The organism is Comamonas sp. DB36 (assembly GCF_057914905.1).
The window spans coordinates 113,526-336,833 of sequence record NZ_CP196632.1; the positions used below are offsets into that span (position 1 = coordinate 113,526).

At 66.3% G+C, this 223,308-nt stretch carries 205 protein-coding genes and 1 pseudogene (2 of these 206 running past the window's edge); 120 read left to right on the forward strand and 86 right to left on the reverse strand.

Going from position 1 to position 223,308, the window contains the following annotated elements; translation table 11 throughout:
- From soxA to ACSVDO_RS21535, 8 genes are all read right to left on the reverse strand, one after another.
- On the reverse strand, positions 1-101 hold the beginning of the coding sequence (gene soxA / locus ACSVDO_RS21500; RefSeq protein ID WP_489597054.1) for a sulfur oxidation c-type cytochrome SoxA. Its footprint begins 709 nt before the window's first position; 101 of the gene's 810 nt are visible here — the first part of the coding sequence; its start codon is at positions 99-101; its stop codon lies beyond the left edge, outside the window.
- Positions 102-180: 79 nt separating this feature from the next.
- Positions 181-492 (reverse strand): thiosulfate oxidation carrier complex protein SoxZ, encoded by a 312-nt coding sequence (gene soxZ, locus ACSVDO_RS21505; RefSeq protein ID WP_489597056.1) that lies wholly within the window; start codon positions 490-492, stop codon positions 181-183.
- 22 nt (positions 493-514) lie between these two features.
- A complete protein-coding gene (soxY, locus tag ACSVDO_RS21510) occupies positions 515-970 on the reverse strand; it encodes a thiosulfate oxidation carrier protein SoxY (protein WP_489597057.1) in 456 nt (151 codons plus the stop codon).
- 48 nt (positions 971-1,018) lie between these two features.
- The gene (locus ACSVDO_RS21515) at positions 1,019-2,068 is read right to left on the reverse strand and encodes a c-type cytochrome (RefSeq protein ID WP_489597059.1); all 1,050 of its coding nucleotides are present in this window, start codon (positions 2,066-2,068) and stop codon (positions 1,019-1,021) included.
- Positions 2,052-3,392, reverse strand: a complete 1,341-nt coding sequence (gene soxC, locus ACSVDO_RS21520) for a sulfite dehydrogenase (protein ID WP_489597061.1) — start codon at positions 3,390-3,392, stop codon at positions 2,052-2,054. The genes ACSVDO_RS21515 and soxC overlap by 17 nt, the downstream gene beginning before the upstream one ends.
- A 2-nt stretch (positions 3,393-3,394) precedes the next feature.
- Positions 3,395-3,664, reverse strand: a complete 270-nt coding sequence (locus ACSVDO_RS21525) for a c-type cytochrome (protein WP_489597380.1) — start codon at positions 3,662-3,664, stop codon at positions 3,395-3,397.
- A gap of 775 nt (positions 3,665-4,439) precedes the next feature.
- Complete coding sequence (locus ACSVDO_RS21530; RefSeq protein WP_489597062.1) at positions 4,440-4,940, reverse strand: thioredoxin fold domain-containing protein; 501 nt, start codon at positions 4,938-4,940, stop codon at positions 4,440-4,442.
- Positions 4,937-5,917 (reverse strand): MBL fold metallo-hydrolase, encoded by a 981-nt coding sequence (locus ACSVDO_RS21535; RefSeq protein ID WP_489597064.1) that lies wholly within the window; start codon positions 5,915-5,917, stop codon positions 4,937-4,939. The genes ACSVDO_RS21530 and ACSVDO_RS21535 overlap by 4 nt, the downstream gene beginning before the upstream one ends.
- A 171-nt stretch (positions 5,918-6,088) precedes the next feature.
- Here ACSVDO_RS21535 and ACSVDO_RS21540 point away from each other — a divergent pair, with 171 nt between their 5' ends.
- Positions 6,089-6,505 carry a DsrE family protein gene (locus ACSVDO_RS21540; RefSeq protein WP_489597065.1) on the forward strand — a complete coding sequence of 139 codons (417 nt, stop codon included), beginning with the start codon at positions 6,089-6,091 and terminating at the stop codon, positions 6,503-6,505.
- 56 nt (positions 6,506-6,561) lie between these two features.
- Here ACSVDO_RS21540 and ACSVDO_RS21545 read toward each other — a convergent pair whose 3' ends face one another.
- The 5 genes from ACSVDO_RS21545 to ACSVDO_RS21565 all read right to left on the reverse strand — a co-directional run bounded on the left by ACSVDO_RS21545 (position 6,562) and on the right by ACSVDO_RS21565 (position 10,794).
- Positions 6,562-6,870, reverse strand: a complete 309-nt coding sequence (locus ACSVDO_RS21545; protein WP_332537712.1) for an ArsR/SmtB family transcription factor — start codon at positions 6,868-6,870, stop codon at positions 6,562-6,564.
- A gap of 61 nt (positions 6,871-6,931) precedes the next feature.
- Positions 6,932-7,330, reverse strand: a complete 399-nt coding sequence (locus ACSVDO_RS21550; protein ID WP_489597067.1) for a BLUF domain-containing protein — start codon at positions 7,328-7,330, stop codon at positions 6,932-6,934.
- A gap of 173 nt (positions 7,331-7,503) precedes the next feature.
- Positions 7,504-8,715 (reverse strand): aspartate aminotransferase family protein, encoded by a 1,212-nt coding sequence (locus tag ACSVDO_RS21555; RefSeq protein ID WP_489597069.1) that lies wholly within the window; start codon positions 8,713-8,715, stop codon positions 7,504-7,506.
- 49 nt (positions 8,716-8,764) lie between these two features.
- Entirely contained in the window at positions 8,765-9,565 is an 801-nt protein-coding gene (locus ACSVDO_RS21560) for a YggS family pyridoxal phosphate-dependent enzyme (RefSeq protein WP_489597071.1), read from the reverse strand.
- A complete protein-coding gene (locus ACSVDO_RS21565) occupies positions 9,565-10,794 on the reverse strand; it encodes a benzoate/H(+) symporter BenE family transporter (RefSeq protein ID WP_489597073.1) in 1,230 nt (409 codons plus the stop codon). The genes ACSVDO_RS21560 and ACSVDO_RS21565 overlap by 1 nt, the downstream gene beginning before the upstream one ends.
- 103 nt (positions 10,795-10,897) lie before the next feature.
- Here ACSVDO_RS21565 and pdxR (ACSVDO_RS21570) point away from each other — a divergent pair, with 103 nt between their 5' ends.
- On the forward strand, positions 10,898-12,391 hold the full coding sequence (gene pdxR / locus ACSVDO_RS21570) for a MocR-like pyridoxine biosynthesis transcription factor PdxR (RefSeq protein WP_489597075.1): 1,494 nt from the start codon (positions 10,898-10,900) through the stop codon (positions 12,389-12,391).
- Positions 12,392-12,446: 55 nt separating this feature from the next.
- Here pdxR (ACSVDO_RS21570) and tsaA read toward each other — a convergent pair whose 3' ends face one another.
- Positions 12,447-12,935 (reverse strand): tRNA (N6-threonylcarbamoyladenosine(37)-N6)-methyltransferase TrmO, encoded by a 489-nt coding sequence (gene tsaA / locus ACSVDO_RS21575; protein ID WP_489597077.1) that lies wholly within the window; start codon positions 12,933-12,935, stop codon positions 12,447-12,449.
- 120 nt (positions 12,936-13,055) lie between these two features.
- Here tsaA and modA point away from each other — a divergent pair, with 120 nt between their 5' ends.
- Genes modA through ACSVDO_RS21590 form a run of 3 tightly spaced genes read left to right on the forward strand, consistent with a single transcriptional unit; the run spans position 13,056 to position 15,171 of the window.
- Positions 13,056-13,820 carry a molybdate ABC transporter substrate-binding protein gene (gene modA, locus ACSVDO_RS21580; protein WP_332537718.1) on the forward strand — a complete coding sequence of 255 codons (765 nt, stop codon included), beginning with the start codon at positions 13,056-13,058 and terminating at the stop codon, positions 13,818-13,820.
- A 15-nt stretch (positions 13,821-13,835) separates the two neighbouring features.
- Entirely contained in the window at positions 13,836-14,489 is a 654-nt protein-coding gene (gene modB, locus ACSVDO_RS21585) for a molybdate ABC transporter permease subunit (RefSeq protein ID WP_489597079.1), read from the forward strand.
- Position 14,490: 1 nt separating this feature from the next.
- Positions 14,491-15,171, forward strand: a complete 681-nt coding sequence (locus ACSVDO_RS21590) for an ABC transporter ATP-binding protein (RefSeq protein WP_489597081.1) — start codon at positions 14,491-14,493, stop codon at positions 15,169-15,171.
- Between the two features lie 83 nt (positions 15,172-15,254).
- Here ACSVDO_RS21590 and ACSVDO_RS21595 read toward each other — a convergent pair whose 3' ends face one another.
- Positions 15,255-16,295, reverse strand: a complete 1,041-nt coding sequence (locus tag ACSVDO_RS21595; RefSeq protein WP_489597082.1) for an NAD(P)H-quinone oxidoreductase — start codon at positions 16,293-16,295, stop codon at positions 15,255-15,257.
- Between the two features lie 111 nt (positions 16,296-16,406).
- Between ACSVDO_RS21595 and ACSVDO_RS21600 the strand changes: the two genes are divergently transcribed.
- Positions 16,407-17,276, forward strand: a complete 870-nt coding sequence (locus ACSVDO_RS21600; protein ID WP_489597084.1) for a LysR family transcriptional regulator — start codon at positions 16,407-16,409, stop codon at positions 17,274-17,276.
- A gap of 77 nt (positions 17,277-17,353) precedes the next feature.
- Entirely contained in the window at positions 17,354-17,821 is a 468-nt protein-coding gene (locus ACSVDO_RS21605) for an OsmC family protein (protein WP_489597086.1), read from the forward strand.
- 22 nt (positions 17,822-17,843) lie between these two features.
- Here ACSVDO_RS21605 and ACSVDO_RS21610 read toward each other — a convergent pair whose 3' ends face one another.
- Positions 17,844-19,502 carry a hypothetical protein gene (locus ACSVDO_RS21610; RefSeq protein ID WP_489597393.1) on the reverse strand — a complete coding sequence of 553 codons (1,659 nt, stop codon included), beginning with the start codon at positions 19,500-19,502 and terminating at the stop codon, positions 17,844-17,846.
- A gap of 167 nt (positions 19,503-19,669) precedes the next feature.
- Here ACSVDO_RS21610 and ACSVDO_RS21615 point away from each other — a divergent pair, with 167 nt between their 5' ends.
- From ACSVDO_RS21615 to ACSVDO_RS21650, 8 genes are all read left to right on the forward strand, one after another.
- Positions 19,670-20,638 carry a helix-turn-helix transcriptional regulator gene (locus tag ACSVDO_RS21615; protein ID WP_489597088.1) on the forward strand — a complete coding sequence of 323 codons (969 nt, stop codon included), beginning with the start codon at positions 19,670-19,672 and terminating at the stop codon, positions 20,636-20,638.
- Between the two features lie 249 nt (positions 20,639-20,887).
- Positions 20,888-21,361: a sigma-70 family RNA polymerase sigma factor gene (locus tag ACSVDO_RS21620; protein ID WP_489597090.1), complete on the forward strand. Its 474-nt coding sequence runs from the start codon at positions 20,888-20,890 to the stop codon at positions 21,359-21,361.
- Positions 21,358-22,326 carry a FecR family protein gene (locus ACSVDO_RS21625; RefSeq protein ID WP_489597091.1) on the forward strand — a complete coding sequence of 323 codons (969 nt, stop codon included), beginning with the start codon at positions 21,358-21,360 and terminating at the stop codon, positions 22,324-22,326. Before ACSVDO_RS21620 ends, ACSVDO_RS21625 begins: the two co-directional genes overlap by 4 nt.
- Positions 22,327-22,401: 75 nt before the next feature.
- Positions 22,402-24,900, forward strand: coding sequence for a TonB-dependent receptor (locus tag ACSVDO_RS21630; protein ID WP_489597093.1), 2,499 nt, complete (start codon positions 22,402-22,404; stop codon positions 24,898-24,900).
- Between the two features lie 7 nt (positions 24,901-24,907).
- Positions 24,908-26,104: a PepSY-associated TM helix domain-containing protein gene (locus ACSVDO_RS21635; protein ID WP_489597094.1), complete on the forward strand. Its 1,197-nt coding sequence runs from the start codon at positions 24,908-24,910 to the stop codon at positions 26,102-26,104.
- A gap of 108 nt (positions 26,105-26,212) precedes the next feature.
- Positions 26,213-27,106: an alpha/beta fold hydrolase gene (locus ACSVDO_RS21640; RefSeq protein ID WP_489597096.1), complete on the forward strand. Its 894-nt coding sequence runs from the start codon at positions 26,213-26,215 to the stop codon at positions 27,104-27,106.
- A 129-nt stretch (positions 27,107-27,235) separates the two neighbouring features.
- Positions 27,236-27,610 (forward strand): hypothetical protein, encoded by a 375-nt coding sequence (locus ACSVDO_RS21645; RefSeq protein ID WP_489597098.1) that lies wholly within the window; start codon positions 27,236-27,238, stop codon positions 27,608-27,610.
- 291 nt (positions 27,611-27,901) lie between these two features.
- Positions 27,902-29,065: a hypothetical protein gene (locus ACSVDO_RS21650; protein WP_489597100.1), complete on the forward strand. Its 1,164-nt coding sequence runs from the start codon at positions 27,902-27,904 to the stop codon at positions 29,063-29,065.
- Positions 29,066-29,087: 22 nt separating this feature from the next.
- Here ACSVDO_RS21650 and ACSVDO_RS21655 read toward each other — a convergent pair whose 3' ends face one another.
- Positions 29,088-30,383: an MFS transporter gene (locus ACSVDO_RS21655; protein WP_489597101.1), complete on the reverse strand. Its 1,296-nt coding sequence runs from the start codon at positions 30,381-30,383 to the stop codon at positions 29,088-29,090.
- A gap of 95 nt (positions 30,384-30,478) precedes the next feature.
- Between ACSVDO_RS21655 and ACSVDO_RS21660 the strand changes: the two genes are divergently transcribed.
- Complete coding sequence (locus ACSVDO_RS21660; protein WP_489597103.1) at positions 30,479-31,435, forward strand: LysR substrate-binding domain-containing protein; 957 nt, start codon at positions 30,479-30,481, stop codon at positions 31,433-31,435.
- Between the two features lie 68 nt (positions 31,436-31,503).
- Here ACSVDO_RS21660 and ACSVDO_RS21665 read toward each other — a convergent pair whose 3' ends face one another.
- The gene (locus ACSVDO_RS21665) at positions 31,504-32,745 is read right to left on the reverse strand and encodes an MFS transporter (RefSeq protein WP_489597105.1); all 1,242 of its coding nucleotides are present in this window, start codon (positions 32,743-32,745) and stop codon (positions 31,504-31,506) included.
- A gap of 109 nt (positions 32,746-32,854) precedes the next feature.
- Here ACSVDO_RS21665 and ACSVDO_RS21670 point away from each other — a divergent pair, with 109 nt between their 5' ends.
- The 6 genes from ACSVDO_RS21670 to ACSVDO_RS21695 all read left to right on the forward strand — a co-directional run bounded on the left by ACSVDO_RS21670 (position 32,855) and on the right by ACSVDO_RS21695 (position 37,619).
- Positions 32,855-33,472 carry a TetR/AcrR family transcriptional regulator gene (locus tag ACSVDO_RS21670; protein ID WP_489597106.1) on the forward strand — a complete coding sequence of 206 codons (618 nt, stop codon included), beginning with the start codon at positions 32,855-32,857 and terminating at the stop codon, positions 33,470-33,472.
- 210 nt (positions 33,473-33,682) lie between these two features.
- Positions 33,683-33,871 carry a hypothetical protein gene (locus ACSVDO_RS21675; RefSeq protein WP_332537734.1) on the forward strand — a complete coding sequence of 63 codons (189 nt, stop codon included), beginning with the start codon at positions 33,683-33,685 and terminating at the stop codon, positions 33,869-33,871.
- A 12-nt stretch (positions 33,872-33,883) separates the two neighbouring features.
- Positions 33,884-34,903, forward strand: a complete 1,020-nt coding sequence (locus ACSVDO_RS21680) for a helix-turn-helix transcriptional regulator (protein WP_489597108.1) — start codon at positions 33,884-33,886, stop codon at positions 34,901-34,903.
- A gap of 147 nt (positions 34,904-35,050) precedes the next feature.
- Positions 35,051-35,752, forward strand: coding sequence for a hypothetical protein (locus ACSVDO_RS21685; protein ID WP_489597110.1), 702 nt, complete (start codon positions 35,051-35,053; stop codon positions 35,750-35,752).
- Positions 35,749-36,699: a hypothetical protein gene (locus ACSVDO_RS21690; protein ID WP_489597112.1), complete on the forward strand. Its 951-nt coding sequence runs from the start codon at positions 35,749-35,751 to the stop codon at positions 36,697-36,699. The genes ACSVDO_RS21685 and ACSVDO_RS21690 overlap by 4 nt, the downstream gene beginning before the upstream one ends.
- Before the next feature lie 116 nt (positions 36,700-36,815).
- Positions 36,816-37,619: a PhzF family phenazine biosynthesis protein gene (locus ACSVDO_RS21695; RefSeq protein ID WP_489597114.1), complete on the forward strand. Its 804-nt coding sequence runs from the start codon at positions 36,816-36,818 to the stop codon at positions 37,617-37,619.
- Positions 37,620-37,637: 18 nt separating this feature from the next.
- Here ACSVDO_RS21695 and ACSVDO_RS21700 read toward each other — a convergent pair whose 3' ends face one another.
- Positions 37,638-38,525, reverse strand: coding sequence for a LysR family transcriptional regulator (locus ACSVDO_RS21700; protein ID WP_489597116.1), 888 nt, complete (start codon positions 38,523-38,525; stop codon positions 37,638-37,640).
- Positions 38,526-38,797: 272 nt separating this feature from the next.
- On the opposite strand from ACSVDO_RS21700, the gene ACSVDO_RS21705 reads away from it, so the two are divergent.
- On the forward strand, positions 38,798-39,454 hold the full coding sequence (locus ACSVDO_RS21705) for a pyridoxine/pyridoxamine 5'-phosphate oxidase (RefSeq protein WP_489597118.1): 657 nt from the start codon (positions 38,798-38,800) through the stop codon (positions 39,452-39,454).
- Here the strand turns inward: ACSVDO_RS21705 and ACSVDO_RS21710 are convergent.
- Complete coding sequence (locus ACSVDO_RS21710; protein WP_489597120.1) at positions 39,432-40,619, reverse strand: MFS transporter; 1,188 nt, start codon at positions 40,617-40,619, stop codon at positions 39,432-39,434. The genes ACSVDO_RS21705 and ACSVDO_RS21710 overlap by 23 nt on opposite strands.
- Positions 40,620-40,779: 160 nt before the next feature.
- Here ACSVDO_RS21710 and ACSVDO_RS21715 point away from each other — a divergent pair, with 160 nt between their 5' ends.
- The 4 genes from ACSVDO_RS21715 (at position 40,780) to ACSVDO_RS21730 (ending at position 46,763) form a co-directional block, all read left to right on the forward strand.
- Complete coding sequence (locus ACSVDO_RS21715; protein WP_489597121.1) at positions 40,780-41,688, forward strand: LysR family transcriptional regulator; 909 nt, start codon at positions 40,780-40,782, stop codon at positions 41,686-41,688.
- A 513-nt stretch (positions 41,689-42,201) separates the two neighbouring features.
- Positions 42,202-43,419, forward strand: coding sequence for a Fic family protein (locus tag ACSVDO_RS21720; RefSeq protein WP_489597123.1), 1,218 nt, complete (start codon positions 42,202-42,204; stop codon positions 43,417-43,419).
- Between the two features lie 357 nt (positions 43,420-43,776).
- On the forward strand, positions 43,777-45,273 hold the full coding sequence (locus ACSVDO_RS21725) for an AlbA family DNA-binding domain-containing protein (protein ID WP_489597124.1): 1,497 nt from the start codon (positions 43,777-43,779) through the stop codon (positions 45,271-45,273).
- Between the two features lie 506 nt (positions 45,274-45,779).
- A complete protein-coding gene (locus ACSVDO_RS21730) occupies positions 45,780-46,763 on the forward strand; it encodes a bifunctional helix-turn-helix transcriptional regulator/GNAT family N-acetyltransferase (protein ID WP_489597126.1) in 984 nt (327 codons plus the stop codon).
- Positions 46,764-46,788: 25 nt separating this feature from the next.
- On the opposite strand, the gene ACSVDO_RS21735 is transcribed toward ACSVDO_RS21730, so the two are convergent.
- Both ACSVDO_RS21735 and ACSVDO_RS21740 read right to left on the reverse strand, forming a co-directional pair.
- Positions 46,789-47,352, reverse strand: coding sequence for a GNAT family N-acetyltransferase (locus tag ACSVDO_RS21735; RefSeq protein WP_489597127.1), 564 nt, complete (start codon positions 47,350-47,352; stop codon positions 46,789-46,791).
- A gap of 64 nt (positions 47,353-47,416) precedes the next feature.
- Complete coding sequence (locus ACSVDO_RS21740; protein ID WP_489597129.1) at positions 47,417-48,313, reverse strand: arginase family protein; 897 nt, start codon at positions 48,311-48,313, stop codon at positions 47,417-47,419.
- 74 nt (positions 48,314-48,387) lie between these two features.
- Between ACSVDO_RS21740 and ACSVDO_RS21745 the strand changes: the two genes are divergently transcribed.
- Positions 48,388-49,281, forward strand: coding sequence for a LysR family transcriptional regulator (locus ACSVDO_RS21745; RefSeq protein WP_489597130.1), 894 nt, complete (start codon positions 48,388-48,390; stop codon positions 49,279-49,281).
- On the opposite strand, the gene ACSVDO_RS21750 is transcribed toward ACSVDO_RS21745, so the two are convergent.
- Genes ACSVDO_RS21750 through ACSVDO_RS21765 form a run of 4 tightly spaced genes read right to left on the reverse strand, consistent with a single transcriptional unit; the run spans position 49,271 to position 54,535 of the window.
- Complete coding sequence (locus tag ACSVDO_RS21750) at positions 49,271-50,614, reverse strand: MmgE/PrpD family protein (RefSeq protein WP_489597382.1); 1,344 nt, start codon at positions 50,612-50,614, stop codon at positions 49,271-49,273. The two genes, ACSVDO_RS21745 and ACSVDO_RS21750, sit on opposite strands and share 11 nt — an antisense overlap.
- 8 nt (positions 50,615-50,622) lie before the next feature.
- Positions 50,623-52,719: an acetate--CoA ligase family protein gene (locus ACSVDO_RS21755; RefSeq protein WP_489597132.1), complete on the reverse strand. Its 2,097-nt coding sequence runs from the start codon at positions 52,717-52,719 to the stop codon at positions 50,623-50,625.
- 4 nt (positions 52,720-52,723) lie between these two features.
- Entirely contained in the window at positions 52,724-53,515 is a 792-nt protein-coding gene (locus ACSVDO_RS21760; RefSeq protein WP_489597133.1) for an enoyl-CoA hydratase/isomerase family protein, read from the reverse strand.
- 33 nt (positions 53,516-53,548) lie between these two features.
- Positions 53,549-54,535 (reverse strand): tripartite tricarboxylate transporter substrate binding protein, encoded by a 987-nt coding sequence (locus tag ACSVDO_RS21765; RefSeq protein ID WP_489597135.1) that lies wholly within the window; start codon positions 54,533-54,535, stop codon positions 53,549-53,551.
- Between the two features lie 189 nt (positions 54,536-54,724).
- On the opposite strand from ACSVDO_RS21765, the gene ACSVDO_RS21770 reads away from it, so the two are divergent.
- Complete coding sequence (locus tag ACSVDO_RS21770; protein ID WP_489597137.1) at positions 54,725-55,522, forward strand: IclR family transcriptional regulator; 798 nt, start codon at positions 54,725-54,727, stop codon at positions 55,520-55,522.
- Positions 55,523-55,535: 13 nt separating this feature from the next.
- On the opposite strand, the gene ACSVDO_RS21775 is transcribed toward ACSVDO_RS21770, so the two are convergent.
- The 3 genes from ACSVDO_RS21775 to ACSVDO_RS21785 are packed head-to-tail and all read right to left on the reverse strand — an operon-like array spanning position 55,536 to position 57,931.
- The gene (locus tag ACSVDO_RS21775) at positions 55,536-56,210 is read right to left on the reverse strand and encodes an RraA family protein (RefSeq protein ID WP_489597139.1); all 675 of its coding nucleotides are present in this window, start codon (positions 56,208-56,210) and stop codon (positions 55,536-55,538) included.
- A 26-nt stretch (positions 56,211-56,236) separates the two neighbouring features.
- On the reverse strand, positions 56,237-57,205 hold the full coding sequence (locus ACSVDO_RS21780) for a Bug family tripartite tricarboxylate transporter substrate binding protein (RefSeq protein WP_489597141.1): 969 nt from the start codon (positions 57,203-57,205) through the stop codon (positions 56,237-56,239).
- Positions 57,206-57,244: 39 nt separating this feature from the next.
- Positions 57,245-57,931: an RraA family protein gene (locus ACSVDO_RS21785; protein WP_489597143.1), complete on the reverse strand. Its 687-nt coding sequence runs from the start codon at positions 57,929-57,931 to the stop codon at positions 57,245-57,247.
- Positions 57,932-57,998: 67 nt separating this feature from the next.
- Here ACSVDO_RS21785 and ACSVDO_RS21790 point away from each other — a divergent pair, with 67 nt between their 5' ends.
- Positions 57,999-58,901 (forward strand): LysR family transcriptional regulator, encoded by a 903-nt coding sequence (locus ACSVDO_RS21790; protein ID WP_489597145.1) that lies wholly within the window; start codon positions 57,999-58,001, stop codon positions 58,899-58,901.
- Here ACSVDO_RS21790 and ACSVDO_RS21795 read toward each other — a convergent pair whose 3' ends face one another.
- Positions 58,902-59,828: a LysR substrate-binding domain-containing protein gene (locus ACSVDO_RS21795; protein ID WP_489597146.1), complete on the reverse strand. Its 927-nt coding sequence runs from the start codon at positions 59,826-59,828 to the stop codon at positions 58,902-58,904.
- Between the two features lie 135 nt (positions 59,829-59,963).
- Here ACSVDO_RS21795 and ACSVDO_RS21800 point away from each other — a divergent pair, with 135 nt between their 5' ends.
- Positions 59,964-60,641 carry an RraA family protein gene (locus tag ACSVDO_RS21800; protein ID WP_489597148.1) on the forward strand — a complete coding sequence of 226 codons (678 nt, stop codon included), beginning with the start codon at positions 59,964-59,966 and terminating at the stop codon, positions 60,639-60,641.
- Positions 60,634-61,863 (forward strand): pyridoxal phosphate-dependent aminotransferase, encoded by a 1,230-nt coding sequence (locus ACSVDO_RS21805; RefSeq protein ID WP_489597150.1) that lies wholly within the window; start codon positions 60,634-60,636, stop codon positions 61,861-61,863. Before ACSVDO_RS21800 ends, ACSVDO_RS21805 begins: the two co-directional genes overlap by 8 nt.
- A 15-nt stretch (positions 61,864-61,878) precedes the next feature.
- On the opposite strand, the gene ACSVDO_RS21810 is transcribed toward ACSVDO_RS21805, so the two are convergent.
- The gene (locus ACSVDO_RS21810) at positions 61,879-62,814 is read right to left on the reverse strand and encodes a LysR family transcriptional regulator (protein WP_332549474.1); all 936 of its coding nucleotides are present in this window, start codon (positions 62,812-62,814) and stop codon (positions 61,879-61,881) included.
- A gap of 109 nt (positions 62,815-62,923) precedes the next feature.
- Here ACSVDO_RS21810 and ACSVDO_RS21815 point away from each other — a divergent pair, with 109 nt between their 5' ends.
- The 6 genes from ACSVDO_RS21815 (at position 62,924) to ACSVDO_RS21840 (ending at position 68,328) form a co-directional block, all read left to right on the forward strand.
- Positions 62,924-63,460, forward strand: a complete 537-nt coding sequence (locus tag ACSVDO_RS21815; protein ID WP_489597151.1) for a phosphonopyruvate decarboxylase — start codon at positions 62,924-62,926, stop codon at positions 63,458-63,460.
- On the forward strand, positions 63,460-64,056 hold the full coding sequence (locus ACSVDO_RS21820) for a thiamine pyrophosphate-dependent enzyme (RefSeq protein WP_489597153.1): 597 nt from the start codon (positions 63,460-63,462) through the stop codon (positions 64,054-64,056). Before ACSVDO_RS21815 ends, ACSVDO_RS21820 begins: the two co-directional genes overlap by 1 nt.
- Before the next feature lie 61 nt (positions 64,057-64,117).
- Positions 64,118-65,596, forward strand: a complete 1,479-nt coding sequence (locus tag ACSVDO_RS21825) for an aldehyde dehydrogenase (RefSeq protein ID WP_332538734.1) — start codon at positions 64,118-64,120, stop codon at positions 65,594-65,596.
- A 70-nt stretch (positions 65,597-65,666) separates the two neighbouring features.
- Complete coding sequence (locus ACSVDO_RS21830; protein ID WP_489597155.1) at positions 65,667-66,566, forward strand: amino acid ABC transporter substrate-binding protein; 900 nt, start codon at positions 65,667-65,669, stop codon at positions 66,564-66,566.
- A gap of 75 nt (positions 66,567-66,641) precedes the next feature.
- On the forward strand, positions 66,642-67,640 hold the full coding sequence (locus ACSVDO_RS21835) for a Bug family tripartite tricarboxylate transporter substrate binding protein (RefSeq protein ID WP_489597156.1): 999 nt from the start codon (positions 66,642-66,644) through the stop codon (positions 67,638-67,640).
- A gap of 310 nt (positions 67,641-67,950) precedes the next feature.
- The gene (locus ACSVDO_RS21840; protein WP_489597157.1) at positions 67,951-68,328 is read left to right on the forward strand and encodes a response regulator; all 378 of its coding nucleotides are present in this window, start codon (positions 67,951-67,953) and stop codon (positions 68,326-68,328) included.
- Between the two features lie 80 nt (positions 68,329-68,408).
- Here the strand turns inward: ACSVDO_RS21840 and ACSVDO_RS21845 are convergent, their stop codons facing one another.
- Entirely contained in the window at positions 68,409-69,506 is a 1,098-nt protein-coding gene (locus ACSVDO_RS21845; RefSeq protein WP_489597158.1) for a sensor histidine kinase, read from the reverse strand.
- An 87-nt stretch (positions 69,507-69,593) separates the two neighbouring features.
- Entirely contained in the window at positions 69,594-70,565 is a 972-nt protein-coding gene (locus ACSVDO_RS21850) for a LysR substrate-binding domain-containing protein (protein WP_489597160.1), read from the reverse strand.
- A 105-nt stretch (positions 70,566-70,670) separates the two neighbouring features.
- Here ACSVDO_RS21850 and ACSVDO_RS21855 point away from each other — a divergent pair, with 105 nt between their 5' ends.
- From ACSVDO_RS21855 to ACSVDO_RS21910, 12 genes and pseudogenes are all read left to right on the forward strand, one after another.
- Entirely contained in the window at positions 70,671-71,519 is an 849-nt protein-coding gene (locus ACSVDO_RS21855; protein WP_489597162.1) for an HTD2 family dehydratase, read from the forward strand.
- Between the two features lie 29 nt (positions 71,520-71,548).
- Positions 71,549-72,709: an acyl-CoA dehydrogenase family protein gene (locus ACSVDO_RS21860; RefSeq protein ID WP_489597164.1), complete on the forward strand. Its 1,161-nt coding sequence runs from the start codon at positions 71,549-71,551 to the stop codon at positions 72,707-72,709.
- Positions 72,710-72,724: 15 nt separating this feature from the next.
- Positions 72,725-73,906 carry a CaiB/BaiF CoA transferase family protein gene (locus ACSVDO_RS21865; RefSeq protein WP_332681999.1) on the forward strand — a complete coding sequence of 394 codons (1,182 nt, stop codon included), beginning with the start codon at positions 72,725-72,727 and terminating at the stop codon, positions 73,904-73,906.
- A 24-nt stretch (positions 73,907-73,930) separates the two neighbouring features.
- Positions 73,931-74,917, forward strand: a complete 987-nt coding sequence (locus ACSVDO_RS21870; RefSeq protein WP_489597166.1) for a tripartite tricarboxylate transporter substrate-binding protein — start codon at positions 73,931-73,933, stop codon at positions 74,915-74,917.
- Between the two features lie 303 nt (positions 74,918-75,220).
- Positions 75,221-75,406: pseudogene (locus ACSVDO_RS21875) on the forward strand (electron transfer flavoprotein subunit alpha/FixB family protein); the annotation flags it as partial.
- A 2-nt stretch (positions 75,407-75,408) separates the two neighbouring features.
- Entirely contained in the window at positions 75,409-76,062 is a 654-nt protein-coding gene (locus ACSVDO_RS21880) for an alpha/beta hydrolase (protein ID WP_489597167.1), read from the forward strand.
- A gap of 12 nt (positions 76,063-76,074) precedes the next feature.
- Positions 76,075-76,926 (forward strand): HpcH/HpaI aldolase/citrate lyase family protein, encoded by an 852-nt coding sequence (locus ACSVDO_RS21885; RefSeq protein WP_489597169.1) that lies wholly within the window; start codon positions 76,075-76,077, stop codon positions 76,924-76,926.
- A gap of 161 nt (positions 76,927-77,087) precedes the next feature.
- The gene (locus ACSVDO_RS21890) at positions 77,088-77,408 is read left to right on the forward strand and encodes an ArsR/SmtB family transcription factor (protein ID WP_332537260.1); all 321 of its coding nucleotides are present in this window, start codon (positions 77,088-77,090) and stop codon (positions 77,406-77,408) included.
- Positions 77,409-77,415: 7 nt separating this feature from the next.
- Positions 77,416-78,705 carry an arsenic transporter gene (locus tag ACSVDO_RS21895; RefSeq protein ID WP_489597171.1) on the forward strand — a complete coding sequence of 430 codons (1,290 nt, stop codon included), beginning with the start codon at positions 77,416-77,418 and terminating at the stop codon, positions 78,703-78,705.
- Between the two features lie 11 nt (positions 78,706-78,716).
- On the forward strand, positions 78,717-79,148 hold the full coding sequence (gene arsC, locus ACSVDO_RS21900; protein WP_489597173.1) for an arsenate reductase (glutaredoxin): 432 nt from the start codon (positions 78,717-78,719) through the stop codon (positions 79,146-79,148).
- On the forward strand, positions 79,135-79,851 hold the full coding sequence (arsH, locus tag ACSVDO_RS21905; protein WP_489597175.1) for an arsenical resistance protein ArsH: 717 nt from the start codon (positions 79,135-79,137) through the stop codon (positions 79,849-79,851). Before arsC ends, arsH begins: the two co-directional genes overlap by 14 nt.
- Positions 79,852-79,855: 4 nt before the next feature.
- Positions 79,856-81,043, forward strand: coding sequence for an MFS transporter (locus ACSVDO_RS21910; protein ID WP_489597176.1), 1,188 nt, complete (start codon positions 79,856-79,858; stop codon positions 81,041-81,043).
- Here the strand turns inward: ACSVDO_RS21910 and ACSVDO_RS21915 are convergent.
- Positions 81,040-81,678: an FMN-binding negative transcriptional regulator gene (locus tag ACSVDO_RS21915; RefSeq protein WP_489597178.1), complete on the reverse strand. Its 639-nt coding sequence runs from the start codon at positions 81,676-81,678 to the stop codon at positions 81,040-81,042. The two genes, ACSVDO_RS21910 and ACSVDO_RS21915, sit on opposite strands and share 4 nt — an antisense overlap.
- A 70-nt stretch (positions 81,679-81,748) precedes the next feature.
- Here ACSVDO_RS21915 and pdxR (ACSVDO_RS21920) point away from each other — a divergent pair, with 70 nt between their 5' ends.
- Positions 81,749-83,236 (forward strand): MocR-like pyridoxine biosynthesis transcription factor PdxR, encoded by a 1,488-nt coding sequence (gene pdxR / locus ACSVDO_RS21920; protein ID WP_489597180.1) that lies wholly within the window; start codon positions 81,749-81,751, stop codon positions 83,234-83,236.
- 20 nt (positions 83,237-83,256) lie between these two features.
- Here the strand turns inward: pdxR (ACSVDO_RS21920) and ACSVDO_RS21925 are convergent, their stop codons facing one another.
- The 4 genes from ACSVDO_RS21925 to ACSVDO_RS21940 form a co-directional block, all read right to left on the reverse strand.
- Entirely contained in the window at positions 83,257-85,716 is a 2,460-nt protein-coding gene (locus ACSVDO_RS21925; protein ID WP_489597181.1) for a TonB-dependent siderophore receptor, read from the reverse strand.
- Between the two features lie 152 nt (positions 85,717-85,868).
- Positions 85,869-86,870 carry a FecR domain-containing protein gene (locus ACSVDO_RS21930; RefSeq protein ID WP_489597183.1) on the reverse strand — a complete coding sequence of 334 codons (1,002 nt, stop codon included), beginning with the start codon at positions 86,868-86,870 and terminating at the stop codon, positions 85,869-85,871.
- 1 nt (position 86,871) lies between these two features.
- Entirely contained in the window at positions 86,872-87,399 is a 528-nt protein-coding gene (locus tag ACSVDO_RS21935) for a sigma-70 family RNA polymerase sigma factor (RefSeq protein ID WP_489597185.1), read from the reverse strand.
- A gap of 17 nt (positions 87,400-87,416) precedes the next feature.
- Positions 87,417-88,331 carry a LysR family transcriptional regulator gene (locus tag ACSVDO_RS21940; protein WP_489597187.1) on the reverse strand — a complete coding sequence of 305 codons (915 nt, stop codon included), beginning with the start codon at positions 88,329-88,331 and terminating at the stop codon, positions 87,417-87,419.
- A gap of 51 nt (positions 88,332-88,382) precedes the next feature.
- On the opposite strand from ACSVDO_RS21940, the gene ACSVDO_RS21945 reads away from it, so the two are divergent.
- Entirely contained in the window at positions 88,383-89,309 is a 927-nt protein-coding gene (locus ACSVDO_RS21945; protein ID WP_489597189.1) for a DMT family transporter, read from the forward strand.
- 20 nt (positions 89,310-89,329) lie between these two features.
- Here ACSVDO_RS21945 and ACSVDO_RS21950 read toward each other — a convergent pair whose 3' ends face one another.
- Positions 89,330-90,211 carry a LysR substrate-binding domain-containing protein gene (locus ACSVDO_RS21950; protein WP_332537241.1) on the reverse strand — a complete coding sequence of 294 codons (882 nt, stop codon included), beginning with the start codon at positions 90,209-90,211 and terminating at the stop codon, positions 89,330-89,332.
- Between the two features lie 226 nt (positions 90,212-90,437).
- On the opposite strand from ACSVDO_RS21950, the gene phnD reads away from it, so the two are divergent.
- The 7 genes from phnD (at position 90,438) to ACSVDO_RS21985 (ending at position 98,989) form a co-directional block, all read left to right on the forward strand.
- Positions 90,438-91,304 carry a phosphonate ABC transporter substrate-binding protein gene (phnD, locus tag ACSVDO_RS21955; RefSeq protein WP_489597192.1) on the forward strand — a complete coding sequence of 289 codons (867 nt, stop codon included), beginning with the start codon at positions 90,438-90,440 and terminating at the stop codon, positions 91,302-91,304.
- On the forward strand, positions 91,301-92,131 hold the full coding sequence (gene phnC, locus ACSVDO_RS21960; protein ID WP_489597193.1) for a phosphonate ABC transporter ATP-binding protein: 831 nt from the start codon (positions 91,301-91,303) through the stop codon (positions 92,129-92,131). The genes phnD and phnC overlap by 4 nt, the downstream gene beginning before the upstream one ends.
- On the forward strand, positions 92,128-92,946 hold the full coding sequence (phnE, locus tag ACSVDO_RS21965) for a phosphonate ABC transporter, permease protein PhnE (RefSeq protein ID WP_332537237.1): 819 nt from the start codon (positions 92,128-92,130) through the stop codon (positions 92,944-92,946). The genes phnC and phnE overlap by 4 nt, the downstream gene beginning before the upstream one ends.
- The gene (gene phnA, locus ACSVDO_RS21970) at positions 92,946-94,193 is read left to right on the forward strand and encodes a phosphonoacetate hydrolase (protein WP_489597194.1); all 1,248 of its coding nucleotides are present in this window, start codon (positions 92,946-92,948) and stop codon (positions 94,191-94,193) included. Before phnE ends, phnA begins: the two co-directional genes overlap by 1 nt.
- Before the next feature lie 9 nt (positions 94,194-94,202).
- A complete protein-coding gene (gene psrA, locus ACSVDO_RS21975; RefSeq protein ID WP_489597196.1) occupies positions 94,203-95,303 on the forward strand; it encodes an iron-containing alcohol dehydrogenase PsrA in 1,101 nt (366 codons plus the stop codon).
- Positions 95,300-96,754: a phosphonoacetaldehyde dehydrogenase gene (gene phnY / locus ACSVDO_RS21980; RefSeq protein ID WP_489597197.1), complete on the forward strand. Its 1,455-nt coding sequence runs from the start codon at positions 95,300-95,302 to the stop codon at positions 96,752-96,754. Before psrA ends, phnY begins: the two co-directional genes overlap by 4 nt.
- Positions 96,755-96,844: 90 nt before the next feature.
- Positions 96,845-98,989, forward strand: a complete 2,145-nt coding sequence (locus ACSVDO_RS21985) for a TonB-dependent siderophore receptor (protein WP_489597199.1) — start codon at positions 96,845-96,847, stop codon at positions 98,987-98,989.
- Here ACSVDO_RS21985 and ACSVDO_RS21990 read toward each other — a convergent pair.
- The 5 genes from ACSVDO_RS21990 to ACSVDO_RS22010 are packed head-to-tail and all read right to left on the reverse strand — an operon-like array spanning position 98,986 to position 103,071.
- The gene (locus ACSVDO_RS21990; RefSeq protein ID WP_332537225.1) at positions 98,986-99,576 is read right to left on the reverse strand and encodes a VOC family protein; all 591 of its coding nucleotides are present in this window, start codon (positions 99,574-99,576) and stop codon (positions 98,986-98,988) included. The genes ACSVDO_RS21985 and ACSVDO_RS21990 overlap by 4 nt on opposite strands.
- A gap of 23 nt (positions 99,577-99,599) precedes the next feature.
- Entirely contained in the window at positions 99,600-100,607 is a 1,008-nt protein-coding gene (locus ACSVDO_RS21995) for a zinc-dependent alcohol dehydrogenase family protein (RefSeq protein ID WP_489597201.1), read from the reverse strand.
- Entirely contained in the window at positions 100,594-101,172 is a 579-nt protein-coding gene (locus tag ACSVDO_RS22000; RefSeq protein ID WP_332537223.1) for an amino acid synthesis family protein, read from the reverse strand. Before ACSVDO_RS22000 ends, ACSVDO_RS21995 begins: the two co-directional genes overlap by 14 nt.
- A gap of 21 nt (positions 101,173-101,193) precedes the next feature.
- Entirely contained in the window at positions 101,194-102,165 is a 972-nt protein-coding gene (locus ACSVDO_RS22005; protein ID WP_489597203.1) for a tripartite tricarboxylate transporter substrate binding protein, read from the reverse strand.
- Between the two features lie 42 nt (positions 102,166-102,207).
- Positions 102,208-103,071 carry a fumarylacetoacetate hydrolase family protein gene (locus tag ACSVDO_RS22010; RefSeq protein ID WP_489597205.1) on the reverse strand — a complete coding sequence of 288 codons (864 nt, stop codon included), beginning with the start codon at positions 103,069-103,071 and terminating at the stop codon, positions 102,208-102,210.
- A 140-nt stretch (positions 103,072-103,211) separates the two neighbouring features.
- Between ACSVDO_RS22010 and ACSVDO_RS22015 the strand changes: the two genes are divergently transcribed.
- Both ACSVDO_RS22015 and ACSVDO_RS22020 read left to right on the forward strand, forming a co-directional pair.
- Complete coding sequence (locus ACSVDO_RS22015; protein ID WP_332537217.1) at positions 103,212-103,928, forward strand: GntR family transcriptional regulator; 717 nt, start codon at positions 103,212-103,214, stop codon at positions 103,926-103,928.
- 17 nt (positions 103,929-103,945) lie between these two features.
- Positions 103,946-104,338, forward strand: a complete 393-nt coding sequence (locus ACSVDO_RS22020) for a DoxX family protein (RefSeq protein ID WP_332537215.1) — start codon at positions 103,946-103,948, stop codon at positions 104,336-104,338.
- 36 nt (positions 104,339-104,374) lie between these two features.
- On the opposite strand, the gene ACSVDO_RS22025 is transcribed toward ACSVDO_RS22020, so the two are convergent.
- Positions 104,375-105,316, reverse strand: coding sequence for a LysR family transcriptional regulator (locus tag ACSVDO_RS22025; RefSeq protein WP_332537213.1), 942 nt, complete (start codon positions 105,314-105,316; stop codon positions 104,375-104,377).
- Between the two features lie 157 nt (positions 105,317-105,473).
- Between ACSVDO_RS22025 and ACSVDO_RS22030 the strand changes: the two genes are divergently transcribed.
- Positions 105,474-106,472, forward strand: coding sequence for a Bug family tripartite tricarboxylate transporter substrate binding protein (locus ACSVDO_RS22030; RefSeq protein WP_332537211.1), 999 nt, complete (start codon positions 105,474-105,476; stop codon positions 106,470-106,472).
- Positions 106,473-106,563: 91 nt separating this feature from the next.
- A complete protein-coding gene (locus ACSVDO_RS22035; protein WP_332537209.1) occupies positions 106,564-107,715 on the forward strand; it encodes a mandelate racemase/muconate lactonizing enzyme family protein in 1,152 nt (383 codons plus the stop codon).
- Positions 107,716-107,827: 112 nt separating this feature from the next.
- Here the strand turns inward: ACSVDO_RS22035 and ACSVDO_RS22040 are convergent, their stop codons facing one another.
- On the reverse strand, positions 107,828-108,940 hold the full coding sequence (locus ACSVDO_RS22040) for an S-(hydroxymethyl)glutathione dehydrogenase/class III alcohol dehydrogenase (RefSeq protein ID WP_332547813.1): 1,113 nt from the start codon (positions 108,938-108,940) through the stop codon (positions 107,828-107,830).
- Positions 108,941-109,156: 216 nt separating this feature from the next.
- Here ACSVDO_RS22040 and ACSVDO_RS22045 point away from each other — a divergent pair, with 216 nt between their 5' ends.
- The 4 genes from ACSVDO_RS22045 (at position 109,157) to cadR (ending at position 114,091) form a co-directional block, all read left to right on the forward strand.
- Positions 109,157-109,648, forward strand: coding sequence for a MarR family winged helix-turn-helix transcriptional regulator (locus ACSVDO_RS22045; protein WP_489597209.1), 492 nt, complete (start codon positions 109,157-109,159; stop codon positions 109,646-109,648).
- Between the two features lie 375 nt (positions 109,649-110,023).
- A complete protein-coding gene (locus tag ACSVDO_RS22050; RefSeq protein ID WP_332547811.1) occupies positions 110,024-111,172 on the forward strand; it encodes an FAD-dependent monooxygenase in 1,149 nt (382 codons plus the stop codon).
- A gap of 114 nt (positions 111,173-111,286) precedes the next feature.
- Positions 111,287-113,578: an FdhF/YdeP family oxidoreductase gene (locus tag ACSVDO_RS22055; RefSeq protein ID WP_489597211.1), complete on the forward strand. Its 2,292-nt coding sequence runs from the start codon at positions 111,287-111,289 to the stop codon at positions 113,576-113,578.
- 93 nt (positions 113,579-113,671) lie between these two features.
- A complete protein-coding gene (gene cadR / locus ACSVDO_RS22060) occupies positions 113,672-114,091 on the forward strand; it encodes a Cd(II)/Pb(II)-responsive transcriptional regulator (protein WP_332538699.1) in 420 nt (139 codons plus the stop codon).
- Positions 114,092-114,099: 8 nt separating this feature from the next.
- Here the strand turns inward: cadR and ACSVDO_RS22065 are convergent, their stop codons facing one another.
- On the reverse strand, positions 114,100-115,038 hold the full coding sequence (locus tag ACSVDO_RS22065; RefSeq protein WP_332538701.1) for a LysR family transcriptional regulator: 939 nt from the start codon (positions 115,036-115,038) through the stop codon (positions 114,100-114,102).
- A gap of 152 nt (positions 115,039-115,190) precedes the next feature.
- On the opposite strand from ACSVDO_RS22065, the gene ACSVDO_RS22070 reads away from it, so the two are divergent.
- The gene (locus ACSVDO_RS22070) at positions 115,191-115,625 is read left to right on the forward strand and encodes a DUF4148 domain-containing protein (RefSeq protein WP_332538702.1); all 435 of its coding nucleotides are present in this window, start codon (positions 115,191-115,193) and stop codon (positions 115,623-115,625) included.
- Positions 115,626-115,634: 9 nt separating this feature from the next.
- On the opposite strand, the gene ACSVDO_RS22075 is transcribed toward ACSVDO_RS22070, so the two are convergent.
- From ACSVDO_RS22075 to ACSVDO_RS22085, 3 genes are all read right to left on the reverse strand, one after another.
- Positions 115,635-116,564 (reverse strand): arginase, encoded by a 930-nt coding sequence (locus tag ACSVDO_RS22075; protein WP_489597213.1) that lies wholly within the window; start codon positions 116,562-116,564, stop codon positions 115,635-115,637.
- 11 nt (positions 116,565-116,575) lie between these two features.
- Positions 116,576-117,628 (reverse strand): ornithine cyclodeaminase, encoded by a 1,053-nt coding sequence (ocd, locus tag ACSVDO_RS22080; protein ID WP_489597215.1) that lies wholly within the window; start codon positions 117,626-117,628, stop codon positions 116,576-116,578.
- Between the two features lie 120 nt (positions 117,629-117,748).
- Positions 117,749-118,234 carry an Lrp/AsnC family transcriptional regulator gene (locus tag ACSVDO_RS22085; RefSeq protein WP_489597216.1) on the reverse strand — a complete coding sequence of 162 codons (486 nt, stop codon included), beginning with the start codon at positions 118,232-118,234 and terminating at the stop codon, positions 117,749-117,751.
- 219 nt (positions 118,235-118,453) lie between these two features.
- Here ACSVDO_RS22085 and ACSVDO_RS22090 point away from each other — a divergent pair, with 219 nt between their 5' ends.
- The 4 genes from ACSVDO_RS22090 to ACSVDO_RS22105 all read left to right on the forward strand — a co-directional run bounded on the left by ACSVDO_RS22090 (position 118,454) and on the right by ACSVDO_RS22105 (position 124,328).
- A complete protein-coding gene (locus ACSVDO_RS22090) occupies positions 118,454-120,169 on the forward strand; it encodes a ShlB/FhaC/HecB family hemolysin secretion/activation protein (RefSeq protein ID WP_489597217.1) in 1,716 nt (571 codons plus the stop codon).
- Positions 120,170-121,212: 1,043 nt separating this feature from the next.
- Positions 121,213-122,916, forward strand: a complete 1,704-nt coding sequence (locus ACSVDO_RS22095) for a methyl-accepting chemotaxis protein (protein ID WP_489597218.1) — start codon at positions 121,213-121,215, stop codon at positions 122,914-122,916.
- A gap of 184 nt (positions 122,917-123,100) precedes the next feature.
- Positions 123,101-123,400 (forward strand): hypothetical protein, encoded by a 300-nt coding sequence (locus tag ACSVDO_RS22100; RefSeq protein ID WP_489597220.1) that lies wholly within the window; start codon positions 123,101-123,103, stop codon positions 123,398-123,400.
- A 103-nt stretch (positions 123,401-123,503) separates the two neighbouring features.
- Positions 123,504-124,328, forward strand: coding sequence for an alpha/beta fold hydrolase (locus ACSVDO_RS22105; protein WP_489597221.1), 825 nt, complete (start codon positions 123,504-123,506; stop codon positions 124,326-124,328).
- On the opposite strand, the gene ACSVDO_RS22110 is transcribed toward ACSVDO_RS22105, so the two are convergent.
- Positions 124,295-125,365, reverse strand: coding sequence for an alkene reductase (locus ACSVDO_RS22110; protein ID WP_332539284.1), 1,071 nt, complete (start codon positions 125,363-125,365; stop codon positions 124,295-124,297). The two genes, ACSVDO_RS22105 and ACSVDO_RS22110, sit on opposite strands and share 34 nt — an antisense overlap.
- 112 nt (positions 125,366-125,477) lie before the next feature.
- Here ACSVDO_RS22110 and ACSVDO_RS22115 point away from each other — a divergent pair, with 112 nt between their 5' ends.
- On the forward strand, positions 125,478-126,353 hold the full coding sequence (locus ACSVDO_RS22115) for a LysR family transcriptional regulator (protein WP_332539286.1): 876 nt from the start codon (positions 125,478-125,480) through the stop codon (positions 126,351-126,353).
- A gap of 171 nt (positions 126,354-126,524) precedes the next feature.
- Positions 126,525-126,977, forward strand: a complete 453-nt coding sequence (locus ACSVDO_RS22120; protein ID WP_489597383.1) for a MarR family winged helix-turn-helix transcriptional regulator — start codon at positions 126,525-126,527, stop codon at positions 126,975-126,977.
- 60 nt (positions 126,978-127,037) lie between these two features.
- Here the strand turns inward: ACSVDO_RS22120 and ACSVDO_RS22125 are convergent, their stop codons facing one another.
- The 4 genes from ACSVDO_RS22125 to ACSVDO_RS22140 form a co-directional block, all read right to left on the reverse strand.
- Positions 127,038-128,354 (reverse strand): MFS transporter, encoded by a 1,317-nt coding sequence (locus tag ACSVDO_RS22125; RefSeq protein WP_489597223.1) that lies wholly within the window; start codon positions 128,352-128,354, stop codon positions 127,038-127,040.
- Between the two features lie 244 nt (positions 128,355-128,598).
- Positions 128,599-131,478, reverse strand: coding sequence for a c-type cytochrome (locus ACSVDO_RS22130; RefSeq protein ID WP_489597224.1), 2,880 nt, complete (start codon positions 131,476-131,478; stop codon positions 128,599-128,601).
- Positions 131,475-131,987 (reverse strand): (2Fe-2S)-binding protein, encoded by a 513-nt coding sequence (locus ACSVDO_RS22135; RefSeq protein ID WP_332539292.1) that lies wholly within the window; start codon positions 131,985-131,987, stop codon positions 131,475-131,477. The genes ACSVDO_RS22130 and ACSVDO_RS22135 overlap by 4 nt, the downstream gene beginning before the upstream one ends.
- A 35-nt stretch (positions 131,988-132,022) precedes the next feature.
- Entirely contained in the window at positions 132,023-133,180 is a 1,158-nt protein-coding gene (locus ACSVDO_RS22140; protein ID WP_489597227.1) for an FAD-dependent monooxygenase, read from the reverse strand.
- 311 nt (positions 133,181-133,491) lie between these two features.
- Here ACSVDO_RS22140 and ACSVDO_RS22145 point away from each other — a divergent pair, with 311 nt between their 5' ends.
- The 5 genes from ACSVDO_RS22145 to ACSVDO_RS22165 are packed head-to-tail and all read left to right on the forward strand — an operon-like array spanning position 133,492 to position 139,253.
- Positions 133,492-134,262, forward strand: coding sequence for a maleate cis-trans isomerase family protein (locus ACSVDO_RS22145; RefSeq protein ID WP_332539296.1), 771 nt, complete (start codon positions 133,492-133,494; stop codon positions 134,260-134,262).
- Between the two features lie 57 nt (positions 134,263-134,319).
- Complete coding sequence (locus tag ACSVDO_RS22150) at positions 134,320-135,156, forward strand: alpha/beta fold hydrolase (protein ID WP_489597228.1); 837 nt, start codon at positions 134,320-134,322, stop codon at positions 135,154-135,156.
- A 46-nt stretch (positions 135,157-135,202) separates the two neighbouring features.
- Positions 135,203-136,276 (forward strand): 2,5-dihydroxypyridine 5,6-dioxygenase NicX family protein, encoded by a 1,074-nt coding sequence (locus tag ACSVDO_RS22155; RefSeq protein WP_489597230.1) that lies wholly within the window; start codon positions 135,203-135,205, stop codon positions 136,274-136,276.
- The gene (locus tag ACSVDO_RS22160) at positions 136,273-136,932 is read left to right on the forward strand and encodes an N-carbamoylsarcosine amidohydrolase (RefSeq protein ID WP_489597232.1); all 660 of its coding nucleotides are present in this window, start codon (positions 136,273-136,275) and stop codon (positions 136,930-136,932) included. Before ACSVDO_RS22155 ends, ACSVDO_RS22160 begins: the two co-directional genes overlap by 4 nt.
- A 53-nt stretch (positions 136,933-136,985) precedes the next feature.
- Positions 136,986-139,253, forward strand: coding sequence for a xanthine dehydrogenase family protein molybdopterin-binding subunit (locus ACSVDO_RS22165; RefSeq protein WP_489597234.1), 2,268 nt, complete (start codon positions 136,986-136,988; stop codon positions 139,251-139,253).
- 36 nt (positions 139,254-139,289) lie between these two features.
- On the opposite strand, the gene ACSVDO_RS22170 is transcribed toward ACSVDO_RS22165, so the two are convergent.
- Positions 139,290-140,192, reverse strand: a complete 903-nt coding sequence (locus ACSVDO_RS22170) for a LysR family transcriptional regulator (RefSeq protein ID WP_332549666.1) — start codon at positions 140,190-140,192, stop codon at positions 139,290-139,292.
- Positions 140,193-140,270: 78 nt separating this feature from the next.
- Here ACSVDO_RS22170 and ACSVDO_RS22175 point away from each other — a divergent pair, with 78 nt between their 5' ends.
- From ACSVDO_RS22175 to ACSVDO_RS22210, 8 genes are all read left to right on the forward strand, one after another.
- Positions 140,271-140,483, forward strand: a complete 213-nt coding sequence (locus tag ACSVDO_RS22175) for a hypothetical protein (RefSeq protein ID WP_489597236.1) — start codon at positions 140,271-140,273, stop codon at positions 140,481-140,483.
- Between the two features lie 225 nt (positions 140,484-140,708).
- On the forward strand, positions 140,709-141,461 hold the full coding sequence (locus tag ACSVDO_RS22180) for a class II aldolase/adducin family protein (RefSeq protein WP_489597237.1): 753 nt from the start codon (positions 140,709-140,711) through the stop codon (positions 141,459-141,461).
- Between the two features lie 8 nt (positions 141,462-141,469).
- Positions 141,470-142,426 carry a ketopantoate reductase family protein gene (locus tag ACSVDO_RS22185; protein ID WP_489597238.1) on the forward strand — a complete coding sequence of 319 codons (957 nt, stop codon included), beginning with the start codon at positions 141,470-141,472 and terminating at the stop codon, positions 142,424-142,426.
- A 24-nt stretch (positions 142,427-142,450) separates the two neighbouring features.
- Complete coding sequence (locus ACSVDO_RS22190; RefSeq protein WP_489597240.1) at positions 142,451-143,422, forward strand: Bug family tripartite tricarboxylate transporter substrate binding protein; 972 nt, start codon at positions 142,451-142,453, stop codon at positions 143,420-143,422.
- A 282-nt stretch (positions 143,423-143,704) separates the two neighbouring features.
- Positions 143,705-144,358, forward strand: a complete 654-nt coding sequence (locus ACSVDO_RS22195) for a DUF5710 domain-containing protein (RefSeq protein ID WP_489597242.1) — start codon at positions 143,705-143,707, stop codon at positions 144,356-144,358.
- A gap of 110 nt (positions 144,359-144,468) precedes the next feature.
- The gene (locus ACSVDO_RS22200; RefSeq protein WP_332540295.1) at positions 144,469-145,701 is read left to right on the forward strand and encodes an acyl-CoA dehydrogenase family protein; all 1,233 of its coding nucleotides are present in this window, start codon (positions 144,469-144,471) and stop codon (positions 145,699-145,701) included.
- 366 nt (positions 145,702-146,067) lie between these two features.
- The gene (locus ACSVDO_RS22205) at positions 146,068-147,282 is read left to right on the forward strand and encodes a porin (RefSeq protein WP_332540296.1); all 1,215 of its coding nucleotides are present in this window, start codon (positions 146,068-146,070) and stop codon (positions 147,280-147,282) included.
- 431 nt (positions 147,283-147,713) lie between these two features.
- The gene (locus ACSVDO_RS22210; protein ID WP_489597244.1) at positions 147,714-148,715 is read left to right on the forward strand and encodes an amidohydrolase family protein; all 1,002 of its coding nucleotides are present in this window, start codon (positions 147,714-147,716) and stop codon (positions 148,713-148,715) included.
- Between the two features lie 24 nt (positions 148,716-148,739).
- Here the strand turns inward: ACSVDO_RS22210 and ACSVDO_RS22215 are convergent, their stop codons facing one another.
- Entirely contained in the window at positions 148,740-149,513 is a 774-nt protein-coding gene (locus ACSVDO_RS22215; RefSeq protein WP_489597246.1) for an enoyl-CoA hydratase/isomerase family protein, read from the reverse strand.
- A 370-nt stretch (positions 149,514-149,883) separates the two neighbouring features.
- Between ACSVDO_RS22215 and ACSVDO_RS22220 the strand changes: the two genes are divergently transcribed.
- The 10 genes from ACSVDO_RS22220 (at position 149,884) to ACSVDO_RS22265 (ending at position 160,613) form a co-directional block, all read left to right on the forward strand.
- Positions 149,884-151,530 (forward strand): long-chain-fatty-acid--CoA ligase, encoded by a 1,647-nt coding sequence (locus ACSVDO_RS22220; protein ID WP_489597384.1) that lies wholly within the window; start codon positions 149,884-149,886, stop codon positions 151,528-151,530.
- 172 nt (positions 151,531-151,702) lie between these two features.
- Positions 151,703-152,935, forward strand: a complete 1,233-nt coding sequence (locus ACSVDO_RS22225; RefSeq protein WP_489597247.1) for an ABC transporter substrate-binding protein — start codon at positions 151,703-151,705, stop codon at positions 152,933-152,935.
- Positions 152,936-153,018: 83 nt separating this feature from the next.
- Positions 153,019-153,897 (forward strand): SMP-30/gluconolactonase/LRE family protein, encoded by an 879-nt coding sequence (locus ACSVDO_RS22230; RefSeq protein ID WP_489597248.1) that lies wholly within the window; start codon positions 153,019-153,021, stop codon positions 153,895-153,897.
- Between the two features lie 28 nt (positions 153,898-153,925).
- Positions 153,926-154,678 (forward strand): SDR family NAD(P)-dependent oxidoreductase, encoded by a 753-nt coding sequence (locus ACSVDO_RS22235; RefSeq protein ID WP_332536353.1) that lies wholly within the window; start codon positions 153,926-153,928, stop codon positions 154,676-154,678.
- Between the two features lie 10 nt (positions 154,679-154,688).
- Positions 154,689-155,453 carry an ABC transporter ATP-binding protein gene (locus ACSVDO_RS22240; protein ID WP_332536355.1) on the forward strand — a complete coding sequence of 255 codons (765 nt, stop codon included), beginning with the start codon at positions 154,689-154,691 and terminating at the stop codon, positions 155,451-155,453.
- A complete protein-coding gene (locus tag ACSVDO_RS22245; protein WP_489597250.1) occupies positions 155,446-156,165 on the forward strand; it encodes an ABC transporter ATP-binding protein in 720 nt (239 codons plus the stop codon). Before ACSVDO_RS22240 ends, ACSVDO_RS22245 begins: the two co-directional genes overlap by 8 nt.
- 57 nt (positions 156,166-156,222) lie before the next feature.
- Positions 156,223-157,107, forward strand: coding sequence for a branched-chain amino acid ABC transporter permease (locus tag ACSVDO_RS22250; protein WP_489597252.1), 885 nt, complete (start codon positions 156,223-156,225; stop codon positions 157,105-157,107).
- Entirely contained in the window at positions 157,104-158,066 is a 963-nt protein-coding gene (locus ACSVDO_RS22255) for a branched-chain amino acid ABC transporter permease (protein ID WP_489597254.1), read from the forward strand. The genes ACSVDO_RS22250 and ACSVDO_RS22255 overlap by 4 nt, the downstream gene beginning before the upstream one ends.
- Positions 158,063-158,860, forward strand: coding sequence for an SDR family NAD(P)-dependent oxidoreductase (locus ACSVDO_RS22260; protein WP_489597255.1), 798 nt, complete (start codon positions 158,063-158,065; stop codon positions 158,858-158,860). Before ACSVDO_RS22255 ends, ACSVDO_RS22260 begins: the two co-directional genes overlap by 4 nt.
- Positions 158,861-158,975: 115 nt before the next feature.
- Entirely contained in the window at positions 158,976-160,613 is a 1,638-nt protein-coding gene (locus tag ACSVDO_RS22265; protein WP_489597256.1) for a flavin-containing monooxygenase, read from the forward strand.
- Positions 160,614-160,871: 258 nt separating this feature from the next.
- Here ACSVDO_RS22265 and ACSVDO_RS22270 read toward each other — a convergent pair whose 3' ends face one another.
- From ACSVDO_RS22270 to ACSVDO_RS22295, 6 genes are all read right to left on the reverse strand, one after another.
- Positions 160,872-161,417, reverse strand: a complete 546-nt coding sequence (locus ACSVDO_RS22270; protein ID WP_489597257.1) for a nuclear transport factor 2 family protein — start codon at positions 161,415-161,417, stop codon at positions 160,872-160,874.
- Positions 161,418-161,433: 16 nt separating this feature from the next.
- On the reverse strand, positions 161,434-163,512 hold the full coding sequence (locus ACSVDO_RS22275) for an acetate--CoA ligase family protein (RefSeq protein WP_489597259.1): 2,079 nt from the start codon (positions 163,510-163,512) through the stop codon (positions 161,434-161,436).
- A gap of 148 nt (positions 163,513-163,660) precedes the next feature.
- Positions 163,661-164,710 carry an acyl-CoA dehydrogenase family protein gene (locus tag ACSVDO_RS22280; RefSeq protein WP_489597260.1) on the reverse strand — a complete coding sequence of 350 codons (1,050 nt, stop codon included), beginning with the start codon at positions 164,708-164,710 and terminating at the stop codon, positions 163,661-163,663.
- Between the two features lies 1 nt (position 164,711).
- Positions 164,712-165,914 (reverse strand): acyl-CoA dehydrogenase family protein, encoded by a 1,203-nt coding sequence (locus ACSVDO_RS22285; protein WP_332536371.1) that lies wholly within the window; start codon positions 165,912-165,914, stop codon positions 164,712-164,714.
- A 25-nt stretch (positions 165,915-165,939) separates the two neighbouring features.
- Positions 165,940-166,710, reverse strand: coding sequence for an SDR family NAD(P)-dependent oxidoreductase (locus ACSVDO_RS22290; protein ID WP_332548183.1), 771 nt, complete (start codon positions 166,708-166,710; stop codon positions 165,940-165,942).
- A gap of 10 nt (positions 166,711-166,720) precedes the next feature.
- Positions 166,721-167,701 (reverse strand): Bug family tripartite tricarboxylate transporter substrate binding protein, encoded by a 981-nt coding sequence (locus tag ACSVDO_RS22295; RefSeq protein WP_489597261.1) that lies wholly within the window; start codon positions 167,699-167,701, stop codon positions 166,721-166,723.
- 343 nt (positions 167,702-168,044) lie between these two features.
- Between ACSVDO_RS22295 and ACSVDO_RS22300 the strand changes: the two genes are divergently transcribed.
- Together ACSVDO_RS22300 and ACSVDO_RS22305 are read left to right on the forward strand one after the other, a co-directional pair.
- Positions 168,045-171,917, forward strand: a complete 3,873-nt coding sequence (locus ACSVDO_RS22300) for a delta-60 repeat domain-containing protein (protein WP_489597262.1) — start codon at positions 168,045-168,047, stop codon at positions 171,915-171,917.
- Between the two features lie 124 nt (positions 171,918-172,041).
- Positions 172,042-173,385 carry a sensor domain-containing diguanylate cyclase gene (locus ACSVDO_RS22305; RefSeq protein ID WP_332536377.1) on the forward strand — a complete coding sequence of 448 codons (1,344 nt, stop codon included), beginning with the start codon at positions 172,042-172,044 and terminating at the stop codon, positions 173,383-173,385.
- 144 nt (positions 173,386-173,529) lie between these two features.
- On the opposite strand, the gene ACSVDO_RS22310 is transcribed toward ACSVDO_RS22305, so the two are convergent.
- Complete coding sequence (locus ACSVDO_RS22310; protein WP_489597264.1) at positions 173,530-174,159, reverse strand: TetR/AcrR family transcriptional regulator; 630 nt, start codon at positions 174,157-174,159, stop codon at positions 173,530-173,532.
- A gap of 165 nt (positions 174,160-174,324) precedes the next feature.
- Positions 174,325-175,317, reverse strand: a complete 993-nt coding sequence (locus ACSVDO_RS22315; RefSeq protein WP_489597265.1) for an SDR family oxidoreductase — start codon at positions 175,315-175,317, stop codon at positions 174,325-174,327.
- A gap of 119 nt (positions 175,318-175,436) precedes the next feature.
- Here ACSVDO_RS22315 and ACSVDO_RS22320 point away from each other — a divergent pair, with 119 nt between their 5' ends.
- Positions 175,437-175,874 carry a ribonuclease HI family protein gene (locus tag ACSVDO_RS22320; protein WP_332536382.1) on the forward strand — a complete coding sequence of 146 codons (438 nt, stop codon included), beginning with the start codon at positions 175,437-175,439 and terminating at the stop codon, positions 175,872-175,874.
- A 3-nt stretch (positions 175,875-175,877) separates the two neighbouring features.
- Positions 175,878-176,765, forward strand: a complete 888-nt coding sequence (locus ACSVDO_RS22325) for a LysR family transcriptional regulator (protein WP_332548186.1) — start codon at positions 175,878-175,880, stop codon at positions 176,763-176,765.
- Positions 176,766-176,771: 6 nt separating this feature from the next.
- On the opposite strand, the gene ACSVDO_RS22330 is transcribed toward ACSVDO_RS22325, so the two are convergent.
- Entirely contained in the window at positions 176,772-177,227 is a 456-nt protein-coding gene (locus tag ACSVDO_RS22330; protein WP_332536385.1) for a VOC family protein, read from the reverse strand.
- A 482-nt stretch (positions 177,228-177,709) separates the two neighbouring features.
- Here ACSVDO_RS22330 and ACSVDO_RS22335 point away from each other — a divergent pair, with 482 nt between their 5' ends.
- A complete protein-coding gene (locus ACSVDO_RS22335; RefSeq protein ID WP_489597268.1) occupies positions 177,710-178,129 on the forward strand; it encodes a hypothetical protein in 420 nt (139 codons plus the stop codon).
- Between the two features lie 211 nt (positions 178,130-178,340).
- Positions 178,341-179,348, forward strand: a complete 1,008-nt coding sequence (locus ACSVDO_RS22340; protein WP_489597269.1) for a FecR family protein — start codon at positions 178,341-178,343, stop codon at positions 179,346-179,348.
- An 80-nt stretch (positions 179,349-179,428) separates the two neighbouring features.
- Here ACSVDO_RS22340 and ACSVDO_RS22345 read toward each other — a convergent pair whose 3' ends face one another.
- Complete coding sequence (locus ACSVDO_RS22345; protein WP_489597271.1) at positions 179,429-180,691, reverse strand: putative Na+/H+ antiporter; 1,263 nt, start codon at positions 180,689-180,691, stop codon at positions 179,429-179,431.
- 102 nt (positions 180,692-180,793) lie between these two features.
- Positions 180,794-181,702, reverse strand: a complete 909-nt coding sequence (locus ACSVDO_RS22350) for an AraC family transcriptional regulator (protein ID WP_489597273.1) — start codon at positions 181,700-181,702, stop codon at positions 180,794-180,796.
- A 205-nt stretch (positions 181,703-181,907) separates the two neighbouring features.
- Between ACSVDO_RS22350 and ACSVDO_RS22355 the strand changes: the two genes are divergently transcribed.
- A complete protein-coding gene (locus tag ACSVDO_RS22355; protein ID WP_332536392.1) occupies positions 181,908-182,381 on the forward strand; it encodes a (2Fe-2S)-binding protein in 474 nt (157 codons plus the stop codon).
- 11 nt (positions 182,382-182,392) lie between these two features.
- On the forward strand, positions 182,393-184,627 hold the full coding sequence (locus ACSVDO_RS22360; protein ID WP_489597275.1) for a xanthine dehydrogenase family protein molybdopterin-binding subunit: 2,235 nt from the start codon (positions 182,393-182,395) through the stop codon (positions 184,625-184,627).
- A gap of 9 nt (positions 184,628-184,636) precedes the next feature.
- Here the strand turns inward: ACSVDO_RS22360 and ydiJ are convergent, their stop codons facing one another.
- Positions 184,637-187,681 carry a D-2-hydroxyglutarate dehydrogenase YdiJ gene (gene ydiJ / locus ACSVDO_RS22365; RefSeq protein ID WP_489597277.1) on the reverse strand — a complete coding sequence of 1,015 codons (3,045 nt, stop codon included), beginning with the start codon at positions 187,679-187,681 and terminating at the stop codon, positions 184,637-184,639.
- Positions 187,682-187,812: 131 nt separating this feature from the next.
- On the opposite strand from ydiJ, the gene ACSVDO_RS22370 reads away from it, so the two are divergent.
- The gene (locus ACSVDO_RS22370) at positions 187,813-188,697 is read left to right on the forward strand and encodes a LysR substrate-binding domain-containing protein (protein ID WP_332536397.1); all 885 of its coding nucleotides are present in this window, start codon (positions 187,813-187,815) and stop codon (positions 188,695-188,697) included.
- An 84-nt stretch (positions 188,698-188,781) separates the two neighbouring features.
- Here ACSVDO_RS22370 and ACSVDO_RS22375 read toward each other — a convergent pair whose 3' ends face one another.
- A complete protein-coding gene (locus ACSVDO_RS22375) occupies positions 188,782-189,471 on the reverse strand; it encodes a TerC family protein (protein WP_332536398.1) in 690 nt (229 codons plus the stop codon).
- 144 nt (positions 189,472-189,615) lie between these two features.
- Positions 189,616-190,599: a 2-dehydropantoate 2-reductase gene (locus ACSVDO_RS22380; RefSeq protein WP_489597385.1), complete on the reverse strand. Its 984-nt coding sequence runs from the start codon at positions 190,597-190,599 to the stop codon at positions 189,616-189,618.
- 101 nt (positions 190,600-190,700) lie between these two features.
- On the opposite strand from ACSVDO_RS22380, the gene ACSVDO_RS22385 reads away from it, so the two are divergent.
- Positions 190,701-191,510 carry a helix-turn-helix transcriptional regulator gene (locus tag ACSVDO_RS22385; protein ID WP_489597279.1) on the forward strand — a complete coding sequence of 270 codons (810 nt, stop codon included), beginning with the start codon at positions 190,701-190,703 and terminating at the stop codon, positions 191,508-191,510.
- A 768-nt stretch (positions 191,511-192,278) separates the two neighbouring features.
- Positions 192,279-196,061: a putative Ig domain-containing protein gene (locus ACSVDO_RS22390; RefSeq protein ID WP_489597281.1), complete on the forward strand. Its 3,783-nt coding sequence runs from the start codon at positions 192,279-192,281 to the stop codon at positions 196,059-196,061.
- Between the two features lie 274 nt (positions 196,062-196,335).
- Here the strand turns inward: ACSVDO_RS22390 and ACSVDO_RS22395 are convergent, their stop codons facing one another.
- Entirely contained in the window at positions 196,336-197,025 is a 690-nt protein-coding gene (locus ACSVDO_RS22395) for a response regulator transcription factor (RefSeq protein WP_489597283.1), read from the reverse strand.
- 132 nt (positions 197,026-197,157) lie between these two features.
- Between ACSVDO_RS22395 and ACSVDO_RS22400 the strand changes: the two genes are divergently transcribed.
- The 4 genes from ACSVDO_RS22400 (at position 197,158) to ACSVDO_RS22415 (ending at position 202,824) form a co-directional block, all read left to right on the forward strand.
- The gene (locus ACSVDO_RS22400) at positions 197,158-199,203 is read left to right on the forward strand and encodes a sensor histidine kinase (RefSeq protein WP_489597285.1); all 2,046 of its coding nucleotides are present in this window, start codon (positions 197,158-197,160) and stop codon (positions 199,201-199,203) included.
- Between the two features lie 234 nt (positions 199,204-199,437).
- Positions 199,438-200,079 (forward strand): LysE family translocator, encoded by a 642-nt coding sequence (locus tag ACSVDO_RS22405; protein ID WP_489597287.1) that lies wholly within the window; start codon positions 199,438-199,440, stop codon positions 200,077-200,079.
- A gap of 84 nt (positions 200,080-200,163) precedes the next feature.
- On the forward strand, positions 200,164-201,444 hold the full coding sequence (locus ACSVDO_RS22410) for a type IV pili methyl-accepting chemotaxis transducer N-terminal domain-containing protein (protein WP_489597289.1): 1,281 nt from the start codon (positions 200,164-200,166) through the stop codon (positions 201,442-201,444).
- Positions 201,445-201,606: 162 nt separating this feature from the next.
- A complete protein-coding gene (locus ACSVDO_RS22415) occupies positions 201,607-202,824 on the forward strand; it encodes an MFS transporter (protein ID WP_332536406.1) in 1,218 nt (405 codons plus the stop codon).
- A 12-nt stretch (positions 202,825-202,836) separates the two neighbouring features.
- On the opposite strand, the gene ACSVDO_RS22420 is transcribed toward ACSVDO_RS22415, so the two are convergent.
- Positions 202,837-204,543, reverse strand: a complete 1,707-nt coding sequence (locus tag ACSVDO_RS22420) for a bifunctional protein-serine/threonine kinase/phosphatase (RefSeq protein WP_489597291.1) — start codon at positions 204,541-204,543, stop codon at positions 202,837-202,839.
- Between the two features lie 464 nt (positions 204,544-205,007).
- Here ACSVDO_RS22420 and nirB point away from each other — a divergent pair, with 464 nt between their 5' ends.
- From nirB to ACSVDO_RS22435, 3 genes are all read left to right on the forward strand, one after another.
- A complete protein-coding gene (gene nirB / locus ACSVDO_RS22425) occupies positions 205,008-207,566 on the forward strand; it encodes a nitrite reductase large subunit NirB (protein ID WP_489597293.1) in 2,559 nt (852 codons plus the stop codon).
- A gap of 20 nt (positions 207,567-207,586) precedes the next feature.
- Positions 207,587-207,952 (forward strand): nitrite reductase small subunit NirD, encoded by a 366-nt coding sequence (gene nirD / locus ACSVDO_RS22430; protein ID WP_489597294.1) that lies wholly within the window; start codon positions 207,587-207,589, stop codon positions 207,950-207,952.
- Positions 207,953-208,341: 389 nt separating this feature from the next.
- Complete coding sequence (locus ACSVDO_RS22435) at positions 208,342-208,650, forward strand: ion channel (RefSeq protein ID WP_489597296.1); 309 nt, start codon at positions 208,342-208,344, stop codon at positions 208,648-208,650.
- 5 nt (positions 208,651-208,655) lie between these two features.
- Here the strand turns inward: ACSVDO_RS22435 and ACSVDO_RS22440 are convergent, their stop codons facing one another.
- The 10 genes from ACSVDO_RS22440 to ACSVDO_RS22485 all read right to left on the reverse strand — a co-directional run bounded on the left by ACSVDO_RS22440 (position 208,656) and on the right by ACSVDO_RS22485 (position 217,803).
- Positions 208,656-208,850 carry a hypothetical protein gene (locus ACSVDO_RS22440; protein WP_489597298.1) on the reverse strand — a complete coding sequence of 65 codons (195 nt, stop codon included), beginning with the start codon at positions 208,848-208,850 and terminating at the stop codon, positions 208,656-208,658.
- Positions 208,851-209,321: 471 nt separating this feature from the next.
- Entirely contained in the window at positions 209,322-209,822 is a 501-nt protein-coding gene (locus ACSVDO_RS22445; protein ID WP_489597299.1) for an NUDIX hydrolase, read from the reverse strand.
- Entirely contained in the window at positions 209,819-210,487 is a 669-nt protein-coding gene (locus tag ACSVDO_RS22450) for an alpha/beta fold hydrolase (protein ID WP_489597301.1), read from the reverse strand. The genes ACSVDO_RS22445 and ACSVDO_RS22450 overlap by 4 nt, the downstream gene beginning before the upstream one ends.
- Positions 210,488-210,610: 123 nt before the next feature.
- Positions 210,611-211,270: a L,D-transpeptidase gene (locus ACSVDO_RS22455; RefSeq protein ID WP_489597303.1), complete on the reverse strand. Its 660-nt coding sequence runs from the start codon at positions 211,268-211,270 to the stop codon at positions 210,611-210,613.
- A 157-nt stretch (positions 211,271-211,427) separates the two neighbouring features.
- Positions 211,428-211,994 (reverse strand): hypothetical protein, encoded by a 567-nt coding sequence (locus ACSVDO_RS22460; RefSeq protein WP_332538071.1) that lies wholly within the window; start codon positions 211,992-211,994, stop codon positions 211,428-211,430.
- Between the two features lie 56 nt (positions 211,995-212,050).
- Entirely contained in the window at positions 212,051-212,377 is a 327-nt protein-coding gene (locus tag ACSVDO_RS22465; RefSeq protein ID WP_332538070.1) for a hypothetical protein, read from the reverse strand.
- Between the two features lie 252 nt (positions 212,378-212,629).
- A complete protein-coding gene (locus tag ACSVDO_RS22470) occupies positions 212,630-213,205 on the reverse strand; it encodes an alpha-ketoglutarate-dependent dioxygenase AlkB (RefSeq protein ID WP_489597305.1) in 576 nt (191 codons plus the stop codon).
- 10 nt (positions 213,206-213,215) lie between these two features.
- Entirely contained in the window at positions 213,216-216,329 is a 3,114-nt protein-coding gene (locus tag ACSVDO_RS22475; protein ID WP_489597307.1) for an error-prone DNA polymerase, read from the reverse strand.
- Between the two features lie 9 nt (positions 216,330-216,338).
- A complete protein-coding gene (locus ACSVDO_RS22480) occupies positions 216,339-217,640 on the reverse strand; it encodes a Y-family DNA polymerase (protein WP_489597309.1) in 1,302 nt (433 codons plus the stop codon).
- On the reverse strand, positions 217,594-217,803 hold the full coding sequence (locus ACSVDO_RS22485) for a hypothetical protein (RefSeq protein ID WP_489597311.1): 210 nt from the start codon (positions 217,801-217,803) through the stop codon (positions 217,594-217,596). Before ACSVDO_RS22485 ends, ACSVDO_RS22480 begins: the two co-directional genes overlap by 47 nt.
- Before the next feature lie 146 nt (positions 217,804-217,949).
- Between ACSVDO_RS22485 and ACSVDO_RS22490 the strand changes: the two genes are divergently transcribed.
- Positions 217,950-218,309, forward strand: a complete 360-nt coding sequence (locus tag ACSVDO_RS22490) for a hypothetical protein (protein WP_489597313.1) — start codon at positions 217,950-217,952, stop codon at positions 218,307-218,309.
- A gap of 67 nt (positions 218,310-218,376) precedes the next feature.
- On the opposite strand, the gene imuA is transcribed toward ACSVDO_RS22490, so the two are convergent.
- The 3 genes from imuA to ACSVDO_RS22505 all read right to left on the reverse strand — a co-directional run bounded on the left by imuA (position 218,377) and on the right by ACSVDO_RS22505 (position 220,624).
- Positions 218,377-219,165, reverse strand: a complete 789-nt coding sequence (gene imuA / locus ACSVDO_RS22495) for a translesion DNA synthesis-associated protein ImuA (RefSeq protein ID WP_489597315.1) — start codon at positions 219,163-219,165, stop codon at positions 218,377-218,379.
- A 213-nt stretch (positions 219,166-219,378) separates the two neighbouring features.
- On the reverse strand, positions 219,379-219,918 hold the full coding sequence (locus tag ACSVDO_RS22500) for a CPBP family glutamic-type intramembrane protease (protein WP_489597317.1): 540 nt from the start codon (positions 219,916-219,918) through the stop codon (positions 219,379-219,381).
- A 250-nt stretch (positions 219,919-220,168) separates the two neighbouring features.
- Positions 220,169-220,624, reverse strand: a complete 456-nt coding sequence (locus tag ACSVDO_RS22505) for an Rrf2 family transcriptional regulator (RefSeq protein ID WP_332682374.1) — start codon at positions 220,622-220,624, stop codon at positions 220,169-220,171.
- 98 nt (positions 220,625-220,722) lie between these two features.
- On the opposite strand from ACSVDO_RS22505, the gene ACSVDO_RS22510 reads away from it, so the two are divergent.
- The 4 genes from ACSVDO_RS22510 to ACSVDO_RS22525 all read left to right on the forward strand — a co-directional run.
- Positions 220,723-221,613 carry an NAD(P)/FAD-dependent oxidoreductase gene (locus ACSVDO_RS22510; protein ID WP_489597318.1) on the forward strand — a complete coding sequence of 297 codons (891 nt, stop codon included), beginning with the start codon at positions 220,723-220,725 and terminating at the stop codon, positions 221,611-221,613.
- Positions 221,614-221,667: 54 nt separating this feature from the next.
- A complete protein-coding gene (locus ACSVDO_RS22515; protein ID WP_489597320.1) occupies positions 221,668-222,243 on the forward strand; it encodes a DNA-3-methyladenine glycosylase in 576 nt (191 codons plus the stop codon).
- Positions 222,244-222,361: 118 nt separating this feature from the next.
- Entirely contained in the window at positions 222,362-223,144 is a 783-nt protein-coding gene (locus tag ACSVDO_RS22520; protein WP_489597322.1) for a hypothetical protein, read from the forward strand.
- Positions 223,137-223,308 carry the 5' portion of a D-arabinono-1,4-lactone oxidase gene (locus ACSVDO_RS22525; RefSeq protein ID WP_489597324.1) on the forward strand. The gene runs 47 nt beyond the window's last position, so 172 of the gene's 219 nt are visible here — the first part of the coding sequence; the start codon lies at positions 223,137-223,139; its stop codon lies off the right edge, out of view. Before ACSVDO_RS22520 ends, ACSVDO_RS22525 begins: the two co-directional genes overlap by 8 nt.

Sequence of the window (223,308 nt, forward strand, 5' to 3'; positions counted from 1 at the left end):
TCGGCAATGCCGTCGGCCGTGCTTTTCTGCGCCAGCGCCGGGGCGCACAGGGCCATCAGCGCGGCAGCCGCCAAGCCGGCGGCGGGGGATGTTTGTCTCATGGGGCGTCCTCTCTTTTTTGTTCTCGGGCAAGGAGGCGGCGCGCAGGCAGGGCCGGCGCACCGGCGGCGCAGGCCGTTGTCAGCTGACGGTGGCTTCGTCGGTGCGGGTCTCGCCGCGGTTGTCCTTCCAGCTCACGGACAGCTTGTCGCCGGCCTTGGCGCCCTTGACGACGAACTGCAGGAACGGGTTCTTGGACACCGCCGGGCCCCAGTCGGCGGCGAAGATCGGCTTGCCGTTGAGGCTGGCCGTGACTTCCTGGATGAACCAGGCGGGGATGACCTTGCCTTCCGCGTCCTTGCGCAGGCCTGTCTCCATTTCATGTGCCATCAGCACGCGTACCGTGGTCTTGTCTCCGGCGGCCTGGGCCCGGATGCGCATTGGATCTGCCATGTCTTTCTCCTTGTTCTGTGAATCAGCCGCCGCAACCGCCCAGCGTCACCTTGACTTCCTTCTTCGCGAAGAAGGCCTTGCCGTCGTTGGTGATCGCCACCGCATAGACGTCAGAGGACTGGCCCAGCTTGGCGCGCGTGAGGAAGTTGGACTCGAGCGCTTCGTTGACGGTGAACGCGGCAATCATGGTGTTGGGGTTCTTCTCGACCAGGATCAGCAGCTGCTTGACGTTGGGCAGCGTGGTTGCCGCGCCGATCGGCACGACGGCGCCGTTCTCGGCGATATCGGGCGCGGTGAGCGTCACATCCTTGCTTTCGGCCGGCGCCGACGCGCCCATGGCCTTGAGCACTTCGGCCATGGTCTTGGCCTCGAACGCGGCCTTGTTGTAGGCCGCGTGCGCGGCCTGGGGCAGCACGCCCGCGGCCGCGAGCAGCCCCAGCGCGGCTGCGCTGTTCTTGAGTGCGTCTCTGCGTTTCATCTTCTGTCTCCTTGTGTTGGATCTATGGCCGGCGACGCGCGCGGGCCTTCAGGGTTTCTGGGTTCCGGCAAGCCAGTTCGCAATGATTCTGGCGTCGTCGTCGCTGAGCTGGGGCTGCGGCGGCATAGGGATAGACCCCCACACCCCGGTGCTGCCCGACTTGATCTTGCCGATCAGGTAATCGGTCTGGCCACCGAACTTGGCGGCGATGTCCTTGAACGCCGGGCCTACGATCTTCTGCTCCATGCCGTGGCAGGCAATGCAGGCGTTCTTCTCCAGCAGCGCCGTGGGCACCTGCGTGGCCGCGGGTGCCTGCCTGGCCTTCTTGCTGGCGCCGCCATCGGTCTCGATGCCGTGCTGCGCGCCGATCAGGCGGTTTTGCTGCGCCAGATTGCCGTGGTTGTTGCTGGCATGGTCGGGCAGGGCGGAGCGCACCTGGGGCGCGGGCGCGCAGTTGCTCATGCAGGCCTTGGCCTGGACATCGGGCCTGGCGCTGGCCTGGAACTCCTTGCCCGGCCACAGCGCATGGGCGCTGGTCATGCCGTTGCGGTTGGGCAGCCTGGCCTGCACCTGGGCCATGTTCTTGTCGCTGAGCGTGAAGTCCTCGGGAACGATCTCGCCCAGGTTCAGCAGATAGGCCGTGACTGCATAGACCTCTTCGGTCGACAAGGTCTTGGGCGCATTCCAGGGCATTGCGCGGTTGATGTAGTCCCACAGCGTCGACAGCGTCGCGGTCTTCATCAGCGTCGTGCGGCCGGGAAAGCCCGGGTCCTTCAGGCGCGCGGCATGGCCGGTCTTGATGTCCTCGGCCGTCGTGCCGCCGACCAGCGGGCTGAAGACTTCGTTGGCCTCGCCAAACACGCCGTGGCAGGACGCGCACTTGCCTTCCCAGACCTGCATGCCCTGGCGCACGCTGCCCGATCCTTCGGGCAGGCCCTTGAAGTCAGGGCGCACGTCGATGTCCCAGGCCTTGACTTCCCTGGGCGTGGCATCGCGGCCAATGCCGGGAAAGCCGTTGCTTGCCTGGGCCGAGGCGCCCAGGGCCAGCGCCGCCAGCACGCCGGCGACGGCCAGGCGGAAATTACGCGAGCTGGACATTGGCCACCTCCCCATTGGTGTGCACCGCCCACGACTGGATTGCATTGTTGTGATAGATCGACCGGCTGCCGCGCACCGCGCGCAGCTGCTGGTAGGTGGGCTGCACATAGCCGGTCTCGTCCATGGCGCGGCTCTGGATGATGCATTCCTCGCCGTTCCAGATCCAGTCCAGGTTGAAACGCGTGAGGCACTTGTCCATCACCGGGCCTTCGAGCCGCGCGCTGCGCCAGTTGCGGCCGCCGTCGACGCTCACATCGACGCGCTTGATCCTGCCGCGCCCCGACCAGGCCAGGCCGGTGATGTTGTAGAAGCCCTTGTCGAGCAGCATCTGTCCGCCCGAAGGCGTGGTCACGACGCTCTTGCATTCCTGGATGCTGCTGTACTGGCGGTGCTGGCCGTCGGGCATCAGGTCGACGTAATGAATGGCTTCGTCCTTGGTCGCGTAGGGCATGTCGCCGACTTCGATGCGCCGCAGGTACTTGACCCAGCTCACGCCCTGCACGCCGGGCACCACCAGGCGCAGCGGATAGCCTTGCTCGGGCCGCAGCATCTCGCCGTTCTGGCCATAGGCCACCAGCACTTCGCCCGAGGTGATCAGCTCGACGGGAATGGTGCGTGTCATCGACGAGCCGTCGGCGCCTTCGGCCAGAATGAACTTGCCCTTCCTAAGATCGGCGCCGGCCATTTCCAGCAGGCGTATCAGCGGCACGCCAGTGAATTCGCTGCAGGACAGCATGCCGTGCGTGTACTGCACCGTGGGCACGGCCACGTTGCCCCATTCCATGCCGGTGTTGGCGCCGCATTCAATGAAATGAAAGCGCGACACCGAAGGCAGGCGCATGATTTCATCCATGGTGAAGACCATGGCGTTCTTCACCAGGCCGTTGACCATCAGCCGGTGCTTGGACGGATCGATGTCCCACCAGCCCTGGTGGTGGCGCTCGAAATGCAGGCCGCTGGGCGTGACGATGCCAAACAGCGACTGCATGGGCGCAAACGACACCGAGGCCTGCTTGGTCTGCGTGAGCCCCGGGCTCTGGCGGCGCTGCACATTGGCTTCGTATTGGGACGGCTTGCCGTAGCCGTCGGTGACCACGGCCTGGCCCAGCCCCTTGCTGTGCGCGGGCAGCTCGAGAATGTTCGGGTCGCCGTCACCCACGCCCGCGGCGCGCGCCGAAGTGGTGACGGCCGCCGTCGTCGCCGCGGCCGCCGCAAACGCGCTGCGAATGAAGTCGCGCCGCCCGGCCTTGGCCTGGGCAAACACCGTGCCCACCTCGCGGGCCGGAACGAAATTCTCCGGCGCCTTGCGTATCCGGCCTGTCATGCTCACTGCGCTCCCGCAAGAATCCAGCCGGCCAGCGTACCGGCATCTGCCTCGCTGAGCGCAGCCTGCGCCGGCATGGGAACAGGACCCCATTTGCCCGCGCCGCCGGCCTTGATGCTCTTGGCCAGCTGCGCCTGGGCATCGGCCTGGCCCGCGTACTTCTTGGCGATATCGCGGAACGCTGGACCGACCAGCTTCTTGTCCACCGTGTGGCAGGCCATGCAGGCATTCTTCTGCGCCAGCGCCTGATTCGCCACCGCCACGCCAGGCATTGCCGCCACCAGCGCCACTCCCAGCCAGGATTTCCAATGCTTCACCGCGCTCTCCTTATATTTGTATATAAGCATGTTGTTATGTATTAGTTTCCAACAGGCGCGATGCTTTGTGATGTGGCGATTACCCTCGTTGTTCCTGATTGGAATAGCGCTTTGTGAAGCCGTCTTTTGCCTATATTTGTGGCGCGGACGTTCACCCTTCGACGCGGCTCAGGGCGAACGGGGGAGGGAACTCTGTGCCAGGCTCAGGCGAACGGAGTAATTTGGAGCGCAAAGCTTCCTATCCGTTCGTTCTGAGCTTGTCGAAGGAGGAACGGCCTGTGCTCAAGCCAGAAGAAGGGACCCGTGCGCGTACGTTCACCCTTCGATGTGGCTCAGGGCGAACGGGGGAGGGAACTCTGTGCCAGGCTCAGGCGAACGGAATCATTTGGAGCGCGAAGCTTCCTATCCGTTCGTCCTGAGCTTGTCGAAGGATGAACGACCTGTGCTCAAGCCAGAAGAAGGGACTCGTGCGCGTACGTTCACCCTTCGACGTGGCTCAGGGCGAACGGGGGAGGGGAACTCTGTGCCAGGCTCAGGCGAACGGAACAATTTGGAGCGCAAAGCTTCCTATCCGTTCGTTCTGAGCTTGTCGAAGGAGGAACGGCCTGTGCTCAAGCCAGAAGAAGGGACCCGTGCGCGTACGTTCACCCTTCGACTTGGCTCAGGGCGAACGGGGGAAAAGAACAGGCCGACAGATGCCGGGCTCAGGGCAGACGCGCCCTGTCCAGCCTCAGCCCCCGCGCACCGCCGCCCTTGCCTGCGCCAGCCGGTCTTCGAGATAGGCCCCATAGAAATCCGGAATCGAGCTGCCCGCGAGCCGCTCGGCGACTTCGCGTGCGCCTGCGCCGTAGAACAGCACCGTGGGCGCGACCTCAATGCCCAGTTGCCGCACCAGAGCGCCATGCGTGGTCTGCGCGCCCGAGGCATCGCGCAGCGGCTCGCGTGCCAGGAAATGGATTTGCGTGACCCATGCGCCCGCGCGCTGCAAGGGCAGTAGATGGTGCTCGCGCACCACGCGGCAAAACGGGCAGCCGTGCAGCGTGGCCATCACCAGCAGCGGCTCGCGGCGCGCCAGCGCCGCCGCCAGGTCCTGCTGCAGGTCGCTGCTGCTGGGCAGCAGGCGTTCCGAAGCATCGGGCGCGGCCAGCGCCGGGGAGAGCATGCCAGGCAGGGCCGCCGCTGCCGCCATGCGCAGCAGCGCGCGCCGGCGCGCGGCCAGCGCATCGCTCATGGCTTTTCCTGCTCCATCAGCAGGAAGGTGTTGTAGGCATTCATGCGGTTGGCCTCCTTGAACAGCGGATAGCGCGCGAAGCGCGACCAGTCGGTGGCCGCATAGGCCTCGTCAAACGGATCGAGATTGGCCGCGGCCTTGCCCATGGCTTCGCGCAGAAAGACCAGGTAGTCGCGCGTGAGCTGCATGTCCGGCTTGGGCTTGCTTGAAGCCGGGCCATGGCCGGGCACCATGACCTTCACGGGCAGCTGCAGCAGGCTGTCGAGCGCGGCAATCCAGTGGCGGCTGTCGGCCTGGCCCACATAGGGAATGCGGTTGCGAAACACCACGTCGCCTATGAACAGCACGCCGCTTTGCGGCAGGAACACGGCCATGTCCTCGGGGGCATGGGCCGGCCCCATGTGCTGCAGCACGAAGTCCGTGCCGCCAATGCGCAGCGTCTGCGTGTCGTTGGTGATCCATTGGCCCGCGGACACCATGCGCGTGCTTTTGTCTATCCAGGGCGCGAGGTCCTGGCGCGAAGCCTGCAGCCGCAGTTGCGCGGTCTCCGACTGTAGGTATTCCTTGGCCAGCGCATGGGCGACGATCTTCGCGCCCAGGGCCTCGAACACCTGCAGGCCGTAGATGTGGTCGGCGTGATAGTGGGTGACCAGCACATGGCTGATGGGCTTGGGCGTGACGCTCCTGATCTTGTCGACCAGCTCCTGCGCCAGCGCGGGCGAGCCCAGCGCGTCTATCACCACCACGCTGTCGGCGGTCACCACAAAGCCTGCGTTGGAGATGAAATTGCGGTTGGCCGGCGAACCCAGCGCCGACACGCCTTGCACGTAATACGCATGGGGTGCGACCTGCTGCAGCTGCATGGGCACCGAGGCCACGGCCGAGCGCGGGGCGGGCGCATCGTGCGCGAAGGCGGGCGCTGCGGCCAGCAGCGCACACAGGGCCAGGCAGGCAGGCGCCCGCATGAACTTTGCCATGGGTCTTGTCTCCACTGAGCGGGCTGCGCGCCGGCCTGACTGCGCTGTCTGGCAGCAGGCACTAGCACTTGCCCTATTTTTGTATCGTAGTGAGCAGCTAATATAAGCCAGTAGCGATATTTGAAGAATGCCGTCTTTCCCTGACGATCCCACGCACTCCAGGAGACTCCCATGAAAAAAGCCCTCATCGCCATTGCGTTCGCGCTCACCACCGCCGTCGCTGCCGCGCAGGACATCGTCAAGGTGGTCTACCACGTCAACACCGGCGTCGAGACCGCAGCCGTGATCCTCAACAACATCAACAACGAACTCAATGCCTCGCCCACCGACAAGATCGTGGTCGTGACCCATGGGCCGGGCATCGACTTTCTGCTGAGCGACGCCAAGGACAGCAAGGGCCGCGAGTTCAGCGGCCAGGTCAGCGCGCTGGCCGCGCGCGGCGTCGATTTCCGCGTGTGCCACAACACGCTGGAGACGCGCAAGATCGATGCGGGCAGACTGCTGATGGAAACCCAGGTCGTGCCTTCGGGCGTGGCCGAAGTCGCGCGCCTGCAGGCCAGGGAAGGCTTTGTCTATCTCAAGCCCTGAGCGGCGCGCGCCATGAAAAAAGGCGCCTATGGCGCCTTTGTCGTTTGCCGCAGTCTTCAGTTCTGGTCGATCGCGATCTGCACGCAGATCGTGCGGCACATTTGCACCACTTTCTCGTTGGCGATGAAGTAGTAGATGCTCACGCCTTCGCGCCTGCGTCCCAGGATGCCGGCCTGGTACAGCGTGTTGAGATGCTGGGACATGTTGGGCTGGGTGGTGGTGATCTCGGCGCGCAGCTCCGAGACATTCTTCTCGCCATTGCACAGCGCGCTGATGATCTTCAGCCGCATCGGCGCGGCCATGGCCTTGAAAAGCTCGGCGGCACTTTCAAAGACGCTGTCATCTTCAATCTCTGGCGATTTCATTGTGCAAGCCTACTCCGGGGCAAACGATGCCGGCAAGTCTAGCGGAAACCGCGCCACGCCCTCAGGCGATATCGAGCATGGGAATCAGCGAGCGCAGCTTGTCCATTGCCGACTCGCCCTCGATGCCGTGCAGATCGGCCAGGGGCTCGGAATCGTCGACCAGCACATAGGCCATGGACCAGTTTCTGAACATGCGCTCTTCAGCGCTTGGGCCCTGGTGCTGCAGCCGGAACTGCACATGCCGGCGGTCCTGGGCAATGCTGACCACCAAGCCCATCACGGCCTCTTTAGGGCCTTCAAGGTATTGGAAAAAACGCTGGCCATCGAACACCAGAATGCCGGTGATGTCGTGGTCCTTGTTGAAGCCGCGCGCGGTCTTGACGATGTCGGCGACGCAGCTGATGGGCGCGCTGGGAGAGATTTGGCTGTGATAGAGAACGCAATACTGGTTGGAATTCAAGGCTACCTTTGGTGGGATTTTCCGGCCGTTTTCTGCGCGCCCGATGACCGGCATAGGGCGCACAGATTTCAATGATAAGACATTGTTTTCCATAGATCTGTATCTTTGTACAGCTGTTTCATTTTTGTTGAACGCGCTGTACCGACCTGCTGGTTCAGGCCACCCAGGATCCGTCATGCATGGGCTAAATCCTTTGCGGGGGCAGCGCCAGGCCGCGCCAGCAGCTGCGCCAGGCGCACCACGATGTCGTCGATCTGGCGTTCGTCGCAGATCAAGGCGGGCAGCAGGCGTATCACGCTGCCCTGGGTCACGGTGATCAGCAACTGCTGCTCTTCGAGCGCGCGGCCCACGAGTTCGTTGCAGGGCCGGTCGAGTTCTATGCCGACCATCAGGCCCTGGCCGCGGATCGCCAGAACCTGGGGGTGATCGGCCAGCGCGCGGCGCAATCCCGCGAGCAGCCGCGCTCCGAGCAAGGCCGCGCGCTGGGGCAGTTGCTCGCGCGCCATGATGTCGAGCACGCTGCAGCCTACGCGGCAGGCCAGCGGATTGCCGCCAAAGGTCGAGCCATGCTGTCCCGGCGAGAACAGATCGGCGGCCGCGCCGCGCGCGAGACACGCGCCTATGGGAAAGCCATTGCCCAGCGCCTTGGCCAGCGTCATCACGTCCGGCGCAATGCCCGCGTGCTGGTGGCCGAACCAGGCGCCCGTGCGGCCCAGGCCGGTCTGTATCTCGTCGAGCATCAGCAGCCAGCCATGCTGGTCGCACAGCTGGCGCAGCGCGCGCAGGTAGTCGGCGCTGGCCACGCGTATGCCGCCTTCGCCCTGCACGGGCTCGATCAGCACGGCGACGATGTCGGGCGATTGCGCTGCGGCCGCGCGCAGCGCGCCCATGTCGTCATAGGGCAGGCGCACAAAGCCCGGCAGCAATGGCGCGAAGCCGCTTTGCCTGGCCGGGTTGCCGCTGGCGGACAACGTGGCCAGGGTGCGGCCGTGAAAGCCGTTGTCCATCACCAGGATGCGGGGCGCGGCAATCTGCCGGCGCCGGGCATGCAGCCTGGCGAGCTTGAGCGCGGCCTCGTTGGCCTCGGCGCCGGAGTTGCAGAAGAACGCCTGCTCCATGCCGGTGAGCGCGCACAGGCGCTGGCCCAGCTGCTCCTGCCATTCGATGCGAAACACGTTGGAGGTGTGCAGCAGCGTCGCGGCCTGCTCGGCAATCACGGCGGCGATTTCGGGGTGGGCATGGCCCAGGCTGGTGACGGCAACGCCGGCAATGGCGTCAAGGTATTCGACGCCTTGCGCGTCCCAGAGGCGCGCGCCGCTGCCGCGCACAATGGAAACCGGCTGGCGCGCATAGGCGCGCATGAGATGGGAGGGCGTGGCTGGCATGCAAAGGTCTTTCTGGGCAATGGAGTGGGGGCAGGCGCGCGCGCCGGTGTCAGGTGCCGGCTTCGCCGGGCCAGTAATGGCTGTCGGGCAGGGCGCGCGCGCCGAAAATCGCCTGGCCCACGCGCACCACGGTCGCGCCTTCCTCGATGGCAATCTCGAAGTCGCCCGACATGCCCATCGACAGTTCATCGAGCGCCAGGCCCGCGGCCTGGTCCTGGCGCAGGCGCTCGCGCAGCAGGCGCAGCCGCACGAAGCACTGGCGCACGCGCTCGGCGTCGCTGGAAAACAGCGCCAGCGTCATCAGCCCGCGCAGGCGCAGCGCCGGGAAAGCGGGCAGGGCCCGGATGAAATCCGCCGCATCTTCGGGCGCGAGCCCGTACTTGCTGGCTTCGCCCGACGTGTTGACCTGCACGAATACATCGAGCGAACGTCCTTCGGCCTGCAACCGGCGATCTAGCGCCTCGGCCAGGCGCAGGCTGTCGAGCGCCTGGAATTCGCTGGCAAAGCGCGCCACCAGTTTGGCCTTGTTGGTCTGCAGATGACCTATCACCGACCATTGCAGATCGCCCAGGTCCTGCAGCGCCTGCCATTTGCCATGCGCCTCCTGCACCTTGTTTTCGCCCAGCATGCGGCAGCCGGCCGAATGCGCCAGGCGCAGGCGGTCGGCGGGCTGGGTCTTGCTCACGGGCAGCAGGCGCACGCCGGCCGCGTCGCGCCCCGCGCGCCGGCAGGCGGCTTCGATGCGCGCCTGCACCGCCGCCAGATTGCGCTCGAAGTCCTGGACCGTGCGCGCTTCGGGATACAGGCCATGTTGCGCATGGCGGGTGGGCGTGGCGTCATGTGCGGACATCAGTTCGCTCCCTTGGCAACCGGCGTGATCGCCGCCTGTGCCTGCGGCCAGCGGCCGTTGAGCAGCGCATGCGCGGCAAGCCCTATCACCAGCCCCCAGAACGCGCCGCCTATTCCCAGCAGCGTGATCTGCGCGGCCGAGGCGAGAAAGGTGATCAGCGCGGCTTCGCGCGTGCGCGCATCGGCCAGCGCGCCGGCCAGGCTCGCGCCAATCGTGCCCAGCAGCGCCAGGCCGGCAAGCGTGGTGATGAAGGTCGCGGGAAACGCCATGAACAGCGCCGCCAGCGTCACGCCGAACACGCCCACCAGGATGTAGAAAATACCTGCGGCAATGCCCGCGATCCAGCGCCTGGACGGGTCTTCGTGCGCCTCGGGGCCGGTGCAGATCGCTGCGGTGATTGCCGCGATGTTGAACGCATGCGCGCCGAACGGCGCCATCAGCAACGAGCCCAGCCCGGTGAGCGCGACGATGGGGCTGGCGCTGGTGCCATAGCCGTCGTTGCGCAGCACCAGCATGCCGGGCATGTACTGGCCGGTCAGCGTGATCAGGAACAGCGGCAGCGCCACGCTCAGCAGGGCATTGAGCGAAAACGCGGGCCGCGTGAACACCGGCGCGGCGAACTCCAGCCGCAGTCCTGTCAGATCGACCCGGCCTTGCAGCAGCAGCAGGCCCAGGCCCAGCAACAGGATGCCGACCACCGCATAGCGGGCCGAGAACCGCTTGAGCAGCAGATAGGCGGCGATCAGCAGGCCGCAGAGCAGGGGATCGGCGGTCATGCCGCCGAACGCTCCCATGCCGAACTGCAGCAGGATGCCTGCGAGCAGCCCCGCGGCCACGCCCGGCGGAATCCAGCGGATCACGCGTTCGAACCAGCCCGACAGGCCCAGCAGCACGAAGGCCGCGGCCGAAAGCATGTAGGCGCCCACGGCCTCGGCATAGGGCGTGGTCGCCAGTGCCGTCACCAGAAACGCTGCCGCGGGCGTGGACCAGGCGGTGATGACGGGCGCGCGCGTGGCCCAGCTCAGCAGTATGCCGGTCACGCCCACGCCGATCGAAATGGCCCAGACCCACGAGGCCGTGTGTTCGGCGCTCAGGCCCGCGACCCTGGCCGCCTGGAACACCAGGATGAAGGTACCGCCATAGTTGACGATGACCGAGATCAGGCCGGCGACGACAGGGTGGATGACATCGTTGAGACGAACGGTCGAAGGGGGTGGGACGCTGGACATGGACGTGGGCTTGTGAAACAGGAAAGCAGCAAGGGGAGTAAAAAACTATAGTTTTGGAATGGACTGATACTCCAGGCCACTTTTCATCAGAGGTGCAGACCAATTGTTCAAACACGCGCTGCTCGAATCCGTCAAGGCCGGTATCGCCGATCCGGCCCAGGCCGCCTTGCCGCTGCGCGCGCGCGTGCAGCGCGCGCTGCGCCAACTGATACTCGATGGAGCGCTCGAAGTCGGCCGGCCCTTGCCCGCATCGCGCGCGCTCGCGCAGTCGCTGGGCGTGTCGCGCGACACCGTCGAGTCGGCTTACAGCCAGCTCGATGCCGAAGGCTTCATCGAGCGGCGTGTGGGCAGCGGCAGCTTTGTGTCGCAACGCGCCCAGCGCCTGCCGGGCAGCGGCCAGTCGCCGCCGTTGCAAGCCAGGAGCGCGGCGCGGCTGAGCCAGCGCGGCGGCGCGATGTTCGCCGGCGGCGGTGTGCGCGACTTTCTTGCGCCGCGGGCCTTTGCGCCCGGCGTGCCCGAGACGCGCAGCTTTCCCCTCGCCACCTGGGAGCGGCTGCAGCGCCAGGTGCTCAAGGAGCACGGCACGCGCGCGCTGCTGCACAGCCCACCGCAGGGCATGGAAGCGCTGCGCTGCGCGATCGCGGACTACATCAATCTCGAACGCGGCGCGCGCGCCACGCCCGAACGCGTGCTGGTGCTGACCAGCTCCCAGCAGGCGCTGACGCTGTGCGCCCAGGTGCTGCTCGATGCGGGCGAGCGCATCTTCGTCGAGGACCCGGTCTACCACGGCGCGCGCAAGGCCTTCGATGCCGCGGGCCTGGAATGCGTGCCTGTGCCGCTAGACGACGACGGCCTGTGCGTGGAGCAACTGCTCGCTGCCAGCCAGGAGCCAGGCGCCACGCCGCGCGCGGTGTTTCTCACGCCTTCGCACCAGTTTCCTTCGGGCACCACGCTGGCACTGGACCGGCGGCTGGCGGTGATCGAATGGGCCAGGCAGAACGACGGCTGGATCATCGAGGACGACTACGACAGCGAGTTCCACTACGCGGGCAAGCCCACGTCCTGCGTGCAGGGGCTGGACCCGCACGCGCGCACCATCTACATAGGCACATTCACCAAATCGATGTTTCCCGGGCTGCGCATAGGCTACATGCTGCTGCCGCCGGCGCTGGTCGCGCCAATGACCGTGGCGCGCACGCTGCTCGACGGCCACAGCGCGCCGATTCCCCAGTTGACGCTGGCGCGCTTCATCGACGGCGGGCATTTCGGCGCCCATGTGCGCAGCATGCGCGCCGTCTATGCGCAGCGGCGCGACATGCTCGCGCGGCTGGTGCGTGAACACCTGTGCGATTACCTGACGCCGCGCGTGCCGGCCGGCGGAATGCAGATGCCCTGCGTGTTCATTCGCGACATTCCCGAGCGTGCGGCCGTTGACGCCGCGCGCCGCGCGGGCATCGATCTGCAGGGCCTGTCGGCGCTGCATGCCTCGGGCCGCCAGGGCGCGGGTTTTCTGATGGGCTTTGCCGCGCATGCGCCCCATGAACTCGAGGCCGGCGTTATAACCCTGGCCAAGGTGTTGCGCGCCCTGTGCCGGTGAGCGCGCGTGCACCCGGCCTTTTAGCGGCTAAAAATCCTGGGAGTCCATGGGAGCCTCATTCCATGCGATTGTCCGACAGCATCGTCGGCAGTTGCGCCAGGCCGTGTGCGAACCAGCCTATGCGCTCGGTGGCGCGCACGTCGAGCGCCGGCACGTAAGGCTTGATGTCGAGCACCGGCGTGCCGTCGAGCATGTCGTTGCCTTCGAAGTGCAGGCAGTTCGCCTGCACGCGCCGCAGCCGCACGATGGACAGCCCCAGGCGATTGGGCCGTGCGGGCGCGCGCGTGGCAAACACACCATGGCTTTGCGTGTCCATGAACGGCACGACCTCGAGCTTTTCCGTCGCCTGGTGCAGATGGGTGATCAGCATCAGGTATTCGAAGCCTTCGATGTCTCTCAGTCCGGCCGCATACTCGGGAAACACTTCGAGGCGGGCGCATGCATCGGCCGCGGCTACGGTCTGTATGGGCATGCCTGCCGTGGTCGTGAAAGGGCTGCGCACCATGCCTATGGGGCGCATTGCGATGGGAGAGTGCAGGGTCATGGCGGCTCTTGGTGGTGATTGCGCCCGGGCGGCATCGCCGAGCAGGCTGGTGGGGCATGGGAAACACTTTGTCGCGCTTTCGCTATTCCATTTTAGAATAGCGTTTTCAAAGGACCTGAGATGCACGCTTGCCCCCGCTGGCTCGGTAAAGCCACCCTGATCGCCGCCCTGTCGCTGGGCTCTGTCGTCGTCCACGCGCAGGAAGTCGTTGTTTCCGCGGCCGCCAGCCTGACCAACGCTTTCCAGGCTGTGGGCCAGGCGTTCGAGAAGACCCGCCCCGGTGCCAAGGTCACGTTCAACTTCGCTGCCTCGGGCCCGTTGCTGGCGCAGATCCAGCAGGGCGCTCCGGTCGATGTGTTTGCCTCGGCCGATCAGGAAACCATGGACCGCGCGGCCAAGGCCAATCTGCTGGCTCCTGGCTCGCGCGCCGATTTCGCGCGCAACACGCTGGTGCTGATCGTTCCCGCCAGCGCCAGCGCCGTGCCGCAAAAGCTGGTCGATCTCACGGGCGCGAGCTACAAGCGCATCTCCACCGGCACGCCCAGTTCCGTTCCCGTGGGCCGCTACACCATGGCTTCGGTGAAGGATGCCGGCCTCACGAGCGCGCTCGAGCCCAAGTGGATCTACGGCGAAAGCGTGCGCCAGGTGCTGAACTACGTGGCCCGCGCCGAAGTCGATGCCGGCTTCGTCTACCGCACCGACGCGCTGATCGAAAAGGACAAGACACGCATTGCGCTGACCGTGCCCACGGCCACGCCCGTGAGCTACCCCATCGCCCAGGTCGCGACCAGCAAGAACGCCGCTTGGGCGAAGGATTTCATCGCTTTCGTGCGCAGCGACGCCGGTCAGCAGATACTTGACGGTTTCGGCTTCTCCAAGCCCTGACCGGAATTCCCACCCTTGCTTGCTCCTCTTTGGCTGACTCTCAAGATCGCACTGCTCGCAACGCTGCTGGCCGGCGCCGTGGGCATCGCGCTGGGCTGGTGGATGGCGCAGCGGCGCTTCGCCGGCAAGAACTTCGTCGACGCGCTGCTGATGCTGCCCATGGTGCTGCCCCCTACGGTGCTGGGCTACTACCTGATCGTGGTCATAGGCCGCAACGGCGTGCTGGGCCAGTACCTCGATCGCTGGTTCGGCATCAATCTGATGTTCACCTGGCAGGGCGCGGTGATCGCCGCCTCGCTGGTCTCGCTTCCGCTGATCTACAAGGCCGCGCGCGCGGCGTTCGAAGATGTCGACGGCCGCTTCCTGCACGCGGCGCGCACGCTGGGCGCGGGCGAGGCCGAGATCTTCCTGCGCATTGCGCTGCCGCTGGCGGTGCGCGGCATCGCCGCGGGCCTGATGCTGGCGTTCGCGCGCGCCATGGGCGAGTTCGGCGCCACGCTGATGATTGCCGGCAATCTGCCGGGCAAGACGCAGACGCTGTCGATCGCCATCTACGACGCGGTGCAGGCCGGCAACGACGCCCAGGCGCTGTGGCTCACGCTGGTGATCTCCGTGGTCTGTGTGGTGGTGCTGGTGGTCTCGGGCCGCATGCTGCAGGCCAGGCATTGATATGAATGCTGTTCTCGATCTTCACGTACAGACGACGCTGCACTCGCCGGGCCGCAGTTTCGTGCTCGACGCGCGCTTCGTCTCGCAGACCGCGCGCACCGCGCTGATCGGCGCTTCGGGCTCGGGCAAGTCGACGGTGCTGATGGCGATTGCCGGACTCGCGCCGCAGGTGCGCGGCCATGTGCGCGTGGCCGGCCGGGCGCTGCTCGATACCGCCAACGGCATCGACCTGCCAGCGCGCGAGCGCCAGGTGGGCCTGGTGTTCCAGGACTACGCGCTGTTTCCGCACCTGACCGTGGAGCAGAACCTGGCCTTCGGCCTGTGCCGCCATGGCAAGCGCCCGGGCGAGGCCGAGCAGGCGCGCATCGATGCGCTGGTGCAGCAGTTCGATCTGCAGGCGTTGCGTCGCGCCTTGCCGCGCTATCTCTCCGGTGGCCAGCGCCAGCGCGTGGCGCTGGCGCGCGCGCTCGCGCCCGAGCCGCAGCTGCTGCTGCTCGACGAGCCTCTGTCGGCGCTCGACACGCAGCTGCGCATACGGCTGCGCGCCGAACTCGCGGAAATGCTCGAGCGCGTGCAGGTGCCCACGCTGCTGGTCACGCACGACCCCAGCGATGTCGAGGCGCTGGCGCAGTCGGTGGTGGAGATAGACGCCGGGCGCGTCAGGCTGAAAAGCGCCGCCTAGGCGCCGGTGCTTGGCGTTGTCCGCCGTATCCGGGGCAGCCGGAGAGGCATTTTCAGCAGTTTGCGCGCCCGCGCCGCTTGCCTTCAGCGAGCGGCCGCGCCCGGCAGCAGCAGTATCTTGCCCACATTGAGGCCGGCCTCCATGCGTGCATGCGCCTGCGCGGCTTCGGCCAGCGGGTAGCTGCTGTCGATCACGGCGCGCAGCGTGCCGTCGGCCAACGCGCCCAGCCACTGCTGCGCAAAGCGCTGCACCATGGCCTGCTTGACTTCGGGGGGGCGCGACTTCATCACCGTGCCGAAGATCTGCAGATGGCGGTAGAGCACCGCATCCATCGGCAGCGTGGCGCCCGCGGCGCCGCCGAGCAGGCCCACGGAGACCATGCGTCCGCCTATGGCCAGCGAGCGCACATTGCGTTCCAGATACGGCGCGCCTATGAAGTCGATCACCACGTCCACGCCCTTGCCGTCCGTGCCCTGGGCGACCACGGCCGCGAAGTCCTCGCTGCGGTGATCGATCACCACATCGGCGCCGAAGCCGCGCACGGCTTCGCACTTTTCGCCGCTGGCGGTGGCGAACACCCGCGCGCCCAAGGCATGGGCCAGCTGCACCGCTGCCGAGCCCACGCCGCCCGCGGCCGCATGGATCAGCACCGACTCGCCGGCTTGCAGCCGCGCCAGATGGAACAGCGCCTCGTGCGCGGTGACGAACACTTCGGCCACGGCTCCGGCGTCGACCAGGCTCACGCTGGCCGGCACCTGCATGGCCATGCGGTGGTCGATGCGCGAGATTTCCGCATAGGAGCCGCCGCCCACGATGCCCATCACGCGGTCGCCCACGGCAAAGCCCTGCACTTCGGCCCCGACCTCGATCACCGTGCCCGCAATCTCCAGGCCCAGCGTGTCGCCGTCGCCGAAGTGGGCGCGGCCGTAGGCGCCCTTGCGCTGCAGCAGATCGGCGCGGTTGACGCCTATCGATGCGTTGCGCACCAGCAGGTCATTCGGGCGCACTTCGGGCAGCGCCACCTCGCGCCGGCCCAGCACTTCGGGGCCGCCGAAATCGTCGAAAACAATGGCTTGCATGGTCTGCTTTTGCACAGCGGTGGCGGAGTTCAAAACGGTGGACATATGCGTCTTTCCTGAAACGGGTGAATGCCTTGAAGGTTACGCCTTTGCCAGGGCTTTGAAACGCAGCGATTTCGCTCTACAGTGATGCAAATCTGCATCACACAAGGGCTCATGAACTGGGACGACACCCGCATCTTTCTCGCGCTGACGCGCTCGCCGTCGCTGCGCTCGGCGGCGCGCAGCCTTGGCGTGGACCAGGCCACGGTGGGCCGGCGCCTGAATGCGCTCGAGGCCGAACTCGGCGCCAAGCTGTTCCTGCGCTCCAAGGACGGCTATCTGCTCACCGCAGCCGGCGAAGTCGCGCTGTCCGCCGCGCGGCGCATGGAAAGCGCGGCGCTGGACCTGCGCAGCAGGATCGAGGGCCAGGACGAGAACCCCGTGGGCCTGGTGCGCGTGACCAGCACCGACTCGATCGCCGTCGATCTGCTGCTGCCCGCGATAGAACGCCTGCAGGCGCACTGGCCGCATATCCGCGTCGACCTCGAAGTCTCGACCCAGCTGCTGAATCTGAGCCGCCGCCAGGTCGACATCGCGTTTCGCAATGTGCGGCCCGACACGCCCGACCTGGTGGTGCGCCGCGTGGTCTCGTGGCCCGTGGGGCTGTTTGCGAGCCAGGCCTACCTGGAACGCTTTGGCGCGCCGGTTCCCGACGATGAACTGCGCGGCCACCACCTCGTGGTCTACGGCCCCTACCTGGAGCGCGAAGCTTTGCTGACCATGGCCGGCGTGCCCGCGCGCCAGGCGCGCGTGGCCATGGGCGTGAGCTCCAGCCTGCTGACGCGCAAGGCCGTGGCCGCGGGCGTGGGCCTGGGCGAGATGCCGCTGTGGATGGGCGAACGCGAGGGCCTGGTGCGCATCTGGCCGCAGCGCCGGCGCGCCAGCGACTACGAAGTCTGGCAGGTGATGCACCCTGATCTGCAGCGCACGGCCAGGGTCAAGGCGACGGCGGAGTATCTGTCGGGGGCCATCGCGGGCCAGTGATGGGGCGCTGCTGGACGCGGCAACGCCAGCCCGCTCTCCCATAATTCCGGGCATTCGAATCGACAAACGGAGAATCCATGGCGCATCACTACGTTTCCCATATCGTCTGGACCGGCAACCGCGGCCAAGGAACGGCGGGCTACCGTTCCTATGACCGCACCTGGGACATCGCGATCGCGGGAAAGTCCGTGATCCATTGCTCGAACGATCCCCTGCTGGGCGGCGATCCCCACAAGATGAACCCCGAGGACCTGCTGCTTTCTGCCTTGTCCGCCTGCCACATGCTGTGGTACCTGCACTATGCGGCCGTGGACGGCGTCGTGGTCACCCGCTACGAGGACCAGCCTATGGGCATGGGTGAGGTGGGCCCGGCAGGCGCAGGGCGGTTCACATCGGCCGTTCTGCGCCCCAGCATCGTGCTTCGCACTGGCAGCGATGAGGCGGTGGCGCGCGCCATCCATGGCAGGATTCACGAAGTCTGCTTCATTGCGCGCTCCGTGAATTTTCCCGTTACCTGCGAGCCCACGTTCAGCTTCACTGATTGAGTGGCCCAGGGCACCACACCCTTCAGTTGATTCCCAGTGCCGTCTTCATGGCATTCCAGGCCGTGCCGTTCAAACGCACGGAGTAGCTGACGGCCTGGCCTTCATCGGCAATCGCCGCAGGCTCGCGAAAGCCGAACACATTGCCGTCGTACTCCGTATAGCCGCGCGTCACGCCCTGCGCGAAGGTCTTGCCGGGGAAGTTGGCGAAGTTCAGCAGGCGTACGCCATTGACCGTGGAAATGGTGAACGCGCTTTGTGAATGCGCGACGCAGCTGCCCAGATCCGTGTACGCGGGAGCGGTGGATTCGCAGCTGTAGAACTGCGCGGTGGTGGCGTTGACGAAGGCTACGCGCAATACATGGCTGGCGTCCACAGGGCCGGCAGCGCCGACGGTGGTGGCGCGCACCGTGGTCGGCGTCGCCAGATTCACCGCGCTGGCCGGGCGGTTGGCAATCATGATGTCCAAGTTGGGGAAACCGAAACGATCGGTTGCCGTGTTGTTGATCAAGAGCGGCGAACGGTTCATCTGCACCGACACGACGGTGCGCACCTGCGCGCCTGCCGGGAAAGTCGCCGTACCCAGCACAGCGGGGTCCATCTCGATGGAGCGGTCATGGCGAATCGCCTGGGTTTCAAGGGCGGTATCCCCGGCACGCAGCGCGGTCACGGCCTCGGCCATGGATTTGCCGCCGACATCCAGCGTCTTGAGTGTGAAGCCCAGGAACGCCGTGGACTGGTTGCAGACCAGGGTGCGCGCCGGGTTGCCCAGCGTGGTCAGGCGCGGCACGGCGGTGTCGCAGCGTGTCCAGCCGCTGCTGGTCAGGGTGACCGAGGGGAACAGGGCCTCGGGCGCGCTGGCCAGCCCGCTGGTCTTGCCGGTCCGGGTTTCGATCTGGCGCGCATAGCCATCGGCCTGGAGCACGCCATCGGACTTGCGCTCGCGCGCCACATAGTTGTCTGCACCAGCGTAATTGAGAAAACCCAGCTGATCGGACGCCACGGCCGCGGCGCCGGGCGCCGTCACCTGCAGCGGCGCGCCCAGCTCCAGCGCATAGGCCGTGACCTTGGCGGCGGTGCGCGCATTGTCTGGCAGCACGGCGCTGCTGGATGCGGCATCTCCCTGGTAGTCGTAGATTTTCGCTGCCGGTATGCCGAGCTGGCGCGCCACGGCGGCCTCGGCCACCTCGCGTGTCATTCCGCCCGCAATGCCGGTTTGCACCAATGTGGTCAGCGGATTGATCTGACCGGCCTTGCCCGCGGGAGCGGACAGCTGGAATGCCTTGGCCGTGGCCTTGCTGTCTGGGTCGGCAGCGTCCACCGAGTCGGGCGTCACCCGGGCAATCACGGGCGCCTGATTGAACGCCGCCGTTGCCGCCGCGTCAGCGGGCTGGTAGGTGATGCTGTACTTGCCGTCCGCGCCGGTGAGGGCTGCGCCGGGTTCTGCGGTGTCGCAGACGGCGTTGGCGTTCAGGTCCACGCACACGGCGGTGTTGCGCACGGCCTGATCGATGAGCACAGCGCCCGCAAGCGTGATGGCCGGCTGCGCGACCACGCCACCGCCGCCACCGCTGGTGTCATCGGAGCCGCTGCTGCCCCCGCAGGCATACAGGCTGGCGATCAGGCCGCACAGCAGCAGAGGACGAATGGCGGGCAGGGAAGTGTTGTGGGGGGCAAGGTGCATGGTGGTTTTCCAGGATATGGATGTGACACACAAACTCTATTGTTCAAACACAACAAACAAAATGATGCAATTGCACTATGCTCAGACCGCGCGTCCGCCCTGACACGGCTTGTCCCGAACCGGGAAAGGTTCGCCAGCGAGGTGCCTGCAAGAGAAAGAACGCCGCCATGCATGCCGACTACAGTGATCTGCTGCTGTGCTTGTACCGGAAATCGCACGAATTGCCCGTAGCGCACTTTCAGGATGAAGCGCTTAACCTTCTCAAGCCCGTGCTGCCCTTCGACTCGGCAATGTGGGGCTGTGCCACCTTGACGCCGGGTGGCATCGATATTCACGCCATCCACCTGCATCGCCAGCCTGTGGAAATGCTCCAGGCCTATGAGGAAGTCAAGCACCTTGATACCGCGGCGCAAGCCGTGGGCATGCGCCCCAGCGAGACCCTGGCGTTTGATGCGCAGTCCTGGTTCGGTGGGCGGCAGCAGAGCGCGCTGCGCGACTATGGCCGGCGCTTCGAGCAGTCGCACTTCTTCATCGGCGGTCTGGTGAACCCGGACACACGGTTCACGCGCTGGCTCACGCTGTTCCGCGCCCGTGCCGATGCGCACTGCACCGAGAGCGAGCGCCTGCGGCTCGCCGGATTGCTGCCGCACCTGCAGCAGGCGCTGGAGCTCAACCGCTTGACGCATCTCAAGGACGTCGTGCAGACCAGGGGCGGCGACGGCACCGGCTCGGCCCTGGCCGATTCGCGCGGCATGATCCACCACATGGATGCGATCTTCGAGCACGCGTTGCGCCATGAATGGGCGGGCTGGCAGGGGCCCTGGCTGCCGGCTGCCGTGGTGGTCGCCGCACAGCGTGGTGAGCAACGCGTGGTGGGGCGCACGCTTGCCATCAAGCAGTTCAGCCAGCACGGCTTGCTGTGGCTGCGCGTACGCCCGCTGTGCGCGGCCGATGCACTGACGCCGCGCGAGGCCATTGTGGCGCGCCTCACCGCCATGGGCCTGACGCACAAGCAGATCGCCGCGCGGCTGCAGCGCGCTCCGGCCACCGTGCGCAACCAGATCCGGTCGATCTACGACAAGCTGGGCGTGGCCAACGTGGCGGCGCTCGTCGAGGCGCTGCGGCAGGCCGATTGACGGGCGGCCCCGCCCTCTGTTCGCCGCAGTCGCATCAACGGGCGGCAGCGTTTGCGCATCATTTTGCTGCCCGCAAGCGAGCGATCTGACCGCGGCCCAGGCCCTCCACGAAGCTTTCTTCAGCGCGCGCGGCGGCTGCGCCAGACAGGGATACCGGTGCATAACAAGAATCATTACCATTTATGATCGGGCCTATCCCTAGAAAGCTCCCGCCAACGCGCCATGCCATCGATTCAGTTCCAAGCCGAAGTGGCTGACATTTTTCGCCAGCACCACGCCTGGCTGCGTAGCCGCCTGCTGCGGCGCGTGTCCAGCGCCAGTGAAGCAGAAGACGTGGCGGCGCAGACCTTTTTGCATTTGACCGAGGATGGCGGTCGCTCGGTCATACGCGAGCCGCGGGCGTTTCTCAGTGCCATCGCCAAGCGCATTCTGATCAAGCACTGGCAGCGCCAGGACCTGGAGCAGGCCTATGCGGACACGCTGCGCTGCATGCCCGAAGCGCTGGCGCTTTCGCCCGAGGAGCATTGCATGCTGGTCGAAGCCATCTGCCAGATCGACCGCGCGCTCGCCGCACTGCCGTTGCCGGTGAAGACCGCGTTCCTGCTGTCGCGGCTCGATGGCATGCGCTATCCGCAGATCGCCGCGCACATGGGCATTTCGCTGGCGACCGTGGAGCGGCACATGAAGCGCGCCTTGCTGCATTGCGTGGCCTGCGCGCCATGACGATGGCCGGCGAGCAGGACTTGTGCGCCGCCGTCGACTGGCTGGTGCGCCATGAAGCGGCCGCGCTCAGCGCTGCCGAACGCCAGGAGTTCGAACAATGGCTGGGCCAGGACAACAGGCACCGCTGCGCCTGGGATCGCGTGAACGGCGCGCTTGCCGCGCCGCTGACCACCGTGCGCAATCTGCAGGCGCAGGCCGAAGGCGTGCATGTGCAGGCCGCCATGCAGGCACTGTTCAGAACACGCCGCCGGCGCGTGCTGCGCGGCGCGCTGGCGATGGGCGGCGTGGCCGTGGCGGCGAGCTTGGTCGCGGATCGGCTGACGCCGCTCGCCCAGATCATGGCCGACCTGCGTACGGGCACGGGTGAAAGGCGCGCGTTCAGGCTGGCCGATGGCTCTACGGTCTTGCTGGACGCGCGTTCGGCCGTGGACGTGCGCTACCTCTCGGGCGTGCCGCAGTTGCAGCACCGCGCCGGCGCGCTGATCGCCACGCGCGCGCATGCCGGGGCGGGCCCGCTGGAGATCCGCACCCGCGACGGGCTGGCGCGGCTCGAGTCGGGGCGCATGATGAGCCGCGTGCATCCCGACCGCACCGAAGTGGTGGCCATGGAGCACAGCCTTTCCGTGCAACCGCGCGCGCTGCAGTCCGTCATTCTTGGCGCGGGCGAAGGAGCGAGCTTTAGCGCCAGCCGGATGGCGCCGCTGCATGGCAATCCACTGCATCGCGCTGCATGGCAGCAAGGCATGCTGGCCGTCGATGACTGGTCGCTGGCCGAAGTCGCCCAGGCGTTGCAGGCGTATTTTCCCGGCTTCATCCGGGTCTCGCCGGCGGTCGCCGAGTTGCGCGTGTTCGGCATCTTCCGGCTCGAAGTGGACGAGCTGCTGAACACGCTGGCCCAGATCCTGCCCGTGCAGGTGCGCCGCCTCGGCCCCCTGATTTCCATTGACACCAAAGGAGTGCGTTGAAGCCGTGGAAAAAAGCTGAGGGGATTTTGCGTTTCGCCGCACAAGCCAGGTAGTACAGAGCGAAAAGGATAATCCGTGACTACCTTCCCCCTTCAACGCCGGCCTGCCCAGCGCCCCGGCCTGCATGCGCTGGCGCTGGCCGCGCTCGTGGCTTGCGCCGCGGCCCCCATCGCCAGCCAGGCCGCCGAGGCATCGGCGGCGGCGTTTTCCCTTGAAATTCCCGGCGGAACGCTGGCGCAGACGCTGACCCGCATTGGCCAGCAGACGGGACGCAGCATCGTCGCCGACCCGGCTTTGCTCAAGGGACTGCGCGCCGGCCCCATTCAGGGCGCGCTGACGCCGGAGCAGGCCGTGCGCCAGGCGATCGAGGGCTCCAGGCTTGGCGTGCAAGCACTGCCCGGCGGAGCGCTGCAGATCCGCGAACCCGCAGCGCAATCCTCGCAAGGCAGCGCGCCCTCGGCTGCGGGCGAAGCCGCGTCGGAGCACGTGGCCGCGCTGGCCACGGTGGTCGTCACCGACCAGCGCTCGGAAACCTCGCTGATGCAGCCCACGCGCCAGGTCACGGTCATCGAAGGCCAGGAGCTCGAAGACCTGCGCGCGACCTCGCCCAATCTGAGCACCATGCTGGCCAAGACGGTTCCCGGTCTCTCCGACTCCAGCCGCAATCTCAGTGATTTCGGCATGACGCTGCGCGGACGCAATGTGCTGGTGCTGGTCGACGGCATTCCGCTCAACACCAACCGCGACAGCGCGCGCAATCTGTCCAATGTGGATCTGAGTCGCATCGAGCGCGTCGATGTGCTGCGCGGCAGCAATGCCATCTATGGCAGCGGCGCGACGGGTGGCGTGATTTCCGTGACCACGCGTCCCGTCGGCGGCCAGCCCGTGGCGCGCACCACGGTGGGCATCGATTCTTCGCTCTCGCACCTGAGCGGCGACGGCTTGGGCGGCCAGGTCCAGCACTATCTGTCGGGCGCGGGCGAGGTCGTGGACTACGAGCTCGACATCTCGGCGCGCCGCACGGGCGCGGCCTTTGACGGCCATGGTGAGCGCATCGCGCCCGATGCCAGCCAAGGCGATCTGTTCGACTCCAATACCTACAGCCTCGGCGCAAAGCTGGGCTTTCGCATCGATGGCGACCAGCGCATACAGCTTTCGGCCAGCCATCTGCGTGCCCACCAGCAGTCGGACTACGCGAACGACCCGCGCGTCAATCTCGCCCCGCTGGGCAGCGTGTCCGCCAGGGCCATCAAGGGCCTGAGCCTGGCCGAGCAGAACCAGGTCGAAAACACGCTGCTGAGCGCGAGCTACGAGCACAAGGATCTGGCCGGCAGCAGGCTGAGCGCCATGGTCTATGGGCGCGACAACTTCCTGCGGTTTGCGCCATTCGATGCGCGCAGCAACACCAACCGTGGCAACTTCGTCGATCAGGTCCTGCAGAACAACAAGGTGTTCGGCGGGCGTCTCACCGTCACCACGCCCTTTGGTGAAGACCAGCGCACGAAACTCGTCTGGGGCGCGGACTACATCCAGGAACGCAGCAACATGCCGCTGGACAGTTTCGATGCCGCGACCTACGACGCCAGCGGCGGCCTGGTCTTCCGACGCAGCGGCCAGCACATCTACATGCCATGGGTGAGCGTGAAAAGCGCTGGCGCGTTCGGGCAACTGCAGCACAAATTCAACGATCAATGGTCGGCCGAAGGCGGCTTGCGCTATGAGAAATCGCAGGCGAGCTTCGATGACTTCCAGCCACTGTCGCAATTGCGCCTGCCGCGGCCGGGCACGGTGTCCGGTGGCAAGGTCGCCTACGACGCGGTGCTCTACAACGCCGGCCTGGCCTACAAGCCCAGCCAGGACCATCAGATCTATACCTCCTTCAGCCAGGGCTTCGATCTGCCCGATGTGGGGCTGCAGCTGCGCAATGCGGGCGCCAATTTCGCGATCGGCTCGTCCGAGCTCGAGCCTGTGAAGACCGACAACTATGAAGTCGGCTGGCGCGGCACCTTCGGCGACACCATGGCGACCGTCGCGCTGTTTCACTCGCGCTCCAACCTGGGAGCCGTGCAGTCGTTCAACAACGGACTGCGTCTTACGCGCACGCGCGAGCGCATACGCGGCCTGGAGCTCACTGCTGACCATTACGCCGGCAGGTGGTCCACCGGCGGCACGCTGACCTGGATGCAGGGCCGGGAAACGCCGCCCGGTGCGGCCGGCGATCAGATCATGACGGGCTACCGCATACCGCCGGTCAAGATCACGGGCTACGTGCAATACCAGCCCAGCGAACGCTGGAGCCTGCGCAGCCAGTTCAACTGGTTCGGTTCGCGCGATTACCGCCTGGCCGATGGCAAGACTCAGTTCGCACGCGTGGATGTGAGGAGCTACTACAGCGTGGACGTCATGGGCCGCTACCAGTTCGACAACAAAAACCAGCTGACCGTGGGCGTGCAAAACCTGTTCAACAAGTACTACCTGCCGCTGTATAGCCAGTTGATGCGCAGCAGCAAGAACGACAGCCGTCTGCTGGCCGCGGGCGCGACCTTGACGCTCAGCTACACGCACCACTGGTGAGCTGCCCATGGCGCGCAAGTTCTGGGTGGCGTTGCATCGCTATCTTGGCCTGGCGATACTGGTTTTTCTGCTGGTGCTCTCCCTCACCGGCAGTCTTCTGGTGTTCGGGCCTGAAATCGACGCCTGGCTCAACCCGCACCTGTTGCGCGTGGCGCCGCCGGCGTCGCCACTGAGCGCGCAGGCGCTGACCCGGCGCATCGAGCAGTCCGACCCACGCCTGCGCGTGAGTCTGATGCCATTGGGCGCATTGGCCGGCGCCTCCTATGAAGTGCGGGTCGAGCCGCGCATCGATGCAGCCAGCGGCAAACCCCATGCGCTGGGTTTCGACCGGCTCTACGTCGACCCCGGCACCGGGCAGATTTTCGGGGGGCGCCAATGGGGCGCGTGGAAGTCCGACCGCGCGCACCTGATCCCGTTTGTCGATGTATTGCATCGCCGCCTGCACCTGCCCGGCAAATGGGGTATGTGGGTGACAGGCGCGGTCGCCATCGGCTGGCTGCTGTCTTCATTGCTCGGCGCCTGGCTCACCCTTCCGCGTCCCGGAGCCTGGCGGCAAGGCTTCTGGCGCAAATGGAAGCCCGCATGGGGCATCAAGCGCGGCGCGTCCGCGGCCAGAACGACGTTCGATCTGCACCGCAGCGCCGGCCTCTGGAGCCTGCCATTCGCCGTCGTTCTGGCCCTGTCGGGCGTCTATTTCAGCCTGGCCGATGAAGTGTTCAAGCCCGTGGTCGGGTGGTTCTCCACCGTGCACCAGCACCCGGTGCGCGCGCTGCCCGCGGTAGCCGACCCGCAGCGCCAGCCCGCGTTCGGCATCGACGAAGCCGTGCAGCGCGCGCGCGCCCAGCTTGCCGCAGCAACGCAGCACTACCCGCCCTGGTATGCCAATCATCTCGGCAAGCAAGGCGTGTACCGCATCGCTTTCAAGGAGCCCGGCATGCTCGAGCGTGCGCTGAGTCTGCGCTACGAGCAGATCTACATCGACGACCAGACCGGAGCGCTGCGTGCGCGCTACGGCTACCACGACGCAACGCGGGGTGAGCGCTTTGTGATCTGGCAGTATCCGCTGCATACGGGGCGGGTGCTGGGCTGGTGGGGGCGCGGCGCGATGCTGCTTGCCGGGCTTGCTACCTGCGTGCTGGCCGCCACCGGCCTCATGGTCTGGCGCCAGCGAGCGCGCTCGCGCGCGCAAGCTGCCATGGTGTGACGCCGTGCACGCAGCGCCCGCAGATCGAAGGCGCCTGCCATGGCCTGCGCGGGCCCGCGGATTGGGCGACGCTGCAGCGCGGCGCTGCACGCCTGACAATAGGGTCGCATGAAAACAGACAACACCAAGCGCCTGATATCGCGGCGCAATGTAGTACTTGGCGCGCTGCTGGCGACCACTTTGGGCGCGCGCGCCCAGGACAACAAGGCCGATCTCTTTGGCGTCGAAATCCGCGGCAGCGGCGGCCCCGATATTCTATTGATACCGGGCCTGGCTTCGAGCCCCGAGGTCTGGACTTCGCTGGCCGCCCAGCTGTCTGCGCAGCACCGCGTGCATCTGATCGACATCGCGGGGTTCGCCGGCCGCGCACCGGTCGCGGACGCGGCGCCGCTGGCGTCCAGCCTTGCCGAAGCCCTGGCCGCCTATATCGCCCGCGAGGGGCTTTCGCCGCCCGCCGTGGTGGGCCATTCGCTGGGCGGCGAGGTCGCCCTGATGCTCGCGGCGCGGCATCCGGCGAGGGTAGGGCGGCTGGTCGTGGCCGATGCGCTGCCGTTCTACAGCCTGCTGTTCAATCCGGCGGCGACTGTAGAAACCGCTGCGCCCGGCGCGCGCGCGTTGCGTGATGCATGGCTCGCGGCCACGCAGGAACAGCTCGCCGCCATGCAGGAAGCCGGCGCCGCGCGCCTGGCCACCGGCGCCAGCAGCCGCGCAGCCGTCAGCCGCTGGGGGCGCGACTCCGACCGCCGGACGGTGGCGCAAGCCGCCTACGAATTGGCGATCACCGACCTGCGCCCCGAATTGGCCAGGATCACGGCGGCTACTACCGTCATTTACGCCCATCATCCGTCCTATGGAGCGGTGGCGTCGGTCGATGGCGCGTTTGCGGCCGCCTACCAGGGCCTGGGCCATGCGCGCCTGGTGCGCATAGACAACAGCCGCCACTTCGTGATGCTGGACCAGGCCGAGCGCTTCAATGCGGCGGTGGGCGAAGCGCTCAGATAATGATTGTCCTGGTGGTGAGGGGTTATGCCTCTTGACTGTTCCGAGACAATCCGCAGCTCTCAGAAAACCGTGCAGCGATGGGTACTAGAAATCAACCGCAAGCCGGCGTCGAATTAACATAGGCAGCCTATGCTCAGTAAAAAAATCATGCTGGCCATGCTGCTTTTGACAGTGGCTGCACAGGTCTACCGCCTTTATAAAATGCGGGGGATGAAAGAGCGTTTGCGGATCAGAGTGAACCAGGAACGGGAAAAGTTTCGCAGTCTAACGGTGACGTCGCCTCAGCCATTTCTTACGTTGGACGGTGCGACTGCCACTGTTGTTCTGGAGGAAATCATCGGCATTGACGCCGATGATTTCTTATTTACGCTGTATGCAAGAAATCATGTGGGTGAATATTTCATGCTCAAGGCCAGCGGCGGCAAGCAATTTGTGAAACATGTGCCTCACAACGTCGCCAAAGCGGTGCTGAAAGAAAAGTACATAGGTTTGGAGAATCGTTGACAGCGTTGAAGCCCAAAAAATCTCGGCCAATCCATTCCTTGAGAGAGATTGGGCTTGCAAGCTGCGGAAAATACGCAGCTAAATTTCCAACGCAGCCGAATATCCTAACCCGAGGATCTGCGGCGGCTGCCGGGCGCGGTGTCGCAGGCAGTGCACGCAGCACGACAAGGCGACGCAAAGAAGTCGCAACGGTTGTGTTGGCTCCTCATGTGCACGTCGATCGGTAGTGGTAGTTTTTCCCTTGCCCGTGCCTTGCCGGCTATCGACAATGCCAGCAGAGGGAGACAAGACATGAATCTTTTAGCAGCCGCGTCGCGCGGGTTCGCATTGGGAATCCTGTTGCTGGCAACAGGTTGGGCCAGTGCCTTTCAAATCGGTCCTCTGGGGACCCAACATGAGGAGCGCCTGACCAACGAGCCCAACTCCACTCTGGCGCGCATCGCTGGAGCCTTGGGCGTTCTGATCAAAACCCCTGTCCATGAAGAGATAACCCATCTTGGCAAGTGGTGCGGTGGAGAGCACATCAGCCTCGCCACCGATACCTACTGCAGCGGCCGCGACGTGGGAGTGGCATCGCCCTATGTCATATACGGGGTGCGCTGGAACGACTTGCCGCCGTTTCGGCTGGAAGAGGGTCAGGGCAATTGCGACTACATGGGACACAAGAACGTCTGTAAACCGCAGACCATCCGTTTCTCCACCCAGCCCGCATGCTGGCACTGCCTCTTCAAGGATGCGGAACGCAAAGCCCGCACCAAGGCCATTGTGGGATGCAACAAGACCGCCAACAGCATCCAGGGAAACCTGATGACCCGGTCGCATTTTGGTGACTTGCAGTTTCTTCACGGCATGGCGCATGCGGCGGATGTCCACCCTGTAGACACGCGGGCCGAGATCCTCGACTGGCTGGAGTTCGCGTGGAAAGTGTCGTCCAAGGAAATACTCCCATCCACCTATCTGAAGAACATCGACAATCCGACCATCCAACGGCATTTCGGCTGCACCGAATGGAAGGTCGTCGACCTTTACCTGCTGGGCCGACAGGATTCCGCCAGTGGTCTGATCCACCAGATTCGCGATATCGCTTTTGGCTCGGTGCTGCATACCGTCCAGGACTCGTTTGCGGCCGCCCATGCCGAGCGCGAGCCGCAGCCTGGAGCCGAGCAATGCGAAGGCTCGGCTTTTGTGAGTCCCGCACCTATCGTGGAGTTTCATTCCTATGGTGCACAAGATGGCGCGCTGCATGATCACGACGACAGTCGAGAAGCCATGACCGCGGTGGCGCAGGACCGCTGGCCGGAGGCTGTGCAGGTGACGCGCAATCTGTTCGAACTGCAATCCGACGGGGCAAAGTGGGCCGATGCGAGCAGCTATCTGCAATGCGTCTTTACGTTGAGCGAGCGGCGCAGAAGCTCCTCGCCAGGCGAAACCTACCGTCGTATCGACAAGCCTTGAGCGTAGACGCCACCCCATCCCTTTACGTGGACCGGCCCACCGCCTTGGCTTCAAGCTTTGGATAGCCGTCCACGGCAGCCGGCACCAGCAGCGGCAGCGCCACCAGCGCGCAGGCGCTGGCGGCCAGCCACACCACGGTCCAGCCCTGCAGCGTGAGCAGATGCGGAATGGAAAAGGGCGTGACAAAGCACACCAGGAACACGCTGGTGTTGGCCATGCCCAGCGCGGTGCCGGCGCGCGCCGCGCCCGCCAAGGTAGCTAGTTCAGTGTAGGCGACGCCATGCCAGGCCGAGACGCAGACCCCGCTCAGGCCCAGCAGCACGACCAGCGCGGCGCGCAGCGCCCATGCGTCGGCGGCCTGGCTGCCGGCAGCCAGCACCAGCGCCGCAAGCGCGGCAAACAGGCCGGCGCTCAGCAGGCTGCAGGCGCGCAGATAGGCCGGGCGATTGCGCCGGCGGTCGGTCCAGCGGCCGCTCCACACGCGCATCACCATGGCGCCGATCTGGGTGAAGACCATGGTGGCCGTGACCAGCCCCAGGCCCACATGACCGAAGTCGTGCAGAAAGACGGTGCCAAAGGACAGCACGGCAAACTGCGGTGCGCACAGAATGCCTATGCCCAGCACGATGCGCCAGACGCGCGCGTCGCGCAGCGGTCCGCCCTGCGAGGCAGCCTGGGCGCCGGCGCCGGCGCGCGGCGCGCTCGCTGCAGGCTCGTGCACCCAGGCCCAGGCCAGCAGCGCGCCCAGCGCGCACAGCGCCGCCAGCAGGCAGTAGAGCGCCGCAAAGCCCCAGTGCAGCGCGACAAACGGCAGCGCCAGCGCACCGATGGCGCCGCCCAGCGGCACGGCGGTCTGGCGCAGGCTCATCGCCAGCCCGCGCTCGCTGGCGTCAAACCAGGTCATCACCGCCCGGCCGCTGGCGCCGTTCACGCTGCCGCCGAGCAGCCCGACCAGCAGCAGCCCGGCGGCCAGCATTCCCAGGCCGGGAACCTGGCGCGCGCCCGGCGCCGCCCACAGCGCCATGGCCAGCAGCGCCAGCGCGGTGCCGCCCAGGCCGGTGAGCAGCACGGGGCGGTCGCCCCAGCGGTCGGTCAGCATGCCCCAGGGCAGCTCGCTCACGGCGATGCCCAGGCCCATCAGGCCCAGCACCAGGCCCAGCGTGGCATTGTCAAGTTGGTAGCCGGTGCGCATCAGCACCGCAGTCATGGGAATGCCGCTGAAGGCCACGGAGAACGCCGCGTTGGCGGCAACTCCCGCGGCCAGCACTTTCCAGCGGTGGCGGGGTGGATACGGCGAAGAAGAAGTCGATGGATTCATGGTGCATCGCAGTCTCCGGCGTTTCAATGGTTTTGAAAATCAGAAAGTAATTGACCTATCATCCTGAAAAACAGGACTGTCCACGGGACCCGCAAATGAGCCAGGTGATGTTCGATCTCGACGTGCTGCGCACGTTTTCCACCGGCATGGCGCTGGGCAGCTATGCGCGCGCGGCCGACAAGCTGGGCCGCTCGACCTCGGCCGTGAGCGCCCAGCTCAAGAAGCTCGAGTCGCAGGCCGGCACGGCGCTGTTCCGCAAGCAGGGCCGGGGGCTGGCGCTGACCGATGCCGGCGAAACCCTGCTGGCCTACGCGCACCGCATGCTGGAGCTCAACGACGAAGCCGGCGCGGCCCTGCGCGGCGCCGACCTGCAGGGCTGGGTGCGGCTGGGCCTGCAGGAAGACTTCGGCGAGACGCTGCTGCCCGCGGTGCTCGGGCGTTTCGCGCGCGCCCATCCCAAGGTGCGCATCGAAGCCTGTGTGGCGCGCAGCAGCGAGCTGCGCGAGCGCCTGGAACTCGGTCAGCTCGATCTGGCCCTGGCCTGGGACGCGGGCGACCAGCCGCTGTCGCCCTATGCCGAGCGCGTGGCGCGGCTGCCGCTGCTGTGGATAGGCCCGAGCGCGCCCGAGCGCGTCGACGCCCCCTGGTGGAGCGAGCGCGAGCACCGCGCCCCCGGCAGCCGCAAACCCGCAAGCAAGGAGCCGCTGCCGCTGGTCATGCTCGACGCCCCATGCCCGCTGCGCGAGATAGTCACCAGCGCGCTGGACCGCGCCGGACTGCCCTGGCGCCGCGCCTTCGGCAGCGCCAGCCTGGCCGCGCTCTGGGCCGCGACGTCGGCCGGACTGGGCCTGACGGTGCGCACGCCTTTCGGGCTGCCCGCGCAGGTGCGCACGCTTGATCGCGGCGTGCTGTCGCTGCCCGCGCTGCCGCAGATCTCGCTGGTGCTTTACCGCGCCCAGGCGCACTCCGAGGCGCCGGCAAGCCGGCTGGCGACGCTGCTGGTGGAGGCGGTGCGCCAGCATGTGGGCCCGTTGGCAAGCCAGGCCGATTGAGTCGGGCTGGGGATTTGCTATCTGCTGGCGCTGGGGGTCGGTGCTGGCGCCGGCTGGCAACTAGATCTTCAATGCCCGACTGCGGCCGCGTTGCCGCTGCGCGCTGCTCCCGGAAACCCATGGCGGCGGGCAGACTTGGCAATCACCCACGCCACCATCGCCAGGCAGACCAGGGCCCAGGGAAACGCCTGCGGTCCCCAGCTGCTCAGCAGGACGCCGCCCAGCATTCCGGCCGCGGCAATGGCGCTGTTCCACACCACCACATTCATCGACAGCGCCACATCGGCGCCGTCGCCTGCGGCGTCGGCCAATGCGGTTTGCAGCAAGGTGGCCGCGCCGCCAAAGCTCACACCCCATGCGGCCACGCCGAGGTAAATCGCCAGGGGCACGTGAGCCCAGCCGGCGAACCCCAGGCCCACGGCGCCAAACACCGCCAGACTGACCAGCACCGAACGGCGCAGATGGCGATCCACGGTCTTTCCGGTGATGGCTATGCCCAGCAGCGCCGCCGCACCGAACACCAGCAGCACCAGGTCCACGCGTTCTCCCAGGCCGGCCTGGGCGACAAAAGGCGCGACATAGGTGTAGAGGATGTTGTGGGCCAGCATCCAGGCAAGCACCACTGCCAGCACCTCTCGCACGCCCGGTGTCGCGAGCACCTTGCGCAGCGGCAGACGCTGCGCTGCGGATTGGCCGGGGTAGTTCGGCACCTGGGTCAGCACCCAGACGATCAGCACCAAAGTCAGGCCCGACATGATGCCGAAGGCGCTGCGCCATCCGACCAGGGCGCCCATCCATGTGCCCAGCGGCACCCCCAGCGACAAGGCAATGGGAGTGCCCAGCATGGCAAGCGCCAGCGCCTTGCCTTGCTGGTGCGGCGGGACCATGCGGCGCGCATAGGACGCCAGCAGGCTCCAGGCAAGTCCGGCGGACGCACCCGCGAAGAACCGTGCCAGCAGCGTCAACGCCACATGCGAGGACAGCGCGGTAACGGTGTTGAACAGGAGAAAGCCAACGATGGACAGCAGCAAGGCGTTGCGGCGCTGCCAGCGCTGAGTGGCAATGGTCAAGGGAATGGCGGCAATCACCGAGCCCAAGGCGTAGGCGGTGACCATCTGCCCGGCCATGGCCTGCGAGATGCCCAGGCCCAGGCCGACCTGGGGCAGCAATCCCGCGGGCAGGGTCTCGGTCACGATGCAGATGAAACCGGTCATGGCCAGGGCCAGGAGTGCGGCGACAGGCAGGCCTGCCGCAGGTTGCTGCGCCGGCAGGGCGCAGGGGCCGGAAGGTGACAGGCGGTTGGAATCCATGGAAAGTCCTACATATATAACGATCGGTACAAATGTAGCCGCAGGCAAATCCGCTTGTCAACGACTTTTGTACCGATTAGTATTGAACGATGTTTTCAGGAGATGCCACATGGCCCAGATGGGACGCCCGCGCACGTTTGACCGAGACCGGGCCATTACCGAAGCCATGCACCTGTTCTGGGAGCATGGCTACGATGCGACTTCGCTGGCGCAGCTCAAGGAGGGCCTGGGCGGCGGCATTTCCGCGCCCAGCTTCTATTCCGCCTTCGGTTCCAAGGAAGCGCTTTTCCAGGAATGCGTGACGCGCTATCTGTCCACGCACGGGCGTGTCACGGCGCCGTTGCAGGATGCGTCACTGACGCCCAGGGTGGCCATAGAGACGGCGCTGCGCCAGTCCGTCGCCATGCAGTGCGAGCCAGGCCATCCGCGCGGCTGCATGGTGGCCTTGGGGGTTATGAGCGCGCCGTCCGTGGCCAGTGCGGACGTGGCACGCGCGCTGGATGCATCGCGGACACGCACCCGGGCGGGGTTTGTCGAGTGCGTGCAGCGCGGCATCGCCAGCGGCGAGCTGCGCCCGGACACCAGCACCCTGGCCCTGGCTGCGGTGTTTGACAGTTTCCTGTCGGGGGTCTCCATCTCGGCAAGGGACGGCGTGGATGCGGCGGTGCTGGTCGCCGCCATTGACCAGGTCATGCGCTTGTGGGATGGGGCCAGGCAAATGACCTGACCGAGTCAAGTCTGCTGCATGCGCTCGGGTGCTGATGCACTGGCTGGTGGCGCTGAAGCAGTGGGCCGTTGCGTCTGGGCCAGGCAATTCCTGCTGCAGCGCGGTGAGCGTGCAAATTTCTTATCCGTGCCCACCCGCTGTCAAAAACGACACGACCTGTCCAACCCGGCCAGCACACTACAACTTCGATTGGCTCGCTGAAGGTTGCAGATGTTCTGGATCGCTATTTTTGGGTTTTTTCTTGTCTGGATGCTGACAAAATTCGGTGTCTTGTCTGCAACCGTCGGCATATTGGCTATGGTGATCAAGCTGCTCCTGATCGTGCTCTTGATCGTAGCAGTTGCTGCAGCCTGGTTCTGGCTGCGCAAGAAAAATCCAGGCGCTTCTGCCAAGCAATGACAGGCATCATGTATGGCTGAAATGAATAACAATATCTGGGGTCTATCAGAGGCCACACCGGGAGTCCAGCAAGAGCAGTTGCCCATGGCGCAGGGGCAGCACGACACCATCGCCTATCGACTCTCACAGATCTTGATCAAACTGAACCAGGGCGATCACCTCGACCCCGCTGAATTGGCCGAGGAATTTGGCACACATGTTCGCACCATCCAACGTGACCTCAAAGTGCGCCTGGTGTACTTGCCCCTGCTTAAAACAAGGGGGCGGTATCACCTCGAAGCCGCCTACCTTGGCAAGCTGAAATTCAGCGATATTGAACGTTTCGCTGCGCTGGCCGGAGTCAGAGTATTGTTTCCATCGATGGACCGGGACTTCCTGAAAGACTTGCTGGGCCAGCCGGTTCAGGCGCCATGGTTGGTGCGTGGTCATCATTACGAGGACCTGTCCACCCACGTCGGTGTATTCAGTCAATTGGAAAAAGCCGTCATTCAGAATCGGGTGCTCCATCTCGATTTGTTCAAGGACGGTCAGACCAAAACCTACCTTGACGTCCAGCCCTACCGCTTGCTCAACACCAAAGGCATTTGGTATCTGGCAGCGGTGCATGACGGCAGGATCAAGACCTTCGGTGTCGGAAAAATCAGGTCTGTTCAGGTGCAGGCCCAGGATTTTTCGCGTGATGCCAGCGTAGAGGCGGCCATTCAAACCGAGGAAGGCATATGGCATTCACCGCAGCCCCAAAAAGTGCTTTTGGCCGTGGCGCCTGCAGCCGCGGAGTACTTCAAACGCCGGCAATTGATTCCCCACCAGAAGATCGTCAGTGAAGCAGCGGACGGTGCGCTGACGGTCGAGACCATAGTGGGGCATGCCAATCAGATATTGCCCATTGTCAGGTACTGGATACCGAGTGTGCGAATCCTGTCTCCCGAGGGTTGGCAGGAACAGTTGCTTGATCAGCTTTCCAGCTATTTGAATGGCTCGGCGTCAGGCCGCGATGCCGACTTTGCCGAGCAACGGAAAGCGCCCACATGAAGAGGCGGGTGCTGGCTTTTTTCAACCGAGAGCGTCATGCAGACATATCTGCTATTGGTGACCAGCCATGCGCGCTGACAGGTGCCGAATGCCGTTGATTTTGCTACCCATTTTTCCATCCTGGGCCTATCGATTTACAGAGTCCAAATGAACGATTTACCAACGCCTAGAGAGTCAACGAACTCCCTGGATAACGTGCCAACGCCCGAAGGGATGTGGACCAAGACCGTCGCATTCCTCAAACGCGACCTCAAATCGTTCTTTCCTGCCGAGGAGGGAATGGGGAGGCCGACAGAGCCAAAAGAGTCTTGGCTTGAGCCAGTGCTTGCTTCGGTGGACACGCCCGTCGCCTCCCTGGTCGATTTCAACAAGCTGCCTGATTTGGCATTCAGGCGTGAAGTGCTTGATTGGCGCGATAATTTCCACGCCGCCGTAACGCTTACCGTTGCGCGGTTGGAGGATTGCTTCATTCAGCAGATGCAGGCCGATCTCGACAATGTGAGCCTGCTCAGGAAAGTGCTTGCTCGACCTTCGGATGAAATCTTGCAGGACAGTTTTGTTCGCATCGTGCGTCTGCCGTTGATTGCAGTCCTGCGCACAGAAGAGAACAAGCTCAATGCAATTGCTCAGAAATGGGATTTTTTTGCCAAGGTCGAGCTGGTTTTTGACACCTGCAGACTGAATGCAGAGTGCGCCAGTCTCCATGACATTGGCTTCAAATTTTCGAAAAAGAACCTGATCTTGTCGCGAATACAGACATTGATGCTCGGACCTGCCGGAATAGCCGAGCACTTTCGCGATCAAGGGATGCATCTTTCAAGAAAGCTGTTGGAGACAAAGACATCATGATGAGCACCATACCCTTCGAGATTTCGGCGGAGCTTTTGGGCCGCGTCGCTTCAGGCGAGCTGGTTCGATACGGGACGATTCTGAAAGACTCGGTGACGGGACAAATCGTTCGACATGTGCAGGAAACGGGCGTAGCACAGTCGGTTCTGTCCAATTTGGCTTCCGGCCCTTTTGCGCCCATTTCCATGACGGCTGATGTGCTCAATGCCGGAGCGAGCATCTACACCGGCGTGAAAATCAACCAGCTCCAGGCGATGATGGGCATGCTGCAATCACTGCAGGTTGCGACCTTGGGTGTTTCGCTGGTTGGCGTCGGGGTCAGCGTTGCGGGCTTCTACCACATGAACAAGCGTTTCACCTCGCTGGAGCGGCGCATGGAGCATGTGGGTGAAAGCATACGGTATGGATTCGAGAGCTTGGGCCACCGAGATCTGCGCAGGCAGCTGCATCTCACAAAAAGTCTCTTGCAGCGCGCGCAGCAGGCAGCGGCCCTGTCCCATCCTCTGACTGAGTATTCGGAGGTCGCCGCTGGGCTGGCTGACATGGCCGCCTTCTTCAGCGGCGAGATTGATCACATGGTCAACACCAGCGGTTCAATAGACGCAGATGTATTTTGGCAAATGACGCAGATGCTGATGCTCTGCAACAGTGTTCGCATCGACTGCCGCATTCGAACCAATGAGTTGAGGTATGCCCTGCTTGTCTCGGAAGCGGTCTCGTCCAATTACAGCGATCTGTTTACTCAATTGACGCCATTGTCATTCGGTCCTGCGGTCGATCAAGGCTTGGCAACAGTCAGGGTGCTGCGCGATGCGTGCGACGCCGCCGCAAGCAAGCCCTATCTGATTGACTACCTGCACACCCAACGGATCGGAGGCGGTGATTACATCGAGGCGATAGAGCATGAAAAGAACAGTCCATACCTCCTGTTGAAAACCGCCCATTGATGCGGGTTGGAGCGCACCAGACCTATTTGCTGTGAGCCATCCATCCTGGAATCCTGTTGGATGCATCCCCCGCCCACCACCCCATAATTTTCGCCATCAATACCCACCCACTTGCCATGCAACTTCCCCTGCACATCATTGACGCCTTCACCTCGGAACGATTCAAGGGCAACCAGGCCGCGGTGGTCTTGCTGCAGGCATGGCTGGCCGACCCTTTGCTGCAATCCATTGCTGCCGAGAACAATCTGTCCGAAACCGCATTCCTGGTCTGGAGCGCCGAGCGTTCTGCATTCGAGATCCGCTGGTTCTCGCCGCTCAAGGAGATTGCGTTCTGCGGCCATGCGACGCTGGCCAGCGCGTTTGTGCTGTTCGAGGCCGATCCGGCGCGCGGCGTCATTGCATTCTGGGCCGCGGCCGTGGGCCAGGTCAGCGCCACGCGGGAGCCCGGCGGCCGCATACGCATGAGCTTCCCGCGCCGCGATGCCCGGGTGCTTGACGAGCCGCCGGCCGCGCTGCTTGAAGGCCTGAGCCCGGCGCCATCGGCCTGGCTCGTGAACCAGCAGGCCTATGTGGCGGTGTACGAAACCGAGGCCGAGGTGCGCGCGGTCACGCCCGATCTGCAGCGGCTCAAGACGCTGGGCCCGCTCGATGTGGTGGTCACAGGGCCCGCGGCTGCGGGTGCGTCCCATGATTTCGTCAGCCGCTATTTCTGGCCGGCCAACGGGGGCGACGAAGATCCGGTCACGGGCTCCATCCATGCGGCGCTGGCGCCTTACTGGGCCGTCAGGCTGGGTCGCAATGAACTGGTCGCGCACCAGGCGTCGCGGCGCAGCGGAACGCTGTTTTGCGAAGTGACCGCGTCCAGCGTGGAAGTGGCCGGACATTGCGTGCGCTATCTGACCGGCACCATCACCCTCTAGCCACGCCTGCCGGCGCGCTCAGCTGGCAAACTCCGCGAGCACCTGCAGCACGCTGTCCACCGCCAGATTCGGAGCCTGCAAGTAGCGGTGCGCGACTGCCATGGGCCGCATCAGTTGCGGCGAAAGATGGCGTATCTGCACATCGGCGGCATTGCGCTGGTCCTTGACTTCCTCGAGCGGCAGTATGGCCGCGCTCTGGCTGGCCGCGGCCAGGCTCTTGAGCGCGCCGGGGTAGCTCAGCGTCAGAAAGGGGCGCGGGTTGAAACCCGCCTGGCCGAACCAAGCGGCAATGAGGCCGTGCATCTGCGTTGCCGGCGCAAACGACGCCCAGCGTCGGCCGGCCAGCCATTGGGGCGTGACCAGCTCGGGCGCGTTCCAGGAGGAGGGCAGCAGCACCACCATGGGATCGTTGCGCCAGGGGATCAGCCGGATGTTCGCGACCGCCGGCTGCGGGCTGGCGACGATGGCGATATCAAGCGTTGCGGCTTTGAGGCGCATCATGGCTTCGGCCGAGCCCACGGCTTCGAGCTTGACTTCCACGCCCGGGCTGCGCTGCGTCAGCGCTTCGAGCATCAGCGGCAGCAGCCGCGTGCTGACGCCGGCCGAGACGCCCACTTTCACCAGCCCTTCAAGGCCCATGGCGCGGCGCTGCACCAGGTCGATCAGGTCGTCGCTGGCGGCAAGCAGCTTGCGCCCTTCGCTCACCAGCGCGTCGCCGGCCAGCGTCAGTTCCGCATGCCTTCGGCCGCGGATCAGCAAGGCCGCCTGCATGCGGGATTCCAGCTCCTTGATATGCAGGCTCACGGTGGGCGGCGCGAGATGCAGGGCCTGGGCGGCGGCGGCAAAGGTGCCCAGATCGGCAATGGCAATGAGGGTCTGCAGTTGGTCGAGGTTCAAATTACGCATCAGGAATTATGAATTCAAGCGTCATTCAATTCAACTTTACAGAGGTCAGGTGGGGCGCGAGCATAGCGCCATGCCCTATCAAAACCATTGCACCGATGCCAGCGCCGCACCACCACCGCAGGGGCCCGCAGCCCGCCTACGCAACGGGTGGCAGCGCGCGCTGGACGTTCTGGCACGCGCGGAAAAACGCATCCTGGAGAACTTCCGCGTTCCGCCCCATGGCGGCTGAAAGCCTGCGTCCTGCGCTGGCGCTGTCAACGAAAGATGAAAACATGACCGATATGAAAGAACTGCTCAGAAGCCTCCCCTCCCTTCCCGGTCCCTATGTGCCGTTTGACACGGCGCAGGCGCACGCGCAGCCCGAGCCGCTGTTCGCGCAATGGCTGCAGGCGGCAATCGATGCCGGCATACGCGAGCCCCATGCGATGACGCTGTCCACGGTGGATGGCGACGGCTGTCCCGATGCGCGCGTGCTGATTCTGAAGAACGTCGATGAGCACGGCTGGCATTTCGCGATCAGCCGTGCCAGCCCCAAGGGCCGCCAGATCAGCGATTCGCCGGAGGTGGCGCTGACCTTCTACTGGCCCGCGCTGGGCCGCCAGGTGCGCATCCGCGGAACGGCGCACGACATGGGTGAGCAGACAAGCAGCGCGGATTTTCTGGCGCGCCCGCTGGGATCGCGCGCCGGCGCGCTGCTGGGCCGGCAAAGCGATGTGCTGGCCTCGCAGCAGGAGTTGGAAGACGGGCTGGCGCGCCAGCTGCGCCGCCTCGAGCAGCAGCCTGATGTGCTGCCGCACAGCTGGGTCGTCTATGCGGTCAGGCCCCGGGAGATCGAGTTCTGGCAGGGCAACGAGCAGCGCCGCCATGTGCGGCTGCGCTATCTCCGCGCGCAAGGCGCTTCGTGGTCTAAGGAGCGGTTGTGGCCGTGATCTGCGCGCGGGCCAGCCCCCTGCCGCGGCGAAGCCGCGCGCCGAGCCGGGCAATGAAGAACGCCGCCGCCGCGGCGCCCAGCGCGATCGCCGCCGCGACATAACCGACGCTGCTAGTGCCCCAAGCGGGGATGGCCAGCGCGCCGACCATGGCCCCCAGTCCGATGCCGGCATTCGCGGCCGAGACATTGAGCGTGCCGGCCAGGGCCTGGGCATGCGATGCGGCCTTCATCACGCGGATCTGGCAGATGGGATACAGCGCGGTGTTGGCCACGCCCCAGAGCGCCAGCGCCATGCCCAGCCAGAATCGGTTGTCCACGGCGGCCATGCTCCAGGCCATGCCCAGGGCCAGCAGCATGCTGCACAGCGCGGTCACGGCCAGCGGTCGGTGGTCGGCCCAGCGGCCGCCCAGCCAGTTGCCAAGCAAGCCGACCGCGCCAAAGCCCATCAGCCACCAGCCCACCTGCGCCTTGGGCACGCCCGCGGCGCTCTCCAGCGTATCGGCAAGATAGGTGTAGGCGGTGAACATTGCGGTGAACACCAGCACCGACAGCGCCACATTGGCGACAAACAGCGGATCGCGCAGGATGCGCAGCTGCTCGCCCAGGCGCAGGCGCTGCTGCGAGCGCAGCGCCGGCATGCCCCACTGCAGCAGCAGGGCCACCAGCAGCGACAGCGCGGCCAGCGCCCAGAACGCCCCGCGCCAGCCCACGGCCTGCGCTGCCAGCGTGCCCAGCGGAATGCCAAACAGCATGGCCGCCGAAATGCCCAGATAGACCGACGACACGGCCCGGCCGGCGCGCTGCGGCCCCGCGAGCTGGGCCGCAGTTTCGCTGGCCGTGCCCCAGAACACCGGCAACGCGAGCGCCGGGATGAAGCGCGCCAGCGCCAGCACCCAGAGGTTGGGCGCCAGCGCGGCCAGGGCGTTCGCGCCCGCGAAGATCAGCAAGATGGCGACAAACAGCCGCTTGCGCTCGACGTGGGCGAGCCAGGCCGTGAGCAGCGGCCCGCACAGCATGACCGTGAAGGCAAACAGCGTGACCAGCAGCCCGGCTTGCGAGATCGAGATCGACAGGTCGGCGGCCAGCGCGGGCAGCAGGCCGACGATCAGGAATTCGGTGGTCACCAGAATGAAGGCAGCGGTTGCCAGAATGGCAATTGCCAAGAAGCTTGTCGCGCGGGGCGCGGCAGAGGAGGGGGAGAGGGCAGGGTGCGTGGTCACAGGGGGGGTCTCAGGGTTTCCGCGAGGTTAGCTGTGAATCGGATTCCTATCTCGGGAGAATTTTCCATACACTCTGGACTCTATTTCCATAATGGATTGCTTGATGGTTCCCTCCGAACGCCTCAAAGGCCTGGAAGCGTTTGTCGCCACCGCCGATGCCGGCAGCTTCACCGCCGCCGCCGAACGCCTGAACCTGACCAACTCCGCCGTGGGCAAGGCGGTGTCGCGCCTGGAGGCGCGGCTGAACACGCGGCTGTTCGAGCGCAGCACGCGCCGCCTGGCGCTGACCGATGCGGGCGCGGCGTTCTATCGCACCTGCGTGCGCGTGCTCGATGAGCTGCAGGTCGCCGAGCAGGTGCTGGCGGCCGACAGGCTGGAGCCGCTGGGCCGGCTGCGCGTCGATGTGCCGGCCACCTTCGGGCGCATGCGCGTGCTGCCCCTGCTGCTGGCATTTGCCGAACAGCACCCGGGCGTGCGCCCGCATGTCTCGTTCACGGACAGGTTCGTGGATATCGTCGAGGAGGGCATCGATGTCGGCGTGCGCATTGGCGGCGCCGATACCTGGCCGGACGCTCTGGGGCAGCGCTATCTGGGCACGGAGCGACTGATCTTCTGCGCCTCTCCCGGCTATCTCGCGCGCCGCGGCACGCCGCGCTCGCTGGAGGAATTGTGGACGCACGCTGCCGTGACCTACGGCCGCGCCGACGGCAGCGCCAGCCCCTGGCTGATACCGCATGGCGCGGCGCCGGTGGAGCGCCGCGCGGTCGAAGGGCGGATCGTGCTCGGCCAGGCCGACGCCCTGGTCGAGGCGGTGCTGGCCCACAGCGGCATTGCCCAGCTGGCCACCTGGCTGGTCGACGAGCATCTGGCCAGCGGGCGGCTGGTGCAAATCCTGCCTGACCTGGCAACCGACGGCCTGGCCCTGCATCTGGTCTGGCCGCGCAGCCGCCAGCTGCTGCCCAAGGTCGATGGCTTGATCAGCTATTTGGGCAGCGGGCTGGGGATTCGTTGAGAGCGCGCGGGCCGCGGGCGTACGGGGCCTGTTTTGATTTCGCTTAGGTTGACCACCTGGGTCATTTTTGTTGACGAGACTGCTGGCCGTGGCCAGCTAAATTTCGCTGGGTGCCGCTGTTGGAGGCGCTTGCGCGGGCGAGTGCTTCAGGCTGGTTGCCGTCATCCAGTTTTGGCGGACCGATGACCGCTGCCGCCATGACCGGTCATTGGGCTTTTCGCGGGCCGAGTGACCTCTGCACTTCCTGCACAGGTCTTCCGCAGGGCTCTGGCAGCGGACCACCAATGTCCGTGGCGCCACGCAGGTCAACGGCAACTCTCACGGGCTGCGAACTGGCGGTGCCGACCCGTAGCGGACAGTGGCCTATGGCAAAAAATTGTTGATAGTAAGGTGTCGAGCTCGACTCTTGAAACGACCTAAAGAGGATGTACTGATTGAGTCGAACAGCTTTTGGGTTGATCTTAAGGCCGTGATACCCTTTGAGACAGATAAAAAAAGGACCTTAGACCAGTGATGATTTCAACTACCATTTTGCTGTCCCAATGGGAAAAAGGCTCAGTAGATGCTGAGCGTCTTTGTGCGGATTTATTACGAATAGAGGGATTTGAAGAAATTGTTCCTCAGCATCCGCTTGGTGGCCCGGATGGTGGAAAGGATATTGTCTGTAGTAAAGACGGAAATACTTTCGTCGCTGCCGTTCACTTCCCGCGTGATTCTATTACCATCGCCGCGACAACTAAAAAATTCACCTCTGACCTAGAGGCATCGCTTAAACACAAATTAAACGGGTTTATCTTTTTCACGAACCAAGAGTTGACGATCAGTGAGCGTAGTGATCTCGAAAAGCTAGCCGCAGGTAAAGGTAAGCGTTGCCTCATTTACCACCGCGAGCGGCTTCGAGTGATGCTGGACTCACCCCTCGGCTATGGCCTTCGCCTTCGGCATTTGCAGGCAGCCATGAGTAACGAAGAGCAAGCTGCCTTCTTCGCGACATCGAACCAAAGCTTTGCAGATGCCCTCAATGTCCAGACGCGGGCGATCGACTCCCTCGCTCGACGTATTGACAGATTTGGTCATCAAGGGTTGATGCTGATCGGCCAAACACTCGCTGCAGTGTCCAATGCCGTGCAGAGCGAGCACACCGCAGTAGGCGCGATGCTTGAGGCAGCTGCAGCCACCAGCTTCAAGCGAGCTCTGGAAGACCCCAGGGACGCTGTTAGCACTCATTTGAGTGCCCCATTGATTCGTTATGTGCACCGCTTGATCCGCGCTATTGATCCGGCCATAGCAGGCAAGTTTCGCGAGACTCAGGTGTGGCTTAGCGACTCAACAGGTACACCGACAACTGGAGTTGAATATCCTTCTTGGGATAAGGTCACGGCTCTAATGAACGAGCTTCTTGAGGACTGGAACCGCAATTACGCGCAATTGCTAGAAAACGTAGATCTAGTAATCCCTTCTATAGCGCACTTCTTCCATAGGTTGGTTGGGATACATCCTTTCATTGACGGAAATGGCCGAGTAGCCAGGGAAATACTCGCTCTTCAGGCGCGGGAGCTACTGGGCTTACTAGAAGATCCTGTCTTGGACCAAGGTGGGGATTACTACCTCGCACTCAAGGAGGCGGATATAGGTAATTTTCAACGCTTTGAGGTCCTAATTGAAACTGCGTTAAAGCACGCTGGTTACGTCCCAGTAGCTAAAAAACCCATCCTACCCTCCGAGGGGTAACTATGGGCTCTCTTGCGCTGCTCGAATCAGTCCGCTTCTGTCCGGGAGTTCCATTTCACGCATGTCGCCGAAAACAGTCCCCGGCCGATTTTCCGTTCAAATTGCATTTCCACTATGGGGGTTCCTATCGAACTCACGCTCCCGGCCATTAACGGTCGTTCAGCGCGAGCCATAACACTGATGGCCTCTGGCTATTCGTGGCGGCCTTCCATTGTAGAGTGCAAGACTCACACAGACAACTCAGTGCGACTCACCGCGGCATGTCCTTACTAGACAGGCGCATACTCTCCCGGTAGAAACTCTACTGTCTGAAAACCACCAACTGACCTCTACTGAGATCCATAGACATTGCAAGGCATGACCGAAAACCATCCGCACACTGACAGTTCCATCAAATCAACAGTCGAGCAAGCTGCAATTCCTGAAAAGAAGCTGGTGCAACCGCTATATCAAAAGGCTGCTAGTGACTTTCAAAGCAAGGACCTCGACAGTCTTCAATCGCTCGAGGAAGGTTGGTTTGTGGAGTTTAAGGACCGAATTCCGGACACAGCAAAGCTGGCGCGATCCATTAGCTCGTTCGCCAACTCACACGGCGGGCTATTGGTCATCGGTGCGAAAGAGGAGCAGAAGACGCGTAGGCTAGGTAGCCTGACGCCGATGTCTCAAGCGGATGCAGACCAAACTATGGTCCGGGCAAGGGAAGCTGTAACAGCTCACGTTACACCTCCGCCATATTTCGAGGCAAAGGCTGTAGCGCTCGCCTCTGTAGACAGTGACGTCGATGAACGTTGGATCGTCGTCATTTCTGTACCTAGGGGGGAACACGGTCCATACCTGCACAGCAATGGCTGCATTTACGTTCGGGTAGGTGACGCTGCATCACCACATGCACTGGCCGACTTAACTCAGCAGGAGCGGTTATGGGCTAATTCGCTGGGTCGGAAGACGCGAATTAAGTCACGCATAGAGCAATTATCCAAGCAGTTTCAAGTTGGCACCCCCTCCATTCATCTTGTTATCTTGGCTGATGATCCAGGATCTTCCACTAGGTCGCTCACGTTTGATGATTTCCGCGAGCTAGCGTTGGCACCCAACGGGCTGCATAACAGTCCAATTTTTGACCAAGTTCAAACGCTTGACACATCACTGCTTGCGAGACGCACTGAGCAACGAGTGGATGCTGCTGGAGTATTTTGGGATTTTGACCGCAGTAGACGCCTTCATTTTATTCAAGTTCCAATTGCGACACATTTTTGGTCTGGGCAAGAATTTGATAATAGGGGAGACCTCTTCAACTTGCCTGAGCTGGGAGCTAAGTTACGGGAGCGATCAGCACCCGAACAGCTGATGATCTTGAATCTTCTGCCTGCCCTCTACTTTCTGTCGGTCATCATCTGGAAGGTTAAAGCTGCTCACCAGCGTGAGGGGTATAAGGGGCAACTGAAGTTCAATGCGTGTGCTGTTGACTGTAAAGGTGCCGCGCCCTTTCTTGGAACTCCCGCATACTTTGCCGAAGTTGAAGCTACCGGCTTCCCTTATGTAATGCGAGACGTCGGCTTCTTCGCTCCACTGGATGATCCCTCTCACTGGCCAAAATTCGAGGTACACCACGATGTAGGCGCAGATGGGATCGCGACTGATCTCGACCTTCTCACGTCCTTTGGCGCATTTTCTCGAATCGTAGAGTCTCTAGGCGTCTCCACCTTTCTGTCTCTAGGGCATCTCGAGAGTAGCGATGATGAGGCGATATCTAAATTTGACCCTCTCCCGTTGGTGAACCTGTTCTTGAGCCTTAAAAGCAGCAGTTTCTCATTTACAAGCCAGAATAATCCTAGGGCAACTCGCACCGCCTGAGTCAAAGCAAATATAGTCAAAAGACCGCAAAGGGTCGATAGCGCCGGTTCCAGGCCTTGATCAGCAGACGTTCGGGCATCCTCAAGGGTCCGGCGCGCGGGCAACGTCGGCAGTACCCCTGAAACCGATCATCGAGCCAGGGAGATCGCTGGCATATGGATGACTGCAACACGGCAGAGACAGAGAGTTGGGAGCGTGGTTCCCATCGACCGCACCCGCTGCACAGCCGACTTTGAACACTTTAGAGGCCAACACGCTGTGGCCATAGACTCGCGCGAGGCTGGAGGCCGAAACACCGCGGCCTTTCATTCACTTCCACAAGTGCACATTGGCTTTTATACAGGCCGCCATGGCCGACTCCGGCCGGCAGGCCCAGCCCGAAGAAGCGAAGTGGAGTGAGCATCAACGAAAGCGCAGTCACGTTCCGCCTTCGCGCCGGAAGGCAAGGGATGGCTCTCTCGCAGCCTCGCAATACGGTTGTATGATGCAACCATTGGAGGTGTGCCGTGAATGTTCAACAGTCGCTGGTGGAAGAGATTCGTGCCGCGTCGCGCTCACTGGTGCGCGACTGGGGTTTCATGGGCGGCAGCTTTGCCGGAGGCGATCTGTCGCCTTCCGCGGTGCATGCGCTGATCGAGATCGAACATGGCGAAGTCAGTGCCAGGGAGATTGCCACGCGCCTGCGCCTGGAGAAGTCCAGCGTGAGCCGCATGCTGCGCAAGCTGGTCGAGTCCGGTGAGGTCTGCGAGCAGGTGGATGGGCGCGACAGCCGCTTGAAGAATCTGAGCCTGACCGCGGCCGGCAAGCGGCGCGTGGCGGCCATCCATGCGCATGCACGCGCGCAGGTGGAAGAGGCGCTGGGCCGCCTCCAGCCGGGCCAGGAGCGCAGCGTGCTTGAAGGCCTGAGCCTTTACAGCGCGGCGCTTGCCGCCCCGGCGCCAAGCCCGGGCGAGCGGCCCGGCGTTGACGTGGTGGCCGGTTACCAGCCCGGCCTGATTGCGCGCATCACCCAGATGCACGCGCTTTATTACGCACGCGAATCCGGCTTTGGCCAGCGTTTCGAGTCGCTGGTCGCGGGTGGTCTGGCGCAGTTCTGCGATCGGCTGGACAAGCCGGTCAACGGCATCTGGACGGCGCTGCGCGCCGGCGAGATCGTGGGCTCGGTCGCGATCGACGGCCAGGACCTGGGCGACAACATTGCCCATCTGCGCTGGTTCATCGTCGACGACAGCGTGCGCGGCAGCGGCGCGGGCCGCAGGCTGCTGGCCGCGGCGCTGGATTTCGCCGACCGGCAGGGATTCGGCGAAACCCATCTCTGGACGTTCAGCGGCCTGTCCGCGGCGCGTCATCTGTATGAATCTTGCGGCTTTGAATGCGTGCAGGAGTGGCAGGGCGACCAATGGGGCAAGCAAGTGATGGAACAGAAGTTCGTGCGCAAGCTTGCCGCAAGCCAAGGCCCGGCCTCCATGGCGCCTGGGCAAAGGCTTTGAATGGATTGCAGCTGCTCTTGCTGCGCTAGCGCGCAACACGCCACTCGCTGCCGAGCATGGCATAGATGTACTCATCCCCCCAGACCCCGTTGAAGCGGTCGTTCTGGATCAGATGCGCTTCGCGGCGCAGGCCCAGGCGTTCGACCACGCCCACCGAGCCGGCGTTGAGCGCGTCGAGCCGGGCAAAGATGCGGTGGCAACCCAGCGCTTCAAAGCCCAGGCCCAGCATCGCGGCCACGGCTTCGGTGGCATAGCCCTGGCCGGCGAAATCGGGGTGGAAGATATAGCCGACCTCGGCCTGCAGCGCGGCCCGGCTGGCGATCTTCAGCAGCACTTCGCCGACCAGGGCGCCATCGGCGCGGCGCGTGACCGCCAGGCGCAAGGTGTCGCCGTCCTGGGCGAAGGGCTGGGCCAGCACGGCCGCGAACTGGTCTTGCAGCGCCTGCCCCGTCGGTGCCGGCATATAGAGAAAGCGGTAGACCTCGGGCCGGCCATGGTAGGCCGCATAGGCGGGGAAATCGGCGGGGCGCAGGGCGCGCAGTACGAGGCGTTCGGTTTGCAGCGGCAGGGGCAGGGAGGCAAGGTTCACGGAGCTGTAGCGGGTAAGGAGTATTCGTCGGGCAGTCGGGCCCAGATGGTGGCAAACGCGCGCTTCACAATGGCCGCGCGCCGCTGCTGCCGATCAGCGGCAGCCTGGCCAGCATATTCTGCAGCGCCAGCGCTTCCCAGGGCAGGTGCTCGGTGATGCCCAGGCCCACGATGTCGGCGACCGCGTCCAGGTCTGCCAGCAGTTGCACCACCTGCTCCATGCCCAGCTGGCCCTGGGCAATGCAGTCGAAGGCGCCGGGCGCGGCGTCGGGCCGGGCAAACAGCAGGGCCCTGAACAGCGACGGGTCCAGCGCATCGAGATCGAAGTGAATGGCCAGATGCCGGGCGCCGGTAGACGCAAACCAGTCGCGTACCGGCCGGCTGCCCTGGCTGGCAAGCTGGGCCGGGCCTACGTTGCGCAGGCCCAGGCGCGCGATCTCGGCGGCTTCCCAGGGGCTGGGGTCATGCATGCCCACATACAGCAGGTTCTGCGGCTTGAGCGGCCTGGCCACGGCCTGGACGAAGTCGGCATCGCCCTGGCCCAGCAGATTGCCCAGCACCATGGCATGCGCGTGTTCGAACTGCGCGGGCGTCATGATGTCGGGATGGGCGTCTATCCACAGCACGGCCAGTTCGCCGTCATGGCGCTCATTGAGGTAGGCAAACGGCGCCAGGTCCACCAGGCAATCGCCGCCCAGCACCACCAGGCGCTCGGGCTGGTGTTGGTCTATCAGCTGCCGTGCCTGGCGCAGCTGTTGCAGCAGCGCGGCGCGCGCGACAATGCCGCGCTCTGGCGGCAGGCGCGCATCGAGTGGCGCGGCCACGGGAACATGTTCCACCGGGCCCGCGTGAGCGGGCGCGAGCCAGTCGAGCAGGCGGGCGCCCAGATGATAGGCAGGCTGGTTGCCGCCCTGCCATTGAGGGAAGACAAGGCGCAAGGTGGTGCGGGAGGGGGAAGTCATGCAGCGACTCTATTTGTTTGAATTCCAAAGATAAACAGCGCTACAGTTGACGCTTTGTTGCATGGATTGCGCATATGGATCGCTTGACCGCGGCGTCGGTGCTGCTCGAAACCGTGGCGCGCGGCAGTATCTCGGCGGCCGCCGCGCATCTGGGCATGTCGCGCGCCATGGCCACGCGCTATGTCGGCGTGATGGAGGAATGGGCGGGCGCGCGCCTGCTGCACCGCACCACGCGCCGGCTGAGCCTGACGGCCGCGGGCGAGGAAATCCTGCCCGTGTGCCGGCAGATGCTGGCGCTGGCCGGCGATGTCGGCGCGCTGGGCCAGGCCGACAGCACGCCGCGCGGCCTGCTGCGCGTCGCCGCCTCGTCGATCTTCGCGGAGTATTGCCTCACCGATGCGCTGACGGCCTTTTTGCAGCTGCACCCCGCGGTGTCGCTGGATCTGCAGATTGTCGACCGCACCAGCAATCTGGCCGAGGACGGCATAGACCTGGCGATCCGCGTCACCAAGGAGCTCGAGCCCGGCGTGATCGCGCGCAAGCTGGGCGAGGTGGGCTCGGTCATCTGTGCCAGCCCCGGCTATCTGCGCGCGCATGGCAGTCCCGCGCATGTGCGCGATCTGGGCGCGCACAACTGCCTGACCTTTGCCCATTACGGGCGCAGCATCTGGCATTTCAAGGCCCAGGGCGAGTGCCTTGCGGTTCCGGTCGCGGGCAATTTCAGCACCAATGAAGCGGCGATCGTGGTGCGCGCCGCCTTGAATGGCACGGGCATCGCGCTGCTGCCGCGGTTTGCCGCGGCCCAGGCCATGGCCGACGGCCGGCTGGTGGCGCTGCTGCCCGACTTCGAGGTCGAATCCCTGGGCGCGTTTGCGGTCTACCTCTCGCGCGAGCGCATGCCCAGCGCACTGCGCGTGCTGATTGATTTTCTCGCCGGACAACTGGGCGCGCTGGGATCTAGGGCGTGAGCATCAGCCCCGCGAGATCGGCCGCGTGGTCCAGCGCCCAGATGTTTTGCAGCAGCCGCGTTGCCGGGCCCGCGCCTATCACCGGCGTGGCGAGTTCGAGGAATTTGTGTTCCAGCTCGCTGTCCGACAGCGGCAGTTCCGGGTCGCCCTTGCGGTCGGGCTGCAGCCAGACCAGCTGGCGGCCGTCATGGGTGGTGATTTCCACGCGCGCCGCGCGCCGGCCGGGAAAGGCGGCGTCGATTTCCGGGTCCACCGCCGTGCTGACGCGCGCCGTGAGCGCGCGCAGTTCGGCGTCGGCCAGGCGTTCGGGCGTATAGGCACCCAGGCGCACGCTGCCATGCAGCAGCGCGGTGGCAACGACAAAGCGCAGGCTGAAGCGGGCTTCGTTGGCCGTGCGCGGCTGGTCGTAGCAGGCGATGTCCAGCGCCGGGCGGTAGGTGGCGACATGGATGCGGCGGATGTCCGGCGCGCGCAGGCCATGCCGGGCGCGCAGCGCCAGCACCGCGTCGATGGCGGCAAACGTGTGGCCGCAGCCCACGTGGTTCTTGAACGTCAGGCGCGTGATGTGGAAGTCGCGGCCCAGCGTGGCGCCGACCTGCGACCAATCGGGCCCGTCGCTCATGGCGCGGCCCAGGCCGGCTTCGCCGTCCAGCACATCCAGCGATCCCGTGACGCCGCGCTGGGCGAGCTGCGCGGCGACCAGGCCGGCCTCGGCGGCGCGGCCCGCATGCAGCGGCTTGGACATCGAGTCGCTGCGAAACGCCTGCTGCAAGCCGGCGGTGAAGGTCGCGGCCGTGGCCAGCGCATGCGCAAAGGGCGCGGCGTCCAGGCGCAGCGCGCCGCCCGCCGCGGCCGCGGCGCCAAACGCGCCCACGGTGCCGGTGTTGTGCCAGAAGCGGTAGTGCGCGCGGCCCAGCACCACGCCTATGCGCGTCGAGACTTCGTAGCCCAGCACCAGCGCGCGCAGGAAGTCCAGGCCGCTGGCGCCGGCCTGCTGGCTTGCGGCCAGGGCCGCGGCAATGGTCGCGGCGCCGGGGTGGTACATGGCGTCGCGAAAGCTGTCGTCGATCTCGGCCGCATGCGCCGCCGTGCCGTTGTACAGCGCCGCGGCCCGGGCCGTGGCCGCGCGGCCATTGCCCAGGCGCGCGCGTCCGTGGTCCAGGTCTTCGGCCAGCACCTGCTCGAGCTGGGCCAGGGGCGCGGCCGCGAGCCCGGGAAACAGCGCCGCGTACCAGTCGATCAGCGCGCGCTTGGCGTGGTGGATCACCGCCTCGGGCAGCGCGGCCTGGGAATGGCGTTCGGCGTACTGGCCGAACACTTCGGTGGCATGCAGGGCGCCGCTCATGCCTGCACCAGCACGCCGTCGGCCGCGCGCACGCCCTGGCCTGCGGGCAGCACGAACAGCGGATTGATCTCGGCTTCGAGCACGCGCTCGCCCAGCTGCGCGGCCATGGCCGAGAAGGCGACGATGGCGTCGATCAGCGCCGCCACATCGGCCGGGGGCCGGCCGCGAAAGCCGTCAAGCAGCGGCCAGGTCTTGAGTTCGCGCGCCATGGCCAGCGCATCGGCGCGGGTCAGCGGCTGCAGCCTGCCGCCGTCGCTGGGCAGCAGGCGCAGCGTGGTGTCCTGGAACAGCTCGGCCGTGACGCCGCCCATGCCCAGCAGCACGGCCGTGCCCAGCGCGTCGCGGTGCAGCCCCAGGATCAGCTCGGTGCCGCCGGCCACCATCTGCTGCACCAGGAACTGCCCCACCTGCACGCCGGCCTTGGCCTGCACCTCGCCGGCCATCTGCGTGAGCCGCGCGCCAATGGTCTCGGACGTGAGGCCCACGGCCACGCCGCCGACATCGCTCTTGTGCGTGATCTGCGCCGACAGGATCTTGAGCACCACGCGCCCGCCCAGTTCGCGCGCCGCGGCGACGGCTTCGTCGGCCGTGCGCACCACGCGCTCGGCGGCGCAAGGCAGGCCGAAACGGCTGAACAAGGCCTTGGCCTGGGCTTCGTCCAGCGAGCCGCGGGGCAGCGCGCCGGTCTCGACGGGCGCCCTGGGCTCGGCAGCTGTCGCGGCTTCGAAGCCGCGCAGGCGCAGCATGCCGGCCAGCGCCGCGCTGCAGCTTTCGGCCGCGGCAAACGCCGGCACGCCGCGCTGCGTCAGCAGCGCGCCGATCTCGGGCGCATGCGGGCTCACATAGGCCAGCACCGGCTTGTCGGAATGCGGCAGGCAGTCCTGGATGGCGCCGGCCAGCAGTTCGGGCATGGCCAGGCTGGACGAGCCGACAATGATGATCAGCGCGTCGTAGCTGGGGCTGGCGAGCAGCGCGGTGATCGCGCCGCGCAGCAGGTCGGGCCGCAGTCCGGCCAGCGTCACATCGATGGGGTTGCGGTCCAGTACGGCTTCGCTGCCGGTCTGCAGCGCGCGCAGCGCATCGGCCGTGGCCGCGTCGGGCGCCGGCGTCTCGAAGCCGGCCACGCCCAGGTCGTCGGAGACCAGCGTGCCGGCGCCGCCGGTGGAAGTCAGGATGGCGACGCGCCGGCCGCGCAGCACGCGGCCCGTGGCCAGCGCCGCGGGAATGTCCAGCAGATCGGCAAAGCTCTGCGCGCGTATCACGCCCACCTGGCGGAACAGCGCGTCGTACATGCGGTCGGCGCCGGCCATGGCGCCGGTGTGCGAGACCGCGGCCTGGGCGCCGGCCTCGGAGCGGCCGATCTTGAACGCCACCACGGGCTTGCCGGCGCGCGCCGCCTTGAGGCAGGCGGCGCGGAATTTCTCGGGATTGCGCACGGTCTCCACATACAGCGCGATGACCTTGGTTGCCGGGTCGTCGGCCAGGTGATCGATGAAGTCGGCCAGTTCCAGATCGACTTCGTTGCTGGTGGAGATCAGCTTGGACAGCCCTATGCCGCGCGCCGCGGCGCGAGACAGCAGCGAGCCCAGGATGCCGCCGCTTTGCGACACCACGCCTATGCTGCCCACGGGAAACTCGTCCATTTCCAGCGCGCCGGAGGGCGAGAGCACGATGCGGTCGGTGAGATTGACCAGGCCGATGGTGTTGGGGCCGAGCAGGCGCATGCCGCCCGCGGCCTCGATCAGCTGCTGCTGGCGGCGCGCGCCGTCGGCGCCGGTCTCGGTATAGCCGCTGGCCAGCACGATGGCGGCGGCGCAGCCGCGCGCGGCCAGCTCCTTGACCGCCTGGTGGGCGCGCTCGGCGCCCAGCAGCACCACGGCGACATCGGGCACTTCGGGCAGGGAAGCGATGTCGGCGTAGCAGGGCAGGCCGTCGATTTCCGCGACCTTGGGGTTCACGGGCAGGATGCGGCCCGCGAAGCCGTGTTTGCGCAGATAGGCCACGGGCCGGCCCGCGGTCTTGCGCGGATCGGCCGAGGCGCCGATGACGGCGACGCTGCGCGGCGACAGCAGCTTGGCGATGGCGTGGTTCATGGCATCACTCCTTGGCGGCGGTCTTGGCGAGAAAGGCCTCGACCGACGCGCGGTGCTCGCTGCTGGTGTAGCAGATGCCCTGGGCCTGGCTGCCCTGGGCAAAGACGTCGTGCGAGGACAGCTCGAAGCTCTGGTTGAGAATGGTCTTGGTCAGCGCCAGCGCCGTCGCCGATGCGGCCGAAAGCTCCCGCGCCCAGGCCTGGGCGTCGGCCAGCAGCGTCTCGGCGCCGGCCTGGCGGTCGACAATGCCCAGCGCCAGCGCCTCGTCGAGCTTGACCTGGCGGCCCGTGAAGATCAGCTCCTTGGCCTTGGCCAGGCCGACGCGGCGCGGCAGGAAGTACATGCCGCCGCCATCGGGAATGATGCCGCGCAGCACATAGCTCCAGGCAAAGCTGGCCCATTCGCTGGCGATGACGAAGTCGCAGGCCAGCGCGGTGTCCGCGCCCAGGCCCGAGGCCGCGCCGTTGACGGCGGCAATCACCGGCTTGGGCATGGTGTGCAGCAGGGCCTGCACATGGTGCACGCGCTGCTGGCGCTGCCAGCCGTTGAAGCCGACTTCGCCGGCGGGCGCGTTCATGCGCCGTTGCATGCCGGCAATGTCGCCGCCCGCGCAAAAGCCTTTGCCCGCGCCGGTGAGCACCAGGGCCTTGACGGCCTTGTCGGCCGCGACGCGCTCGAGCGCGTCAATGAACTCGGTGCGCATGTCGTCGCTCATGGCGTTGCGCTTGTCGGGCCGGTTCAGCGTGATGGTGGCCACCGCGTCGGTGACCTGCAGTTGGATCAGGGAGTAGTTCATTGTGTTTTCCAGGGGCGACGGCCGCAGCCGCCATCAGTCGGGCTTGATGTTGTTGTCCTTGACGATCTGCGCCCAGCGCTTTTCCTCGGCCTGCACGTAGGCGTCGAGTTCCGCGGGCGGGCCGGCGTTGATCACCAGGCCTTCGTGTTCGAGCTTGCGCACGAAGTCGGGCGCGCGCGCGGCCTTGCGCGCCGCGGCGTTGAGCCGGTCGATGACGGCGGCGGGCGTGCCCGCGGGCACGTACAGTCCGTACCAGCTCTCGACGCGGTAGCCGGGAACGCTGGCGGCAATGGCCGGCACGCCCTTGAACGCCGCCGAAGGCTCGAGCGTGGTCACGCCCAGCGCGCGCAGCTTGCTCGGGGCGCCGTCATTGCCGATGAAGGTCGAGACCGCGGCGGCGGTGGCAAACATCATGTCGACCTGTCCGCCCATGAGATCGGTCAGCGCCGGGCCCGCGCCGCGGTAGGGCACATGGGTCAGCTTGACCTTGGCCAGGTTGGCGAACAGCTCGCCGGCCAGGTGCGCCGAAGTGCCCGCGCCCTGCGAGGCATAGGTCAGCTTGTCGGGCTGGGCCCGGGCCGCGGCCAGCACGTCGGCCACGCTCTTGTACGGGCTCTCGCTGCGCACCACCAGCACGTTGGGACCGCGCCCTATCAGCACCACGGGCGCAAACGCCTTGTTGCTGCCGTAGGGCAGCTTGGGCTGCAGCGCGGGGTTGGTTGCATGCGCAAACGAGGCCACGACCAGCGAGTAGCCGTCGGGCGCGCTCTTGGCGATGTTGTCGGTGCCTATCATGGTGCCCGCGCCGGGCTTGTTCTCCACGATCACCGGCTGGCCCAGGTCCTTGCCCATCTCCGCGCCCAGCGTGCGCGCGATCAGGTCGGTGCCGCCGCCGGGCGCGAACGGCACGACCATGCGCACCGGCTTTTCGGGAAAGGCGGCAAAGGCACTGGCGGCGCCCGCGAGGGCGGCAATGAATGCCATGGATCTCGCGCCGCGGCGGGCGATGGAATGAAGCATGTCTGTCTCCTGGTGTTCTTGCGGTGCTGGACCGAATCTGTTGTGCCACGCCTGCATCCGTTGCCGATGCCGGTCTGCGCCAGCTTAGGGGAAGCGGCCTTATTTGTGATCCCTCCAGTTCCAACAGGTGGAATTGCGGGCGCCGCTGGCGTGCGAGAATGTCCGCTTGTTTTCCCGCCAAGGACGCCCATGGACCCGGCCCGCTCAGAAATCCTGCATGACAAGCCCGGACAGTCGCCCGCGAACCGCTCGCTGGAGCGTGGCATAGAGATACTGCGCGCCTTCCGCCCCGGCTCGGAGCTGCTGGGCAACGGCGATCTGGTCGAGCGCACGGGGCTGTCCAAGGCCACGGTGAGCCGGCTGACGCAGACGCTGGTGGGCGCGGGCATGCTGCAGGTCGATCAGCAAAGCCGCGCCTATCGCCTGGCGCCCGCGGTGCTGAGCCTGGCGCATGCGATGCGCACCGGCTCGAGCGTGCTGTCGGTGGCCGCGCCGAGCATGCGCGCGCTGGCCGAAGGCCACAGAATCAATGTGGGCCTGGCCTGCCCCGACCGCGATGAAATGGTCTATCTGGAGTCGATACGCTACAGCCGGCGCATCGTGCTGCGGCATGTGGTGTCGGGCCAGCGCGTGCCCATGGAGCTGACGTCCCTGGGGCGCGCCTATCTCGCGGTCGCGCCCCAGGCCAGGCGCGAAGCGTTGCTGGCGCGCTTTGCGCAGCGGCGCGCGGCGCAGTGGCCGGCGCTGCAGGAGGAAATCGCCCGGGCGGCGCAGTCGGTGGCGACGCGCGGCTTTTGCGCCGCGGCCTGGCAGCCCGAGGTGGTGGCGCTGGCCACGCCGCTGGTCACGGCCGACGCGGTCTATGTGCTCAACTGCAGCCTGTCCACGGCCGAGCCCCTGGCCCAGGTGGCCGAGGAGCTGTGCGCGCCGCTGCTGCAGCTGCGCGGCGAGATACTGCAGCAGCTGGACGCGGCCGCCGCCCCCTGAAGGGCGCGGGCACTCAGCGCTCGATGAAGCAGTTCAGCCGCGTGAGCGTTGCATCGACCCAGGCGCGGTCCAGCGTGCCGGCTTCGATGTCGGCCACCATGCGGGCTTCGACTTCCTGCTTGGCGCGCGCCGCGGCCAGCAGGGTTTCGACCTGGTCGAACGGCACGCACAGCAGACCGTCGCCGTCGCCTATCACCAGATCGCCGGGCTCGATCACCATGCCGTCAATCGCAATCGGCACATTGATCTCGCCGGGGCCGTCCTTGTAGGGGCCGCGGTGCGTGACGCCGGCGGCAAACACCGGAAAGTCGCGCTCGGCAATCCAGTCGGCGTCGCGGATGGCGCCGTTGATGACGATGCCGCCGAGCTTTTGCCGCATGGCGTCGCCGGTCATGATCTCGCCGATCAGCGCATTGGTCAGGTCGCCGCCGCCGTCGACGACGATGATGTCGCCGGGCACGGCCAGCTGCAGCGCCTTGTGGATCATGAGGTTGTCGCCGGGCCGGGTCTTGATGGTCAGCGCCGGGCCGGCCATGCGCGCGCTGCGGTGCATGGGACGCAGGCGCGCTCCCGCGGCCGTCATGCGCGCCATGCAGTCGCTGACATTGGGCACGGGCACGTCGAGGAACTGGCGCGCGAGCGCGAGGTCGACAGCGCGGCGGCGCTGGAGAATGCGAAGTCCTATCATGAAATCTTTCCTCTAGGGTGTCGGGCTCAGTCGGCCTTGGCGCCCGAGCGCTTGACCACGGATTCCCACAGCGGCAGCTCCTGGGCGATGAATCGGGTGAAGCTTTCGGGCGTGCCGCGGCTGTCGGTGGAGCCCATTTTTTCCAGGCTGGCGCGCACCTCCTTGGCGTCAAGCACGGTGTCGAGCGCCTGGCCCAGGCGCTGCACCAGCGCCGGCGGGGTTTTGGCCGGCGCGAACAGGCCGTACCAGTTCTCGGTCACGAAATCGGCCATGCCCAGCTCCTTCATGGTCGGCACGTTGGGCAGGCTCTTGGCGCGCTGGGCGCTGGTGGTGGCCAGGGCCCGCACCCGGCCCGAGGCGAGCTGCGGCACGATCACCGAGGTGGTCTCGAACGCCATCTGCACCTGGCCCGAGACCACGTCCTGCATGGCCGGGCCCTGGCCCTTGTACGGAATGTGCACGACATCGATGTTCTGCTCGAGCTTGAGCAGCTCGCCCATCAGATGCTGCGGGCTGCCGCTGCCGCCCGAGGCATAGCTGAACTTGCCGGGGTTCTTCTTCACCAGCTCGACCAGCTGCTGCAGGCTTTGCGCCGGCACGTTGGCATTCACATAGAGCACCAGCGGCACCGAGGCCACCTGGCCTATGGGCGCCAGGCCCTTGACCGGATCGACGCGCAGCTTGTAGAGGTTGCGGTTGATCGCCACGCCGGTGTTGTTGCCCAGCAGCAGCGTGCAGCCGTCGGGCGCGGCCAGCGCCACCTGTTCGGTGCCGATGTTGCTGCTGGCGCCGGCCTTGTTCTCGACAATCACCACCGTGCCCAGTTCCTTGGACAGGCCCGGCTGTATCAGCCGCGCCAGCAGGTCGGTGGTGCCGCCGGGCGGATACGGCGAAACCAGCTTGATGGTGTTGCAGGGGTAGGCGGCCTGGGCGCTGGCCGCGCCGCAAGCGGCGGCCAGCGCCGCGCAGGCGGCAAGGGTTGAAAGAATGCGCACGGGTTTGTCTCCTGTTCTTATGGTCTGGGCTCGGGCTTGTCAGGCGTTGAGCGGTGAGTCGGCCGCGCGCTGCAGGCTGTGGTAGTTGAACTGCTTGCGCGCCTCGGTCAGCGGCGTGCCGGCCAGGGCGCTGGCGAGAATCTGCTCCTCGACCACGCGTGTCGCCAAGGCCTTTTGCAGCACTTCCTGCAGCCGCGCCCGCGCCACCACCACGATGCCGTCGGCGTCGCCGACGATCAGGTCGCCGGGGCATACGCGCACATCGCCCAGCGACACCGGCTGTTCATAGGCTTCGACCTGCACCCGGTCCTTGCCGGTGCGCATGAAGCGGCCGTTGGCGTACAGCGGATAGCCCGCGGCGTCGGCCTCGGCGGTGTCGCGGCATACGCCGTGCACCACCGTGCCCGCCAGGCCCTTGTGCGCCGCCAACTGGCTCAGAATGCCGCCCCAGACCGTGCAGTCCAGGCGCCCGCCGTTGTCGAGCACGGCCACGGTGCCGGGCTGCAGCGTGTCGATGAAGTCGCCCACGGTGCCGGGCGCGGCGCGGTCTATGGGCGCGAAGCGCACGGTGAAGGCCAGGCCGAACAGCTTGGCTGGACCGGCAATGGGTCGTATGCCGAACGCGCTGCCGGGCAGCTTCAAGGCGTCGAGGGCGTCGGATATTTCGGCGGTGGACAGGGTTCTGGCCTGTTCAAACCAGTCGGTTTGGGTGATGTCGGTGTTCATGAACAGGATCATGAAGCACTGAATATCTGAATGCAATTGCTGAATTTTGAATTAATATTCAGAAATTATGAATCTAAGACAGCTGCGCTATTTCTGTGAAGTCGTCGAGGCCGGCAACGCCCGCGCCGCGGCCGAGAAGCTGTTTGTCGCGCCCACGGCAATCAGCATGCAGATCAGCCAGCTGGAAACCCTGCTGGGCGGCGCGCTGCTCGACCGCGCGAGCCGGCCAATGAAGCTCACGCCGCTGGGCGAGTTTGTCTACCCCAAGGCGCGCGAACTTCTGCTGGCCAGCAGCCGGCTGGAGTTCGAGGCCAAGGGCATGGCGGCCGGCAAGCTGGGCTGGCTGGGCATAGGCTTCACGCGCTCGACGATCTTTTCCATCCTGCCCGAAGCCGTGCGCGCAATGCAGTCGGCCTATCCCGACGTGCGCGTCGAACTGCTGGAGATACTGACCGAGGAGCAGCCCGCGGCGCTGCGCAGCGGCGCCATCCACCTGGGGATTGCGCGCAGCCTGGGCGCCTTCCCGCGCGAGCCCGATCTGCACTACACCGAGCTGTTTGACGACCCGCTGGTCGCGGCGCTGCCGGCCCAGCACCCGCTGGCGCGGCGCGCGGCGCTGGTGGCCGCCGATCTCGAGGCGCTGCCGTATGTGAGCTATCCCAAGGTGGCCAACGCCCACTTCTCGCGCCAGGTGCTGAGCATCCTGGCCCAGGCCGGCGCACGCGTCCAGGTCGGCCATGAAGCCAAGGAGATCCACACGGCGCTGGGCCTGGTGGCCGCGGGCCTGGGCACGACCATCGTCGGGCGCAGCGTGGCGGCCAACAACCGCACCGACCTGTGCTTTGTGCCGATTGCGGACCTGCCGCAGCAAAGCCAGGTGCTGGCGGTGCGCAAGGCCGGGCCGGCCCATCCGCTGGTGGCGGCGTTTCTGGCCAAGCTGGGCGAGCAGGTGCCGGCGCCGCCGGCTTGATCAGCCGCGGCGCGCCGGCGCTTTCGGCGGCCGGGCCCGCAGCCAGGCGATGGCTTCATCGACCATGGGATGGTGGCGCCGGGTGCTCCAGACCGCGGCCGCGGTCACGACCATGATCTTTTCGTGCAGCGGCCTGACAACCACATTCTCGGGGGCGAGCTTGCGCATGGCCGCGGGCACCAGCGCGACGCCCTGGCCGCAGCTCACGTAGGCAATCTGCGAGGTCACCGAGCGCACCTCATGCAGCACGCGCGGCGCGAATCCATGGCTGCGGCAGATGCTGGTCAGCAGATCGAAATACACCGGACTGACCTGGCGCGACGACATCACGAGCTGCTCGGTATCGAGCGCCTTCAGGCGTATGCGCGGCTTGGCGGCCAGCGCGTGGTCCCTGTGCAGGGCCACCGCCAGCCGGTCTTCGGCCAGTGGCAACGTGGCGATATCGCCACTGATTTCACCGTCGAGCCGCACAAATGCCAGGTCGAGCTCGCCGGCTTCGAGCGCCGGCACGGCGTCCACGCTGTCGATCTCCTTGACGAAAACCGTCAGCTGCGGGTGCATGCGTTTCAAGGCATCGAGCAGCGGCGGCACGGCATCGAGCATGGCCGAAGTGATAGCGCCCACATGCAGCACGCCGCACTGGCCGGCCACGACTTCGCGCACCACGCGTTCGAGCTGCTCGGCCTGGCCGACGAACTGGCGCACCGCGGGCAGCAGCGCCGCGCCCGCGGCGCTGAGCTGGGTGCCGCGGCGCGAGCGCTCGAACAGCTGCAGCTTGAGCGACTGCTCGAGCACCTTGATCTGCTCGGTCAGCGGCGGCTGCGACATGTTCAGCCGCTGCGCGGCGCGGCCGAAGTGCTGCTCCTCGGCGACCGCCAGGAACATCCACAGCTGGCGTATCAGGCGAAAGTCTATGGTCCCGGTCATGCGCGGACTCCTTGAAGGGCGGGCGCGCCATCTTAGCGCTGATCCGATTTTTGTATCACAGCCATAGCAAGTTCGGAATTTACATATCAGTGCGCCGGCCAGACCATGCAGGGGTTCTTTCACGAGACCTCCACCATGTCCTCATCTTTCATTCTCGAGCGCCTAGCGGCGTTCGACACCAACACGGTTTCCGACGCTCTGGATTTCCTCGGCCTGGCCGGCGCCACCTACGGCCTGCGCCCGCTGTGGGACTGTCCGAAGATAGTCGGCCGCGCCTCGACCATACAGCTAGGCCCCAAGCGGCAAGCCCAGCCGACGGTGCATCTGATCTCGCCGGTGATAGACGCCGTGACCAGCGACGAGCGCGTGCTGGTGATTGCCGGCGGCGCCGAGGGCATTTCCTGCTGGGGCGACATCCTGGCCAACGCGGCCGTGGCAAGGAAGGTGCGCGGCTCGGTGATCGACGGCCTGAGCCGCGACATCGAGGGCAGCGAGTCGGTCGGCTACCCGGTCTACGGCCGCGGCGTGACCATGATCAGCGCGCGCAACCGCGTGATCCAGATCGATTCGGGCCGCCCGGTGCAGATGGCTGGTGTCACCGTGCATGAGGACGACTACGTGATTGCCGACCGCTGCGGCACGGTGTTCGTGCCCGCGGCGCGCATCGACGAAGTGCTTGATTTGGCCGCGCGCATTGCGCGCCGCCAGGACGGCATGGTGGCCGCGGTGCGCGCCGGCCGCTCGGTGGCCGAAGTCATGCACGACAAGGAATTCGAGGCCATCGCCATCGCGCAGGAGAGCCGCAATGCATGACGACGCCCAGCGCGCGCAGCGCACCCTGAACCGCTTCCTCGCCGAAGCCCGGCCCTCGGCCACCTACCAGGTGATGGACCGCGTCGCGGCGCGCCGCGCCGCCGGCCACGCGGTGATCTCGCTGAGCGCGGGCGAGCCCGACTTCGACACCCCGGCCCATGTGCGCGCGGCCGGCATTGCCGCCATCGAGGCCGGCCAGACGCGCTACACCCAGGTGGCCGGCCTGCGTGCGCTGCGCGAGGCGATTGCCGCCAAGTTCGCGCGCGAGAACGGCCTGAGCGTCGACTGGCGCGACACGCTGGTGTGCAGCGGCGGCAAGCAAGTGATCTTCAACGCGCTGGCGGCGACGCTCAACGCAGGCGACGAAGTCATCGTGCCCGCGCCGTACTGGGTCAGCTACCCGGAAATCGTGCAGCTGTGCGGCGGCCAGGCCATCACCGTGGCCTGCGGCGCCGACAGCGGCTTCAAGCTCACGCCGCGGGCGCTGGCCGCGGCGATCACGCCGCGCACGCGCTGGCTGATCCTCAACTCGCCGTCCAATCCTACCGGCGCGGTCTACAGCCGTGCCGAGCTGCAGGCGCTGGCCGAGGTGCTGCTGGCCCATCCCCAGGTGCTGGTGCTCAGCGACGACATCTACGAGCACCTGATCTTCGACGGCCTGGAATTCTTCACGCTGGCCCAGGTCGAGCCGCGCCTGCAGCCGCGCGTGCTGACCATGAACGGCGTCTCCAAGGCCTATGCGATGACCGGCTGGCGCATAGGTTTCGGCACCGGGCCGCGCTGGCTGATCGAGGCCATGGAAAAGCTGCAAGGCCAGCAGACCTCGGGTGCCTGCACGATTTCCCAGCATGCGGCGCTGGCCGCGCTGACCGGGCCGCAGGATTTCATCCGCGATTCGCGCGCGGTGTTCGAGCGCCGGCGCGACATGGTGGTCGAGCTGCTGAACCAGGCGCCTGGCCTGCACTGCGCCGTGCCGCAGGGCGCGTTCTATGCGTTTGCTGGCTGCGCCGGCCTGCTGGGCAAGACCACGCCGGCCGGCACCACGCTGCACAGCGACGAGGATGTGGTCAACGCGCTGCTCGACGAAGCGGGCGTGGCCACCGTGCATGGCAGCGCCTTCGGTCTGGGCCCGTACATCCGCATTGCCTATGCGCTCGATGATGCGTCGCTGCGGCGTGCCTGCACGGCGATCCGCACGTTCTGCGCGGCGCTGACGGGCTGAAGCCGCGCGCAGCCTTCACGCTCCCAGCCACTGTCCCTCGGGCCAGGCGCCGGCGTCTATGGTCAGGCGCGCCTGCTGCACCAGCAGATCGATGGCGCAGCGCACATGGCGCGGCGTGGGCCGGTGCAGCGGCAGGGCCAGAACGATGGTGCGGCGGATTCCGGGCGCGGCCAGCGGCGCGCCCTTGAGCTTGCCTTCGCGCAGGTCGTCGGCCACGGCAATCGGCGGCAGTATGGTCAGGCCATGGCCGCCCAGCACCAGGCTGCGCTGCACGCTCAGCGCATTGGTCTCGGCCGACAGCTGCAGCGTGACGCCGGCAAGCACGCAGGCATGCTCGACCAGCGTGCGCAGCCCGTGCGGCGCGCTCGGCAGCACCATGCGCTGCGCGGCCAGCTCCGCCAGGGCGACGGGCCTATCGGGCTGCAGCGCGCTGTGCGGCGGGCCTATGACCCACAGCGCTTCCTCGACCAGCGGCGTGGTCTGGATGTCGGGTGAGCGCTCGGCGCCGTAGAGCAGGGCGGCGTCGACTTCGCCCGAAGCCAGCCATTGCATCAAGGTGCCCGCATAGCCCACGGCAATGCGCACGCGTATGCCCGGATGGGCGGCGGCCACGGCCGAGACCAGGGCGCTGGACAGCAGGTCGACGGTGCTGGGCAGCAGTCCCAGGGTCACCAGACCGCTCAGGCCGCCCGCACTGCGGCCGCTGAGTTCGGCGCGCGCGCGGTCGAGTTCCAGCAGCGCGCGGCGCGCATAGCCCACCAGCGCCTGGCCGGCTTCGGTCAGCGCCATGCCGTGGCGCTCGCGCTCGAACAGCGGCGTGCCCATGTCTTCCTCGAGCAAGCGGATCTGGCGCGAGACCGCGGGCTGCACCAGGTGCAGCAGCTCGGCCGCGCGCGTCACGTTGCCGGTCTCGGCCACCGTCAGAAAGGCGCGCAGCTGCTTCAAGTCCATGGCGTATGTCCCATCAGAAAGCGTGATTGTGGAATGCTGAAATTCTATTTGAGATTGCTTGTCATCAGATTTTATTATTTCCATATTCCAACCACTTCAAGCACTTCCCATGAACTCCCACCCGGATACGGCGCCTGACTGGCAAAAAGCCGTCTTCAATGTTCTCAAGGCCGGCGGTGTGCAGCAGATCGCCTATGTGCCCGACGCCGGCCACTCGCATGTGATACGCAGCGCCATTGCCGATCCCGACATCACCGACGTGGTGCTGACCACGGAAGAAGAGGGCGTTGCGCTGTGCAGCGGCGCCTGGCTCGGCGGCCAGCGCGCGGTGCTGCTGATGCAAAGCAGCGGCGTGGGCAACTGCGTGAACATGTTCTCGCTGCTGCAGTCGGCCGACCTGCCGTTCTTCACGCTGGTGACCATGCGCGGCGAGTACGCCGAGTTCAACCCCTGGCAAAGCCCCATGGGCCAGGCCACGCAGGCCGCGCTTGAATTGATGGGCATACAGGTGCTGCGCGCCTCCAAACCCGAGGAAGTCGAGGAAATCGTCAGCGCCGGCTTTGACGCCGCGTTCGAGGTCGGCGCCAAGGTGGCCGTGCTGCTGGGACAGGAACTGATTGGCCGCAAGAAGTGGGAGCGCAAGTGATGAACCGCAAGCAATTGACAGCGCGCGCCGACCGCCGCGCCTTCGTGGCCCAGCTGATCGCGGCCACGCCCGAGGCGCTGATCGTCTCCGGCCTGGGCTCGGCGTCCTATGACGTGTTTGCCAGCGGCGACCGCGACAAGAACTACTACCTCTGGGGCGCCATGGGCGGCGCGACTTCGCTGGGCCTGGGCCTGGCGCTGGCCCAGCCCGACAAGCCGGTGGTGGTGATCACCGGCGACGGCGAGCAGCTGATGGGCATTGGCAGCCTGGCGACGATTGCCGCCAAGCAGCCCACTAATCTGACCATCGTGGTGCTGGACAACGGCCACTTCGGCGAGACCGGCATGCAGCAAAGCCATTCGAGCCTGGGCACCGACCTGGTGGCCGTGGCCAAGGGCTTCGGCATTGCCGACGCGTTCTCGGTCGACAGCACGGCGGCCAGCGCCGAGATCGCCCAGGGCATCAATGCGCGCCAGGGAACGCGTTTCGTGCAGGTGTTCATCGCGGCCGACGAGCCCGAGCGCGCCTTGCCGCCGCGCGACGGCCCCTACATCAAGAACCGCTTTCGCGCGGCCCTGGGCCTGAAGCCTTTCTGAGCCCCGTGTCCGGTGCCTGGCTTGCCGGGCGCCGCCTGTTCTTCTTTTTTGCGAGTTCCCCATGCAACGCTATTCACTGCGCATCAACGGCCAGGCCTGCGCGCCCCAGGGCGGCGCCTGGTTTGCGAGCCAGAACCCCTATACCGGGGAAACCTGGGCCGAGATCCCGCGCGGCGATGCGCGCGATGTCGATGCCGCGGTGCAGGCCGCGCATGCGGCGCTTACCACCGGCCCCTGGGCCGAGCTCACGGCGACCCAGCGCGGCGCGCTGCTGCGCACGCTGGGCGATCTGATTGCGCGCGACGCCGCCAAGCTGGCAGCCACCGAAGTGCGCGACAACGGCAAGCTGTTTGCCGAAATGAGCGCCCAGCTCAACTACCTGCCGCAATGGTTCTATTACTACGGCGGCCTGGCCGACAAGGTGCAGGGCAGCACGCTGCCGCTGGACAAGAAAGGCTATTTCGCCTTCACCCGCAACGAACCCGTGGGCGTGGTCGCGGCGATCACCCCCTGGAACTCGCCGCTGCTGCTGCTGGCCTGGAAGATCGCGCCGGCGCTGGCCGCGGGCTGCACCGTGGTCGTCAAGCCCTCGGAGTTCACTTCGGCGTCTACGCTGGAGCTGGCCGAGCTGTTCGAGGAAGCGGGCTTTCCGCCGGGCGTGTTCAACGTGGTCACGGGCTTTGGCCAGGAAGTGGGCACGCCGCTGGTCGAGCACCCACTGGTCAGCAAGATCAGCTTCACGGGCTCGGACGCCACGGGCCGGCTGATCAACGAGCAGGCCGCCCGATTGCTCAAGCACACGGCCATGGAGCTGGGCGGCAAGTCGCCCAACATCGTGTTTGCGGATGCCGACCTCGACCAGGCGGTGTTCGGCGCGATCTCGGGCATCTTCGCGGCCACCGGCCAGACCTGCATTGCGGGCTCGCGCCTGCTGGTGCAGGACAGCATCCACGACGCCTTTGTCGAGAAGCTGCTGGCCGTGGCGCGCAGCGCGCGCATGGGCGACCCCATGCACCCCGACACCCAGGTCGGCCCCATCACCACCGAGCCGCAATACCGCAAGGTGCTTGACTACATAGCCATCGCGCGCAGCGAAGGCGCGACCGCGGTGCTTGGCGGCGCCAAGGGCGAGGCGCCCGGCTGCGGCAAGGGCTGGTTCGTGCAGCCGACGATCTTCACCGGCGTGCGCAACGACATGCGCATCGCGCAGGAGGAAGTCTTCGGCCCGGTGCTGTCGGTGATCCGCTTCCAGGACGAAGCCGACGCGCTGCGCATTGCCAACGGCGTGCGCTTCGGCCTGGCGGCCGCGGTCTGGACCGGCGACATTGCGCGCGCGCTGCGCATGTCCGAGCGGCTGCAGGCGGGCACGGTGTGGATCAACACCTACCGCGCGGTGAGCTTCATGGCGCCGTTCGGCGGCTACAAGGACTCGGGCCTGGGCCGCGAGAACGGCAGCGACGCGATCCGCGAGTACCTGCAGACCAAGACGGTATGGATCAACAGCGGCGCGGTCACGGGCAATCCGTTCGTGCTGCGCTAGGCGCAGCTGGAGATCAGACAGACAGAAATTGAACGTTGTACGCCCGGTTCTTGATACTTTAGGAGTTCGCATGCACCACGCTTTCGCCACGACCGCTCTCACGGCCGCCCTCCTGCTGTCCGCCGCAACGCCGGCCCAGGCCCAACTCACCGGAACGCTGCAGAAGATCAAGGAGTCGGGCGTCATCCAGCTCGGCGGCCGGGATGCGTCCTTTCCGTTCTCCTACAAGGTGCACTCGACCGGCCAGCCTATTGGCTTTTCCGCCGACCTGTGCGCCAAGGTGGTCGACGCGGTCAAGGCCAGGCTGGCGCTGCCCCATCTCAAGGTCGAGTACACCATGGTCACGCCGACCAACCGCATTGCGCTGGTGCAAAACGGCACCATAGACCTCGAGTGCAGCACCACCACCAACACCGCGGCGCGCGCCCAGCAGGTGGAGTTCGCGCCCACGCATTTCGTCGCCAGCGTGGCCGTGGCGGTAGGCGCCAAATCGGGCATGGACAACCTGGCCCAGCTGGACGGCAAGACCATTGGCACCGTCGCCGGCAGCACCTCGATCCAGCTGCTGCGCGGCTACCGCAAGAGCGAGAAAGTCACGTTCAACGAACTGTCGGGCCGCGACACTTCGGACACCTTCCTGCTGCTGTCGTCGGGCCGCGCCGCGGCCATGGTGCTCGAGGACGTGCAGCTGGCCGGCCTGATCGCCCAGTCCGGGCAGCAGGCCAACTACCGCATTCTTGCCGAGCGCCTGCGCGACGAGCCCTATGGCTTCATGTACCGCAAGGACGATCCGCAGTTCAAGGCGCTGGTCGACGAAACCCTGACCACGGCCATGAAGAGCGGCGAGATCGACCGGCTCTACACCAAATGGTTCCTGCAGCCGGTGCCGCCGGCCAATGTCAACCTGAACCTGCCGATGTCGCCGGCGCTGAAGAACGCCTACCAGAACCCAGGCAATCGAGGCATCTGAGACGCGAGAGCGGTTTTTTCGCCCCGGCAAAGAGCGCACAGAACGCTCTTGCCTCAACCCCAATGGAGACAAGCCATGCACCGTTCCTCTCGCCGCCTGCTGCTGCAGGCCAGCGCATCGTCCCTGCTGGGCCTGGCCATCAGGCCGGCCCTGGCCCAGCCCGCCGCCGCGACGCTGCCCAAGGGCAACATCACCCTGGTCGTGCCGTTTGCCGCGGGCGGCGCCACCGACGTGGTCTCGCGCCTGGTGGCGCAAAAGCTCGGTGAGCGCATACAGCGCACCGTGGTCGTCGAGAACATCGGCGGGGGCGGCGCCACCATAGGCGCGGCCAGGGTCGCGCGCGCCGCGCCCGACGGCCATACGCTGCTGATGGGCACGATTGCCACGCATGTGATCAATCCGCTGTCCATGGCCCAGCTGCCGTACAACGCCCAGACCGGCTTCACGCCGATCTCGCTGATCGCCACCGTGCCCAATGTGCTGCTGGTCCACCCCTCGGTCAAGGCCAGGAATGTGCAGGAGCTGATCGCGCTGGTCAAGTCCCAGCCCGGCAAGTTCAGCTACGGCACCTCGGGCGTGGGCACGCCGCCGCATCTGTCGGGCGAGCTGCTCAAATCCATGGCGGGGCTGGAGATGGGCCATGTGCCCTACAAGGGCGGCGGCCCGGCCATGGCCGATCTCGTGGCCGGGCATATTCCCATCCTGTTTGACGTGCTCACCGGCGCGGCCGCGCATATCCGCGCCGGCGCGGTGCGCACGCTGGGCGTGACCACGCGCGAACGCGTGGCCTCGTTTCCCGAGATTCCCACCCTCGCCGAATCGGGCGTTGCCGGCTATGAAACCTGGACCTGGAATGCGATCTTCGGCCCGGCGGGCATGCCGCGGCCCCTGGTCGAGGAGCTGAGCCTGGCGCTGCAGGCCGTGGTCGCGCTGCCCGACGTGCAGGCCAGGTTGAAGGACCTGAGCGCCACCCCCGTGGGCTCCACGCCCGAAGCGCTGACCACGCTGGTCAGGACCGAGACCGACAAATGGCGCGCGGTGATCCAGTCGATAGGCGGGCTCAAGCGCGACTGATCGCCCGCGGCCTGGCGCAGGGGCTTGCGCCGGGGTCTGTGATGACAGGGGGAAAGCGTCTGCGGGGGACCTGGCAATAGCCTGCGTCCTACCCCCGGCGGTTTTCAGGTCGGCTGAAATGGCTTTGAGCACTTCGGGCAAATGACCCGGAGCGCATTCCTACCGGTGTTTTGCAAGGCGGGGATTGTGCGCGCAAAAGGCGATGGCGGCGTCCAGTGTCTGTTTGGGGCCGTTGCTGCAGCTGTGGCGCGTCGCATCGTAATTCATCCTCTTTCGGATTCCCTGAACATGCTGACGCTGAAGGCCACCAATGACGACCCCAACGATGATCCTGATAGTGGACGACCATGTGGACTCCGCAGACGTTCTGGGTCTGGTCATGAAAATGAACTTTCCCGATACGGCTGTCTTGGTCAACTATGCCGGCCCGCAAGCCATCGACAGCGCCACCCGGCAGCGCCCGGATGTAGCGCTGCTGGACATGGAAATGCCGGAGATGGATGGCGAAGCGCTGGCCCAGCGCTTGCGATCCCTGTACCCCGGCGCCGCTCCCCTGTTGATTGCCTTGTCCGGAAACCTGGAGCGGCTCGAGCAAGCCATGGACAATGGCAGCTTTGATCGCTGCATGAGCAAGCCCGTGGATCTCGATGCTCTCACCCGTATGGTCCAGCAGCGGCTTGGCGGCTGAGCCTGGCCTGCGTCAGGAGGAGGCGGCGCGCAGGTATCGAGCAGCGCGACGAGGTACTCCTCGGTGGGCTGCAGCCGGTCTCAGCATTTAGGCACTTCGATCGTGAACCGCACCCTGTGCGCGCTGCTTGTGCCCTTGATCGTGCCGCCATGGGCGGTGGTGACCTGCCGGACAATGAAAAGGCCCAGGCCCAGGTGGCTGCGGTCCACCCGGGCCGAGCCGCTGCGCCCGCGGCGCAAGGGCTCGAACAGCTGTTCGATCTCATGGGGCGGCAACTCGCCGGCATTCTCCACCGATACCCGCACGCAGGCCGTGTCGCCCTCGACCTCCACGCTGACCGCAGCGCCCGCGTCGCCATGCTTGATGGCATTCGTCACCAGATTGCCAATCGCCTGTCTCATCCAGGATGCGTCGAACATGCCTTCGGCATTGCCCTGCACCCTGTATTCAATGCGCGCATCGGGGTAGGCGGCGCGCTGCAGATCGAGTTCATCGGCGCACACCACGGCCAGATCAACGGGCTCCCTTTGCAACGGCATGTCGCCGCCCAGGTTCGACCGGCTGTATTCCAGCAGCGTATTGAGCAGCCCTGTCATGCGTTCTATGCCGCGCGTGAGCAGCGCCGTCTGCTGGACGGGAGCGCTGCCTTGCTGGCGCATGAGTGCCGTCGTCAAGGCAATGGTGTGCAGCGGACCGCGCAGGTCGTGGCCCACGATGCCCAGAAAGATTTGCCGCCAGCGTTCGCGCTCGTCCGCATGGAACTTCACCGATTCGGCCACGGCCTGATCGATTGCCTCGTTGAATCGGGTGATGTCTTCGAAGGCATCCGGTCCCATAGGATAGGCCTCGGCCCACAGCCTGAGAATGCTCGCGCGCAAGGCCCTGAACTCCGCAATCAGCTGCTCGATGTTGATTCCGTCCTGCGCACGCGTCAGCCCATGCGTCTGCGCCGAGGTCTGGGACGTGCCTGGAGTGGCCTTGCCGTGTGACTTGAGAATCGACGCGGCCCTCGTCTGCGAGGTCCTCAGGTCCGCGGAAATGGCTTCGAGCACTTCCGGAAGATGGTCGCGCAAGGCTTTTTCGCTGGTGTGCTCCAGGGCGGGAATAGTCTTTGCAAACGCAATCGCCTCCGCCAGGATCTGGACGTGGGCCGTTTCTATGAACGTGGCAAGCCGCATGGGTGGTAGGTCCTAATTTTTTCCTATTTATACCTGCAGCAGCATGGCGTCGCTGCGAATAAACCATCCACTTCGCTAGCGCTAGCGCTAGCGCTTGCCTGGCGGGCGCGCCGCAGATGAAGCGGGCGCGGCCGCCGCGCCCACCCACTGCGCGGGCCAGGCGCCCGACTCCACCATCTGGCGCAGCACGCGCTGCGTGAGTTCGGTCACGGCCGCGCAGGCCACCGACGTGGGCCGCGCAGCATTGGTGGCGCAGACCACGCGCCGGCGCATCAGCGGGCTGTCTATGGTGGCAATGCGCAGGCGGTTGGCCGCGACTTCTTCGGCCACCGAGCCCAGCGGCAAAATGGTGCTGCCGATATTGGCTTCGGCCGCGAGCTTGACGCTGCTCAGCGACTCGATCTCGGCGACGATGTCCAGCGCTATCTTCTGCGGCGCGCAGGCGTCGTCGATCATGCGCCGCAGCGCATGTTCGCGCCCCGGCAGCACCAGCGGCCATTCGCTCAGGGCCTTCAATGGAATCCGGGCCGGCAGCTGGGTGTTGGCCGCGCTGGTGATGAACACCAGCTGGTCGTCGAGCAGCGGCCGCTTCAACAGGCCCGAGTCCACGCCATCCCCGTACATCAGTGCCAGATCGAGCTGGCCCGACTGCAGCCGCTCGCGCAGAAAGCCGCTGTAGGCCTCGACCAGCTTGAGCCGCACCTGCGGCAGCTCGGCGCGGCAGGCCGCAAGAATCGGCATGATCGCCGCCAGCGCCACGGTGGTCGTGAGACCCAGCGCGACTTCTCCCCGCGGCACGGACGTGGCCTCGCGCACCGCCATTTTCGCGCGCTCGGCATCAAGCAGCACCACGCGCGCATGTTCCAGGAAGATGCGCCCGGCTTCGGTCAGCGCCACGCCGCGGCTGGAACGCTCGAACAGCTGCGCGCCGACTTCGTCCTCGAGCGCGGTGATCTGCTGGCCCAGCGCGGGCTGGGCCACATGCAGCCGGCCCGAGGCCTTGAGCAGGCTGCCGGCCTCGCTCACACCGATGAAGTAGCGCAGTTGTCGAAGTTCCATCGAGGCTCCTGTTTGGCTAGTTGTTTTGCATATATCGCATAGGTTCAATAAGTATTTCACATATATCGCTGGGCTTCGCACAATGCAGCTTCCAAGGAGACAAAGATGACACTCGATATCGACCATCTGCGCAGCTGGACGGGCCACACCGAGACGATGGCCGACACCGTAACGCTGGCGCCGCTGCGCGCGCTGACGGCCACGCTGGACCGCGATGACGCGCCGGCACACGGCGACCCCGTTCCGCCCTGCTGGCACTGGCTGTACTTCCTGCCCGTGGCGCGCCAGTCCGAGATCGGCCCCGACGGCCATCCGCGGCGCGGCGGTTTTCTGCCCCCGGTGCCGCTGCCGCGGCGCATGTGGGCCGGCAGCCATATCAAATTCCACGCGCCGCTGCGCGCCGGCCAGGCGATAGAGCGTCTGTCGCGCATCGAGGAGGTGAAGCTCAAGGAAGGCCGCACCGGCCCGCTGGTCTTCGTCAAGGTGCGCCATGAAATCCGCGCCGACGGCGCGCTGGCCATCGTCGACCAGCACAACATCGTCTACCGCGAGCTGCCCGCCGAAGGCGAGCCTGCACCCGAGTACGCAGCCGCACCCGGCGATGCGCAATGGCAGCGGCGCATCGTTGCCGACGACGTGCTGCTGTTTCGCTACTCGGCGCTGACCTTCAACGGCCACCGCATCCACTACGACCGCCGCTATGTGACGCAGGTCGAAGGCTATCCCGGCCTGATCGTGCACGGCCCGCTGATTGCCACGCTGCTGCTGGACCTGCTGCGGCGCGAGCGCCCCGGCGCGCAGGTCAGGCATTTCACTTTCCGCGCGCTCAAGCCGCTGTGCGACATCGCCCCGTTCGACGTCTGCGGGCGCGACAACGGCGATGGCAGCGTGGCCCTGTGGTCGCGCGACGCCGCCGGCCATCTGACGATGGACGCCACGGCGCTGCTGGCCTGAACGGCCGCTTCTCTCCCCAGGAAAAAATCATGTTCCACGAAACCGACGAATACCAGGAAATCCGCGACGCCGTGCGCGCGCTGTGCCAGCAATACCCCGACGAGTACTTCCGCAAGATCGACGAGCAGCGCGCCTACCCCGAGGAGTTCGTGCAGGCGCTGACCCAGGCCGGCTGGATGGCGGCGCTGATCCCGCAGGAATACGGCGGCTCCGGCCTGTCGATGGCCGAGGCCTCGGTCATCATGGAGGAGATCAACCGCTCGGGCGGCAACTCGGGCGCCTGCCACGGCCAGATGTATGTGATGAACGCCATCGTGCGCAGCGGCACCGACGCGCAAAAGCAGAAGTACCTGCCGCGCATCGCGTCGGGCGAGCTGCGCATCCAGTCGATGGCCGTGACCGAGCCTACGACCGGCAGCGACACCACGCGGCTCAAGACCATGGCCGTGAAAAAGGACGGCCGCTGGGTGGTCAACGGCCAGAAGGTCTGGATCTCGCGCGTGCAGCACAGCGACATGATGATCCTGCTGGCGCGCACCACGCCGCTGGAGCAGGTGCAAAAGCGCTCCGAGGGCCTGAGCTGCTTTCTGGTCGATGTGAAGCAGGCCACAGGCAATGGCATGACGGTGCAGCCCATCCTCAACATGGTCAATCACGAGACCAACGAGCTGTTCTTCGACAACCTGGAGATTCCCGAGGACAACCTGCTGGGCCCCGAAGGCCAGGGCTTCAAGACGCTGCTCGATGGCCTGAACGCCGAGCGCACGCTGATTGCCGCCGAGTGCATTGGCGACGGCTACTGGTTCATCGATCGCGCGACCAGGTACGCCAACGAGCGCGTGGTCTTCAACCGCAAGATAGGCCAGAACCAGGGCGTGCAGTTCCCGATTGCTGAAGCGCTGATCGAGCTTGAAGCCGCCAACCTGATGCGCTGGAAGGCCTGCGAGAAGATCGACGCCCACCAGAACGCAGGCGCGGCCGCCAACATGGCCAAGCACCTCGCGGCCAAGGCCTCGTGGGAAGCGGCCAATGTCTGCCTGCAGACCCATGGCGGCTTCGGCTTTGCCTGCGAATACGACATAGAGCGCAAGTTCCGCGAGACGCGGCTGTACCAGGTGGCGCCGATTTCCACCAACATGGTGTTCAGCTACGTCGCCGAGCATGTGCTGGGCCTGCCCAAGTCGTATTGATCGCCGGAGCGCACCATGACCCGACCTCTGGACGGCGTGACCGTCGTCACGTTAGAACATGCGATTGCCGCGCCTTTTTGCACCCGCCAGCTGGCCGATCTGGGCGCGCGCGTCATCAAGATCGAGCGCCCCGGCACCGGCGACTTCGCGCGCGCCTATGACGAGCGCGTGCAGGGCATGGCCTCGCACTTTGTCTGGACCAACCGTTCCAAGGAAAGCCTCACGCTGGACGTCAAGCACCCGGACGCGCAGAAGGTGCTGGCCCAGCTGCTGGAAACCGCCGACGTGCTGGTGCAGAACCTCGCGCCCGGCGCGGCCGCGCGCCTGGGGCTGTCGTTCGAGGCGCTGCATGCCAGGCACCCGCGGCTGATCGTCTGCGACATCTCGGGCTATGGCGAAGACGGGCCCTACCGCGACAAGAAGGCCTATGACCTGCTGATCCAGAGCGAGTCGGGCTTTCTGTCGGTGACCGGCTCGCCCGATGAGCCCGCCAAGGCCGGCTGCTCGATTGCCGATATCGCCGCCGGAATGTACGCCTACACCAACATCCTGGCTGCGCTGATGCAGCGCGGCAAGACCGGCGTCGGCAGCCACATCGATATCTCCATGCTGGAAAGCATGGTCGAGTGGATGGGCTATCCGCTGTACTACGCCTACGAGGGCGCGGCGCCGCCACCGCGCGCCGGCGCGGCCCACGCCACCATCTATCCCTACGGGCCGTTTCCCGCGGGCGACGGCCGCAACGTGATGCTGGGGCTGCAGAACGAGCGCGAATGGGCGGCGTTTTGCACCTCGGTGCTGGAGCAGCCCGCGCTGGCGGCCGACGAGCGCTTTGCCTCGAACTCGCGCCGCGTCGCGCGGCGCGACGAACTGCGCGCGCTGATCGTCGCGGCGTTTGCGGCGCTGACCAGCGAGCAGGTGGTGCAGCGGCTGGAGGCGGCGCAGATCGCCAACGCCGCCGTCAACGAAATGCGCGATGTGTGGGCGCACCCGCAGCTGCAGGCGCGCGGGCGCTGGACCGAAGTGGCCACGCCCGCCGGGCCCATTGCCGCGCTGCTGCCGCCGGGGCGCACCGACGCCTACACGCCGCGCATGGAAGGCGTTCCCGGCCTGGGCCAGCATGCCGACGCCATTCTTCACGAACTGGGCTGGTCGCAGGACGGCATTGCCGCGCTGCGCCGCGAAGGCGCGATCTGACAAAAATATAACCAGGAGACAAAAATGACCTCATTCCCCCGCACTGTGATTTCGCTGGCCTGTCTTTCGCTGGGCCTGCTCGGCGCCGGCCTGGCCGCGGCCGATAGCTATCCCACCAAGCCCATCACGCTGGTCGTTCCCTATTCCGCGGGCGGCCCGACCGACGTGGTGGCGCGCACGCTGGCCGCGGCCATGGGCAGGACGCTGGGCCAGACGGTGATCGTGGAGAACAAGCTGGGCGCGGGCGGCACCATTGCCGCGGCCCATACCGCGCGCGCCAAGCCCGACGGCTATACCTTTCTGATCCACCACAACGGCATGGCGACGGCGCCGGCGCTGTACCGCAAGCTCAACTACAAGCCGCTGGCCGACTTCGACTATGTGAGCCAGGTCATCGACGTGCCCATGACCGTGGTCGGCCGCAAGGATTTGCCGGCCAAGGATTTCAGGGAACTGCAGGCCTATGCCAAGGCCCAGGGCAACAAGCTCAACCTCGCGCATGCGGGCCTGGGCGCGGTATCCCATCTGTGCGGCATGCTGCTGACCCAGGCCATGGGCGTGGACCTGACGTCCGTGCCGTTCCAGGGCACGGGGCCCGCGATGAATGCGCTGCTCGGCGGCCAGGTTGACCTGCTGTGCGACCAGACCACCTCGACCACGCCGTTCATCAAGGCCAACTCCGTCAAGCTCTACGGCGTGACCACCGCCTCGCGCCTCAAATCGCTGCCGGCCACGCCGACCCTGGCCGAGCAAGGCCTGGCGGGCTTTCAGCTGGTGGTCTGGCATGGCATCTATGCGCCAAAGAACACGCCCAAGGAAGCGATAGACAAGTTCGGCACGGCGCTCAGGACCGCGCTCAAGGACCCCGAGGTCGCCAAGCGCATGGCGGATCTGGGCGCCATCATTCCCGCCGACGACAAGCTCAGCCCCCAGGGCCTGCAAACCTGGCTGGAACAGGAAACCCAGCGCTATGCGCCGGTGATCAAGGCCGCAGGCCAGTTTGCCGATTGACGAAATCGCCGCCGAGTCAGCCCTGGGTTTCAAGGAAAAGGGGGCGGCCGGCCTAGGCGCGGCCGGCTAAGGAGCGGCCGGCTGAGGCGCGGCCGGCCCTGGCAGGTTCACCGAAGTCATCGCCGGCCTGCCTAAGGATAGAAGGGTGAACAGCCGGCCCGCCAGCACGCGGCAGTACTGCGCTTCGACCAGCTCAGCGCGAACGGAAGGCGACGCGGTACTCCAGCCAAGCCTGCGCTAACTCCATACCGAAAGAATGGCATGACCCCTCCCGTTATTGCAGAACACGACAACGCCTCGCGCTACGCGGCCCATGATCCGCAGCGAGCCCGGACCGGAAAAATCGCCACTGCGCAACTTCATGTTGCCGCCGGCATGTCGGGCGGCATCCAGCATCTGGCGGGCATGAAGGACTCCAAGGTGATTGTGGCCATCCACAAGGAAGCCGACCTGTTCACGGCCATGCCCGAACTGAGCCGGGCGCTGTGAGCATGGCCGGGCTGGATCTGGCGCGCAGCGGCGCGTGTTTTGCCGACGGCCCCGTGGGGCGCATCGAAATGCTGGTGGATGTGCCCCGGGGTGAAGCCCTGGGCCTGGCGCTGATTGCCCATCCCCAGCCTTTGCAGGGCGGCACGGCGCAGCACAAGATCGTGCAGCTGCTGGCGCGCGCGCTGGCCGATGCGGGCTGGCTCGTGGTGCGCCCGCATTTTCGCGGCGTCGCGGGCAGCGCCGGAGTCCATGACGCGGGCCTGGGCGAGACCGAGGACCTGCTGTCGCTCTACCGCCAGCTGCGCGCCGCGCGGCCCGAACTGCGCTGCGCCTTGCTGGGTTTTTCGTTTGGTGCCTTCGTGCAGGCGCGCGTGGCCAGCGCGCTGCTGGCCGCCAACGCGGCGCCGTGGCGCATCTGCCTGGCGGGCATGCCTTCGGGCGAAGTCGAAGGAGGGCGGCGCTACGACACGCCCACCGAACTGCCCGACGCGCTGGTGGTGCATGGCGAACTCGACACGCGCGTGCCGCTGGGCGCGGTGCTCGACTGGGCGCGGCCGCAGGGCCGGCCCGTGGTGGTCGTGCCCGGGGCCGACCATTTCTTCACCGGCAGGCTGCACATCCTGCGCCAGCTGGTGCTTACCCATTTATCCGTCTGAAACGGCCGACCCATGTCTTCCTCTGCATCGCTCACGCTGGCCACGGCCCGCAGTTTTCTGTTTGTCCCGGGCAACCGTCCCGAACGCTTTGAAAAAGCCATGCGCAGCGGCGCGGACGCGGTGGTGCTGGACCTGGAAGATGCCGTTGGCCTGAGCGAGAAGGCCGCGGCGCGCGACGCCGTGCGCCAGGAGTGGCCGCGGCTCCAGGGCCTGGGCGTGCCGCTGGTGCTGCGCATGAATGCCGCCGGCCAGGCGCTGGGCGCGCAGGATCTGCGCCTGCTGGCGCAGCTCGATGGGCTTGACGGCGTGATGGTGCCCAAGGCCGAGTCGGCGCAGCAGCTGGCCCAGGTGCAGGCCGCATTGCCGGCCGTGCCGGTGCTGCCGCTGATTGAAAGCGCCGCCGGCTACGGCGCGCTGGCCGCCATTACCGCAGCGCGCAATGTGCTGCGGCTGGTGATAGGACATATCGACTTCATGGCCGACACCGGACTGCAGTGCTCCGAGGGCGAGCCCGAACTCGCGCCCCTGCGTTTCGCCGTGGCCATGGCGACACGCGCCAACGGGCTCGCGCCCGCGATCGACGGCGTGACGCTGGCCATACATGACGACGAGCAGCTGCGCCGCGACACACGCCAGGCGCTGCGCTACGGTTTTGGCGCCAAGCTGTGCATACATCCGCGCCAGATAGGCATCGTGCACCAGGCCATGGCCCCGGTGGCCGCCGATGTGGCCTGGGCGCAGCGCGTGCTCGAGGCCGATGCCCGGTCGGGCGGCGCGGCCGTGCAGCTCGACGGCCGCATGGTCGATCTGCCCGTGGTGCTGCAGGCGCGGCGCCTGCTGGCGCGCGCGGCCCTGGGGCGTTGAACCGCGCGGCATCAGGCGGACTTTGAGCACATTGAGCGCAGCGTGAAGAACGCGGGGGCAGATGCTCCCGCTTTTTAGCCGCTAAAGTCTTGCATGCCGCAGCCCCAGGTATTGACTGCAACTTTTCTCTAATGATTCAACAATTGTTGTATTATTGATTTATGCAAGAAGCCCAAGTCATTCGTTCTCTCGCCGCGCTGGCCCATGAAGCCCGGCTGCGCATATTCCGCGCGCTGGTCGTGGCCGGCCCCGAAGGGCTGACCCCGGGCGCGCTGGCCGCGCAACTGGGCATCGCAGCCAATGCGCTGTCGTTCCATCTCAAGGAGCTGGCCCATGCCGAGCTCGTGAGCCAGGAACGCCAGGGCCGCCATGTGCTGTACCGCGCGGCGTTTCCGGCGATGAACGGCCTGCTCGACTATCTGAGCGAAAACTGCTGCCAGGGCATTCCCTGCGCTCCCGCCGAACTTTCCTGCAAAGGCTGAGCCCACCATGTTGACCGCCTTTGTGATTTTCGTCGCCACGCTGGTGCTGGTCATCTGGCAGCCGCGCGGCCTGGGCATAGGCTGGAGCGCCTCGATCGGCGCGGCGGCGGCGCTGCTGCTGGGCGCGGTGCAGCTCTCGGACATTGCCGTGGTCTGGGGCATTGTCTGGAACGCGACCGCGACCTTTGTCGCCATCATCATCATCAGCCTGGTGCTCGACGAGGCCGGCTTCTTTGAATGGGCGGCGCTGCATGTGGCGCGCTGGGGCGGGGGCCGGGGGCCGCGGCTGTTTGCCTTCATCGTGCTGCTGGGCGCGGCGGTCTCGGCGCTGTTTGCCAACGATGGCGCGGCGCTGATTCTTACGCCCATCGTCATGGCCATGCTGCTGGCCCTGGGCTTTTCGCCCGCGGCAACGCTGGCCTTCGTCATGGCCGCGGGCTTCATTGCCGATACCGCGAGCCTGCCGCTGGTGGTCTCCAATTTGGTGAACATCGTCTCCGCCGACTTCTTCCACATCGGCTTCAACGACTATGCGGCCGTGATGCTGCCCGTCAATCTGGTCGCGGTGCTGGCCAGCCTGGGCATGCTGATGCTGTTCTTCCGACGCAGCATTCCCGCGCGCTATGAACTGGCCCAGCTCAAGCCGCCGGCCGCGGCGATTCGCGACCGGGCGACGTTTCGCGCCGGCTGGGTGGTGCTGGCGCTGCTGCTGGTCGGCATGTTCGCGCTCGAGCCGCTGGGCGTTCCGGTCAGCGCCGTGGCCGCCGTGGCGGCCGTGCTGCTGCTGCTGGTCGCGGGCCGGGGCAGGGCAATCAGCACGCGCCGGGTGATGCGCGGCGCGCCCTGGCAGATCGTGGTGTTCTCGCTGGGCATGTACCTGGTGGTCTACGGCCTGCGCAATGAAGGCCTGACCGATGAACTCGCGGCGCTGCTCGATGTCTTTGCGCAAGGCGGCGTCTGGGGCGCGGCGCTGGGCACGGGCATGCTGTCGGCGCTGCTGTCTTCGGTGATGAACAACCTGCCGTCGGTGCTGATAGGCGCGCTGTCCATCGATGCATCCACGGCTGCTGGCGTGGTCAAGGAGGCCATGGTCTACGCCAATGTCATTGGCTGCGATCTGGGCCCCAAGATCACGCCTATCGGCAGCCTGGCGACGCTGCTGTGGCTGCATGTTCTGGCGCAAAAGGGCATGAAGATCGGCTGGGGCTACTACTTCAAGGTCGGCGCCGTGCTCACGTTGCCGGTGCTGGTCGTGACCCTGGCCGCGCTGGCATTGCGTCTGAGTCTGTTCTCCTGAAAGGAATCCATATGAGCGACATCACCATCTATCACAACCCGGCCTGCGGCACTTCGCGCAATGTGCTGGCGCTGATACGCAACAGCGGCGAAGAACCGCAGGTCATCGAGTACCTCAAGACGCCGCCGGACCGCGCGACGCTTGAGCAGCTGATCGCCGCCATGGGCATTTCCGTGCGCGATCTGCTGCGGCAAAAAGGCACGCCCTATGAAGAACTGGGCCTGGGCGATGCGAAGTGGAACGATGCGCAGCTGATCGACTTCATGCTCGCCCAGCCGCTGCTGATCAACCGGCCTATCGTCGTCACGCCGCTGGGCACGCGGCTGTGCCGGCCTTCGGAAACCGTGCTCGACATCCTGCCCCAGCCGCAGCGCCAGGCGTTTGCCAAGGAAGACGGCGAAGCTGTCGTGGACGCGAAAGGACAGCGCGTTGCCAAGCCCTGATCTGCCCCAACTCGACTCCCAGGCGTTTGCCGCGCCCACGCTCGCCAATCTTCTGCCGGCCGAGCGCGCCACCCATGCGCCGCGCATCCTGCTGCTCTATGGCTCGGTGCGTGAGCGCTCCTACAGCCGGCTGCTGACCGAGGAAGCCGCGCGCCTGCTGCAGGCCATGGGCGCCGACACCCGCATCTTCGATCCGCGTGGCCTGCCGCTGCCCGACGACGCGCCCGATGACCACCCCAAGGTGAAGCAACTGCGCGCACTCGCGGTCTGGGCCGAAGGCATGGTCTGGACCTCGCCCGAACGCCATGGCGCGATGACCGGCATATTGAAGGCGCAGATCGACTGGATTCCGCTGGCCGCGGGCGCGCAGCGCCCCACGCAGGGCAAGACCCTGGCCGTGATGCAGGTCTCGGGCGGCTCGCAGTCGTTCAATGCCGTGAACCAGTTGCGCGTGCTGGGCCGCTGGATGCGCATGCTCACCATCCCCAATCAGTCCTCGGTGGCCAAGGCCTTCATGGAGTTCGATGACGCCGGGCGCATGAAACCTTCGCCTTATTACGAACGCGTGGTTGACGTGATGGAGGAGCTGGTCAAGTTCACGCTGCTCACGCGCGACTGCGCCGACTACCTCGTGGACCGTTACAGCGAACGCCGCGAAAGCGCGCAGGCGCTGTCCGAACGGGTCAACCAGCGCAGCATCTGAAGCCATGTCCGCCAGCCGCACCCAAACCACCGTGATGCTGGGTCTGGCCCAGACCCTGTCCTGGGCATCTTCGTACTACCTGCCCGCGGTGCTGGCCGCGCCCATGGCGCGCGCCGTCGGCGCGTCCTATGCGACGGTGTTTGCGGCGTTCTCGCTGGCGCTGCTGGTGTCGGCCGCGATGGGGCCGGTGGCCGGACGGCTGATCGACCGCCTTGGCGGGCGGCCGGTGCTGATTGCCAGCAATCTGGTGTTTGCCGCCGGGCTGGGCCTGCTGAGCCAGGCAACGCAGACGCACCAGGTGTTCATTGCCTGGGCGGTGATGGGCTTGGCCATGGGCAGCGGGCTGTATGAAGCGGCGTTTGCCACGGTGGTGCGGCTCTACGGCCAGGACGCGCGCCATGCCATCACCGGCATCACGCTGTTTGCGGGCTTTGCCAGCACCGTGGGCTGGCCGCTGTCGAGCTATCTCGCCAGCGCCTGGGGCTGGCGCGAGACCTGCATGGTCTGGGCGCTGCTGCATCTGCTGCTGGGACTGCCGCTGAACCTGCTGCTGCCGCGCGCCGCCCCCGTGGCTGCCATGCCCGACAGCGCCGGCGCGGCGCGCGGCGCCACAGCGGCGCCAGCGGCGCTGCGCCGCACCGCGCTGCTGATGGCCTATGTGTTTGCGGTGTCCTGGTTCATCAGCACGGCTATGGCCGCGCACCTGCCGCAGCTGCTGCAGGCCGGCGGCGCGGCCCTGGCCGTGGCGATTGGCGCGGCGGCGCTGGTCGGGCCGGCCCAGGTCGCGGGGCGCCTGGTCGAATACCGGTTTCTGCATAACGCCCACCCGCTGCTGTCGGCGCGGCTGGCGATACTGGCCCATCCGCTCGCGGCACTGTGCCTGGGCCTGCTGGGCGCGCCCGCGGCCACTGTCTTTGCCATTGTCCACGGCCTGGGCAACGGCATTCTGACGATTGCCGTGGGCACGCTGCCGCTCAAGCTGTTTGGCGCGCGCGGCTACGGCCAGCGCCAGGGCTGGCTGATGGTGCCGGCGCGCATCGTGCAGGCGGGCTCGCCGTTTCTGTACGGCATGGCGGTGGCCCAATGGGGCACGGGCGCGCTATGGCTTTCCGCGCTGCTCGGCTTGAGCGCTTTTGCGGCGCTGTGCTGCATGCGCGTGGCGCCTGAGCCGGCGGTGCGGGTCGCGCCCTAGTCGCTGCCGGGCGCCCCCATGGCCTGGGCCAGCGCGTCGTTGCCGCGGGCGAAGAGCGCCTGCACCACGCCCGCGTGATCGCGCGCGTCCTTGTTCTGGCTGAGCTTGCGCTTGCCGACCAGCGAAGTCAGCGTGACCTCGATGCCGACAATGTGGCGCAGCAGTTCGTCGATGAACTCGGGCGCCGAATCCGACATCTTCCAGGGCCTGGGCTCGGCGGCCTCATGGCGGCGCGTGAGCCTGCCCACCATGGCGCGCACGAAGCGCGCGTCGTCGCGCACCGTCAGCAGGCCGTGGGCATGCACCACCTCGTAATTCCAGGTCGGCACCTGGCGGTGCGCCTCGTGCTTGCTGGGGTACCAGTTGGGCGAGACATAGCCATCGGCGGCGCGAAACACCACCATCACCGGCATGCCCGTGGGGCATTGCCGGGCGGTCTGCCACAGCGGGTTGGCGCGCGCCACATGGGCGCTCAGTTGCCCGCAGCTGCCGGCGGCCGGGTCGAATTCAAACGGCAGATGGTCGGCGTCCAGACCCTGCGCGCCGTGGGTGACCAGCATGCCCAGCGGGTGCTGGGCGATGATGCGTGTCAGTTCTTCGGGGCGGGTTTCGGCAAATTGCGCGGGGATGTACATGGGGCCTCCTGATGCGCCTACTTTGGCCGTTACGCGGCACAATCACAAGATCCAGTTTCGGTGAATTTATATGGACCAGTTGCAGCCGCCCGCCAACCGCCGCAGCGGCGCCAATGGCGGCGGCCGGCGCGTCTACAACCTGCTGCGCGCGCAGATGGCCGACGGCAGCCTGGCCGTGGGCGCAAGGCTTCCTTCCACGCGCGCGCTGGCCGCGGACCTGGGCGTGGCGCGCAGCACCGTCACCGTGGCCTACGAACAGCTGGCCGCCGAAGGCTTTGTGGCCACGGCGCCGGGCCGCAGCGCGCGCGTCGCGGCGCCGCTGGCGCCAAGGGCCGAGTCGCAGGCGCCGGCCGGGCCTGGGCCGCTGCGCGCCGCGGCGCTCTCGGCCTATGGGCAGCGCCTGGCCGCATTGGAGCTGCTGACGGCCCAGACTTCGGCCACAGAGTCGGCGCCCATCGATTTCCTCTACGGCGCGGTGGCGGCGCGCGACTTTCCCACGCTGGCCTGGAAGCGCGCCTACCAGGCCGAGCTGCTGCGCCAGCGGCCCAGCCTCTACTATGGCGCGCCCGAAGGTGACCCCGGGCTGCGCCAGGCGCTGCAGGGCTATCTGCGCCGCGCGCGCGGCCTGACGTGTTCGGCCGAGCAGATCCTGATCGTGCAGGGCGCGCAGCAGGCCATAGACCTGTGCGCGCGGCTGCTGCTGGACGCTGACAGCGCCTATGTCTTCGAGGATCCGGGCTATGTCATGGCGCGGCGCTGCTTCGAGGCCAGCGGCGCGCGCGGCCTGGCCGTGGGCGTGGACTCCCTGGGAATGGACACCTCCAGCCTGCCCGGCGATTCCGGGCTGCGGCTGGCCTATGTCACGCCCTCGCACCAGTTCCCGCTGGGCGGCGTGCTGCCCGTGGGCCGGCGCCAGGAGCTGCTGCGCTGGGCGCGCCAGCAGGATGCGTGGATCATCGAGGACGACTACGACGGCGAGTTCCGCTACGGCCAGCGCCCGATAGACGCGCTGCAGTCCATGGACACCGATGGCCGGGTGCTCTACATCGGCACGTTTTCCAAGGCGCTGTCGCCGCAGCTGCGCCTGGCCTACATGGTGCTGCCCGAGCGCCTGGTGCCGCTGTTTCGCAAGGCCAAGCGGCTCGCGGACCGGCATGCGCCGGTGCTGGAGCAGCGCGTTCTGGCGGCGCTGCTGGACAGCGGTGGCTACGAGCGCCATGTGCGGCGCATGCGCCGCGAGAACGAGCGCCGGCGCAATGCGCTGCTGGACGCGATACGGCGCCATCTGCCGGCCGACGGCAAGGCGGCGGGCAGCGCGGCCGGCCTGCATCTGGTGCTGTGGCTGCCGGCGCTGCGGCCGCGCCACGAGCCGCAGCTGATCGCCGCGGCGCGCGCCGCGGGCGTGGGCGTCTATGGCGTGTCGCCGCTGTTTGCCCGGTCGCCGGCCGCGATGGCGCCACGCCCGGCAGGGCTGATCCTGGGTTACGCCAGCCTCACGCTGGCGCAGATAGACGCGGGCATGCAGCGCCTGGCCGGCGCGCTGGCCACCTTGGCCTGAGGCCGGCCTGGTGCGCGCTCTCAGAAATCGTACTTGGCGGTCAGCAGCAGCTTGCGCGGCGCGCCGTAGTAGATCTGCGTGCCGGCGAAATCGTAGTAGTTCTTGTCGAGCAGATTGCTGACGTTGAGCTGCAGCGACAGCTGGCGGCTCACGTCATAGCTGGCCATCAGGCTGGCTATGGTCACGCTGCCCTGGTCGCGGCGCGCGGCCACGCCGGTCGAGGTGGTGAGGGTCGCATAGGTCGCGCCGTGCCATTGCAGCCCGCCGCCGACCTTGATCGCGCTCCAGGCGCCGGGCAAACGGTAGCTGGTGAATACATGGGCCATGTTCTGCGGGCGCTGGGGCTGCAGGCGCGAGGCGTCGGCGTTGCGCGCCAGCGCGCGCGCGAAGCCGGCCGTCATCTGCCAGCCCTTGGCCAGCTCGCCCGACAGCTCTGCCTCGAAGCCCTTGCTGGTCACGCCTTTCTCGCCGCGGTAGGCCACGTTGGCCGAGCCGTTGACGCGCGCGTCGCCGTCCTGCACGCCGACGTTGTCCTGGGCAATGCGGAACACCGCCAGCGAGGCGTTGAGCCGGCCGCCAAAGTAGGCCGCCTTGACGCCGGCCTCATAGGCCTTGCCCATCACGGGATCGAGGTAGGCACCGTTGACGTCCTGGTAGTTCTGCGGCTTGAAGATGTTGGTGTAGCTGGCGTAGACCGAATAGGTCGGGTCCAGGTCATAGATCAGGCCCGCATAGGGCGTGAACACATCGTGCTTGCGCGTTTCGCTCAGGCTGCGGGTCTCCCAGCGGCTTTGCCGGCCGCCGACAATCAGCTTGAGATCGTCGGCCAGCGACAGACGCACGGCGCCATACACCGCGCTCTGGCGCGTGCGGTCGTCGCCCAGCGGGCGGAATGCGCCCCACACGGGCTCGGCATACGAGCCGTCCCATTTGAAAATATTGCCGACCGGACCGGTGGTGTAGCTGTAGTTGCCGTAGGTGTAGTTCGATTGGCTGCCGGTCAGGCCGACCACGGCTTCATGCGTGCGCCCGAGCAGCGCGAACGGTCCCGTGGCCTGCAGGCTGGCGCTGTTCTGTGCGAACGACTGCTGCGAATAATTGGGATAGGGGTTGATGCCGCTGCCGCCGGCATCGGGCTGGCCCAGCAGGTAGAACAGCTTGGAGGTGTAGTCGCTGTCCAGGCGGCTGGCGTTGGCCTTGAGGCTCCAGCCGTTGTCGAAGCGGTGCTCGAGCCCGACATAGGCGGTGTTGCTGGTGGTGTTCCATTCGGTCCAGTCGGCGCCTATGCTGAAGGAGCGCGGCCAGTGGGTGGGCGAGCCATCCTGGTAGACCATGGGCAGGCCGCCCCAGGTCACGCCCGTGGGGCGCTTGGCCTGGTGCTCTATGCCGGCCCACAGCGTGGTCGCGGGAGTGAGGTCGGCTTCGACCGTGGCCAGCAGCGCGCGGTTGCGCGTGTGGTAGCGGTCCAGGTGCGAATCGTGGTCGTCGGTCATGGCCGCGACGCGCGCGCGCACGCTGCCGTCGGCATTCAAGGGCGTGGACAGATCCACGCTGCCGCGCAACTGGCTCCACGAGCCCACGCCCAGCGTGGCCGAGCCCGTGAACTCCTTGCTGCTGGCGCGCTTGCGCACCAGGTTGATGGACGCACCGGGCTCGCCCGCGCCGGTCATCAGCCCCGTTGCCCCACGCACCACTTCAATGCGGTCGTAAAGAATGGGATCGAGCATCGAGGTGCCGAAGAAGTCGTTGGAGGCGGCAATCGGCACGCCGTCGTATTGATAGCTGTCGATGTAGAAGCCGCGCGCGTTCAGGTCGGTGCGGTCGCTGTCGGAACTGATGGCCGTGACACCTGTGATGTGGCGCGTGGCTTCGGCCAGCGTGGTCACGCCCTGGTCCTGCATCTGCTGGCGCGTGACGGTGCTCACGGACTGCGGCGTTTCCCGCGGCGACAGCAACAGGCCGGTGGCGGCGGCGGTGCTGCGCGCGGTGTAGCTGCCCGTGCCTTCGGTGACCGGGCTGCGGTCGGATTGGGCCGAGACGCGCACTTCCGCCAAGGCAACGCTGGCGCCGGCGCCGGCGGCGGCGCTGGCCGCGGGCGCGGCGCTGCGCGGCGCAGCGCGCAGCGCATAGGCGCCGCTGGCATCACGCACCGCTTCGAGCGGCGCGCCCGCGAGCAGCGCGGCCAGGGCCTGGGGCACGGCCAGGTTGCCTTGCACCCCGGGGGTCTGCAGTCCGGCCACCAGCTCGGGGGCAAACGAAATCAGCGTGCCGGACTCGCGTCCCAGGCGGTTGAGCGCCGCGCCCAGCGGGCCGGCGGGAATCGCATAGCTGCGTGCGGCCTCGGCGGCCGCGGTCTGCGCCATGGCGGCCTGGGGTGCGAGGGCGAACGCGGCGCAGGTGGCGAGGCTGGCGCACAGCAGGCGGGCGGCAATGGCCGTGGCGCGCGCTGCGGCGGGAAGTGCAAGAGGGTGGCGGTGCATGCGAAGGTGTCCGTTGATGGGTGTTTGCAGGAGCGCGCCGCGCAGTCGTTCGCGGTGCTTCTGCAGGGAATGACACCCAGGGCGGCAGGAATGGCCAGGTTTTTTTCAGCGGCGCGAAAAATCACCGCGCGCCGCGCGCCATTCCTCCGTCATCACCCTTGGGAGGGCGCGCGCATCTCCACCGTCACCCACCAGCGCGTGCGGCTGTGGATGCGCACCGGCAACGAGCGCGTGAGCGCCTGCAGCACGCGCTCGGTGTCGGCCAGCGGGTAGCTGCCCGAGACGCGCAGCTGCGCGGCATCGGGCGCGCAGCGCAGCAGGCCGGGCCGGTGGCGCGCGAGCTCGGCAATGAAATCCGCCAGCGGCATGTCGTCGGCCACCAGCATGCCTTCGGCCCAGGCGCCCACGCCCTCGCGCAGGTCTGGCTCGCGCCGGGCAGCGGCCGCGGTGAAATGCCCCGCCTGCCCCCTGGACAGCCGCAGGGCCGGGGCGGCGGCATTGCGCGGCTGCAGCTCCACCAGGCCGTCGAGCACCGCGACATGGGTGCTGCCCTCGTGCTGGCGCACGCTGAAGCGCGTGCCTATGGCGCGCGCCGTGCCCTGGCTGCTGCGCACGCGCAGCGGGCGCGCGGCGCGCGTGGCGGGATCGGGTTGCGGGTCGGGCGCGCTGTGCACCAGGATTTCGCCGGCGCGCAGCACGATCAGGCGCTCGCTGGCCGAGTAGTGCAGGTCGACGGCCGAAGCCGTGTTGAGCCACAGCCGCGTGCCGTCGGCCAGCCTTTGCTCGCGCCGCTCGCCGGTGGCCGTCGACAGGTCGGCGCTTGCCTGCTGCCAGGCCTGGCCGGCCAGGCCGCTGTGGCGTGCGGCCAGCAGCCCGCCGGCGCCGGCCGTGAGCAGCAGCGCCAGCCGCACCGAATGGCGGCGCGCCAGACCCGGTGCGGCCAGGGTCTGCAGCGCCAGCGGCGTGGGCAGGCCGCGCAGCTGGCCGTCGACCTGGGCAATGCGCTGCCAGGCCTGCAGATGGCGCGGGTCGGCGTCCAGCCAGGCCTGCCATTGGCGGCGCGTGCGCGTGTCGCCCGGGTTCAGCTCCAGCAGCCAGTGCACGGCCGCGCGGGCGATGTCAGGCGGGATCTGGGGCGCGTCGGTGGGCGCCATTTCAGAGCGTTTCGGCAAAGTAGCAGCGCTCGGCGGCCTGGGCCAGATGGCGGCGCACGCTGGTGCGCGAAATGCCCAGCTGCGCGGCAATCTCTTCCTGCGTGAGATCTTCAAGCCGCCAGAGCAGGAAGGCCTTGCGCGCGACGATGGGCAGCGCGCCCAGCAGCCGGTCTATGGCGACCAGCGTTTCCAGCACCATCAGCTGAGCTTCGGGCGGCGGCGCCACGGGCTCGGGCAGCGAAGCCAGGGCTTCGAGGTAGGCGCTCTCTATCTGCCGGCGCCGCAAATGGTTGGCCAGCAGGCGCTGGGCAATGGTCGTCAGATAGGCGCGCGGCTCCAGCACCTCGCCCAGCGCCAGACCCTTGGCCGTGAGCACGCGCACAAAGGTGTTTTGCGCCAGATCGGCCGCGTCCCAGGCACAGCCGAGCTTGCGCCGCAGCCGTGCGACCAGCCAGCCGTGATGGGCTGCATAAAGCGTTTGCACCGGGTCGACGGGAGTCTGAAGCGAGAGGGCAGGGCCGGCTGGCATGGCGCTATGGAATGATTTTAATGAGAATGCTTCTTATTATATGTGGGATGGGCGCCGGCTTGCACTGCGCGTGCCTGGCTTTTTGCCAGCGCCACAAACGCCTGGGCCGCGGGCGACAGCCGTTCGAAGCGCAAGGCCGCCAGGGCGGTCATGCGCAGGCGCGGGGGCTCGAAGCCGCGGTACACCACGCCCCGGGGCGCGTCGGGCAGGGCCAGCCGGGCGGCAATCGCCAGCGCGTGGCCGCGGGCGACAAAGCCCAGCATCGACGACAGCTGCTCGAAGCGAAACAGCGTTCGCGGAATCGCGCCCTGGGCCGTGAGGAACTGGTCGATGTGCGCGCCCGAACCGGCGGCGGTGCGAATGAAAGGCTGGCCGTGAAAGTCCCTGGCCTCGATGCGGGCCTTGCCGGCCAGCGCATGGGATTCGGGCAGCACCGCGACCAGCTCGTCCTGGGCCAGGGGCACGACTTCAAAGCGTTCGTCCGGCAGCACGACAAAGCCCAGCTCCACGCGCCGCTCGAGCAGCGACTGGATCACGGCTTCGTCTACCTGCTCGTCGATCTGCACTTCGACCAGCGGGTGCTGGCGCGCGAACTTCTCCAGCAACGGCGGCAGCAGCTGCAGCGACGACGTGGCGCCGAACGAGGCAATGCGCAGCGTGCCGCGCGCGATGCCGCGCTCATGGTCGGCCTCCTGCTGCAGCGCTTCCTTTTGCTGCAGGATGTCGTTGGCGCGCTGCAGCAGCCGCGTGCCGACATCGGTCAGCGCCGGCGCCGATCCTGCGCGGCGTATCAGGCACACGCCCAGTTCGGTTTCGAGCTGCTTGAGCGCATGGCTCACGGCGCTTTGCGTGATGCCCAGGGCGGCCGCCGCGCGCGAGAAACTGCCGACTTTGGCCAGCGCGGCAAAGACTTCGAGCTGGGTGAAAGTCATGAGTGATTGCTCATTCGACTATTGGTTGAAATGAGTGGATATTAGCGACCCATGACCTCTCCTCGTTATTCCACCCACTTTGGTTTGATTGGCATGGCCGCTCTGTGGGGCGCCTCCTGGCCCTGGGGGCGCGTCGTCGCCCAGGCCATGCCGCCGCTGGCCGCGGCCTGTCTGCGCTTCGTGTTGGCCAGCGCCGTGCTGTTGCTCTGGATGCAGCGCAGCGGCCGGCTGTCTTCCGTGGTGCGCCTGCAGCCGCGCCAGTGGCTGGGAATGGTCTGCGCCGCGGCCGCCGGCGTGCTGGGATATGCGAGCTTTTTCCTGCTGGCCCTGCAACTGGTGCCTGCGGGCCGGGCCGCGATCGTCATCACGCTGAACCCGGCTGTGACGCTGCTGTGTGCGGCGCTGCTGTTTCGCGAAGCGCTCAACTGGACCATAGGCCTGGGCGTGGCGATGGCCATTGCCGGCGCGCTGTGGGCCATCACCAGCGGCGCCTCGGACCAGGCGCTGGCCAGTCCGCTGGGCACGGGCGAACTGCTGCTGCTGGGCTGCGTTCTTTGCTGGGTGGCCTATACCTTGATAGGCCGGGTGGTGCTCACGCGCATCGATGCCCTGACCACCGTGACGGTGACGGCCGTGCTGGGCGCGGTCATGCTGCTGGCTGCGAGCCTGGTGGTCGAAGGCCCGGCCGCATGGGCCGCGCTGGTGCACGCACCGCTGGCGGTCTGGGCCTGTCTGGCGGGCCTGGCGCTGGGCTCGACGGCGCTGGCCTATGCCTGGTATTTCCAGGGCGTCAAGGACCTGGGCGCGGGCGCTGCCGCGGGCTACATGGCGCTGGTGCCGGTGTTTGGCGTGCTGTTTTCCAGCCTGTGGCTGGACGAACCCGTGAGCTTCGCGCTGGTGGCCGGCGGCCTGCTGGCGATTTTCGGCATGGTGGTCATGCATTACGGGCGCCAGCGCGCGCTGGCGCGCGCCGCCTGAGCGGCGGGCCGGCAGGGCGATCAGGCTTTCCTGGCAAACCCCGGCCGGTTCAACGCGGTATCGAAGAATGCCTTGACCATGCGCATGCTGCGGCGCTCGGCAAGGCACAGGATGTGCGCGTAGGTGAAGATCTGCGCGTCGCTGATGCCCACCAGGTGCAGGCCGGGCCCGGGCACATACTCGACCGTGGACACCGCGGCAATGCCAATGCCTTGCGACACCGCTTCGCGGATCATTTCCCGGCTGCTGATTTCCATCACGGGTTCGACCGTGATGCCGGCCTCGCCCAAGGCCAGCTCCAGCGCCTTGCGCGTGGTCGAACCCTCCTCGCGCAGGATCATGCGCTCGCCCTGCAGTTCGGCCAGCCGTATGCTGCGCCGGCGCGCAAAGCGGTGCGAGCTGGCGGTGAAGATGCCCACCGGGTGGCGGCCGAAAGGCACGGACAGAAAGCGCTCGTCCTCCACCAGCTGCGCCAGCACGCCCACGTCGGCGCGGTAGTCCAGCAGCCGGTCGAGAACGTCCTGTGAATTGCCGGTGCTGACATTGACCTTGATGTCCGGGTAGTGGGCGTTGAAGTCGGCGAGCATCTGGGTCACGTGGTAGGGCCCGACGGCCGCCACGCGCAGGTGGCCGGTGCGCAGCTCGCCGGCGTCGGCCAGCAGGCTCACGGCATCGGCCTCGAGACCGAAGATCTGCTGCGCCAGCCGCATCAGCTGTTCGCCCAGCGGCGTCAGCTGCACGCGCCGACCGCTGCGGTGGAACAGCTCGACCTTGTAGCTCTCCTCGAGAAAACGCACCTGCGTGGTGATGGTCGGCTGGCTCACATGCAGCTGCTCCGCAGCCTTGGTGAAACTGCCCATGCGGGCGACCGCATAGAAGGAGCGAAGCTGGGTGAGTCGCATAGAAAAAAAGAATAGAAGTCGAGAAACTTTTGAATTGGTCGAATTCTTGAGCGAGTGGTTTACTTTGTCCAGAGCGGTGCAGGCGTCGACAGAACTGCCGCCCGCTCATGGATCTTCAGCATTGCACAGGTGGGACTTCGCCGGCTGAGAAATTCCAGGCCGGACGGCACTTCCCTGTCAAGGATGAAGAAATGTCATGCGTCAAGAATATGCAGGAGACAAACTCATGATGAAACGCAGAAATGTGCTGGTGGGTGCCGCCGCCGCGACCAGCGCGCTGGCCTTTCCCGCGCTGGCCCAGCAGCAGGTGCTGACCGTCGGGCTGATCCCGTCCGAAGATTCCCGCGCGATGATCGCCAACAGCCAGAAGATGATGGACATGCTGGCGGCCGCGCTGGGAATGCAGGTCAAGCCCTTTGTCGCGGCCGACTACAACGGCGTGATCGAGGCGCTGCGCTCCAAGCGCCTGGACGTCGCCTACCTCGGGCCGTTCTCCTATGTGCTGGGAGCGACGATTGCCAACATCGAGGCCTTTGCCGTGGCCGAGACCAAGAAGGCCGGGCGCACGTTCTATCACAGTCAGGTGATCGCCCACAAGGACAGCGGCATCCGCACCGTGGCCGATCTCAAGGGCAAGACCTTTGCCTTTGTCGACCCCAGCTCGACTTCGGGCCACCTGTTTCCCAAGGCCGGTCTGATGAAGGCCGGCTTCAACACCGACAAGGATTTCGGCCGCGTCATCTTCTCGGGCTCGCACGACTCCAGCGCGATTGCCGTGCAGAACAAGAAGGTCGATGCCGCGGCCATTGCCGACCGCATTCTCGATGCGGCCATAGCCAAGGGCCTGGCCAAGCGCGAGGACCTGGTCGAGGTCTGGCGCTCCGATCCCATTCCCGAGTCGCCCACGGTGTGGCGCACCGATCTGCCGGCCGACCTGAAAAAGCGCGTGCAGGCGGCGTTCCTGCAGGTCAAGGACATCCCCTGGTCGGACCAGGGACTGCTCAACGGCTTCTTCCCGACCAATGACGCGGCCTACAACGTCATCCGCGACACGGCCAAGCTGCTCAACCTCGACCTGAGGAAGATGAAATGATAGAGATCCGCAACCTCACCAAGCGCTACGGCGACTTCGTGGCGCTGGACGACGTCAGCCTGAGCGTGGCCAGGGGCGAGTTCGTCGTGATCCTGGGCGCCTCGGGCGCGGGCAAGTCGACCTTGCTGCGCTGCATCAACCACCTGGCCGAGCCTTCGGGCGGCGAGATCCGCGTGAATGGCGAAGTCTCGCTCGGCGACCGCGCCGGCCTGCGCCGCGTGCGGCGCAACGTGGCGATGATCTTCCAGCACTACAACGTCGTGCCGCGGCTGTCGGTGCTCAAGAACGTGCTGACCGGCCGCCTGGGCTCCATGCCCGCGGTGCTGTCGTGGTTCCAGCTGTTTCCGCGCGCCGACATCGATGTGGCCCGCGAGTGCCTGCGCCGCGTCGAGATGGAGCACAAGGCCGACGTGCGCACCGACACGCTGTCGGGCGGGCAAAAGCAGCGCGTGGGCATTGCGCGCGCCCTGGCCCAGCAGCCCAAGGTGATCCTGGCCGACGAGCCCGTGGCCAGCCTGGACCCCAAGACGTCGCGCAAGGTGCTGCGCTATCTGCAGCAGGCCAGCCGCGAGTCCGGCATCACGGTGATCTGCAACCTGCACCAGGTGGACTACGCGCGCGAGTTCGGCCAGCGCATCATCGGCGTCGCCGGCGGCCGCGTGGTCTTCGAAGGCCGGCCCGACGAACTGTCCGAGGAGGTGCTGCAGCGCATCTACCCCGGCGGCCTCGAAGGCCCGGCCACGCCCCAGGCGCCGGCGCCGGCCCTGCCCGCATCCGTTCCTGTCGCGGCCTACGCCGCGCCGCAGCTGGTATTGGAGCAATCATGATAGGCATAGGACGCTACAACCTGCTGGTCGCCAAGAGCGCCGGCAACGAGGGCTGGTGGAAGTACGCCGCCACGGCGCTGGCGCTGGTCGCCGTCTTCTGGTGGGCGGCCATAGGCAGCCAGGTCAGCCTGAGCGAGCTGGTCAAGGGCGCGCCCTGGATCAGCGACTTTCTCTCGCGCATGTTTCCGCCCAACTGGGAGTTCGCGGCCAAGCTCGTGACGCCGGCCATCGAGACCGTGCAGATCGCGCTGTGGGGCACGCTGCTGGCTTTCGTGCTGGCGGTGCCGGTGTGCTTTCTGGCGGCGCGCAACCTCTCGCCCCACCCGGCGGTGTTTCACTTCATGCGCCAGGTGCTCAACATCATGCGCGGCATCAACGAGATCATTCTCGCGCTGATCTTCGTCGCGGCCGTCGGCCTGGGGCCGTTTCCGGGCGTGCTGGCGCTGGGCCTGCATGGCGCGGGCATGCTGGGCAAGTTCTTTGCCGAGTCCATAGAGGACATAGACCAGGGGCCCATAGAGGCGCTGCGGTCCACCGGCGCCGGACCCATCCAGACCATCATCTTCGGCGTGCTGCCGCAGGTGGTGACCGCGTGGATCGCCGTCATTCTCTACCGCTTCGAGACCAATCTGCGCCAGGCCACCGTGCTGGGCATGGTGGGCGCGGGCGGCATAGGCTTTGAACTGGTGGGCAGCATGAAGCTGTTCCAGTACCAGGACACGGCCACCTGCATTCTCGTGATCGTGGTCATGGTCATGACCGCCGATTTCATTTCCAGCAAGCTGCGCGCTTGGATACAGCAAGGAGCACGTTAATGGCCCCCGATCATTTCAAACTCAAGGTCAACGACCGCGAATACAGCAAGCCTACCCAGCCCGTGGTGGTGGTCTGCGTCGACGGCTGCGAGCCCGACTACATCACCCAGGCGATCCAGGCGGGCGTGGCGCCCTTCATGGCGAAGATGCTGGCCAAGGGGACCTCGCTGGTGGGCGACTGCGTGGTGCCCAGCTTCACCAATCCCAACAACCTGTCCATCGTCACCGGCGCGCCGCCTGCGGTGCACGGCATCTGCGGCAACTACTTCCTCGACACGGCGCTGGGCAAGGAAGTGATGATGAACGACCCCGCTTATCTGCGCGCCGAGACGCTGCTCGCGGCATTCTCGCGTGCCGGCGCCAACGTGGCGGTGGTGACCGCCAAGGACAAGCTGCGCACCCTGCTGGGCCACCAGCTCGAAGGCGGCATCTGCTTTTCCGCCGAGAAGGCCGACAAGGCCACGCTGGCCGACAGTGGCATAGACAAGGTGCTGGAACTCGTGGGCAAGCCCGTGCCCTCGGTCTACAGCGCCGATCTGAGCGAGTTCGTGTTCGCTGCCGGCGTGAAGCTGATGGAGACCCGCCGGCCCGATCTGATGTACCTGTCGACCACCGACTACGTGCAGCACAAGTGCGCGCCGGGCACGCCGGGCGCCAACGATTTCTACGCCATGATGGACGGCTACCTGGCCCAGCTGGACGCGCTGGGCGCGGTCATCGCCCTGACGGCCGACCATGGCATGAGCCCCAAGACCGACGCCGCGGGCCGCCCGCGCATCGTCTTCCTGCAGGAAGTGCTGGACGCCACGGCCGGCGCCGAAGGCAGCCGCGTGATCCTGCCTATCACCGACCCCTACGTGGTGCACCACGGCGCGCTGGGCTCGTTTGCCACCGTCTACCTGGCGCCGGGCACGGATGCCCAGGCCATTGCGCGCGATCTGCAGACGCATGACGGCATCGAGGCGGTGCTCACGCGCGCCCAGGCGGCCGAGCGCTTCGAGCTGCCGCCCGATCGCATCGGCGACCTGGTGGTGGTGTCCGACCACCTCACGGTGCTGGGCACGCGCGCCGCCGAGCACGACCTCAGCGGCCTCACCGTGCCCCTGCGCTCGCATGGCGGGCTGTCCGAGCAGAAGGTGCCGCTGCTGTTCAACCGCAAGCTGCAAGGCCTGGCGCCCGGACGCAGGTTGCGCAACTTCGACATCTTCGATCTGGCGCTGAACCACGCGGTGCTCGCCACAGCCTAGAAGCCCACCATGACCGCAAACTACTACAACCCCGTGCAAAGCGTGTACGGGGCGGGGGGACTGCTGTCCCTGCCGAAACTGCTGGGTGGGCGCCGCGCGGCGCTGGTCACCTTCCCGGAAGCGCGAGCGCTGGGCCTCTTGGCCCGGCTCGAAGAGGTGCTGGGCGCGCAGCTGGCCTGCGTGATCGACCAGGTGCAGCCCAATCCCGACGTGGCCGAACTGGCCCGCACCTACGAGGATTTCTGGCGCGAGCACGCGCAGGTCGAGGTGATTGTCGCCGTCGGCGGCGGCAGCGCCATCGACACCGCCAAGGCCTTGATGGTGGCCGACGACAGCGGGCAGTTCGGCGCGCTTATCGCCGGGCTGGTCGGCGAGCGGGTGTTCACGCCCACGCGCTGCAAGACGCTGATTGCCGTGCCGACCACGGCCGGCACCGGCAGCGAAGTCACGCCCTGGGCAACGATCTGGGACCGCCAGCGGCAAAAGAAGTACTCGCTGCATCTGCCCCAGACCTGGCCCAGCGTGGCGCTGATCGACCCCGAGCTGATGCTGTCGCTGCCGCCCGCGGTGACGCTGCAAAGCGGGCTGGACGCGCTGTCGCATGCGCTCGAGGCCATCTGGAACGTCAACGCCAACGCGGTGTCCGACGCGCTCGCGGTGTCCGCGGTCAACGACATTCTTTCCGTGCTGCCGCGGCTGATGCGCGACCTGGACCGGGTGCAGCTGCGCGGGCGCATGGCGCTGGCCGCGCTCAAGGCCGGCATGGCGTTTTCCAACACCAAGACCGCGCTGGCGCATTCGATCTCCTACGAGATGACCTTGCGCTACGGCCTGCCGCACGGCATTGCCTGCTCGTTCTCCCTGCCCATGGTGCTGGAGCGGGCGATAGGCCAGAGCGCCGAACGTGACGCGGTGCTGGGCCAGGCGCTGGGCCTGCCGCTGGCCGAGGCGCCGGCGCGCCTGGCGCAGTTCATCGAGGGCCTGGGCGTTAAGACGCGTTTCAGCGACTACGGCGTGGGCGAGCAGGAGGCCAGGCAGATGGTGCTGCAGGCCCAGGGCGGGGCGCGCGGGCGCAACTTCATTGGCCTCACCGAGGAGACTCTGACATGAACGTACGCATCCCTCTGCGCGACAGCGTGCATTTCCGCAGCGAGGCGCTGCGCATCGCCGGCGAGCGCGTCGCCTGCGAGCGCCACCTGGACATCATCAATCCCTATTCGCGCGAACGTGTCGGCATGGTGCCGCTGGCGACACTGGACGACGTGCGCCGCGCCTACCGCGTTGCCAACGCCTACCAGGCCAGGCTCACGCGCTACGAGCGCTCGAGCATCCTGCAAAAGGCCGCGGCGCTGCTGCGCGCGCGCGCCGACCAGGCCTCGACGCTGATCACGCTGGAGTCGGGCCTGTGCCGCAAGGACTCGATGTACGAGATCGGCCGCGTGGCCGACGTGCTGGTGTTCGGCGCCAACGAGGCCTTGCGCGACGACGGCCAGGTGTTCTCCTGCGATCTCACGCCGCATGGCAAGAAGCGCAAGGTGATCACCACGCGCGAGCCGCTGCAGGGCGTGATCAGCGCCATCACGCCGTTCAACCACCCGATGAACCAGGTCGCGCACAAGGTGGTGCCCAGCATCGCCACCAACAACCGCATGGTGCTCAAGCCTTCGGAGAAGGTGCCGCTGTCGGCCTATTTCCTGGCCGACATCCTCTACGAGGCGGGCCTGCCGCCCGAGATGTTCCAGGTGATCACCGGCGACCCGCGCGAGATCGCCGACGAAATGCTGACCAACGCGCATGTCGACCTGATCACCTTCACCGGCGGCGTGCCCATAGGCAAGTACATCGCGTCCAAGGCCGGCTACCGGCGCATCGTGCTGGAGCTCGGGGGCAACGACCCGCTGATCGTGATGGACGACGCCGACCTCGACAAGGCCTCCGATCTCGCGGTGCAGGGCTCGTACAAGAACTCGGGCCAGCGCTGCACGGCCGTCAAGCGCATGCTGGTGCAGGAGTCGGTGGCGGCGCAGTTCACCGAGCTGGTGGTGGAGAAGACGCGCCGCTGGAAGCATGGCGACCCGATGGACGAGAGCATGGACATGGGCACGGTGATCGACGCCCAGGCCGCGGCGCGCTTCGAGGAGCTGGTGAACCAGGCCGTGGCCCAGGGCGCGCGGCTGCTGACCGGCAACCAGCGCGAGGGCGCGCAGTATGCGCCTACGGTGATCGACCAGGTGCGCCCCGAGATGACCGTGGTGCGCGAGGAAACCTTCGGGCCGGTCTCGCCCATCATTCGCTTTCGCGACATCGACGAGGCCATCGCCATCTCGAACGGCACGGCCTACGGCCTGTCCTCGGGCATCTGCACCAACCGCATGGACCATGTGACGCGCTTTGCCCAGGAGCTCAAGGTGGGCACGGTGAACCTGTGGGAAGTGCCGGGCTACCGCATCGAGCTCACGCCCTTCGGCGGCATCAAGGACTCCGGCCTGGGCTACAAGGAGGGCGTGCAGGAGGCCATGAAGTCGTTTTGCAACGGCAAGACCTTTACCTTGCCCTGGTAACAAGCGGGCAGGAGCGCGAGCGGGCCGGGCGGGGCGACGGCCGGCCCGGGCGCGGTGAATGACAGGATAGAATGGGAACGATTATCATTCATGTCGTCGGGCCTGTCGCCCTTTCCTGCGGAAACATTGCAGGCCCGGCGCGAAGCCAGCGGCACGACCGAAGGCACGGGCTCGTACACCAACCAGATCACCAGCATCGCCTCCAAATCGGACCAGTCGTTCCGCGAGATTCCGCAGTCGGTCTCGGTGATCACGCGCCAGCTGATGGACGACAAGAAGGTCGTCGATGTCGAGCAGGCGCTGGCGCTCACGCCCGGCGTGATCGTGGCCGACAATTCGGGCCGCTATTTCTCGCGCGGCTTCCAGGTCACGAGCATGCAGGTCGACGGCGGCGCGCCGCTGGCGCTGGGCGCCTACACCTATCAGCCGCAGCAGGAAATGGCGTTCTATGACCGCGTCGAAGTGATGCGCGGCGCCTCGGGCCTGCTGGGCGGCGTGGGCGACCCGGGCGGCATCATCAATCTGGTGCGCAAGAAGCCGCTGGCCCAGCGCCAGGTCGATGTCTCGCTGTCGGCCGGCAGCTGGGACCAGCGCCGCACGGAGCTGGATGTGACCGGCCCGCTCAATGCCGAGCGCAGCGTGCGCGGGCGCGCGGTGCTGGCCTACCAGGACGGCAACTCGTACTTCGACCACGTGAGCCTGGAGAAGCCCTCGCTGTATGGCGTGCTCGAAGCCGATCTCACGCCCGAGACCCTGCTCACCGTGGGCGCGTCGTACGGCAAGGTGAAGCAGACCGGCGACTACGGCGGCCTGCCGCGCTTTGCCGACGGCCGCGACCTGGGCCTTTCCGGCAGGACCGTGTTCTCCAACGACTGGTCGTACTTTCACTACAAGAACCAGGAAGTGTTTGCCCAGCTCGCGCACCGCTTCGACAACCACTGGCAGCTCAAGCTCAACGCCACCCATGCCCAGACCGACCAGAACCGGCTGTGGAGCAGTCTCTCGGGCCCGGTCAATCCGCAGACGCTGACGGGCCCGCTGTGGCGCGGCGGCCTGCTGGACTCGTCGAACACCCAGGACAGCGTGGACCTCAATCTCGGCGGCCCGTTCTCGGCGCTGGGCCGGCGCCACGAACTGCTGCTGGGCCTGGACTGGCAGCGCGTGCGCAGCCATTGGCAGAACCTGAGCTTTGCCGACAGCGCCCAGGTGGGCGGCAATGTGTTTGACCCCCAGCCCTGGACGCCGCAATTCGGCCGCTACAACCTCAATCTGAGCGAGCGCTACGCGCCCTGGGGCCAGGAGCAGGTCGGCGGCTATGGCGTGCTGCGCCTGAACCCGACCGACAGGCTGCACGTGATTGCGGGCGCACGCCTGAGCCGCTACGAGTTCACGCAGACCATCTCCAACCTGCTGGACGCAGCGGGCAGCACCGCGCCGCGCTCGGCGAAATCCTTCGAGGAAAGTTCCAAGGTCACGCCCTATGGCGGCGTCATCTACGACCTGAACGCGCAATGGTCGGCCTATGCCAGCTATTCCTCCATCTTCAAGCCGCAGGCGCTGATGATGTCGGGCCCGCTGCCGGGCGCGCCGCTGGCGCCCATCAAGGGCCGCAGCTACGAGGCCGGCGTCAAGGGCGAGCTCATGGACGGCAAGCTCAACGCCACCTTCAGCGTCTTCAACGTCGAGCGCACCGGCACCGCCGTGCTCGACCCGCGCTACACCGCCACCCCCAGCCTCTGGGGCGCGGCCTGCTGCTATCTGCCCCAGGGCAAGGTCACGAGCCAGGGCTTTGACGTGGAAGTCGGCGGCCAGCTGGCAGCGGGCTGGCAGGTCGCCGCCGGCTATACCTTCAACGAGACCCGCGACAAGACCGAGAACAAGGTCTTCAGCAGCATCACGCCGCGCCACCTGCTCAAGCTGTCGACGGCCTACACGCTGCCCGGCGAGTGGTCGCGCTGGCGCCTGGGCGGCAGCGCCCGCGTGCAGAGCGCGCAGTTTGTCTCGGGCACGGTGACCGGCGCGAACGGCGCCTCCCAGCCCTATGACTTCACCCAGCCCGGCCATGCCATCTGGGATCTGCTGCTGCAATACCGCATAGATCCCAACTGGAGCCTGGGGCTCAACGTGAACAACGTGCTCGACAAGCGCTACTACCAGACCGTGGGCACGGTGTTCTCGGGCAATATGCAAGGCCTGCCGCGCAATGCCATGCTGACGCTGCGGGGCAAGTTCTAGGGCCGGGTCGGCGCGGCAGCTGCCGGCCCCGCGTCCGGGCCGCGCTGCGCCAGCCGGCGTTGCGTGAACTGCGCGGCCCAGTCGCTGGCCAGCATGTAGCTGGGATCGGTGCGCACGATGCGCTCGGTCTCGGCCCACAGCGTCGCATCGTCCTGGTCCAGGTCCAGCGGGTCGCCGTGCGGCTGGCTCACATACCAGGGCGTGTCCAGGTAGATCTCCACGGTATTGCCTTCGGGGTCCTGGCAGTAGAGCGACATGGCATTGCCGTGGTTGAGGCCGCGCATTCCGGTCGCGCCCATTTCAAGCGCGCGCCGGCGCGCTTCGCGCAGCTGCTCCAGGTCCAGCACCTTGAACGACAGCTGCATCACGGTGCTGGGCGCATCGGCGCCGCGGCCCGAGGCCAGCACCAGCTGGTGGTGCTGGTCGTCGCGGCCGCTGAGAAACACCAGCGTGTAGCGGAAGGTTCCGCCCACGCCGCGGTCGGTTTCCTGCATGTCGAAGGTGCCGCAGTAGAACGCCTTCAAGGCTTCGACGTCGCGGCAGAAGATGCCGCAGTGCGACAGATTGGGTGCATAAATGGCGGTCATGGCGCGCTCTTCGTATAGGTTGCTCAAGGATGCAGGACCAGCTTGCCCAGCGAGGCGCCGCTGTCTAGCAGCTCGTGTGCGCGCCGCGCCTGGGACAGCGGCAGGCGCGTCGCGGCCGGCGCGCGCACTGCGCCGCCGGCCATCAGTGCGATCGCCTGCTCCATCAGGCCGCGGCGCAGTGGCCGGTCGGCGTCGATGGCGTGGATGGAGAAGGTGCGTATCGCCAGGCTGCGCGCCAGCAGCTTGCGCATCTCATCGAACACATCGCCTGCGGGCGCGCCGCCCAGAATGTTGTACGACACCGCCATGCCGCCGGGCGCGAGGCTGCGCAGGCAGGCGATGAACAGCGCGCCGCCGATATGGTCGAAGGCCAGATCGACGCCGCGCCCGCCGGTCGCGGCAAACACGCGTTCGGGCAGGCCCGCGGGATCGCCATCGACCAGCTCGCTCACGCCGTTGGCGAGCGCGAAATCGCGCTTGGCCGGCGTCGAAGCCGTGCCAATCACCTGCAGTCCGCGCGCGCGCGCCACCTGGGCCACGGCCGTGGCCACGCCGCCCGCGGCGCCGGGCAGCAAAATGGCGCGCGCCGGCAGATTGCCGTTGCTCGCCAGCAGCGCCAGCGCGAGCTGGAAGTTGCCCAGGCTCACGGCATCGTCAAATGCCAGGCTGTCGGGCAGCGCGAAAGGCGCGTCCTGCGGCACGCAGATCGCCTCGGCGTAGCAGCCGCCGCGCTGGCGCAGTTCGCGCGCGCTGACCAGCACGCGCTGGCCCGGCGACAGCAGCGTCACGCCCGCGCCCACGGCATCGACCACCCCGGCCATCTCGTTGCCCGGAATGGCCGGCAGGGGCGGCATCCATTTGTAGCTGCCGTTGCGTATCAGCACGTCGGGACCGCCCGCGCCAATGGCATGCGCGCGCACGCGCACTTCACCCGGGCCGGGCAGCGGCAGCGGCAGGTCCAGCCATTCGAGCACTTCAGGCCCGCCCGGGGCCTGCAGGCGCACGGCCTTCATGGTGTCAGCGCTGGCCATCGTGCACCGCCACATTGTCCTTGGTCAGGCCGCCCAGGCGCGAATGGATGCGCCCGCCATCGGCCATCACCAGCGCAAACAGGATTTCATCGGGGCGCGGCGCGTCCTGGATGCCGACTTCGGCGCTGTTGTAGTGGCTGCGCACGTACGACGCGTGGATGTAGTGCAGCGGCACCATCAGCCGGTAGCCGGTCTGGGCCACGGCCTTGGCCGCGGGCACCATGGCCTTGGGCTCGCCCAGCACGGCGCGCATTGCCCAGCCGCCGGCTTCGTGCCAGACCGCGCCATGTTCGAGTTCGCCGTTGACGCCGACGATGGCGGCCTTGCTGTAGGCCTCGACATTGTCCCGGCCCAATGTGGCGACCAGTTCCTCGGCCAGCAGCGTGCCCAGGCCGCGCAGCTCGGCCATGAAGGGCAGCAGGTCGGGTTCGTAGCGCCCGGCATAGGGGTTGCGTATCACGGCGCAGGCCGCGGCAACGCGCAGCGGCTTGTCGGCCGGCGGGCCGCCTTCGTGGTAGATGGTCTCGATGTTGAGGCTGCGTTTGCGTATGGCGATCAATGACATGGTGTGTCTCGTTGGAATGGACTATTGCTTGGGAATCTTGGCCTCTGTGACGACCTGCGTCCAGCGCTCCAATTCCCGGGTGACCAGGGCTTTCATTTCCTCGGGCGTGCTGGCGCGCGCCTCGCCGCCCATGTCCTCGAGGCGCTGGCGCACGGCCGGCACCTGCAGCGCGCGCAGGGTTTCGGCCTGCAGCCGCTCGACCACGGCGCGCGGCGTGCCGGCCGGCGCCATCAGGCCGGCCCAGGAGCTGACGTCATACCCCGCCACGCCCTGCTCGGCGACCGTGGGCACCTGGGGCAGGCGCGGCCAGCGTGCGCCGCCGCTGGTGGCCAGCGCGCGTATCTTGCCGGCCAGGATATTGGGCATGGCGGCCGTGGGCGGAACGACGATGAACTGCACATCGCCCGACAGCAGCGCCGTGAGCGAGCCCGCGTCGCCGCGGTAGGGCACGTGCAGCAGCGGTACCTTGGCGGTCTTGGCCAGCAGTTCCCCGGCCAGGTGGTGGGTCGAGCCCACGCCCGCCGTGCCGTAGGGCAGGCCGCCGGGATGGCTGGGCGCCGCCGCCAGCAGTTCGCGCAGGCTGTTGAACTTGCTGTTCGCGTTGACCACGATCAGAAAGGGAAAGAAGGTGACGGTGCTGATCATCTCGAAATCGGCGACCGTCTTATAGGGCAGGTGGTTGTACAGCGCGCCCGCGACCGCATGGCCGCCCGTGGCCAGCAGCAGCGTGTAGCCGTCGGGCCTGGCGCGCGCCACGTTCGTCGCGGCAATCGTGCCGCCAGCGCCGGTCTGGGCCTCGACGACCACCGGCTTGCCCAGCGACTTGCCGATTTCCACGCCCAGCGCGCGCGCGATGGCATCGGCGTTGCCGCCCGGCGCAAAGCCCTGGTAGATCTTCAGCGGACGGTCGGGCCAGTCCTGGGCCAGCGCCGGCAGGGCGCAGGCCGCGGCGCTGGCGGACAGCAGGTTCAGCATCAGTCTTCTGGTGTGCATGTTCTTGTCTCCTTGGACGCCGTGCCGCAACTGCGTGCGCTTTCAGCGTGACTGGGCGACGACCGGATTGACCAGCGTGCCAATGCCTTCGATCTCGACTTCCACCGTGTCGCCGGCCTGCATGAACTGCGGCGGCTTCTTGCTCCAGCCCACGCCCGCGGGCGTGCCGGTGGCAATCACATCGCCCGGCGCCAGCGTGAAGATCGTCGAAGCGTAGGCAATCAGCGTGGGAATGGAGAAGATCAGGTGGCTGGTGTCGCTGGACTGCACGACCTTGCCGTTCAGGCGGGTCTCGAGCTTGAGCACGCGGCCCGGCGCGATCTCGTCGGCCGTGACCATCCAGGGGCCGAAGCCGCCCGTGGACTCGAAGTTCTTGCCCGAGGCGATCTGCTTGGCGTGGAACTGCCACTCGCGCACGCTGGCGTCGTTGTAGGCGCTGTAGCCGGCCACATGCTTCCAGGCATCGACCTCGGCGATGTCGCGCCCGCCCGTGCCGATGATCACCGCCAGCTCGCCTTCCCAGTCCAGCGAGTCCGAAACATGGGGGCGCACGATGGGGCCCAGATGCGGGGTCTGCGAGCGCCACACGCGCAGAAAGATCGGCGGCTGCTCGGACAGTTCGCGCTGCATTCCCGCGGCCAGCACTTCCTGGTGGTGGTCCATGTAGTTGCGCACCGCGCAGACGATCTTCTCGGGCTTGGGAATGGGCGGCAGGAAGGTGATGTCGGCGAGCCGGGCTTCGGCCGCGAGGCCGGCAACCAGCGCATCACGCTCGGCAAAGCGCGTGCTGCCGACGAAGTCGGCGAGGGTCGCGCAGCCGCTGCGCTCGGCAAGACTTGCGACGCCGTCGCCGATGACGACGCCCCAGGTTTCGCGGCCGGCGTGCAGGTAGGACAGGAGTTTCATGAGGTTTTCCTTGGACTTTGAAAAAGCAGAATCTTTCTGACTCCGCATGAAAATGAACTTTATGCATAAAAACTAAGATAAAGCATAGAACTAACCCTTACGTAGACTTTGGCCGCGCTTTTCCTATAATCGAGCCCGAGATGCCACGCCTGCCCACACCCCCCACCGATGCGGCCGAAGCCGCCGTCCCGCTTGCCGAGCAGGCCTACCGCCGCCTGCGCCAGTCCATAGTCCGCTGCGACTTCGCGCCGGGCCAGCGGCTGCGCGTGGAGGAGCTGAGCCGGCAGTTCGAGATCAGCAGCAGCCCGCTGCGCGAGGCGCTCAGCCGCCTGGCCGAGCAGGGGCTGGTGCAGGCCTTCGAGAACCGCGGCTTTCATGTGGCGCCGCTGTCGGTCGCCGGCATTGCCGACCTGACGCGGGTGCGGCTGCTGGTCGAGTGCGAAGCGCTGCGCGACGCCATGGTCCATGGCGACGACGCCTGGGAGGCGGGCGTGGTGGCCGCGGCCCATGGGCTGGCGCTGGTCGAGAAACGCCTGGGCGACCAGGCGCCTGTACTGGACGAATCCTGGTCGGGCCGGCACCGCGAATTCCACCTGGCGCTCTACGGCGGCGGCACCTCGCCCATGCTGAACAATCTGGTGGGTGTGCTGTTCGACAACGCCGAGCGCTACCGCCAGTTCTCGGCGCGCCACCGCAAGATCAAGCGTTCCAAGAACGCCGAACACCAGCAGTTGATGAATGCCGTGCTGCAGCGCGACGCCGACACCGCGCTCGGTCTGCTGCGCCAGCACATCAGCGGCACCGAGCGCAATGTGGTCGAAGCGCTGATTTCCATGGCGCCCGGCACGCTGCAGTAGCGCCAGGAAGCGCCGCAATGCATGCCGCCGCGCCGCCGGGCCCGGGCCGAAAAGCCGCTCTGGGCTTTGTCTTCCTCTGGTTCTTTCTTGGCGGCATCGCCCATTTCGTCGCCACCGAGGCCGAGATGCGCATTGTTCCCGCCTGGATTCCCTGGCCGCGAGAGGCGGTGCTGGTCACCGGCGTGCTGGAACTGCTGGGCGCGATCGGCATTCTCTGGCGGCCTTTGCGCCGCAGCGCGGGTTGGGGCCTGGCGCTGCTGACCCTGGCCGTGACGCCGGCCAACATCGTGATGCTGCAGAACGCCGCCGATTTTCCGGCCGTGCCTTACTGGCTGCTGGTGGCGCGCCTGCCGCTGCAGGTTGCATTGCTGTGGCTGATCCTGTGGAGCACCGCGCCGCGCGACCGTTAGGCACGGCTGCTGCGCAGCTGTCCGTGCGAGCCTAGATCAGGCGTCATTGACGCCTTGCTGCTGAGCGGGCCACAGCGCGTAGGGGCCCGAGGTCAGCTGCTCCTGCAGAAAGCGTACGCAGACACCTAGCTTGGCCGATTCCGACAGGCGTCCGGTAGTGACTGCCCAGATGTCGGCGGGCCAGCGGTAGGCCGGCAGCACGTGCACCAGCTCGCCTTCGCGCAGGCTTTTGCTGCAATCCCATTCGGCCAGCCGCACGATGCCGTGTCCGTCCAGCGCCCACTGGCGAATGATGTCGTTGTTGTTGGATGACAGCGCTCCCGTGACCTTTGCCGACTCCAGCCCCTTCGGCCCGGTCAGCCGCCAGGTGCCAAAAGGCTGGTCACGCTCGCGGAACACCAGGCACGAGTGCTGCGCCAGTTCGGCCAGCTGCGTGGGTGCGCCGTGGCGCTCGATGTACGACGGCGCCGCACACAGGATGCGGTGGCTCTGGGCGATGCGGTGGGCGATCAAATGCGGCTCCGGCACTTCACCAATGCGGATGTCCAGGTCCAGGCCTTCGCTCAGCAGATCGACCGGGCGGTCGAGCACGGTCAGCGACACCTCCAGCTGCGGATAGCGCTTGGCCAGCAGCGAGATGGCCGGAGCCACATGATTGCGGCCCAGGCGGAAGCTGGAACTGACGCGCAGGCGGCCCTGTGGTTCTGCCGTGTCTTGCGCCAGCGCTTCCTGCATCTGGCGCACGCCATCCAGGATGCTGCGCGCCCATTCGTAGGTTTTCTCGCCCTGGGCCGTGGTGCTCACCCGGCGCGAGGTGCGGTGCAACAGGCGTACTCCCAAGTCTTGCTCCAGCAAGCCTATGCGCTTGCTGACATAGGAGGGCGACATGCCCAGCTCGGTCGCGGTACGCACGAAGTTGCCCTGGCGTACGACTTCCACGAACAGGCGCAGATCGGAAAGGTTGGGGGTATCAGACACGATTCGTGGACCATGAAGTGACAAATGGCGTGATTCTAAATTGAATCGTCATGGATATGATGCCTTCAGCTTCCACGAAAACGGCAGAAACGGCGCACAAAAGAGGCATATCGGCGCCTGTCACAGCGAAGCCGAATCAACCTAACAGGAGACAAAAATGAGACCACTTTTTCGCACCGCATGCCGGTTCGTGTTGGGCGCCGTGGCGCTTGCGGGCACCCTGCAAGGCGCGGTAGCCCAGGAGTCCTACCCCCAGCGGCCCGTCACCTGGCTGGTGCCGTTTGCCGTCGGAGGCCCCACGGACGCGATTGCGCGCACCGTGGCCCAGCGGGTATCGGCTGAGCTGTCCCAGCCCATCATCGTGGACAACCCCGCGGGCGCGGGTGGCACCGTGGGCGCGCTGCGCGCGGCACGCTCCAAGGCCGACGGATACACGCTCTTCGTGGGCCACATAGGCACGATGGCCGCTGCGCCGTACCTGTTCAAGGGGCTCAAGTACGACCCGATGAAAGACTTCGTTCCCATCTTCCGCTTTCCGGACACACCCATGGTGCTGCTGGTGAAGAACGGCGCTCGCTTCAAAACCGTCAATGATCTGCTGCAGGAAGCGCGCAAGCGGCCTGGCGAGCTGACCTTCGGCACGGCGGGTGTGGGCTCGTCGTCGCACCTGGCAGCCGAGCACCTGGCCGCCACGGCCAAGGTGAAATTCACTTTTGTTCCTTACAAGGGCACGGGGCCGGCCATGACCGATCTGGTGGGCGGCCAGATTGACGCCATGCTGGACCAGACCAATGTCTCACTGCCGCAGATTCAAGGCGGCCGGCTCACGGCGCTGGCGCTGACCTCGCAGTCGCCCATGCCGCAGTTTCCCGGTGTTCCCACATTGGCCGATACCGATCTGCCGGGCTTTCTGGCCTCGACCTGGTACGGCTTGTATGCCCCTGCCGGCACTGCGCCCGTGGTGATCGAGACCATGCGCGTGGCCTATATGAAGGCCCTGGCAGACAACGCGTTCACCGACGCGCTGCGCAAACAGGGCATAGACGTGCTGCCGAACGACCGCGTGGGGCCCGCGCCCTTGCGCGAGTTCACCATGAGCGAGCAGAAGAAATGGGAGCGTGTGATCCGCGAGGCCAATATCGCGGTCCAGCCCTGAGCCTGTCTTTTCCCTTCGTCATCGCGCAGCGGTTGCCTGGCCGACCGGGCCGGCCATCTGCGCCCGAAACCTTGAAAGAAAGTATCCCAGCATGAAGATCAAGCACATCGAGGCCATTCCCCTGGACATGGCGCTGAGCGAAGTGTTCACCGGCGGAACCTACCAGGTCACGGCCCGGCCCACCATTGTGACGCGAGTCTACTTGGACAACGGCATGGTCGGGGAGACCTATGGAGGCGACGAGGTCCACACGCAAAAGCAGATCGTGCAAGTAGTGCGCGAACAATTCGTGCCGCTGCTGGTCGGCCAGGACGTGCGCGACTTCCAGCGCCTGTGGGACGCGATGTTCACGCTGCCTCTGGACCTTGGCAATCGCGGCCTGCACCAGCTGGACATGCACCCCCGTGGCATCATCATGCAGGCCATCAGTTGCGTGGACAACGCCATGTGGGACGCACGTGGCAAGCTCTACGGAACGCCAGTCTACAAGCTGCTCGGCGGGGTGCGCGAGCGCGTGCCGGTGATTTCCATTGGTGGCTATTACCCCAAGAACGGCCAGGACCCTCTGGAGGCCATCGCCGAAGAGGTGGACATGGTGCGCGCGGCGGGTTGCATGGGCATCAAGATGAAGGTCGGCCGCGCGAGCTTGGAGCAAGACCTGGAGCGCGTGCGCGCGGCGCGCAAGGCGGGAGGCGCGGATTTTGTGATCACCGTGGACGCCAACCAGGGCTGGGATCCGCTGGATGCGGTGAAATTCTGCGTCGCCATGGAGCGCGCCGACCTGGGCGTGCGCTGGATGGAAGAGCCGGTGAAGTGGTATGACCAGACCGACGGCCTGATGCTGCTGGCGCACAAGACCACGATTCCCATCAACGTGGGCCAGGGCGAGATCAGCGGCCGCGCCTGCCGTGACCTGATCATCAAAGGCGGAGTGTCTATCCTCAACCTCGATTGCACGCTGTGCGGCGGGGTCACCGAATGGCAGCGCGTGGCCGACATGGCGCGACTGATGAACGTGGAGATGGCGCACCACGAAGAACCGCAGGTGGCGATACACCTGCTGGCCGCCAACCCGCACGGGCTGTTCGTGGAGATCTTCGCCAACCGCAAGCGCGACCCCTTGCTGTGGGAGCTGCCCGACGGCTTCCCCGAGATCGAGAACGGCTACATGCGGGTGCCGCAGGAGCCCGGCTTGGGCGTGCGCCTGCGGCCCGAGGTCATAGAGCGCTATCGCATCGACTGAGTGCCGGCCCGCAGGATATGCGGCCGGGAGCATGCTGCGCCGCTTTCCGCCGCAAAAAAACCGCCCGCGCGACCAGCGCCGCGGGCGGTTTCAGCCAAGCCGCTAGGGCTTTTTAGGCGTAGTTCACCACCGAACGGATGGACTTGCCTTCATGCATCAGATCGAAGGCTGCATTGATCTCGGTCAGCGGCATGGTGTGGGTGACGAAAGGCTCGAGCTGGATGTCGCCGCGCATCGCTTCCTCGACCATGCCCGGCAGTTCGGAACGGCCCTTGACGCCGCCGAAGGCCGTGCCCAGCCAGCGCCGGCCGGTGACCAGCTGGAAGGGGCGGGTGGAGATTTCCTGGCCCGCGCCGGCCACGCCGATGATCACCGACTGGCCCCAGCCGCGGTGCGCGCATTCCAGCGCCGCGCGCATCACGTTGACGTTGCCTATGCACTCGAACGAGTGGTCCACGCCCCAGCCCGTCATTTCAACGATGACCTGCTGGATCGGCTTGTCGAAGTCCTTGGGGTTGACGCAGTCGGTCGCGCCGAAAGTGCGCGCCAGTTCGAACTTCGAGGGGTTGGTGTCGATGGCGATGATGCGCCCGGCCTGGGCCAGCTTTGCGCCCTGCAGCACGGCCAGGCCTATGCCGCCGAGGCCGAACACCGCTACGCTGTCGCCGGGCTGGACCTTGGCGGTGTTCTTCACCGCGCCCAGGCCCGTGGTCACGCCGCAGCCCAGCAGGCAGACCTGCTCGGGGTTGGCATCGGGGTTGATCTTGGCCAGCGAGACTTCGGCGACCACGGTGTACTCGCTGAACGTCGAGCAGCCCATGTAGTGGTAGATGGGCTTGCCTTCGTACGAGAAGCGCGTCGTGCCGTCGGGCATCAGGCCCTTGCCCTGGGTGGCGCGCACGGCCACGCACAGGTTGGTCTTGCCCGACTTGCAGAACAGGCATTCCTTGCACTCGGCGGTGTACAGCGGGATCACATGGTCGCCGGGCTTGACGCTGGTCACGCCTTCGCCGACTTCGACGACGATGCCCGCGCCTTCATGGCCCAGCACTGCGGGGAAGATGCCTTCGGGGTCATCGCCCGACAAAGTGAACGCGTCGGTGTGGCACACGCCCGTGTGGGTGATGCGCACCAGGACTTCGCCCTTGCGCGGCGGCTCGACGTCGATCTCGACGATCTGCAATGGTTGACCCGCGGCAAAGGCGACGGCGGCGCGTGATTTCATGGTGTGGTTCCTTGGTTGTCTTCCTGAAGGATGACGGGTTGGTTGAACAGCGCGGGGCGGGGCGCGGCTTCGCGCCCCGGGGTCCGGATTGCGCATTTTCCCATCTGCAGCGGTCGGTTGGCGCGCAGAAACGGGGGCGATCGCGCCAAATGCCCTTTCAGCCCGGCCAGGGGCCCGACTATACTTTTGCAGTTACGCGAATGGATCACTTCACCGATGACTGAACCCGGCTCCGATGGCGCATCCAGCGCAACCCCGCTCGACTACGATTTCACCGCCCAGATCGGTCACCTGTTGCGGCGTGCCTACCAGCGCCACACGGCCATCTTTTCCGAGATCATTCCCGATTCCAAGCTCACGGCCACGCAGTTCGTCGTGCTGCACGCGGTCAATGAGCGCGGCTCCTGTTCGGTCAACGAAATCGTGCGCGCCACGGCCATAGACCAGGGAACGATGCGCGGCATCATCGAGCGTCTCAAGACGCGCAAGCTGATTCGCATCGCCGCCGACAAGACCGACAAGCGCAAGCTCGTGGTCCAGTTGACCCAGGACGGCGAACAACTGATCGCCGAAGTCGTGCCCTATGCCAAGCAGGTCACCGAATTGACCTATGGCGACTTCAACGCCGCAGAACGCGTGGCCCTGGCCTTCCTGCTGCGCCGCATGATAGACGGCGGCATGCCAACGGGCGCCGGCACGGCCACCTGAGTCGCGCGGCCCGGCGCGCATGCCAGGCCGGCCAGGTTCTGGCGGCCAATCCTTTGAATTCAATGATTTGCTGCGCCCCGGCAAGGGCCGCAGGCCTTGGCGCGCGCGTTGCGCTGGCAGCGGTTTTCCTTTGTCGATGGCTTTATTGAGTGTATGCGCTTGATAAATTGAGCTCTAAGACCAGTCTATCGGCTGGGGGAATGCCTGTTTCGGTCAGCGCGATCGGCATGTTGTCAGTGTTTTACCGTAAAAGATTTGCATCTTTTTGCCCTTTAGGCGGGTTTTGCATTTTCGCGCTGTACTTTCTTGAATCGAGTGTCTACACTTCATTTCCAGGTTGAACCCCGGCAATCTTGCCGTCACAGGAGCATGAAGATGAAGGACACCACCCGTATTGCCGTCGTTGGCGCTGGTCTGGGCGGCACGGCCGCCGCGGCCTTGCTGCAGCGCGCAGGTTTCAATGTGAAGCTCTACGAGCAGGCGCCGGGCTTCTCGCGCCTGGGCGCGGGCATCCATGTCGGGCCCAACGTGATGAAGATCATGCGCAAGATAGGCATAGAGGACGCGCTCAACGCCATGGGCTGCCACCCCGACTACTGGTACAGCCGCGACGGCCTGACCAGCGAAGTCATCGCCCAGATCCCGCTGGGCGACTATGCACTCAGGCATTACGGCGCGAGCTATCTCACGGTGCACCGCGGCGATTTCCACGAACTGCTGACGAATGCGGTCACGGGCGGCGTGCTGGAATTCAACAAGCGGCTCACGTCCATCGACGACCGGGGCGATGTCGTGGAGCTGAAGTTCGCCGACGGCACGAGCGCCCAGGCCGATATCGTCATCGGCGCCGACGGCATCAACTCGCGCATCCGCGAAACGCTGCTGGGCGCCGAGCCGCCCAAGTACACGGGCTATATCGCCCACCGCGCGGTGTTTCCCATAGAGCGCGTCAAGGGCTTCACGCACGACCGCTGCTGCAAGTGGTGGACCGACGACCGCCACATGATGGTCTACTTCGACACCGGCAAGCTCGACGAGATCTACTACGTGACCGGCGTGCCCGAGCCCACCTGGGACATGGGCAAGAGCTGGCTGCCCAGCAGCCGCGACGAGATGCGCGCCGCTTTCGACGGCTGGCACCCGGGCGTGCAGTCGCTGATCGAGGGCACGGTGGAAGTCACCAAGTGGCCGCTGCTCGAGCGCGACCCGCTGCCGCTGTGGAGCCGCGGCCGGCTGGTGCTGCTGGGCGATGCCTGCCACCCGATGAAGCCGCACATGGCCCAGGGCGCGGCCATGGCCATAGAGGACGCAGCCATGCTCACGCGCTGCCTGCTTGAAGTCGGCACCGGCGATCTGCAGACCGCGTTCGCGCTCTATGAAGCCAACCGCGCCGAGCGCGCGAGCAAGGTGCAGCGGGTCTCGCACAACAACACCTGGCTGCGCGGCAACGAGAACCCCGACTGGTGCTTTGGCTACGATGCGTTCCAGGTGCCGCTGGCCGAGCCGCGCAAGACCAGCGCGTGAAAGCCGCCTGGCCGGCCGGCGCGGTCCTGTGACAGCGCTGGCGCCCGGCCGCATAATTTGCAGCATTGCGCCGGTGTCGGCGCGCTCCGCCCTTCAATCCAGACCAGCGACACGATGGACAAGCAAAAAATTGAGTTCTACCCTGGCCCGGCCGGCGGCTGGGGTGCGCTGCGCAGCGTGAAGAACACGCTGCTGCGCAACGACATCGCGCTCAAGGGCGCGCGCACGCTGCTGTCGGCCAACCAGCCCGACGGCTTCGACTGCCCGGGCTGCGCCTGGCCCGACCGCAACCATGCTTCGAGCTTTGAATTCTGCGAGAACGGCGCCAAGGCCGTGGCCGCCGAAGCCACGGCGCGGCGCGCCGGCCCCGACTTCTTCGCGCGCCACACGGTGAGCGAGATGATGGCGCAAAGCGACTTCTGGCTGGAAGACCAGGGGCGGCTGACCCACCCCATGCGCTATGACGCGCAGACCGACCGCTACCTGCCCATTGATTGGGACGCGGCGTTTGCCTTGATTGCCGCGCAGTTGCAGGCGCTGCCCGACCCCAACCAGGCGATCTTCTACACCTCGGGTCGCGCCAGCAACGAAGCGGCCTTCCTCTACCAGCTGTTCGTGCGCGAGTACGGCACCAACAATTTTCCCGACTGCTCGAACATGTGCCACGAGGCCAGCGGCAACGGCATGCGCGCGCAGATCGGCGTGGGCAAGGGCACGGTCACGCTCGAAGACTTCGAGCATGCAGACGCGATCTTCATCTTCGGCCAGAATCCCGGCACCAACCACCCGCGCATGCTCGGCGAGCTGCGCGCGGCGCACAAGCGCGGCGCGCGCATCGTCAGCTTCAACCCGCTGCACGAGCGCGGCCTGGAGCGTTTCCAGGACCCGCAAAGCAAGCTCGAGATGGCGACCATGAGCGCCACGCCCATCAGCACGCATTACTTCCAGGTGCGGCTGGGCGGCGATCTGGCCGCGGTCAAGGGCATGATGAAGCATGTGCTCGAGCAGGAAGCCGCGCGCGGCGGCGTTCTCGACCTGGCCTTCATTGCCGAGCACACCACGGGCTTCGAGGCCCTGGCCGCCGACCTGCAGGCCGAAAGCTGGCAGGTGCTGGCGCGCGAGTCGGGCCTGAGCGAAGCGCAGCTGCGCGCCGCGGGCGAGGTCTACATCGGCGCGAAAAGCGCCATCGTCTGCTGGGGCATGGGCATCACCCAGCACACGCATTCGGTGGCCACCATTCAGATGCTGGTCAACCTGCTGCTGCTGCGCGGCAACCTGGGACGCGAAGGCGCGGGCGCCTGCCCGGTGCGCGGCCACAGCAACGTGCAGGGCGACCGCAGCATGGGCATCTGGGAAAAGCCGCCGGCCGCGCTGCTCGACCGGCTGCAGCAGGTGTTCGGCTTCGAACCACCGCGTGCCGATGGCGTCGACACCGTGGAAGCGATAAGGCTGATGCTCGACGGCGGCGGCCGCGTGTTCTTCGCGCTGGGCGGCAACTTCGCCGCGGCCGCGCCCGACACCGATGCCACCTGGCGCGCGCTGCGCCAGTGCGATCTCACGGTGCATGTGACGACCAAGCTCAACCGCAGCCATCTGGTGCACGGACGCGAGGCGCTGATACTGCCCTGCCTGGGGCGCACCGAAGTCGACCTGCAGGCCGGCGGCGTGCAAAGCGTGTCGGTCGAAGACTCCATGAGCATGGTGCACCTGTCGGCGGGCATCAACGCGCCCGCGTCCGAGCTGCTGCTGTCCGAACCCGCAATCGTCGCGCGCCTGGCCGCGGCCACGCTCACGCAAAGCCGCATTCCCTGGCTGTGGCTGGTCGAGGACTATGCGCGCGTGCGCGATCTGATTGCCCAGGTGTTTGACGATTTCCAGGATTTCAACGCCCGCGTCGCCACGCCCGGCGGCTTTCGGCTGCGCAACACGGCCAGCGAGCGCGTGTGGAACACGCCGGCCGGCAAGGCGACGTTCTTCGCCCATGCCGTGCCCTGCGACACGCCGGTGCACCGCGCGAGCGCGCGCCGGCCCGATCAGCGCGTGTTCTCGCTGATGACCATGCGCTCGCACGACCAGTACAACACCACCGTCTACGGCATGGACGACCGCTACCGCGGCGTGTTCGGCCAGCGCCGCGTGGTGTTCATCCACGCCGACGACATCCGCGCGCTGGGCATGCAGGACGGCGACTGGGTCGACATGTTCACGGTCTGGGACGACGAGCAGCTGCGGCGTGCCGACGGCTTTCGCCTGGTGGCCTACGATATTCCGCGCGGCAATATCGGCGCCTACTATCCCGAGACCAATCCGCTGGTGCCGCTCACCTCCACCGCCATCGGCGCGGGCACGCCGACCTCCAAGTCGGTGCCCGTGGTGCTCATGGCGCATGCCGCGGCGCGCAGCTGAGACCGCGGGCTGCAGGGAGAAGCCCGTAGTTGCTACAGTGTGAGCTGGCCTGGCGAAATGCCTCGCCATCCCTGCAGCGATTCGGAGACTTCCATGCAAATCAAGGAACTGGCGCGCGCCACCGGCGTTGACGTGGAGACCATACGCTTCTACGAGAAGCAGGGCCTGTGGCCCGAGCCCGCGCGGCTGGACAACGGCTACCGCGATTACGCGCCGCTGCATCTGGAGCGGCTGGCGTTCATACGCCATTGCCGCGCGCTTGACATTCCGCTGCCCGATGTGCGGCGCCTGCTCACGGCGATGGACGCGCCCCGGGACGCCTGCGTGGATGTGGACCAGCTGGTCGATGCCCAGCTCAGCCGTGTGCGCGCCCGGCTGCAAAGCATGCAGGCGCTGGAGCAGCAACTGCTGCAGCTGCGCCGCGCCTGCAATGGCGACCATGCGCACCAGGGCTGCGGCATTCTCAAGGAGCTGGTCGGTGCGGCGCATGGCGAGGCCTGCGCCTGCCATTGACGCGCGCTTCAGGCATGGCGTGCCGCGCAGGCCTGCAAGGCCGTGCTGGCCTGGCTGCGCGCCTGCTCGACCAGGTAGTCGAGAAACACGCGCGTGCGCTGCGGAATGAACTTGCGGCTGGGCAGAACGGCATACATCACCAGCCGTCCCGTGATCCAGGGGGCGAGCACGCGCACCAGATCGCCGCGCGTGAGGTAAGGCGCGACGGTGTCCAGCGTCACCGAAGTGATGCCCGCGCCATCGAGCGCGGCGCGCAGCAGCGTGTCGGTGTGGTTGGCGGCAATCACGGGCGTCACGGAGATCTCGCGCAGGTTGTCCGGGTCGGCCACGCACCACATGCGCCAGGCGCGCGGTCTGCCGTTCGACAGCTTCAGGCGCAGGCAGTCGTGCTGCGCGAGCTCCTCGGGCTGGCGCGGCGTGCCGCGGCGCTGCAGGTAGGTCGGTGAGGCGACCAGAATCGCTTCGGACTCGATCACCTTGCGGGCGATGATTTCGCCGTTGAAGCCTTCATCCGTGCCCATCAGCGTGATGTCGAACTCCTCGAACGGCGGCTCGCTGGTCGATTCGACTTCGACATCGAACTGGATCTTGGGGTAGCGCTGGCGGAAGTTGGCGAGCAAGGGCCCGAGCACATAGCTGGCCAGCACGGGGGGCGAGTGCACGCGCAGCAGGCCTTCGAGCTCGGTGCTCTGCGAGCGCGTCACGGCGTCGGCCTCGTCTATGTCCTGCAGGATATTGCGCACCCGGCTCAGATAGTTCTGGCCGGCCTCGGTCAGCGACAGGCGGCGCGTGGAGCGCTGCAGCAGCCGTGTTCCCAGATGGTCTTCGAGATCGGCCACCAGGCGCGTGACCACGGGCGCGGACATGTCGAGCGCGCGTGCCGCCGCGGCGAAGCCGCCTTCATTGACCACGCGTTCAAACACCCGCATAGAAAGCAGACGGTCCATGTCCAGGCCTTGGAGTAGCAAAGCTCGATTATTTCATTTTTAGAAACACACGTATTCTTTTTGTGCTGTTTATCTTTGATGCGGGAAATTTTAAAGTTCATCCCATGGACCGGACAACAGTCCTCCAATCAACGAATCGCAGAAAGCACATCATGAAAAGCACTTACCTCTCCATCCTCGCCGTCACCGTTGCCGCCTTCACCGCCGGTCAGGCCCTGGCCGCCGATGCCTCGACCGCGCTGACCCGCGATCAGGTCCAGGCCGAGCTGGCCCAGGCCGTGCGCACCGGCGACATCGTCATCGACAACGAGTCCGGGCTCAAGGCCAATGAAATCTTCCCCGGCCGCTACGCCGCCAAGGCCGCGGTGCAGGGCAAGACCCGCGCGCAAGTCCAGGCCGAACTCGCCGAGGCGATCCGCACCGGCGACGTTCCCGTCGATGGCGTGACCGGCCTGAAGATGAACCAGCTGGCTCCGGGCAACTACCCCGCGCCCGTCGCGGCCCAGGGCAAGAGCCGTGAAGAAGTGCAGGCCGAACTGACCCAAGCCATTCGCCGCGGTGCGCTGCCCGTGCACGGCAGCGTCTGAGTTCCGCCCTCAGGACACGCGGGCGACGGCAGGCTTGCCAATCGCCCGCGCATCGCGCCCCAGCCCTGCGACCGCAAGCGCCTCGATGGCGCTTGCGGTCTTTGCGCCGTAGTCCTTGAGCGGGTTGTACTCGGCGATTTCCAGGCCCACGAAGCCCGGGTCGTCACGGCAGCGGCGCAATGCCGCTGTCGCCTCGTCCAGACCTATGCCGTGGCGTACCGGCGTGCCGGTGGCGGGCGCATCGCCGGGATCGAGGCCGTCGAGATCGAAGCTCAGGCCCCAGCCCGCGCAGCCGTCCGACACAATGGCCTGGGCTTGCGCGAAGCAGGCTTCAAAGCCGCTGTGCACCACTTCTTCCATATACATCACGCGCACTCCCAGCGCATCGAGCAGCCGGCGCTCGGCGCTTTCGTAGCTGCGCGCCCCTATGATCACCAGCTTGTCGGCCGCCACTTTTCCCGACCAGCCAAACAGATCGGTGAACGCCGCGCTGCCATGGCCCAGCAGGGCCGCCAGCGGCATGCCATGCGGCGCGTGCGACTCCGAAGATTCGGGCGTATGCGCGTCGAGATGCGCATCGACCCAGATCAGGCCCAGCCGGCCCTGCGGCGACAGCGTCTGCGCGACGCCGCTCCAGGTGCCTATCGCGCACGAGTGGTCGCCGCCGAGCACCAGCAACTGCGTGCCGCTGCGCATCTGGCGCGCCACCGTATCGCCCAGCACGCGGTTGAAGCGGGCCACGGTGTCCATGCGGTCGCGCGCGAGAAACGGCTCGGCCGTGACCATGGACAGCGCCTGCAACGCGCAGCCGGCGTCGGCCAGGGCCAGCGCCAATCCGTGGTCCAGCAGCGCGCGCGCGCCGTATTTGCAGCCGCCGTCGACCGCGCCTTCGCCGATTTCCGCACCTATGATCTGCAGCCTTGGAGTCGAAGTGGTCATGTTGCTGCTCCTCAATGGGCGATTGCCGGCGACGCAGCCTTGCCCAGGGCATAGCCGTACAGGTCCTTGGGGTCCAGCAGCCGCGGAACGATTTCAAGCTGCCGGCCTATGTCCATGGCGCTTGCGCGCTGGTGCAGATAGCGCAGTGCCGACAGGTCCTCGAGCGCGAAGCCCACGGAGTCGAAGACCGTGATCTCGTCGGCGCAGATCCTGCCGTTTTCCAGGCCCTGGAGTATCTGCCACAGTTCGACCACTGGAAAGTCCGCGGGCAGCTGCTGCAGTTCGCCTTCGATGCGCGTCTGCGGCTCGAACTCCACCACCACCGTGGCCTGTTGCAGAATGCGCGCGTCGAGTTCGGTCTTGCCGGGGCAATCGCCGCCCACGGCGTTGAGGTGCATGCCGGCCACGATCATGTCTGGCGTCAGGATGGTGGCGCGGGATTTGTCGGCCGTGAGCGTGGTCACGATGTCGGCGCCAGCCAGCGCCTCGCGCACCGATTCGGTCGCGATGACCTGCAGCCGGCCGGAGCGGATATAGGGCGCGAGATTGGCCAGCAGCTTGTCGGTGGCTGAGCGGTCCACGTCGTAGGCGCGGATTTCGCGGATTCCCAGCGCATCCATGAAGGCGATCGCCTGGAATTCGCTTTGCGCGCCGTTGCCGATCAGCGCCATGCAGCGGCTGTCGGCGCGCGCCAGATGCCGCGCGGCCAGCACCGAAGTCGCGGCGGTGCGCAGCGCTGTGGTGATGGTCAGCTCGCTGAGCAGCAGCGGGTAGCCGGTCGCCACTTCCGCGAGCACGCCAAACGCCATCACGGTCGGCAACTGCTGCAGCGGATTGCGCGGGTGGCCGTTGACGTATTTGAACGCGAAGAACGTCTCGTCCGACGCCGGCATGAGTTCGATCACGCCGCCCGGCGAGTGGTTGGCGGTGCGCGCCGACTTCTGGAAGCTCTGCCAGCGCAGAAAGTCGTCGCGTATGAAATGGGTGATGTCCGCGAGCATGGTGGGCGTGCCGATCTCGGCCACCATGCGCTGAAGGTCTGCCACTCCCAGGTAGCGGGTCATATCGTGCTCCTCGCCAGCGCTGCGCGCGCCGGCCATGGAACTACTCTAGCCTTGCGGCCGCACCGCAAACGCGTAAATCCGCCGTTCCCGCCGCCGAAACGGCTGAAGGCACAGCAGCGCTCAGCCCATTCGGTCCGCAATGGTGAAAAGAGGAAAACCGGCGAATTCCTTGACCGTCTTCAGCTCGGTGCTGGTCACGATTTTTTCTATGCCCAAAGCGGGCTGGTCCAGCCAGGCATCGGTCAACGCCTGGTAATGCGCGAGGTCCCGGCAGCAAAAGCGCACCAGGTAGTCAAAGCGCCCGCTGACCAAGTGGCAGGCGATGACTTCGGGACAGGCGGCCACATGCCGCTCGAACAGGCGCACGGTCGCCTGGCGCTGGTCCTTGAGCGCCACTTCGGCGAACACCGCGACATGCGCGCCCAGCACCGCGCGGTCGAGTTCGGCGTGGTAGCCGCGCAGATGGCCATGCGCCTCGAGCGCGCGTATGCGTGCCAGCGCGGCCCGGGGAGACAGGTTCACGACTTCCGAAACGGCCTTGGCGCTGCTGCGACCGTGCTTTTGCAGGTGCTCCAGGATTCTGTAGTCAATCGCGTCAGGCTGCATTTTCAACCTCCGTGCGGGCGGTGGGCCCGGTGCCCAGCTTAGCAGCCCGAAGTGCCTTGCTGTCAGGCGTCGCAAGCCGCAGGCAGATGTTGCCTGATTCACCGAATAAAGAAAAAAGCTATCGTGGATAATTTCTTACAATGTAAAAACTATCAATCATTTAAGCTTTCGTTGACGGACCCGAGAAACCACCACTATCCACCCCGCAACCAAGCTCCGATGCGCAAACGCCCCAGCCCTTGCATTTTCCTGTACGCCTTGCTGTGCAGCAGCGGCGCTGTGGCGCAGTTGCCACCCGCATCGCCCTCTGTAGCGCCCGATGCCCGCCTCGATCAGCTCCAGCAGCAACGCCAGCAGGAGCGTGACAGAGCCTTGCGCCAGCGCATCGTCCCCGATGGCGATGTGCTCCAGGAGCAGTCCAAGGCGCAGGCACTGGAAATACCCGATGGCGAGGCGCCGTGCTTTGCCCTGCATGAAATCCGTATCACCGGCGCGCAGTCCGGCGATGTGCGCTGGCTGCGGGAGGCCGCGGGCCTGGACTTGCGGCGCAGGCCCTGCATCGGCGCCAAAGGCGTGGAAGTCATTCTGGCGCGCATGCAGCACGCGCTTGTGGCGCGCGGTCTCATCACCTCGCGCGTGCTGGTCGTACCGCAGAACCTGCAAAACGGCGTGCTGGAGATTGCGTTCATTCCGGGTGTGCTGCGCGATGTGCGCTTCCATCCCGACAGCGCTGGCGACGCTTCCATACTGGACGCCCTGCCGCCCCGGCGCGGACAGATGCTGCAGTTGCGCGATATCGAACAGGGCCTGGAGAACCTCAAGCGCGTGCCCACGGCCGATGCCGACATCCAGATCGTGCCCGCCGAAGGCCAGGACGTGGCGCCGGGGCAAAGCGATCTGCTGATCAGCTACCGCCAGACGAATCCGTTTCGGCTGAATCTGTCCCTGGACGATGGCGGCACGAAATCGACCGGCAAGCTGCAGGCCGGGGCCACGCTGTCCTGGGACAACCCGCTGCTGCGCAACGACCTGGTCTACCTGAGCCTGGGCCGCGGCCTGCGCAACCGGGACCGCCGCGGCTCGGAAAACGTCTCGGTGCATTACTCCGTGCCGCTGGACTACTGGCTGCTGGGCCTGACGGCTTCGTCCAATCGCTACCACCAGTCCGTGGCCGGCGCGTATGAAGAATACGTTTACAGCGGTGAATCCAGCCAGCTCGATGCCAGCCTCAGCCGAGTCGTCCACCGCAATGCCTGGTCACGCACCACGGCCGGCGTGCGCGCCTTCCACCGGGCATCGTCCAATTTCATCGACGACACCGAAATCGATGTCCAGCGCCGGCGCACCGGGGGCTACGAGTTGAATGTTGCGCAGCGCAGTCACCTGGGCGCGGCGCTGTTCGAGGGCAAGCTGGCGTTCAAGCGCGGCACGGGTGCGTTTGGCGCGCTGCGGGCGCCCGAAGAGCTCTGGGACGAAGGCACTTCGCGTATGAAGATCTACCTGCTGGACCTGGGGCTGAGCCGGCCGTTTGCGCTGGGCGGCGCCCGCCTGCGCTATTCCACGGCCTGGCATGGCCAGTGGAACGCGACGGCGCTGACGCCGCAGGACCGCATCGGCATCGGCGGGCGCTACACCGTGCGCGGCTTCGACGGCGAAAGCACGCTGCTGGCCGAGCGCGGGCGCTACTGGCGCAATGAAATCGCGATGGCGCTCAATCCCGCGGCCGAAGCCTTTCTTGCGCTGGACACCGGCCGGGTCAGCGGCCCCTCGGCTGCGTACCTGGTAGGCCACTCGCTGACGGGCGCGGCCATCGGCCTGCGTGGCGCCGGAAAAGGCATTGCCTACGAAGTGCTGCTGGCCAGGCCGCTCAGAAAGCCCGAGCACTTTCGCACTTCGGACACCAATCTGGCCTTCAACCTGAATTACAGCTTCTGAGCGCCCACGATGAATAAACACCTTTTAGATTTGATCAGAGCCTAGGCGCTAAGAAATAGTGGAGATATATTTAGAAACGCCTGGACTGACTCCATGCGGGCTTACCCGAGTGCTCACCAGTGGCAGCGAAGATGGCCAAAGGCGGCTGGAACTTGCGGGTCGGGGAAATATGGCTGGCAAGCCGCGGCCACCAGGCCGAGATCCGCGACCGCATTGCCGTAAAAAGGTGTTCACAGGCTGTCTGCGCCCCGGCTTGGCCGCCTCTTTTGTGCTGGCGTGCCTGCTGCGCGGGCAAGCGCCTGGTGGTCTGCAGCAGGTGATGAAGCGCGCGCGAAACCGATGCGCCATGTGCGGCAAGGCGCATGCATACATTTGCCATCGCAGAACATCATCAAAATGTCCATGCAAAGTTACCCGTATTTGTACAAAGAGTTACAATTGTAATTATCGTTATAAATTTTAAGAAGAACCCGATTTGGGATGCGGGGGCATGGCTTGTCTTTCATTGGCTCACCAGCGCCGGCCCCCCATTTTTTGTCATCCGGATTGACGAGTGCAGAGCCGCTTTGATATCCACTGAAAATTCTTATTCCCGTGGCATTTGTCTGGCGTCGAACGTGTTCGCACTTGAGCAAGAAGTCCCATGAAACGGCGCACTCGCCCGCAAGGCGCGAGCAGCCCCAGGACGCATCGCGGTCGACCTATCCCTGGTGGAAGCTCGCGCGCTTTCGCTGCAATAAATCAGCGCTCCAGACAATAGCGTGCTGCGCTGCAAAGCATTTGCCCGGTCTTGCGCCTGGTGCAACTTCAAGGCGTTAGAACGCGGCTTGGCATGGGAACCGGCCGCAGTGTTTGCCCGGTTCGTTCGCTCCTGCTGCCCCCGGCCATTGGCCAGCCCCGCTTCCGGCCCTGGGCCAGCGTGCCACGGCACGCTGGCTTAAATCCACCTCCCACCGACGGGATTCACCACCGCACTGAACTCGCTTCGCCCGGCTCCGGGGACGGCGCATTTGGCGCACCCATCTTCTTAAAGAGACAAAATAATGAACCAATTAAAAATTTCGTCACGGCTGATCGTGGCATTCAGTGTTCTGGTATTGCTGCTGGTCGCCTTGGCGGGGATTGGACTGTGGCGTTCCGCCAGTCAGCGCGCAGAACTGACGGATGTGGTGCAGCGGCGCATGCCGCTGAACAAGGCCTTGAATACGGTGATCGATCAGGTCAATGAGCAGGCAATCCTGGTGCGCAACCTGGCGATTTTCTCGTCGAGCGCGATCAAGAAATCCTCTCTGGAGCGGATTGCTGCCGCGCGCGCCGACGTGGTCGTGCAGTTCAAGATCCTGGAGAGCATGATCAATTCGAGCGACGGCAAGGCTCTCCTGGACAAGATGCAGATCACGCGTGCTGCCTTTCTGAAGTCGGGCAACGAGTACATGGCGCTGGTGCAGCAGGGACGGATGGAGGAAGCCCTCATGTTTCTCGAGGAGAATTTCCGCCCGGCCCAGCGCGCTTATCAGGCCGACATCATGGCGCAGATGGCTTTGCAGGAGCGCCGCGTGAATGAGGCAGGCGCACGCGCCGAAGCCAGCGCCGCGGCGCTCGAACGCGATATCCTGATTGCCTCCAGCATCGCGGTGCTGGTGGCCATCCTGATGGCGATCAGCATCATTGGCTCCATCGTTCGTCCCCTGCGGCGCGCGGTTGAAGTCTCGGATCGCATCGCCAGCGGCGATCTCAGCTCGCAGATCGTGGTCGATTCCAATGACGAAACCGGTCAGCTGCTGCGCTCCATGCAGAAAATGCAGCAAAGTCTGGTCAACACCGTGAGCCTGGTGCGACAGAACGCCGAAGGCGTGGCATCGGGCAGCGCGCAGATCGCTTCGGGCAACAACGATTTGTCGGCGCGCACCGAGGAGCAGGCGTCGGCGCTGGAGCAGACCGCTGCCTCCATGGAGCAGCTGGGCTCGACGGTGCGCCAGAACGCCGAGAATGTGCGTGCTGCGAATGAGCTCGCGGTGAATGCGTCGACGGTGGCGTCGCAGGGTGGCGAGGTCGTGGCCGAAGTCGTAGAGACCATGAAAAGCATCAACGCCAGCAGCGCCAAGATTGCCGACATCATTTCCGTGATCGACGGCATTGCCTTCCAAACCAACATCCTGGCGCTCAACGCTGCCGTCGAGGCCGCGCGCGCGGGCGAGCAGGGCCGGGGCTTTGCCGTGGTCGCCAGCGAAGTGCGCAGCCTGGCGCAGCGCAGCGCGGACGCCGCCAAGGAAATCAAGGCACTGATTACTTCAAGCGTCGAGAGCGTGGGGCAGGGTAGTGCTCTCGTGGACAGGGCCGGAACGACCATGACCCAGGTAGTGCAGGCGATTCGCAATGTGACCGACATCATGGGCGAGATCAGCGCCGCGAGCAGCGAGCAAAGCGCGGGCGTGGGCCAGATCGGCGAAGCCGTCACGCAGATGGACCAGGCCACGCAGCAGAATGCGTCCCTGGTCGAGGAGATGGCCGCCGCCGCTGGCGCGCTCAATCACCAGGCCGACGAGCTCGTCAAGGCGGTGTCGGTGTTCACGCTCGGTGGCAGCAGCGCCCCAGCCAGCGTCTCCCGGCTGAAGGACGCCGCGCCAGCGCGCGTGCCTGCGGCCAGGCCCCTGGCCACGCCGCGCGTGCGCATCGAAGCGCCGGCCCCCGCCAAGACGCCGGCTGCGCCGGCCGGCAACAGCCAGGGCGAGTGGGAAAGCTTCTGATCCACAGATGGCCTGCGCGGGACGCGATTCCCCTGGCGTCCAAACCCCGAGAAAGCCCGCGTTAAGCGGGCTTTTTGACGTCTTGAAATGGGTGATTTGTTAGATCATTGTTTTTTTTGTTTCATTTTGACACATACCTGCCGATACTGAAGGGGAGAGCAATGCCAAATCAACAAGGAGTGCCATGAGGTTCTGCGTCATCAATGTGGGTGGCTTTTGCTATACCGCCTTCTCCCCCAGCACATGTGAAGCCGTCGCCGATGCCTTGAAGCGCTTTCCCAATGCCAGAAGAATCAGTGTCCGCTCCAGGCAGCATTGGGCCCTGCCCAGCTTTCCGGGCACATCGAATGACGTGCTGTGCCTGGTGGACAGACACGCCCAGGGAGAAAAGAACGGCTATGCCCGATTGCCCACGGCCAGCAATGCCGTGCGTCAGGCTGCCTGGGGCATGGGCCCGGCCTATTGCGAGCAAGCGCTGCACTGAGGGCAGCGCTTGGCATGGAGCGCGTATTGTCTGGCAAAGGGAGGGGGCTCATGAATGAGTGTGTAGCGTTTTGGAAAAGTGGTGCCTGCAGGGCCTGGAACGCATGAGCACGCCAGCGCAGCAGACCCGCATCGCCACCGCCCGGGGTCATCTGCATGTCAGGTGCTGGGCCGGCGCCGCGGGCGGTGAAACCCGCAGTCCCATCGTGCTGCTGCACGATTCGCTGGGATGCACGGCGTTGTGGCGCGATTTTCCCGACGCGCTGGCGCGCCTGACCGGCCATCCCGTGATCAGCTATGACCGGCTGGGGTTTGGCCTGTCGGACGCCCATCCCGGCGTGCTCGGCGTGGATTTCGTTGCCACCGAAGCGCAGCACAGTTTTGGCGCGCTGCTCGATGCCTTGGCTATCGACCGCTTCATGGTGTTCGGCCACAGCGTGGGCGGCGGCATGGCGGTATCGATTGCCGCGGCCTACGGCATGCGCTGCCAGGCGGTGATCACCGAATCGGCGCAGTCGTTCGTCGAGCCGCTGACGCTGGACGGCATTCGAGCGGCGCGCGATTCGTTTGCCGCGCCCGGGCAAATGCAGCGGTTGGAGAAATACCATCCCGGCAAGGCGCAGTGGGTGCTTGATGCCTGGGTCAACACCTGGCTTTCGCCGGAGTTTCGCGGCTGGAATCTGGACGCGGCGCTGGCGCGGCTGCGCAGTCCGCTGCTGGCGTTCCACGGTGCCGATGACGAGTTCGGCTCGGCGCGCCAGCCCCAGCGCATCGCCGATTTGGCGGCTGCGCCGGTCGAGCTGGTTTTGCTGCCCGGCTGCGGCCATGTGCCGCACCGCGAAAGCACGGCGCAGGTGCTCGAGCGGGTACAGCACTTCGTGGCGCAGGCACGGCTTCAGGCCGATTCCGCGCGCTCCAGCGCCGGGTAGTCGGTATAGCCCTGGGCCGTGGGCGGCGCGAAGAACGTGGCGCGGTCCGGCGTGTTGAGCGCCGCGCCCAGGCGAAAGCGCTCGGGCAGATCGGGGTTGGCGAGAAATGCGCTGCCAAACACCGCGGCGTCGGCCGCGCCATCGGCCAGTGCGCGCTCGGCGCTTTGCTGCGTCAATCCGCTGCCCATCAGATAGGTGCCACCGAAGCGCGGGCGCAGCAACGCGTGGTAGTCGACGGCCGTGCCGAACAGCGCGACATGCAGGTAGGCCAGGCCCCGGCCGCGCAGCTGATCCACCAGATAGCAATAGGTCTGCTGCGGGTCGTCGTCGCTGATGCTGTTGTAATTCATCTCGGGCGAGATCTTGATGCCCACGCGGTCGGCGCCGGCTTCTTCGGCCATTGCCGTGAGCAGTTCGAGAATGAAGCGCGCACGGTTTTCGACCGAGCCACCATAGGCGTCCTCGCGCCGGTTGCTGCCCGATGACAGAAACTGTTCGGGCAGGTAGCCCGAAGCCGCATGCAGTTCGACGCCGTCGAAACCGGCGTCCAGCGCGCGGCGCGTGGCCTGGCGGTAGTCGTCGACCACGGCCGCGATGTCGGCCAGCGCCAGCGCGCGCGGGGTGACGAAATCGAGCTGGCCGGCCGGCGTCCAGGCCTGGCCCGCAGGCCGTATCGCCGAGGGCGCCACCGGCGTTGCGCCGTCCAGCAGTGCAGGGTGGGAGATCCGGCCGCAATGCATCAGCTGCAGGAAGATGCGCCCGCCGCGGGCGTGCACGGCGGCGCTGACCTTTTTCCAGGCCGCGGCCTGGGCGTCGTTGGCGATGCCCGGCGTGTGCACATAGCCCTTGCCCATGACCGAAGGAAATACGCCTTCGGAGATGATCAGCCCGGCGCTGGCGCGCTGGGCGTAATAGGTGACGGTCAGCTCGCCGGGCAGCCCGTGGGCGTCGGCGCGCGAACGCGTCATGGGGGCCATGACCAGGCGGTTGGCCGCCTCGAGTCGGCCTATGCGTACCGGAGAAAAAAGCGCGTGCATGGAAAGTCCTGGAGAAATGCACATGGGAGTGCGATGGACGTATTCTTGATTGCTCCCGCAAAGAGATAAAGGCGCTAAAGTGGTATTCATTGATCCAAAAATGGCGCAATCAATGGAACTGCTGAATGACATGGCCCTATTTGTCGAGGTCGGCCGGACGCTGAGCTTTCGCCGCGCAGCCGAGAACCTGGGGCTGCCGAGTTCGACCGTGTCGCGGCGCATAGGCGCGCTTGAAAAGGCCATAGGCCTGCGGCTTTTGCACCGCACCACGCGCAAGGTGGAATTGACCGAGGCCGGCCAGCTGTATCACGCGCGCTGCCGGCGCATCGTCGAGGAGGCGCGGCTGGCGCATGAGCAGCTGGGTGAAATGCAGGCCCAGCCCAGCGGCAAGCTGCGCGCCTCGCTGCCAGTCGACTTCGCAACGCTTTACCTTGCGCCCTTGATCGCCGAATTCGCCGCGCTCTACCCCGGAATACGCTTTGACTTCGACCTTACACCGCGACGCGTGGACCTGGTGTCCGAGCCTTTCGATGTCGCCATCCGCATGGGCGAGCTGCAGGACTCGAACCTGATTGCACGCTTGCTCGCGCGGCTGAGCGTGCAGGCCTATGCGTCACCGCGCTATCTGCAGCGCGCGGGCGAGCCGCAGCACCCGGTCGATCTGTCACGCCACGAATGCCTGGGCTTTTCAACCAGCGGCAAATGGCTGCTGCACCGCGCCGGCGAAGAAGTCGAGGTCGCGGTGGGCGGGCGCTTTCAAGTCAACAGCGTGGGCATGTTCCAGCGCCTGGCGACGCTGGACCTGGGCGTGGTGCTGCTGCCGGCGGAAATCGTCGCCGACGATCTCGCCGCTGGACGGCTACGGCGGGTTCTTGCCGACTGGCAGGGCCGGGCCACGCCGGTCTATGCCTTGACCGAAACGCGGCTGCTGCCGGCCAAGACCCAGCGCTTCATCGAGTTCCTGCAGCAGCGCCTGGGCCGGGAATAATGCGCTGCCGGCGGCATTTGAAAATGCTCCAGGCGCGGCACGCAGACGCCTGCAGTGCGCTGTCCGCGCTTGATCTGCATCAGATCAAATGGGATGAAACACCGCCTGCCGGAAAATGGCATTGACAGGCTTCAGACGCAAATACTACATTTTCTATCGATGTCTGAATCCATGAAAACCAACGCCGTCTCGCAGTCCCAGGATTATTTGCTGTCGGAACAGATTGGCCATTTGCTGCGGCGCGCCTATCAGCGGCATAGTGCATATTTCCAGCAATATATTCCCGATTCACAGCTAACCAGCGCGCAATTTGTCGTGCTGTGCGCGGTGCGCGATCGGGACGGTGTTTCACTGGCCGATATTGTCAAGGCCACGGTGATAGACCAGGCGACGATACGCGGTGTGGTCGAGCGGCTGCGCCAGCGTGAATTGATAGCGATAGAAAACCACAGGACCGACCGGCGCAAGGTGGTGATCCATTTGACGCCCGCAGGCCGCCGCCTGGTGCGCGACATGGCGCCGTTCGCCCAGCAGATCAGTGCCAGCACCTACGGCGCGCTCAATGCCGCGGAACGCGTGGCCATTGACTTTCTGCTGCGCAAGATGCTGCTGGCTGCGGCCTGACATGGAAAAAAAAGCCTGGGCAACGCGCGCCCAGGCTTTTTCTTGCGCGCAGCGCGCGTATCAATCCAGCACGCGGTTGCGCGATTCGACGTCGACCGACCAGATGGCGATCGCACCCGCGACCAGCATGGCCGACAGCACGAACAGCGACAGCGTGAAGTGCGTGGTCATGATGGGGGCGATGATCGCGGGAGCGAACAGGCCGCCGAAACGCGCGACCGCGCCGGCCATGCCCATGCCGCTGGCGCGCAGGCTGGTGGGGTAGACCTCGGGAGTGAACGCATACAGCGCCCCCCAGGTGCCCAGCAGCGAGAAGCTCATCAGCAGCGTGGAGCCGACGACCACGGCGGTCGAGGTGCCCAGGCTGTACAGCAGGCAGCCGACGGCGCTCAGCAGCAGGAAGCCGATCAGCGTGGGCTTGCGTCCCCAGCGCTCGACGCCATAGGCCGACAGCGCGAAGCCCGGCAGCTGCACCAGGGCCAGCACCACGAGGAATTCCTGACCGCGCATGAAGCCGAAGCCCGAGCTCGCGAGCTGTATAGGCAGGTAGACGAACACGCCGTAGTAGGCAATGGAGATCAGGGCCCAGGCCGCGAGCAGGCCGAAGCTGCGGCGGCGCAGCTCGTGCGAGAACAGCGCGAACACCGACTTGCGTTCCTGTTTCTCGGGTTGCAGCGCGGGAATTTCCACCTGGCTGCCGTTGACCTTGGCCACGCGTTGCAGAACTTCGCGCGCCTGGTCCGACTTGCCGTTGCGGTTGAGGAACATCGGCGATTCGGGAATGTAAAAGCGCAGCACCACACCGATCAGCGCCGGGATGCCGGTGACGAAGAAGATCAGGCGCCAGGCGTCGTCACCCCAGGACACGGCAATCAGCGACAGGATGGCCAGGAAGATCGTGCCTATGGCCCAGAAGGACTCGAGCAGCACCAGCCAACGGCCGCGCTTGTTGCTCGGCAGGAACTCGGCCATCATCGTGTAGTCGACCGGCAGCGTGCCGCCCACGCCTATGCCGGTGATGAAGCGCAGCACCAGCAGCCAGGCCAGATCGGGCGCGAAGGCCGAGGCGACGCCGGCGCAGGCATCGATCACCACGGCCATCATCAGCACCGGACGCCGGCCTATGCGGTCGGCGAGGCGGCCGAAGACGAAGGCGCCGATCAGCATGCCGATGAAGAACAGCGTTCCCGTGCTCAAGGCCTGGGGCATGGTGATGCCGAAGGATTTGGCGATCGAGGGGGCGCTGAAGCCTATAGACAGCACCTGCATCGCGTCAGCGAGCCATACCAGACCGAAAATCACGAAAAGACGATATTGGAATTTGCCGACCCCTGCGGTCTGTATCCCTTTTTCGACGGAAATCAATGTGGATGACATGTAAAGTTCCCTTGGTAAATCTTGGCGATGTTTTTAAACCTATGGTTGCAAGGCAATTGGCCTTGCAAAGCTCCAGAGGCTTTTGTTTGAATATCCATCCCGCAGCTGAATTGATTTGCAGCCGTCAGGGAGTTAGCGCTGGTCCAGATTGAATGCGATGGGCTGTTTTGCCGGAGCTCCTCATGGGTGGCCAAGAATGGATTCCAGGCCGGGGCCGGTTTCCGCGTGATTTTTTTCATGGTTTTCAATGCGTCGCGGCGGCCGCGCGCAGTTTGCTGATCGCCGTCGTGTCATGGGGCCAAGCTTTTTCCTCCGGAGCAAAACGTTCACGCAAGTAAGCAGTCAAATCCAGAATCTGGGCGTCGTCGAGGCTGTCCTTGAATGCCGGCATATGGCCCAGCGCTTCATTCGCCGGAGACTGGATGCCGTGCAGAATCACCTGCACCAGGTTGTCGGGCGTGGCCGCATGCAGGTTGGTGTTGAGCGCCAGCAAGGGCTTGGCGCCGAACAGCGTGGGGCCGCTGCCCGCTTCGTGGCAGACCGCGCAGGCGTTCTGGTAGATGCGCTCGCCGTTGGCATGCTGGGCATAGACCGGCGCGGGGGCAGGCGCCACTGCAGGTGCAGCCGCGGCGGGCGCGGCCTGCACGGCAGCGGCCGGCTTGGCATTCGGCAGCTCCAGCAGATAGGTGGTGATCGCGCGCAGATCGCTGTCGGGCAGCTCGGCCAGGCCGTGGATCACGGGCGCCATGGGGCCGGCGGCGACGCCGTGCTGCGGCGAGAAGCCGCTGCGCAGGTATTGGTAGAGCGTGTCGCGCGTCCAGGGGCGCTGGCCTTCGGCCAGCTGGTTGAGCGCCGGCGCCTTCCAGCCTTCGGCTTCGCCGCCGCCCAGGTAATGGATGCCGGTCTTTTCTGCGCCCAGCGCATTGCGCGGCGAATGGCAGGCCGCGCAATGGCCTGCGCCTTCGACCAGATAGGCGCCGCGGTTCCACTCGGGCGTGCGCGCCAGGTCGGGCTTGAACGGCGTGGCGTCGTGGAACAGCGCATTCCAGCCGGCCATGGCCGTGCGCAGGTTGTAGGGAAAGGCCAGCTGTGTCTGCGGCGCCTGGGCCTTGACGGGCGCCTGTGCCATCAGATAGCCATAGAGCGCCTGCATGTCGCCGTCGCTGAGCTTGGCAAACGCGGTGTACGGGAACGCGGGATAGAGCTGGCGGCCATCCTGATGGATTCCCTGGCGCATCGCGCGCTCGAACGCGGCAAACGACCAGCGGCCTATGCCGGTCTCGTTGTCGGGCGTGATATTGGTCGAGTAGATCGTGCCGAACGGCGTCTCCAGCCCGAAGCCGCCGGCATTGGCCGCGCCGCCGGGCGCGGTATGGCAGACCACGCAGTCGCCCGCGGCGGCGACCAGCCGGCCGCGCTCTATGGCCTGGGCGGAATAAAGTGTCACGTCGGGGCCCGAAGTCAGGGGAAGCGCGGGCTTGAGCGGCCAGGCCATGGCGGCCAGGCCGGCAACGCCCACGGCGCCCGCGGCCAGCCAGCCCCAGGGACGTTTACCCAGCGCGGCGCCGGACTCGGGCGCGGCCAGGCCGCGGCGCAGCTGCTCGGAATCGAACGGCACTTCGCGCAGGCGCACTCCGGTCGCATGCGCAATCGCGTTGGCGATGGCCGCGGCCGCGGGCAGGGTCTCGACACCGTCAAGGTCCAGCCGGCCTTGCTTTATCAGGCTGCCTTCGGGCAGCAGGGCTGGATCGGCGCAGGGTGAGCGCAGCACCAGGCCATGGGCCGCGTCGCGCGGACTGTTCCAGTCGTCGAATGCCGATGCCGCGCCCAGCAGCTGGCGCGCATTGGCCAGCAGCTGCGGGTCCTGCTCCTGGATTTCGGGGCGCAGCGTTGCGGCCTGCGCGGCCTGCAACTGCTGGCTGTCGTGGCCCGCGACCACGCGCGTGACTTCGATCGCTCCGGTCTGCGGATGCACGGCGACTTCGGCGACCCAGGCGCTCCAGACCAGGCGGTCCGCGCCCGATGCGTCCAGCGTCTGCAACTGCGCGGTCGCAAAACCGCGGCCATGGAGTCGGCCGTCGGCGCCGGTCTGGGCAAAGTCCTGCTGCTTGCCATGCCACTGCGCGCGCTCGGCGACCTGGCGGGCGAGGTCCTGCGCCCGGCCTTGCAGATGCTCGATGCGAAAGGCCAGCGGATCCAGGCCCTGGGCCAGCGCCTGTTCATGCCACAGGCTTTCCTGGGCGAACACCTGGGCGGCGTTGAGGTCCTGCACGCCCGCATTCCGGGCAATGGCAGGGGTCTTGACCGCCTGCACCGTGCCTGCGTCGCGCACGCTGGCCTGGGCCGAGGCGCGCGCCAGTTCGGGCTGGCTCAGCAGCCGCGCCAGGCTGGGGCGCACGGACCAGGGGGCATCCGAAGTGAGGGTCGCGGCGGGCGCGGCCATGGCCGGCAATTGCAAGTCGGTCGATGGCGACGCTGCGGGCACGCACAGTACCAGCGGGGCCTGGGCGCTGCCGGACTGGCAGGGCACGCTGACGGGCCGGCGCACGGCCTGGGACAGCAAGGCGGCGTCGGCCGCGGCGTCCAGCAGGTCCAGCAGCTGCAGCGGCTCGGCCGCGCCGGCGGCGATTGCCGGGCTGATCAGTTGCAGCGCGGCTTCGTGCCGTTGCAGCAGCGCGGCGAGTTCGCGGCGCAGCGTGCGCAGGGTCTGGGCGCTGCAGGGCGGCAGCCAGATGCTGGCCTGCTCGGCCAGGCACCAGACCACGACCTGGGCCGCGCCGTGCCGCGGCGCGTGCGCCATCTGCCAGACATATTGCGCTGTGGGCGCGCTGTGTGCGGTCAGCGGTGGGGCGCTGTCGGGCACATGCCAGACAGGCGCGAGGCTGCTGGCCGCCTGCAGTGCGTGGGCGGGCGTGGCCGCGACCACGCCCAGAAAATGTTGTTGCTGCACGGCCGCGACCACGCCGGTCATGGCGCGCACCGCGGCGAGTTCGGCGCTGACCAGTTCGCTGCCCTGGTAGCGCAGGCCGTTCCAGCGCGCCTGCGGCGGGCGCAGCGCCAGGCCGTGCAGCAGCTCGGCGGGCAGCGCGGGCGTGGCGGCGTTGGTGTGCGGGGACAGGCTCATTGCGCGCCCCCGGTCTGGGCGGACTGGGCCTGGCGCAGGCGCGCAGCGCGCAGCGCGGCCTGCATGATTTCCACATGCGTGCCGCAGCGGCACAGGTTGTGGCTCAGCTCATTGCGCAGCTGGGCTTCGGTGGGGTCGGGGTTGCGCCGCAGCAGCGCCTCGACGGTCATGATCATGCCGTTGAGGCAGTAGCCGCATTGCGCTGCCTGGCAGTCGATGAAGGCCTGTTGCGTGGGGCCGGGCTGGGCGCGCGAGCCCAGGCCTTCGAGCGTCGTGACTTCGTGGCCTTGCGCGGCGCGCACCGGAATCACGCAGGAGCGCGCGGCCACGCCATCGATCAGCACCGTGCAGGCACCACATTCCCCCAGACCGCAGCCGTACTTGGGGCCGTTGAGCTCCAGGTCATTGCGCAGTACATAAAGCAAGGCCGTGTCGGGCGTTGCTGCCGTCGTGCAGTCGCGGCCGTTGACGCGCAGTTGCAGGGGGCTGGAGGAAGAGGTGGTGGCCATTTTGTGCGGTGGTTCGTGGGTGGGCGCCAGGGCGGTCAGGCCGCGATCTTCACCTTGGGATCGACCAGGGGCGCATTGAACACGTCGTAACCGAAGCACCAAGCAGGGTCTTCATTGGTGCGCAGCCAGGTGTTGTCGTGCGAAATGCGCTGTACCTTGCTGGCGCGTTCCGTGCGGTTGGCTTCGTAGAGCGCGAACGCCAGCTCGTGGTTGTGGGCGCCGACTTCCTTGAGGCAGCGCGCGAGCATGGCGCCGTCCTCGATGGCCATGGCCGCGCCCTGGGCCATGTGCGGCTTCATCGGGTGGCAGGCATCTCCCAGCAGCACCAGCCGGCCGCGGCTCCACAGCGGCAGCGGATCGCGCTCGAGCAGCGACCACTTGGTGACTTCCACGGTGGCGTCGATCAGCGCCTGCACCGTGGGATGCCAGCCGTCGAACGTGGCGCGCATCTCTTCCTTGCTGCTGGGCAGCCAGCGGTCGCCCAGGTCCCACTGCTCGACGGGCACGCCGGTCACGTAGTACAGCTCGTCGGCCTTGCCGGTGACGAAGTAGGTCATCATGTGGCGGTCTTCGCTCCACCACTTCACGCAGGCGTCAAACGGCAGCATGCCGGCCTTGACTTCGGGCGTGGGAAACACTGCGCGGTGGGCCAGATAGCCCGCGTACTTGGGCGGCTCCACGCCTAGCAGCTCTTCACGGATGCGCGAGTTCACGCCGTCGGCGCCGATCACGATGTCCGCCTCTTCAGTCGTGCCGTCGGCAAAGTGCATCACCACTACGTCGCCGCGGTCCTCGACCTGGGTCAGGCTCTTGCCATAGGCCATGACGCTGTCGGGCAGGGTGTCGATCAGCAGCGCGTGGAAGTCGCCGCGGTGCACGGTCAGATAGGACGCGCCATAGTTCCTGACCGCGAAGTCGCCCAGCGGAATCTGGGCCATCACGTCGCCGGTCTGCCAGTGGCGGCTGTACCAGTAGTCGGGGTGCGAGCCCTGGGCGTTGAGCGCGTCCTCTATGCCGATGCGGCGCAGGATCTTCATCACGTTGGGCCCGACATGGATGCCGGCACCCAGGCGCGAGAAGCTCGGCGACTGTTCGTAGACGCGGACGTTGAAGCCCTCCTGGAGCAGCAGCTTGGCGGCGGCGGCGCCGCCTAGGCCGGCACCGACCACAGCGATACGGGGGGATTGAGACACTTGAGAACTCCTTGCTGAAATGAGAGAAAAGCACATGCGGCCGCAGCCTGTCATTGCCCTGGTTGAGCAGTTTCCGTGCCAACCCTGGAAAAAGCTTTTTTGCGTGTGTACGCTCTATTTTTCGTCCAAGCGCAATGCACCAAGGAGAGGATTTCTACCTAGTCCCGCGCAATTTAATGGTGCATGTCCGCACCAAATCAACGATTTATCGCCGAGGAGGTTGAATTTTGGCTGGGCACGGGTTTTGCACTATTGAGCGTATACGCTTTATTAAGTAGTATCTTTCCATCTATCCCCTGAAAGCCCAGACCATGACCAAGACCTACCGTATCGGCCAGATCGTTCCCAGCTCCAACACCACCATGGAGACCGAAGTGCCGGCCATGCTGCAAGCCCATTCGCTGCTGCGTCCCGAGGACCGCTTCACCTTCCACTCGAGCCGCATGCGCATGAAGAAAGTGGTCAAGGAAGAGCTGGCCGCGATGGACGCCGAAAGCGACCGCTGCGCGCTCGAGCTCAGCGATGCGCGCGTCGATGTGCTCGGCTATGCCTGCCTGGTGGCGATCATGGCCATGGGCCATGGCTACCACCGCGTGTCGCAAAAGCGCCTGACCGAATGCACGGCCAGCAACGGCGCGACCGCTCCCGTGATCACCAGCGCGGGCGCGCTGGTCGAGGCGCTCAAGGTGATGAAGGCCAAGAAGATCGCGCTGGTCGCGCCCTACATGCTGCCGCTGACCCAGCTGGTGCGCGACTACATCGCGGCTGAAGGCTTTGAAGTCGTCGACTGGCGCGCGCTGGAGATTCCCGACAACCTCGATGTCGGTCGCCACGATCCCGCACGCCTGCCCGGCATCGTCGCCGGCATGGACTACGGCGACGCCGACGTGATCGTGCTGTCGGCCTGCGTGCAGATGCCTTCGCTGGCGGCCGTGGCCCAGGTCGAAGCCGAGACCGGCAAGCCGGTGCTCACGGCCTCGATTGCCACCACCTACGCCATCCTCAAGGAACTGGGCCTGGACCCCGTGGTGCCGGGCGCGGGCGCGCTGCTGTCGGGCGCCTATCCCTACGCCAAGGCCTGAACGCCGCGGCCGCCCCCGGGCGGCTTTTATGCCATCGCACTTTTGCCGAGCACATCCATGTCCACAACTTCCAGCACTTATCTCTACGGCGGCCAGGTCCAGGCCAACGGCATTCGCCAGCACTATCTGCGCTATGGCGGCAGCGCGGGCGCACGCGCCGAACGTGACGCCGTGATCCTGATTCCCGGCATCACCAGCCCGGCCGTGACCTGGGGCTTTGTCGCCGAACATCTGGGCCGCGAGTTCGATACCTATGTGCTCGATGTGCGCGGCCGCGGCCTGTCGGCGTCGGGCCCGGGCCTGGATTACGGCCTGGACGCCCAGGCGGCCGACGTCAATGCGTTCGCCCAGGCGCTGGGCCTCACGCGCTATGCGCTGATGGGGCATTCGATGGGCGGACGCATCGCGGTGCGCGCCGCGCGCGCCCAGCCGCAAGGACTGACACGCCTGGTGATCGTCGATCCGCCGGTGTCGGGTCCGGGCCGGCGCGCCTATCCCGCGGCCCTGCCGTGGTACGTGGACTCGATCCGCCAGGCGACGCTGGGAATGAACGCCGAACAGATGCGCGCGTTCTGCCCGACCTGGACCGAAGAGCAGCGCCAGCTGCGCGCCCAGTGGCTGCACACCTGCCATGAGCCGGCCATCGTGCAAAGTTTCGAAGACTTCGGCCGCGACGATGTCCATGCCGATCTGCCCCACCTGGCCCAGCCGCTGCTGCTGGTCACGGCCGAGCGCGGCGATGTGGTGCGCGACGCCGACGTCGCCGAATGGCAGGGCCTGGCGCCGCAGACCGCGCATGTGCGCGTGCCCGGCGCGGGCCACATGATTCCCTGGGACAACGAGGCCGGCTTCTACGCCGCGCTCGGCGACTTCCTCGGCGCGCGCGTCGACTGATCGCCTTGTTCCGTCCTTTGCTTTCCCCCATGACAAGGAGCACGCCATGTCCGTCAGCGATATCGATCTGATCCACGCCTGGAAGCAGGTGCTGGCGCTGTCCCGGCTAGCGCCCGGCCAGATCGTCACGGTGCTCACCGGCGCCGACACCCACCCGCAGACGCTGCGCTGCGCGATCGCCGCGTCCAGCGAAATGGGCGCGCGCGTCAACCGCCTTGATCTGCCGCCCGTCAACGCCGAGAAGTCGCTGAGCCGCGATGCGCTCGCCTATCTGGGCACCACACCGCTCACCGGCAACCCGGCGGCGATTGCCGCGCTCAAGGCCAGCGATCTGGTGCTCGACCTGATGACGCTGCTGTTCTCGCCCGAACAGCACGACATCCTGCAGTCGGGCACCAAGATCCTGCTGGCGATAGAGCCGCCCGAAGTGCTGTGCCGTCTCGTGCCCACGGCCGCCGACCGCACGCGCGTGCAGGCTGCGGCCCAGCGCATCGCGGCCGCGCGCCAGATGCACATTACCTCCAAGGCCGGCACCGACCTGCGCTGCGAACTCGGCAATTTTCCGGCGATCAGCGAATACGGTTTCGTCGACGAACCCGGGCGCTGGGACCATTGGCCCAGCGGCTTCGTGCTGACATGGCCGAACGAAGGCGAAAGCAACGGCCGCGTGGTGCTCGACCGCGGCGACATCCTGCTGCCGCTCAAGGACTATGTGACCGAGCCCATAGAGCTGGTGATAGAGAAGGGCTTCGTGACGCGCATCAGCGGCGGACTGCAGGCCGAGATCCTCAAGGAATACATGGCCTCGTACGAGGACCCCGAAGCCTATGCGGTCTCGCATGTGGGCTGGGGGCTGCAGCCGCGCGCCCAGTGGGCCATGCTTGCGCACTACAACAAGGAAACGCATATCGGCATGGACGCGCGCGCGTTCGAAGGCAACTTCCTCTGGTCCATGGGGCCGAACAACGAAGCCGGCGGCAGCCGCACCACGGCCTGCCATATCGACATTCCCATGCGCCACTGCAGTGTGGCGCTCGACGGCCAGGCCATGGTGATCGAGGGCGTGGTACAGGATGAACCAGGATTGGCGCGCGCTGCGCGCCGCAAGGAGATCGCATGACAGAACAACGGATTCCCACCGAAGGCGTGTCGGGTGACATTTCCGCCTATGCGCGCCAGGGCTTTGGCACGCCGCTGCCCCTCAAGGCGCCGTTCGGCCTGCTGATCATCGACTTCGTCAACGGCTTTGCCGATCCGGCGGTGTTTGGTGGCGGCAACATTCCTGAAGCCATAGCTCAGACGCGCGAACTGCTGGCGCATGCGCGCGCCCAGGGTTGGCCCGTGGCGCACAGCCGCATCGTGTTCTCCGACGACGACGCCGACAGCAATGTCTTCTGCCTCAAGGTGCCGGGCATGCTGACGCTCAAGGAAGACAGCCCGGCCAGCGCCATCGTGCCTGAACTTGCGCCCGCGGCCGGCGAGTATGTGGTGCGCAAGAGCACGCCGTCGGCGTTCTTCGGCACCATGCTCGCGCCCTGGCTGGCGCAGCGCGGCGTGCAGACGCTGCTGGTCGCGGGCTGCGTGACCAGCGGCTGCGTGCGCGCCAGCGTGGTCGATGCCATGCAGTCGGGCTTTCGCCCGCTGGTCGTTGCCGACTGCTGCGGCGACCGCGCGATTGGCCCGCATGAAGCCAATCTCTTTGACATGGCGCAAAAATACGCGGCCGTGATGCCGCTGTCCCAGGCGATTGCCGAAACCAAATCGCTGTCGCGTTGATCGGTCTGCATGCGGGCCTGCCCGCATGCCATGATTTTCTTTTGTAGCCCGCCATGACCCTGCCCCAGCCCCCCGTACTGCACGAGCAGTTGCTTAGCCGCCCCGGCACCTTGCTGGTGGTGCGCGCGCCGGTCGCGCCGCCGCGCCCGATTCCCGGCCAGCCGGGAACGGCTTCCGACTATGTGCAGCCCACGCCCGAAATCTTTGTCGCGCTGCTGGCCGCGGAGCAGGGCTGGCGCGCCCTGGCCTTCAACGGCCATGTGGATCTGGGCACGGGCATTCGCACGGCGCTGGCGCAGATCGTCGCCGAGGAGCTCGAAGTGCCGCTGGAGCGGCTGGAGATGGTGCTGGGCCATACGGCGGCCGCGCCGAACCAGGGGCCGACGATTGCCAGCGCCAGCATACAGATTTCCGCCGTGCCGCTGCGCCGCGCCGCGGCCCAGGCGCGCGAGCAGCTGCTGGCGCTGGCCGCGCAGCGCTGGGCGGTGGCGCCCGAGCAGCTGCTCGCGCGCGACGGATGCATTGGCTTTGCCGATGGCGCTGACGCGCGCGTTCTCGATTATGGCGAACTGCTGCAGGGCCGGCAGATCCAGCTCACGCTGGCCGCGCCCGAACAGCCCGTCAAGCTCAAGCCCGCATCCGAGTACCGGCTCGTGGGCAAGGGCGCGGCGCGCGTCGACATCCCCGCCAAGGCCACGGGCGAGCTGAGCTTCGTGCACGATGTGCGCGTTCCCGGCATGCGCCACGGCCGCGTGCTGCGCCCGCCGCACCCGGGGCGCGACGGCGGCGATTTCATAGGCCATTGCCTGATCGATGTGGACCGCACGTCGGTCGCCCATCTGCCGGGCCGGGTCGAGGTGGTGGTCGAAGGCGATTTTGTCGGCGTGGTCGCCGACCGCGAGGAGCAGGCGATTGCCGCAATGCGCGCGCTGCGCGTGCACTGGAAGAGCGTGCCGCCCGCACCCGATCTGAGCGACCTGGAAGCCGCGCTGCGCGCCAACCCCGCGCAGCGCCGGGCGCTGGTCGATAGCGGCGATGTGGACGCCAGCGCTGCCAGCGCCACCACGCATCTGCGGCGCAGCTATGTCTGGCCCTACCAAATGCATGCCTCGATCGGCCCGTCGTGCGCGGTTGCCGACTTCCAGCAGGGCCGGCTTACCGTGTGGGCCGGAACGCAGAACCCGCACATGCTGCGCACCGACCTCGACCGGCTGCTGCAGCTGGGAGAAGGCCGCATAGACATCGTGCGGCTCGAAGCCGCGGGCTGCTACGGCCGCAACTGCGCCGACGATGTCTGCGCCGACGCCGCGCTGCTGGCGCGCGCCGTGGGCGCGCCGGTGCGCGTGCAGCTCACGCGCGAGCAGGAGCACCAGTGGGAGCCCAAGGGCACGGGCCAGCTGATGGATGTGGCCGCGGCGATGGACGCCGACGGCGAGCTGCTGGCCTATGACTTTGCCGTGCGCTACCCCTCGAACGACGCGCCCCTGCTGGCGCTGCTGCTCACGGGCCGCGTGGCCGGCGCGCCGCGCACGCTGGAGATGGGCGACCGCACGGCCGTGCCGCCCTATCGCTACCGCGATCAGCGCATTGCCAGCCACGACATGGCGCCGCTGGTGCGCTCGTCCTGGCTGCGCGGCGTCTCGGCCCTGCCCAATTCGTTTGCCCACGACTGCATGATTGACGAGCTCGCGCAGGCGGCCGCAGCCGACCCGGTCGATTTCCGCCTGCGCCATCTTGACGACAGCCGTGCCAGCGAGCTGCTGCAGGCCACGGCCCGGCATGCGGACTGGCAGCGCGGCGCCCGGGGCAGCCGCGGCCGGCCCGCGGCCGACGGCTGGCTGCATGGCCGCGGCGTGGCCTATGCGCGCTATGTGCACAGCCGCTTTCCGGGCTTTGGCGCGGCCTGGGCGGCCTGGGTCATCGATCTGCGCGTCGACCCGGCCAGCGGGCGCATCGAGGTCACGCGACTGGTCGTGGGCCAGGACACGGGAATGATGGTCAACCCCGACGGCGTGCGCCACCAGATCCACGGCAATGTGATCCAGACGCTGAGCCGCAGCCTGATGGAGAAAGTCGCGTTCGACGCGTCCGGCGTCAGCAGCCGCGAATGGGGCACCTATCCCATCATCGGTTTCAAGGCCTTGCCCGACATCGAAGTGCTGCTGATGCCGCGCCAGGACGAACCGCCCATGGGCGCGGGCGAATCGGCGTCGGTGCCCGGCCCGGCGGCGATCGCCAATGCGCTGTTCGACGCGACCGGCAAGCGTTTTTATGCCGCGCCGTTCACGCCCGATGCGGTGCGCAGGCTGCTGGCCGCCTGAAGGCCGGACGCAAGCCTCGAAGTCAGGGCCGGGCGCTCAGATCGGAACCGTGCGTGACAGTTGCAGCAGCTTTTCCACCAGACGTATCACACTGCTCTGGTTCTGGTTGCGGTGCGTCGCCAGCGAGAAATCCAGGTTCTGGCCGGGCATGGTGGCGGGCAAGGGGGCCAGCGCACCCAGCGCGATCGCATCCTTGACCATGGCCTGGGGCAGCAGGGAGATTCCGCCTCCCGCCATCACGATGTCGACCAGGCCCTTGAGCTTGTTGCAGGTGGACAGGTTGGCCATGTTCGCACCCCGTTCCCGCAGCTGGCCGTGGGCCAGCGTGAAGTAGTCCGAAGGCTTGGAGACACACCATAGCGGCTCCTGCGTCAGCAGCGCAGCCAGTGGCCGGGGCCGGCCGTCGGCCCCACGCAGCAGTGCACTGGCGCCTACCCAGATCATAGGCGCCGTTCCCAGCGACTGGTAGACCAGTGCCGGATTGCTGGTGGTGTTGGCCACGACGGCGATGTCCAAGGTGCCGTCCTCGAGTTGCTCTTGCAGCTTGATGCCCAGTTCCAATTCGATCTCATAGGTCAAACGTGGAAATGCCAGGCGCAGCGCGGGAATGAGCTTGCCAAACCATGTCATACCCACCTCGCCCAGCCCTATGCGCAGCGTTCCCGTTGGATTGGTGGCCGCCTCGGCATCGTTGAAGGCGTTCTCCACGCAGCGCAGCAAGGGCTCGACGCGAGCCACGAAATGGCGCGCCGGCAGGGTCAGCTCCATTCTGCGGCCGCGCTTTTCAAACAAGGCAAAGCCCAGCGAGCTTTCTAGCTCCTTCATGCGCGCGGAAACGGCGGGCTGGGTGGTGTGCAGGCGCTGCGCTGCGGCGCTGAATGTGCCGAGCTTGGCGATCCAGCACAGCGTTTCGGCATAAATCAGATTGGGGCGCGGCATGGAGGGCGGGGAGGCGACAGGGCGGTTGCGCGCCATTGTAGGGGCGGGCGCCGCGCGGGCAAGTTATCAGAATTTCTAATGAATTCCCATCACCAACTTTCGTTGGATTTAGCCGGGGTGATTTTCTACAATTTTTCCAATGATCTGGATTTGAACGGCTGGAGATTATTGAAGGAATACGGAACTGATATTCAAGTGGAAATTTATGGGCCGCGTTTTGAAAACGGCAGCTTTCTGATCTGCCTTGGTGGCCCAGGGCGTGCGGGCGTGGCACCTGGCGCGGGCATGTGACGCCGCAGTAGCTGAGCCAGGAAGGAGTGGGCGCTCGTCCCGAACAGTCGCACAGCCAAGGAACTTTTGAATGAGGCATGGCCTGAAAACCATTCAGCTGCGATGAATGCCAGGCAATGGCCGCTTTCACCGGGGAATATGCCGATGAAACCGATTCGCGCGCCTGCGGTTTGAGATCCGCATTCTGCATAAAACCCTGCAACACCCCATAGACAGAAGACATCCATGAGCACGACACAACAACAGGTATCCGCAGCGGAGTGGCAGGTGCGCCAGGACCTTGCCGCTGCCTACCGGCTGGCCGCGATTCATCGCATGACCGACCATATCTACACCCACTTCTCCGCCCGGGTGCCCGAGGAGGAGGATCATTTCCTGCTCAATGCCTATGGCCTGGCATTTGATGAAATCACCGCTTCCAACCTGGTCAAGGTCGATCTTCGCGGCAGCATCGTGCTGGATGCGACCGGGCTGGGCATCAATCCTGCGGGTTTTGTGATCCACAGCGCCGTGCATGCGGCGCGCCACGATGCCGCCTGCGTGATGCACACCCATACGGCGGCCGGGATAGGGGTGTCGGCGCAACAAGCGGGCCTGCTGATGATCTCCCAGCATGCGATGCGCTTTCACGGCAAGCTGTCGTACCACGACTACGAAGGCGTGGTGCTCGAGTGCGGCGAGCAAGGCCGCATTGTCGCCAACCTGGGCCGAAACAAGGCCATGATCCTGCGCAACCACGGCCTGCTGGTCTGTGGCGACAGCGTGGCGGATGCTTTTGACGAGCTCTATTATCTGGAGCGTGCCTGTCAGGCCCAGATCGCGGCCCAGGCGGGCGGGCTGGCGCTGTGCGTGGCGTCGGACGAGGTCGCCGCCAAGGTCGCCGCGCAATTCGATCTGCCGCATCGGCCTTCCCGGTCCAAGCAATGGCCGCCGCTGATCCGCATGCTGCAGCGCGTGCAGCCGGCCTACCAGGACTGAGACCGGCAATGCGATCCCCCAAGCTGCTCATTTTTGGTGCCGGGGCCATGGGCTGCACGCTGGCCTGGCACCTGGCCGGCAGCGGCGTGGCGGTGACGCTGGCCGCGCGCGGCCAGGCCTTGCAGGCCATCCAGGCACGGGGCCTGGGCCTGTGGTCCGAAGGCCAGGCGCGCGCCAGCGTCGCGGTGCAGGCCGTGGATGCCGCCGATCTGGCCTGGGACTTCGACTTCATCATTGTCTGCGTCAAGCAATACGACCTGGCCGCCGCGCTGCATACACTGTCGCCGGCCATGGGCCGCGGCGTGCCGGTCGTGCCGCTGGTCAACGGCGTGCCATGGTGGTTCTATACCGCCCATGGCGGCCTGGAAATGGGACCAGGGCAGCAGCTTTATGCGCAGGTGCCGTTGCAAGCCGTCATTGCCGGGGTGGTGCACATTCCCGCGCGCTTGCGCGCCGCGGGCGTGGTCGAGCAGGGCGGGCGCAACAGTCTGGTGCTAGGCGAAACCCGCGGGCCGGTGAGCGCGCGCGTGCAGCAGTTGGCGCAGCTTCTGGATGCCACCGAACTGAGCTGCGCCACCTCCGACCAGATGCAGGACATGGTCTGGTCCAAGCTGCTGGGCAATGCGGTGTTCAACCCCTTGAGCGTCCTGGCCCAGGCCAGCATGCGCGAGATGCTAGAGGACGCCTATCTGCGGCCCATGGCGCAGCAGATGATGGCGGAAGTGCTGGCCGTGGGATGTGCCCTGGGCCTGCCGCAGTCCACCAGCGTGGAGCAGCGCATGCTGCAGGCGGCCTCGGCCGGAGACGTGAAAACTTCCATGCTGCAGGACGCGCTCGGTGGGAAAAAGCTGGAACTGTCCGCCATTCTCGGTGCCGTCGTGCACCTGGCGGCGCAGCGCGGCGTCCGCACGCCCCAGCTCGATGCGGTCTGGGGAGTGATGCGAAGAAGAAGCGATGGTTTTTGAAAAATGAATTCCAAGGAGACAAGCATGAAAAGATTCCAGCATCACCTGCTCGGGGCCTGCGCCGTGATGGCGCTGTCGACGGCCCATGCCCAGAAGTACCCGGACAAGCCCATCACCATCGTCGTGCCCTTCTCCCCCGGGGGCGTATCGGACGTGATGGCCCGGCATATCGCCGTCAAGCTGCAGGAGGATCTGGCCACGCCGGTGATCGTGACGAACAAGCCTGGCGCCGGCACGCTGATCGCCACCAACTTCGTGGCCAAGTCCGCGCCCGACGGCTATACGATTCTCATGGCCGCATCATCGTTCGGCATCGGCCCCAGCCTGTACAAGGAAAAGGCCGGCTATGACCCGGAAAAGCACTTCAAGCCGCTGTCGCTGCTGGCCGATGTTCCGCACATCATCGTGGTCCACCCCAAGTCAAAGTTGCCCGACGTGGCATCCCTGGTGCGCGAGTTGAAATCCGGCGACGGCAAGCACGCCAACTATGCTTCATCGGGCAGCGGCACTTCCAACCACCTTGAAGGCGAACTCTTTGCCAGCATCGCCAACATGCGCGCGACCCATATTCCGTTCAAGGGCAGCGTGCCCGCGCTGACTGCGGTCGCCAGCGGTGAAATCAGTTTCATGTTCGTCGACATTGCCGCTGCCAAGCCGTTTCTCGAGGGCGGGCGTGTGCAGCCCCTGGCCGTGACGACGCAGGCGCGCTCGCCCGCGATGCCGGACCTGCCTACGGTGGCGGAGTCGGGCGTGAAGAACTTCAGTGCCACGCCCTGGCTGGGGTTTGTCGTGCCCGCGCAGACGCCGGACAGCGTGGTCGACACGCTCAGCACGTCACTGCGCAAGCTCTCGCGCGATCCTCAGACGCGTGAACGCTTTGCAGCCATGGGGCTGGATCCGAAGTTCACCAGCCCGCGCGACTTTCAGCAGTTCATGCAGGCCGATCGCAAGAAATGGGAAGAAGTGATCGTGCGGGCGAACATCGTGCCGGAGTGAACGCCGGGGCATATCCATCCATCATGGGATGGAGCGACAGGGCCCGGCTGGCTCTGTGCCCGGTATTTAGCCGCTAAAACACCGCGGTTCAGCGCGCCGGAATTCATGCCCATCAGGATGGGCATGGCACACGCCGGTTTCGTTATATCGGATGCCGCTGGCTATACTGCCTGCGCCTTTTGCGTGCAGCATGGCGCAAGGGCAGCCGCCCCGCAGGCCCTGGCGATCGCCCGCGGTGAAGCGGCCAAGGCCAAGTGTCGCTGCTTTGACAGGGGGATGGAAATGGTTCCACCGAACAAGTCTCAGTACGCCGCCGACGGCGCGGCGCAGTCGCAGGAAGCGCAGCGCGCCATCCTGCTGTGGGTGCCTTTCGCGCACAAGGACCAAGCCAAGGCCTTGGGTGCGAAATGGGATCGCCAGGCCCATGCCTGGTATGTACCGGCGGGCATCGATGCCGCGCCGTTTGCGCAGTGGACGCAGCGCCACAACGACGACGTGGCGCGCGAACGCCAGCGCCTGCCCGAACGCGAATATCTCGATGTGCCCTACGGCGAGCGCAAGGCGGCCAAGGCCGCGGGCGCGGTCTGGGATCCCCTGGCCAGGTGCTGGTATGCCGGCCCGCACTGCGATCGGCAAAAGCTCGCGCGCTGGCAGCCGCACCAGGACGAAGCCGGCGCAATGCCGACAGCGCGCGAAGCCTTCGCCGCCGCGCTGCGTGCCATGGGCTGCGTGGTCAGCGGCGAGCACCCCGTGATGGACGGCCAGCGCCATGGGATCGGCGTGGAAGGGGCCGTGCCCGTCGGTGCCGCCGCGCCCCAGGACGCCGACGAAGCCGCGTTCTACGTGGCCCATCTCGAAGGCCGGCCCCACGGCTATATCCGCAACTTCAGGACCGGCATCGATATGCAGTGGAAAGCCAAGGCGGTGGCGCTGTAGCCCGGCGCGTCCCGTCACGTGCGGGACGCCGTTTGTGTCGCGGCAATGCTCCAATATTTTTCAACGAGGCGGCCCAGCCGGGGCCACCCGCAATCCCACAAGGACGAAAAATGTTTGCTGAACCATCCGCGAAGACCCGGGACCTGCTGCAGCGTCTGAACGCGTTCTTTGACGAACACATCTATCCCAACGAAGAACGCTATCTGCGCGAAATGGACGCGTTCCGCCGTGCAGGCAATGCCTGGCAGGTCTCGCCGCTGATCGAGGAGCTCAAGCCGCTGGCGCGCAAGGCCGGGCTGTGGAACATGTTCCTGCCGCACGAGTACCGCGGCGTTGCGGGCATCTCCAATCTCGACTACGCGCCGCTGTGCGAAGTCATGGGCCGCGTGACCTGGTCGGGCGAAGTGTTCAACTGCTCGGCGCCCGATACCGGCAACATGGAGACCATTGAACGCTACGGCACCGAAGCGCAGAAGGACCAGTGGCTAGAGCCTCTGCTGCGCGGCGAAATCCGCTCGGGCTTTCTGATGACCGAGCCCGCTGTGGCGTCTTCCGATGCGACCAATATCCAGTGCACGATTCGCCGCGAAGGCGACGAGTACGTGATCAATGGCCGCAAGTGGTTCTCGTCGGGCGCGGGCAGCCCGCATTGCCAGATCTTCATCGTCATGGGCAAGACCGACCCCGACGCGCCGCGCCACGCGCAGCAGTCCATGGTGCTGGTGCCGCGCGCGGCCGAAGGCGTCACGGTGCTGCGCCATCTGTCGGTGTTCGGCTACGACGACGCGCCACACGGCCATATGGAAGTGCTGCTCGAGAACGTGCGCGTTCCCGTGGAGAACATCCTGCTGGGCGAAGGCCGGGGCTTCGAAATTGCCCAGGGCCGGCTTGGCCCCGGACGCATTCACCACTGCATGCGCTCCATAGGCGCCGCGGAACGCGCGCTCGAAATGATGTGCGACCGGCTCAATGCGCGCGTGGCCTTCGGCCGCAAGCTGTCCGAGCAGTCGGTCTGGCACGAGCGCATTGCCGAGTCGCGCTGCATGATCGACCAGGCGCGGCTGCTGACGCTCAATGCGGCCTACAAGATGGACACCGTGGGCAACAAGAATGCACGCGCCGAGATCGCGATGATCAAGGTGGTGGCGCCCAACATGTCGTGCAAGGTCGTCGACTGGGCGATACAGGCGCATGGCGCGGCCGGCGTGAGCCAGGACTTCTGGCTGGCCGAAGCCTATGCCCACCAGCGCACCGTGCGCATCGTCGACGGCCCCGATGAAGTCCACCGCAACGCGATCGCCAAGCTCGAGCTGGCCAAGCGCGCGGCCACCGCGCACGGCTGATCAGGCAGCCGCGCAGGGCCGCTGGCGACAGCGGTCCTGAAGATTCTTGCCCTCCGCATGGAGGGCTTTTTTTTGCCTCATCGCGCCGCTCCAGAAAACGCTGGCGCCTGAGCTGCCGGCGCTGCGAGCGCTCTGCCCGCCGCCTTTTTCCCGTCCCTCTAAGTCCTGCGCACCGCCATGCCTGTCGCGCAGGCGTTAGCCGTGGGCGCGCGCCGTTGCGCGCCGGTCACGCGTGTTTTCCCTGGAGCCAAAGCCGGCGCGAATTCCTATTATTACTTGCCGGCCGACAAGTAAACATTGGGCGGCGTTCGGGGCATTGCAGCCTGCAGGCCCGCAAAAACGCAGACACATACGAGGAGACAGATCTTGTTGAAATTCAATGCATCGCGCGCGCTGCGCCCATCGCCTCTGACTCTGGCGCTGGCCGCCACCCTGTGCACCGGTTTGCCGGCGCTGGCCCAGCAGGCCCAGAAGGAGGAACTGCGCCAGATAACGTCCCCTGCGGGCGGCCTGGCCGCCACGCCGTCGAGCAGCGTCAGCATCTATGGCCTGATCGACACCAGCGTGGGCTATGTGTCCAGCCCCAACGGCCGCATCACGCGCGTCGACAGCGGCCACATGAACGGCTCGCGCCTGGGATTCAAGGGCAGCGAGGACCTGGGCGGCGGACTGCGCGCCAACTTCCTGCTGGAAATGGGCATCAACAGCGATTCGGGCACACTGGGCCAGAACCAGGGCGCAGGCGCCAAGGGCTTTGGCCGCGGCGCGCTGGTCAGCCTGACCGGCAACTTCGGCGAAATCCGCCTGGGCCGCACCGTGACCGCCATCAGCTCCGAAGTGCAGGCCGTGGGCGATGCCTTCGGTCTGGGCGGCGGCGGCAACCTGCAGGGCATTCAGCCCGCGTCGGGCCGGGTCAACAACAGCATCTGGTACCAGACGCCGTCCATGGCAGGCTTCATCGGCAAGATCTCCTATGCGCCCGGCGAGACTTCGCCGGCCCCGGGCAGCGGCCTGGGTTCGAGCACGGGCTCGAGCAGCGCGGCCGCGCTGTTCTATGCGAACAAGGCACTCAGCGGCGCGCTGTCGTACACCGTGCACAAGCACATCGTCGACGGCAGCAGCGTCAAGTGGTTCAACTCCAGCCTGGCCTATGACTTCGGCGCGGCCAAGGTGTTCGGCTCGTTTGCGATGTTCAAGAACCCCAGCGCCGCGATCACTCCGGCCACGCAGGCCGCGGCCGACAACAACCTGGGCTTTGCGGGCTTTCCCACGGTGGGCTATTACGCCGGTCAGGACGATCGCAGCGCTTCGTTGGGCGTGGCCGTGCCCTTCGGCAGGAGCACGGTGCTGGCCCAGGTGGTGCATGTCAACGACCGCGGCCCGCTCAACCGCGATGCCACGCAGGTCGGCGTGGCCTACCTCTACGCGCTGTCCAAGCGCACCAGCCTCTACGCCGACTACGGCCGCGTGAAGAACCGCAACGGCTCGGCCTATGCCCTGACCGGCGCCACCAGCCAGGCCGCGCCCGGCAGCAACGGCAACAGCGATGCGCTGCATCTGGGCATTCGCCACGCGTTCTGATATGCAGGGTTGATGTTGGAGCCGGGGCTTGGGTCCCGGCTTTTTGCCGTGTGAGGTCATGGAATCATGAACGGCCCGTACTCATGCTTTGAGCGCAGGCCGTTCACCCTTCGACGCGGCCGGCGAGGCAGGCTCTCAAGAAGCAGTTTTGTCAAATAAATCAATAACTTAGAAGGTGGCCGGTTTGGGAGAAAGGCGGCAAAACAGTGACCCGTTCGTGGTGAGCCTGTCGAACCATGAACGGCCTGTCCACATGACTTGAGCGCAGGCCGTTCATCCTTCGACAGGCTCAGGACGAACGGATTCTTTATGCCCGCTGTTTCTCTTGAACGCCTTGCGAGACCCCGTCTCGCTTACCCCGCTCAGAAAAAATGGGGGAGTAGGCTCTTGCGCAATCGTTCGTTAAACGCTTTTTGCCAACCGTTCGTTCCATGCCTTCTTACTTCCCCCACCTCCACCCCGACTGGCTGTCCCTGCACCAGGAAGAAGTGCTGGAGCCCGCCTTGCCCATCATCGACGCCCACCACCATCTGTGGGAGACGCCTGAATTCAGCTATGCGCGCGCGCAGCTGGAGCAAGACCTGGGCAGCGGCCATGCGGTGCGCGCGACGGTGTTTGTCGAATGCCTGTCGCACTACCGCGCGCATGGCCCCGAGGCGCTGCGGCCTGTGGGCGAAACCGAATATGTCGTCCAGCACAGCGGCCCTGCCCAAAGCGGTGCCGATATGTGCGCCGGCATTGTCGGCTGGGCCGATCTGCAGCTGGGCGACCAGATCACGCCGGTGCTGGAGCAACATATCCAGGCCGGGCAGGGCCGGTTTCGCGGCCTGCGCAGCCGGCCCACCTGGCATGCGGACCCGGCCATCCATGCGCTGGGCGCGGGCCATGCCGAGGTACTGCTGCAGCCGCGGGTGCAGCAGGCGGTGCGCGCGCTGGGGCGGCTGGGGCTGACGCTCGACATTTGGGTCTATCACACGCAGCTCGCGGACGTGGCGCGGCTGGCCGCTTCCTGTCCGCAGACCACGCTGGTACTCAACCATTGCGGCGGGCCGCTGGGCGTGGGCCCGTATGCCGGGCAGCGCGACGCCGTGCTGCACGACTGGCAGGCGCAAATGCAGGCGCTGAGCCGCCACCCGAACATCGTCGTCAAGCTCGGCGGCCTGGCCATGCCGCGCTGCGGTTTTGGCTGGCATCAAGCCGCAAGGCCCGTGGGCTCGCAAGTCCTGGCCAGTGCGTGGGCTCCTTATATAGAGCACTGCATTGCGGCGTTTGGCGTGCAGCGCTGCATGTTTGAAAGCAACTTTCCCATGGACAAGACGGGCTGCAGTTATGTGACGCTGTGGAATGCGTTCAAGCGCCTGGCCGGCGGCGCGAGTGCCGGCGAAAAGGCCGCGCTGTTCGAGGGCACGGCGGCCCGCGTCTACCGGTTGTAGGGCAGGGCGCGGGCGGGCGTGTGCTCAGCGGCCGGTGTAGACCGGGTCGCGCTTTTCGAGGAAGGCGCGCTGGGCTTCCTTGGAGTCTTCGGTCTTGGACAGCGCCACGGTATTGCCCTGCTCGTAGCGGTAGGCGTCGCGCGAAGGCATGACCAGGGTCATGCGCGCGGCTTCCTTGGCCAGGCGCATGGCGATCGGGCTCTTGGAGGCAATGTCGCGCGCCATCTCCATGCAGTAGGGCATGAGTTCGTCGGCGGGCAGGCAGGCCTCGATCAGGCCCAGGCGGTACAGTTCCTGGGCCGAGACCTTCATTCCGGTATAGAACATGCGGCGCGCGCGCGACTGGCCGAAGACTTTCTGCAGAAAGGTCACGCCGCCGGCCAGGCCCACATTGATCTCGGGCATGGACACATAGGCGTCTTCGGACGCGACCCAGATGTCGGACGCCATCACCAGGCCGAAGCCCGCGCCCAGCGCCGGGCCGTTGATCGCGGCAATGATGGGCTTGGAGCATTCGACCACGGCGTAGTAGGACTCGCGCACGCGGCGGTTGTGCGCGCCGTAGGCACCGGCGACGCCCGCGAGGTTGGGGCGCTCGCGGATGTCGGCGCCGGCGGAAAACGCCTTGCCCGCGCCGGTCAGCACGATGCAGGCCACGTCGTCGCGGTCGGAAAGCAGGTCGAACACGCGCGTGATTTCCTCGCGCAGCTCTATGTTCTGCGCATTCACGGGCGGGCGGTTGAGCGTGACCACGGCCACGCCGGCGTCGACGGTCAGAGTGATGGTGTTGAGTTTCATGAAAGTCTCCTTGTTGTGGGGGCAGCAAATCGGTTCACTGTCAGCTTTTACCTGCCGAAAGGTAAGTGCATGCGCCATGCTAACCGCTGATACGGCCCGTCGCAAGTCACCTTGGCGCCAGTCGAGTGCAATGCAAAAGAGGCGCACCCGCCCCTGCAAATACCCGCAAAAAATGCGCTAGGCAAGCATGTTTCTCCCTAGGGTTTCGGACTTTTTTGCCAGCGTTTTGCGCAGGTGAAACTGCTATCCTTTGCTTACTTACCTGTCGGCATGTAAGCGAAAAATTTCAAGACACGGCGTCCCCGGGAGCTGAGGTTTTCAGCCCTGAGGCCGGCGCCGGAAAAGACAAGAAGGAGCAGCGTTGATGACGATGTTGGGTCTGATGCAACAGCAGGATTTGCTGATCTCGCAGCTCATAGAGCATGCGGCCACGCACCACGGTCAGGTGGAAATCGTCTCGCACGTTTCCGACAGCCGCAGCTACCGCACGACCTGGGGCGAAGTGTGCCAGCGCGCCAAGCGCCTGGCCAACGCCCTCACGGACCTGGGCGTGCAGCCGGGCCAGCGCATCGCGACGCTGGCCTGGAACACGCACCGCCATCTGGAATTGTATTTCGCGGTCGCGGGCATGGGCGCGGTGTCGCACACCGTCAACCCGCGGCTGTTTGCCGAGCAGATCAGCTACATCATCAACCACGCGGCCGATGAGTATGTGTTCTTCGACCTGGGCTTTGCCGATCAACTGGTGGCGATTGCCGACCAGCTGCCCACGGTCAAGGGCTTTGTCGCGCTGTGCGAACGCAGCGAACTGCCCGACATCGCCCTGCCCAATCTGCTGTGCTATGAAGACCTGATCGCGCAGGCCTCGCCCGACTTCGAATGGCCGGCGCTCGACGAGAACACCGCTTCCTCGCTGTGCTACACCTCGGGCACCACGGGCAATCCCAAGGGCGTGCTCTACAGCCATCGCTCGACACTGCTGCACGCCTGGACCGCCTGCACGGTCGACGGCCTGGCGCTGTCGACGCGCGACAGCGTGCTGCTGGCCGTGCCCATGTTCCATGTCAATGCCTGGGGCATCCCCTATGCCGCGGCCATGTGCGGCGCCAAGCTGGTGCTGCCCGGCCCCGGTGTCAGCGGCGAGCGGCTCTATGCGCACATGGTCAAGGAAGGCTGCACCTTCTCGCTGGGCGTGCCCACGGTGTGGCTGGGCTTTTTCCAGTACATCGAAAGCCAGCGCGCGCAGCTCGACCTATCGCAGCTCAAGCTCCAGCGCGTGGTGGTCGGCGGCTCGGCCGCGCCGCGCGCGATGATAGAAAAATTCGGCACGCTGCTGGACACCTTCGTGATCCAGGCCTGGGGAATGACAGAGACCAGCCCGCTGGCGACCATTGGCAATCTGCTGCCGTCGCAGCAGGACCTGCCGCTGGACAAGCGCTTCGACATCCAGGCCCGGCAGGGCCGGGCGATCTTCGGCATCGAAGTCGGCATCTTCAGCCCCGAAGGAAAGCGCCTGCCGCATGACGGCAAGAGCGTGGGCGAGATCAAGGTGCGCGGCCCCTGGGTGGTGTCGGCGTACTACGGCAGCCAGCCCGGTGCGGCGCTGGGTGAAGACGGCTGGTTTGCGACCGGCGACGTGGCCTTGATCGACAGCGACGGCTTTGTGCAGATCACCGACCGCACCAAGGACGTGATCAAGTCGGGCGGCGAATGGATTTCCTCCATCGATCTGGAGAACGTCGCCGTCGGCCACCCCAAGGTGCAGGAAGCCGCGGTGATAGGCGTGGCGCACAGCAAGTGGCAGGAACGCCCGCTGCTGATCGTCGTGCCCAAGACCGGCGAATGCATCACCGCTGCCGAGATGACCGAATTCATGCAGGACCGCGTGGCGCGCTGGTGGCTGCCCGACGACGTGGTGTTTGTCGACGCCCTGCCGCATACCGCGACCGGCAAGCTGCTCAAGACGCAGCTGCGCGAGCAGTTCAAGGGGCATCGGCTCAGTACCGATCCGGTGTGAGAAGACCCAACCAGGCGAACCAGCCATTGGGCAGGTCATGCCTAAGCTTGAGCTTGGCCGTTCATCCTTCGACAAGCTCAGGACGAACGGGGCTGGGGCTCAGGACGAACGGTTTTTCTCACCCCCGATTTTTTAGACAGTCAGTGCATTCCATAACTACCAGGAGACAGACATGAACGCTTTCCCTTCGATTCCCCGGATGTCCGCGCTGGCCCTGCTCGCCGGCAGCGCCTTGCTTGCCGCGCTGCCCGCGCAGGCGCAGATCAGCGATGACGTGGTGCGCATAGGCGTGATGGCCGACCAGACCGGCACCTATTCGGGCAATGGCGGGCCGGGCTCGTCGCTGGCGGTGCGCATGGCGGTGGAGGACTTTGGCGGCAAGGTGCTGGGCAAGCCGATCGAAGTCACCGTGGCCGACGACCAGAACAAGCCCAATGTGGGCATCAACATGGCGCGCCAATGGATAGAGAACGAGAAGTTCGACACCATCGTCGGCGGCTCGGCTTCGTCGATTGCCTTCGGCGTGTCGAGCATGATGAAGGAGAAGAAAAAGCCGTATCTCGTGGCCGGCACGGTCTCTTCCGACCTCACGGGCAAGATGTGCTCGCCCATGACCGTGCAGTTCATTGTCGACACCTACCAGCTGGCCAACGCGGGCGTGACGGCGCTGCTCAAGCAGGGCGTCAAATCGTTCTTCTTCATCACCGTCGACTACGCGTTCGGCGCCGCGATGCAGGCCGATGCGACCAAGTTCATCGAGGCCGGCGGCGGCAAGGTCGTGGGCTCGGTGCGCCATCCGCTGGGCGCGTCCGACTATTCGTCGTATCTGCTGCAGGCCCAGGCCAGCAAGGCCCAGGCCATCGTCGTGCTCAACGCCGGCCTCGATCTGACCAATGCCTTGAAGCAGGCCGCCGAGTACAAGCTCGCGCGCAACGGCCAGAAGGTCGGCGTGTTCGGCATGACCATCAACAGCGTCTCGGCCATGGGCCTGGACGTGGCCCAGGGCCTGCAGATCACCGCGCCGTTCTACTGGGACCGCAACGCCGAATCGCGTGCCTGGGCCAAGCGCTTCATGGAAAAGAACAAGGGCGTGGTGCCGACCTATATCCATGCGGGTGCCTACAGCGCGGCCATGCACTATCTCAAGGCGGTGCAGGCCGCGGGAACGGACGAAGGCGTGGCGGTGATGGCCAAGATGAAGGCCACGCCGGTCAACGACTTCTCGATGAAGAACGCCATGATCCGCGAGGACGGCCAGCTGATCCGTCCGACCTATGCGATCCAGGTCAAGACCCCGGCCGAATCCAAAGGCAAGAACGACCTCTACAAGATCGGCGAAGAAATCCCGGGCGAGTCGGTGTTCCGTCCGCTGGCCGATGGCGGCTGCGACTTCGTGAAGAAGTAAGCGTAGGTGCCCCGGCCTGCGCGCCGGGGCTGCGGTTTCCCGTTTGTCAGGCGCATTGCGCCATCGCTTGCCCAGGTTTTGCCATGACCCGTATTGAAATCGTCACCACCACGCGCGACCAGCTGGGCGAATGTCCGCTGTGGGATGAGCGCAGCCAGTCGCTCTACTGGATAGATTCGCATGCGCAGCTGGTGCGCCGTCTTGTGCCCGCCAGCGGCGATTACCGCGAGTGGCATCTGCCCACGGCCATAGGCTCGATTGCGCTGTGCGACAGCGGCCGGCTGCTGGTCGCGCTGGCCCATGGTTTCAGCTATCTCGATCTGGCATCGGGTGAAGTCACGCCGCTGGCTGCGGTCACGCATGTTGCCGAGCGCATACGCCTGAACGACGGCCGCTGCGACCGCGCGGGCCGCTTTGTCTGCGGCTCGCTGGTGATGGGCCGCAACGAGCCGCTGGCCGCGCTCTACCAGGTCGATGCGCGCGGCCGCGTGCAGCAGCTGGACCAAGGCTTCGCCATTTCCAATGCCATCTGCTTCAGTCCCGACGGGCAGTGGCTTTATTACACCGACAGCCGCACACGCAAGATCCTGCGCTACCCCTACGACAGCGCGCGCGGCCGCGCCGGCCAGCCCACGGTCTGGGTCGATACCGCGCAGCTCAAATCCGCGGCCGATGGCGCGACCGTCGACAGCGAAGGCGGCCTGTGGACCGCGCTGGTCGAGACCGGCCAGATGGCGCGCTTTCTGCCCGACGGCAGGCTCGATCGCCTGATCGACATGCCCGTGCGCCATGTGACCTGCCCCTGTTTCGGCGGCCCCGATCTCGACGTGCTCTACGTCACCAGCATCAGCAACAGCGGCAACGCGCTCAAGGACGAGCACCCCGACGCGGGTGCGCTGTTCGCCGTGCACGGCACGGGAGTGCGCGGACTGCGCGAAGTGCGTTTTGCCGACCAGCCCTGAACGAATCAACGAAAACCAGGAGACAACAATGAACAACAAGCTCGAAGGCAAAGTGGCCTTGATCACCGGCGGCGCGCGCGGCATAGGCCGGGCGATTGCCGATGCCATGGCCCAGGCCGGCGCCGTAGTCGGCGTGCTCGATCTGCGCGAAGACCTGGCCCAGGCCGCGGCCGAGGAAATCCGCGCCCAGGGCGGCCAGGCGATGGCGTTCGGCGGCAACGTGGCCGAACGCGAGACCTTCGTCAACGCGGTGCAGGGCATGAAGCAGGCGCATGGCCGCTTCGACATCCTGGTCAACAACGCGATCTGGGTGCGCTATGGCGCGATCTCGGCGATCACGCCCGAGATGCTCACGCGCATGGTGGGCACGGGCTTCAACTCCGTGGTCTGGGGCATTCAGGTGGGTTCGGAGGCCATGACCGAAGGTGGCAGCATCATCAACATCGCTTCGGCGGCGGCTTTCCTGGGCGTGCCCGAAGCCATGGTCTACGGCGGCGTCAAGGCCGGCGTGCTGGGCCTGACGCGCTCCTCGGCCGTGGACCTGGGGCCGCGCGGCATACGCGTCAACGCGGTCTGCCCGGGCTCGGTGCCCACCGAGGGCATGAAGGGCAATGTGGACCCCGACAAGATCGCGGTGCGCATCGCGCGCACGCCGCTGCGCCGCCTGGGCGAAGTCGAGGACATCGCCAACGCGGCGATGTTCCTGGCCTCGGCGGACAGCAGCTGGGTCACGGGCACCTCCATCCTGGTCGATGGCGGCGTGACCCACGCCATGATCTGAAGGCGCTGGCATGCAAGTTCCCCCCGATCCCTACATCCTGCAGGCCACGGGCCTGAGCAAGCAGTTCCGCGGCTTCTATGCGGTCAAGGACGTGAATCTGCGCGTGCGCCGCCACAGCGTGCACGCGCTGATAGGCCCCAATGGCGCGGGCAAGACCACCTGCTTCAATCTGCTGAGCACTTTCCTGCGCTCGACCACGGGCACGATCAAATTCAATGGCAAGGACATTTCCGCCAGCGACCCGGCGACCGTGTCGTCCATGGGCCTGGTGCGTTCGTTCCAGATCTCGGCGGTGTTCGGCCAGATGACGGTGCTGGAGAACGTGCGCGTGGCCTTGCAGCAAAAGGCCGGCATGACCTGGGCGTTCTGGCGCCGCGACAGCGCGCTGCAGGTGCTGGACGCGCGCGCGCTGGAGCTCATAGAAATGGTGGGCCTCACGCGCTGGCTGCATACGCCGGCCGTGGAGCTGCCCTACGGCCGCAAGCGCGTGCTCGAGCTGGCGACGACCATTGCGCTCGAGCCCGAAATGATTCTGCTCGACGAGCCCATGGCTGGCCTGGGCCACGAGGACATTGGCCCGGTGATGGAGATCATCCGCAACGTGGCCAAGGGAAGGACCATTCTGATGGTCGAGCACAACATGAAGGTCATTGCCGAGCTGTGCGACCGCGTCACCGTGCTGCAGTCGGGCCAGATCCTGGCCGAAGGCAGCTATGACGAAGTCTCGCGCGACCCGGCGGTGATCGAAGCCTATGTGGGAGGCGCGAATGACTGAAGCCAACAACGCTGCCTTGTGCCTGTCGGTCAAGGGCCTGGTCGGCCACTATGGCGAGAACCTGGCGCTGCACGGCATGGACCTCGAAGTGCGCCAGGGCGAAGTGGTCTGCCTGCTGGGCCGCAACGGCGCTGGCAAGACCACCACGCTGCGCGCGGTCGTGGGGCTGCTGGAAAAGCGCCGCGGCAGCATAGAGATCAACGGCCGCGAGACCATAGCCATGCTGCCCGAGACGATAGCGAAACTCGGCGTCGCCTACTGCCCCGAGGAGCGCGGCATCTTCTCCAGCCTGAGCACCGAGGAAAACCTGCTGCTGCCGCCCGTGCTGCGCCCCGGGGGCCTGAGCGTCGACGAGATCTACATGCTGTTTCCCAACCTCAAGGAGCGCCGCCACAGCCAGGGCACCAAGCTCTCGGGCGGCGAACAGCAGATGCTGGCGATCGCGCGCATCCTGCGCACCGGAGCCAAGTTCCTGCTGCTCGACGAGTGCACCGAAGGCCTGGCACCGGTGATCGTCTCCAAGATAGGCCAGACCATTCGCATCCTCAAGGAGCGCGGCTTCACGGTGCTGATGGTCGAGCAGAACTTCCGTTTCGCTTCAAAGATTGCGGACCGGTTCTATGTGATCGACGAGGGCGTGGTGGTCGACCATTTCCACCGCGACGACATCGCCAGGGATCTGGCACGCATCGAAGGGCTGCTGGGACTATGAAGCGCACACCAAACATTTTCGCGCGCTGCGGCGCGGCGCTCTACAGGAGAGTCCACCATGGATGAGATTTTCGGCATTCCCATGTCGGCCTTCGTCGGGCAACTGGTCATAGGCCTGATCAACGGTTCGTTCTACGCCTTGATGAGCCTGGGCCTGGCCATCATTTTCGGCCTGCTGCATGTGGTGAACTTCGCGCATGGCGCGCAGTACATGCTGGGCGCGTTTGTTGCCTGGGGCCTGCTCGAGTACTTCGGCATCAGCTACTGGTATGCGCTGATCATCACCCCGCTGGTGGTCGGGGGCTTCGGGCTGGTGATAGAGCGGCTGATGCTGCGCCGGCTGTACCGCGTCGACCATGTCTACGCGCTGCTGCTGACCTTCGGCCTGGCGATGCTGATGGAAGGCGCGTTCCGCTGGAAGTTCGGCGCCACCGGCCAGCCCTATCCGAATCCCATCTCGGGCGGCTTTGACATCGGCATCAGCTACATCCCAGCCTACCGCGTCTGGGTGATTGCCGCTTCGCTGGTGCTGTGCCTGGGCACCTGGCTGGTGATAGAGCGCACCAAGCTGGGCGCCTACCTGCGCGCGGCCAACGAGAACGCGGCGCTGGTGCGCACCTTCGGCATCAACGTGCCGCGCATGCTGATGCTGACCTACGGCCTGGGCGTGGGTCTGGCGGGCCTGAGCGGCGCCATGGCCGCGCCCATCTACCAGGTCAATCCGCTGATGGGCAACAGCCTGATCGTGGTGGTGTTCGCGGTCGTGGTGATCGGCGGCATGGGCTCGATCATCGGCTCCATCATCACCGGCTTCAGCCTGGGCTTGGTCGAAGGCCTGACCAAGCTGATCTACCCGGACGCCGCCGGCGTCGTCATCTTCATCGTGATGATCATCACGCTGGCAATCCGTCCCAACGGCCTGTTTGGCCAGGAGGCCCGATGAAATACTTCTCTCCAGCCACGCAGCGCCTGCTGCTTGCGGCCTTCGTCGCCTTGCTGCTGGTCGCGCCTTTCGTGCTCTACCCGCAGTTCCTGATCGAGATCTTCTGTTTCGCGCTGCTCGCGGCCGCGCTCAATCTGCTGGTCAGCTACTGCGGCCTGCTGTCCTTCGGCCACGCGATGTTCTTTGGCGCTTCGGGCTATGTCACGGCCCAGGCCATCAAGGTCTGGGGACTGGACCCGGCGCTGGGCATTCTGTGCGGTGTGGGCGTGGCCGTGGTCATAGGCGCGCTCACCGGTGCACTCGCCATCCGCCGCCAGGGCATCTACTTCTCGATGATCACGCTGGCGTTCTCGCAGCTGATCTATTTCTTCGCGCTGCGCATGCCTTTCACCGGCGGCGAGGACGGCCTGCAGGACGTGCCGCGGCGCGCGATGTTCGGCGTCATCGAGCTGGGCAACAACTACGTGATGTATTTCACGGTGTTCGCGCTCACGGCCTTCGGCTTCTTTGCCATCCACCGCATCGTCAACTCGCCGTTCGGCCAGGTGCTGCGCGCCATCCGCGACAACGAGCCGCGTGCGATTTCGCTGGGCCTGCGCGCCAATCGCTACAAGCTGCTGGTGTTCATCCTGTCGGCGTCGCTGGCCGGCCTGGCGGGCGCGATCAAGGCCGTGGCCTTCCAGGTGGTGACGCTCAACGACCTGACCTGGGTGACTTCGGGCGAGGCGCTGCTGATCTGCATCCTGGGCGGAATGCAGACCCTGCTCGGCCCGATCGCGGGTGCGGTGCTGATCGTCTCCATGTCGCACTACCTCGCCTCGTACGCGGAGTGGGTGCTGATGATCCAGGGCCTGGTGTTCGTGGTCGTCGTGCTGTCGTTCCGCAAGGGCCTGGTGGGCGAACTCTATGCCTGGCTCGAACGCCGCTCGCTGCGCGCGGCCGGTAAGGAGCTGCCATGAGCGCGACAGACCGTGATGCCGTGATGGCTGCGCTGCAGGGCGCGCGCCTGCTCGAAGGCCGGCTGGCGCTGGTCACGGGCGCCGCCAGCGGCATAGGCCAGGCGATTGCCCAGGGCCTGGCCAGCGCCGGCGCGCGCGTGATCGTCACCGACATCAGCGAGCAGCGCTGCGCCGAAACGCTGGCGCTGATCAGCGCGGCCGGCGGCCAGGCCTGGGGCTTTGCGCTGGATGTGACCGATGCCGACGCGGCCGCGGCGCTGGCCGAGACGGTGGGCGCGCAGATCGGCGCCGTCGACATCGTCGTCAACAACGCCGGCGTGATCCTGCGCGAAGGCATTGACAGCCCGCGCGCCCACGCCAATATCCGGCGCGTGGTCGATGTCAACCTGCTGGGCACGTTCAACGTGATCCACGCCTGGCTGCCGGCCTTGCGCGCCACGCGCGGCTGCATCATCAACATCGCTTCGGGCGCGGCTTTCATTGCCCAGGCCGGGGCGCTGGGCTACTCGGCGTCCAAGGGCGCGGTGAAGATGCTGACGCAATCGATGGCCGCCGATCTCGGGCCTGACGGCATTCGCGTCAATGCGCTCGCCCCCGGCGTGATCGAGACGCCGATGACCGACGCGACGCGCGCCAACCCCGAGCGCCTGGCGCGCTTCATGGCGCGCATTCCCTCGGGCCGCGTGGGCCAGCCGCAGGAACTCGCGGGCGCGGCGGTGTTTCTGGCCTCGCCGCTGGCTTCCTATGTCAATGGCGTGACGCTGCCGGTGGATGGCGGCACGCTGGCGGTTTAACGGCCTTTCGATCCTTCGACAAGCTCAGGATGAGCGCAGTGTTTTCGGCCGTTCACCCTGAGCTTGTCGAAGGGTGTCCTCAGGCCAAGTTTTTTGAAAATAGCAGGAGACAACAATGCAAACCAACCACCCAGCATCCGTACGCCGCCTCGACGTAGTCATCGTCGGCGGCGGCTTTGGCGGCATGTACGCCACCTACAAGTTCCGTGAAATGGGCTTGCGCATCCAGAGCTTCGAGGCCGGCGGCGACCTGGGCGGCGTCTGGTACTGGAACCGCTACCCGGGCGCGCGCGTCGACCTGCCCAGCATCGACTACAGCTTCTCGTTCTCGCCCGAAGTCGAGCAGGAATGGACCTGGTCCGAGCAGTTCGCGGCCCAGCCCGAGCTGCTCGCCTATATCAACTTCGTCGCCCAGCGGCTGGACCTGCGCAAGCACTTCCAGTTCAACACCCGCGTCACCAGCGCCGTCTGGGACGAGGAACGCAAGCTCTGGACGGTGAAGACCGACAAGGGCGAGACGCTCGAAGCCACCTATTGCATCATGGCCACGGGCCCGCTGTCCGTGCCCAAGGACCCGGAAATTCCCGGCATAGAACGCTTCAAGGGCCGGCTGCTGCGCGCCGCGCGCTGGCCGCATGAGCCGATCAGCTTTGCGGGCCAGCGCGTGGGCGTGATAGGCACGGGCTCGACCGGCATACAGATCGTGCAGGAAGTCGGCAAGGAAGCCGGCGAGCTGTTTGTCTACCAGCGCACGCCCAGCTTCACCATGCCCATGCGCAACGAAAACCTCGAGCCCGAGTACGTGGCCGAAGTCAAGCGCCACTACGCAGGCATTCGCGAATCGGCGCGCAACAGCGCCGTGGGCGGCGTACGGCCACAGTCGACGCGCGCCTTCTTCAGCGTCACGCCCAATCAGCGCCGCCAGCTGCTGGAGGACGCCTGGAAGAACGGCGGCCTGGCGATGCTGGGCACCTTCTCCGATCTGATGAGCAACGCCGAGGCCAACGAGCATGTCGCCGAATTCGTGCGCGGCAAGATCAGCGAAGTCGTTGAAGACCCGGCGACGGCCGAGGCGCTCAAGCCGCGCGACTACCCGATCTTCGCGCGCCGGCCCTGCCTGGACAGCAGCTACTACGAGACCTACAACCGTCCCAATGTGCATCTGGTCGACTGCCTCAAGGACCCGATTGTCGAGATCACCGAGAAGGGCGTGCGCACGCAATCGGGCGAGATCGAGCTCGACGTGCTGATCTTTGCCACGGGCTACGACGGCCTCACGGGCGCGCTGCTGGCCTTTGACGTGGTGGGCAAGGACGGGCGCAAGGTCAACGACAAGTGGAAGGACGGCGCGCGCTCCTATCTGGGCCTGATGATGGAGGGCTTCCCGAATCTGTTCATGACCACCGGCCCCAACGGCCCGGCGGCGCTGGCCAACATCATCCGCATCAGCGAACACGATGTCGACTGGATTGCGGCGGCCATGGTGCATATGGAGAAAGAAGGCCTGGCCAGCATAGAGCCCACGGCCGAGGCCGAACAGGGCTGGATGGACCTGGTCTACGAGCTGTCGCAGCGCACGCTGCTGACCAAGGCCAAGACCTGGTACGTGGGCGCCAACGTCAAGGACAAGCCGCTGGGCCTGACGCTGTTCACCGGCGGCTTCATGAAATACCGCGAACTCACGGGCGCGGCGGTGCGCGACGGCTACCGCGGCTTTGCGTTCGAACATCTGCGGGAGTCGGCGGAAGCCTGACCCCTGTGGCAGGGAGGCGGCCTTCACGGGTTGCCGTTTGATGCGGGGCTGGGTGACCAGTCCCGCTTTTTTAGCGGCTAAAAACAAATGACGCTCAGAGAAGCGCGTGCAGCACGCCCCGAAACGCCCTTCGACGGGCTCAGGGCGAACGGAGTTGGGAGATCTGGAGCATGAAGCGCTGCACTGGCTAAACCCGTTCGTGGTGAGCCCGTCGAACCATGAACGGCCTGCCCTCAAGATAGAGGGGCGTGAAGCCGTCTATTTCGCGAACGGCGCCTCGCGCAGCAACTGGTACCAGGCATCATCGGGCTTCATTGCCCCCTGCGGCGCGCGCACGCCAAAGCGCGTGGCCTCGTCGCCTTCGGGCGCCGGCGCCTCCTTCATCCAGTCATAGATGACGGTGCGCGCGGCGACGCGCCATTCTTCGCCGCGTTTCTCGAAACGGTCGGCGTAGCGGCCGCATAGAAAGGTCTCGCGCAGCCGGCCCGTTGCCGGGTCGGTGTCGTACTGGAAGGCCTGGAAGTAGCTTTCGACGGCCGCATGCCGGCCTTCGAGCACGATGGAGATATTGCTGACCTGGTGGATCATGCGCAGCCCGCTGCTGCGAGACTTGAGCGCCTTCTCAATGAAGCCGCTGGCGCTGCCGCTGTAGGCGCCATGCCGGTCCGTGCCGTCCTCCCAATAGGCCGAGCGCAGCGCGGCTTCGTCGCCGCGGTCTATGCCCCGGCAGTAGGCGTACATCACTTCGCGAATGGCTTCGCGGTCGAGCAGGGCTTGCAGTTTTTCTTCGAGGTGGGGGGTCATGTCTGGTCTCCGGGAATCAGCGCAGTGTAATCACCGCATCCAGGCAGACCGCGCCTTTTTCGCGCACCACCAGCGGATTGACATCGATGCTTTCGAGCACATCGGCGTGCGCCTGGCCAAACGCCGACAGCTTGCAGATCGCGTCGACCAGCGCCTGCTCGTCGTACTGCGGGCCGCCGCGCCACTGGCGCAGCAGGCGCGACGACTGCACGGCATCGATCAGTTCGCGCGCGCGCGCTGCGCTCACCGGCGCCGAGGCAAAGGCCACGTCCTTGAACAGCTCCACGGCCGTGCCGCCCGAGCCGAACATCACCATGGGCCCGAACGTCGGGTCCATGTGTATGCCCATGATGGTTTCCACGCCGCCCTTGAGCATGGGGGTGATCAGCACGCCATCGATGCGCGCCTCGGGCGCGGCGGCCTTGGCGCGGCGCAGCAGTTCGCCATAGGCCTGGCGCACGGCTTCGGCGTCCTGCAGATTGAGCATCACGCCGCCGATCTCGGTCTTGTGGGCGATGTCGGGCGAGGATATCTTGGCAACGATGGGAAAGCCGAACTCCATGGCCGTGGCCGCGGCGTCTTCGGCACTGCCGCAGACCTTTTCGGGCAGCATGGGCAGGCCGGCTTCAGCCAGCACCTTTTTGGCCGCGGCCTCGGTGGAGACATCGCCCAGGGGCTGCGCCGAACGCCCGGCCGACGAGGGCGAGTACAGCGCCTGGTGGCGGCGCGCGAGCTGGCGCGCGCCGGCCAGCGCCAGCACCGCGCGCGAAGGGTCGGCAAACGTCGGGATGCCATGCGCGTCCAGCGCGGCCGCGACTTCCGTGGTCGCCAGCATCACCATCACGATGGCGCGTTCGGGGAACTTCTTCTTGAGCGCAATCAGCTCGTCGCTGGTCGACTGGAAGCGGCTGGGTGACAGGCCCACATGGGCCAGATACGCAAAGACGGTGCCATAGGTCGAATGGCTCAGCAGCGCGTCCAGCGTGCGCGTCACGCCGCTGGCCACGGCCGTGACCTGGGCCGTGGTGTCCAGCGGGTTGGCGGCAACGGCAAACGGCAGCACCTCTCGCACCGCCGCGCTTGCGGCTGGCGACAGCGGCGGCAGCGCCAGGCCATGGTCGCTCGCATGGTCGGCCATCAGAATGCCAATGCCGCCCGAGCCGGTGAGAATCGCGACTTCGGAATTGCCGGGCAGCTGGCCGGTCACGGCGCAGACATAGGCGATGTCGAGCATCTCCTCGATGGACTGCGGGCGGTAGGCGCCGCACTCGGCAAACACCGTGTCGTAGACCGTGTCATTGCCGGCCAGCGAGCCGGTGTGCGTGGCCGCGGCCGAGGCGCCGACCTCGGTGCGCCCGGCCTTCATGATCAGCACCGGCTTGCCGGCCTTGGAGGCCTTGAGCAGCGCCTGGCGCAGGCGATTGCCGTCCTTGCAGGATTCCACTGCGGCGCAGATGACGCGCGTTTCGGCGTCGTCGGCCAGGTAGTCGATGCATTCGGCCACATCGACATCGGCCTCGTTGCCGGTGGCAATGATCTTGGAGAAACCCAGGCCGCGCAGCGAGGCCATGCCGTAGGTGGCCGAGCCGAAGGCGCCGCTTTGCGTGGCCAGCGCGATATTGCCCTTGACCGGGCGCAGGCCGTTGAGCGCGGTGGAGAAGGTGGCCGAATACCGGTTGGACAGGTTGAGCAGGCCCAGCGAGTTCGGGCCCAGCATGCGCACGCCGGCGGCGCGGCAGATGTCGACCAGCTTTTGCTGCAGCGCCTTGCCGGCCTCGTCGATCTCGGCAAAGCCCGCGGTGAGGATCTGCACCGATTTCACGCCCTTGGCCACGGCTTCGCGCAGCGCGGTCTCCACGCCGGCCGCGGGAATGATGATCACCGCCTGGTCGACCGGGCCGGGCACATCGCTGATGCTCTTGTACGCCTGCAGGCCCTGCACCAACGGCTCCCCTTTGTTGATGGGATAAATGGTGCCCTGGTAGCCGCCTTCGCGCATGAAACGCAGCACGCGTCCGCCAATGCGCTCCGGGTCGGAGGAGGCGCCGATCAGCGCCACCGATTCGGGAAAGAAAAGAGAGTGGATGGTTTGCATGGGGAAGGCTTTGCGAAGGATGTTCATATCAACCTTCGATCCCGAGCCTTGGCTTTGCTGCGGGCGAAAGGTCAAAACCCGTTCGCACTGAGCTTGTCGAAGTGCGGTCTTCGACAGGCTCAGCCCGAACGGACCGGGTCAACAGATCTCAGGCGGCCAATGCCGCCACCTCGTTGGACATCTGCGCCGACAGCGCATCCAGATAATGGAAGCGGTCGCCGTATTGCAGATTGCACATCAAGGTGTGCATGGCCAGGCGCGCGGCCGGCATTTCGGTGGTCATGCCCATGCCGCCGTGCAGCTGGATCGCCGACTCTGCCACAGTCCGGCCGACGCTGGCCAGATACAGCTTGGTCAGCGCCGCGTCGCGCGGATTCGCCGCGGGGTCGGCCGACAGCGCCTCGGTCACGTCCTTGACCAGGCCGCGCGCGCTTTCGTAGGCCACGTACATCTCGACCAGCCGGTGGCGCAGCGCCTGGAAGGTCGACAGCTGCACGCCGAACTGGCTGCGCGTGCTGAGGTATTCAATCGTCTGCTCTACCAGTGCGCCGAGCGCGCCCACGGTCTGCACGCAGGTCATCACCGCGCCGGTGTCGCTCGCGGCCTTCACGGCGGCCGCGACGGCCTCGCCCTGCAGCAGCACCTGGCTGGCATCGACGCGCACGCCATCGAGCGTGAAGTCGGCCGTGCGCCGGCCGTCCAGCCCCTTGTAATAGCGCGCCTCGGGCAGGGCATCGGTCTCGATCAGCACCAGCTGCGTCGCGGTATTGAACAGCAGATGGCTGGCATCGGCGCTCAGGTCGGCGCCCTTGAGCACGCCTTGCAGGCGCAGCCCGCCGTTGCCGTCGGGCGTGGCCTGGACATCGCTGCCCAGCACCGGGCAGACCGAGGCGTGACCCGCGGACAGCTGCGCGAGCAGCGCGCGCGCCGTATCGGATGCCGCCGCCGCGGCCAGCTGCATGGGTGCAACCACGCAGCGCGCGATCAGCGGCAGCGCCAGCGCGTGGCGCCCGGAGGCCTCGGCAATCGCCGAGAATTCGGCCAGCGTCGCGCCCACGCCGCCCTGGTCTTCAGCGACCAGCACGCCTTGCCAGCCAAGTTCGAGAATCTGGCGCCAGTCGGCAGCGCCCGCGCCGGCCATTCGGTCCGTGGAGTCATACAGATCGCCGGGAAACATCGGGGTCACATGGAAAGTCATCTCAGGCTCCAAACAGGTCGCGGGCAATCACGTTCTTCTGCACTTCGCTGGTGCCGCCGGCAATCGTGCGCGAACGGTAGAACAAATAGGTGTGGGTCAGCTGGCGTTCGATGTCCAGGTCGTCGCTGCCATCGGGCGCCTCGACTTCGGGCACCAGCCGCGCCGCGTATTCGGGGCCGGCGATGTCAAAGGCAATGCCGACGATCTGCTGCGACAGCTCCGAAGTGTGGAGCTTGAGCGCCGAGGATTTGGACGAGGCCAGCGTGCCCTGCATCTCTTCCTGGATGGCGCTGAGCAGCATCTGGCGCGCGCCCTTGGTCGAAGCCTGGGCCAGGAACAGCCGCTCCTGCAGCGCATGGATGCTGGGCAGGCCGGGGTGGGACTGCATTTTCTGCGCCAGCAGTTCGGCCACCTGCTCGAGCTGGCGCGCCAGGCGCGGCACGGTGGCCGGCGACAGGCGTTCGCGGTCCAGCAGGAACTTGGCGCATTTCCAGCCTTCGCCTTCGACGCCCACGAGGTTCTTCACCGGCACGCGCACGTCGTTGAGGAAGACCTCGTTGACATGGTGCCACTGGTCTATGGTGTGTATCGGGCGCACCTCGATGCCGGGCGTGTCCAGCGGCACCAGCAGCAGCGAGATGCCGGCCTGCTTGCGGCCTTCGTTCGAGGTGCGCACCAGCGTGTACATCATGTCGGCTTCCTGGGCGTGCGAGGTCCAGATCTTCTGGCCGTTGAGCACATAGTCGTCGCCGTCGCGCACCGCCGTGGTCTTGAGCGAGGCCAGGTCCGAGCCCGCACCGGGCTCCGAGTAGCCCTGGCACCAGTGCTCGCTGCCGTCGAGAATGCGCGGCAGGAAGCGGTCCTTGATCTCGTCGCTGCCGAAATGCATGATCACCGGCCCGATATGGCCTATGCCGTGGTGGTAGGCCGGCGGGCAGTCGGCCTGGGCCGTGACTTCCTCGAACAGGTAGCGCTGCTGCAGGTCCCAGCCCGTGCCGCCGTATTCGACGGGCCAGTTGGGCGCGCCCCAGCCGCGCGCATGCAGTGCCTTCTGCCAGGCGCTGTATTCGGCGCGCGACATCTTCTGGTTGCTGCGCACTTTCTCCTTGAGCGCGGCGAGTTCGGGCTGCTGCGTGAATTCCAGCAGTTCCTCGCGGAATGCGGCATAGGGGTCGACGGCGGAAAGAGTAGGGTTCTGTGTCATGGAGGCAAGAGAAAGAGAGTTCCGGTCAGTGGTAACTGCGTCCGCCGTCGACCGCTAGGGCGACGCCGGTGATGAACGAGGATTCGCCGCCCGTGAGGTAGAGCGCGGCGCGCGCAATCTCCACGGCTTCGGCGACGCGGCCCAGCGCATAGCGCGCGCCCACCTGGGTGCGCAGCACTTCGGGGTCGTAGCCGTTGCGCACCATGGGCGTGTCGACCGCGCCCGGGCAGATGGTGTTGACGCGTATCGGCGCCCATTCCATCGCCAGCGACTTCGACAGCGAGATCACGCCGGCCTTGGACGCCGCATACGCGCCGCGGCGCATGAACGGCTGCAGCCCCTGGCCCGAGGAGAAATTGACGATGGTGCTGTTTTGCACCGCGCGCAGATGCGGGTAGCAGGCGCGCGCCAGCAGAAAGCTGCCCGTGAGATTGACGTCGATCACGCGGCGCCAGTCTTCCAGGCGCACTTCGCTGAGCAGCTCGCCATTGGCGATGCCCGCGGCATTGACCAGGCCGTCGATGCCGCCCAGCGCCTGGGCCGCGCTGTCTATCGCCTGGCTCACGCAGGCCTCGTTCGAGACATCGGCCTTGAGCGCAATGCCGTCACCGGGCTGGAAATACGCGTGGATGCCGGCAACGTTCTGGTCCATGGCCGCGACCTTGGCGCCTTCGGCGACAAACAGCTGCGCAATGGCCGCGCCTATGCCCGAGCCCGCGCCCGTGACGACGATGCGCCGGCCGGCCAGGCGGCCCAGCGCGGGCATGTCGGGAATGGAAGTGGTGGTGTGTGTCATGGGGTGCAGCTCAGTCGAGGCGGATCTTGCGTTCGCGAATCACCGGCGCCCAGGTGGCCAGCGTCTTCTTGAGGTAGTCGGCAAAGCCCTGCTGTGTCATCAGCGCGGGCTCCAGGCCGGTCTTGTAGATCGCCTCGTGCATGTCCCTGGTCTCGAGCACGGCCTGCACGTCGGCGTAGATCTTCTTTTGCAGCTCCTGCGGCGTGGACGCGGGCAGGAACATGCCGAACCAGCCGCTGGCCGTGAAGTCGGCGAGTGCCGGCACGCCCGATTTGGCGATGGGCACGATGTCGGGCGAGCGCTTGATCGGCGCGCTGCTGCCCACGCCCAGTACCTTGAGCTTGCCGGTCTGCACGAAGCTCATCGTCGCCGAGCTGTCGAACAGCGCCTGCACCTGGCCGCCGACCAGGTCGTTGATCGCCGGGCCATTGCCCTTGTAGGGCACATGCACGATGTCTATGCCGGTGCGCCCGGCAAAGCCTTCGGCCGCGATATGCGGGCTGGAGCCATTGCCCGACGAGGCGAACGTCATGCCGGGGTGGGCCTTGGCATAGGCAATCAGCTCGGGAATGTTGTTGGCCGGCACCGCGGCGTTCACATAGAGGTAGCTGTACGAGTCGGCCAGCATCGCCAGCGGAGCGAGTGCCGCGGGGTTGTAGGGCAGGTTGGGCACCAGCACCTGGTTGGCGGTGAAGCCGAATGCCGTGATCAGCAGCGTATGGCCGTCGCCCGGCGCCTTGGCCGCCGCCGCCGTGCCTATCACCGTGCCCGCGCCGGGCCGGTTGTCGACGATCACCGGCTGCTTCCAGCGCTCGGACAGGCGCTGGGCGACGATGCGCGCCAGGATGTCGGTCACGCCGCCCGCGGCATACGGCACGATGATCTGCACCGGCTTGGTCGGGAAGCCCTGCACCGGCTGCGCCTGCACCGCGACGCCGTAGAAAAGGACGAAAAGGGCGGCAAGACCGGGGCGTAAATGTCGAATCAACATGTTGCTGCAATCCTTTGTGAAAGTGCGTGCCATGCCTTGCGCATGCCACGGCAGGGGCTTGGATCTTGCTGGTGAAATAATTCTACCGTTCGGCAGGTAAGTTGAAGAATGGGGGCTAACCCTAGACAGGTTTGCAATGGTCTGGAGAAAACGCGCCTGCGCGCGCTCTGTGCGGGCAGCGCGTTGTTTCAGCATCCAGCGCGTCAGGATGGCTGCGATCCGCCCCGGCAATGCGCGGCGGAATGGAACTCAGGCAGGCGACACGCAACACACTCCGCATCAGGCGGAGTGCTTGCCGAAAGGTGCAGCCGCTGGCGTTCAACCATTCAATGAGGTATCTGATATGCCGAACTCACGCGCTCGTACTCTCGAACGCCTTGGGGGCCAGCCTGCGCTGCCCGAGGGCGGGGAGGTGGTCATGGACATCGACGGTGAAACGTCAGCGGACTTCAGCAATGGCGACGCGCTGGTGGACGCTGGCGAGATCGCCGTCAACGGGGTCCTGGTCGCGCCGGTGCTGAGCGGTATTCCCGCAGTAGCGCAATTTGTGCATGTGGGCCGGGCGACGGCGCTGGCCGATATCGTGGTCGCCCATCCCGGTGAAGCCGAGCTGACCGTGACCCTGGAAGTGCTCGATGGCTTGGGGCGCGTGGGCGGCGTCGTGGGGGGGCTGACCGATGGCGACGACGACGCGCCGGGAATACAGCTGACCGGCACGGCCGCGCAGATCAGCGCCGCATTGTTCGATGCCACATTCACTGCCGATGCCGTCGGCCAGGGCCATCTGCAGATCACGGTCAATGACGGTCATACGAGCGCCGTCAGCCATTACGCCTTTACCGCGGTGCAGCCGCCGGCCAATAGCGCGCCTACGTTTGCCGTGCCCACGGGCAGCGGCAAGCTGTTGGTGTCCGTGGGCAGCGGCACTGATGAGGGCCTGAGCGTCATCCTGCAGCCCGACGGCAAGATCGTGCTGGCCGGGCACAGCAACAACGGTATCGACGGCAGCGATTTCAGCCTGATCCGCCTGAACGCCAATGGCAGCCTGGACCAGGGCTTTGGGACCGGCGGCAAGCAACTACTGGGTTTGGATAGCCGCCATGATTTTGGTCAAAGCGCCACCCTGCAGCCCGACGGCAAGATCGTGGTCGCAGGGTACAGCAGGAGCGTGATCGATCCACTTGGAGTTGACTTCAGCCTGATCCGACTGAACGCCGATGGAAGTCCCGATGAGGGCTTTGGGGAAGGCGGCACGAAGTTGCTGGAATGGGACGGCCGCATTGGTGAGGGTCAAAGCGTCACCCTGCAGCCCGACGGCAAGATCGTGGTGGCCGGAAACAGCAGCGGCGAATACGGCAACAGCGGCAAATACGGCAATGATGTCTTCAGCCTGATTCGCCTGACCGCCAATGGCGACCTGGACGAGTTCTTTGGCGACCAGGGCAAGCTGCTGCTGGATGTGGGCAGCGACCAAGAAAGTGATGTGGGTCAAAGCGTCGTCCTGCAGTCCGACGGCAAGATCGTGGTGGCCGGCTACCGCGTCAGACCGAACGGCGATACTGACTTCAGCCTGATCCGCCTGAACATGGATGGCAGCCGCGATCAGGGCTTTGGGGAGGACGGCAGGCGTGTGCTGGATCTGGATAGCTCCCGTACCAATCAAGGTCAATGCGTTACCCTGCAGCCCGATGGCAAGATCGTGATAGCCGGGTTCAGCTTCCATGGCGGCAGCCACGACTTCAGCCTGATCCGCCTGAACGCCGATGGCAGCCTGGACAGCGGTTTTGGTGACAATGGCAACGGCCAGATGCTGGTGCCTGTGGGCAGCGGTGCTGACCAGGGGTATAGCGTCACCCTGCAGCCCGACGGCAAGATCGTGCTGGCCGGATACAGCGAAAACGGTAGCAACGGCAACGATTTCAGCCTGATCCGCCTGAACGCCGATGGCAGCCTGGACACCGGCTTTGGGGGCAACGGCAAGCTGCTGGTGCCTGTGGGCAACGGTAATGATTGGGGGCATAGCGTCACCCTGCAGCCCGATGGCAAGATCGTGGTGGCCGGGTATAGCATCAACGCCAGCGGCAACAATGACTTCAGCCTGATCCGCCTCAACGCCGACGGCACCCTGGACACCACGTTCAACCCCTTGACCAGCCCGGTCGATACGCTGGGCGGCGCTGTCAGCTATGCCGAGAACGGCTTGCCCGTGGTGCTGGATGACATGGTCGAGGTCTTTGACGCCGAGCTTGCCGCCCAGGGTCATTACGCCGGTGCCAGCCTCACGCTGGCGCGCAGCGGCGGCGCCCATGCGCAGGATATGTTTGGTGCCAGCGGCGCGCTGGAGCTGACCGACGACGGTGGCGTTGAATTGTCCGGAATACGCATAGGCAGCTATTCCCGGGCGGAAGGCCAGCTGAGTCTGAGCTTCAACGCCCAGGCCACGCAGGCGCGCGTGAACCAGGCCCTGCGTTCGCTGACCTATGCCAACACCAGCGATGCTCCGCCTGAGAGCGTGAACATTGACTGGCGTTTGAGCGACGGCAGCGACGACATGCCTCCCGCCAGCGGCAGCACGCAGGTGAACATCACGCCGGTCAATGACGCGCCGCTGCTGGCGGGTGTGCCCACCGAGGTACAGGCCGTGACCGTGGGCCAGGCCGCGGTGCTGGCCGGCTTCACGGTGCGCGACGACGATGGCGACGACATGACGCTCACGCTGACCGCGGTCAATGGAACGCTCGAAGGTCTGGAAGACAGCGACCCGGACGCGGACGGCATACAGCTCAGCGGCACGGCAGAGCAGATCAATGCCGCGATAGCCGGTGCCACCTTCACGGCAGCGGCGGCAGGCGCGGCATCGATCGAACTGGAACTCAGCGATGGCGCGGAGTCGGTGACGCAGAGCTATCTGCTGACGGCCACGGCGCCGCCTCGGCCGCCTGCACCTCAGCCGCCCGCGCCACAGCCGCCGGCCCCGCCTCCGGCACCGCCCGTGCCGCCTCCGGCCACGCCGGGCATCGACGTGGTTCACTATGCCGGGGCGCGCGACGACTATGTGCTGGAGCGCAGCGACGCCGGCCTGTGGAGCCTGCGCACCGCCTCCGGCAGCAGCGCCACGCCGCTGCCGGGCATAGAGCGTCTGGTGTTCGACGACGGCGCGGTGGCGCTGGATCTCGCGGCCGAAGGCCGGGGTGTGGCGGCGGCCCAGGCCGCACGGCTGGTGTTCGCGCTGTGGGGGCAGGCTGGTTTGGACAGCCCGGATCTGGTAGGCCATGTGATGGCCTATGTCGATGGCCTGGGACTGGGCGCGGCTTCGCAGGTCGCCGAGAATCTGGGCTTGCTCACGGCGCTGGCCGGCGATGCCGACCCGGCGGCCTTGTTGACGCTGCTGCATACCCACATCGTGGGCCGTGCGCCCGATGCCGCCGAGTTGCAGCTGCTGTTGGAATTGCCGGCAAGCGGATACTCGAATGCGCAATGGGTGCAGATTGCCGCAGAACTTGCGGTCACGGCGCAGGCGATGGACCTGGATGCGCTGGCGCAGCAGGGACTGGCATTCACGAACTACGCAGGCCCGGTGTTCGGCTCGACGGCCGACGAGGTGTTCCGTGCGCAACAGGGCGACGACCGCATCGACGCCGGTGCCGGTGTGGACACCGTGGTCTATGGCGGCAATGCGGCCGACTACGTGTGGCGCAGCGAGGAGCAAGGCCAGTGGATCGTGAAGAGCATGGCCCATGATGGCGGGCGTGACACGCTGCTGGGTGTGGAGCGACTGCAGTTTGCCGATCATGCGGTGGCGCTGGACCTCGATGGCGCGGCCGGCCAGGCACTGCGCCTGCTCGCTGCCGCGCTGGGCGCAAATGCGCTCGACGACCGTGCGCTGGTCGGCGAGCTGATTGCCTTTGTGGATGCGCAGGGCGCCCAGGCGCTGGCGGACAGCGTGCAGGCCAACGGGATTCTGGACCAGCTGGCCGGCGGCGACAGCATGCAGGCGCTGATCAGCCTGCTGTATCTGAACCTGGTGCAGCGCATTCCCGACGAGGCGCAATTGCAGGAAGTCATGGAGCTGGCCGAGCAGCAGAATTGGGACCGGGCCGATCTGCTGGTGCATGCGGCCGAACTGGCGCAGACCGCGCACACCATCGGCCTGCAGGCCCTGGCGGAGCAAGGCGTGGCCTACGACGTCTGGGGGCTTGAGCGCGCCACCGGCTGACAGGGGGCCGCGGCGCGCGGCCCTTTCCATCCAATGCCGTCCTGCCCGGCATTTTTTTCGCCCGACAACCCACGTTGCGGCACTTCACAGATAATTCCCCCGTTGCCTACCTTTCATAAACACTTTGATCTCCATCCTGCGCCTGGTTGCACTGGCTCTTGACCAGCTTGAAGTGGCCATCTGTGTCTTTGACACCAGGCACAGGACGCTGCTGTGGAACGACACGTTCCTGCAGTTCTTTCCCGAGCATGCGGGCCATGTGCACGAGGGCGAAGACTACCGCGAGAATCTGCGGCGCTTCTATCTGGAGCGGCTCAGCCCGGACGAGCTGCCGGCCATGGAGCGCTACATAGAAGAAGGGGTGCAGCGCCACTACCAGCAGCAGCGCGCTTTCGAGTTCGACCACCATGGCTATCGGGTGCGCGCCGCGTCGGTGTCGCTCGGGGCTCTTGGCCGCGTGCGGCTGTGGCGCAAGACCACGCCGCTGCTGCCGGGAATGCAGGACAGGATCAATCCGCGGCTGGCGCAGTTGTCGGGACAGATTTCCGCCGATACGGCCAGGGCGCTCGAAAGCCTGGCCGACGGCATTCTGATGGTCGACAAGCAGGACGGGGCCGTGTGGGCCAATCATGCGTTCCTGGTGCTGTATGGCCTGCCCGGCATAGCCAGCCTGGGCGCACGCCAGTTCGACGAAATCTATGCCGAAACCTGGCGGCGCGAAGCGCCGACGGCGGGCTTTGCCAGAGGGCTGGCGATTCTCAAGGAGCGCCAGCGTTTTTCGGGCGCGCCCTATGTACTGGCGCTGCCGCAGAACCGCTGGGTGCGCATCGTCGAGCTGCGCGGCACCCAGGCCAATGGCAGCAGTTTCTTCTCGCATGTCGATGTCACGGCTTCACGCCGCCAGCAGGAAGAGCTGCACCAGCTGACACAGCATCTGGAGTCGTTGGCAGGCAAGGACGCATTGACCGGCCTGGCCAATCGCCGGCGCTTCGACGAGCTGCTGGCTTCCGAATGGGGCGAATCGCGCCGGCTGGGCACGCCGCTGTCGCTGCTGATGCTCGATGTGGACCATTTCAAGCAGCTCAACGATGCCCATGGCCATCCCTTTGGCGATGAAGTGCTCAAGAGCTTCACGCGGGTGCTCACGCATGTGGTGCAGCGCCCGCGCAGCCTGGTGGCGCGTTATGGCGGCGAGGAGTTTGCGATCCTGCTGCCGGATACCGACGCCGCGAGCGCGGCCAAGCTTGCCGAGTTTCTGCGGCTGCAGGTCGAAGGCATGTCGCTGGGCACCGAGCTCACGGGCGTGGTGCGCATCACGGTCAGCATAGGCGTGGCCTGCACCAGCCATTGCGCGGGCGACGCTTCCAGCACCTTGCTGGTCGATGCGGCCGACAAGGCCTTGTACGAGGCCAAGCGCAAGGGCCGCAACCAGGTGTTCAGCCGAGCGCCCGCAGCATCAGAGGATTGAGGCCACTGTGCTCCAGGCCCCGGGCCTGTCGACGGATGAACGGCATACCTTCAAGGCATGCGGCTGGCGGTTCATGGTTCCATGCGTGCGCTGAGCTGCCTGCCCCCACCGCATCAAAAGCCGGAATCGGACAAATCGCCGCTCCTAGGCCTTCAACCCATGCAGCGCCATGTCGAGATACTCCTCTATGACTTCGCGCGTGGACATGGGCCCCTTGGGGTTGTGCCAGCGCGTCATCTGGTTGAGCGACGACAGCAGGAAGCGCCCGGTCAACGCGACGTTGTGCGGCTTGAATACGCCCGTCTCGATGGCGTCGGAAATGCAGCTGCGCAGCAGGCTTTCGTATTCGTTGCGCAGCGCGATGGTCATGGTGCGCTGCTCGCTTTCGGCGCCCATCCAGAACGCGTTCGAGCCCGCCATCCAGGAGTCGCGGTCGGCGTCCATGAAGTCGGCGGACACCAGCATGTACTGGCGCACTTTTTCGAGCGGCGTGGGCGCGGCGTCGACCGCAGCGCGCACGGAGTCGATCAGCGCGCGCAGCGAGTCGAGCACGATGCGGTGGAACAGCGCCTCCTTGTTGGGGAAGTGGTAGTACAGCGCGGCCTTGGTGATCTTGGCTTCTTCGGCGATATCGCGCAGCGACGTGCCTTCGTAGCCGCGGCGCGCGAACAGCCGGCAGGCGATGCCTATGATCTGTTCCGGGCGGTTGTCTACGCGCGGCCGAAAGCTATCGGTCGCTGCGGCCGTGTCTTCTTTTGGACGACGAGTTGCCATCGTGCTCCCATTTTTGTTCTGGTGGAAGGAAAAGTATAGGTGACCCGGCGCGCGCTGCAAGCTGTTGCAGTTGCGCGCAGCGCTGCCTGGAACGGGGTGAAAACCCTATTTACCTTTCGGTAGGTAAGTGTAGCGTCAAAGACCCCTGTCTCAGGCCTTGGGCGTTCAGCCGCCCACGCTGCCCGTGATCGGCAGCACGATGCCCGTGATATAGCTCGCGCAACTGGGCGCGGCCAGGAACACATAGGCGGGCGCGATTTCGTCGGGCTGGGCGGCGCGGCCCAGGTCGGTGTCCTTGCCGAACTCGGCCAGGTCGTCGCCGCGCTTGTCGGCGGGGTTGAGCGGCGTCCACACAGGGCCGGGCGCGACCGCATTGACGCGAATGCCCTGGCCCGCGAGATTCGATGCCAGCGCCTTGGTGAACGCGTGGATTGCGCCCTTGGTCGCCGAGTAGTCGAGCAGTTTGGCACTGCCGCGCAGCCCGGTCACCGAGCCGGTGTTGATGATGCAGTCGCCGCGCGACAGATGCGGCAACGCGGCCCTGGCCATGTGCATGTAGCCGAAGATATTGGTTTGGAAGGTTTCTGCGATGCGCGCATCGCTGAGATCCTCGAGCGAGTCCGCATGCTGCTGGAACGCCGCGTTGTTCACCAGGATGTTGAGCCCGCCGAAGCGCTTGACGACTTTCTTGACCATGTCGGCGCAGAATTTCGCGTCCTTGATGTCGCCCGAAATGCAGACGCACTGCGTTCCTTCGGCTTCGACCAGGGCGCAGGTCTTCGCCGCATCTTCGTGTTCGTTCAGATACGCGATCGCGACATTCGCGCCTTCGCGCGCGAACAGGATGGCGACTGCCCGGCCTATGCCCGAATCGCCGCCGGTGATCAACGCCGTCATGCCCTTGAGCTTGCCGCTGCCCTGGTAGGCGGGCGCATCGTACTGCGGCGGCTGCTGCATCCGTGCCTCGATGCCGGGCTTGGTCAGATGCTGTCGGCTCATGGGGGCGGCGCTGGCCTTGCGTCCCGGGCCGGGCGCAGGTAGCGAAGGCTTGGCTTTGCGCGGCTTCTTGTCCGCGGCGTTCTGTTTCGCCTGGATGTCCTTTTGCTTGGCGACTGTCTTGGCCACGGCGGCGGTGGTCTTCTTTTCGGTTTTCTTCATGGCCGCGTTTCCTCGTCGAGTGAATACGCTGATCAATGTAGTGCGCCGAGGCACGCTTTCCTGTAGGAAAACGGCCTTCATCGGTCCAGGGCCGGCCGCCAAGCGGGTAAGCTGCTCGCATGGATTCGCAACTCTGGACGGTCTACATCGATGGCAGCGCCACGCCCAATCCCGGGCATATGCGCATAGGCGGCATCGCCTACGCGCCCGACGGCAGCGCGCACAGCTTCAGCCAGGCCATCGCCCACTCGGGCTGCAACAACGAAGCCGAGGCGCTGGCCGCGATCCACGCGCTGCAATGGCTGCATGGCCAGCAGGTGCGCGCGGTGCTGCTGCATACCGACAACAGCATCCTCGCCGAACAGCTGAGCCAGGCCAGTCCCAAGCCCATTGCGCGCCTGGCCTATATCTATGCCCAGGCGCGCGCGCTGCTGCCGTTGTTCGAAAGCGTGCAGCTGCGCTGGATTCCGCGCCACAAGAACGCCGTTGCCGACGCGCTGGCGCGCGGCGAGCCCTTGGCGGATGGCGCAGCGCCGCAGGCGGCCTTGCCTGTCTGAGCCATGCTGAGCGAACTCAAGACGTTCATCGCCGTGTGCCGCTACGGCACTTTTGCCGCGACCGGCGAGCGCATAGGCCTGACGCAGTCGGCCGTGAGCAGCCAGATCAAGCGGCTCGAGGAGTCGCTGGGTTTTGCGCTGTTCGATCGCACCGGCCGCTCGGCCACGCTCAATGCCGCGGGCCAGGCGACGCTGGCGCGCGCCGAGCAGATCCAGGCGCTCTATGCCCAGCTCGCAGACCTGCCGGGCGAGAGCAGCGCGTCGGGCCTGCTGCGCATCGGCGCGATCGCCTCGGCCCAGCCCACCTTGCTGGCGCGGGCGATAGGCGCGCTGCGCGCCGTTCACCCGCAACTGCGCGTGCATGTGACGCCGGGCATCTCCATGGGGCTGATGGACGACCTCGACGCGGGCAAGATAGATGCCGCGCTCATCATCCGCCCGCCCTTCGGCATGCTGCCCGAACTGACCTGGCAGCCGCTGGTGCACGAAGCCTTCGTGCTGATGGTGGCCGCAGGCGTCAAGGGGCGCGACTGGCGCGCGCTGCTGCAGTCGCAGCCATTTTTGCGCTACGAACGCACGTCGTTTGGCGGGCGCATGGTCGAGCGCTTCCTGCGCCGCGAAGGCCTGGCCGTGCAGGATGCAGTGGAAGTCGACGAGATCCCGGCGCTGATCCACATGGTCGCGCTGGGCATGGGCGTGGCGCTGGTGCCGCTGGTCGAGGCCCATCTGCCGCTGCCCGCCGGCGTGCGCGTGCTGGCGCTGGGCGAGCAGACATTCCATCGCGAGATCGGCCTGCTGCAGCGCCGCCCGCGCGCGAGCACGCCTGCCGTGGCGCTGCTCGCGCAATGCCTGCGCGACGCGGCGCCTGCGCCGACTCCCGCGCGGCGCTGAAGCGCCTCACTTGGCGAACAGCGAGCCCAGGTCGGCGAACGACTTCATCTCCACCGCATTGCCCGAAGGATCGAGAAAGAACATCGTCGCCTGCTCGCCTGGCTCGCCCTTGAAGCGGATATAGGGCTCGATGACGAAGTCGGTGCCGCGTGCGACCAGCTTGTCGGCCATGGCCTGCCACAGCGCCATGGGCACGACGGCGCCGAAGTGGCGCACGGGCACATCGTGGCCGTCGACCGCGCTGTGGGCGCGCTGGCCGCACTCTTCGGGCGCGAGGTGGGCAACGATCTGGTGGCCGAAGAAGTTGAAGTCCACCCAGGCGTCCGAGCTGCGCCCTTCGGGGCAACCGAGCAACTCACCGTAGAACGCACGCGCCTGGGCGAGGTCGTGCACGGGAAAGGCGAGGTGGAAAGGAATCGGCGACGACAGGTGGGAATCGGCGGAGAGGATCGTGGAGTTCATGATGGATCTGCTGGCGGTGTGGGAGACAGGCCCACTGTAGACAGACTGACTGATAAATAAAAACGATATATCTGCGCGCTCAGCACAGATTTTTTTCATCAATCGGTGGCCGCGCCGGTCTTGGCCTGGGCCGAGCACTGCTGCCACTTGCGCCGCATGCAACGATGCAGCAAAAAAATGTAAATAGCTGGAACCTATTGAATATTATTTATACTTAGTATTTATAAATAATCTGCTGTGTTTGAGATGCCGCTGACCGAATCCATCGAATTGTCCTGTTCTCTTCCGCAAGAAGCCGCGGAGCGAACCGCGGCCGTGCGGGCTTGCGCATGAGAAAGTCAGGCGCGTTTTTCCGGGCGCTTTGTTGCCGCATGGCTCGCGGGGTGAGGGTGCTATGGCCTGCTGCCGTGCCGCTGTGCCCACCCGGTGAATCGGCGCGTATTCGCCTGTTCGGCCTCAAAGCCAGGCCCTTGGTGATGGTCATGCATACCGTCCAGGGAGAGCGCAGCTTCGTCAAGGTCGACGGCGCCCGCGCTGCCGACCTGCTGCATACGCTGGCGGCGCTGCAGTCCCCGGCGCGCCGGGACTTGGCGCACACGGCAGACAGGGGCGAGCCGAAACCGAGAAAACGCATTTTTTCCAAAGTCAGCTATTGGGAGTTTCTGATTCCCGGCGGCAAGCCGCTGCGGATCGACAGCGGCTCAGGCGGTTCTCCATTGCCCATTGCGTTTTCAAGCGCGCCGGGGCGGCGCCGCAGCGGCGACGCTGTCAGCTTCACTGCGCAAGGCGGAAAGGACTATGAGGTGCACATCTACACCAACGACGGCGTCTGCACGGTGATGGTGCATGAAGTCAAGACCATGGCCCACGGAATCGAGCGGGTGCCGGTTGCGCTGGACTGAACGCCATGCCCATTTCACTCGCTCCGGCTTGCAGTGTGGCGCCGCGGCGCGACCCTGCGACAAACGCACAAATGCAGATCATCGGCGCTCCACGCCTGTGCCGTTTGACGGCCGAAACCTTCCCCAACGAGCACCGACCTATGCTGCATTCGGCACGCGCCGGGTTGGTGCTGCCGCGTGCGTCCATTACCATGCATCTTCGGGCATTCGCATGACTGATCACTCCACCGCCACCTTTCACGACAGCGACCTCGACACCGAGGCCCTGGACTGGTTCGTGCGTTTCAGCGACGCGCCCCACACCGCGCACACGGATGCCGCATTCCAGCGCTGGCTCGCAGGTCATCCCGATCGCCAGGTCGCGTACGCACGCTGGCAGGCCGATTGGCGCCAGATGGACGCGTTTCCGCTTGCGGGCGTGGAGCAGATGCGCCTTCAGGTGGCGCAGGACAAAGCCGTGGCGGCGCGCTCCCGAGTGCGGCGTGGCGGCCGGTCCGCGCTGGTGCTACGGGCTGCGCTCGCGGTCCTCGTGCTGGCGCTGGGCGGCGGTGGCGGCTATCTGGCCTGGAACCATTGGCGGCAGCAGCCGCTGTTTGCGCAAAGCTACGAGACCCAGCGCGGCCAGCAACTGAGCGTGCAATTGCCCGACGGCAGCAAGCTGCGGCTGGACACCGCGACGCGGGTCGAGGTGAGCCTTTATCGCCAGCGCCGCGAAGTGCGCTTGCCCCAGGGCCAGGCCCTGTTCGACGTGCAAGCCGACAGCGCGCGTCCTTTCCATGTGCTGGCCGGCAACACCCGGGTCACGGTAGTGGGCACGCGCTTTGCGGTGCGCCATACGGACGAAGGTCCGGTGCGGGTGTCTGTCGAAGAGGGCATGGTGAGCGTGGCCGCGCAGGACCGTACCGACTGGGCCGTGTTCCTGGCCGCGGGCCAGCAGCTGGCCGGCGGTGTCGTCGCCGCCGTGGCGTCGTCAGGCATCGCGCCCTGGCGCGATGGCCGCATCACGCTGGACAACGTGCCGCTGTCCCAGGCCCTGGCCGAATTCGAGCGCTATGGCCCGACCCGCATGGTGGTGCACGACCCGGCCGTGGCCGCGCTGCGCATCTCGGGCAGCTTCGATCCGCTGCGCCCGGGCGATTTCCGCCAGGCGCTGGTCAATATGCTACCGGTGCGGCTGCAGGAGTCCGGCACGCAGACGGAGATCGTGGCCGCCTCCTGACCGCCGGGCAATGGGGCGCTCGGCCCCGCCGGTCATCGCCGCCGTGCAGGCTGCGCCCGGCCCGCACCAGGCGAATGCATTCAAAGAAACAGCAACGCCGTTGCCGCCACGGCCGTAGGCCCCAGTGCTCCGAGCAGCAGCCCCAGCGCGCCCACGGTCTCGTCGGCAAAACCGCGCTTGAGCAGGGCCACGCCCGCGGGGTTGGGGGCGTTGGCGATCACCGTGAGCCCGCCGCCGGCCACGGCGCCCGCGACCAGCAGGTACTTGGATTCGTCCGAGATGCCGACGATCAGCGAGCCCAGATAGGTCAGCGCCGCATTGTCGGTGATCGCCGTGAGGCCGATCGCTCCCAGGAACAGCGCCAGCGGCTGCAGTCCCGACACGATGGGCTGCAGCCACCATTGCTGCATTCCGCCCAGCACCACCAGCCCGGCCAGAAAGAAGCCCACCAGCAGCGCCTCCTTGAGAATCAGGGGGCTCTGGTGCTTTGCATAGGCCTGGGTGTAGCCCAGGAACATCAGGAACAGTCCCAGGAAAATCACCGGATGGTGGGCCGACAGCACCACGCCCGCGAGCAGGCCCAGGTGCACGGCGATGACGGTCAACGGCACGCGCGCAGTCGCATCGAGTTCGTCATTGGCCGGCGGCGCGGGCCGCAGGTGCTGGCGCAGCAAGAGGGTTGCAACGCTGGCGTTGACCAGTACCGCGAGCGCGGCCTTCCAGCCGAACTGGGTGAACATGAATGCGCTGTCCCAGCCCCAGGTGGCCGCGACCATCAGCACCGGCGGCGCGGCGTACGACGTCAGGGTTCCGCCAATGGAGACATTGACGAACAGCACGCCCAGCGCCAGGTACTTGAGGCTTTCGGGCACCTGGCGGCGGAAGATCTGCGGCGCGAGCATCAGCGCGGCAATGGTCATGGCCGCGGGTTCGGTGATCAGCGAGCCGAGCAGCGGCACCGCGGCCAGGCCCAGCCAGGCGCTGGCCAGCGGCGTGGGCAGCGGCGCCAGGCGCGCCAGCGCATTGACGGTGGACATGACGATCGCCAGTACCGGTTTGGACGCCGCGATCACCATCACCACGAAGACAAACAGCGGCTCGGTGTAGTTGCGCGACTCGGCATATTGAAGCGCTGCGCCGCTGCCGCTGGCCAGGGCCATGAAGGCAATCAGCACGATGGCCCAGAAGCCGAACACGACTTCGACTTCACCGAGCAGATGGAACAGGCCGGCGTGGCGCGGAAAGCGGTGGGACAGGCGCTCGAACTGCTTGGCGGCAAAGGTATGGGACAGGGCGAGCGCGAAGATGGCGGCAGCCATCCATTCGACAGGGATGTTGAACATGGATCAGGAGGACGTGACGGCGCAGCGAGGCGGCCCGACCTTCGCTGCTTTCCTGACACGCCACAATGGCATGCCACCCAGCGTCGATTCTACGCGAGGGCGTCAGATGCCCAGCGCTGCGGGGTCTCCTGAAGGCGTCTGCTGCATGCGCTTGATATCGCGCTGCGGCGGCGCGCCGAACAGCTGGCGGTAGTCCCGGCTGAACTGCGAGGCGCTTTCGTAGCCCACGCGCGCCGCGGTGCTGGCCGCGTCCAGCGCCTGGTTGAGCATCAGCTGGCGCGCCTCCTGCAGGCGCAGCTGGCGCTGGTACTGCACGGGGCTCATTCCCGTGAGGCTGCGAAAGTGCTGGCGGAACGTCGACGGACTCATGTGCACCAGGGCCGCGAGTTCGTTGATGCGCACTTCGCCGCTGAAATGCTGCTTGAGCCACGACATGGCGCGCGCGATCTGGTGGCTGGGCGAGCCCGCCGAAAGCAGCTGGCGCAGATAGGGGCCGTGTGGGCCGCACAGCAGCCGGACCATGATCTCGCGCTCCACCAGCGGCGCGAGCGTGCCCATCAGCTGCGGCTCATGGAGCAGGCGCACCAGCCGTATCAATGCGTCGAGCAGCGGCGCCTCCAGCGGGCTCAGCGACATCGCGCAGGGCGACTGCTCGCGCGGCAGTGGCGCCAGCGCCAGCTCGCTGGCCAGCGGCAGCAGCGCGCCGGCATCGAAGCGCAGCATCATGCCCAGAAAGGGCCGCGCCAGGTCCGCCTGGGTCACATGGGCGACGACCGGCAGGTCGACGGCCGTGAGCAGCGATTGCCCCGGGGCGTAGGCAATCACCTGCTCGCCCAGCGTCACCTGCTTGGCGCCCTGGGCGGTGATGCCCAGGCCCAGCCCGTAGATGCAATGCATGGGCGCGGTGCGGGCGCTGCGCCGGTGCAGCGACAGCCGCGAGATCGCGGTTGCATGGTCGCCGTCGTTTTGGGCAATCTTGCCGATCTCGTAGGCCAGGATTTCTATGGACATGTACAGGCTTTGGGGGAAGCGGGGGTCCACTGTACCCGCACGGACCATGGAGCGACGCAGGAGGGCGGCGAAAGATTGGAAACGGCAATACAAGCCTTGAAAACGGCAAACGCGCGCGCGGCTGCGCGCGGATACTTGCCGGCAAAGTGGAGCTGGCGGCATGCGCCGGACTCCGCTGCCCGTTTCGCTCCACCAGGAACTGCCCATGACCACGCTCCACATCAACGGCCGCGCCCACGCGGTCGACGCCGATCCCGGCACGCCCATTCTCTGGGCCCTGCGCGACACGCTGGGCATGACCGGCACCAAGTTCGGCTGCGGCGCGGCGCTGTGCGGCGCCTGCACCGTGCATCTGGACGGCGAGGCCATTCGTTCCTGCGTCACGCCGATCTCGGCGGTCGAGGGCCGGAAGATCACCACCATCGAGGCCGTGACCGACGGCAGCGATCCGATCGGCGCGGCGGTGCACGCGGCCTGGGTCGCGCACGATGTCGCGCAATGCGGCTACTGCCAGAGCGGCCAGATCATGAGCGCCACGGCATTCCTCAAATCGCTGCCGCGCGGCAAGCAGCCCGGCGCCGACGAGATCGACAGCGCCATGGCCGGCAACATCTGCCGCTGCGGCACCTATGCGCGCATTCGCGCCGCGGTGGCCGATGCCGCCAAGAATCTGGCCTGAAGGAGTTTCCCATGCTGCCTGTTTCCTTCGATAGCAACGATCTGCCGCGCGCGCTGCAGCGCCTGATGGCCAATGCGGCTGACGCACCGGCCGCGCTGCCGCGCCGCAGCTTTCTCAAGATGGCCGGCATCGGCGGCCTGGTGCTGGGGGCCTTCCCGCATCTTGCAAATGCGCAGGCCCAGCCCGCCGCCGCGCTCAAGCCCACGCAGCAGCCTTCGGCCTTCGTGCAGATCGCGGCCAATGGCGAAGTCACGGTGACCATCAACCGGCTCGAGTTCGGCCAGGGCGTGCAGACCGGCCTGCCCATGATCCTCGCCGAGGAGCTGGACGCCGACTGGAGCCTGGTGCGCAGCACCAGCGGCACCAACGACGCGGCCTACCACGACCCGCTGTTCGGCATGCACCTGACGGGCGGCTCGAACTCGATCAAGAACAGCTTCACCCAGTACCGCGAGCTGGGCGCGCGCGCCCGCGCCATGCTGCTGTCGGCTGCGGCCAGGCGCTGGAATGCCGACGTGGCGACGCTGCGCACCGAGGCCGGCCAGGTGATTGCGCCCGACGGCCGCCGGCTCGGCTACGGCGAGCTGGCCGAAGCCGCAATGGCCTTGCCCGTGCCCGAGACCGTGCGCCTGAAGAATCCGCAGGAATTTCGCATCATCGGCCAGCCGACCACGCGGCTGGACGCGCGCGCCAAGAGCAGCGGCCGCCAGGACTTCGGCATCGACATGCGCCTGCCGGGCCAGCTCACGGCCGTGGTCGCCCACCCGCCGGTGTTTGGCGCGCGGCTTTCGTCCGTCGACGACAGCGCGGCGCGCGCCATCAAGGGCGTCAAGGCCGTGCTGCGCGTGCCGCTGGACGGCGGCGCCGAGGGCGTGGCTGTCGTCGCCGACGGCTACTGGCCGGCCAAGCTGGGGCGCGATGCGCTGCAGCTGCAATGGGACACTTCGCGCGTGGAGAAAGTCGACAGCGAACGCCAGCTGGCCGAGTACCGCCAACTGGCGCGCCAGCCCGGCGCGCGCAAGTTCGACGCCGACATGTCGGCGCTGGACAAGGCGCCGCAGCAGCTCGAAGCCGAGTTCGTGTTCCCCTATCTCGCCCATGTGCCCATGGAGCCGCTGAACTGCACGGTGCGGCTGTCGGCCGACCGCGCCGAGATCTGGGTCGGCACGCAAAGCGCGGGGCTGGACGCGGCCGCGGCCGCGCGCACCCTGGGCCTGCCGCCCGAGAAGGTGCTGCTGCAGGTGCAGATGGCGGGCGGCGGCTTTGGCCGGCGCTTTGTCGGCTCCAGCGATTACGTGGTCGAAGCCTGCGAAATCGCCAAGGCCGCGCGCGCCGCGGGCCTGGACGCTCCCGTGCGTCTGCTGTGGAGCCGCGAGGACGATGTCAAGGGTGGCTACTACCGGCCCATGCATCTGCACCGCGCGCGCATAGGCTTCGACGAAAGCGGCAAGGTGCTGGCCTGGGACCACACCATCGTCGGCCAGTCGATTCTCACGGGCACGGTGTTCGAGAGCTTTCAGGTCAAGAACGGCATAGATGCCTCGGCCACCGAAGGCATGCGCGACCCCTATCCGCTGCCCATGCGCCTGACGGTGCACCATCCCAAGCTGAACGTGCCGGTGCTGTGGTGGCGCAGCGTGGGCTCCACGCATACCGCGTTCGTCATGGAAACCCTGCTTGACGAGATTGCGCGCCGCACCGCCCAGGACCCCGTGGCCTACCGCATGGCGCTGTTTGGCGACCAGCACCCGCGCCACCGCGCGGCGCTGCAGCTGGCCGTGGACCGCAGCGGCTATGGCAGGAAGCAACTGGCCGAAGGCAGCGCCTGGGGCGTGGCGGTGCACGAGTCGTTCGAGTCGGTGGTGGCCTATGTCGTCGAGGCCACGCTCAAGGAGGGCCAGCCGGTGCTGCAGCGCATCACGGCGGGCGTGCACTGCAACCTCGCCGTCAATCCGCGCAGCGTCGAGGCCCAGGTGCAGGGCGCGGCTGTGATGGGCATGTCGATGTGCCTGCCCGGTGCGGCGATCACGCTCAAGGACGGCGTCGTCGAGCAGAGCAACTTCGGTGACTTCACGGTGGCGCGCATCACCGACATGCCCGACATCGGCGTGCACATCGTGCCCAGCGCCGAGCCGCCCACGGGCATGGGCGAGCCCGGCCTGCCGCCGCTGGCGCCGGCTTTCGCCAATGCCGTGGCGCGGCTCACGGGCCAGCCGCAGCGCGAGCTGCCGTTCAAGCGCGCCTGAAGCCCGGCGTCAGGCCGGCGCGCGCAGCTGCTCTAGCAAGGCCTGCAGCGGATGGCGCAGCTGGCGCTCGGACAGGCGTTTCACCTGGCTGCGGCAGGAGTAGCCCGTGGCCAGCGCGATGTCCGCGGGCCCCTCGACCGGCAGCTGGCGCTCCCAGGACTGGGCGTAGATCTTCTTGGAGGTCTCCAGGTTGCGCGCTTCGTGGCCGTAGGTGCCCGACATGCCGCAGCAGCCCACGGCCTGGGCACGCAGCTTGAGGCCGCGGCGCGCAAAGACCTGCACCCATTGCTGGCTGCTGTCGGGGGCATTGGTCGACTCAGTGCAGTGGGGCATGAGCGTGAAGCGCGGCGCATCCGGCGCGGGCGCGGCTTCTGGCAGCACGTCGATCAGCCACTCCTGGGGCAGCGCGACGCGCGGCACCTCGCCTATGCCCGGCACTTTCTGGTACTCCTGGCGATAGGTCAGCGTCATTGCCGGGTCCAGGCCCACGAGCGCAATGTCGCAGGCGGCAAGCGCCGACAGCTCGCGGGCATTGCGTATCGCGGCCTGGGCAAACGCGGCCAGAAAGCCCTGCACATGCAGCGGCTTGCCGTTGGGGTTGAGCGGCGCGAGCCACACCTGAAAGCCCAGGCGCGATGCCAGCTCGATCAGTGCCGCCAGCGGCTCGGGATCGAAGTAGCGCGTGAAGGTGTCCTGCACGATCACCACGCTGCGCTGGCGCTGTTCTTTGCCCAAGGCCTGCAGCGCCTGCGCCTGCGCCGGCCGCACGTTCCAGCGCGTGAGATGCGCCTGCAGATCGAACTGGCTCAGCAGCGGGCTGTCGACCATGCCTATGTGCTTTTGCAGCAGGCGCCGCACCCAGCCCGCACCCATCAGCCCGTTGTAGACCGCGGGCAGGCGCGCCATCCAGGGCATGGTCTGCTCCAGCGAGCCTATCAGGTAGTCGCGCAGTGGCCGCAGATAGCGCTGGTGGTAGAGCTCCAGGAAGCGCGCGCGGAAATCGGGCACATTGACCTTGACCGGGCATTGGCCGGCGCAGGACTTGCAGGCCAGGCAGCCCGACATCGCCGCATAGACTTCGTGCGAGAAGTCGGCTTCGCCGCGCGCCGCGGCGCGGCTGTTGCGCCAGCGTGCGGCCAGGCCTTTGACAAACGCCGGCCTGGCGGCCGCGGCCTGCAGCACATCGACGCCGGCCGCGCCCTGCAGGCGCAGCCATTCGCGCAGCAGCGAGGCCCGGCCCTTGGGCGAATGCACGCGCTCGCGCGTGGCCTTCCACGACGGGCACATCGCGTCGTCGGGGTCGAAGTTGTAGCAGGCGCCGTTGCCGTTGCAGTGCATGGCCGCGCCGAAGCTCTGCCACACGCGCTCGTCGATCTGGCGGTCGTGTTCACCGCGCAGCGGCACGCCGTCGACCTTGAGTAGCAGCGTCCTGGCCTCGGCGGGCGTGGCGATCTTGCCCGGGTTGAACTGGTTGTGCGGATCGAACGCTGATTTAAGCTGCTGCAGCGCGGGATAGAGTTCGCCGAAGAACGCGGGCGCGTATTCCGAGCGCACGCCCTTGCCATGCTCGCCCCACAGCAGTCCGCCGTAGCGCTGCGTGAGTTCTGCCACGCCATCCGACACCGGGCGCACCAGCGCCGCCTGGCGCGGGTCCTTCATGTCGAGCAGCGGCCGCACATGCAGCACGCCGGCGTCGACATGGCCGAACATGCCGTACTGCAGGCCGTGGCTGTCGAGCAGCGCGCGGAACTCGGCAATGAACTCGGCGAGGTTCTCGGGCGGCACGGCCGTGTCCTCGACAAACGGCTGGGGCCGGGCTTCGCCCTGCACATTGCCCAGCAGGCCGACCGCGCGCTTGCGCATGGCATAGACGCGCTTGACCGCGGCCTCGCCCACGGCCAGCGTATGGCCCAGGCGGCGCACGCCGGCGTCGCCTTGCAGATGGGCGATGAAGTCCTGCACCTGGCGGTCTACGGCCGCCGCATCGTCGCCGCTGAACTCGATGATGTTGATGCCCAGCGTGGGCTGCTGCGCGTCGCCGGGAAAGTATTCGGCCACGCCGCTCCAGGAGAAGTCCTGCATCGCGAGCAGCAGTACCTTGGAGTCCACGGTCTCGATCGACAGCGGCTTGCGCGCGAGCAGCGCGCGCGCGTCGCGCAGCGCGTCCATGAAGGCCGCGTAGCGCACGTTGACCAGCACCGAATATTTGGGAATCGGCAGCACGTTGAGTTTTGCCTCGACGATGCAGCCCAGCGAGCCTTCGGCGCCGCACAGCACGCTGTTGAGATTGAAACGGCTGTCTTCCTCGCGCAGATGCGCGAGGTCATAGCCCGTGAGGCAGCGGTTGAGCGGCGGGAACTTGGCGGCAATCAGTTCGGCCTGGGTGTCGGCAATGCGCCGCGCCGTGCGGTAGACCTGGCCCGCGCGGCCGCCTTGCGCGCAGGCGGCGTCGAGTTCGTGGGCATTCAAGGGCTGGCTGTGCAGCCGCTCGCCGCCCAGCAGCACGAAGTCTATGGCCAGCACATGGTCGCGCGTCTTGCCGTAGGTGCAGCTGCCCTGGCCGCTGGCGTCGGTGTTGATCATTCCGCCTATGGTCGCGCGGTTGGAGGTCGACAGCTCGGGCGCGAAGAACAGCCCATGGGGCTTCAATGCGGCGTTGAGCTGGTCCTTGACCACGCCGGCCTGCACCCGCACCCAGCGTTCTTCGGCGTTGATCTCCAGGATGCGGTTCATGTTGCGCGACAGGTCCATGACGATGCCGTCGGTCAGCGACTGACCGTTGGTGCCCGTGCCGCCGCCGCGCGCCGTGAGCGCAATGTCGCGGTGCGCGGGCTCGGCCAGCAGCCGCGTGACGGTCTGCACGTCTTGGGCATGCGCGGGAAAAACGGCGGCCTGGGGCTGGCGTTGGTAGATCGAGTTGTCGGTGGCCAGCACCGTGCGGCTGGCGTAGTCGCTGCGGATCTCGCCCGCGAAACCCGCGGCGCGCAAGGCGGCAAGAAACTCGGCATAGGGGGCGGCGGGCGCGCTGGCGCGCAGGGGAAGTCGTTCTATCATCGGGATACCTTGTTCCTGGGCCTGGGCAATGATGTGTTCAATGCATGTGTTTTATGGCCGGCTGCTGAGTATCTGTCTGATAATTTGCCAATACAAACGGATATTTCAGCGGCAATTGCTGCATAAAACTCATGCATTACCGCCGCCTGACCCCTTCCATGTCGCTGCTGCTGGTGTTCGAGGCCGCGGCGCGCCATGAAAGCTATACGCGCGCCGCCGAAGAGCTGGCGCTGAGCCAGAGCGCGGTGAGCCGGCAGATACAGACACTGGAATCGCAGCTGGGCATCAGCCTGTTCCGGCGCCAGGGACGCTCGGTACAACTGACCGAACTGGGCCGGCGCTATGCGGCCGAAGTGGTCGCGGCGCTGGGGCGCATACGCGCGGCCACGCTGCAGGCGATGTCGCAGCAGGAGGGCGGCGCGCTGCGCCTGGCGACGCTGCCCACCCATGGCTCCAAATGGCTGCTGCCGCGGCTGCACGACTTCTACCGCAGCCATGCGGGCGTGACGCTGCACATCCATTCGCGCATAGGCGCCATCGACTTCAATGCGCAGGAGCTGGACGCGGCCATCACCGTGGGCGGCGTCGGCGACTGGCCCGATCTGCGCGCCCACTGCCTGCACAACGAGTTCCTGGTGGCGATCGCCAGCCCTGAGGCCTTGAACGGCAAGCCGGCGACGCCCGAATGGATTGCCTCGCAAACGCTGCTCACGGTGGCCAGCAATCAAAAGGGCTGGGCGCAATGGTTCAGCCACAACGCCCTGGACCACCGGCAGATGAAGGTCGGGCCCAGCTTCGAGCTGACCTCGCACCTGATGCAGGCGGTGCGCGCGGGCATGGGCGTGGGCCTGGTGCCGCGTGCGCTGATCGACGACGAAGACCGCCGCCTTGGGCTGGTCGAAGTCGGCGCAGCCATGGTCAGCGAGCGCTCCTACTACCTCGTCTATCCCGAGCGCAACGAGACGCTGCCCGCGCTGGCGGCATTTCGCGCCTGGCTGCTGGCGCAGCAGGCATAACGTATCCCCAACGAAAAACGCACTGCCGGGGCAGTGCGTTCTTCAGGAAAGCCGCCAGAGACTCACACCCTGGCGTTTCCCGGCTCAGATCTGGGCTTGCTTGCCCGCGGCGCGGGCCTGCGACAGCTTGCCCAGGCCGACGACCAGTATCGCACCGGCTGCGGCAGCCGCGTAGTGCAGCCAGGGGTGGGCCATGGTGTAGCCGTGCAGCAGGTTGTCGTTGACGACGGTTTCGCCGCCGACCCAGCCGATCAGCGCCGCGCCCAGCGTGATGATCACGGGGAAGCGTTCCATCAGCTTGATCATCAAAGTGGAGCCGAAGATCACCAGCGGAATGCTGATGGCCAGGCCCAGGATCAACAGGACCATGTTGCCCTGGGCGGTGGCCGCCACGGCAATCACGTTGTCCAGGCTCATCACCAGGTCGGCGATCAGGATGGTGCGGATCGCGGCCATCATCGAGCCATTGCCCTTGCCGTGGCCTTCTTCTTCGTCGCCGCCGGACAGCAGCTGGTAGCCTATCCACAGCAGCAGCACGCCGCCGATGACCTGCAGGAACGACAGCTCCAGCAGCTTGGCTGCGACCACGGTCAGCGCGATGCGCAGCACCACGGCAGCGCCGGAGCCGAACATGATGGCCTTTTTCTGCTGCTCAGGGGGCAGCGATCGCGCCGCGAGGGCAATGACCACGGCGTTGTCGCCGGACAGGATGATGTTGATCCAGATGATCTTGACGAGACCGATCCAGAAGTCGGTGGTGCTGAGAAATTCCATTTTTACTCCACTGTTATGAATATAAAAGCGCCGCGGGCGCGGCGCTCTCTTTTTATGAGTGCGGGGAGTTTAGGCCTGAAATTCGGTGCTCGCAGTTCGTAATACTGCGTAAATTGGCGCGTGAAACGCCTGGTTTGGCCGCGTTCAGGCCGGGTAGAGCTGTCTGCTGCGCGCGAACAGCCGGGTGATGCCCATCAGCGCCGAGATATTGGGAACGCGCATGTCCAGTCGGTGCGCGATTTCAAGCACTGCGCCGACAATGGCATCGAGCTCTATCGAGCGCTGGGCTTCGACGTCCTGCAGCATCGAGCTCTTGAACGCTCCCAGTTGGCGCGTGACCGCATGCCGGTCTTCGGGGCTTTGCGCGACGGCGCAGCCAATGCGTTCGCCGATCAGCGCGGCTTCGGCCATGGCCAGCGAGCAGAAGTCGCGCACCAGATCGTCATCGAGAATGCGGTCAATGGTGGCGCCCGTGATTGCCGAAATCGGGTTCATGGTCATGTTGCCCCAGAGCTTGTACCAGATGTCCTGGCGCACGGCAGCCGAGGCCCTGGCCTCGAAACCCGCGGCGTTGAGCAGGGCCACCAGGTCGCGCAGGCGCGCGGAATCGCCGCCGCGTGGCTCGCCCAGCACCAGGCCCAGCCCCATCTTGTGCGCCACCAGGCCCGGCTCGGGCATGGAGGCGCTGGCGTAGACCACGCAGCCGATCACCTGCTCCAGGGGAATCGCGCGCGCAATGCGTCCGCCCGGGTCCACGCTTTCCAGCGGCGCCTCGCCCAGGCTCTGCACGCCCTGGGCAAACCACCAGGGCACGCCGTTCATCGCGGGCACCACCAGCGTCCGCGGGCCTATCAATGGCGCGATGGCCTGGGCCACTTCGCCCATGGCCTGGCTTTTCACCGCAACCACGACGATGTCCTGCACGCCCAGCGTGCCAGGATCGGCCGACGCGCGCGCGCAGGGCGCCTGCAGCAGTTCCCCATCCCTGAGCACGCGCCAGCCGTGCTGCTGCAAGGCGGCCAGCGTCGCGCCGCGCGCCACGGCGCTGACCGCGCAGTCGCCCGCGGCCGCGAGGCGCGCGCCTATCAAACCGCCGATCGCTCCGGCGCCGTAGATACAGACTTTGATCATGATGCTCCTGATTATTCGTTTGCGCCGCGCAGGGATGGCCCCGGGGCTGGCCGTCATTCTCGCGCAAGCTGCCTTGCGCGACTTCCTACAATCACGCCATGCGAGCCCTTACCGAATTCTGGCGCGATGCAGCCATGCCTTATGCCGAAAGCCGGCGCGCCTGCGACAGCCGGGCCTGCTACAGGCCGCACAGCCATGCGACGTTCTCCATAGGCGCGGTGGACGGCGGCGGCAGCTGTTTCACGGGCGCGCCGGGCGGGCCGGTAACGCTGCAGGTGGGCACGCTGGTGCTGGTGCCCGCAGGCCGGGTCCATGCCTGCAATCCCGAGCCGGGCGGCGCCTGGAGCTACCAGATGCTGCACCTCGACGCCGCCTGGCTGCAGGGCGTGCGCGCCGAATACGCGGGCGACGACAGCGCGGCCATTCGCATCGTTGCCGACCCTGCGGCCTATGCCCGCTTTTGCCGCCTCAACGCCTTGTTGTTTTCAGCGGCAGCGGTGCAGCACAAGGAAGCCGCGCTGATAGAGTTCATCGGCGCGATGGATGGCGCCCAGGGCCTGCGCATTGCGCCGGGCCCGACCAGCGCGCGCTGCAGCGCGCAGCTGCAGCCGGTGCTGGAATTCCTGCGCCATGCGCCGGCGGTGCACACCGAGCTGGCCGATCTCGCGCGCCTGGCCGGCATGAGCCGCTTCCAGCTGATTCGCAGCTTTCGCGCCGCGACCGGCCTCACGCCCCATGCCTGGCAGCTGAACCAGCGCATCAACCGCGCGCGCGAGCACCTGCGTGCGGGCGCGGGCCTGGCCGATGTCGCCCATGGACTGGGGTTTGCCGACCAGGCGCATTTCCAGCGAGTATTCAAGGTGCATGCGGGGGTGACGCCGGGGCGGTTTCGGGTTCAGAGCCGCTGATACAAGCCTTGCTGCGTCGTTGCGCCGCCTCGCCGTGCTGCATGCACTGCCTGCGGCGCTGCGCTTGGCCGGCCGCGCCTGGCCGGCCGCGCCTCGCCGGCCGCGCCTGGGTGCAACCACAAATCTTCGATTTGCTGGGTTGTGTTAGCGGTTCTTGGTAGCCGTGATCTCCACGGTCCTTGGGATGTTGCTGCGTCGCCTGGCCCTGCCACTCGCAGCGGCCGCGCACCTAGCCAGACGCGCCCCGTCCGTCTCGCCCCTGTGTCTTTGATGTGCCGGCTAGTGCGCGACAGCCAGAGCGGGCGACCCGGTTCACAAGTCGTTCAGACCGCTGAGATCCCACAAAAAGGGGCTTGCAAATGCCCGCGAGGACGCATGGGCAACAGCGTCATTCTTCTTCGGCACTCAGAAACGCTCAGTTTCATTTATCGGCATAGGAATACTCTATCAGTTACCTCACTGCGGCTCTGGATGCGCGGCAAAGAGGTTGAGGCACCTGCAGCGCTGCCTGTGTTCGCAGGCCGCGCCCCAAGGACTTCGTCATTCAGCCAAAGAGTTCCTTCATGAGCAAAACCACCGTCAAAGCACTATACAAACTCAGCACTTGAAAAGCCCGGCTGTCTCTCCAGGCCGCAGAGGCCAACACGCACACAGGCGGATGACGGTTTTTATGGCCAGAGGGTCACAGCAATCAGTGCCGTCAAAACCATAAAACGCATACCTGGCAACGCTTACAGAATAAGCGACAAGCCTAAAAATATTTCAAAAATGACCGCAATCATCACCAACACGTCTCCCAAATTCATGTCCGCCAACAGCGGCAGGCTCGTCATTTCCGTGGGCGATGGCAATGGCAATGCCAACAGCGCCGTCCTGCAAGCCGACGGCAAGATTGTGCTGGTGGGTAATAGCATTAACGGCAGCAGCTTTGACTTCAGCGTGGTGCGCCTCAATGCCGATGGCACGCTCGACACCAGCTTTGGCACCGGCGGCAAGCTCATACTTCCCGTGGGCAATAACAATGACTATGCCTACAGCGCCACCGTGCAAGCCGACGGCAAGATCCTGTTGGCGGGCTCCAGCACGGACAACGTCGGCATCTACGACTTCAGCGTGGTGCGCCTGAATGCCGATGGCGCGCTGGACACCAGCTTCGGCACCGGCGGCAAGCTTATCCTTCCTGTCGGCAGCCACTCTGATCAGAGCCGGAGCGTCCTCCTGCAAGCCGACGGCAAAATCTTGCTGGCGGGCAATAGCACGGGCAACGTCGGCATCCAGGACTTCAGCGTGGTGCGCCTCAATGCCGATGGCACGCTGGACACCAGCTTTGGCACTGGCGGCAAGCTCATCCTTCCCGTAGGCAGTAGCTACGATCAGGCATACAGCGCCATCCTGCAAGCCGACGGCAAGATCCTGCTGGCGGGCAATAGCTTGATCAACATCAGCGAGGACTTCAGCGTGGTGCGCCTGAATGCCGATGGCACGCTGGACACCAGCTTTGGCACCGGCGGCAAGCGCATCCTCCCCGTGGGCAATAGCATCGATATTTCCTACAGCATCACTTTGCAAGCCGACGGCAAGATCCTGCTGGCGGGCTATAGCTGGGGCGGCGGTAGCTATGACTTCAGCGTGGTGCGCCTCAATGTCGATGGCACGCCGGACAACACTTTTGGCACCGGCGGCAAGCTCATCCTTCCCGTGGGCAACAACGACGACATTTCCTACAGCATGACCTTGCAAGCCGACGGCAAGATCCTGCTGGCGGGCAATAGCTGGAGCGGCGGTAACGCTGACTTCAGCGCGGTGCGCCTCAATGTCGATGGCACGCTGGACACCAGCTTTGGCACTGGCGGCAAGCTCATCCTTCCCGTGGGCGGTATCCGTGACTATGCCTTCAGCGTGATCCTGCAAGACGACGGCAAAATCCTGCTGTCGGGATCTAGCATTGCCGACAACGGCACTGAGGACTTTAGCGTGGTTCGCCTGAATGCCGATGGCACGCTGGACACCAGCTTCGGCAACTCCCTGAGCACCACCGCAAGTTACACCGAGCACGCCAGCGCCGTGCTGCTCGCCCCCGACGCGCAGGTGCTGGATGCCGACCTGGCCGACCAGGGTCACTACGGCGGTGCCAGCCTGGCCCTGAGCCGCAGCGCCGGCGCCAGCGCCGAAGACCTGTTTGGTGCCAGCGGCAATCTTGAATTCAGCGGTAGCGATGTGCTGTGGAGCGGTACGACCATAGGCAACTTTATCCAGGCGGGCGGCACCCTGACCATCACCTTCAACAGCGCGGCCACCCAGGCCCTCGTCAACGGAGCGCTGCAATCGCTGACCTACCAGAACACCAGCCACAATCCGCCCGCCAGCGCAGAGGTGACATGGACCTTCAGCGATGGCAACGACGGCAGCCAAGGCCCTGGCGGCGCGCTGAACACCCTGGGCACCACCACGGTGAACATCACTGCGGTCAACGATGCGCCTACGGTTGCCAATGCAGTGCCTGACCAGAGCGCCACACAGGGCTCTGCATTCAACTTCCAATTTGCGATCAACAGCTTTGTCGATTTGGACGGAGACAGTCTCACCTACAGTGCAAGCTTGACCGGTGGGGCAGCTCTGCCTGCCTGGCTGAGCTTTGACACCGCGACCCGCACCTTCAGTGGCACGCCCGTCACCGGTGACAATGGCACCCTCAGCATCGATGTCACTGCCGATGACGGCAATGGCGGCGCGGTGACCGAGACCTTCAGCCTGGTGATCACGCGCACCGTGCCGCCCGTGACTCCCACGGAACCCACGAAACCCACTCCTGTGCCGGTGGACGGCGTGCCCGTAGTCACCACGCCCGGAGACGGCGGCACCACCATCATCACCATTCCGGTGGTCACGCCCACTCGCCCCGACACTCCCGGCACGACCTCGCCGCTGGCCGACATCCCCCTGGTCAAAGGCAGCGACGGCCACTCCATCCTGCAGGTCAGCGTGCCCGTGGGCGTGGCGTTGCAGGCCCAGGGCCTGCCAAACCCCGCGACGGGTGACGCAGCCCTGGCCGAACTGAGCCTGCGCATCGAGCGCTTTGGCGGTGGCAACGCCGAGTTGACCAACAACGGACAGGCCTTTCTGGCCACGCTGAGTCCGTCGGAGCCACTGACCATTCAGACCATCACCGCCACACCAGGGGCGGGTTTCAACCCCGACCTGCCCCTGGTGATCAGCGGCAGCACCGTTGCGGGCGACGGCATGCAGGCCGTCATTCTTGATGCGCGCGCCCTGCCCAGCGGCAGCACCATACAGGTCGACAACGTCGACTTCATTGCCGTGGTCGGCAATGTGCGCCTGGTGGGCGGCGCCGGCCAGAACATGGCCAGCGGCGATGGCGCGGCCCAGTACATCGTGCTGGGCGCCGATGACGACATCATCCACGGCGGCGGCGGCAACGACACTGTGGGCAGCAAGGGTGGGAACGATCAGATTTACGGCGACGCGGGCAACGACATCGTGTTTGGCGGCGCGGGCAATGACCTGCTGTCCGGCGGCTCGGGCAGCGACCGCCTCAACGGCGGCACGGGCTTTGATGTCGCCCTCCAGGAAGGCAAGCGCAGCGATTACACGATCACGCTCGACGGCGCGGGCATCAAGCTGACCCATGGCGTAAGTGGCATCTCCGACTGGCTGGTCGACGTGGAGCAGGTGCGCTTTGCGACCGGCCCGAGTCTGACCGTGGCCTATAGCGAGGCCGAGGAAGTGGCAGCCTTTTTGTTCCAGCAATGGATGGGGCGCGAACCGACGCCGTCCGAAGGCGCGGTGATCCAGACGCTGCAAGGCAAGACGGCCGTTCAAGTTGCCGAGCTGTTTGCCCTGGTGTTCCCGCAGCAGGCCGGCGGCAGGACGGCGCAGCAGCTGCTCGAAGGCATGGGCAGCGCGGGCGCGATCCGCGTGGATGCCGAGCGCGCAACCGCGTTCACGGGCGATGCCGGCGACAACACCTTTACCCCGACACCGGGCCTGGCCTGGTCGGTCGACGGCGGCGCGGGCATTGACACCGTGGTCTTCCCGGCCAGCTTTGCGCAGCTGCATATCGAAGCAGGCGACGCAGGCTACACGCTGCAGCGCATGACCGATGGCGCAATGCTCGAGCTGATGAATGTGGAGCGGCTCACGCTGAGCGACACGAAGCTGGCCCTGGACCTGGACGGCCACGCGGGCGAGGCCGCCAAACTGATAGGCGCGGTGGCCGGCGCCGCGTTCCTGGACAACAAGCCGCTGGTGGGCGAAGTGATTCGCGCGCTGGACGCGGGCATCAGCGCGCAAAGCCTGGCGCAACTGGGCCTGCAATTGCTGGGCGCGTCCACGCCGGCTCAGGTGACGCAGCTGCTGTGGACCAACGTCGTGGGCAGCGCCGCGACGCCTGCCCAGCTGCAGCCGTTTGTCGCCATGCTGGCCCAGGGCGTGACGGGCGGCGAGCTCGCGGTGCTGGCCAGCAATCTGGAGCTCAATGCCGTGCGCATCGACCTGGTGGGCTTGGCGGCCACGGGCATAGAGTTCGCCTGAGGCTGGCGACCGGGCGCGGCCCGGCGGCGCGCTGGGCGTGCGCCGGCAGAGACAGGCAGCAGGCCAGGCCTGCTGCGACAAGAAGTCCATGGCAGGATGGCTGGGAAGGTCTATCAAGTCCGGGACACAAGACCAGTCCGTCAGGCGCCAGCGCGGCAGTTTATCCGGCGGCAACGTCGTATGAGATGCGGCGCGGGGTTAAAGCCTCGGGCGCTTGCCAATCTGAACATGTATGGGCAGACGCCGAGGCGGGCCGGACTACGGCCCTGGCGCTTCAGGGGCAGATGAGCGCCCTGGCGTGGAATCGATAGCCGACATTGCGGGCCGTATTGATCGGCAATACCTGGCCGCAGGATTCATCGACCTTGCGACGCAGACGGCGCATCTGGGTGTCGAGGCGGCGCTGGTCGTAGGTCAGGAAATCGTCGCCCAGTGCCTTGATGATCTGCCGGCGGGTGGCAATGTTGCCGGCATTGCGCATCAGCTCTTGCATCACTGTCAGGTCCTGCTCCGACAAAGCGATGGCTGCGCACCCTGGCGGCCTCAGGTACCGAGGGCCGAGTTCCAGCACCCAGGTACTGGCCGATGCCGCGCCGGGATCTTCCACGCGGCGCGCCAGCGCCGCCAACGTGGAGGCCAGTTCGTCCAAGTCCGAGGTCTTGGCGAGGTAATGATCCGCACCGATGTCCAGGCCGGCAATGCGGTCGCGCACACCGCCGCGTGCCGTCAGCACCACGATGCCCAGACGCTCGCCGCGAGCGCGCAGTTCGCGAATCAGGATCAGGCCATCGCCATCGGGCAGACCGAGGTCGAGCACCGCAATGCCATGGCGGGCAGGGTCGAATCGCTGCCGAAACTGTTCCAGCGAGGACGCGGCATCGACACAATAGCCACAACCGGCAAGAAAGTCGCACAACTCCTCGCGCAGAACCGCCTCGTCTTCAAGAAGGATCACATCAAGCATGGCAATAGGGTAAGGCCCTGGGACGGTGCGAATCTGAGCAATTATGAGCAGCGCCTGCGCACCGGCCCGGCGAGTGGAAAAAAACACGGCGCCGTTCCGCTGGCCGCCGCGTGGCGCACATAATCGGCGCCCATGTGCAGCCTGATCTCTTTGCTGTGGCCAAGACGAACTCAGCCCCAGTGGCTGGCGCCACTGCTCGCCTTGCTGCTGACCATGGCTGGCCCAGCGGCCCGCGCCCAGCCAGTATTGCAGCTGCAGGTTGGTGCCAGCGTGTCGACCAGCGACCACATGGCGTTGCTGCGCGATCCCGGCGGGCAGTGGGACGCTCAGACCGCCGCGGCAGCGCCATGGCAGGCCCTGGCCGGGTCGCTGCGCTTGGGTTTCACCGACGACACAATCTGGCTGCGCCTGAACGTGCAGCGCGACGCAGCCTCGCCGGCGCAGTGGCTGCTGACGTTCAGCAATGCCCTGCTTGACGACGTTCAATTGTACCGGCGCGACGCCGCCGGCGATTGGCGGATGGTGCAGCGGTCGGGCGAAGACCTGGCCCGTGCGCTCTGGCCGGTGGATGCGCGCAATCCGGTGCTGCCGCTGCAACTGGAGACCACGCAGCCGCAAACGCTGCTGCTGCGCGTGCACACACGCAACGCGCTAACGACGCGCATCGATATCGCGACACCGCAGCTGCATGGCTCCCAGTCGCAGCGCGAGAACTTTGTCTACGGTCTGGGTATAGGTTTCGGCTTGCTGCTGATTGGCTTCCACCTGCTGTTCTGGCACAAGATACGCGAAGCGGACAGCGCCTGGTATGTGGTCTACGTGGGGCTGGCATTGCTGAGCGAAGGCCTGTCGATTGGCCTGGCCCAGCAGATGCTCGGCGTGCCCGGCTGGATTTCCGACCATGCGCTGAGCCTGACCTTGTGCATGTCCTTGCCGGTGGGTGTGGTCTTCGCCGCTCTGCAACTGGGCATCCATCAGCGCAGGCCACGCCTGAGCCGCTGCCTGATAGCCTTTTTTTCGTCCATCAGCTTGCTGGCTGTGGTGCAGATCATTGCAAACGGCATAGGCAGCGGCATGCACCTGATGCAGCTTGGCGCCTTGCTCGCGATGGCGGTGATGATAGGCATCGCCGTGTGGCAGCTGCCGCGCGATGATGGGAGAGCACGCGCCTTCCTGCTGGTGTTCGGCGTCTACTATGTCGGAGTGGCAATTGCTTTTCTGCGCAATTTGGGCCTGCTGCCCAACACCTTGCTGACCCAGAACGCCACGGTCCTGGGGACGATGGTGCACATGTTGTTGATGAGCGTGCGCCTGAGCAAAGGCTACGAGAAACTGCGCCGCGAGAAGGAGTTGGCGCAGGCACGTCTGGTGGCCTTGGTCCGTCAACAAAATGAACAGCTGGAGCAGGAAGTGCAGCGCCGCACCGCGGCACTGCGCCAAGAGATAGGGCGGCGCGAATACCTCGAGACCGAGCTGCGCACCGCACTGGAGACCGAGCGCCGTGCAAAGCAGTCGCAGCTGGATTTCGTGGCGATGATCTCGCATGAATTTCGCACGCCACTGGCCATCATCAACACCACAGCCCAGCAGATTGCCCGCAATCTCGACGCTGCGCGGGAAAAGACGTTGGCGCGCTGTGCGAACCTGCGAGACGCGGCTCAGCGCATGGTCGCGCTGGTGGACGAATACCTCAGTGCAGACCGGATGGATAGCGACCAGGCGCCATTCCAGCCAAGAGAATGTTCCGCGGCGCAATTGCGCGAACTGCTGGAAGATCTGGTGGCTGACTGGCCCCAGGGCAGACTGAGGCTGCATGACGCAGGTCTGCCCGAGCGGCTGTTCTGCGATCTGCAACTGCTGCATGTGGCGGTGCGCAACCTGCTGGCCAATGCCGATAGGCACACCTTGCCGGGCCTGCAGTTCGAACTCGAGGTGCTGTCACAGCCGCAAGGCGGCCTGGTGTTGCAGGTTAGAAACCCAGGCCCAGAGGTTCCCGCGGAAGAGGTGCCGCGCCTGTTTGAAAAGTACTTCAGAGGCCGCCAGGCACAGCATTCGCCGGGGGCGGGCCTGGGGCTGTACTTGGTCCGACAGATCGCCAGCCTGCATGGCGGAAAAGCGTATCTGGAAAGTGCCGGCCGCGATCAGAAGGTGTGTTTCCGGCTGAGCATTCCCGCATAGGATATTTGCCGTTTCACCGGCTGTGGTTGGAGAAAGCGCGCTGCCCCAAGGAGTCGTGTTCGCGGCTCTTGGTGCTTCGAAAGACCGGCCCTTCGAGAGGGCGAACGGTCAAATCGTTCGAGGTGGGCTTGGCCGGCCGCGTCCGAGGGCCACGGCCCCCAAAGCCCGCGCAATTTTCTTCAATACATCCCGGCCCGTCCTGGCCACACTGCAAGCGAACTCCTGGTATCTCGCATGCAGCCCTTCCTGATGATTGCCGCGGCGCACTTTCTCGCGCTGCTGTCTCCTGGTCCCGATTTCTTTCTGGTCGCGCGCACCGCGCTGGCATCGAACTGGCGCATCGCCAGCGGTGCCTGTCTGGGCATTGCCCTGGCCAATGGCGTTTTCATTGTTGCGGCGTTCGCGGGCACGGCCGTGCTGGCGCCGGGCAGCGCGCTGTTTGTCACGCTGCAGCTTGCGGGCTGCGGCTATCTGCTCTATCTCGGTGCGCTGTTCATCCGCCATGCGGGCGCGACGCCCCTGCAGCAGACGCCAGGCCAGCAGGGGGCAGGGCAGACGGCATCGGCCGCGCGCCTGTGGGGGCGCGCCGCGGTCATGGGCTTTGTTTCGGGAATCCTCAATCCCAAGAACGCGCTGTTCTATGCGAGCCTTGCGGCCATGCTCACCGGCCCGTATGCGAGCGCGGGCTGGAAAGCGTTCTATGGCGCCTGGATGTTCGCCATGGTGCTGCTGTGGGACCTGCTGGTCGCGACGCTGATCGGCAACCAGGCCGTGCTGCGGCGCTTCGCGCGCGCGCTGCCCTGGCTGGAGCGCATTTCGGGCGCGCTGCTGATTGCGCTGGCGCTGGGCGTGCTGGCAGCGCTGTGGCTGGGCTGAAGTGTTTGCACCAAATGGAGGCAGACAGGCATGGCTTTTGCATGACTGCACTATTCTTGGACGTATCTTCGGCCCACCCTCGCCATGACCACTCTTTTGTTTCTGTATTCAGCCGACACCACGCACTTCTGGGCCCAGCCCTGGCTGGACGGGCTTGCCGCGTATGGCAGTGTGGTGCAAGCCGAACCTCTTGTGGACGGGCTCAAGGAGCGCATCGCCGGCAGTCTGCCTTGCCAGGTGCTGGTCGCCATGCCTGCCCGGCAGCTGAGCGCGGCGCTGGACGAGTGGCCTGACGGCCCGCCCTGTGCGATCAGCCTGATAGGCCCTGCGCCCGATCGCTCCATGCTGCAACGCCTGCAGGCCCAGGGACTTGCGGGCTGGTGGCCCCAGGCCATCGCGTCGCAGGATCTCGCGCCCGGCCTGGAGCTCGAGCGATTGAACTGGGAGGAGCTCCGGGCCTTGCGCCTGGCGCTGGCCGGCGCGCAAGGCCAGTTGGCCGATCGCAAATGGCTGGAGCGCGCCAAGGGCATCGTTGCCGATGCGCGCGGCACCAGCGAAGACGAAGCCTTCACTTTCCTGCGCAATGCCGCGATGCACGCCAGCCTCAAGCTGTCCGATATCTCGCGCTCGGTGGTCGAGACCGCGTTCTGGGCCGAATCGCTGAACCAGGCAGGCCAGCTGCGCATGCTGTCGCAGCGCATCGTGCGCCTGGCCGCGCAGTCGCTGCTGGGCGTGGACCGCCATCGCGCCCGCAGTCTGAAGAAGGCCTCGATCGAAAGCGTGCAGGCCAGGCTGCACTTCCTGCAGACCGTGCCGCATACCCATGCGCTGACGCCGGCGGTGCAGGCCGCGCTGACGCTGGTGGTGCAGTCCTGGCACCAGATGGAACTGGTGCTGGCCGAGAAAACCGGGCTCGAGATGCTGCGCCAGCTCGACAGGCAGGCCGAGCAGTTGCTAGGGCATGCCGAGGCGCTGGTGCAGGCGCTGGAGAACGCCTCGGGCCGGCGCGCGCTGACGGTGATCAATCTCTGCGGGCGCCAGCGCATGCTGGTGCAGCGCCTGGGCAAGACCGCCCTGCTGGGCGAATTGCTGCAGGAGCCGTCGCTGCACGCCATGCAGGCGGAAATGCGCTCGGAGCTCGAAGTCGCGCTGCTGAAGATGGAGATGACGCCGCTGTCCAGTCCGGAAATCATGATGAGCCTGCGCGAGTCGCGCCGCGCCTGGCTGCATCTGCAGGCCGGGCTCAAGGAACTGGATTCGGTGGAGAACAAGACGGCGCTGTGCCGCTGCTGCGACAGCCTGCATGACAACTTCGATCAGCTGACGATGCTCTATGAGAAGAGCCTGCAACTGCTGATGTCGTGAAGCCTGGGCAAAGCGCGCACGATTCTTGCTCAGTGAGTGCATGCAGTCCACACCGCAATGCCGCGGGCCGGGCTGCAGGAAAACAACGACGTCTACGTCTGGCCCTGCCGCGCAAGCGGCGCGCGCCAGCGTAGGCGTTTTCTTTTGCACGGAGAATATTCGATGGCGGGATTTCGCAGCTTTTTGCAAGCCGGGCATGCACCAACCTTGGGCGCGGCCTTCTTCTACTTCGCCTGCTCTTGCGGCATCTGGGTCATCAACGGCGCGATGGCACCGTTCATCAGCGAGAGCTTCAATCTGACGCCCGCGCAAAAGGGGCTGATGCTGTCGATCCCCATCGTTGCCGGCTCGCTGATGCGCTTTCCGCTGGGACTGCTGGCCCAGTACATAGGGCGCAAGAACGCGACGCTGGTCGAGATGGTGGGCATTGCCCTGGCCATGCTCTACGGCTACTTCGCCGTCGACTCGTTCAACGACCTGCTGGCCATGGGCGTGCTGCTGGGCATCGCGGGCGCGAGCTTCGGCGTCGCGCTGTCGCTGGGCTCGGGCTCGTTCCCGCCGCGCTACAAGGGCCTGGCCATGGGCCTGGTGGGCGCGGGCAACATAGGCACGGCCGTGGCCGCGCTGCTGGCGCCGCCGCTGGCCCAGGCCTATGGCTGGCAGACGGTCTACGGCTTCGCGGCGCTGGGCATTCTGCTGCCCATGGCGGTGATGATTGTCTTTGCGCGCGAGCCCGAGGACCGCGCCGAGCACGCCACCATGCGCGAGCACGCGGCCTGCCTGTTCGAGAAGGACGGCTGGGCGTTCAGCCTGATCTACGCCGTGACTTTCGGCGGCTTCATCGGCCTGGCGACCTTCCTGCCCAGCTACTTCTACGACCAGTTCGGCGTGAGCAAGGTCGAGGCCGGGCAGCTGACGATGCTGGCGGCGTTCATGGGCGCGATGACACGCATCTTCGGCGGCTGGCTGTCGGACCATTGGGGCGGCATCAACACGCTCACCGCCGTGCTGGTGGTGATCTGCGCGAGCCTGCTGCTGTGCGGCCTGAGCAGCGCCTCGCTGCCGCTGACCATGCTGTCGTTCCTGGTGTGCTTTGCGGCGCTGGGCGCGGGCAATGGCGCGCTGTTCCAGCTGGTGCCGCTGCGCTGGCCCACGACCACGGCCGTGGCCGGCTCGATGATAGGCGAAATCGGCGCGCTTGGCGGCGGCCTGATTCCGGCCAGCATGGGCTTGTCGCAGCAGTACACCGGCAGCTACTTCTCGGGCTTTGCGCTGTTTGCATTCTTCGCGCTGGTGATGCTGGTGATGCTGCGCTTCATGCAGATCCGCTGGACGCGCACCTGGGCGGAAAAGGGCGGGCGCGCGCGCGTTGCCGCCTGATGTTCGCCGCTCTCAGCGCGGCAGGAACAGTATCCAGTAGATCAGCGCGGCGTTCAGCACGGCGCTGAACGCCAGCGCCGCCTTCCAGGCAAATGCCGGATCGCGCGCCGCCAGCGGGCTGCCGGTCGCCGGCGGCAAAGGCCGGGCCGCGCCGCGCTCCAGCGCCAGCAGCAGTTCCTCGGCGGTCTCGAAGCGCTGGGCTGCTGTGCGCGCCACGGCCTTGAGAACGATGGCGTCCAGCCAGATCGGCACCTGCGGGTTGTGCCGGCTCGGCGCCACCGGGTCGCGCCAGTAGCGCCCGCGCTGGTAGGCAATGACTTCGCCGTAGGGCAGTCGGCCACCCGTGAGCAGCTGATAGAGCGTCACGCCCAGCGCGAACAGATCGGTGCCGGCATCGGCGGGCAGCGGCGGGTCGTCCCATTGCTCGGGATTGACATAGCTGGCCGTGCCCGCGTGCAGCGTGCGCACGGCCTCGGGCTCGCGCCCGGTCAGCGCCACGCCCAGGTCAAGCAGGCGCAGCTGGCCGTCACGGCCGTAATGCAGATTGGCCGGCTTCACATCGCGGTGTATCACGCCCTGGCGGTGCAGTCCGCCGAGCACGCGCGCGGCCTGCTGGGCAATCGCCAGCACCTGCGCCACATTGGGCCTGTGCTTTTGCTCTATCCACTGCGCCAGCGTCTCGCCGTCCAGCCACTCATACAGCAGATAGAAGGCCGAAGGCTCGGCGACCAGCGGCGCGTGCAGCCGCACCAGATGCTGGGCCGTGGGCCCGGTCTGCAGATGGCGCGCGACCCAGGCTTCGTGCGCCAGCGCCGCCCATTCGTGGCGGTCATGCGCGCGCTGCGGGTGCAGGGTCTTGAGCGCGAACTGCTGGCCGCTGGCTGCATGCAGCACGCGGTAGACGCGGTAGATGCCGCTGTCGGCCGCCAGGCCCTCGACGCGCAGGCCGTCAACGACTGCGCCGGGTTTGAGCAGCGGCAATGCGGGCAGGGCCTGGGCGCGGCGCGTGGTGTCCTCGAGCGTGGCATCGTTGACGCCCAGCACGCGCACCACCACGGCGCTGAGGTTGTCGCGGCTGCCCTGGCGCTCGGCGGCCTCGGCCAGGCGCTCGGCCAGCGCCTGGGCCGGGTCTTCTGCCGCCCACTGCGCGATCTGCCGCGGGCGGATGTCGTTGTGGATGCCGTCGGACAGCAGCACGAAGATGTCGCCGGCCAGCACCTCGCCCTGGCGGTAATCGATGGTCACGCGGTCTTCCAGGCCTATGGCGCGCGTGAGTCTGTGGGCGAAGTCGACGCCGCCCATCACATGGTCTTCGGTCAGCTGCTCGATCTGCCCCTGGCGCAGCAGATAGGCGCGCGTATCGCCCACATGCGCCAGCGTATAGCTCTGGCCGCGCAGCACCAGCGCCGTCAGCGTGGTCAGTCCATAGGCGGGCTGGCGCCGCCGATTGACGCCGTAGAGCCAGGCGTTCTGCGCGCCGATGATGCGGTCCAGCGCCACCGTCGGCTCCCAGGTGGCTGGCGTGCAGAAGAAGTCATTGGCCAGACTCGTCACCGTGGTCTGCGCGGCTTCGCGCCCCCAGCCGCCGGCGCTCACGCCATCGGCCACGGCAGCCAGCATGCCGGCGCCGTCGCCCGGCATCTGCACCGCGGCAAAGTCTTCGTTCACCGCTGCGCGTCCGGGGCGCGAGACCCATCCAATGTCGAGTTCAAAAGGCATGGGAGTGATTGTGACCAGGAAAACGCGTGGCGGGGCGTGCCCGAAACGGTGCGTGGTGCGCGTGGCTTGCACTGCATTGATGCATGCGGGTGCGTGTTCTTGTGCACTTCGCCTATCTCGATGGCAGGCCGTCCATCCTTCGACAATCTCAGGCCGAACGGAATCCCGGCAGCGGCTTCCACTTCTTCTCCCCGTTCGTGGTGAGCCTGCCTCGCCGGCCGCGTCTAAGGATGAACGGCCTGCCCTAGAAAAGCAAGCAAGTACCTCCTGGCACAAAACCTGCTTGACCCATCCCGACGATGCGGGGTAGCGATGCCCTCGTCACCCAGGACAAAGGCGTCCGCAACTTTTCCAGTGCACTCCGTGCCTGTATCCGTTGCGGGCGCCTTTTTTTTCGAACCGGAGCACAGCGCTCCACCACCGTCGAAGGAAGTCGCATGCCCCACGCGACCGATAAAAAACCGATGAAGTTGTTGATTGCCGGCAATGGCATGGTGGGCCACCGCTATGTCGAAGCCCTGATCGAACGCCATCCCGACCTGCCCGCGGCCGGCCTCGAAGTCACCGTGCTTGGGGAGGAGCCGCGCCCGGCCTACGACCGCGTGCACCTGTCAGACTTCTTCAGCGGCCGCGGCGCCGACGATCTGTCGCTGGTGCCGGCGGGCTTCTACGACCGCCCCGGCCTCACGCTGCGGCTCAACGCGCGCGTCGCCTCGATAGAGCGCCGCAACCACACGCTGCAGCTCGCCGATGGAGAGGAGCTGGCCTATGACAAGCTGGTGCTGGCCACGGGCTCGTCGCCTTTCGTTCCGGGCGTTCCCGGCCGCGACCGGCCGCATTGCTTTGTCTACCGCACCATCGAAGACCTCGAAGGCATGCTGGCCTCGGGCGCCAAGTCCAAGAGCGGCGTGGTGGTGGGCGGTGGCCTGCTGGGCCTGGAATGCGCCAAGGCGCTGCGCGACATGGGCCTGCAGACCCATGTGGTGGAGTTCGCGCCGCGGCTGATGATGGTCCAGGTCGACGAAGGCGGCGGGCGCGTGCTGCGCACCAAGATCGAGGCGCTGGGCGTGCAGGTGCACACCAGCCGCAACACGGTGGAGATCACCGACGGCGCGACGGCGCGCCACCGCATGGTGTTTGCCGACGGCAGCTACCTCGAGACCGACATGATCGTGTTCTCGGCCGGCATTCGCCCGCGCGACGAACTCGCGCGCCAGAGTCTGCTGGCGCTGGGCCCGCGCGGCGGCATCGTCGTCGACGACCACTGCCGCACCAGCGACCACGACATCTACGCGATTGGCGAATGCGCGGCCTGGCAGGAGCAGGTGTTCGGCCTGGTCGCGCCGGGCTACGACATGGCGCGCGTCGCCGCCGGCCATCTGGCCGGTGACGTGGACGCGGCGTTTCGCGGCGCCGACATGAGCACCAAGCTCAAGCTGATGGGCGTGGACGTGGCGAGCATCGGCGACGCGCTGGGCCGGGCGCCGGGCTGCCGCAACTTCAGCTACACCGACGAACTGCTGCAGGTCTACAAGAAGATCGTCGTCAGCGAGGACGGCAAGCGCCTGCTGGGCGCGGTGCTGGTGGGCGATGCGTCGGAATACGGCACGCTGCTGCAGATGGCGCTCAACGCCATGCCCCTGCCCGCATCGCCCGGCCTGCTGATACTGCCGGCCACCGATGGCGCGGCCAAGCCCGGCCTGGGCGTGGACGCGCTGCCCGACGCCGCCGTGCTGTGCTCGTGCAACAACGTCAGCAAGGGCCAGCTGTGCGCGGCGATCGCGGGCGGAGTGCAGAACATTGGCGATCTTAAAGCCTGCACCAAGGCCGGGACGTCCTGCGGCGGCTGCGTGCCCCTGGTCACCCAGGTGCTCAAGGCCGAACTCAAGCGCCAGGGCGTGGCCGTGAACAACCACCTGTGCGAGCATTTCCCGTACTCGCGCCAGGAGCTCTACCACCTGGTGCGCGTAGGCGAAATCCGCACCTTCGCGCAGCTGCTGGCCCAGCACGGCAAGGGCCAGGGCTGCGACATCTGCAAGCCCACGGCCGCGAACATCCTGGCGAGCTGCTGGAACGACTTCGTTCTTGACCGCAACGGCGCGCCGCTGCAGGACAGCAACGACTACTTCCTGGGCAATATCCAGAAGGACGGCACCTATTCCATCGTGCCGCGCGTGGCCGCGGGCGAGATCACGCCCGACCAGCTGATCGTCATCGGCCAGGTCGCCAAGCACTACGGCCTCTACACCAAGATCACCGGCGGCCAGCGCATCGACATGTTCGGCGCCCAGGTGCACGAGCTGCCGCTGATCTGGCGCGAACTCGTGGACGCGGGCTTCGAGTCGGGCCATGCCTACGGCAAGTCGCTGCGCACCGTCAAGAGCTGCGTGGGCTCGACCTGGTGCCGCTACGGCGTGGACGACAGCGTGGGCCTGGCAATCGAGCTCGAGAACCGCTACAAGGGCCTGCGCTCGCCGCACAAGATCAAGTTCGGCGTCTCCGGCTGCACGCGCGAATGCGCCGAGGCCCAGGGCAAGGACGTGGGCATCATCGCCACCGACAAGGGCTGGAACCTCTATGTCTGCGGCAACGGCGGCATGAAGCCGCGCCATGCCGAGCTGATCGCCTCCGACCTGTCCAAGGAGATGCTGATCCGCTACATCGACCGTTTCCTGATGTTCTACATCCGCACCGCCGATCGCCTGCAGCGCACCAGCACCTGGCGCGACAACCTCGAAGGCGGGCTGGCCTATCTCAAGGAAGTCGTCATAGCCGACAGCCTGGGCCTGGCCGACGAACTCGAGGCGCAGATGGCGCATGTGGTCGGCACCTACGCCTGCGAATGGAAGAAAGCCGTCGATGACCCGGCCGTCGTGCGCCGCCTGCGCACCTTCGTCAACAGCGACGCGGGCGACGCCAACGTGGTCTTCGTGCAGGAGCGCGGCCAGATCCGCCCCGCGACCGACATCGAGAAACGCAGCGGCCTCAAAGGCATTCCCCTGGTCGAAGAAGCCATTGCCTAGAACTATTCGGAGAACGCCCCATGAACGCACTAGCCCACGCCAGCGAACTCGCCCCGGAACTTGATTCCGGCTGGCACCGCATCTGCGCGGTGGAAGACATCTGGCCCGACACCGGCGTCTGCGCGCTGATCGGCAGCACCCAGATCGCCATCTTCCGCCTCGCCAACGGCAGCCTCTACGCCCTCGACAACCACGACCCGCACAGCGGCGCCAACGTGCTCTCGCGCGGCATCGTCGGCGACCTGGGCGGCGAGCCCGTGGTCGCCTCGCCCATCTACAAGCACCATTACCAGCTGCGCTCGGGCGCCTGCGTCGAAGCGCCCGAGACGCGGCTGCGCACCTATCCGGTGGCCGTGAAGGAAGAGGTGGTCTGGGTGCAGGCCTGAGCCTTGGGGCCAGGGCACAACCGTGCTTAAATGTGAAAACACCCCTCCAGGCGTTTGGGCGCTTGGGGGGCACCTTTCGATCGACCAAGCACTCCGGTTCGCGAGCCTTAGTTTCCAAAGTGCAAGCGGGCCGGATTCAGCTGAACTTCTGCCGGCGGCTTGCATGAGTAAACTTGTCCAGAATATCCCGCATCGTCGCGCTTATCCCGTCGGTTCGCGGCATGCCTAGCTTCAGGCTGCACAAGATGCTTTGCTGAGTTTCCATGCCTCTCGTTGTACTTCTCTGCGGTTTACTCGTAGTCGCCACGACTGTCCTGCACTATGAGGTTTTGCGATTGGTGAACGCCTGGCTGCCATCGTTGCGAATACCGCAGAGAGCAAGGCTTGTAATGGTCATCCTGGCAACCTTTGTCGCACACGTCATCGAAATGGCGATGTATGGCGCTGCGCTTTATGGACTGGTTGCCTGGGGGGACGTGGGCTTTCTACATGGGAGCCCCGAGTTCTCACTGATGGCATGTATGTACTTTTCCGCGGAAACGTACACCTCTTTGGGATTCGGCGATTTGACTCCTGTGGGCCCGATCAGATTAATGGCGGCAGTAGAGGCGCTGAATGGTCTTCTTCTGATAGGTTGGTCGGCGTCATTTACCTACATCTCCATGGAGAGGTTCTGGCCCGATGCCCCGCCGCGCTGACCCAGTCACTGCAGTTGATAGGTCAAGCAGCCACCGGCGGTGATCTCGAAACTCCCCAGGCTCCACGTCCGCTTCTCTGCAGTCGCTCTGACGGTATGGTTGCCCACCGGCAGGCGCAGGGTAATGCCGCCTGCATCGCCGCAACTGGGCTTGCCGCTGGTGAAGTACTGCGTCAGCGTGCCCACGTTGCGATTGTCCACCACGACACTGATAGGCCCGGTTTCCGCCCTGTCAGTCCAAATCACCACTTGGCCAGTAGTAGCTGTACCGGAGCCAGTCGCGCTCGAATTGTTTCCGTTGTTGTTGCCGGATACCGGAGGATCATAGTCCGTGATGACGAATGTTCCTTCGTGCCAGCCATTGGTGCCCGAGCTGAGGCCGGTCTCCGAGCGCTAGGTTCCTGCATTTGCCGATGTGAATTTCAAGGTGTCGTTTGCCCATCCATTGGCATACACCAGCTTCACAGTGGCCGTGTTTCCATTCAAGGCATACGACCAAGAAGTGGTGGGGAGGGTATGCAATCCTTCACCCAAAACCGTTTTTGCATCGATTGTTTTCCCTGGTTGCCAACTTTGGCTGCGAGCCTGTCGGGATCATCTGCACCGACATGCGCGCTCGCGCCCGACAGTTAATTCTTATAGACGACAGGCTGTCGTAGATGTAGTCCTCAATTAAAGCTGAGTGATCCTGCGATCCCTGTTGGCCGTCACGGCAGATAGCTGGGTACTCAGCAGCACCTCCTTCAGCCCTGCCGGGAAAAGCGCCGGCCCATCCACCAAATCTAGCTCTGCGAGATCAAACCAGCGCGCCGTGCAAGGTGCTCCGCTGTCCTCGAGGAATTCAATGACCTCCAGGCCCGCAAAGGCATCGGCATCGAACTGCACTGCGCCAATGAACAGCACTTCATGACCGGTTGTGCCATGGTGGGTGTAGATGTTTTCCATCACGAGGGGCGGCCCGGTCACTTCGATGGCTACGCCCAGTTCTTCCTTGAACTCGCGCGCCAGCGCGGTTTGCCAGGCTTCACCAAATTCCACGCTGCCGCCCAGCGGGCGCACGCCCTTGAGTTGGCCGTGGTCATCGAAGACTTCGGCGGCAAGCAGCTTGGCGTTTCGCCAGTGCAGTCCAATGGCTTTGACCTTGATGTGTTGCGGCGGTCTCCAGGAAGTCATAGCGGCGTTTTCTCGTATCGGTTTTCAATAGGGTGCGCATTGTCGTGCATGGGAGCGGCGCTGGCGAGGTGGGCATCGATCAATGGCGCCACGTCATGCGCCAGCGCATGGCCCAGATCGTGGTCGCCGCCCGCGAAGACATGCAGGGTGGCTTGCGGCAGCAGCGCGGCCAGGCGCTGGCCGACAGCGACCGGGCTGATGGGGTCGGCGTCGCCCCACAGCAGCAGGGCCGGTGCTTTGATTTCGGCCAGTGCGGCCGTCAGGTCCAGCCTGGAGTCGATGAACCAGCGCGGAAGTTCGGGATTTGCCGCGCAAAAGGCCGGGCGCCAGTCCTGGGCGCCGAGATCGCTGATGTCCATTCCGCCCGAGGTGACCGTCAGCACCAGATGCGTGACCCATTGCGGGCGCCGGCTTGCGGCCAGCAGCGCGATGGCGCCGCCCATGGACTGCGCGATCAGGGCCGTGGGCTGGTCGATTTGGGCAATGACCCGTTCGGCAAGGTCTTCGATGCCGTGGACGGCGGGGTCGGGCGGTGTGTCGCCAAAGCCGGGCCAGCCTGGATGCACATGGGCCGCGGGGTGGCGCAGCCGCTGCGCCGCGGGTTTCCAGAAGTCGGTGTTGCCCGAAGCGCCGGGCAGGAAAAGCAGTTGGGAAGGAAAAGGCATGCGGGATTGCACCTGGCTGCGCCATGGAGGAGGAGGCGCAACAGCTTATCCGATGCAAGGCCGGGCGCGGCTTGCGCCTGGCACTTGCATGTTGTTCCTGAGATCTTTGGCGAAATTCCGCGGTCAGCGTGCGCGCGCCGTGCCGAAGCCGAAAAAGGACGCCGCGGTCTGGGTTTCCGGCAAGACGTAGATCACCCCGGGCTTCTTTCCCAAGACCGGCGCGACATTGCGGTCATAGAAGTGCTGGGGCACGTTGACGCAGCCGTAAGATATGCGGTTGTCGGCCACGGTGGCACTGGCCAGGCGCTGCAGCCGGCGATCGGCGGCGTTGGCGGTGCGCACGCGGTGCAGCGAAACGGCCGCGTCGTAGTCGATCCAGACAATGTCCTCGCCCTGCAGGTTGTTTCCCGGCTCGGAGACAAAGCGGCCCGCGGGGGTGGTGCGCTCATGGGGCGCGATGGCGGACATCGGGCGCTCGCCTATGCCTGGCACCGAGTGGTCGCCACGCGCCAGGCCCAGCAGCACGGCCGAAGACGCCTGCAGCACGCCGGCCGCGTTGAACACATGCACCCGCGCGGCGCGCTTGTCGACCAGCAGATACGGCAGGCCCTGGTTGTCTTTCGAGCTGCTTATCCATTGCGCCACCTGCTGCGCTTCGCTGCTCAGTGGGGCGGCTGCGGCGGCCGCAGCGCGCTGGCCTGCGTGGGCGAATGGCGCTGCGCCAAGGCATAGCGCCAAAGCCATGGCGACGCCGGCGCCGCAGCGCGCAAGGAGGCGGGGCAAGCGAGGCATTGCGCGCGGGCCGGCCATGCGCGCAAACAGCATTGAAAACAGCATTACGTGCAGACTTTAAAAAACTGGGGAGCCAACGGAAAACGGCCATTTCCGTGGAAATGGCCGCTCAGAATGCCAAGGACATCCTGCTTTGGGTCAGCTCACCTTAACGGTAGACATGCTCACCACGATTTTGCTTCCATTCATTTTCCAGGTAGGTCGCATCTTCTTCGTTCTTGGTGCGCATGCCCATCAGAATGCCGCCGTCCTTGATGCCTTGCTCGTAGTGCTTGACACGCTCTTCCGGAATGTTCCAGCCGATCAGCGCGCCAATCACGCCGCCACTGGCAGCGCCAGCGCCGGCACCGGCAATGGCTGCGGCCAGAGGGCCGGCCACGACCAGGCCGATGCCAGGCAGCACCAGGGTGGTGCCGACAGCCGCGACGGCCGCGACAATCGCGCCCAGCGTGCCGCCAATGGCGCCGCCTATGCCGGCGCCTTCGGCGGCCTTGTTGCCGAGTTCGGTTTCAATGGCGGCCACGTTGGCGAAATGGCGGGTGCGCGTTTCGTCCGACATCACCAGGTTCACGTCGTCCTTGGAGTAGCCGCGGGCCGAGGCTGCGTTGTAGGCGGCTTCGGCGCTGTCACGGTCGCGAAACAGGCCGGTGACCAGGGTGCCCGAAGGAGTGGTGGTGGTGCCGGTGTGCAGGGTGGTATTGTTGTTGTCGATCATGTGAAGTCCTTTGGGGTCAGTGATGGGGTGAAATCTGGAAAGCGCTCAGATGCCGCTCAGTTGCGGTCTGCGCGGGCGGCGCGGCGTGGGGCCGTGCTGTCCATGGTGCTGCGGGGAGCGGGGGCTTGCGCGCGGTTGGCGGCGTCGCGTGCCTGATCGGCAGCCGTGGGGTCGGTGCGCACCACCGTGCCGGTGTCGGAGCGTTGAATGGCCTTCTGGTTGGCCTCGTTGGCGGTCTGCGGTGTCACGCCAATGGCCGCGGGCGTCTGGTTGGTGTTGACGGTGCTGTTGTTGGTCGTCTGCGCAAAAGCGCCGGTGGAGGCCACTGCCAATGTCAGTGCCGCGCCGCCCAGTGAAAGTGTCTTGATGGTGTTCTTGAACATGGTTTTTTCTCTTTTGCCTGGTTGGGAAACGGAGGAAGAGCTTTCTGCCTGTTCGGCAGAGGCCTGTTTCCTGAAATACCGGCTGGTATAACGGACCGCCTTCGATCGGAGCCTCAGTGTGAACGCGGCGCGACCGCCAGGATAGAAATAAGCGCCCGTATGCGTGTAGGCGATGGCGCCGAGCAAAAATGCAGTGGGCCAGCGCGCCTTGCGTCTCCATGGAGCCCAGGGCAACAAATCCTGTCCAGGCCTTCACCGATCCCTGAAAGTCACCGACCAGCGCAGCGCACGCGTGGGCTCGACGCAGTGCTGCCAGCCCCAGCGCGCCTCGTGCGCCATCACATAGACGGAGCGCGGCTGCACCGCCAGTTCGACGACCTGGCGCGGCAGCTGCGGCTGGTAGGGATAGGGGCGAAACCGCAGCGTCGCCTCGCTCCCCAGCGACACCCCATAGATCCCCGCGAAGTCCGGCACATCGCGGTGCCAGCCCAGCGGCGTGCCGGGCGCGTACTCGGCCACCAGCGCATGCACCAGGCTTTCGGGCGCAACGCCGCGCCAGGCGGCCACGCGGTCGCGCAAGGGCAGCAGCCGTGCGTCCAGCGCCTGCGCGGGCTTGAGTTCATGGGTGTCGAAGTCATACGAGCCGCCGAAGCTCACCACGCGCCGGCGCGCAAAGTACTGCTTGTATTTGGCCGCGTGCAGCGGCAGGCTGCGGATGATGGCGATCAAGGCCTGCTCCTCGTCGCGGCTGAGGAATTCGGGCTGGTAGACCAGGCCTGGAATCGAGGCCTGGACTTCTTCATTGCCAAACAGGCTGCATTGGTTCATGGGGGGCTCGCTATTTGAAATTCCGGCTCTCCGTGCGCAGCCGGCCCAGCAGATGCGACAGGTCGGCCATGCGCTCGGCAATCAGATTGCAGACCATGCCTTCGCGCTGCCAGCGGCCCTCGACGGCCAGCAGGCGCGCGCCGAGCAGCACCTGGCGCTGGGCTTCGCGCACGTCGCGCCAGACGATGACCTGGGTCACGCCGTGCTCGTCTTCCAGCGTCACGAAGATCGTTCCCTTGGCCGTGGGCGGCTGCTGGCGCAGCGTCACGATGCCCGCGGTGCGCACGCGCCGGCCGTCGGGAATGCGCCGCAGCTGCTGCGAGGTCTTGAGCTTGTACTGGTCGAGCTTAGAGCGCAGCAGCAGCATGGGGTGGCTGCGCAATGTCAGCCCCGTGGACGCGTAGTCCCACAGCACTTCCTCGCCTTCGGGCGCCTCGGGCAGTTCGAGCTGGGCTTCGTCTATGGTGGCTTCTTCGAGCAGCGCGGGCGCGGCGTGCAGCGCCGCGGCGTCCCAGACCTGCTGGCGGCGGTGGCCCGAGAGCGTGGCCAGCGCGCCGGCCGCGGCCAGGGCCTTCATTTCATGCAGCTCCAGGCCGCAGCGCTGTGCCAGTTCGGGCGCGCTGTCGAAAGGCGCGCGGCCGCGCTCCTGCTCTATGCGCGCCGCGCTGCTGCCGCGCAGGCTGGCGATCAGGCGCAGGCCCAGGCGCACGGCGGGCCGGTGCTCGATATCTTCGAGCGTGCAGTCAAAGGCGCTGTGCATCACGTCGACGGGCCGCACCTCGACGCCATGGCGGCGCGCGTCCTGCGTGAGCTGGCTGGCCGAGTAAAAGCCCATGGGCTGGCTGTTGAGCAGCGCCGCAAGAAAGGCCGCGGGCTCGTGGCGCTTGATCCAGCTCGACGCATAGACCAGCAGCGCGAAGCTGGCCGCATGGCTTTCGGGAAAGCCGTATTCGGAAAAGCCCTTGATCTGCTCGAAGATCTGTTCGGCAAAGGCGGCCTCGTAGCCGCGATCGGTCATGCCGCCGACCAGCTTGTCGTGGTATTTTTCCAGCCCGCCCTTGCGCTTCCAGGCAGCCATGGCGCGGCGCAGGCCGTCGGCTTCGCCGGGCGTGAAGCCCGCGGCAATCATCGCGATCTGCATCACCTGCTCCTGGAAAACGGGCACGCCCATGGTGCGGCCCAGCGCTGCTTTCAGGTCGTCGTTGGGATAGGTCACGGGTTCCAGGCCCTGGCGCCGGCGCAGATAGGGATGCACCATGCCGCCCTGGATGGGGCCGGGGCGCACGATGGCGACTTCTACCACCAGGTCGTAGAACTCGCGCGGCTGCAGGCGCGGCAGCATGCTCATCTGCGCGCGGCTTTCTATCTGGAACACGCCTATGGTGTCGGCGCGGCAGATCATGTCGTAGGTCTTGGGATCTTCGGCGGGAATGTCCTGCATGCTGAAGTCATAGCCGCGGCGCCGGCTGATGAAGTCGAGCGCGCGGCGGATCGCCGACAGCATGCCCAGCGCCAGCACATCGACCTTGAGCAGGCCCGCCGCGTCGAGGTCGTCCTTGTCCCATTCGATCACCGTGCGCTCGGCCATGGACGCGTTTTCCACCGGCACCATGCGGCACAGCAGTCCGCGCGTGAGCACGAAGCCGCCGGTGTGCTGCGACAGGTGGCGTGGAAAGCCAATCAGCTGCTCGGTCAGCGTGATCAGCTGCTGCACGGCCAGCGTGTCGGTGGCCATGCCCAGCTCCTCGAAGCGTTCGAGGCGTATGCTGCTGCCGTCAAACCATTGCTGGCCCTTGGCAATCGCGTCCAGCGTGGCCAGCTCGAAGCCCAGCGCCTTGCCCACGTCGCGCACGGCCGAGCGCGGGCGGTAGGAGATCACGGTGGCGGTGAGCGCGGCGCGGTCGCGACCGTATTTGGTGTAGAGGTACTGGATGACCTCCTCGCGCCGCTGGTGCTCGAAGTCGATGTCGATGTCGGGCGGCTCGTTGCGCTCGCGCGAGATGAAGCGCTCGAACAGCACGGCGGTGCGATCCGGGTCGACCTCGGTCACGCCCAGGCAGTAGCAGACCGCGGAGTTCGCCGCCGAGCCCCGGCCCTGGCACAGGATATTGCGCGAGCGCGCAAACACCACGATGTCGTAGACCGTGAGGAAGTAGGGCTCGTATTTGAGCTCGCAGATCAGCGCCAGCTCGCGCTCTATCTGCTCCTGCACTTTCTCGGGAATGCCTTGCGGCCAGCGCCGGCCCGCGCCTTCGTAGGTCGCCTGGCGCAGGTAGCTCTCGGGCGTATGCCCCGCGGGAACGACTTCATCGGGGTACTGGTAGCGCAGCTCGTCGAGGCTGAAGCTGCAGCGCGCGACGATCTGCAGCGTCTGCTCCAGCAGATCGGCGGGAAAGGTCTGGGCCAGGCGCAGCCGGCTGCGCAGATGGCGCTCGGCACTGCGCAGCAGCGCGTAGCCGCATACGGTGAGCGGCTGGCCCAGGCGCGTGGCGGTGAGCACGTCCTGCAGCGGCTTGCGCGAGCGCACATGCATGTGGGCGTCGCCCACGGCGACCAGCGGCAGCGCGGTGAGCGCCGACAGCGTGCGCATGCGGTGCAGCCACAGCTCGTCGTCGATGCGCCGCACCAGGTCCACGCCTATCCAGCCTCGGCCCGTGAAATGCGTGAGCGTCCAGCGGCCCATGGCTTCGAGCTGGGCGTCGCTGGCCGCGCGCTCGGGGCACAGCAGCACCAGGCAGTCTTCGAGTTCGGCTCCGCGTATGCCGTCGAGATCGAGAAAGTAGGTGCCTTTTTCCGATCCGCGGCGCAGCTTGGTGATGAACTGGCACAGGTTGCCGTAGCCATTGAGGTTCTGCGCCAGCAGCACCAGCGTGAACGCCGCCTCGTCGGCATTGCGCGGCTGCACGCAGAACTGCGCGCCCAGCAGCAGCGCCATGCCATGCGCCTTGGCCGCGACATGGGCGCGCACCACGCCGGCGAGCGAGCATTCGTCGGTGAGGGCGATGGCGCTGTAGCCCAGCGCCTTGGCGCGCGCGACCAGCTCTTCGGGCTGGCTTGCGCCGCGCAAGAACGTGAAATTGGAGATGCAGCGCAGCTCGGCATACGCGGGCAGGAGGTGGTCCATGGCAAGCGCTCAGCCGTAATGCCCGTGCAGAAACCAGGCGGTCTTCTCGCCCGCGAGCCGCGCCTGGAACACCCACAGCAGGCCCGCATGCGGGCTCAAGGCGAGCCAGTAGTCGCGCTGCACATTGCGCGTCGGTTCGGCATTGCCGGTGCTGTCGGCGTCGCGGTCCCACCAGCCGCCTTCGACGCGGTCCGGTCCGAGCAGCAGCTGCAGCCTGCCCTGATAATGCGGCCGGTTCTCGCGCTCGACCAGCTGCAGCGGCTGCGCCAGCAACCAGGTGGGCAGGGGCAGGCCATGCAGGGGCTGGGGCTTGGCACTGCGGCGCGGCTCCTGGGCTGACCATCGCTGCATCCATTCGAGCCGGTGGTCGGCGCGCAGCTGCGGGCGGCGAATGCAGTCTTCGCCCAGCCGCGCCTGTATGCGCTCGAGCGCCTGACGCACCGACGCGCCCTGGTGCGCCGGATCGGGAATCAGCGAATGGCTTTCTTCCGTCAGCGCCTGCACTTCGATGGCCAGCAGCTCGAGCTCGCCTGCGGGCGCGCGCAGCTCGACCTTGGCCAGATGCTCGCCCAGCAGGCGCGCGAAATGCGCCACGTTCTGCGTGGGCGCGGCCGTGCGTATCGTCAGCTCGCCGCCCGGTCCCGCGGCGCGCGCGCGCAGGCTGTCGTGGCACCAGCGCAGCGTGAACGCCGTCGCGCCCAGCCGGCGCGCGCGCAGCCAGCCGGCCATCAGCAGCAGCAGCCGCTGCGCACCCCACAGCAGCTCGGGCGCCAATTCCACGCGCGCCATCAGCTCCAGCCGCGCATGGAAGGTCTCGGGAATGCTGACCCAGGCATAGGTCTCGGGCCGCAGGCCATAGGCCTGGTCCAGCGCCGAGAGCAGCGCGGCATCGAAGCGCCGCGCAATGCCGCCGCGCGGCAGCGCGCGCACCTGGCCCAGCGTGCGGCAGCCCACGCGCGCCAGAGTTGCCTGGTGCAGCGCGACGGCGCTGAGGCTGGTCAAGGGCAAGGCATCCAGCCACTGCTCCAGCGGGCGCGACAAACCATCGGCCAGGCCTTGGCGAACGAGCGCCAGCGCCGCAAGCCCGGTAGGCGCCCAGGCCACATGCGCGCCCAGTTCCTGGGCGCCGGCCTCGATCAGCGCCTGCAGGCTTTCGGCGCCGCCAAACAGCCGCAGGCTGGCTTCGACTTCGAGCAGCACCGCTTCCTCGACCAGGGCCACGCGCGGCGTGAACTGCAGCGCCCAGACCGCGAGCGACTGCGCGTCAATCGGCGATGCGCTGTGCAGCGGCAAGAGGCTGGCCCAATGCATGGAACACCTCCTCTCGTTGGACCTCGACAGGCTGCAGCGCGTGCAGCGCGTGCAGCGCGTGCAGCCGGGGAGGAGTGACGCAATGCAGATTGGCCGGCAGCGCACGCAGCTGCCAGCGGTCTAAGCCTGCAGGGGAGGACGGGAGGTGGGCCGAGGTAGTCATGGTGGAATGCTGTATTTAATCACAGTATATCAACCTGTTTGGCTTTTGCAGTTCGGCTTACTGGGCGAAGGCCAGGCTGGGGGCTGCAGGCCACGCCGGCCAGATGCGGGACAATGCCTGATTCGGCTTCAATGCAACAGGCACACATGGTTTCCAGCTTCAGCGAAATGATTGCGGCCCTCCAACTTTGGGTGCATGCGCTCACTCCTGCAGGGAGTGAGAGATTCAATGGGGTGGCGTGGCTTTCCCTGGCCTGCTACCTGGGGTTCGCCGTGATCGCCCTGAATTACGCGTTCAAACCCTGGGCAGAAAAAGTGATGTTCGCCTGCATTGGGAGCGCAGCGGCGGCCTCGCTATGGCTTCACTTGGCCCTTCTTCACTCCCCCTCGTATGTGGGTGAAGGCGCGCTCTGGAGATTTGTCTCCCTGTCCCGGTATCTTCCCTGGGCGGTCATCGGCTTGAGCGGCGCGTACTTGATCTACCGGATTTGCGCGCGGCGCAGATGAGGGCCTTCTGGCTCTTGCTTGCGCCAGCGGCGTGAACTGCAGCGCCCGGACCGCGAGCGACTGCGCGTCAATGGGCGCTGCGCTGGAACTGTGCCGCGGCAAGAGGCTGGCCCGGTGCAGGCAACACCTGCTCGCGTTGGACCTCGATGGGCTGCAACTCGTGCAGCCGCGGAGGAATGACGGAATGCAGATTGGCCGGCAGCGCGCGCAGGTGCAGCACTTCATCGGCGCTCGCGCCGCGGCGCTTGCGTATGCGCAGCTCTATGGCCCAGCTCTTGCCCAGCGCGACCGACACGCGCAGCGGCGCGGGCGAGGCGTCGCGCAAGGCGGCCTCGGGGCGGAACACAAACACCGGCGCATCGCAGTGCAGCGCCTGCACCTGCAAGCGCCGGATCTGCTCGGGCCGCGCCTGGGGCAGCCAGACCAGCAGCGCGCCCGCGGCGTCCGACTTGATCAGCTGCTCCGCAACCCAGAGGCTGTCGGCCGGCGCCTTGACATCGATCCAGACCAACTGCTCGGGTGCCAGGCCCAGCTGGGCCAGCCCCATGGCCAGCGGCGGCTTGGGCGGCGCGACCAGGTAGACGCGGCTGTTGCGCCCGGCGACAAAACCCGGCAATGCAGGCGCAAGCAGCCGCCATTCGCACAGCGCCGACTGGGCCAGCAGCACTTCGCTCAGGCCCTGGGTGGGCCAGCCGCCGCCGGGCAGCGCGGCGTCGAGCTGCGCAAAACCCGTGGGCAGCGTGCGCCCCGGCGCGGCGCCGACTTCCGTGCCGCGCCACACGGCCTGCGCCACATGCGCGGGCAATTGCCAGCGGTCGAAGCCGGGGGCGCAAGAAAGAGGAGTGGCGGGGCTCATGGCGATGTGCTGTATTTAATTACAGTATATCTGCCATCCTCGTGTTTGGGGAACCTGGTGCGGCATCACACGCGCCGCAACGTGGCTGTTCGAGGGGACAACGGCATTCACGCATTTCCCGATGGCCGTATGGGTCAAGAAAAAATGGGCGGATAGTGGGCTTTTTGCGAGTAACTGTATATACATACAGTTTCTGTGCGGTCTTGGTCGGCTTCAGATCGCCCACGGAAGAAGCCGTGCGGCGAGAAAGGCCAGCATGAACGCCACCCAGTCCGTGAGAATGTGGGCGCCAATGGACACCCACAGGCTGCGGGTGGCGATGTAGGCCAGCGTCCAGATCACGCGCGCCGCGCCTATCACGACGAAGCACTGCACCCAGTTCCAGTCGTAAGTGGGCAGGTGGCCGGCAGAAAACAGCAGCGTCGAGCCCAGCAAGGCCAGCGCAATGCTGCTGCGCCGCCCCCAGCCCCAATGCGATGCCGTGAGCTGGAGAATCGCCAGAAACGGCAGCATGGTCAGCAATTCCTCGCCCAGCAGCTGGGGCAGCAACATCAGCAGCAGCCAGGTAAAGTCGCGCAACGGCAGGGTGGCGCCGAACTGGGCCACGGGATTGGGGCTGAGGGGCGCGAATTCACTCACCCACAGCGCGGCGCCGATTGACGCGACGCTGGCCAGCAGCCCGGCGCCTAGGCTCACGGCGGCTTCGCGCAGGCCGAAACGCCCGAACAGCGCCTGGCAATCATGTCCCACCATTCAGGCGGCGGTGCTGGACATCATGAGCAAGAGTCCCGCGCGAACGGGCTCAGCATCGCCTGCAGCGCCTTGCGCCCGAGCACCTGCCGCTGCGCGCCACCCCGGCCCATGCGATGGAGGCCTTGCAGACCGTGGGTATGGCATACCGGGGTCGGCACGGCCGGCACGCAAGGGACATCCGCCGGGCACACTTTTTCAGGCCAAACTCCCGCTGGGCGACCATACGATGCCGACCCATGCCCGGCGAGCGTCAACCGCGGGCGTGCTGGGCGTGCGCTGCCTTGGTCTGGCACAGCGCATCGAACTCCTGCGCCAGGTCGCCGAGCTTCACTGCCGCCAGCCGCTGCACCAGCAGCGCCTGGGCCTGGGCCAGCGCGTCGTCGAGCGCCGCGTTCACCACCTGCTCCACGCCGCACTCCGGGTTCTCGCTGGCGCTGCCGATCGCAAAGATGCGCGGCCCGCCCACGGCCGCGTGGATGTCGAGCAGCGACACCTGGGCCAGGTCGCAGGACAGCTTCCAGCCGCCGCCATGGCCTTTTTCCGATTGCACGTAGCCGGCTTTCTTCAGCCCCGCCATGGTACGGCGCACGACCACGGGGTTGGTGGCCAGCATCTGCGCGAGCTGCTCCGAGGTGAAGGGCGCGTCCTGGCGCGCCATGTGCAGCAGCACATGCAGCATGCGGGACAGGCGGCTATCGCTTCTCATGGGGGGCTCCGGAGACAGAAGTCATGAATCATTATAGGTTGCATGACTTGGGCTTGCTGCGTATCATGAAACATCAAAAGTTTCTTGAAAGAGTCTTCATGCTTTACGACGTCATCATCATCGGCGGCAGCTACGCCGGCCTGGCCGCCGCGCTGCCGCTGGCGCGCGCGCGGCGCCAGCTGCTGATCATCGATGCCGGCCAGCGCCGCAACCGCTTTGCCGATCGCTCGCATGGCTTCCTGACCCAGGACGGCGCCAAGGCCGCCGACATCGCGGCCGTGGCACGCGAGCAGGTCCTGGCCTATGGCACGGTGCAATGGCTAGCTGCCAGCTCCACGGGCGCACGCCCGGTCGAGAACGGCTTTGGAGTCGAGACCGACGATGGAGGGCTGCACACCGCCAGGCGGCTGGTGCTGGCCGGCGGCGTGGTCGATACGCTGCCCGAAGTGCCGGGCCTGGCCGAGCGCTGGGGCCGGCAGGTCTTCCATTGCCCGTACTGCCACGGCTATGAGCTGCAGCAGGGCCGCATCGGCGTTCTTGCCACCTCGGAGCTGGCCATGCACCAGGCACTGCTGCTGCCCGACTGGGGTCGGACCACGCTGCTGCTCAATGACCGCTTCACGCCTGACGCCCAGCAGCGCGCGCAGTTGCAGGCGCGCGGCGTGCGCATCGAGACCGGCGCCGTGCGAGCCATCACCGGCCAGGCCGATGTGCGCCTCGACGACGGCCGGGTGCTGGCTTTCGACGGCCTGTTCACCGCGCCGCAGTCCCGCGTCGAAAGCCCGGTGGCACGGGCGCTGGGCTGCGAGATCAGCGCAGGTCCCATGGGCGGCGTGATTCAGACCGATGCGCTCAAGGCCACCACGGTAGCCAACGTGTTTGCCTGCGGCGATGCCGCGCGCTTGGGCGGCTCCGTGCCCCTGGCCGTGGGTGACGGCACCATGGCGGGGCTGGCTGCGCATCGGTCGCTGGTGTTTGCGCCGCATTGACCAGCGCCGCCGGCTCGCAGAAGATGGCGGGGTCCAACACTTCCGCCGCCTTGCATGCTTGCCGCCATCGACTTTTCCGCCCCTTCCCATGAAGTCGCACGCCAACTGATTGGCGTCACGCTGCTGGTCGATGGCGTGGGCGGGCGCATCGTCGAGACCGAAGCCTATGACCAGGCTGATCCGGCCTCGCACACCTTTGGCGGGCAGACCGCGCGCAATGGCGCGATGTTCGGCCCGCCCGGTCATGCCTATGTCTACCGCTCCTATGGGCTGCACTGGTGCTTCAATACCGTGTGCCGCGAGGCCGGCCATGGCGCCGGGGTGCTGCTGCGCGCCATGGAGCCCACTCAGGGCATAGAGACCATGCGTGCGCGCCGCGGGCTGCAGGAGTTGCGCCTGCTGTGCGCCGGGCCGGGGCGGCTGGCGCAGGCGCTGGGCATCGATGCCCGGCTCAATGCGCAGCCGCTGGCGTGCCCGCCGTTCGAGCTGCTGGCGCGCGCGGCGGCAGCGCCGATCGAGGTGCTGGCCGGGCCGCGCATAGGCATTTCCAAGGCGGTGGATGTGCCCTGGCGCTTCGGCCTCAAAGGCTCGCGCTTCCTGAGCCGCGGCTTCGCGGCGGCGCCGGGTTAGCGGTGGACTAGCGGCGGCGGTTCTCTCCCGGTTTTCCGGGGCAGGAACATCCCATGGCCGGGCACGGCAAAACCACGCAAGATGGGGCGATCTACCACTTGCGGATTGCGCGGACTGCATGCTTGTTCAACGCCGTTGCTTTCTGGCCCGGGCCCTGGCGGGCGCGGGGCTGCTCATCGGCGGTTCGGTCGCGGTGAATGCGCATGGCCGCTATGTGGGCAACGGCCCGCTGGGGAATTCGGTGCGCGCGCTGCAGATCGTGCTCGCCGACGGCGCCGTGGTCGAGGCCAGGCGCAGGCGCAACGCGGCGCTGTTTCGCGCCGCCCTCGGCGGCTATGGCGCTTTGGGCGTGATCAGCGAAGTCGAGCTCGACCTGGCGCTGAACGTTTCCATGGAACGCAGCATGGCGTCGGTGGCCCTGGAGGACTATCCCGACTACTTCCTGGGAACGGTGCGCGACGACCCCGACTGCATCCTGCACAACGCCGACCTGCTGCCGCCGCTGTTCGATGCGCCGGTGGCGATCTCGTGGCGCGCCACGTCCAAGCCGCTGACCGAAACGACGCGGCTGATTGCGCGCGGCCAGTCCTATGACATGCACCAGAACGCCATTTTTGCGCTGACCGAGCTGCCTTGCGGACCCGAACTGCGCCCCCATGTGGTGAACCCGCCGTGGTGTGGCGCAACCACGAGGCCAGCCACGACGTCGCAGAGCTGGAGCCGCGCACGCGCCGGATATCGACCTATGTGCTGCAGGAGTACTTCATTCCCGTGCGGCACCTGGTGGCTTTCGTGCGCGAGATGGCCGGCATCATTCGCCTGCGGACGAACTGAGCCTGCTGCCCTGGGCCAGGCAGGAGGTGTTCTCGCTGGTCGTCTATTACAAGCAGCGCGTGCATGAAAAAGCCCACGCGCAGGCGGGCGCCTGGACGCGTGCGATGATCGATGCCGCGCTGCAGTACGGCGGGCGCCATTACCTGCCTTACCAGCTGCATGCGACGCGCGAACAGTTCCTGCGCGCCTATCCCGAAGTCGCCCAGTTGCGCCAGCTCAAGCAGCGCCTGG

What these genes read in the sequence shown, in the direction of transcription:
- phnA (WP_489597194.1), top strand. Translation starts at nt 92,946, where the DNA reads ATGGCCCCCGATCATTTCAAACTCAAGGTCAACGACCGCGAATACAGC.
- ACSVDO_RS22335 (WP_489597268.1), top strand. Translation starts at nt 177,710, where the DNA reads ATGCATACCGTCCAGGGAGAGCGCAGCTTCGTCAAGGTCGACGGCGCC.
- ACSVDO_RS21625 (WP_489597091.1), top strand. Translation starts at nt 21,358, where the DNA reads ATGACGATGGCCGGCGAGCAGGACTTGTGCGCCGCCGTCGACTGGCTG.
- imuA (WP_489597315.1), bottom strand. Translation starts at nt 219,165, where the DNA reads ATGAGCCCCGCCACTCCTCTTTCTTGCGCCCCCGGCTTCGACCGCTGG.
- ACSVDO_RS21910 (WP_489597176.1), top strand. Translation starts at nt 79,856, where the DNA reads ATGTCCGCCAGCCGCACCCAAACCACCGTGATGCTGGGTCTGGCCCAG.
- ACSVDO_RS21675 (WP_332537734.1), top strand. Translation starts at nt 33,683, where the DNA reads ATGTTCTGGATCGCTATTTTTGGGTTTTTTCTTGTCTGGATGCTGACA.
- ACSVDO_RS21845 (WP_489597158.1), bottom strand. Translation starts at nt 69,506, where the DNA reads ATGCGGCTTGCCACGTTCATAGAAACGGCCCACGTCCAGATCCTGGCG.
- ACSVDO_RS21650 (WP_489597100.1), top strand. Translation starts at nt 27,902, where the DNA reads ATGAATCTTTTAGCAGCCGCGTCGCGCGGGTTCGCATTGGGAATCCTG.
- ACSVDO_RS21950 (WP_332537241.1), bottom strand. Translation starts at nt 90,211, where the DNA reads ATGCGACTCACCCAGCTTCGCTCCTTCTATGCGGTCGCCCGCATGGGC.
- ACSVDO_RS22125 (WP_489597223.1), bottom strand. Translation starts at nt 128,354, where the DNA reads ATGTCATCCACATTGATTTCCGTCGAAAAAGGGATACAGACCGCAGGG.
- ACSVDO_RS21525 (WP_489597380.1), bottom strand. Translation starts at nt 3,664, where the DNA reads ATGCCTGGCGTGGCGGTGGCGAATCAGGCGCTGGCGCAGAAGAATGCC.
- ACSVDO_RS22150 (WP_489597228.1), top strand. Translation starts at nt 134,320, where the DNA reads ATGTCCACAACTTCCAGCACTTATCTCTACGGCGGCCAGGTCCAGGCC.
- ACSVDO_RS22400 (WP_489597285.1), top strand. Translation starts at nt 197,158, where the DNA reads ATGTGCAGCCTGATCTCTTTGCTGTGGCCAAGACGAACTCAGCCCCAG.
- ACSVDO_RS21805 (WP_489597150.1), top strand. Translation starts at nt 60,634, where the DNA reads ATGCATGACGACGCCCAGCGCGCGCAGCGCACCCTGAACCGCTTCCTC.
- ACSVDO_RS21795 (WP_489597146.1), bottom strand. Translation starts at nt 59,828, where the DNA reads ATGACCGGGACCATAGACTTTCGCCTGATACGCCAGCTGTGGATGTTC.
- ACSVDO_RS21635 (WP_489597094.1), top strand. Translation starts at nt 24,908, where the DNA reads ATGGCGCGCAAGTTCTGGGTGGCGTTGCATCGCTATCTTGGCCTGGCG.
- ACSVDO_RS22265 (WP_489597256.1), top strand. Translation starts at nt 158,976, where the DNA reads ATGCAAACCAACCACCCAGCATCCGTACGCCGCCTCGACGTAGTCATC.
- ACSVDO_RS22500 (WP_489597317.1), bottom strand. Translation starts at nt 219,918, where the DNA reads ATGGTGGGACATGATTGCCAGGCGCTGTTCGGGCGTTTCGGCCTGCGC.
- soxC (WP_489597061.1), bottom strand. Translation starts at nt 3,392, where the DNA reads ATGACAGGCCGGATACGCAAGGCGCCGGAGAATTTCGTTCCGGCCCGC.
- ACSVDO_RS21790 (WP_489597145.1), top strand. Translation starts at nt 57,999, where the DNA reads ATGAATCTAAGACAGCTGCGCTATTTCTGTGAAGTCGTCGAGGCCGGC.
- ACSVDO_RS21885 (WP_489597169.1), top strand. Translation starts at nt 76,075, where the DNA reads ATGTCTTCCTCTGCATCGCTCACGCTGGCCACGGCCCGCAGTTTTCTG.
- ACSVDO_RS21665 (WP_489597105.1), bottom strand. Translation starts at nt 32,745, where the DNA reads ATGGATTCCAACCGCCTGTCACCTTCCGGCCCCTGCGCCCTGCCGGCG.
- ACSVDO_RS21615 (WP_489597088.1), top strand. Translation starts at nt 19,670, where the DNA reads ATGCATGCCGACTACAGTGATCTGCTGCTGTGCTTGTACCGGAAATCG.
- nirD (WP_489597294.1), top strand. Translation starts at nt 207,587, where the DNA reads ATGAACGCACTAGCCCACGCCAGCGAACTCGCCCCGGAACTTGATTCC.
- ACSVDO_RS22165 (WP_489597234.1), top strand. Translation starts at nt 136,986, where the DNA reads ATGACCCTGCCCCAGCCCCCCGTACTGCACGAGCAGTTGCTTAGCCGC.
- cadR (WP_332538699.1), top strand. Translation starts at nt 113,672, where the DNA reads ATGCAAATCAAGGAACTGGCGCGCGCCACCGGCGTTGACGTGGAGACC.
- ACSVDO_RS22480 (WP_489597309.1), bottom strand. Translation starts at nt 217,640, where the DNA reads ATGCATTGGGCCAGCCTCTTGCCGCTGCACAGCGCATCGCCGATTGAC.
- ACSVDO_RS21540 (WP_489597065.1), top strand. Translation starts at nt 6,089, where the DNA reads ATGAAAAAAGCCCTCATCGCCATTGCGTTCGCGCTCACCACCGCCGTC.
- ACSVDO_RS22170 (WP_332549666.1), bottom strand. Translation starts at nt 140,192, where the DNA reads ATGCCGCGCCCCAATCTGATTTATGCCGAAACGCTGTGCTGGATCGCC.
- ACSVDO_RS21990 (WP_332537225.1), bottom strand. Translation starts at nt 99,576, where the DNA reads ATGACCGCCATTTATGCACCCAATCTGTCGCACTGCGGCATCTTCTGC.
- ACSVDO_RS22075 (WP_489597213.1), bottom strand. Translation starts at nt 116,564, where the DNA reads ATGACCACTTCGACTCCAAGGCTGCAGATCATAGGTGCGGAAATCGGC.
- ACSVDO_RS22445 (WP_489597299.1), bottom strand. Translation starts at nt 209,822, where the DNA reads ATGACTTCCTGGAGACCGCCGCAACACATCAAGGTCAAAGCCATTGGA.
- ACSVDO_RS21720 (WP_489597123.1), top strand. Translation starts at nt 42,202, where the DNA reads ATGATTTCAACTACCATTTTGCTGTCCCAATGGGAAAAAGGCTCAGTA.
- ACSVDO_RS21945 (WP_489597189.1), top strand. Translation starts at nt 88,383, where the DNA reads ATGACCTCTCCTCGTTATTCCACCCACTTTGGTTTGATTGGCATGGCC.
- ACSVDO_RS22095 (WP_489597218.1), top strand. Translation starts at nt 121,213, where the DNA reads ATGAACCAATTAAAAATTTCGTCACGGCTGATCGTGGCATTCAGTGTT.
- ACSVDO_RS22210 (WP_489597244.1), top strand. Translation starts at nt 147,714, where the DNA reads ATGCCTTCTTACTTCCCCCACCTCCACCCCGACTGGCTGTCCCTGCAC.
- ACSVDO_RS21800 (WP_489597148.1), top strand. Translation starts at nt 59,964, where the DNA reads ATGTCCTCATCTTTCATTCTCGAGCGCCTAGCGGCGTTCGACACCAAC.
- ACSVDO_RS21560 (WP_489597071.1), bottom strand. Translation starts at nt 9,565, where the DNA reads ATGTCCGCACATGACGCCACGCCCACCCGCCATGCGCAACATGGCCTG.
- ACSVDO_RS22475 (WP_489597307.1), bottom strand. Translation starts at nt 216,329, where the DNA reads ATGGACCACCTCCTGCCCGCGTATGCCGAGCTGCGCTGCATCTCCAAT.
- ACSVDO_RS22485 (WP_489597311.1), bottom strand. Translation starts at nt 217,803, where the DNA reads ATGACTACCTCGGCCCACCTCCCGTCCTCCCCTGCAGGCTTAGACCGC.
- ACSVDO_RS21690 (WP_489597112.1), top strand. Translation starts at nt 35,749, where the DNA reads ATGATGAGCACCATACCCTTCGAGATTTCGGCGGAGCTTTTGGGCCGC.
- ACSVDO_RS22460 (WP_332538071.1), bottom strand. Translation starts at nt 211,994, where the DNA reads ATGATCGACAACAACAATACCACCCTGCACACCGGCACCACCACCACT.
- ACSVDO_RS22370 (WP_332536397.1), top strand. Translation starts at nt 187,813, where the DNA reads ATGCATTACCGCCGCCTGACCCCTTCCATGTCGCTGCTGCTGGTGTTC.
- ACSVDO_RS21855 (WP_489597162.1), top strand. Translation starts at nt 70,671, where the DNA reads ATGACACTCGATATCGACCATCTGCGCAGCTGGACGGGCCACACCGAG.
- ACSVDO_RS21700 (WP_489597116.1), bottom strand. Translation starts at nt 38,525, where the DNA reads ATGCGTAATTTGAACCTCGACCAACTGCAGACCCTCATTGCCATTGCC.
- ocd (WP_489597215.1), bottom strand. Translation starts at nt 117,628, where the DNA reads ATGACCCGCTACCTGGGAGTGGCAGACCTTCAGCGCATGGTGGCCGAG.
- ACSVDO_RS22040 (WP_332547813.1), bottom strand. Translation starts at nt 108,940, where the DNA reads ATGAAATCACGCGCCGCCGTCGCCTTTGCCGCGGGTCAACCATTGCAG.
- ACSVDO_RS22070 (WP_332538702.1), top strand. Translation starts at nt 115,191, where the DNA reads ATGAAAAGCACTTACCTCTCCATCCTCGCCGTCACCGTTGCCGCCTTC.
- phnC (WP_489597193.1), top strand. Translation starts at nt 91,301, where the DNA reads ATGATAGAGATCCGCAACCTCACCAAGCGCTACGGCGACTTCGTGGCG.
- ACSVDO_RS22225 (WP_489597247.1), top strand. Translation starts at nt 151,703, where the DNA reads ATGAACGCTTTCCCTTCGATTCCCCGGATGTCCGCGCTGGCCCTGCTC.
- ACSVDO_RS22175 (WP_489597236.1), top strand. Translation starts at nt 140,271, where the DNA reads ATGAATTCCCATCACCAACTTTCGTTGGATTTAGCCGGGGTGATTTTC.
- ACSVDO_RS21835 (WP_489597156.1), top strand. Translation starts at nt 66,642, where the DNA reads ATGCACCGTTCCTCTCGCCGCCTGCTGCTGCAGGCCAGCGCATCGTCC.
- ACSVDO_RS21595 (WP_489597082.1), bottom strand. Translation starts at nt 16,295, where the DNA reads ATGTCCACCGTTTTGAACTCCGCCACCGCTGTGCAAAAGCAGACCATG.
- ACSVDO_RS22030 (WP_332537211.1), top strand. Translation starts at nt 105,474, where the DNA reads ATGAGACCACTTTTTCGCACCGCATGCCGGTTCGTGTTGGGCGCCGTG.
- ACSVDO_RS21895 (WP_489597171.1), top strand. Translation starts at nt 77,416, where the DNA reads ATGTTGACCGCCTTTGTGATTTTCGTCGCCACGCTGGTGCTGGTCATC.
- ACSVDO_RS21820 (WP_489597153.1), top strand. Translation starts at nt 63,460, where the DNA reads ATGAACCGCAAGCAATTGACAGCGCGCGCCGACCGCCGCGCCTTCGTG.
- ACSVDO_RS21935 (WP_489597185.1), bottom strand. Translation starts at nt 87,399, where the DNA reads ATGCCAGCCGGCCCTGCCCTCTCGCTTCAGACTCCCGTCGACCCGGTG.
- ACSVDO_RS22375 (WP_332536398.1), bottom strand. Translation starts at nt 189,471, where the DNA reads ATGGAATTTCTCAGCACCACCGACTTCTGGATCGGTCTCGTCAAGATC.
- ACSVDO_RS21865 (WP_332681999.1), top strand. Translation starts at nt 72,725, where the DNA reads ATGACCCGACCTCTGGACGGCGTGACCGTCGTCACGTTAGAACATGCG.
- ACSVDO_RS22120 (WP_489597383.1), top strand. Translation starts at nt 126,525, where the DNA reads ATGAAAACCAACGCCGTCTCGCAGTCCCAGGATTATTTGCTGTCGGAA.
- ACSVDO_RS21695 (WP_489597114.1), top strand. Translation starts at nt 36,816, where the DNA reads ATGCAACTTCCCCTGCACATCATTGACGCCTTCACCTCGGAACGATTC.
- ACSVDO_RS22000 (WP_332537223.1), bottom strand. Translation starts at nt 101,172, where the DNA reads ATGTCATTGATCGCCATACGCAAACGCAGCCTCAACATCGAGACCATC.
- ACSVDO_RS21605 (WP_489597086.1), top strand. Translation starts at nt 17,354, where the DNA reads ATGGCGCATCACTACGTTTCCCATATCGTCTGGACCGGCAACCGCGGC.
- ACSVDO_RS21660 (WP_489597103.1), top strand. Translation starts at nt 30,479, where the DNA reads ATGAGCCAGGTGATGTTCGATCTCGACGTGCTGCGCACGTTTTCCACC.
- ACSVDO_RS22050 (WP_332547811.1), top strand. Translation starts at nt 110,024, where the DNA reads ATGAAGGACACCACCCGTATTGCCGTCGTTGGCGCTGGTCTGGGCGGC.
- ACSVDO_RS22005 (WP_489597203.1), bottom strand. Translation starts at nt 102,165, where the DNA reads ATGCACACCAGAAGACTGATGCTGAACCTGCTGTCCGCCAGCGCCGCG.
- ACSVDO_RS21640 (WP_489597096.1), top strand. Translation starts at nt 26,213, where the DNA reads ATGAAAACAGACAACACCAAGCGCCTGATATCGCGGCGCAATGTAGTA.
- ACSVDO_RS22290 (WP_332548183.1), bottom strand. Translation starts at nt 166,710, where the DNA reads ATGACACACACCACCACTTCCATTCCCGACATGCCCGCGCTGGGCCGC.
- ACSVDO_RS22285 (WP_332536371.1), bottom strand. Translation starts at nt 165,914, where the DNA reads ATGACACAGAACCCTACTCTTTCCGCCGTCGACCCCTATGCCGCATTC.
- ACSVDO_RS22360 (WP_489597275.1), top strand. Translation starts at nt 182,393, where the DNA reads ATGCTGCCTGTTTCCTTCGATAGCAACGATCTGCCGCGCGCGCTGCAG.
- ACSVDO_RS22115 (WP_332539286.1), top strand. Translation starts at nt 125,478, where the DNA reads ATGGAACTGCTGAATGACATGGCCCTATTTGTCGAGGTCGGCCGGACG.
- arsC (WP_489597173.1), top strand. Translation starts at nt 78,717, where the DNA reads ATGAGCGACATCACCATCTATCACAACCCGGCCTGCGGCACTTCGCGC.
- ACSVDO_RS21745 (WP_489597130.1), top strand. Translation starts at nt 48,388, where the DNA reads ATGGATCGCTTGACCGCGGCGTCGGTGCTGCTCGAAACCGTGGCGCGC.
- ACSVDO_RS21915 (WP_489597178.1), bottom strand. Translation starts at nt 81,678, where the DNA reads ATGTACATCCCCGCGCAATTTGCCGAAACCCGCCCCGAAGAACTGACA.
- ACSVDO_RS21590 (WP_489597081.1), top strand. Translation starts at nt 14,491, where the DNA reads ATGAATGCTGTTCTCGATCTTCACGTACAGACGACGCTGCACTCGCCG.
- pdxR (WP_489597180.1), top strand. Translation starts at nt 81,749, where the DNA reads ATGGACCAGTTGCAGCCGCCCGCCAACCGCCGCAGCGGCGCCAATGGC.
- ACSVDO_RS21530 (WP_489597062.1), bottom strand. Translation starts at nt 4,940, where the DNA reads ATGAGCGATGCGCTGGCCGCGCGCCGGCGCGCGCTGCTGCGCATGGCG.
- ACSVDO_RS22280 (WP_489597260.1), bottom strand. Translation starts at nt 164,710, where the DNA reads ATGACTTTCCATGTGACCCCGATGTTTCCCGGCGATCTGTATGACTCC.
- ACSVDO_RS22505 (WP_332682374.1), bottom strand. Translation starts at nt 220,624, where the DNA reads ATGAGAAGCGATAGCCGCCTGTCCCGCATGCTGCATGTGCTGCTGCAC.
- ACSVDO_RS22090 (WP_489597217.1), top strand. Translation starts at nt 118,454, where the DNA reads ATGCGCAAACGCCCCAGCCCTTGCATTTTCCTGTACGCCTTGCTGTGC.
- ACSVDO_RS21600 (WP_489597084.1), top strand. Translation starts at nt 16,407, where the DNA reads ATGAACTGGGACGACACCCGCATCTTTCTCGCGCTGACGCGCTCGCCG.
- ACSVDO_RS22465 (WP_332538070.1), bottom strand. Translation starts at nt 212,377, where the DNA reads ATGTTCAAGAACACCATCAAGACACTTTCACTGGGCGGCGCGGCACTG.
- ACSVDO_RS22510 (WP_489597318.1), top strand. Translation starts at nt 220,723, where the DNA reads ATGCTTTACGACGTCATCATCATCGGCGGCAGCTACGCCGGCCTGGCC.
- ACSVDO_RS21645 (WP_489597098.1), top strand. Translation starts at nt 27,236, where the DNA reads ATGCTCAGTAAAAAAATCATGCTGGCCATGCTGCTTTTGACAGTGGCT.
- ACSVDO_RS22310 (WP_489597264.1), bottom strand. Translation starts at nt 174,159, where the DNA reads ATGGCAACTCGTCGTCCAAAAGAAGACACGGCCGCAGCGACCGATAGC.
- ACSVDO_RS21880 (WP_489597167.1), top strand. Translation starts at nt 75,409, where the DNA reads ATGGCCGGGCTGGATCTGGCGCGCAGCGGCGCGTGTTTTGCCGACGGC.
- ACSVDO_RS21760 (WP_489597133.1), bottom strand. Translation starts at nt 53,515, where the DNA reads ATGAACTACTCCCTGATCCAACTGCAGGTCACCGACGCGGTGGCCACC.
- ACSVDO_RS21870 (WP_489597166.1), top strand. Translation starts at nt 73,931, where the DNA reads ATGACCTCATTCCCCCGCACTGTGATTTCGCTGGCCTGTCTTTCGCTG.
- psrA (WP_489597196.1), top strand. Translation starts at nt 94,203, where the DNA reads ATGACCGCAAACTACTACAACCCCGTGCAAAGCGTGTACGGGGCGGGG.
- ACSVDO_RS22155 (WP_489597230.1), top strand. Translation starts at nt 135,203, where the DNA reads ATGTCCGTCAGCGATATCGATCTGATCCACGCCTGGAAGCAGGTGCTG.
- ACSVDO_RS22235 (WP_332536353.1), top strand. Translation starts at nt 153,926, where the DNA reads ATGAACAACAAGCTCGAAGGCAAAGTGGCCTTGATCACCGGCGGCGCG.
- ACSVDO_RS22300 (WP_489597262.1), top strand. Translation starts at nt 168,045, where the DNA reads ATGCCGAACTCACGCGCTCGTACTCTCGAACGCCTTGGGGGCCAGCCT.
- ACSVDO_RS22420 (WP_489597291.1), bottom strand. Translation starts at nt 204,543, where the DNA reads ATGCCTTTTGAACTCGACATTGGATGGGTCTCGCGCCCCGGACGCGCA.
- ACSVDO_RS22435 (WP_489597296.1), top strand. Translation starts at nt 208,342, where the DNA reads ATGGTCATCCTGGCAACCTTTGTCGCACACGTCATCGAAATGGCGATG.
- modA (WP_332537718.1), top strand. Translation starts at nt 13,056, where the DNA reads ATGCACGCTTGCCCCCGCTGGCTCGGTAAAGCCACCCTGATCGCCGCC.
- ACSVDO_RS22325 (WP_332548186.1), top strand. Translation starts at nt 175,878, where the DNA reads ATGCTGAGCGAACTCAAGACGTTCATCGCCGTGTGCCGCTACGGCACT.
- ACSVDO_RS22145 (WP_332539296.1), top strand. Translation starts at nt 133,492, where the DNA reads ATGACCAAGACCTACCGTATCGGCCAGATCGTTCCCAGCTCCAACACC.
- ACSVDO_RS22015 (WP_332537217.1), top strand. Translation starts at nt 103,212, where the DNA reads ATGCCACGCCTGCCCACACCCCCCACCGATGCGGCCGAAGCCGCCGTC.
- ACSVDO_RS22470 (WP_489597305.1), bottom strand. Translation starts at nt 213,205, where the DNA reads ATGAACCAATGCAGCCTGTTTGGCAATGAAGAAGTCCAGGCCTCGATT.
- ACSVDO_RS22240 (WP_332536355.1), top strand. Translation starts at nt 154,689, where the DNA reads ATGCAAGTTCCCCCCGATCCCTACATCCTGCAGGCCACGGGCCTGAGC.
- ACSVDO_RS22250 (WP_489597252.1), top strand. Translation starts at nt 156,223, where the DNA reads ATGGATGAGATTTTCGGCATTCCCATGTCGGCCTTCGTCGGGCAACTG.
- ACSVDO_RS21715 (WP_489597121.1), top strand. Translation starts at nt 40,780, where the DNA reads ATGGTTCCCTCCGAACGCCTCAAAGGCCTGGAAGCGTTTGTCGCCACC.
- ACSVDO_RS22200 (WP_332540295.1), top strand. Translation starts at nt 144,469, where the DNA reads ATGTTTGCTGAACCATCCGCGAAGACCCGGGACCTGCTGCAGCGTCTG.
- ACSVDO_RS22110 (WP_332539284.1), bottom strand. Translation starts at nt 125,365, where the DNA reads ATGCACGCGCTTTTTTCTCCGGTACGCATAGGCCGACTCGAGGCGGCC.
- tsaA (WP_489597077.1), bottom strand. Translation starts at nt 12,935, where the DNA reads ATGACCCTGCACTCTCCCATCGCAATGCGCCCCATAGGCATGGTGCGC.
- ACSVDO_RS21825 (WP_332538734.1), top strand. Translation starts at nt 64,118, where the DNA reads ATGCAACGCTATTCACTGCGCATCAACGGCCAGGCCTGCGCGCCCCAG.
- ACSVDO_RS21755 (WP_489597132.1), bottom strand. Translation starts at nt 52,719, where the DNA reads ATGAACCACGCCATCGCCAAGCTGCTGTCGCCGCGCAGCGTCGCCGTC.
- ACSVDO_RS21930 (WP_489597183.1), bottom strand. Translation starts at nt 86,870, where the DNA reads ATGGCGCCCACCGACGCGCCCCAGATCCCGCCTGACATCGCCCGCGCG.
- ACSVDO_RS22065 (WP_332538701.1), bottom strand. Translation starts at nt 115,038, where the DNA reads ATGGACCGTCTGCTTTCTATGCGGGTGTTTGAACGCGTGGTCAATGAA.
- ACSVDO_RS21565 (WP_489597073.1), bottom strand. Translation starts at nt 10,794, where the DNA reads ATGTCCAGCGTCCCACCCCCTTCGACCGTTCGTCTCAACGATGTCATC.
- ACSVDO_RS22105 (WP_489597221.1), top strand. Translation starts at nt 123,504, where the DNA reads ATGAGCACGCCAGCGCAGCAGACCCGCATCGCCACCGCCCGGGGTCAT.
- ACSVDO_RS22515 (WP_489597320.1), top strand. Translation starts at nt 221,668, where the DNA reads ATGCTTGCCGCCATCGACTTTTCCGCCCCTTCCCATGAAGTCGCACGC.
- ACSVDO_RS21555 (WP_489597069.1), bottom strand. Translation starts at nt 8,715, where the DNA reads ATGCCAGCCACGCCCTCCCATCTCATGCGCGCCTATGCGCGCCAGCCG.
- ACSVDO_RS21680 (WP_489597108.1), top strand. Translation starts at nt 33,884, where the DNA reads ATGGCTGAAATGAATAACAATATCTGGGGTCTATCAGAGGCCACACCG.
- ACSVDO_RS22490 (WP_489597313.1), top strand. Translation starts at nt 217,950, where the DNA reads ATGGTTTCCAGCTTCAGCGAAATGATTGCGGCCCTCCAACTTTGGGTG.
- ACSVDO_RS22295 (WP_489597261.1), bottom strand. Translation starts at nt 167,701, where the DNA reads ATGTTGATTCGACATTTACGCCCCGGTCTTGCCGCCCTTTTCGTCCTT.
- ACSVDO_RS21815 (WP_489597151.1), top strand. Translation starts at nt 62,924, where the DNA reads ATGAACTCCCACCCGGATACGGCGCCTGACTGGCAAAAAGCCGTCTTC.
- ACSVDO_RS21770 (WP_489597137.1), top strand. Translation starts at nt 54,725, where the DNA reads ATGGACCCGGCCCGCTCAGAAATCCTGCATGACAAGCCCGGACAGTCG.
- ACSVDO_RS22330 (WP_332536385.1), bottom strand. Translation starts at nt 177,227, where the DNA reads ATGAACTCCACGATCCTCTCCGCCGATTCCCACCTGTCGTCGCCGATT.
- ACSVDO_RS21655 (WP_489597101.1), bottom strand. Translation starts at nt 30,383, where the DNA reads ATGAATCCATCGACTTCTTCTTCGCCGTATCCACCCCGCCACCGCTGG.
- ACSVDO_RS22395 (WP_489597283.1), bottom strand. Translation starts at nt 197,025, where the DNA reads ATGCTTGATGTGATCCTTCTTGAAGACGAGGCGGTTCTGCGCGAGGAG.
- ACSVDO_RS22035 (WP_332537209.1), top strand. Translation starts at nt 106,564, where the DNA reads ATGAAGATCAAGCACATCGAGGCCATTCCCCTGGACATGGCGCTGAGC.
- ACSVDO_RS21985 (WP_489597199.1), top strand. Translation starts at nt 96,845, where the DNA reads ATGTCGTCGGGCCTGTCGCCCTTTCCTGCGGAAACATTGCAGGCCCGG.
- ACSVDO_RS21940 (WP_489597187.1), bottom strand. Translation starts at nt 88,331, where the DNA reads ATGACTTTCACCCAGCTCGAAGTCTTTGCCGCGCTGGCCAAAGTCGGC.
- ACSVDO_RS22450 (WP_489597301.1), bottom strand. Translation starts at nt 210,487, where the DNA reads ATGCCTTTTCCTTCCCAACTGCTTTTCCTGCCCGGCGCTTCGGGCAAC.
- ACSVDO_RS21725 (WP_489597124.1), top strand. Translation starts at nt 43,777, where the DNA reads ATGACCGAAAACCATCCGCACACTGACAGTTCCATCAAATCAACAGTC.
- ACSVDO_RS22130 (WP_489597224.1), bottom strand. Translation starts at nt 131,478, where the DNA reads ATGAGCCTGTCCCCGCACACCAACGCCGCCACGCCCGCGCTGCCCGCC.
- ACSVDO_RS22355 (WP_332536392.1), top strand. Translation starts at nt 181,908, where the DNA reads ATGACCACGCTCCACATCAACGGCCGCGCCCACGCGGTCGACGCCGAT.
- ACSVDO_RS22385 (WP_489597279.1), top strand. Translation starts at nt 190,701, where the DNA reads ATGCGAGCCCTTACCGAATTCTGGCGCGATGCAGCCATGCCTTATGCC.
- ACSVDO_RS22245 (WP_489597250.1), top strand. Translation starts at nt 155,446, where the DNA reads ATGACTGAAGCCAACAACGCTGCCTTGTGCCTGTCGGTCAAGGGCCTG.
- ACSVDO_RS22260 (WP_489597255.1), top strand. Translation starts at nt 158,063, where the DNA reads ATGAGCGCGACAGACCGTGATGCCGTGATGGCTGCGCTGCAGGGCGCG.
- ACSVDO_RS22020 (WP_332537215.1), top strand. Translation starts at nt 103,946, where the DNA reads ATGCATGCCGCCGCGCCGCCGGGCCCGGGCCGAAAAGCCGCTCTGGGC.
- ACSVDO_RS22275 (WP_489597259.1), bottom strand. Translation starts at nt 163,512, where the DNA reads ATGCAAACCATCCACTCTCTTTTCTTTCCCGAATCGGTGGCGCTGATC.
- ACSVDO_RS21785 (WP_489597143.1), bottom strand. Translation starts at nt 57,931, where the DNA reads ATGAACACCGACATCACCCAAACCGACTGGTTTGAACAGGCCAGAACC.
- ACSVDO_RS22340 (WP_489597269.1), top strand. Translation starts at nt 178,341, where the DNA reads ATGACTGATCACTCCACCGCCACCTTTCACGACAGCGACCTCGACACC.
- ACSVDO_RS21830 (WP_489597155.1), top strand. Translation starts at nt 65,667, where the DNA reads ATGCACCACGCTTTCGCCACGACCGCTCTCACGGCCGCCCTCCTGCTG.
- ACSVDO_RS22320 (WP_332536382.1), top strand. Translation starts at nt 175,437, where the DNA reads ATGGATTCGCAACTCTGGACGGTCTACATCGATGGCAGCGCCACGCCC.
- ACSVDO_RS22270 (WP_489597257.1), bottom strand. Translation starts at nt 161,417, where the DNA reads ATGACCCCCCACCTCGAAGAAAAACTGCAAGCCCTGCTCGACCGCGAA.
- ACSVDO_RS21670 (WP_489597106.1), top strand. Translation starts at nt 32,855, where the DNA reads ATGGCCCAGATGGGACGCCCGCGCACGTTTGACCGAGACCGGGCCATT.
- ACSVDO_RS21515 (WP_489597059.1), bottom strand. Translation starts at nt 2,068, where the DNA reads ATGTCCAGCTCGCGTAATTTCCGCCTGGCCGTCGCCGGCGTGCTGGCG.
- ACSVDO_RS22045 (WP_489597209.1), top strand. Translation starts at nt 109,157, where the DNA reads ATGACTGAACCCGGCTCCGATGGCGCATCCAGCGCAACCCCGCTCGAC.
- ACSVDO_RS21685 (WP_489597110.1), top strand. Translation starts at nt 35,051, where the DNA reads ATGAACGATTTACCAACGCCTAGAGAGTCAACGAACTCCCTGGATAAC.
- ACSVDO_RS22055 (WP_489597211.1), top strand. Translation starts at nt 111,287, where the DNA reads ATGGACAAGCAAAAAATTGAGTTCTACCCTGGCCCGGCCGGCGGCTGG.
- nirB (WP_489597293.1), top strand. Translation starts at nt 205,008, where the DNA reads ATGAAGTTGTTGATTGCCGGCAATGGCATGGTGGGCCACCGCTATGTC.
- ACSVDO_RS22415 (WP_332536406.1), top strand. Translation starts at nt 201,607, where the DNA reads ATGGCGGGATTTCGCAGCTTTTTGCAAGCCGGGCATGCACCAACCTTG.
- phnE (WP_332537237.1), top strand. Translation starts at nt 92,128, where the DNA reads ATGATAGGCATAGGACGCTACAACCTGCTGGTCGCCAAGAGCGCCGGC.
- phnD (WP_489597192.1), top strand. Translation starts at nt 90,438, where the DNA reads ATGATGAAACGCAGAAATGTGCTGGTGGGTGCCGCCGCCGCGACCAGC.
- ACSVDO_RS22100 (WP_489597220.1), top strand. Translation starts at nt 123,101, where the DNA reads ATGAGGTTCTGCGTCATCAATGTGGGTGGCTTTTGCTATACCGCCTTC.
- ACSVDO_RS22180 (WP_489597237.1), top strand. Translation starts at nt 140,709, where the DNA reads ATGAGCACGACACAACAACAGGTATCCGCAGCGGAGTGGCAGGTGCGC.
- ACSVDO_RS22135 (WP_332539292.1), bottom strand. Translation starts at nt 131,987, where the DNA reads ATGGCCACCACCTCTTCCTCCAGCCCCCTGCAACTGCGCGTCAACGGC.
- soxZ (WP_489597056.1), bottom strand. Translation starts at nt 492, where the DNA reads ATGGCAGATCCAATGCGCATCCGGGCCCAGGCCGCCGGAGACAAGACC.
- ACSVDO_RS21705 (WP_489597118.1), top strand. Translation starts at nt 38,798, where the DNA reads ATGACCGATATGAAAGAACTGCTCAGAAGCCTCCCCTCCCTTCCCGGT.
- ACSVDO_RS21610 (WP_489597393.1), bottom strand. Translation starts at nt 19,502, where the DNA reads ATGCACCTTGCCCCCCACAACACTTCCCTGCCCGCCATTCGTCCTCTG.
- ACSVDO_RS21810 (WP_332549474.1), bottom strand. Translation starts at nt 62,814, where the DNA reads ATGGACTTGAAGCAGCTGCGCGCCTTTCTGACGGTGGCCGAGACCGGC.
- ACSVDO_RS22410 (WP_489597289.1), top strand. Translation starts at nt 200,164, where the DNA reads ATGACCACTCTTTTGTTTCTGTATTCAGCCGACACCACGCACTTCTGG.
- ACSVDO_RS21860 (WP_489597164.1), top strand. Translation starts at nt 71,549, where the DNA reads ATGTTCCACGAAACCGACGAATACCAGGAAATCCGCGACGCCGTGCGC.
- ACSVDO_RS22390 (WP_489597281.1), top strand. Translation starts at nt 192,279, where the DNA reads ATGACCGCAATCATCACCAACACGTCTCCCAAATTCATGTCCGCCAAC.
- ACSVDO_RS22230 (WP_489597248.1), top strand. Translation starts at nt 153,019, where the DNA reads ATGACCCGTATTGAAATCGTCACCACCACGCGCGACCAGCTGGGCGAA.
- ACSVDO_RS22195 (WP_489597242.1), top strand. Translation starts at nt 143,705, where the DNA reads ATGGTTCCACCGAACAAGTCTCAGTACGCCGCCGACGGCGCGGCGCAG.
- ACSVDO_RS21850 (WP_489597160.1), bottom strand. Translation starts at nt 70,565, where the DNA reads ATGGAACTTCGACAACTGCGCTACTTCATCGGTGTGAGCGAGGCCGGC.
- ACSVDO_RS22520 (WP_489597322.1), top strand. Translation starts at nt 222,362, where the DNA reads ATGCTTGTTCAACGCCGTTGCTTTCTGGCCCGGGCCCTGGCGGGCGCG.
- ACSVDO_RS22350 (WP_489597273.1), bottom strand. Translation starts at nt 181,702, where the DNA reads ATGTCCATAGAAATCCTGGCCTACGAGATCGGCAAGATTGCCCAAAAC.
- ACSVDO_RS22190 (WP_489597240.1), top strand. Translation starts at nt 142,451, where the DNA reads ATGAAAAGATTCCAGCATCACCTGCTCGGGGCCTGCGCCGTGATGGCG.
- ACSVDO_RS21775 (WP_489597139.1), bottom strand. Translation starts at nt 56,210, where the DNA reads ATGATAGGACTTCGCATTCTCCAGCGCCGCCGCGCTGTCGACCTCGCG.
- ACSVDO_RS22085 (WP_489597216.1), bottom strand. Translation starts at nt 118,234, where the DNA reads ATGCAGCCTGACGCGATTGACTACAGAATCCTGGAGCACCTGCAAAAG.
- ACSVDO_RS22185 (WP_489597238.1), top strand. Translation starts at nt 141,470, where the DNA reads ATGCGATCCCCCAAGCTGCTCATTTTTGGTGCCGGGGCCATGGGCTGC.
- ACSVDO_RS21765 (WP_489597135.1), bottom strand. Translation starts at nt 54,535, where the DNA reads ATGCTTCATTCCATCGCCCGCCGCGGCGCGAGATCCATGGCATTCATT.
- ACSVDO_RS22010 (WP_489597205.1), bottom strand. Translation starts at nt 103,071, where the DNA reads ATGAAACTCCTGTCCTACCTGCACGCCGGCCGCGAAACCTGGGGCGTC.
- ACSVDO_RS22160 (WP_489597232.1), top strand. Translation starts at nt 136,273, where the DNA reads ATGACAGAACAACGGATTCCCACCGAAGGCGTGTCGGGTGACATTTCC.
- ACSVDO_RS22215 (WP_489597246.1), bottom strand. Translation starts at nt 149,513, where the DNA reads ATGAAACTCAACACCATCACTCTGACCGTCGACGCCGGCGTGGCCGTG.
- ACSVDO_RS22405 (WP_489597287.1), top strand. Translation starts at nt 199,438, where the DNA reads ATGCAGCCCTTCCTGATGATTGCCGCGGCGCACTTTCTCGCGCTGCTG.
- ACSVDO_RS22315 (WP_489597265.1), bottom strand. Translation starts at nt 175,317, where the DNA reads ATGAAGAAAACCGAAAAGAAGACCACCGCCGCCGTGGCCAAGACAGTC.
- ACSVDO_RS22255 (WP_489597254.1), top strand. Translation starts at nt 157,104, where the DNA reads ATGAAATACTTCTCTCCAGCCACGCAGCGCCTGCTGCTTGCGGCCTTC.
- ACSVDO_RS22345 (WP_489597271.1), bottom strand. Translation starts at nt 180,691, where the DNA reads ATGTTCAACATCCCTGTCGAATGGATGGCTGCCGCCATCTTCGCGCTC.
- ACSVDO_RS21840 (WP_489597157.1), top strand. Translation starts at nt 67,951, where the DNA reads ATGACGACCCCAACGATGATCCTGATAGTGGACGACCATGTGGACTCC.
- ACSVDO_RS22220 (WP_489597384.1), top strand. Translation starts at nt 149,884, where the DNA reads ATGTTGGGTCTGATGCAACAGCAGGATTTGCTGATCTCGCAGCTCATA.
- ydiJ (WP_489597277.1), bottom strand. Translation starts at nt 187,681, where the DNA reads ATGATAGAACGACTTCCCCTGCGCGCCAGCGCGCCCGCCGCCCCCTAT.
- ACSVDO_RS21545 (WP_332537712.1), bottom strand. Translation starts at nt 6,870, where the DNA reads ATGAAATCGCCAGAGATTGAAGATGACAGCGTCTTTGAAAGTGCCGCC.
- ACSVDO_RS21740 (WP_489597129.1), bottom strand. Translation starts at nt 48,313, where the DNA reads ATGACTTCCCCCTCCCGCACCACCTTGCGCCTTGTCTTCCCTCAATGG.
- ACSVDO_RS21995 (WP_489597201.1), bottom strand. Translation starts at nt 100,607, where the DNA reads ATGGCCAGCGCTGACACCATGAAGGCCGTGCGCCTGCAGGCCCCGGGC.
- soxY (WP_489597057.1), bottom strand. Translation starts at nt 970, where the DNA reads ATGAAACGCAGAGACGCACTCAAGAACAGCGCAGCCGCGCTGGGGCTG.
- ACSVDO_RS21925 (WP_489597181.1), bottom strand. Translation starts at nt 85,716, where the DNA reads ATGCACCGCCACCCTCTTGCACTTCCCGCCGCAGCGCGCGCCACGGCC.
- ACSVDO_RS21890 (WP_332537260.1), top strand. Translation starts at nt 77,088, where the DNA reads ATGCAAGAAGCCCAAGTCATTCGTTCTCTCGCCGCGCTGGCCCATGAA.
- ACSVDO_RS21535 (WP_489597064.1), bottom strand. Translation starts at nt 5,917, where the DNA reads ATGGCAAAGTTCATGCGGGCGCCTGCCTGCCTGGCCCTGTGTGCGCTG.
- phnY (WP_489597197.1), top strand. Translation starts at nt 95,300, where the DNA reads ATGAACGTACGCATCCCTCTGCGCGACAGCGTGCATTTCCGCAGCGAG.